The sequence below is a fragment of the Luteimonas sp. A611 genome (assembly GCF_054072715.1).
On record NZ_JBSVRP010000001.1, the window covers coordinates 905,348 to 1,130,000 of the forward strand.

Sequence of the window (224,653 nt, forward strand, 5' to 3'; positions counted from 1 at the left end):
GCCCGGTGAACGCGTGGTGGTGCGCCAGACCGCGCGTTCGCGCAGCTTCGACGAGGCGACCACGCTGGAAGTGCTGCAGGCCTCGCCCGACCGGGTGACGCCGCGCTGCCCGCACTTCGGCGTGTGCAGCGGCTGTGTGCTGCAGCACCTGGACGAGTCCAGGCAGATCCTGGCCAAGCAGCGCGTGCTGCTGGAGAACTTCGAGCGAATCGGCCATGTCGCGCCCGCGGCGGTGCTGCCGCCGCTGACCGGCGGTGCCTGGGGATACCGGCGCAAGGGCCGCTTCTCGGTGCGGCGCGTGGAGAAGAAGGACAAGACACTGGTCGGCTTCCGCGAGCGCGACGCGCGCTACGTGGCCGACCTGCGCGAGTGCCATACCGTGGTGCCCGAAGTCGGCGTGCTGATCGTTCCGCTGTCGGTGCTGGTCGACGGCCTGCAGGCGCGGCGCGATGTGCCGCAGATCGAGTTCATCGTCGGCGATGCGCAGCCCGACTTCGACGGCGTCGCGCTGGTGTTCCGCCACCTGCAGCCGCTGGGCGAGGCCGATCTGGCGGCGCTGCGCGATTTCGGCGCGCGCCATCGCGTCGCCATCCACCTGCAGCCGGGCGGGCTGGACTCGGTGCATGCGCTGTGGCCGGTGCAGCCGTCGCTGTCGTTCCGGCTGGAGCCCTGGGATATCGGCCTGTCGTTCCGGCCGCTGGATTTCATCCAGGTCAACGCGCGCCTCAACGAGGACATGATCGCGCGCGCGTTCGAGCTGCTCGACCTGCAGCCGACCGACCGTGTGCTCGACCTGTTCTGCGGCCTGGGCAACTTCACCCTGCCGATGGCGCGCATCGTTTCTGAAGTGGTAGGCGTCGAGGGCGAGGCCGGACTGGTGGCGCGCGCGCGGGAGAACGCGGAACGCAACGGCCTGTCCAACGCGGGCTTCCATGCTGCAGACCTCACCCAGGACCAGCGCGGCAGCAGCTGGATGCGGCAGGGATTCGACAAGCTTCTGATCGATCCTCCGCGCTCGGGCGCGATCGACGTGCTGAAGCAATTGCCGCTGGAGCGGTTCGGCCGCATCGTCTACGTCAGCTGCCACCCGGGATCGCTGGCGCGCGACGCGGGCTACCTGGTCAATGAGCGTGGCTGGAAGCTGGCGAGTGCGGGGGTGATGGACATGTTTCCCCAGACTGCGCACGTCGAGTCGATCGCACTGTTCGAGAAGCGATGATCGACGTGACGTCGGTCCTCAGGCGTGTCATCCCGAGCGCAGCGAAGGATCCTGTTTCCGTCGACCTGATACCGGATTCCTCGCTGCGCTCGGAATGACAATAGGTATGTCCCCAGCCTCCAACCCCGGTTGAAACGCCATGCCCATCGAAATCGAACGCAAATTCCTGGTCACCGGCGACGGTTGGCGCGCCGCCGCGCATGACGTCCTGCCCATGGCCCAGGGCTACATCAACGACCTTGGCGCGATGGATGACGGCGGGCAGAAGGCCTCGGTGCGCGTGCGTATCCAGGGCAAAGAGGCCTTCCTCAACCTCAAGTCGCGCGAGCTGGGCAGCACGCGGCAGGAATTCGACTACCCGATCCCGCTCGATGATGCCCGCGCCCTGCTCGCGCTGTGCGTGGGCGGGGTGATCGACAAACTTCGGCATCTGGTGTCCCACGAGGGGCACCTGTGGGAAGTCGACGAGTTCCTCGGCGACAACGCCGGCCTGGTGGTCGCCGAGATCGAGTTGTCCAGCGCCGACGAACATTTCGCCCTGCCGCCGTGGGCCGGGCGTGAGGTCACCGACACGTCGCGCTACTACAACCTCGCGCTCGCGTCGCACCCATACGCGCGCTGGAACGCAGAGGACCGCGCCGGGGTCGGCTGAGGGCTTGGCCGCGGTGGATCCGCCCCCATGACCGTTGCATGAGAATCGATGTCTGGTCCGACGTGGTCTGCCCCTGGTGCTGGATCGGCAAGCGCCGCTTCCAGCGTGGCCTGGAACTGCTGGGCGCCGATGCGCCGCAGGTCGAGGTGCACTGGCATCCGTTCCTGCTCGATCCTGACGCAGGCACCGTACCGGTCCCGCTGCGCGAGGCCTACGCGAAGAAGTTCGGCGGCCCTGAGCGCACCGCGCAGATGCTGGCCAGCACCCAGGCCACGGCGCGCGCGGAAGGCCTGCCGTTCGATTTCGACCGGGGCCAGGTGCGCGTGACCACGCTGCCGGCGCACCGCCTGCTGTGGCTGGCCGCGCGCGAGGGCGATGCCGACCGCGTTGGTGAGGCGCTGTTCCACGCCCATTTCGCCGAAGGCCACAATCTGGCCGACCCGGAGGTGCTGGTCGCGGCCGGCCTCGTCGGCGGGCTGCCCGAGACGCGGATCCGCGCCCTGCTCGCCGGCGACGAGGGCGAGGCCGAGGTACGCGCGCAATTCGCGCAGGCGCAGGCCATGGGCATCCGTTCGGTGCCGACCTTCATCATCGATGGCCGCCTCGCGGTGCAGGGCGCGCAGCCACCCGAGGCGTTCGCGCAGGCGCTGCTGCAGGCCCGTGGCACCGCGCCGGCCAACGAGGCTCCCGACGATGCGAGCTGCGGTCCGGACGGCTGCCGCATCTGAACGCGTCGAGCCGCCGAGGGCTGCGGCCCGGCGGCCATCTGCGACAATGGCGCGGTGCGCAACCGCGCATGTGAAGGAGACCCGCGGATGCTCGTGATCGGCGTTGCCGGCATGGAACTCAGCGCGCAGGAGCGCGACTGGCTGCAGAACGACGCCTGTGCTGGCGTGATCCTGTTCAAGCGCAATTTCGCCTCGCGATCGCAGGTGATGGAACTGTGCACCGCGATCCGCGAAGCCGCGTCGCGCCCGCAGCTGATCTGCGTCGACCAGGAAGGCGGGCGCGTGCAGCGCTTCCGGGACGGTTACAGCGCGCTGCCTTCGCTCGACGGCTTCGGCCGGCTGTATGCCGACGACCGCGAGGCTGCCCTGCGCCTGGCCGAAGAGCATGCCTGGCTGATGGCCAGCGAAATCCGCGCCACCGGCGTGGACCTGAGCTTCGCGCCGGTGGTCGACGTCGGCCACGGCAACCTCGCCATCGGCGACCGCGCGTTCTGCACCGATCCGCAGGTCGTGGCCGACTTCACCCGCGCCTACGTGCGCGGCATGCATTCGGTGGGCATGGCGGCCACGCTCAAGCATTTTCCCGGGCACGGCACGGTGCGCGAGGACACGCACTTCGACAACGCGATCGACAACCGCTCGCTGGACGAGATCCGCGCGCACGACCTGGTGCCCTTCGTCGCCGGCATCGAGGCCGGCGCCGACGCGGTGATGCTGGCGCACGTGGTCTATCCGCAGGTCGCGCCGGAGCCGGCCGGCTACTCGCCGCTGTGGATCAACGACATCCTGCGCAAGGAAATGAGCTTCCGCGGAGTCGTGTTCTCCGACGACATCGGCATGGCCGCGGCGTTTTCCGCCGGCGGCATCAAGGCACGCGTGGACGCGCACCTGGATGCCGGCTGCGACGTGGTCCTGGTCTGCCATCCGCAACTGGTGGAGGAATCACTGGCGGCGGTGAAGCACCGCAGCCTCAACACCATGGCCCTGGTCGGCCTGCTCGGTCGCGGTGGCCTGGGCTGGGACGGCCTGCTGGCCGATGCGCGCTACAGTGGCGCGCAGGCGCAGCTGGCTGCGCGACTGGGACAGACCGCATGAACGTGCCGAAGCTCTCGGAAATCCTCGAGACCGCCGAACTGCTCTTCGATCGTGACGAGCTGGACGATGTGATCGAGGAAATGGCCGACGCGATCCTGGCCGACTATGCCGGCGACGAGCAGCCGCCGCTGTTCCTCACGGTGATGCACGGCGGGCTTCCATTTGCCGGACAGCTCGCCTTCGCGCTGGGCGAACGCGGCCTCGACCTCGAGTTCGACTACCTGCACGCCACCCGCTACCGCGGCAACACCACTGGTTCGGGGCTGGCCTGGCTGCATCGTCCGGCCACGCCGATGCGCGGCCGCCGCGTGCTGCTGGTCGACGACATCCTCGACGAGGGCCACACGCTCAAGGCGGTGAAGTACTGGTGCGAGGACCAGGGCGCGGCCGAGGTGCGCGTCGCGGTGCTGGCGGTCAAGGAGCACGACCGCTGCGTCGACGACATCTGCGCCGACCACATGGGCGTGGGTGTGCCGGACCGCTACGTGTTCGGTTACGGCATGGATTTCCACGAGCAGGGCAGGAACCTGCCGGGCATCTACGCGCTCGGCGAGTAGGCGCTGCGCCACCGGCCATCGCGGTCACTCCGTAGTCCGGTCATTCCAGCGCAAGCTGGGATCCATTGGACGGCAGCCGCGGCAGGCGAGGTCAAGCTGACGCGGGCCTCGTGATCCTGGCGGTATCCTTTGGCTCCGCCCGCCTGAAGCAGTCCAGCATGACCACCCCGATCCCGCTCGCCGTCATCGGCGGCACCGGCCTGTATGCGCTGGCCGAGCTGCAGGACATCGAAACCCACCAGCCGGTCACGAAGTACGGCGCGCCCTCCGGCCCGATCCGCATCGGCACGCTGGACGGCACGCGCGTGGCCTTCCTCGCGCGCCATGGCGAAGGACATTCCGTGCCACCGCACCGGATCAATTACCGCGCCAACCTCGCCGCGCTGCAGGCACTGGGCGCAAGCCGCGTGCTGGCGCTCAATACGGTCGGCGGCATTGGCGAGCGCTTCGGCCCGCGCGTGCTGGCCTGCCCGGACCAGTTGATTGACTACACCTGGGGGCGCATCTCCACCTTGTGCGAAGAGCCCGGCACCGAGGTGCTGCATGTGGATTTCGGCGACCCCTACACGCCACCGCTGCGGCGGCAGGTGCTTGACGCGGCGAAGGCGGCGGGCGTCGAACTCGTCGATGGCGGCTGCTACGGCGCCACCCAGGGTCCGCGCCTGGAAACGAAAGCCGAGATCGCGCGCCTGCGACGCGACGGCTGCGACCTGGTCGGCATGACCGGAATGCCCGAGGCGGGACTCGCGCGCGAACTCGGGCTGGAGTACGCATGCCTGGCGATCGTCGCCAACTGGGCGGCGGGCGCCGGACCGGATCCGGATGAAACGATCACCCTCGACGACGTGCTGGCCAACGTCGCCGCCGCGTCCTCCGGCATCCCCGCGCTGATCTCGACACTGTTGCGCGGGTGATTGCAACCCCCCGGTTTGCTTTGCATACTCGGCGTGCACGACCGGCCGCCCAGCGCGGCCGTGCGGGCGCCACCCGCCATCACGAGGTTTGACGAGTCATGCAATACGGCACAGTGAAGTGGTTCAACGACGCCAAGGGATTCGGATTCATCGCGCCCGAGGACGGCAGCGCCGATGTCTTCGTGCACTATTCGGCGATCGATTCGACGGGCTTTCGCAGTTTGCAGGAAGGCCTGCGTGTGCAGTACGAAGTCACCCAGGGTCCGAAGGGTGCGCAGGCGACAGGCGTACAGCCAGTCGTCTGAGATGTCGGCAAAGACATTTTTGAAGCCCCGCCCAGGCGGGGCTTTTTTCTGGTTCTTCGCCTGGCCGGGACGGGTTGGTTTCCCTCACAAAGATGGAAAGATGAACTTCCGTTCCAACGATTCGCGTTGCCTCGTCCCGTCGCGACCTGACGGGCCACGCCGTGACCGGCAGGCCCTCTCCGCGAATGTCCCCCGGCATCCGCCTGCCGGCGGATGCCTCCTCCTTGATTTCGCTGCGAAGGCCAGCCGGCCACGGCCTGGCCCGGCTTACGGCCGCGTGCGCGGGAGCGAAGCAGAGGCCATGGCCTTGCACTTCCTGAAACGCCAACCATCCCGACACGTCGGGTGCGGGTACCCCTGGGTGCGAAATCAAGGAGGAGGCGACGGCGGCAAGCCGGCGCCGGGGGACATTCGCACCCAGGGGTACCCGCACCCGGCGCCGCGAGAGGCGTACGGACACCGCGCTTCTCCTTCGCCTGGGAAAAACCCTTCTAATAGGCCGGAGCCTTGCCGATGAAGCGCCGTATCGCCATCGTCGGTTACGGCAGCGCGGGGCAGTGCGCGGCGGTGCTGCTCGAGCGCGACGGGCATTGCGTGGAAGTGTTCGAACGGGTGCCGGAGCCGGGCCCGGTGGGCGCTGGATTCCTGCTGCAGCCCAGCGGTCTGCAGGTGCTGTGGCGGATGGGGCTGCTGCCGCAGGTGCTTGCACACGGCGCGGTGGTCGAACGGCTGTTCGGCGATACACCCTGCGGCCGCGCGGTGATGGACATGCGCTATGACGGGCTTGATCCGCGGCTGGCGGGTGTGGGCCTGCAGCGTGGCGCGCTGTTCTCGATCCTGGCGGCAGCGTTCGCAGGCCATCGGCGCGTGCGGGCGGGCATGCGGATCGTCGGGCTGGACGACGATGGCCGCGTGTTGCTCGATGCGGCCGGCGGGCGTCATGGGCCCTATGACCTGGTGGTGGTTGCGGACGGCGCGGCCTCGCTGCTGCGCGGCCATGCCGGCCGTGTACGTCTCGACCAGCCTTACCCGTGGGGCGCGCTGTGGTGCCTGCTGCCGTCCGCCGACTGGCCGCACCTGCGCGAGTTGCGCCAACGCTATGTCGCGGCGCGACGGATGATCGGCCTGCTGCCGGTCGGGACCAGGCCAGGTGACGACACGCAGCGGCTGAGCTTCTTCTGGAGCCTGCCCACCGCCGCCTTCGATGCCTGGCGCGAGGGCGGCATCGAGGCCTGGAGAGCGGAGGTGTGCGCGCTGTGGCCGAAGATCGAATCGCTGCTCGCGCATATCCGCGTGCCCGACCAGCTCGCCTGCGCCAGCTACCGAGACACCGTGGTCACGCAGTGGCACCGCGGCCACGCGGTCCTGATCGGCGATGCAGCGCATGCGATGAGCCCGCAGCTGGGGCAGGGCGTGAACATGGCGCTGATGGACGCGATGGCGCTGGCATCGGCGCTGCGCGTGCCGGGTTCGATGCACGATGCGCTGGCCGCGCTGCAGCGCGAGCGTCGCCGCCACGTCGCGATCTACCAGCTGTGGAGCCGCTGGCTGACGCCGATGTTCCAGTCCGATCTCGATACGGTGGCCCGCTTGCGCGACCTTGCGCTTCTGCGGGCGGGCCGGCTGCCGTTGGGCGGGACGCATATGCTGCGGGTGCTGAGCGGCACGCAACAGGGGCTGTTCGGCCGGATCGCGCTCGACGAGGCCTTCGTCGAGGCGCTGGCGCAAGGCTGCAGCCAGCGCGGATGAAGACAGGAGGGCAGGATGAGCGGATCGGCCACCCACATCGTCGACAACCAGCCGCCGGAGTTCGCGCCGCGCGAACTCTGGCGCGATGACCACGCGCTGCGCGAGGCGTTGCAGCGCGAAGGTGGCGGCGCCTTCGCCGACACCGTCGCCGGTTACGGTGCGCTGGCCGGCAGCGAGCTGCTGGCGCTGTCGTTCGACGCGCATCGCGACCGTCCGCGCCTGCGCACGCATGATCGCGGCGGCCATCGCATCGACACGGTCGAGTTCCATCCGCACTACCACCGCATCATGCAGGCCGCGATCGGCCACGGCGTGGCCGGGCTGTCCTGGGCACGACCGGGGCGGGGCGTCCACGTCGCACGCGCCGCGCTGTCCTACCTTCACTACCAGGCCGAGCCGGGCAGCAGTTGCCCACTGACGATGACCCATGCGGCGGTTTCCGTCCTCGCGCGGGAACCGGGCCTGCAGGATTGGGCCGCCGGGGTCGCCGCCTGCCGCTACGACCCGCGTGACCTGCCCATGACCGACAAGCACGGCGTCACCCTGGGCATGGGCATGACCGAGAAGCAGGGCGGCAGCGACGTGCGCGCGAACACCACCACCGCGACACCGTTGCCCGGTGGCGACGACTACGTGCTGCGCGGCCACAAGTGGTTCCTCTCCGCGCCCATGAGCGACGGCTTCCTCGTGCTGGCGCAGGCACCCGGCGGCCTGACCTGTTTCCTGATGCCGCGGCGCCTGCCCGGTGGCGCGCTCAACGGGTTCCGGCTGATGCGGCTCAAGGACAAGCTCGGCGACTGGAGCAACGCGTCGTCCGAGATCGAATTGGACGCGGCGCGTGCGCATCGCGTCGGCGATGAAGGGCGCGGGGTGGCGACGATCATCCAGATGGTCATGCTGACCCGGCTGGACTGCATGCTGGGTTCCGCGGGATTGATGCGCATGGCGCTGGCGCAGGCGCTGCATCACTGCCGGCATCGCCATGCGTTCGGCCGCGCGCTGGTCGACCAGCCGCTGATGCGCAACGTGCTGGCCGACCTGGCCATCGAATCCGAAGCCGCGCTGGCCTTGTCGATGCGGGTGGCGCGCGCGGTCGACGCCGCGCCGGGTGATCCGGTCGAGGCTGCATTCGCGCGCATCGCCACCGCGATCGGCAAGTACTGGGTCTGCAAGCGTGCACCAGCCTTCGTCAACGAAGCGCAGGAGTGCCTGGGCGGCGCCGGCTACGTCGAGGAATCGCTGTTGCCGCGGCTGTACCGGCAGGCGCCGCTGAACTCGATCTGGGAGGGCAGCGGCAACATCCAGTGCCTGGACGTGCTGCGCGCACTTGCGAGGGAGCCGGAAACTGGCGCGGCGGTGCTGGCCGAACTGGATGCGGCTGCGGGTGCGAACGGGGATTTCGATGCAGCGCTCGCGGTGCTGCGCGATGCGCTTGCGGCCGGCCCGGCCGAAGCTGGCGCACGCCGGCTGGTCGAGCGCGTGGCGCTGCTGCTGCAGGGCGCTGTGCTGCTGCGCGCGGGAAGCCCGATGGCTGCGGGATTCTGCCGCAGTCGCCTGGGTGGTGGGCAAGGCCTGGCGTTTGGCAGCCTGGATGCGGATGCGGGTTTCGATGCGCTCGTTGGGCGTGCATCTGGCGTGTCATCAGGCCTGGACGCGTCCGGCCGTAACGCTCGCGGCTGAAGCTGCTCCTACAGCCGCGACCACGACGCCTGGCCTGCATCGACAACCGCTCGCGCCCGACGCACTTGCACGCAAAAGCGGACGCATGCCGAAGCATGCGTCCGCAGTGATGCGTCCATGCGACCTACCGCCGCAGGAACTCCAGCAGATCCTGGTTGAGCCGGTCCTTGTGCGTATCGGTGATCCCGTGCGGCGCGCCGGGGTAGAGGATCACTTCGGCGTGCTTGACGTGGCGCGGCACGAGCTGCGCCGACATCGCCGGGGGCACGATCTGGTCGTCGCCGCCGTGGATCACCAGGGTCGGGACGTCGAACTTCGCAAGGTCGGGGCGGAAGTCGGTGGCCGAGAACGCCGCGATCGAATCGAAGGTGTTCCTGTGGCCGGCCTGCATGCCCTGCGCCCAGAACGTCTGCACCAGCCCCTGGCTGACGCTGGCGCCGGGCTTGTTGAAGCCGAAGAACGGGCCCGAGGCGATGTCCAGGTACTGCTGCGAGCGGTTGGCCTGCGCGGCCGTGCGGAAGCTGTCGAACAGTTCGATCGGCGCGCCATCCGGGTTGTCGGCGGTGCGCAGCATGAAGGGCGTGACCGCGCCGACCAGCACCGCTTTCTTCACTCGCGAGGTGCCATGGCGGCCGATGTAGCGTGCCACTTCGCCGCCGCCGGTGGAGAAACCGACCACGGTGACATCGCGCAGGTCGAGCGCGCTGATCACCGCCGCCAGGTCGTCGGCGTAGTGGTCCATGTCGTTGCCGTCCCAGGGCTGGCTGGAGCGGCCGTGGCCGCGGCGGTCGTGGGCGACCACGCGATAGCCGTTGTCGGCGAGGAACAGCATCTGTGATTCCCAGCTGTCCGAATTCAGCGGCCAGCCGTGGCTGAGGGTGACCACCGGCCCGTCCTTCGGGCCCCAGTCCTTGAAGTACAGGCGCACGCCGTCGGCGGTGACGATGTGGCTGCCGTCGATGGTGGCGGCGCGGGCGGCAGCCTGCAGCCCGGCAGGCGCGGGCGTTGCCGCCTGGGCGGTGCCGGCGTGGACGGCGATGGCCAGCAGGCTGGTGGCGAGGGTGCGGGCGATGGCGTTCATGGGTGGTGCTCCTGTGGGGATGCGTGCCCTGGTCGGCGGCTCAGTCGGCGATCGAGAGCGAGACGTCGATGTTTCCGCGGGTGGCATTGGAGTAAGGGCAGACGATGTGGGCCTGCTCGACCAGTGACTGCAGAATGTCGCGATCGACGCCCGGCGCCGAGACGGTGAGCGCGGCCTCGATGCCGAAGCCGGTCGGGATCTGGCCGATGCCGACCTTGCCGGTGACGCTGGCGGACGCCGGCAGCGTGACCTCCTGTCGGGCTGCGACGAACTTCAGTGCGCCGAGGAAGCAGGCCGAATAGCCGACGGCGAACAACTGCTCGGGATTGGTCCCGGGACCGCCTGCGCCGCCCAGCTCGCGCGGGGTGGACAGCTGCACGTCGAGCACCCCGTCGCTGGACCGGGCGCGGCCGTCTCGGCCTCCGGTGGCGGTGGCGGTGGCGGCGTAGAGGATCTTCTCGATGGACATGGCGCAACTCCTGTCGTTGGTGGTGGCCGGGGGCATCCCCCGGTGAGGCGTACTTTGCGCCGTGCAGCGGGACCACTGGTGATGTAAAGTCCTGAAAATTTGATCAGGAGTACTGGCATGGTGGACAGGCTTGCGGCGCTCATGGCGCACTTCCCGATTGCCGCACGGGTGTTCAACACCGGCCCGCTGTGCGGGATCAACAGCGTCGAGGACGACGGCCACCACGGCCAGCTGCACCTTGTGCGCGAGGGCGCGGTCCAAGTCGTGCACGGCCGCGAGTCGCTGCACATCGACCGGCCCAGCCTGCTGCTGTATCCGCGGCCGCTCGCGCACCGCTTCATCACCGATCCGCTGCGCGGCGCGGACATGGTCTGCGCCCACCTGGCGTTCGAGGGCGGTGTCGGCAACCCGGTCGCGTCCGCGCTGCCGCCGGTGGTGTGCCTGCCGCTGGACGAACTGGGCGGCGCTGCACCGATCGTGGCGCTGCTGTTCGAGGAGGCGTTCGAACAGCGCTGCGGCCGCGTGGCGCTGGTCGAGCGGCTGCTGGAGGTGCTGATGATCCAGATCCTGCGCCACCTGATGGAAAGCGGCGCGGTGCGCGGCGGGATGCTGTCGGGCCTGTCCCACCCGCGCCTGCGCAATGCGCTGGTGGCGATGCACGAGGCGCCGGCGAAGGAGTGGACGCTCGACGGGCTGGCGCAGGTCGCCGGCATGTCGCGCAGCGTGTTTGCAGGCAGCTTCCGCGACGCGATGGGCACCACGCCCGGCCAGTACCTGCAGGGCTGGCGGATTGGCCTGGCGCAGCAGGCGCTGCGGCGCGGGCGGCCGCTGAAGGTCGTCGCCAGCGACGTCGGCTACGGCAGCGAGGCCGCGCTGTCGCGCGCGTTCAAGGCCCACACCGGGCAGTCACCGCGCGAGTGGAAGAAGGGTATGGCCCAGGCAGCGTAGCTGCCTGGCTGCTTTTGCTCCTTCCCCCGCAGAGCGGGGCATTGCGCCCTTTACGGGTGGAAGGTTGGGATGGGGGCGCGCGCCAACGGCGCGCGTAAACGACGTGGCGACCTGCCTGCCCCCACCCCGGCCCTCCCCCGCACGCGGAGGAGGGAGCAAAACGGCGTCAGTCGATGAACTGCAGCCGCGCCAGCTCCGCGTAGAGCCCGCCCTCGGCCAGCAGCTCGGCGTGGGTGCCCTGGGCCACGATGCGGCCCTGGTCCATCACGACGATGCGGTCGGCCTTGAGGATGGTGGCCAAGCGGTGCGCGATCACCAGCGTGGTGCGGCCGTCCATCAGGTGTTCGAGCGCGGTCTGCACCGCGCGTTCGCTCTGCGCGTCGAGCGCCGAGGTGGCCTCGTCGAGCAGCAGCACCGGCGCGTCCTTGAGCAGGGCGCGGGCGATGGCGATGCGCTGCTGCTGGCCGCCGGACAGGCGCGCGCCGCGCTCGCCGAGCTGCTCGTCGTAACCCTGCGGCAGGACGCTCAGGAACTCGTGCGCCTCCGCCGAAGCCGCGGCGGCCGCGACGTCCGCATCGCTGGCGTCCAGCCGCCCGTAGCGGATGTTGTCGCGCGCGCTGGTGGCGAAGATCGTCGGCTGCTGCGGCACCAGCGCGATCGATTCGCGCAGCGCGACCGGATCGAGCGTGGCCACGTCGACCCCGTCGACCGTGATCGTCCCCGACTGCGGATCGTGGAAGCGCAGCAGCATCGCGAACACCGTGCTCTTGCCCGCGCCCGACGGCCCAACCAGCGCCACCGTCTCGCCCGGCGCCACGTCCAGGCTGAAATCGTGCAGCGCCGGCGCATCCGGGCGCGTCGGGTAGTGGAACGAGACCGCATCGAAATGCAGTGCGCCGCGCAGCGGCCGCGGCAGCGATGCGGGCTGCTGTGGCGCCGCGATACCCCCGCGCTCGTCCAGCAGTTCGCCGATCCGGCCCATGCCGCCGGCCGCGCGCTGCAGCTCGTTCCAGACTTCGGCCAGCGCGCCGACCGAACCCGCGCCCAGCAGCGCGTACAGCACGAACTGGCCGAGCGTGCCCGCGCTCATATCGCCGCGGATCACGTCGTGCGCGCCCGACCACAGCACCAGGATGATCGCGCCGAAGATCAGCGAGATGGCCACCGCAGTCACCAGCGACTGCACGCCGATGCGCCGGCGCGCCGTGGCGACCGACAGCGCGACCGCCTCGGCGAAGCGGCCACGCTCGTAGGTTTCGCGTGCGTGCGCCTGCACGGTGCGGATCGCGCCCAGCGATTCGGCCGCCAGCGCATTGGCGTCGGCCACGCGGTCCTGGCTCTGGCGCGAGATCTTCTGCAGCCGGCGCCCGCCCAGCACCAGCGGCAGCACCAGCAGCGGGATGCCCACCAGCGCCCACACCGCCAGCTTCGGGCTGGTCACCATCAGCATGACCACGCTGCCGAGCACGGTCACCGTGCTGCGCAGCGCCACCGACATGGTGGTGCCGATCACGCTGCGCAGCAGTTCGGTATCGGCGGTGAGCCGCGACACCAGCTCGCCGCTGCGGCTGCGTTCGAAGAAGGCCTGGTCCAGGCCGATCAGATGCCCGTAGAGCCGGTTGCGCAGATCGGCGACCACGCGCTCGCCCAGCAGCGAGACGAAGAAGAAGCGTGCGGCGGTGGCCAGCGCCAGCGCCAGCGCGACCAGCAGCACCATGGCGAAGGTCGCGTCGATGTTGCTGCCGCTGCTGAAGCCTTGGTCGATGATGTGGCGCACCGCAACCGGCAGCGCCAGGGTGGCGCTGGACGAGGCCATCAGCGCCAGCAGCCAGGCGAAAAACAGGCCCTTCTGGCGCATGACGAACGGCCACAGCGTGCGCAGCGAGCCGATCGGGGCCTTGGAATCGGGCGCATCCGGTGCGGTGGGCGGGTTGCCTGGGGCGCCGCCGCGCCGGTCATGGTTAAACGCCATCAGCCTCAGTCATCGAAACGTGCCCGGTCACGAGTGGCGTCGCGCAGCCGGGTTTTCAAGGCGTCGACCTGGTCGACGGGCAGTTCGACCACCATCCGGGCGCCGCCGGCGTCGAATGTTTCGGCCTGCTTGGCCGCCGCGAACGCGGGCAGCAGGTGGTGCAGCAGCGAGATGTCCTCGAAGGCGACATGCACCGCCAACGTGGCGGTTTCGACCAGCGGCAAGCGTGGTGCCAGGCGCAGGCATTCGGCTGCGGCGCCGCCGTAGGCGCGGACCAGCCCGCCCGCGCCGAGCTTGATCCCGCCAAACCAGCGCGTGACCACGACCACGATGCGGTCATAGCCCTGGCCGTCGATCGCGGCCAGGATCGGTCGCCCCGCGGTGCCGGCGGGCTCGCCGTCGTCGCTGCTGCGGTAGTCGCCGCCCAGCCGCCAGGCCCAGCAGTTGTGGGTGGCGTCGGCAACGGAGACCTCGCGCAGGAAATCGGTGGCGTCGGCGGTCGCGCCGATGGGTGCGGCGCGGGCGACAAAGCGGCTGTGCCTGACTTCGATGGCGTGCTGCGCCGGCGCGGCCAGCGTGTCCAGCGTCATCCTTCGAGCAGCGGACGCAGGTCGTCGGGCACCCCGGCCTGCGGATGGCGGCGCACGAACTCGCGCAGGCTGTCGCGGGCCACCTCGTGCTGGCCGGCGTCGCGCAGTTCGCGGATGCGCTGCAGCCAGCGCTCGCGCACGGCCGGGGAATCGGCCGAGGCCGGCGGGCTGTCGTCCAGCGGCTGGTCGGCCAGCACATCGACCACGTCCGCGACAGGTGCGGCGCGGTGGCCGGTGACCTCTATCCTGTCGAGGGCGGGCGAGGCGGCCTGCGCGCGCGCGCGGCGCTCTTGCGCCGGCAGGGGAGCGGGCGCGGCGACGCCCGGCGGCGGGGCAGCGAGCGTGCGGACGGGCGACGGGGGCTGCGCAGGCGGTGGCGGCGCCGAGACGAATTCCGGCGCCCGCGCTGCCGCCGCAGGCGGGGCAGGCGGGGCAGGCGGGGCAGGGGGCGCGGGTAGAGGCGCCTGTGTCAGTTCCGGTTCCAGCGCCATCTCGGCCGATGGAGCCGCCATCGCCGCCCGCGGCGCCTGTCGCGCGGTGTTCTCGCGTGCGCGCGCGTCCTGCGACGCGGCCTGTTTCCGCGCGGCGGCCTGCCGCGCTTCTGCCTGCCGGGCTTCGACCTGCCGCGTGGCGGCTTCGCGGGCCAGCTGCGCGGCCCATTCGCTGCGCTCCCGCTCGACCGAGGAAGTCACCGCGCCGGCTGCGGCGGCCTCCGGCAGGGGCGCAGCCATGGGAGCGGGTGCCGCCGGGTCGGCAGGCATGCCGGCGCTCTCTTTGGCAGCGGTTGAAGCGGCCGCCGCGGACGGCGCATCCATAGTGTCGGCCGTCGGCGCCGGCTCGGCCTGTGTGCGCGACATTGCCACTTCAGACGGTGCGTCCAGCGCCACGCTGTCCGGCTGCGGCCGCAGCTGCCAGGCGACGCCGACCGCCACGACCAGCGAGGCGGCAATGCCCATGCCCACCGGCCAATTTGGCCTGCGCGGGCGGGCCGGCGCCACCGGCGTCGCCGCCGGGGCTTCAATTTCCGCCCGCGCTGCGGCCAGGATCCGCGCGTCCAGCCCGGCCGCAGGCGCGGCGCTGGCCTCCAGGCGCGCCAGCCGTTGCGCGATCTCGCGCTCCTCGGGGGTAAGCGGTTCGCGCTCGTGGCGGGTCATGGCAGGGCCGTCCCCAGCCGCGCGCGCAGCTTGTCCATCGCGTAGCGCAGGCGCGATTTCACAGTCTCCCGGCCCACGCCGGTGATCTCGCCGATCTCCTCCAGGCTCAGCTCCTGCTCCAGCCGCAGCACGATCACCTCGCGCTGCTCCGGCGGCAGTTCGTCCAGTGCCAGCTGCAGCCGCCGCCGCTGCTCGAACTCCGACAGCTGCCGTTCCGGCGTGTCCGGGTCGGGCACCCGCGCGGTGCGCTCGTCGGCGTCGGCCGGTGCGGGCGGCCGGTGGCGCAGCGCCCGCCAGTGGTCGGTCAGGCGGTTGTGGGCGATGCGGTACAGCCAGGTCGCGAACGCGGCCTCGGGCGTCCAGGTCGCGCGCGCGGCGATCAGCTTCTGCCAGACGTCCTGGAACAGCTCGTCGGCCAGCGCCGGGTCACGCAGCTGGCGCAGCAGGAACCGGTACAGGCGCAGCCGGTGGCGCCCGTACAGCGCCTCGAACGCAGCCACGTCGCCGCCGGCATAGGCCAGCATCAGCGTCTCGTCGCTGGGCTCGGGATCGCTGGCGGGCGCGGCTTCGTTCACTGGCAGCAGGGTAAGCCCTGCCCCGGCGCGAGTGAAGCCGGGGCCGTAAGGCTGCCGCGCAGGCGGGTGGCAGGCGAGGGACGGGGACATGGGCATGACAAACGGACAAACGCGGCAAACGGGGTTGCCGGATCGGGCGCCTTATTGCGTTATGCCTCTCCGATGGAGAACCAACCCGTGGACATCCCCGTGGTCGAGGCGCAGATACCGGACCCCGCGGAGCAGGCGGGACTGGCCGGCCTTGCGCCATTGCTGGCGCGGACTCTCCCTCCCGGGGCGGCGGTGGCGGTCGGCTGGGAAGACCCCCTGTCCGGCGCCGGCGCTTCGCATGGCGGCAAGGACGGCCCGGTCGCCCTCGCCGCGGTGGTGGCGATGCTGGCCGGGGAGAGCGCAGGCCTGCGCCGCCAGGACCTCGCCCTCGGCTGGACGCTCGACGCCACCCGCATCGCGCTGGTGGTGCAGCCCGGGCGCTCGCTGCCGGGCGCGCTGCGCGACGGCTGGCTGGCGCTGGCCCGCAGCACGGTCGATGCCCATGTCGCCAGCGCCCGCGCGCAGTCGCGCATCGAGGGCATGCGCAAGTCCGAGCGCCTGCGCCAAGCGCTGTACGAAATCGCCGACCTGTCCGGCGCCAGTCTCGACATGCAGGAGATGCTGGCGCGCATCCACGCCGTCGTCGGCACCCTGATGGCAGCCGAGAACTTCTTCATCGTCCTTTACGACGACGTCCGCGAAACGCTGCGCTTCCTCTATTTCGTCGACCAGCGCGACCCCTGGGTCGCCGATCCCGACGATGAGATCGCGATTGCCGACATGCCCACCAGCCTGACGGTGGCGATGCTGCGCCAGGGCCAGCCGATGCTGGGGCCGTCGGTGCAGGTGCGGCGCGCGCTGGGCGTGGTCAAGGACCCGGCCCACGGCCCCGACAGCGCCGACTGGCTGGGCGTTCCGATGCGCCGCGAAGGCTACGTCAGCGGCGCGATCGTGGTGCAGAGCTACGACCAGCCGCAGCGCTACACCCACGAGGATCGCGCGCTGCTGGAGTTCGTCGCCCAGCACATCCTGACCGCGCTCGACCGCAAGTCCGCGCAGGAGGAGCTGGAGCGGCGCGTCGAGGAGCGCACCCGCGACCTGCAGCACGCCAACGGGGTGCTGGAAGCGGAAATCGTCGAACGCGAGCGCGCCGAGCGCCTGCAGCGCGCGCTGTTCCGGATCAGCGAGCTGTCGATCACTGCCGGCAGCATCGAACGCTTCTACGCCGACGTGCACGGGATCATCGACGAGCTGCTCGATGCCCGCAATTTCTACATCGCGCTGCTGTCGGAGGACGGCAGCGCGCTCGAGTTCCCGTATTCGGTGGACGAGCGCGACGCGGTGCGGCGCCCGCGTCGCCTGGGCATGGGACTGACCGAATACGTGATCCGCACCGGCCTGGCGCTGCTGGTGGACCGCTACGGCATGGCGCAGCTGGAGCAGGCCGGGCAGATGCGCGGCCACGGCACGCTTGCGCACTGCTGGCTGGGCGTGCCGCTGACGCGCGACAGCGTCACCTGCGGCGTGATCGCGGTGCAGAGCTACGGGCCGGACTGCACGTTCACGCCGGCCGACCAGGACCTGCTCACGTTCGTGGCGCATCACGTCGACGGCGCGCTGGCGCGCAAGCGCGCGCAGGAATCCCTCAAGTCCACGCATGCCGAACTCGAGTTCCGGGTCGAGGCGCGCACGCGTGAACTCGAGCAGGCCAACCGCGAACTGCGCGCACAGATCGGCGAGCGCGTGCGCGCGCAGCAGCGCCTGACCCACCAGGCGCGCCACGACCACCTCACCGGCCTGCCCAACCGCGTGTTCCTGCTCGACCGGCTCGACGGCATGATGCTGCGCATGTACGAGGCCGGCCGGCAGCCGTTCGCGGTGCTGTTCCTCGACCTGGACCGGTTCAAGCTGATCAACGATTCGATGGGGCACGCCGCCGGCGACGCGATGCTGCTCGAGGTCGGGCGCCGGATCCGCGCCGCCATCGGCCCCGAGGACGTGGTCGCGCGCCTGGGCGGGGACGAGTTCGCGATCGTGCTCGCCTCGGTGGCCGACGCGCAGGCCGCCGAGGTCCGCGCCACGCGCATCCTTGCCCGGCTGAGCCGTTCGATGTGGGTGGCCGGGCGCGAGCTGTTTCCTTCGGCCAGCATCGGCATCGCGCTTTGGCAGCCGCGCTACCGGCACGCCGACGAGCTGCTGCGCGACGCGGATGCCGCGATGTACCGGGCCAAGGCCTGCGGCCGCGACCGCAGCGCGCTGTTCGACGAGGCGATGCGCGCCGAGGCGATGCGCCTGCTCGACCTGGAGGCCGACCTGCGCCGTGCGATCCAGCGCGAAGCGTTCGAGCCCCACTTCCAGCCCATCGTGCGCCTGTCCGACGGCGCCGTGGTCGGGCACGAGGCGCTGCTGCGCTGGAAGCATGAACTGCACGGCTGGCTGCCGCCCTCGGAGTTCCTGCGCGTTTGCGAGGACAGCGGCCTGATCGAACAGGTCGACTGGCAGCTGTACCGGCGCGTGGTCGGCTGGATGGCGCGCAACCTCGACGGCTACGTGTCGATCAACGTCTCGCCGCGGCACTTCCACGCCGAGGACTTCGCCGAACGCCTGCTGCGCACTGCCGCCGAAGCCGGCGTCGACCACCGCCGCCTGCGCATCGAGATCACCGAAGGTGCGCTGCTCGATGACGCGCCGCGCGCCGCGCGCATCCTCAATACCCTTCGCGAGCAGGGCGTGCTGGCGCTGCTCGACGATTTCGGTACCGGCTTCTCTGCGCTGTCGTACCTGCACCGCTTCCCGATCCAGGCGCTGAAGATCGACCAGAGCTTCATCGCCGGGCTGTCGGGCGACACGCACGCCGAGAGCCTGGCCCTGGTGCGCGCGATCCTGGCGCTGGCCGGGACGCTTGGCATCGACACCATCGGCGAGGGCGTCGAAAACCTGCAGCAGCGGCAGCTACTCTCGGAACTGGGCTGTGCCTACGGCCAGGGCTATCTGTTCGGGCGGCCGCGGGCGGAGGAGATCGAGTCCGCCGCCCTGCAGCCGGCTTGAGTCAGTACGCCACTGGCGGCGCGGTGGACGCACCGTCATCGCCACCGCCGGCGATCGTCGCGGCCGAGGCTTCGACCAGTTCGACGAACTCCGCGCGCAGCTTCCAGGTGTCGCGTCCCTGCGCATCGCGCGCGCTGGCCACGATCGACGGCCAGTCCCAGCCGCCCAGGTGGGTGCCGCCGCGCAGGGCATCGGCAAAGGCCGCCACCGTGGCCGCGAGGCGCATCGATTCGCCCGGCTGCGCGCGCATCGCCGCGCGCGTGACCGGGGTTTCGATCAGCCGGCTCTGCGTCTGGCCGGGGCGCTTGTAGCGCAGGCGCAGGTGCGCGAGTTCTCCGGTCTTCGACGCATCCGATGGGGTGGCCGCCTGTCCATAACGCAGCGCGGGCAGCTGCTCGGCGCCGGATCCGGCCAGGGTGATCTCGTACAGCGCAGTGACCTCGTGGCCGGCGCCGATATCGCCGGCGTCGACGCGGTCGTTGGCGAAATCCTCGCGCGCCAGCATGCGGTTTTCGTAGCCGATCAGACGGTACTCCGACACCAGCGCAGGATTGAACTCGAGCTGGATCTTGACGTCCTGGGCGATGGTGAGCAGGGTCGAGGACATCTCTTCGACCAGCACCTTGCGCGCTTCCTGCAGCGTGTCGATATAGGCATGGTTGCCGTCGCCGGCGTCGGCCAGGCGCTCGGCCAGGTGGTCGTTGTAGTTGCCGTGGCCGAAACCGAGCGTGGTCAGCGCGATGCCCGACTTGCGCTGGTCGGCGACCATGGTTTCCAGCGAGCCGCCGTCGATTGTGCCGACGTTGAAATCGCCGTCGGTGGCCAGGATCACGCGATTGACGCCGCCGTCGATGAAGCCGCGTCGCGCCATCGCATAGGCCAGGCGGATGCCGTCGCCGCCGTTGGTGCTGCCGCCCGCCTCCAGCCGGTCGAGCGCGGCCAGGATCTCGTCCTTGCGGTCGCCCGACGTGGGCGGCAGCACCAGGCCGGCCGAGCCGGCATAGACCACGATCGATACGCGGTCCTGCGCGCGCAGCTGGCCGGTGAGTTCGGCGAAGGCCTGCTTGAGCAGCGGCAGCTTGTCGGGCGAGTTCATCGAGCCGGAGGTGTCGAGCAGGAACACCAGGTTCGCCGGCGGCAGCTGCGCCTTGGGCACGTCGAAGCCCTTGATGCCGATCATCAGCAGGTGGCGGCGCGCGTCCCAGGGCGCGGGCGCGATCTCGGTGGTCGCGAGGAACGGCGTATCCAGCGAATCCGGGCCGGGGTGGCCGTAGTCGAAGTAGTTGATGAACTCCTCGGCGCGCACCGCATCGGCAGGTGGGCGCGTGCCGGACCGGATCATCCGGCGCACGTTGCTGTAGCTGCCGGTATCGACGTCGATGGAAAAGGTGGAGACCGGCTGCTCGGCTACGCGCTGCACCGGGTTGTCCTCGCGTTCGGCGTAATTCTCGGTATTGGCGGGCGGCGGGACGTGCGCGGGGTAGGGCGCGGCAATGGAGGGCGGCGGTGCCATGGCCGCCGGCATGGCCGCGTGCATCTGCCGCTGCGTGGCGCGCGCGGCCTCCGCGCGCTGGCGGCTGCCGGTGACCATGACCGACTCCAGCGCCATGTCGGCCGTTGGCGATGGCGGCGGCGGTGGCGCTTCGGCGAGGTGATCGGAGCGGAAGCTGCAGGCGGTCATGGCAATGGCGGCAACAAGGGCGACGGCAAGGACGTGGCGATGCATGGCGGGACTCCGTGATGGACAGGGAGATTGAACGCGCGGCACCGGGGAACGGGGTTGGGGCTCCGGAAGATCGCGGGAAGCCGGCACAGACATCGTGCTGCGGGCCCCCACCCCAACCCTCCCCCGCAAGCGGGGGAGGGAGCAGAAAGCGGTTCGTTCTTGTTCCCTCCCCCGCGTGCGGGGGAGGGTTGGGGTGGGGGCCGCCGGAGGCCGGGCATGTCCCGACCACGCACACCGATCCACGTCCCATCCACCGCCACCCGCCTCACCCCCGATAATCCCCCCATGCCCGCCGACACCCGCCCACCCGCGATCGCCCTCATGGGCCCCACTGCCTCGGGCAAGACCGCGCTGGCGCTGGAGTGGGCGCAGCGCCATGGCGGCGAGATCGTCAGCGTCGACTCGGCCCTGGTCTACCGCGGCCTCGACATCGGCGCGGCCAAGCCCGATGCCGCCGAACGCGCCCGCGCCCCGCACCACATGCTCGACCTGCGCGACCCCTGGCAGACCTACTCGGCCGCCGAATTCGCACGCGATGCGCGCGCCGCCATCGACGGCATCGTCGCGCGCGGCCACCTGCCGATCCTCGCCGGCGGCACCGGCCTGTATTTCCAGGCGCTGCTGCGCGGCCTATCGCCCATGCCCGCAGCCGATCCGGCGATGCGCGCCGCCATCGCGTCCGAGGCCGGCGAGTGCGGCTGGCCGCGCATGCACGAGGAACTGGCCCGCATCGATCCCGCCGCCGCTGCCCGCATCAAGCCCGGCGACCCGCAGCGCATCCAGCGCGCGCTGGAGGTGTTCCGCCTCAGCGGCCGCCCGATCAGCGACTGGCAGCGCGAAGCCAGCGCCTCGCCGCCGCTGCCGGTGCGCGTGCTGAAGCTGGTGATCGCGCCGGCCGAACGGGCCCTGCTGCACGCGCGCATCGCCACCCGCTTCGACGCGATGCTCGCCGCCGGTTTCCTGGACGAGGTGCAGGCGCTGCGGGCGTTGCCGCAGCTCCAGTCCCACCCCGCGCCGCTGGACCTGCCCGCGATCCGCGCCGTCGGCTACCGCCAGGCCTGGGAACACCTGGATGGCGCCACCGATGCCGCGCAGCTGCGCGAGCGCGCCATCGCCGCCACCCGCCAGCTCGCCAAACGCCAGCTCACCTGGCTGCGCGGCCAACTCGACGCGCTGTGGTTCGACCCGGGCAGGCAGGGCGGGGCCCTCGATGGGACAGTTCGCCGCTTCCTCGGCGGCTGAAGCGCCTGCAGATACCCCGGCTGGCCCGGAAATGCGATCGGGCGGGCCCCCAATTCCCCTTTTGTGACGCCAGCCCCCCACATCCCGTCCGCAGCGGCGCCGGTTGTGTACCATCGACCTGTTGCCGCCGCCGGGGATGTTGCGGGTCGGGCAATGCGGCCGGGGAGGCCCGCCAGGGCACCCGCCGGACACAACAATAATCAAGCTGGGGAAACACCATGTCCAAGGGACAGTCCTTGCAGGATCCTTTCCTGAATGCGCTGCGGCGCGAACGCGTTCCCGTTTCGATCTACCTGGTCAACGGCATCAAGCTGCAGGGCGTGATCGAGTCTTTCGACCAGTTCGTGGTCCTGCTGCGCAATACCGTCAGCCAGATGGTCTACAAGCACGCGATTTCCACCGTGGTGCCGGCGCGCAACGTGCGCGTGGGGCCGGGCGGAGGCGTGGTCCAGTCGGCCGATGGCGTCGACGAGGCGCCAGTCGATCCGGCCTGATCGTGAATCCCCGGGCGCCTGCGTGGCGCCCCGGAGGTTGAAGACCGGTCCTGCGGCCTCCATGTCGCAGGACTGAGCCAACCGCCGAGATCCAATGCCCACCGAATTGTTCGAGCGCTCCCGCAAGGGCGAGCACGCGCTGCTGATCCAGCCCCACTCACAGGGCGCGCCCGATGATGCCGAGCTGGAAGAGTTCGCCGAGCTGGCGCGTTCGGCCGGAGCCACTGTCGCGACCGTCCTGACCGCGCGGGTCGACAAGCCCAATCCCGCCACCCTGATCGGCAGCGGCAAGCTGGACGAGGTGAAGGCCGCCTGCGAGGCCACTGGCGCCGACCTGGTACTGGTCAACCACCATCTCAGCCCCGGCCAGGAGCGCAACCTCGAGAAGCTGCTGGAACGCCGCGTGGTTGACCGTACCGGCCTGATCCTGGACATCTTCGCCCAGCGCGCGCGCAGCCACGACGGCAAGCTGCAGGTCGAACTGGCCCAGCTCAAGCACATGTCCACGCGCCTGGTGCGCGGCTGGACCCATCTCGAGCGCCAGCGCGGTGGTTCGATCGGCCTGCGTGGCCCCGGCGAGACCCAGCTCGAGACCGACCGCCGACTGCTGCAGAAGCGCGTGGACATGCTGCAGAAGCGGCTGGCCAAGGTGCAGGTGCAGCGCGACCAGATGAGCCGCGCCCGGGTGCGCAGCGAGCTGCCGCGCGTGGCGCTGGTGGGCTACACCAACGCCGGCAAGTCGACCCTGTTCAACGCCCTGACCGGCGCCGACGCCTACGCCGCCGACCAGCTGTTCGCCACGCTCGACCCCACGGTGCGTCGCATCGGCCTGCCCAGCGGCCCGGTGGTGCTGGCCGATACCGTCGGCTTCGTGCGCGACCTGCCGCATGAGCTGGTCGCCGCGTTCCGCTCGACCCTGAGCGAGGCGCGCGAGGCCGACCTGCTGCTGCACGTGATCGACGCCGCCGACCCGCTGCGCGAGGAGCGCATCCGCCAGGTCGACAAGGTGCTGGGCGAGATCGGCGCGGGCGACATCCCGCAGCTGCTGGTCTTCAACAAGATCGACCGGATCGAAGGCGCGCTGGCAAGGCGCGACACGCCCGAGCCCGCCAACGGCAATGGCGAGGACGCGCTGCCGGGAGGCACCGTGGCTGTCGGTCGCGAGCGCGTCTGGATCTCGGCCCGCGACGGCCTCGGCCTGGACCTGCTGCAGGAGGCGCTTTCGGCGCGGCTGGCCCAGCGCCGGATCGTCGCCCAACTCGACCTGCCGCCGGAAGCCGGGCGCCTGCGCGCGCGCCTGCACCAGCTGGACGCGGTGCGCGGCGAGTCGCAGGACGAGCACGGTTGGCGGCTCCAGGTCGACCTGTCCGAGGCCGATGCCGCGCGCCTGGCGGCGCACGCCGATGGCGCGGTGCTACGGCCGCTCTTGCCGGAACTCGAGCCCGACCCCACCCTGTAAACTAACGGACCCGCTGGCGCAGGAGCGGGCCATGCGCGCGACCGGAGGCCAGGCCTTCGATCGCGTGACAAGGCCACTCCCACGCCCGCACCCGCACCCTCGGTACACGATGCGCTGCCGCCCGCCCGGGCACGGCGCACACACACTGGAGCAGGCATGGCCTGGAACATTCCCGGCAAGAACAACGGCGAGCGGCCCGAACGCCCGCGCCCCGGCGGCGAAGGCCGCAATCCATGGCCGCCCAAGCGCCGTGGCAGCGGCGGCGGCGGGGGGCTGGGCGACGTGGTCGATCGCCTGCGCGGCATGTTCGGCGGCGGCGGTCCTGGCGGCGGCCATCCGCTGCGCTGGATCGGCGTGGCGCTGGTGGTGTGGCTGGTGTTCAATTCCTTCGTGCTGATCGGCGAGCAGCAGCGGGGCGTGGTGCTGCGCTTCGGCAAGGTGGCCCGGATCATGCAGCCCGGCCCCAACTTCAAGGCGCCCTGGCCGATCGAGATCGTCACCAAGGTCGACGCCACCAGCGTGCGCACCTTCACCAACAGCCTGCCGGTGCTGACCCGCGACGAGAACATCGTCACCGTGTCGTTCAACGTGCAGTACCGCGTCGCCGACCCGGAGATGTTCCTGTTCGGCACCCAGAACGCAGTGCGCGTGCTGGAGCAGATCGCGCAGAGCACGGTGCGCGAGCAGATCGGCCGCGCCGACCTGGACACCGCGCTCAACGCGCGTGGCCCGCTGTCGGTGGCCGCAGCCACCGCGCTGCAGGCTTCGCTGGAGGCCTACCGCACCGGCCTGGTCGTGACCGAACTCAACCTGCAGGACGCGCGTCCGCCGGAAGAGGTCAAGCCCGCGTTCGACGAGGTCAACAGCGCCCAGCAGACCAACGAGCGCCTGGTCAACGAAGCCCGTGCCTACGCCGCCAAGGTGGTGCCCGAGGCCCGCGGTGACGCAGCGCGCCTGCGCACCACCGCCGAGGGTTACAAGACCGCGTCGGTGGCTCGCGCCACCGGTGACGGCGAGCGCTTCACCCTGCTGCTCGACGAATACCTCAACGCGCCCGACGTGACCCGCAAGCGCCTGTGGCTGGAGACCCTGCAGCAGGTGCTGGCCGACAACCGCAAGGTGGTGGGTGGTGACGGCCGCCAGTTGATCTACGTCCCCATGCCCCAGCAGGGCGAGGGTGCATCCGGCAATGTGCAGCCGCCGCTGCTGCCGCCCGAGGTGGTGATCCCGCAGACCGGTACCGGCACGGAGGCCACGCTGCCGCGGCCGACCCGTGGCGCCCGCGGTGAAGGAGGCAACCGATGAGACTCAACCTGATCATTCCCGCCGTGGTCGTGGCGCTGCTGCTCCTGCTCGGCTCGGTGTTCGTCGTGCGCGAGGGCCAGACCGCACTGGTGCTCAACCTGGGCCGCGTCGCCCGCACCGACCTTGCGCCCGGCCTGCACTTCAAGGTGCCGCTGATCGAAACCGCGCGCGTGTTCGACCGCCGCTTCTACGCGGCCGAGTTCTCGCCCGAGCGCTACCTCACCTCCGAGCGCAAGGACGTGAGCGTGGACTTCGTCGCGATCGGCCTGATCAGCGACGTGGCCGATTTCTATCGTGCCACCGGCGGCCAGATGGACCTGGCCAGTGAGCGCCTGGCCCCGATCATCAAGGACTCGCTGCGCAACGAGATCAACCGCCGCACCCTGCAGCAGCTGGTGTCCGGCGACCGCACGGAGATCATCGCCAAGCAGCTGGAAGGCATCAACGAGGCGGCCATGACGCTGGGCATGCGGGTGATCGACATCCGCCTCAAGCAGATCGAACTGCCCACCGACAGCGACGTCATCGCCCAGGTCTACGACCGCATGCGCGCCGAACGCCGCCAGGTGGCCAGCCGCCTGCGCGCCGAGGGCGAGGAGCAGGCCCGCATCATCCGCGCCGAAGCCGACCGCGAACGCACCGTGCTGGTGGCCGAAGCCGAGCGCGATGCGCAGAAGCTGCGCGGTGAAGGCGACGCCGAAGCCACCCGCATCTACGGCGAGGCCGCAAGCCGCGATCCCAGCTTCTACGCCTTCCAGCGCAGCCTCGAGGCCTACCGCGCCGCGTTTGCCGACGGCGAGGGCGTGATCGTGCTCGAGCGCAACGATCCGTTCCTGCAGTACATGCGCAGCGAGCGCTGAAGCGGCACGCGCTCGCCCCCGCAGGCGAGCGCGACCAACCAACGTTTTCCTTCCCCCGCTCGCGGGGGAAGAGCCCTGCCCTGAGCCCGCCGAAGGGTGCCGAAGGCGGATGGGGGCCGCCTCCGAAGGCGCGTCACCCGACGCCCAACCAAACCACAAGGAACCCGACCCATGCAAGACCTCTGGGCCGCCCTGTGCCTGGTCGCCGTTCTCGAAGGCCTGATGCTGTTCGTCGCCCCCGGCGGCTGGAAGCGCGCAGCCGAGCAGCTGCAGTCCCTGCCTGACCACAACCTGCGCCGCATCGGTGCCATCGTCCTGGCCTGCGGCCTGCTGGCGCTGTACTTCGTCCGCAGCTGACGGCCAAGGCCGCCGTAATCCCCAAGGCTGGCCCCGGTCCCCGAAAACCCGGATAATGCATAAAAGCCGGTCGGGGACTGACGTCCCCCCGGCTTTTTCCGTGTCAGGCCCGGCGTGGCGGACGGTTCCCCGATGGAACCGGCCCACATGCACTTCGTGCCAGACCCGACCAATCCCGCGGCCCCGATGGCCGCACGCAACAAAGGAGTCATGGCCATGGGCCAGTCAGTCGTGGTGCTCGGCGCGCAGTGGGGCGATGAGGGCAAGGGCAAGATCGTCGACCTGCTCACCGAGGAGATCGGCGCCGTCGTGCGCTTCCAGGGCGGCCACAACGCCGGCCACACCCTGGTCATCAACGGCAAGAAGACGGTGCTGCACCTGATTCCGTCCGGCATCCTGCGCGACGACGCGCTGTGCCTGATCGGCAACGGCGTGGTGATCTCGCCCGCCGCCCTGATCAAGGAGATCGAGGAACTGGAAAGCGCCGGCGTGGAAGTGCGCTCGCGCCTGAAGATCTCCCCGGCCGCGCCGCTGATCATGCCGTACCACATCGCGCTGGATCAGGCGCGCGAGAAGGCTGCCGGCGGCAAGGCCATCGGCACCACCGGCCGCGGCATCGGCCCGGCCTACGAGGACAAGGTGGCGCGTCGCGGCATCCGCATCGCCGACCTGCATTACCCCGAGCAGCTGGCCGAAAAGCTCAAGTCCGCGCTCGATTACCATAACTTCGTGCTGACCAAGTACCTGGGCGTGGACGCGGTCGACTACCAGAAGACGCTCGACGAGGCGCTGGCCTTCGGCGACTACGTCGAGCCGATGAAGTCCGACGTCGCCGGCATCTGCCACGACCTGCGCAAGCAGGGCAAGCGCGTGCTGTTCGAAGGCGCGCAGGGCGCGCTGCTCGACATCGACCACGGTACCTATCCCTACGTCACCAGTTCCAACACCACCATCGGCGGCGCGCTGGCTGGCACGGGTGTTGGCGCCGATGCGATCGACTACGTGCTCGGCATCGCCAAGGCCTATGCCACGCGCGTGGGCGGCGGCCCGTTCCCGACCGAGCTCGACGACGAGGTTGGCCAGGGCCTGCGCGACCGCGGCGCCGAATACGGCGCATCGACGGGGCGTCCGCGCCGCTGCGGCTGGATCGACATCGTCGCGCTCAAGCGTGCCGTGGCCATCAACGGCATGTCCGGCCTGTGCATCACCAAGCTCGACGTGCTCGACGGCATGGAGAAGCTGAAGATCTGCATCGCCTACGAGTACCGCGGCAAGCGCACCGAATACGCCCCGCTCGACGCGCAGGGTTGGGAAGAGATCACCCCCGTCTATCTCGAGTTCCCCGGCTGGACCGAGAACACCCACGGCATCACCGTGTGGGACGAACTCCCGCCCGCCGCACGCGCCTACCTGCGCGCGCTGGAGGAATTGGCCGGCTGCCCGATCAGCATCGTCTCGACCGGCCCGGACCGCGACCATACGATGGTGCTGCAGGATCCCTTCGCCTGACTACGCACTGTTGCCATCCCCGCGCAGGCGGGAGACCGGTGACCTGAAGAAAGCCCTGCGAAAGCGGGGCTTTCGCTTTGTGGGGTGCGTCAGCCTTCGGGGGCTGGGCATCGCCACCTCTGGTGGGAGACGTGCAGACCGTCCGTGCTTCGCGCCCTGTCCACGCCCGCGCCGCGACCCTGCCATGTGGATCCAACCGGGAGCGGCGCAGTGCGGCACATTTCCAGCGGCACGCTGAGCAAGCTGGTCATCAGCCTGCGGTCGAGTTTCTGGTTCCTGCCCGCATGCATCGTGCTCCTGGCGATCGGGCTGGCGCTGGGGCTGGTCGCGCTCGACCGCCAGCTCGGCGGTGCGCCGGGCGAACGCTGGCCGTGGCTGTTCGGGGTCGACGCCGACGGCGCGCGCGAGCTGATGGCGACCATTGCCGGTTCCATGATCACCGTGGCCGGCGTGGTGTTCTCGATCACCATCGTCGCGCTCGCGCAGGCGTCCAACCAGTACACCTCGCGCGTGCTGCGCAACTTCATGCGCGACCGTGGCAACCAGGTGGTGCTGGGCGTGTTCCTGGGCGTATTCGCCTACTGCCTGTGCGTGATGCGCACCATCACCGGCGGCGACGGGCAGCAGTTCGTGCCGCTCGTGGCGGCGACCGCGGGTCTGTTGCTGGCGCTGGTGGCGGTGGCGTTCCTGGTGTACTTCATCCACCACGTGGCCGCGTCGATCCAGTCCGGCGCGATCGCGCGCAGTATCGCCGTCGATACCCTGGGCACGATCGACACCGTCTTCCCTGATCAACTCGAGGACGACGAAGCAGCGCCCGACCGCGACGCCGGCGGCGGGCTGCAGTGGTATCCGGTCCCCGCCACGCAGATGGGCTACATCGAGCGCGTGCAGTACCAGGCGCTGCTCGAATTCGCGCGCGAGCACGACGTGGTGGTGCGGATGGAAAGCAGCCTCGGCGATTTCGCCAGCCCCGACCGCTGCATTGCCAGCATCGGCGCGCGCCGCGCACCCGATGCGGACGCCATGCGCTACCTGTCCAGCCTGTTCGCCATCGATTCCTACCGCACCATCGAGCAGGACGTGGCCTTCGGCATCCGCCAGCTGGTGGACGTGGCGCTGAAGGCGCTTTCGCCCGGGATCAACGACGCCACCACGGCGGTGACCAGCCTCGACTACCTCTCGGTGATCCTGCAGCGGCTGGCCGGGCGCCACATCGAGCCGCGTCCGATGCGCGATGGCGACACCCTGCGCGTGCTGCCCGCCGGGCCGGGGTTCGAGCGCCTGCTGGCGCTGGCCTTCGACCAGATCCTCGAGAACGCGCACGGCAACACCACGATCCTGCTGCGCCTGCTGCAGGCCATCGAGCAGGTCCGCGCCGGCACCCGTTCGTCGCAGCGGCGGCGGGCGCTGGACGACAAGCGCGACACGATTGCGGAAGTGGCACGACGCACGGCGTCGTGCAGCGATGCGCGGCGGCAGATCGAGGCCAGGCTCGGGGGCGGCGAGGTGGTGGAGGATACGGCGGGAGCGTAGCGCTTCGTCAGCGCGCACCTTGCCGAACGGCCCAGCGTGCTGCGCCGGGCCGGGCGGGCGAGGTTGGGGCGTCCCAGCCGCTGCGACGCGTCCACGCCAGCATGGTCGCCTGCAGACAGGGGAAAGCGCATGAATCAACAAGACCAGCCACTCGCCCGCGTCATCGACGCGATTGCCTTCGCCGCCCACGCCCATCGCGCCCAGCGCCGCAAGGACGCCGACGCGACGCCCTACATCAATCACCCCGTCGCCTTGGTGCGCATCCTCGCTGTCGAAGCGGACATCGATGATCCTGACATCCTCTGCGCTGCCGCCCTGCACGACTACCTCGAGGACTGTTGTGGCAGCGATGGCCAGCCCGACCTCGAAACGGGCCGCAAGCAGCTGCGCAGCCGCTTCGGCGACGCGGTCCTGGCCTACGTCGACGCCCTGACCGACGACAAGACGCTGCCCAAGGCCGAGCGCAAGCGCCTGCAGGTCGAACACGCCGCGAACGCCTCCCACGGCGCGCGTCTGGTCAAGCTCGCCGACAAGATCGCCAACCTGCGTGACCTCATCGAGTTCCCGCCCGCCGACTGGCCCGCCTACCGTCGCCGCGAATACTTCGACTGGACCGCGGAGGTCGTCGCCGGGTTGCGCGGCACGCCCCCGCGGCTGGAAGCGCTGTTTGACGACGTGCAGACGTTGCGGCCCGCCTAGCGTTGCGGGCGCGCGGTCTTCGTCATTCGCGCTGCTTGAGGATCGTCGAGGGCAGCGTCGCCACGCAGCGCTCCAGCATCGCGACAAGCTGGTCCTGTTCGGCAGGCGACAGCACGCCCAGCGCGCCATCGATCACGCCTTGTGCCACCAGTCCGCCGCGCGTGACCAGTTCGCGCCCTTCCTCGGTGATCCGGAATGACATCACACGTCCCAGCCAGGGATGCGGCGCGCGCGTCACCAGTTCCTCGCGGCCGAGCCGCAGCAGGATCTGGTGCATCGTCTGCGGCGACACCGCGCTCATCCGCGCCAGTTCCGCATTGGACGCGCCAGGGCATTCGGACAGGTGCATCAGCGCCAGCGCCTGCGGCCGCGTCAGCACGATGCCGTGCCCGCGCAGGCGCTCTTCCATCATCACCGTCAGGCCGACGTGCAGGCGCTTGAGCAGGGAGCTGGCGCGATAGCCGCGGGAATTCCTGAACGCCTGCAGTGGACTCAGCTTCTTGTTCGGCATCGCAGGCCCTCCACAGCTTTCGCAACGTATCAGTGTGCTGATAGAGTATCAGCCTTCTGATACGAGCCGAAACCCCCATGCCTGCCATTCCCCTGCGTGCGCTGGCTGTTGCTGGACTGCTTGCCCTGGCCGCCTGCGGCGCCGACGCGCCTCCCGAGGCGACGCCGAGCCTCACCGTATCGCTGGCCACGCCAACGACGCGTGAGGTTGTGCGCGAAGTGGTTGCCTCAGGCGCGGTGGCCGCGTGGGAGGAGGTGTCGGTGGGCGTCGAGCTCTCCGGCGTGCGCGTCTCCAGCGTCGACGTTGAAGTGGGCAGCGTGGTGAAGCAGGGCGACGTGCTGCTGCGCCTGGACGACCGCACCCTGGCCTCGCAGCTGGCCCAGTCCGAGGCGTCGGTGACCGAGGCGCAGACCAACCTGGAGACCGCCCGGCGCAAGGCCTCGCGCGTACGCGAACTGGCCGACGACCGCATGGTCTCGCTGCAGGACGCCGAGGAAGCCGAGGCCGCCCGCGCCAATGCCCAGGCGCGGCTCAACACCGCCATCGCCGGCCGCGACGCGGCCCGCGTGCAGCGCGATTTCACCGTGGTGCGGGCGCCGGTCGACGGCGTGGTGTCGGCGCGCAGCGTGCAGGGAGGGCAGGTAGTAGGGGCCGGAGGCGAACTGCTGCGCCTGATTCGCGACGGCCGCTTGGAATGGCGCGCCGAACTGGCCGAGGCCGACCTGCTGCTGGTCGCGCCCGGCGCCACCGTGCAGGTGCAGACGCCCGCCGGTCCCGTCGCCGGCGTGGTGCGCCGCGTCTCGCCGGCGCTGGATGCGCAGAGCCGCACCGGCACCATCTACGCCGACCTGCCCGAACCCGGCGGCCTGCGCGCGGGCATGTTCGCGCAGGGCCGCATCGCGCTGGGCCGCGCGCAGGCGATGCTGATTCCCAACGATGCCGTGGTGCGCCGCGACGGACGCGCCTACGTGTTCACCGTCGAGGATGACCAGCGCGTGCGCGAACGCGGCATCGAGGTCGGGCCGACGCATGGGGACCAGATTGAAGTCGTCAGCGGGTTGCCTTCCGACGCACGCGTGGTCGCGCGCGGTGCCGGCTTCCTGGGCGATGGCGATCTGGTGCGGGTGGTGGAATGAACTTCTCCGCCTGGTCCATCCACCGCCCGCTGCCGGCGATCCTGCTCTTCATCCTGCTCACCGCCGCCGGCCTGGTCGCCTTCAACCGGCTCGCCGTCTCGCAGTTCCCCGACCTCACCGTTCCGGTGGTCACCGTCACCGTCACCCTGCCGGGCGCCAGCCCCAGCACCCTGGAAACCCAGGTCACACGCAAGGTGGAGGATGCCACCGCCAGCATCCCGGACCTGCGCAACATGGTCTCGATCGTCAACGAGGGCGTGTCGACCACCGTGCTTACCTTCCAGATCGAGAAGGACGGCAACATCGCCAAGGACGAGGTGCGCGACGCCATCGACCGCGTGCGCATCGACCTGCCGGCCGATGTGCAACCGCCGATCGTCTCCCTGGTCAACGTTACCGGCGGCGACATGATCAGCTTCGCCGTCACCGCCGACGGTTGGAGCGACGAAGAGCTGAGCTGGTTCATCGACGACGCCATCGCCAAGCGTCTTTTCGCGGTGCCCGGCGTGGGTGCGGTGCGCCGCATCGGCGGCGTGAACCGCGAGATCCGCGTCGACCTGCGCCCCGAGGCGGTGCAGGGGTTCGGCGTGAGCCCGGCGCTGCTGTCGCAGCAGCTGGCGCGCATCCAGCAGGAGCAGCCCGGCGGACGCACCACCGTGGGCGGCAGCGAGCAGGCCGTGCGCACGCTGGGCACCGTGGACAGCGCAGCGGATCTGGAGGACTACCCGATCTTCGTGCCCGACGGGCGCAGCGTGCGCCTGTCCAACATCGCCGAGGTCAGCGACGGCCACGCGCCGATCACCCAGCGCACCACGCTCGACGGCACGCCGGTCATCGGCTTTGCCGTGCAGCGCACCACCGGTTCGAGCGAAGTGGACGTGGGAAATGCCGTGCGCGCGAGCATCGCCGAACTGCAGGCGCAGCAGCCGCGCCTGCGCATCGTCGAGGTGGGGTCGACCACCGAGGTGGCCGAGAACTCCTACACATCGTCCATGCACATGCTCTACGAGGGCGCGCTGCTGGCGGTGGCGGTGGTGTTCTGGTTCCTGCGCGACTGGCGCGCCACCCTGATCTCGGCCGTGGCGCTGCCGCTGTCGATCATCCCGACCTTCGCGGTGATGTACTGGTTCGGCTTCAGCCTCAACATGATCACCCTGCTGGCGCTGGCCGTGGTGGTGGGCATCCTGGTGGACGATGCCATCGTGGAAGTCGAGAACATCGACCGCCACCTGCGCATGGGCAAGACACCCAAACAGGCCGCGCTCGAAGCGGCCGACGAGATCGGCCTGGCGGTGATCGCCACCTCGTGCACGCTGGCCGCGGTGTTCATCCCGGTGGCCTTCATGCCAGGCATTCCCGGCAAGTTCTTCCGCGAGTTCGGCTGGACCGCGGCGTCGGCGGTGCTGTTTTCGCTGCTGGTCGCGCGCCTGATCACGCCGATGATGTCCGCCTACATGCTCAAGCCCACGCCCGAGCACAAGGGCGATTCGAAGCTGATGCAGTGGTACCTGCGCTGGGCCGATCGCGCGCTGCGCCATCGCAACCGCACCCTGGTCGCGGCGCTGGCGATCTTCATCGGCTCGCTGGCCTTGCTGCCGCTGCTGAAAGTAACCTTCATCCCGCCCAACGACGGCATCCTGAGCAGCGTGCTGGTGGAACTGCCCCCCGGCACCGCGCTGGAGACCACGCGCGAGGTGGCCGAGACCGCGCGCCAGCGCATCGCCGACATTCCCGAGATCGAGCACGTCTTCGTCACCGCCGGCAGCAACAGCGGCGCCAACGGCCCGGCGGGCGACATCACCAGCGCCGAGCTGCGCAAGGCCACCCTGCTGATCCGCTGGTCCGACGATCGCGACGCCACCCAGTACGAGCTTGAATCGCAGGTGCGCGCACGCCTGGCCGACCTGCCCGGCGTGCGCCTGAGCTTCCAGGGCGGCGAACCCGGCCGCGCGCTGCAGCTGGTGCTGGCCGGCGACGACCCGGTGAAGCTGGCCGAAGCCGCGCGCGACGTGGAGCGCGGCATCCGCCAGCTGCCGGGCCTGGGCACGGTGAGCTCCTCGGCCTCGCTGGTCCGCCCGGAAATCATCGTGCGACCCGATGCCGCGCGCGCCGCCGACCTGGGCGTCTCCACCGCCGACATCGCTGCGGCCACCCGCGTGGCCACGCGCGGCGACTACGAACAGTTCCTGTCCAAGCTCAACCTGCCCGAGCGGCAGGTGCCGATCCGCGTGCAGTTGAACGAACAGGCGCTTTCGGACCCCGCGCTGCTGGGCCAGCTGCGCGTGCCCACCGCCAGCGGCGACAGCGTGCCGCTCTCGTCGGTGGCGCAGATCATCACCGCCAGCGGCCCCTCGCAGATCGACCGCTACGACCGTCGCCGCAACGTCACCATCACCGTCGACCTCAACGGCCAGGCCATGGGCGAGGTGGAGCAACAGATCGACGCGCTGCCATCGCTGCAGAACCTGCCGACCGGCGTCGAACGCCAGGCCGCCGGCGACAGCGAGATCTTCGCCGAGATGTTCGGCGGCTTCGCCATGGCCATGGTGGCCGGCATCTTCTGCGTGTACGGCGTGCTGCTGCTGCTGTTCAACCACGCCAGCCAGCCGATCACCATCCTGGTGGCCGTGCCGCTGGCCGCCGGCGGCGCCTTCGGCGCGCTGCTGATCACCGGCCTGGACATCTCGCTGTCGGTGCTGATCGGCCTGATCCTGCTGATCGGCATCGCGGTCAAGAATTCCATCCTGCTGGTGGACTACGCGGTCATGGCCGAAGCGCAGGGCATGGCCCGCCACGACGCCCTGATGGATGCCTGCCACAAGCGCGCCCGCCCCGTGATCATGACCACCATGGCCATGGGCGCCGGCATGCTGCCCATCGCCCTGGGCCTGACGGCGGACGCCAGCTTCCGCATGCCCATGGCCGTGGCCGTCATCGGCGGCCTGATCACCTCCACCGTACTCAGCCTGATCGTGGTGCCGGCAGCGTTCACGCTGGTGGACGATGTGGAGGAGTGGGTGGTGGCGAAGTTCCGCAAGCCGAAGGTGGCGACGGCCTGAGCCTGCCGCATCCGTAAACCCGGCGCGCATCCATGCAGTCGTCCGCGACTGCGGGGCTCAAGTTGCCTGACTCAGAGTTGGAAAAGCCCCGCATAAACGGGGCTATTTCGTGTCCCGCCACGAACCCGTGTGGCCGCGGTAGTCCGGCGCCCGCCCGTCTCACGCGCCGCCTACCGCGGGGCTGGTCCACTTCCCGTCATGCCAACGCCCGCAGCTTCGACCACCGACACTGTTCCTCTGCCTCTCGAAACACGCGCCCGTACGCGTCTGCGCGAGGCCCCGCTGCCGCTGCCGGGGCGGGGCGAAACGCTCGCCCGCTGGCGCGCACTTGCGCGACTGGGCGCCGAGGACCTGGCGCTGGCCAAGGTGCTCGAAGCCCACCATGACGCGCTCGCGATCCTGGCCGAGCTGGTCGCCGCCCCACCCGCGCCGACGACGCTGCTGGCGGTCTGGGCCGCGGAGGGCCCGGAGTCGACGGTGGTGACGCGCGACGGGCCCGGCGGGCCGCGCCTGTCCGGGCGCAAGCCCTGGTGCTCGGGCGCGCGCTTCGTCGACGCCGCGCTGCTCACCGCAGGTGAGGGCGACGCGCGGCAGCTGGTGCTGGTGGACATGCGCCAGCCCGGTGTCGCCATTCCCGACGCGGACTGGCAGGCGGTCGGCATGGACACGATCGAAAGCGGGCCGGTGGAGTTCGACGCCGTGCCCTGCGTGCGCATCGGTGGGCCGGGCGCCTATCTCGCGCGTCCCGGCTTCTGGCACGGCGGCGCTGGCGTGGCGGCCTGCTGGCACGGGGCCGCGGTGGAAATCGCCCAGCGCATGGCCGACCCGGCACGCGTCGCGCGCGATCCGCACCTTGCCGCGTCGCTGGGACGCGTCGACATGGCGCTGGGCGCCGCGTCCGCCCTGCTGCGCGAGCTGGCGGCACAAATCGACGCCAACCCCACACAGCCATACCAGCGCGAAGTGGTGCGCCTGCGCTCGGTGATCGAGCGCGCCTGTCACGACGTGCTCGACGCCGCCGCGCGCAGCCTCGGCCCCGCCCCGCTGTGTCGCGACGGCGCGCATGCCCGCCGCTGCGCCGACCTCGCGGTGTTCGTGCGCCAGAGCCACGCCGATCGCGACTGGGCAGCGCTGGGCGCGCAGGTCGCAGCGCTGGACGCGGAGGCACGATGGCCGCTGTAGCCCCACCGCGCATCAATGGCGCAGGCCAATGCGAATCCGCGTGGCGCGCCTCGCCCTGGCTGGCCGCACTGGACGAGCGGCCAGCGGCGCAATTGCTGCAGGGCCGGTGCCGCCTGGTGCTGCTCTCGCCCCACCCGGATGACGAGACCCTCGCCTGTGGCGGCCTGCTGCGCGCTGCCAGCCAGGCCGGGCTCGACATCCTCCTGGTGGCGGTCACCGACGGCGAAGCCTGCTATCCCGGCGACGCCGCCTGGACCCCCGATCGCCTGCGCGAGGTGCGCCCGCGCGAAGTGACGCAGGCACTCGATGTGCTGGACGTACGCGCGCAGGTGCAGCGCCTCGGCATTCCCGACGGCGGGGTCGAGGCCCGCAGCGCTGCACTCAAGGCGACGCTTCGCACCCTGCTGCAGCCCGGCGACCTCGTGCTCGCCCCCTGGGAGCAGGACGGCCACCCCGACCACGACGCCGTCGGCCGCGCCGCACTCGCCGCCGCGGCGCAGCCGGGCATGCGCCTGCTGCGCTATCCCGTGTGGGCCTGGCACTGGCTGTTGCCGCACACCAGGCGGCCGCCGTTCGATGCACTCCGCATGCCGCTGACGCCCGAAACCGTCGTCCTCAAGCAGCGCGCCATCGCCTGCTTCGCCTCGCAGCTGCAAAGCGACGCGCCGCACGCGCCCGCGCCGATCCTGCCCGCGCACGTGGTGCAACGCTTCCACCGCCCGTTCGAGGTCTACCTGCCATGACGCTTGCGCGTTATTTCGACCAGGTCTGGCAGGAGGGCGACGACCCCTTCGGCTACCGCACCCGCTGGTACGAAACCCGCAAGCGCGACCTCCTGCTGGCCGCGCTGCCGCGTCCCGAGTTCGAACGCGGCTGGGAAATCGGCTGCGCCAACGGCGAGCTGACCCGCAAGCTCGCCGCACGCTGCGATGCCCTGCTGGGCACCGACCTCAATCCGCGCGCGATTGCCGTGGCGCGCCGGCGCTGCGCCGGGCTGGGCCATCTCGAGCTGCGCTGCATGGAGCACCCGCGCGAATGGCCCGACGGCCGCTTCGACCTGGTGGTGGTCGGCGAGATGGGCTACTACCTCGACGACACCGCGATGCAGGCCTTCGCCCACAGGATCGAAACCTCGCTCGCACCAGACGCCGTGCTGCTGGCCTGCCACTGGCGGCATGGCTTCGACGGCCGCCACAGCGACACCCTGGACGTGCATGCACGGCTGGCGGCCATCCCCGGGCTGACCCGCATCGCCCACTACCGCGACCCCGACTTCATCCTCGACTGCTGGAGCGGCGACACCACCTCGGTGGCGCAGCGCGAGGGCCTGCGATGATCGGCGTGCTGGTACCTGCGCACAACGAAGAGGCACTGATCGGCGGCTGCCTGCGCTCGATCCTCGCCGCCGCGCAGTCCCCCGCGCTGGCCGGCGAGCGCGTCGAGGTGGTGGTGGCACTGGACAGCTGCCGCGACGCCACCGCCGGCGCCTGTGCCGCGCTGGGCGTGCGCACCGTGGCGCTCGACGCGCGCTGCGTCGGCCGCGCGCGCGCGGCCGCGGCCGAACTGCTGCTGCACGAAGGCGCGCGCTGGCTGGCCTCCACCGACGCCGACAGCCGCGTGCCCGCCGACTGGCTTGCCGCGCAGCTGGCCTGCGATGCGGACGCCTTCTGCGGCACCGTGCGCGTCGCCGACTGGCGCGACTTCGCCCCCCGCGTGCGCGCCGCCTTCCTCGCCGGCGAGCACTATATCGACGGCCATCCGCACGTACACGGCGCCAACCTCGGCGTCTCGTCCGCCGCGTACCGCGCCGCAGGGGGATTCCCAGCGCTCACCGCCCACGAAGACCGCGCCCTGCTGCACGCACTGGAGCGCAGCGGCCACACCGTCGCCCGCCGCGCCAACCCCGCCGTCATCACCAGCGCCCGCCGCGACCCCCGCGCCCGCCATGGCTTCGGCGACTACCTCCTGGCGCTTGAAGCGGCGGCGTAAACCGCGCGCTCACTCCCTCCTTGCCGAGCCTTTGTCCCTCGTCCGCGCGCGGGGTATTGCGCCCTTGACGGGTGGAGAGCTGGGGCGGGGCCCCCAGAAGCCTCAATATCCGACCCACCACCGCCCACCCCGGAGGCGCCACCCATGCGCACCCAAAACCTCGCCCCCATCCAAGCCTCCCTCCTCACAGCCACGCTGATCCTCCTCGCCAGCTGCACCACCACACCCCAATCCGCAGCCACCCCACCACCCACCCCCGACACCACGGCCCACGCCCCCGGACTGAGCCGCTTCAACAATCCCATCCCCGGCATCCACACCGGCGGCCGCATCACCGCCGAAGACCTGCCTGCCCTGCGCGCCGCCGGCATCACCCACGTCATCGACCTCACCCCCGACGCCGAAACCCCCGCCTTCGACGAAGCCACCGCTGTGCGGGCCGCCGGCCTGTCCTACGAGAACCTCCCCATCGCCGGCGCCGCCGATCTCAACCGCGAATCGGTCGCTGCCTTCGACCAACTGCTGCGCGGCGTCGAAGGCCCGGCCCTGGTCCACTGCGCCAGCGGCAACCGCGTCGGCGCGCTCGCCGCGCTGCGCGCTGCCTGGCTGCAGGGCGCAGACGATGAAGTCGCCATTGCCGAAGGCCGCCGCTGGGGTCTGCGCAGCCTGGAAGGCGAAGTCCGCACGCGACTGGCGCGTGAGCGCTGCGTGGCGTCGGCGCAGGGTCAGGAAGCGCTCGCGGCGTGCGCCGCAGGCGGCTGATTCACGCCGACTGAGCCAGCCACCCGTTTGTTCCCTCCTCCGCCTGCGGGGGAGGGCCGGGGTGGGGGCGTCCCAGCCGCTGCGACGCTCCCGGGCCAGCATGGCCGTCTGCAGACAGGGGAAAGCGCATAAACCACCAACACCAACCAATCGCCCGCGTCATCGACGCCATCGCCGTCGCTGCGCACGCCCATCGCGCCCAGCGCCGCAAGGACGCCGACGCCACGCCCTACATCAACCTAGTCAAGCTCGCCGACAAGATCGCCAACCTGCGCGACCTGGTCGAATGCCCGCCCGCCGACTGGCCCACGTACCGCCGCCGCGAATATTTCGACTGGACAGCCGAAGTTGTCGCTGGCCTGCGCGGCACGCATGCGGGGCTGGAGGCGCTGTTTGACGATGTGCAGGCGCTGCGGCCCGCCTAGCATTGCCGGCGCGCGGCTTTCGTCATTCGCGAATTGCGAACTATGGGATGGCCATCTGCGATCGCGTTGACGGCCAGGTCGGCCGCGCGTCCATCCTGCTGGTGGACTACGCCGTGATCGCCGAACAGCAGGGCCTGGCCCACCCCGATGCCCTGATGGACGCCTGCCACAAGCGCGCGGCCGGTGATCATGACCACACTGGCGATGGGCGCGGGCATGATGCCGTTGTAAAGCTCTTCTCACTGCGTTCGAAATGACAAGCCGGACTTTTTCACCATGCCGAACTCGCCTTTGAAGTATCTCGGCGGCTATCCGCAGGACGTGCAGGCGCGTGTGCGCGAGCTCATCGCACAGGACCGGCTGGAGGCGCTGTTGACCGCGAAGTACCGCGATGCCCATACGGTGCGCAACGACGGCCAGCTCTATGCCTACGTCCAGGCACTCAAGGATCGCCACATGCGAAAATCCGCGCCGCTGGGCAAGGTGATCTACGACGGCAAGCTGCAGGTGCTCAAGCATGCCCTGGGCACCCACACCACCATCTCGCGCGCGCATGGCGGCCGGCTCAAGGCCAGCCGCGAAATCCGTATTGCATCCGTGTTCCGCGATGCGCCGGCGGATTTCCTGAAGATGATCGCCGTGCACGAGCTGGCACACATGAAGGAGGCCGACCACAACAAGGCCTTCTACCAGCTGTGCACGCATATGGAGCCCGACTACCACCGGCTTGAGTTCGATCTGCGCTTGTATCTGACGCAGCTGGATCTGGCGCGGATTGGCGGGCAGGACGGGAGACACATCGCGTCGGCGGCGTCAGTGACGAGCCGTGATTGAAGCGCGGGCGTCGCCATGTCACGATGCATCGCAATTGCAACGCACGGAAGCCCCGATGAAGACCGCCACGCTCCCCTCGCTCCGGGTCGACCCCGCACTCAGGGAAGCCGCCGAAGCCGTGCTGCGCGAAGGCGAGACGCTTTCCAGCTTCGTCGAGCAGTCGGTTCGTGCACAGGTGCAGCAACGCCAGCAGCAGGAAGAATTCATCGCCCGCGGCCTGGCATCGCGCGACAGGGCGCGTGACCAGGACCGCCACGTCGAGGCAGCGGCCGTACTGGAAGGGCTCCATAGCCGGCTGCAATCGGCCCGCAAGAGGGCCGGGGCCGGATGAGCTTCCGCGTACGCTTCACGGAGGAAGCGCAGCGGGACCTGGAGCTGCCTTACGACTGGCTGCTGCAGCAGAGCGAGGGCGATTTCGTCCTGGCCGAGCGGACCCTGCAGTCGATCCGTGACGCGGTGACCGTGCTCGAGCTCGCTCCGCTGAGCTGCCGCAAGGCCACCACCGCGGACCCGTTCCTGCGGGAGCTGGTGATCGGCTTTGGGGCCAGCGGCTACGTACTTCTGTTCGAGGTGGATGACGCGGCAACCGTGACCGTGCTGGCGGCCAGGCACCAGCGTGAAGACGACTACCATTGACTGGCTTGGGGGCAGGGGTAGCACATGGTCCAAAACGAAGAACGCTCATGGCCAAGCCGACAAACGACATCGATCCCCGTTTCTGGTTCGAACACAGCAGCGGCCAGCGCCTCTACCCCTATCGCCTGCTCAACCGCGACACCGGCAAGGCCACGTTCCGCGTGGCAAAGCCAGGGACGGGCGCCAATCGCAAGGAGAACCAGCTTGAACTCCATGACGTGGAGGACGTGTACCGCCACGTCTTCGGTCACGGCTGGTCGGTACGCCTGCGCGGCCCCGATCCAAAATTCAATGGCCTCTACAACGCCAGGGGCCACAGCATCGTCAGGACCTCCGAATCCTGAATCGCAGAAGCAAGGACATACATGATCACCGGCACCATCAAATCCCAGGTCGACGCCATCTGGAACGCGTTCTGGAGCGGCGGCATCTCCAATCCCATGGAGGTCATCGAGCAGATGACCTACCTGCTTTTCATCAAGCGGCTGGATGAGCTGCACACCGTGTCGCCAAGCTGCGCCACAACCGGACGCTGACGCCGACGGACCTGGAGGAGCTGGAGCGGTTCGTCTACGGCGCCGAAGTGGTGGGCGGGCGCGCGACGTTCGAGAAGCACTACGGCAATGACCGGCCGCTGACGGTGTTCATCCGCTCGTTGGTCGGGCTGGATCGCAACGCCGCGAAAGAAGCGTTTGCCGGGTTCCTGGACGAAAATCGCTACAGCGCGCAGCAGATCCGATTTGTCGAGATGATCATCGACCGACTGACCCATAGCGGAGTGATCGACCCGGGCCAGCTGTACGAGCCGCCGTTCACTGCGATCCACTACGGCGGGGTGGACGGCGCATTTGGAGACGCGGACGCTGAGGCAATCTTCCAGATTGTGTCCGACATCAACCAGCGGGCTGCTGCCTAGGAACCAGCAGGGCGGCGATGCCGAGGGCGAGGGCATGGGCCGATCCTGGCCACTCAAGCCCGCTTTCACGGTCGCCGTACGCCGCTATGGGGAAGCTCGAAGCTTTCCAGGAGCCCCCCATGGCCAGCGAACAGAATTCGGTATCCCTGCAAGGCAGCACCTTCGTCATCACCGGCGCGTCCAGCGGCCTCGGTCGCGGCGTGGCCCTGAAGCTCGGTGCCCGCGGCGCGAACGTCGTGCTGTTCGCCCGCCGCGTGGAGCTGCTCGAAGAAGTCGCCGCGCAGGTCCGTGCAGCCGGTGGCACCGCGATCGTGGTCGTCGGCGACGTCACCCAGGTCAAGGATATGGAGACGCTGACGGAGGCCGCGCTCGCGCCCACGGGGCGCATCGATGTCTGGATCAACAACGCCGGCATCGGCGCGCTGGGCCGGTTCTGGGACATTCCGCCGGGGCACCACGCGCGCGTGCTGGACGTGAACCTGAAAGGCGTGATCTACGGCAGCCATTTCGCCATCAACCGCTTCCGCGCGCAGGGCGTGGGCACGCTGGTCAACGTCGGCTCCATCGACAGCGAAGTGCCGCTGGCCTACCAGGCGGGCTATTCGGCCTCGAAGGCCGGCGTGCTGAGCCTGGGCCGCGCGCTGAACGCCGAGCTGCGATTGGATGGCCAAGAGCGCATCAAGGTGGCCACCGTCATGCCGTGGGCGGTCGATACCCCGTGGTGGGAGCATGCCGCGAACTTCAGCGGCGGCACGCCGCGCATGGCCGCGATGGACGATCCCGACAAAGTGGTGGACGCGATTATCGACATCGCGCTGGATCCGAAGGAGGAGCTGGCGGTGGGCTGGAAGGCCAAGGCCTCGTACGGATCGCACAAGCTCACGCCGGATATCGCCGAACGCATGTCCGCCGACATCGCGCACAAGTGGCAGATGGAAGATGCGCCGCCGGCGCCGCCCACCGATGGCACGCTGTTCGTTGCGATGGAGTCGGGGCGTGGCGTGGATGGTGGCGTGCGGGATCGGGTCGAACGCGAAGACGAGGTGCGCGAGCTGCGTGGGGATTGAGCGCAATGCGAGCTGGGTGCGAGCTGGGGTCAGAGTCGATCCCAGCGGTCTACGACCAAGATAGACCGGTCAAGGGGGTTCGATAGGCAGCGCCGAAGATGTCGTGTGCTGGAAAGGCTGGCGCGCTGAGGCGCAACGCCCGGTCTCCGTACCGCCCTCCCTTGCCTTGGTTGTGTCACATTTGTGCTACCTTTACGCGAGGCCGGAGCACACTTGGAGTCCCCATGAGCACCACTACCATCCGCCTGCCCGAAGACCTCAAGGCCCGCGTCGCCCATGCGGCGGAAGCGGCGGGCACCACCTCGCACAACTTCATCCTGGAGGCGATCGCCGAGAAGGCCGCATTGGCCGAGCAGCGCGCCGGTTTCCACGACGAGGCGGAGCGACGGTACGCACGCATCGTGGAAACGGGCGAGACCATCGACTGGGTGGAGTACCGCGCCTACATGATGGGCCGTGTCCAGGGGAAGCCGGTAAAGCGCCCGGTGGCGCGCAAACCCGCGAAGTGACATGGCCGCCATCAGGCTTGCTACCGAGTTCGCGGATGATCTGGATCGGATCACCGATTTCCTGCTGAGCCAGGACATCGCGGATGTCGAGGGTCGGTTGCGCGGGATTGCCGATGCCCTCGACGTTCTGCGGGCCAATCCCCTGATCGGCCGTGCCGACGGCGACACCTTGCGGGAACTGGTGATCGGCCGGGGGTCCCGCGGCTACGTTGCGCTTTACCGGTATGTCGCCTTGGTGGACACCGTGTTCGTACTGGCGATCCGTGCACAACGCGAGGCAGGGTACGCACGCCCGTGATCGGGACCGGGGCAATTCGCCAGCGGTAGGGGCGATCGGGTGTGGCCAGACTCACCCAGTGAGACTGCCCCCCACAACACTGGCCCGCCCAAACAGGGCAGGCCCCATGAACGCCATCCTCCACGCCAGGCCGCTGCCTGCGCCCGTTCCGTCCGGGGGGCAGCTGGCGCGTCGCCTGGCCGATCGCTATGCCGACCGTGTCACCGGGCAGTTCACCATTCCGGGCCAGGCGGCCGACCTGCGCCCGCTGCCGCGTGACCTGCCGCCCGCGCTCGATGCGGCGCTGCAGGCGCGCGGTATCCGCTCGCTGTATTCGCACCAGGCGCTGGCCTGGGAGGCGGCGCGCGCGGGGCGGCACGTGGTGGTGGCCACGCCCACGGCCTCGGGCAAGTCGCTGTGCTACACGCTGCCGGTGGTCAGTGCGGCGCTGGAGCAGGGGGCCAAGGCGCTGTACCTGTTCCCCACCAAGGCGCTGGCCCAGGACCAGGTGGCCGAGCTGCTGGAGCTCAATGCCGCAGGTGCGCTGGGGCTGCGCGCGGCGACCTTCGATGGCGACACGCCGGGCGATGCGCGACAGGCCATCCGGCTCAATGGCGACATCGTGGTCAGCAATCCCGACATGCTCCACCAGGCGATCCTGCCGCACCACACCAAGTGGGCGCAGTTCTTCGAGAACCTGCGCTACGTGGTGATCGACGAGGTGCATACGTATCGCGGCGTGTTCGGCTCGCACGTGGCCAACGTGATCCGCCGGCTCAAGCGCGTGTGCGCGTTCTACGGTGTCAAGCCGCAGTTCGTGCTGTGCTCGGCGACGATCGGCAATGCCGCGCAGCACGCCAGTGCGCTGATCGAGCACGAGGTCGACGCGATCACTGACAGCGGCGCGCCCACCGGCGACAAGCACATCCTGCTGTGGAACCCGCCGGTGGTGAACCCGGACCTTGGCATTCGCGCGTCGGCCCGCTCGCAGTCCAACCGCATTGCGCGCATGGCGATCAAGTCGGGCCTGAAGACGATGGTGTTCTGCCAGTCGCGGCTGATGGTCGAGGTGCTCACCAAGTACCTCAAGGAAGTGTTCGACCACGACCCGCGCAAGCCGCGGCGCATCCGCGCCTATCGCGGCGGCTACCTGCCCACCGAGCGGCGCGAGGTGGAGCGCGAGATGCGCTCGGGGAAGATCGACGGCATCGTCAGCACCTCGGCGCTTGAGCTGGGCGTGGACATCGGCAGCCTGGATGTCGTGGTGCTCAACGGCTATCCCGGCTCCATCGCGCAAACCTGGCAGCGCTTCGGTCGCGCGGGCCGGCGCCAGCAGCCGTCGATCGGCGTGCTGGTGGCCAGCAGCCTGCCGCTGGACCAGTACGTGGTGCGCCATCCGGAGTTCTTCGCCAGCGCCACGCCCGAGCAGGCGCGCATCGAGCCCGACCAGCCGCTGATCCTGATGGACCACATCCGCTGCGCGGCCTTCGAGCTGCCGTTCCTGGCCGGCGATGCCTTCGGCCCGGTCGATCCGGGCCCGTGGCTGGAGGTGCTGGTGGAAAGCGGCGTGCTGCACCAGGAGGGCGAACGCTGGGAGTGGATCGCCGACAGCTATCCGGCCCAGGCGGTGAACTTGCGCTCGGTGGCCGACGGCAACTTCGTGGTGGTCGACCGCACCAATGGCCGCCAGACCATCATCGCCGAGGTCGACTATTCGGCCGCGGCGCTCACGCTGTACGAGGGCGCGATCCACATGGTGCAGTCCGAGCCCTACCAGGTCGAACGCCTGGACTGGGCAGGGCGCAAGGCCTACGTGCAGCAGACCAACGTGGACTACTACACCGATGCCATCGACTACACCAAGCTGAAAGTTCTGGACGAGGCCGAGGGCGCGCCGGCCGGGCAGGGCAGTGCCCACCACGGCGAGGTGCACGTGCTGCGGCGGGTGTCGGGCTACAAGAAGATCCGCTTCCACACCCACGAGAACATCGGCTACGGGCCGGTGACTCTGCCCGACCAGGAGCTGCACACCACCGCATGCTGGTGGCAGCTCCCGCAGCGGGTGCTCGATGCAAGTTTCGACAGCCGGCAGGATGCGCTCGATGGCTTTCTGTCTGCGGCGTATGCGTTGCACTTGGTGGCGATGGTCTGCGTGATGGCCGAGGGGCGCGACCTGCAGAAGGCGGTGGGCAGCGGCGATGGCGCGTGGTTTGCGACCGCCGATCAGGCCGGGCGCGGGCAGATCCGCTCGGGAGACAGCGGCGAGGCGATGGTGGAAGCCGCGCGCGGTTTCACGCCCACGCTGTTCCTCTACGACAACTATCCGGGCGGCGTGGGGCTGTCGCTGCCGCTGTTCGAGCGCAGGGAGGATCTGCGCCAGCAGGCGCTGGGGCTGATCCGTTCGTGTCCCTGCAAGCATGGCTGCCCCGCGTGCGTGGGGCCGATCCTGGCCAGCAGCGAAGTGGAAGGAAAATCGGTCAAGGCGGCCGGCATGCAGGTGCTGGAACTGCTTGGAGAGGCGGCTTGAGCGTGCTGGCCAAGCGGCTGGCCGGATTGCGGCAGCAGGCGGGCGTGGCGGCGCGGCCCGTGGCGGCGTCCGTCGCATCGCCCGTTGCGCTGCCCGCTGCGCCGCGTGAGAAGTCGGCCGGCGAGCAGGTGGCGCAGCTGCGCAAACTGCTTGGCCTGCGCCCACGCGCTTTCGCGCCGGTGCGAAGTTTCGATCGCAGCCTGGAGGGCGACGAAATCTCGCCGGGCCTGCGCTACATCGAGAAGTGGGTGCCCTTCGAACGCCTGCCCGAACAGCTGGACCTGACGGCGCTGAACCTGACGGCGTTCGATCACGAAGAGATCGAAACCCACCGTATCCTCGCCTTCGACACCGAGACCACCGGCCTTGCCGGCGGCACCGGCACGCGCGCCTTCATGATCGGCGCCAGCGACTGGCGCGATGGCGGCCTGCGCATCCGCCAGCTGCTGATGACCACCATGGGCGCCGAGCAGACGATGCTGCGCGAGTTCGCCAACTGGCTGGAGCCGCACACCGTGCTCTTGTCCTACAACGGCAAGTGCTACGACCGGCCGCTGCTGAGTACGCGCTACACCTTGGCCCGGCTCGCTGATCCGGTGCTCGGCCGCGACCACATCGACCTGCTGCATCCGGTCCGGCGGCGCTACCGGGGCGTCTGGGAAAACTGTCGCCTCGCCACCATCGAGCGGCAACTGCTGGGCGTGGTGCGCGAAGACGACCTGCCCGGATCGGAAGCCCCCGCGGCCTGGCTCGACTACCTGCGCGGCGGCAGCGCCGACAAGCTGCGGCGCGTGGGCGACCACAACGCCCAGGACCTGCGCAGCCTCGCCGGGCTGCTGGTGCATTTCCACGCGCAGGCGCAAGTTCTGTCGAGGCCGAGCTAGGGAAAACGGCTCCATGCCCCAATCGGAGCCTGCGGCCGCAGCGGATCACCGCTTGACGTTGACACGACGGCAACCACCGCCTGCGCACCCTCGTCGCTTCCCACACGACTGGAGCGCCACCATGCTCAGGCACAAGACATCCTCGGCCATCGTCGCAGTGAGCGACCTCGGACGCGCGCGCGGGTTCTACGAAGGCATCCTGGGCTTGGAACTGGACGGGGATGGGAGCGACGGCGTGCTGACCTTTCGCACCGGTGACACCTGGCTGGTGGTGTACCCGTCGAAGGACGTCAGGCCGGGCACGGGGAACGCGGTGGTGTGGAGCGCGGGCAGCGACGTCGCCGCCATCGCCGGGGACCTGCGCGGGAAGGGCGTGCGGCTGGAGGAGTATCCGGAACTTGGAATGCGGATCGAGCGCGGCGTACACGTTGTCGACGACTTCGCTGCCATCTGGTTCACGGATCCGGACGGCAACATCCTGCACGTCAACAGCATGTAGCGGACGCGCACGTGCACAGACACGCCGCCCTCAGTCCGCCGCCGGCATGTCCACCGCGGTGCCCGAGACGATGATCCCGCCGCTTGTCGGCACGGTGACGTGCAGCAGGCTGGGTCGCCCCATCGTCGCGCCCTGGATGATCTGGAACCCACCCGGCACCGGCATCAGGCCGGCATCGCGCAGGTAGCCGCCAAGCGCCGCGGCGGCCGCGCCGGTGGCCGGATCCTCGACCACGCCGCCCACGGGGAAGGGGTTGCGCGCGTGGAATCGCGCGGGCGATTCGCGCCACACCAGCTGCAGCGTGGTGAGTTCGTGCGCCAGCATCAGGGTCTTCAGGCGCTCGAAGTCGTAGTGCAGCCGTTCGAGCCGCTGTTGCTGCGTCACCGCCAGCACCAGGTGCCAGGCCCCGGCAAACGCGAGCATCGGCGGCAACTGCGGGTCGAGTTCGCCCGGGCGCCAGTCGAGCGTGGCCAGGGCTTCGTCGAGCACGGCCGCGGGCACGGGTCGCTGTTGCGTCGGCACCGACTGCAGGCTTGCGCGCCACGCGTCGCCTTCGCGCTCGACCTGGACACGCACTTCGCCCGCCCGGGTGGCAAGCGTGTAGGTGCCACTGCCAGACCCGCGACCCAGCACGACGCCGCTGGCGATCGTGGCGTGCCCGCAGAACGGCACTTCGGCCAGGGGACTGAAGTAGCGGACCCGCCACGCGCGCCCAGCGGCAGGGGCCAGGAACGCCGTTTCCGAGTACCCCACCTCGGCGGCGACCCGCTGCATGTGATCCGCAGGCGGCAGCGCATCGCCGATCCAGACGCCGGCGGGGTTGCCGCCTCGCGGATCGTCGGTGAACGCCGCCAGGCGGTGCAGTTCGTGCGGGGTGGTGGTCATGCCGTGCGTGCGTGTGCCCGGGTTGCCCAGTCTCCGAAGAGACAGGGGAGGCCGCAAGCGAATCGTCCCGGCGACGTCTGCCTGCGGCAGCGAGGGGCAGAAATCGGACGCAACGGGGCACCCTGCGGATGCCGGTAGGCGCAGCGAGTCAATTTTCCGGCAGCGCTGCGGCGCGCCGGTCGACCCGGATCGGGTGGTGGGGGCGCGGACAACGGTTCGGTGTCAGCCGGACGGCGCCTGGCGTGCACATCCCCTCCACATTCCTGCATCCGAAGTGAACAAATCACTGAATTCACTGGGATTCCTTGGCAGGACACCCATAACGGCACGCGCCTTGCTTTGCCCCATGCGCCGGCGTATGCCAGCGCGCCATGGGAAGCGCGCCAGGTAGGCCCCGGCCCCCACCGAAGTTCCGGAGTTTCCATGTCCCGCAACCACCACCAAGCCACGGTCATCGACGGTCCGTGGCAGTCCGTGGCGCCGCCTCCCGGGCCGCGCACGCCCGAGCGCCGCAGGCCGGCCCCGCCGACCGCTGCCGAAGCGCTGCGCGCCGGGCTCACGCCTGCCCAGCTGGTCACGCTGGAGGCGCTGGAGATCTTCCGCTGGCGGCTGGCCTTCGTGCGCCGGCCGCTGTTCCAGACGCCGATCCCGGTGCTGTTCGACAAGGACGACACGCGCCACGTGGTGATCCTGGAAGACGGCGTGCTCGACGAACATCCGACGCTGAAGCTGCGCGACTGAACGGTCGCGTCCGGACTCCGTCAGGGCTGCCGGCAAGGGGCCCGACGGCGCGGCCGTATCATGGTGGCCTCCCAAGCAAGGTGCCGCCGCCATGGCCAAAGGCAATCCCCTCCAGGAACAGCTGCTCAAGGCCGGGCTGGTCAAGAAGTCCAAGGTTTCGGCGGTGGCGCGCGAGCAGCACCTGGCCCGGCATGCGCGGGCGCCGTCCGGGCCGAACGAGATCGAGCTGGAAGCGCAGCGGGTGCGGGCCGAGAAGGCCGAGCGCGACCGTGCGCTGGAGGCCGAGCGCAGGGCGCAGGCGCGCGTGGCCGAGCTGCGCGCGCAGGCGCGCCAGATCATCCGCGACAAGCGCGTGCCGCACGGTGGCGAGAGCGAGTACCGGTTCACCGCCGATGGTGCGATCCGCACGCTGCTGGTGACCGAGGACCTGCGCCGCAAGCTGGCGGCGGGTGAGCTGGTGGTCGCGGCTGGCGCGGACGGGTATGTGCTGCTGCCGCGCGGGGCGGGGCAGCAGGTGCGCGAGCGCGATGCGGGGATGATCGTGCTCGATCACGGGCAGGCGGGGGCAGCGGCCGCGCCGTCGAGTGATGAAGACGATGCGTATTACGCGCAGTTCAAGGTGCCGGACGACCTGGTCTGGTAGCGGGTTGGGGTGATTGCGCCGCGACGCGGCTGCGCGTTAGTCCGGCGTCCCCACGTGGTAGCGGTTGCGCCCTGCATTCTTGGCCGCGTACAGCGCGGCGTCCGCCTCTGCCATCAGCGTGCCGGCGTCGGTGGGCTGCCGGGTGCAGGCGATGCCGATGCTGGTGGTGACGGTGATGCGGTGGCCGTCGCCGGCATCGATGGGATCGACCATGGCGGCCACCACCTTGCGCGCCACGGCCTCGGCGCCCGTGGCCGGGACGTCCTCGAGCAGGATCACGAACTCGTCGCCGCCCAGGCGCGCCACCAGGTCGGTCTCGCGCACGCAGTGGCACAGGCGACGGGCGAACGCCTGCAGCACGGCATCGCCGGCGGCATGGCCATGGCCGTCGTTGATGCCCTTGAAGCGGTCGATATCGAGGTACAGCAGCGCCACCGGCGTGTGGTGTCGCTGCAGGCGCTTGAGCGCCAATGACAGGCGCTCTTCGAACTGGCGGCGGTTGGCCAGGTCGGTCAGCGCGTCCACGCGCGACTGGCGTTCGAGTTCCAGGCGGCTTTCGGCCAGCGCCTGTTCGGCGGCGACGCGGCGGTTGATGTTGCGCGCGGCGATCACCACGTCGTTGCGGTCGCCGCCGTCGTCGGCGGGGATGCAGCGCGACACCGCCTCGATCCAGACGTAATGGCCGTCCTTGTGGCGCAGCCGGTATCTGTCGGTGTTCGGCTCGCCACTGGCGAGCACCTCTTCCATCGCCGCGCGTTGTCTGTCCCGGTCTTCGGGATGGACGATCTCCCAGCGCGGCCCCAGCAGGTTGTCCGGCGCCCAGCCCAGCATCTCGGTGGCGGAGGGCGAGACGTAGATGCGCTCGCCCTCGGCGTTTACCCGGGTAACGGCATCGTGCGAATGGTCGGCGAGCATGCGGTAGCGGCGCTCGCTGTCGCGCAGGCTGGCGGCGAGGCGGTCGCGCTCGGCCATGGCCAGGCACACGGGAATGGTCATCACGCAGCCGCCGGCGATGTACAGCTGCAGCAGGGCGATGCGCGTGGCCGCGTCGAGTTCCTGGTGCGCCATCGGGCCCAGGCCGAGGGTAGTAGCCGTGGCGCCGATCAACGCCAGCGCGATCACGCCCAGCGCCACGCCGGCGAAGCGGTGTTGCACCGCCACCAGCAGCAGCGGCGGATAGGTGAGGAACAGCACCGAGTGGCTGGTGGTGAACACGCCGACCGCCACCGCTGCCAGCAGCGCCAGCGTGGCGGCCAGGCTCCAGCCGCGCCTGGACGCGATGGGCAGGCCCAGGCCTCTGCGATGCGCGACCAGGGTGGTGGTGGCCACCACCACCATGCCGACCACGTGCGCCGAGTACCACCGCCCCAGCGCGGGCAGGAACGGCTGCGCGTGCAGCGAGTAGGCCACGGTCGCCGCCAGCACGCCGGCCACCGCGCAGGCCGCCAGGGTGGCGGCAGTGGCGATTCCGCCCAGCCGTATCCAGCTGCGCGGATCGCGGATGTCGGGGACCCGCAGGCGCACGATGCCGGCCACGCCCAGCACTTCGATCAGGTTGCACACGGCGATCGCGATGGCGTAGAGCGGCTCGTCGCCGGCGAGGATGCGCGCCGACAGCTCGGACGCGAATGCAACGAGGAGGTAACCCGGCCAGGTGGCGGTGCGCCGCGACAACAGCCAACCGGTGAGGATGCCGTTGCCCACCCAGATGGCCGCGAGCTCACCGGGGCCGCGCGCCAGCGTGAGCGACAGCCACGCTGTCCCCGCGATCAGCACGGCCAGGATGGTCCTGTCGGCCCAGTAGGTGCGCGGAATCCTCAAGCGGCGGGACATGGTGTCTGCATGGACGGGTACGCGGTCACTGTAGGCAAGGCCGGCGCGGCTGTCATTCGGTGGTGCGGCAAAGTGGTTGGTGGTGCGGCCGGAGATTGACCGGCTTCGCCGTTGTAAAGCTCTTCTCGCTGCGCTCGGAATGACAGGCTTGTTGTTCCGGTTGCTCACGAACTGGCCCAGCAGAAAAATTGTCATCTCGAGCGCAGCGAGAGATCCCGGCAGGATCTCCGCCAGAGATCCCTGTTCCCCGCGCTCAATGTTCCCTCGGGGTGCTGATCGATACGTCGATCTGGTCCAGCCGCCAGTCGATCGCCTGCGCGATCGCGCGCACTTCCTCCACCTGCGCGGCGGTGAGCGTGCGGTTGCGCAGCAGCACCACGCCCGACAGGTGGAAACCTTCCTCGTGCAGGCGCACCGCGCAGCCGTCCATCCAGGGCAGTGCGGAGATCTCGGCGCACAAGCGGTCGGGCAGGGGGTCGGGCTCGCCGCGTTGGAGTGTTTCGGGGCGCGCGTCGTGCAGGTTGCGCACCGCGGCGCGCAGGTTGCTGCTGCCGTCGTGCAGGATGCTGCCGGCGATCACCAGCGCCGCGGTGGCATCGGCCCACCACAGGCCGAAGCCGATGCCCGCCACGCCGACGATGCCGGCTGCGGCCGTCATCCAGTCGGCCTTGCCCATGTCGGCATCGGTGTGCAGCGGCTTGAGCGAAAGCGTCTTCGCCAGCGCCAGCTTCTTGTGGCCCAGGATGATCGGCGGCACCGCCGAGACCAGCAGCGCGCCCATCATGATCCAGCCCTGCCACAGCACGTGCCCGGCGATCATCACCGTGCCCACCACCGGGCGGGTGGCGGTGAGCAGGGTATGCAGGCCGTCGTAGACCAGGGCCAGGCCGACGCCGGTGAGCGCGACGGCGGAGATCAGGAAATTGACGTCGAAGGCGCGCTCGCGGCCGGTGATGTACTCGGCGTCCACGCCCTTGCGGCGGAAGCGGCTGGCCACGAGGAAGGCGATCGGGGGAACCAGGCTCAGCACGTCCTCGATCAGCGCGGTCTTCATCGCCTGCGAGCCGCCCATCGTCACGAACATCAGCGCCGCGACCAGCGACATCCACAGCAGCGTCCAGCCGCACAGCCGCTCGGCGCGGCGCAGGGCGTCGCGCTGCGCCTGTGGAAGTTCGCGCGCTGGCGGGCGCAGGCCGTCGACGGCGCTCATTGCGCGCCCTCGCGCTCGGCCAGGTGGCGGTCGAAGGCCAGGTGCCAGGCCGGTTGCCCGGGCGGCAGGGCGATGCGGCGTTCGGGCATGGGCCCGTCCGGCGATGCGCGCAGCGCGAGCGGGCGCGACCAGCCGACCTTGGGCTTCCATGGCGAGTCGGGATGGTGGCCGCCGACCACCGCGTGCAGGCGCGCGCGCTCCAGGTCGCCCATCAATGCGTCATGGCTGCCCGGCAGCCAGGTGAGCCGGTAGCCCTGCGCATCGGCGTAGCGCTGCACCAGTTCGGCTTCCGGGCCGCCGACCGTGCCGTCGGTCGACACCATCACCCACGGCGGATCGTGGCTGGCGCCCACGCGCATGCCTTGTTCTTCGGCCTGCCGGGTCATGTCGTCGGCGTCGCGGGGGTAGTCGTCGCAGGCGGACAGGGCGAACAGGGTCGCGAGTGCGGCTGCGGCGGCGATGGAAGGTCTGGCCATGGCGGCGTTATGGACGCAGTGCGGTGAACGGGCCGTCACTTCGTGCTCCAGACGTCATGCCCACGCCACGCGTGCGATCGTGCGGCCTTCATCGCCTGCGCCGGCCGCCCCCATGCATCTTGTCCAGCTGTTCCTGCCGCTGCATGACAACGCCGGCGTGGCGTTCGAGAGGTCGCTGTTCGACACCGTGCGCACCGAGCTCACCGACCTCTTCGGCGGCGTCACCGCCTTCCTGCGTGCGCCGGCGCTGGGCGCCTGGGAAGACGATGGCGGGCAGGTGCAGCGTGACCAGGTGGTGCTGTTCGAGGTGATGGCCGCGCAGCTCGACCACGGTTGGTGGGCGGCGTACCGGCGGCAGCTGCAGCAGCGCTTCCGCCAGGACGAGGTGCTGGTGCGGGCGATGGCGGTGGAGCGGCTATAGGCGTGTCGGCACGCCTTGCGCGGAACGGGAATGCCGCAGGGGCGGCGGTAGACGCCATGACGCAATGCCGTTTGCACAGGGGCCTGTTCATAGTCTTCTGCACAAACCTGTACAGACCGGCGGTCGACCGGCCGGGGCGCACGACCTGGACATCCCGCTGCTGCGCAAGCCCTGCGCGTTCGAGGAGCTGCGGCTGGCGGTGGAAACGCAGCTGGCAGCAGCGCGGGACGTCTAGCGCGACGCGCCCGGGTGTCGCGGAGCAGATCCCTCGCTGCGCTCGGGATGACAGCTGGCGAGGGCCACAACGCAGCGAAGCATCTGTCCGCTGTATCTCTGTCATCCCGAGCGCAGCGAGGGATCTGCCGGTCGCGCCGCTTCGTATCGCATGCGCGCCACCCACGGGCTGCGGCATCATCGGCTGATGCAGACGCCGCACTCGCCCGCACTCACGCGCCCGGACATCGCGCGCATGGCCTGGCCGATCATCCTGGCCAATGCCTCGGTGCCGCTGCTGGGGCTGGTGGACACCGCCGTCATCGGCCACTACGGCAGCACGGCCGCGCTGGGCGGGCTGGCGCTGGGCGCGCTGCTGTTCAACTTCATCTACTGGAGCTTCGGCTTCCTGCGCATGGCCACCACCGGCTTCGTCGCGCAGGCCGATGGCGCCGGCGACGAGGCCGAGGTGCGCGCCACGCTGGCGCGCGCGCTGTTGCTGGGCGTGGGCCTGGGAATCGTGGTGATGCTGCTGCAGTGGCCGCTGGCGACGGCCTACTTCGCGGTGATGGACGCCAGCGTCGCGGTGGAAAACGCCGGCATGGACTACTTCCAGGCGCGCATCTGGGGCGCGCCGGCGGCGTTGGCGCTGTATGCCTTCAGTGGCGCGCTGATCGGGCTGGGCCACAGCCGCACCCTGCTGCTGGTGCAGTTGCTGCTCAACGGGCTCAACGCCGCGCTCGACGTGTACTTCGCCGGCGTGCTGGACATGGGCGCGCGCGGAATCGGCCTGGGCACCGCGATCGCCGAGTGGACCACCTGCGTGGTGGCGGCGCTGGTGCTGTGGCGCACGCTGCGCGCGCGGCACCGCGACGACGCGCCGTTCCTGCCGCTCGAACGCTTGCGCGACGGCACGCGCCTGCGCCGGATGATGGCGGCCAACGGCGACATCATGCTGCGCACGCTGTGCCTGCTGGCTGGCTTCGGCTGGTTCGCCAGCCAGGGCGCGCGCTTCGGCGACGTGACGCTCGCGGCCAACCATCTGCTGCTGCAGCTGGTGTCGTTCAGCGCGTTCTTCCTCGACGGTTACGCCTTCGTGGCCGAGGCGCTGGTGGGCGGCGCGGTCGGCGCGCGCAACCTGCCCCGGCTGCGGCGCGTGGTGCGCCTGTCGAGCGAACTGGCGCTGGCCACCGCGGCGCTGCTGGCGCTCGCCATCTGGCTGCTGGGCGGGACGGTGGTGGGGCTGCTGGTGTCGCTGCCCGAGGTGGTCGCGGCGGCACGCGCGTACCTGCCCTGGGCGGCGCTGTACGTGCTGCTGTCAGTGGCCGCGTTCCAGCTCGACGGCGTGTTCATCGGCGCCACGCGCACGCGCGAGATGCGCAACGCCGGCCTGCTGTCGCTGGCCGTGTTCCTGCTCTGCGCATGGCCGGCCGCCGCGCTGTGGGGCAACCACGGGCTGTGGGCGGCGTTCGTGCTGTTCGTGGTCGCGCGCGCGCTGGCGCTGCTGCCGTACTACCGGCAGCTGGAACGGTCGCTCAGCCCGGCTTGCGCGCGCTGAGGAAGGTCCACAGGTCGCGGTAGGACGGAACCAGCACGCTTTGTTCGCAGCGATCCTGGAAGTGCGCGTCCACCGCCTCGCGGATCAGCGGCAGCAGTTCGCGGCGGGTGGCGCGGTCCTCGGCGTCGCGCAGGCCGTGGCCGCAGCACTGCATGCTCAGTACGCCACCGGGGCGCAGGGCGCGCGCCATGTGGGCGATGACGCGGGCGATGAACTCCGCGCGTGGATGGCCTTCGCGCACCGGGTCCATGGTCAGGTCGTAGATCACTGCGTCCAGGCCGCGCGCCTGCGCGATCCAGGCGTAGGCGTCGCCGTTCACCACGCGCGCATGCGGGCTGTCGAAGGCATCGCCGCACAGGGCGGGAAGATGGCGGCGTGAGAGCGCGACCACGCGCGGGTCGATCTCCACCATGGTCAGTTCGGAGGGAATGGCGTCGAGCGGTTCGAACGTGCGCAGCAATTCGCAGAGCACGCCACCGTCGCCGCCGCCGAGGATGGCCACGCGTGCGGGCCGGGGCAGTTCCAGCAAGGGGCTGGTCATGGCCACGCCGTAGGCGGTGTCGGATTCGGAAATCTGCAGGTCGTCGTCGAGGAACAGCTGCCCGCCGAAGTGCGGGTGGCGAGTGACCATCACGTGCTGCAGGCCGGTATGTTCGTCGGCCAGGACGCTGGAACGGGCCGGCAGCGCCGGCGCGAAGTGGGGTTGGAGGCCGGCACGTTGGCCGGTAAATGCTGGCATCAGGGCTCCCAGATCGGGTGAATGGAGTCCCATCCTCGCGGCTGGGAGAGGAAGGGTCAAACCGGTGGGCGCGGCGTGTGGCGGTGATCGCGTGGTGGGCGGCGTGGCGCCCCTACCTGCGTTCGCGGCTGAAGCCGCTCCTACAAGTGGAGACGACCGCGTTCTGTAGGAGCGGCTTCAGCTGCGAGCGACATGCACGTGGCGCGATCCTGGATCGTCGCCTCCCGGACACGCCCGTCCACACCTTTGTAGGAGCGGCTTCAGCCGCGAGCGACATGCACGTGGCGCGATACAACGTTGGCATCCCACGCCACGCCACAGTCACGGTGCCACCCGGGCCTTGCTCAAACCTTCAGCGACGCCTGCAGCGCAACCGCCAGGGCCGCATCTCCGCTCACCAGCTCGGTCCAGCGCAGCACCAGTCCCTTGCGCTTGCCCTTGGGCACCAGCTTCAGGCCCTCGGGGTCGATGGTCAGCGTGTAGGGCATCTCGTCGATCAGCAGTTCGCGGCGCAGCGGCTTGTCGAGCGGAGTCATGGCGATCAGGCGCGCGCGGACTTGCGTCGCGGCATCCCGGCCAGCGCATCGGCGAGGTCCTGGCGGCCGAAAGGCTTGCGCACCAGTACCGCGCCGGCATGACGGGCCGGCAGCGCGCCACGGCCATAGCCGGAGGCGAACAGGAACGGGATGCCGCGGCTGTCGAGTTCGTCGGCGATGGGGAACGACGCGGCACCGGCCAGGTTGATGTCCAGGATGGCCATGTCCGGCTCGTGTTCGTCCATCGCCTCGAGCGCGGTCTCCACCGAGTGCGCCGTCGCCACGACCTCGTAACCGAGCTCGGGCAGCAGGTCCTCGAGCACCATCACCAGCAGCGATTCGTCTTCGACGATGAGAACGCGAGGGGTCATGGCCGGATTCCTGCATTGCAAGGGAGGGGAGCTTCGATGTGGCAGCGCACGCCCGCGGGGGGGAATTCCAGTGTCACCGTGCCCTGGAGGTCGTGTTGCAGCCCACGCTGCAGCAGGCGCGTGCCAAAACCGCCGCGCGTGGGCGCCTGCACGGGAGGGCCGCCGGATTCTTCCCAGTCCAGCACCAGTCGCGTTTGCCCGTCCTGGTCGTGCAGCGCCCAGTGCACGCGCACGCGACCGTCGGGCACGGACATCGCGCCGTACTTGGTCGCATTTGTGCACAGCTCGTGCATCGCCATCGACAGGGCGACCGCGCGCCGGGGGTCGAGGCTGACGGCTGGCCCCTGCAGGTCGAAGCGCGCCGGGTTGCCGTCGCGGCAGTGTCCGACCGCCAGGCGCACGATCTCCTCGACCGGGGCGCCGCTCCACTTCTCGCGGGTGAGCACGTCGTGGGTCGCGGCCAGCGCCTGCAGCCGCGATTCGATCAGCGGCGTCGCCTCTGCGCCGTCCGGGCTGGTCCGCAGCGTCTGCGCCACGATCGACTGGACGATGGCGAGCGTGTTCTTGACCCGGTGGTCGAGTTCGTTGACCAGCAGGCGCAGCGATTCCTCGTGGCGGACGCGCTGGTCGATGTCGGTGGCGGCGCCGAACCATTCGCTGACCGCACCATCGTCGTCGCGGATCGGTACGGCGTGCGACGAGACCCAGGCCCAGCGGTCCTCGCCCAGCCGTATCCGGTGCTGCGACTGGTACGGGGTCAGCGTTTCGCGCGCATGGCGGATGGCTTCGGCCACGCGCTCGCGATCCTCCGGGTGGATGAGGTTGAACGACCAGGCCAGCGACTGGCCGCGGGTGAAATTGCCGACCGCACGCCCCCCGACCACCGCCAGCTGCCGCCAGTCCGGACTGACGCGGTAGATCAGGTCGGAGCTTGCATTGACCATCGCGCTCAGGCGCTCCTCGCTGCGGCGCAGCGACTCTTCCTGGCGTTTGCGGGTGGTGACGTCCCGCGATGTGCCGGCGACGGCCTCGACTTGCCCCTGCGGGTTCAGCACCGGCATGAAGATGTAGTCGTATACCCGCTCGCCCAGTGACGCATGCTCGAAAGGCACGTCGTTGCGGATCGTGCCGCGCGTGGCGATGACCCGATCGATCTCTTCGTCGTGCATCGACGCGTGCCAGGGCTCGTAGCCCATCTCCAACAGGGTCTTGCCCCTGGCCTGCTCCCAGGTGCAGCCCCACATCGCGAGCAGCGCCTGGTTGGCGTAGATGAAGCGATGCTCGAGATCGAACACGTACACCAGGTCCGGCACGGCCTGGAGGATGGTTTCGTACAGGCGCAGCTGGTTGGCGTCGACAGCTGGGCCCTGCACCGGCGTGAGCATATCCAAGCGCGCTCCCCGCGGGCCATGACACAGACAAGTCTAGGAGCGGTCGCCCGGCGTCGTGTGAAGGACTTGTGATGGCTGCGCGCGCAATGCACCCTGCGTCGCCCCTGTTCGCCCCTGTTCGCCCCTGCGGCGGGGTCAGCGTGCACTCACGCCGGCTGCCACCCTCGCCGCCACAATGACGGTCTTCTTCCTTGCGTCCCCCTTTGTCCCCGAAACGCCTGCTTCCGCTGATCATCGCCACCGCCCTGTTCATCGAGAACATGGACTCCACGGCGATCTCGACCTCGTTGCCGCAGATCGCGGCCGACCTGGGCGTGGCGCCGGTGGCGCTGAAGCTGGCGCTGACCACTTACATGCTGGCGCTGGCGATCTTCATTCCGGTCAGCGGCTGGGTTGCCGATCGTTTCGGCGCCAAACCGGTGTTCATGGGCGCGATCGGCGTGTTCCTGCTGGGATCACTGGGCTGCGCGGCCAGCGATGGACTGGGGCAACTGGTGGCCGGGCGCTTCGTGCAGGGCGTGGGCGGCGCGATGATGGTGCCGGTCGGACGGCTGGTGCTGTTGCGCAGCGTGGAGAAATCCGAGCTGGTGCGCGCGCTGAGCTGGCTCACCGTGCCGGCCATGCTCGGGCCGATGCTGGGCCCGGTGCTGGGCGGCGCGATCACCACCTATGCGCACTGGCGCTTCATCTTCCTGATCAACATTCCGATGGGCCTGCTCGGCATGTGGCTGGCGTGGCGGCACATCCCGATGCTGCGCCAGCCGGTGGGGCCGCTGGACTGGCGCGGCTTCCTGCTCTCGGCCGGCGGGTTGGCGCTGGCGATGTTCGGGCTGTCGGCGATCGGGCACGGGCTGGTGCCGGGCGTGGCGCTGGCGGCCGCGATCCTGGTCGGTGCCGCACTGCTGGCGGCCTACGTGCGCCATGCATGGCGGCATCCGCATCCGCTGCTGCAGCTGGACCTGCTGCGCGTGCCCACCTATCGCGCAGGCGTGCTGGGCGGCTCGCTGTTTCGCATCGGCATCGGCGCCACCCCGTTCCTGCTGCCGCTGATGCTGCAGCTGGGCTTTGGCCTGGATCCGCTGCAGTCGGGCCTGGTCACCTTCACCTCCACGGCCGGCGCCATGCTGATGAAGGTGCTGGCGCCGCGCGTGCTGCGCATTTCCGGCTTCCGCCCGGTGCTGGTGTGGAACGGGCTGCTGGCCTCGCTGATGCTGTGCGGCTTCGGGCTGTTCCGCGCCGATACGCCGTACGCGCTGATGGTGGGCGTGCTGCTCACCAGCGGCTTCCTGCGCTCGCTGCAGTTCACCAGCATCAACGCCATCGCCTATGCCGACATCGACCAGGCGCGAATGAGCCAGGCCAGCAGCCTGGCGGCGATGGCGCAGCAACTGTCGCTGGCGCTGGGGGTGACCATCGGCGGCTTCGCGCTGAGCATCGCTTCACGCATGACCGGCGCAGGCGCTGACGCGCCGATCAATTTCACCTTCGCGTTCCTGACCGTGGGCCTGGTTTCGCTGGTCTCGGTGCTGCAGATGCGCAAGCTGGCGCCGGATGCGGGGGCGGAGATGGCCGGCCGCGCCGAAGCGGGACAGGAAGTGACCGAACCCAAGGCCGAGACGCGCCCGCAGGCCTGACGGCACGGGCAGCCCCTCACGCATCCTGCATTGCGGCCGGCGCACGGTAGGGCGCCTCGCAGGTGCAGGAGTGCAACGATGAACAACCGACCCCACGACAACGGCATCGAGCAGGAGCCGCCCCCGCGCCGCGAGGATCCGCATCCGGCCAATCCCGATCGCCAGGCGCCGGGCCAGCAGCCGGGCGAGCAGCCGGGCGAGCAGCCCAGGCAGGATCCGGGGTCCGGCCCCGATCGCGAACCCGACCGGCGCCCGCGCCAGGATTGAAACGCGTCGATACCAGTGGCAGCAGGAGAGAGATGACCCGCAAGACCGACACGCCGCCCCAGGCCGACAAGCCGGAGCGCGAGCAGCGTGAGTACCCGCATGGCAGCGGCGACCGCAACAGTTTCCCGCCGTTCGGCAAGGACCGCATGCCGATCCATGAAGGCGGCAGCCAGCGGCAGGCGCCGCCCGATCCGGAGGCCGAAGGCGACAAGGACACGCCATCGCGTTGAGCGGGTCACGCGACATTGATCGCGGATGGGTGAAGGTGGTTCCTCGATCAAAGAGGAGAACCGCATGGCACTGATTCCTTCCGGCACGCTGGTGGTGGTCGCCGACGGCGGCAACGCGCGACTGTTCCGCAACCGTGGCGACGAACGCGAGCTTGCGCTGCACCAGGTCGAACTGCGCGAGCTGATGAACATGGACGACGACGGCCCGGCCGGCAGCATGCCGAACGAGTCCACCGGCCAGCAGATCGACGAGGCCACCTTCGCCAAGCAGCTGGCGCACGCGCTCAACGACGGCGCGCTCAAGCACCAGTACGAATATCTCGTGCTTGCCGCCGACCCCACCACGCTCGGGCGCATGCGTCCGCTGCTGCACAAGGAAGTGCAGGCGCGCATCATCGCCGAGCTTCCCAAGACCCTGACCAACGCGCCGCTGGAGGATATCGAGCGCGCGCTGCGGGCATCCGCGTGAGCTATCGCGGCGACTACGAAGTGGTGGAGCCGGCGCGCATGGATGTCGATGCAGCGCCCGGACTGGTGCTGCTCGAATTCGGCGCACCCTGGTGCGGCCACTGCCAGGCGGCCCAGCCGGCGCTGCGGGACATGCTGGACGGGCCGGCGAACGTGATCCACCTGAAAGTGGAAGACGGACGCGGCAAGCCGCTGGGCCGCGCTTTCGGCGTGAAGCTGTGGCCGACACTGGTGCTGTTGCGCGCGGGAGACGAGATCGCGCGCGTGGTACGGCCGGTGTCCGGCGAGGATCTTGTGCCATTGGCCGAGGCCCTCGGAGCGCGCTAGCGCGATGCATCCCGTCGGCTTCACGGCGTGCGCATGTTTCCGGACAGCCTGAACGATTTTCAGCGCAAAAAACCCGGTGAATTCACGCACCTGTTTCAGTCGCGCCGATAGCTTCGGCGGCCTGTGCAGAGCGACGTAGCCCGGTGACTGCCGCCCAACGCGGAACATCGCGCCCGACCGGTCGCACAGCCCCGGATCCCCCCCGTATCGTGCGCCCAAGGAGCAGCAGATGTTCAGCCACAACAAGCGACTGCAATACACCGTCCGCGTCGCCGCGCCCAACCCCGCCCTGGCCAACCTGCTGCTCGAGCAGTTCGGCGGCCCGCAGGGCGAACTGGCAGCCGCCATGCGCTATTTCACCCAGGCCCTTTCCGAGGATGACCCGGGCAGGAAGGACATGCTGCTCGACATCGCCACCGAGGAGCTCAGCCACCTGGAGGTCATCGGCTCGCTGGTGGCCATGCTGAACAAGGGCGCCAAGGGCCGCTTGGCCGAAGCGGTCGAGGAAGAGGGCGAACTGTTCCGCTCGCTGCAGGGCGAGGGCAACGATTCCCACGTGACCCAGGTGCTGTATGGCGGTGGCCCGGCGCTGATCAACTCGGGCGGCCAGCTGTGGAACGCCGGCTATATCGACAGCATCGGTGAACCGACCGCAGACCTGCGTTCCAACATCGCGGCCGAAGCGCGCGCCAAGATCGTGTACGAGCGACTGATCAACGTCACTGCCGATCCGGGCGTCAAGGACGCACTGACGTTCCTGATGACGCGCGAGATGGCGCACCTCAAGTCATTCGAGAAGGCGCTCTACGCCATCGAGCCGAACTTCCCGCCCGGCAAGCTGCCTGGCATGCCGGAGTTCCAGGAGATGTACGTCAACACCTCGCAGGGCGATGGCGACATGCGCGGGCCGTGGAACAGCGACGAGAACTTCGACTACGTCTCCGACCCCGAGCAGTTCACCGCGGTCGATGGTGGTGATGGCGTTCCCAGCGTCGTGCTGGATCCGATGGAAGAGCGCGTGGTCACGGCCATGGCGGAGCGCACTGCCTCCGACCCTGCGTCCAACCCGGTCACCGGCATTGAACTGGGCAAAGCCGAAGGCACGATGGCCAAGACCACCAAGGTCAGCCTGAGTTCGGATGATGTCGGCGAGGCCGAGTGACTCGGTTCGCAACATCCCCGCATGTCGATGCGGAGAGGGTGGGCCATTGAGAGGGTGCGTCTTCCGGGCAGTTCCGGGGACGCGCTCCCTGCCGTATTCCAAATGCCACGGTGCGTGCGGCCGATTCGCGCGCCCTTGACGCGTCTACGTCGAATCTGGAGCGCCAACGCACCGACACTCCATGGCAAGACTTCGACACACCGACTGGCCCGACCGCCTGTGGATCGTGCGACACGGCCAGAGCGCAGGCAACGTCGCGCGTGATCGCGCGGAACTTGCCGCGCACCACCTGATCGATCTGGAAACCCGCGATGCCGACACGCCGCTGTCCGAGCTCGGCCGCGAGCAGTCGCGCGCACTCGGCGACTGGTTCGCACGCCTGCCGCCGGACATCCAGCCCACCACGCTGATGAGTTCGCCCTTCGTGCGCTCACGCCAGACCATGGAGGCGGTGGCGCGTGCACTGGGTACGCCCGACGAGCAGGTGCTGGTTGACGAACGCCTGCGCGAGAAGGAATTCGGGGTGCTCGACGGCTACACCATCGCCGGCATCAAGGCGAAGTTTCCGGAGCTGGCCGCGCAGCGCTCCAGCGTGGGCAAGTTCTACTTTCGCCCGCCTGGCGGCGAGAGCTGGTGCGACGTGATCCTGCGCCTGCGCAGCCTGACCGAGGAACTGCGCCGCGACTACGTGGGCGAACGCGTGCTGATCGTGGCGCACCAGGTGATCGTCAACTGCTTCCGCTATCTGTTCGAGTGCATGGACGAGGCCGAGATCCTGGACATCGACCGGCAGGCCGACGTGCCCAACTGCTCGGTCACCACCTACGCCATGGACCGCGCCGCGCCGGACGCGCGCTTCCGGCTGGAGGTGGCCAACATGGAGCTGCCGCTGCTCCAGGCAGGCGCGCCGGTGACCGAAGCGGCGGACGTCCCGGCCGGGCCGAAGTGAGCACTGCCGCGCCCGATACAGGCGGACGCGCGCCGCGGCCCAAGCCGCTGACTGCGGCGCTGCTGCGATCCTGGCCGCTGCCGTCGCGGCGCGATGGCGGCGGCAAGGAAGAGCGCGGCCGCGTGCTGGTGGTCGGCGGCCAGCGCGACCTCGCTGGCGCGGTGCGCCTCGCAGGCGAGGCTGCTCTGCGCGCGGGCGCGGGCAAACTGCAGCTCGCGGTCGCGGGCAGTGCTGCGCCTGCGCTGGCCATCGCCGTGCCCGAGGCGCGGGTGCTCGGCCTTCCCGAAGCCAGCGACGGCAGCATCGTGGGTGGTGGCCGGCACCTGCCCGCAGCGGCGGCACACACCGACGCGCTGGTGCTGGGGCCAGGCGTGGAAAGCGGCACGGCGATGCGCGCACTGGCGGCGCGACTGCTGTCGCGCCTGCCAGGCACCGCAGTGCTGGATGCGGGTGCGATCGACCTGCCGCTGTTGCGCGGATGGCAGCGCCTGCGCAAGCGGCCGCCCGCCCGCCATCATCACGCCGCATCACGGCGAAATGGCATCGCTGCTGGGCTGCGATGCAGCGGATATCGCCGCGCACGCTGCGGCATTGGCGGCCGCATTCTCACGCGATTGGGATCTGGTCGTGGTGCTCAAGGCTGCCGACACCTGGATCGCCGATCCGTCGGGCGGCCTGTGGCTGCATCGCAACGGGCCGCGGGGACTGGGCACTTCCGGATCCGGCGACGTGCTGGCCGGCCTGATCGGCGGGCTATGCGCACGCGGCGCGCCCCCCGCGCAGGCGGCGTGCTGGGGCGTGTGGCTGCACGCGCGCGCCGCGGCAAGGTTGGAGGGCGGCGGCGCAATGGGATTGCTTGCGCGGGAGATCGCGGTAGGGGTGCCTGCGCTGCTGCGCGGGTTCTGAGGGCTTGCGGCCGACCGTGTTCAAGTTTGCCCGTGCGTCGCGGAACAGTCCCGGCCTCAGAAACCCCAGGCCAGCCGCAGGGCGACGCGGCCGTCGGCCTTTTCGGCGTCGTCGAAGTTTTCCGACAGCGCTTCGCCGTAGCTGAAGGTGTTGGTGTAGTGCAGTTCGGCGTCGATCGGGCCGAAGGAGCGGGTCACGCCGACCAGCCAGTTGCCATAGCTGTCGCCGGCGGCATCGTCCAGGTCGTACCAGCCGCTGGACAGCTTGAAGCCGAAGCCGCTGTCGCCCAGCGGGTACTCGGCGGCAGCGCTGTAGTAGATGCCCTGCTCGCCGAACTGGACGATGTCGGGTGAATAGGCGACGCCGACGGTGTAGTACTCCGCGAACGACAGCGCGGCGGCGAATTCGGTGTAGTCGAGTTCGTAGCCTTCGTTGACGCCGGGGTACTTGACGCGCGTGACCGACAGGTCCAGCTCGACGTCCTCGGCCAGTTCGCCGGCCCAGCCGAGGTAGAGGTCGATCTCGTGGTCGATGCCGGACTCCGAATCGCCGGTATCCGCGCTGCCGGCCCAGGCGCCTGCATAGAAGCCGCTTTCGTGGGACACGGTGATTTCGCCCATCAGGGCGGGCTTGCCGTCGGTCTGGGTCAGGCCGCGCCAGACGTAGTCGCTGGTGGCGGCGATCTCGCCTTCCACGGACCAGGCGCTGCCGCCGTCCGCGTCCTGGGCGAGGACGATGCCGGGCAGGGCGGCGAGGGCGAGCAGGAGGCTGGTCTTGGCGAGGCGCATGTGCGTGGGCGGGCAGCGTGGGGGCGCATACGATACACGCGCGGAACACGCCTTCGCATGCAGCCCGGGAGTGCAAGGCTTAACATGCCGCGATCACGGGCGGCCACGGCCCGCCGGCTTCTTTCCCTGCACAGGAATCCCCCCGATGCGCACGATCCTTCCCCGCCTTGCGCCGCTTGCCTGCGCGCTGACGCTGGTCGCCTGCGGCGGCGGCTCCGGCGACGCCGGCGGCGGTTCCGCGCAGGAGCTCAACGTCTACAACTGGTCGGACTACGTGGCCGAGGACACTATCGCGGGCTTCGAGGCCGCGACCGGCATCAAGGTCAGCTACGACGTGTACTCGGAGAACGAGACGCTCGAGACCAAGCTCACCACCGGCAGCTCCGGCTATGACGTGGTGTTTCCCTCGGCGCGCCCGTTCGCGCAACGCCAGATCAAGACCGGACTGTATGCCGAGCTCGACAAGGACCAACTGCCGCACTGGTCACACCTGGATGCGGACGTGCTGGCCGGCCTGACCGACATCGACCCGGGCAATGCGCACGTGGTGCCGTACATGTGGGGCACCACCGGGCTGGGCATCAACGTGGACAAGGTGCAGGCGGCGCTGGGGCCCGATGCGCCGCTGGATTCATGGGCGCTGCTGTTCGACCCGGCCAACGCCGCGAAACTCGCCTCCTGCGGCATCCATGTGCTCGATGACGACCAGGAAGCCTTCGGCGCGGCGCTGATCTGGCTGGGCCGGGATCCCAACGGCGGCGGGGTCGAGGAGATCGAGCTGGTGAAGCAGGCCTATGCCGGGGTTCGGCCGCATGTGCGCACCTTCAACAATGCCGCCTACAAGGATGCGCTGGCCAATGGCGACGCCTGCCTGGTGATGGGCTATTCGGGCGACATCGGCCAGGCGCGCGACGTCGCCGCCGAAGCGGCCGAAGCCACCGGCAAGGATGCGCCCGACATCCGCTACGTGATTCCGAAGGAGGGCGCTATCCGCTGGATGGACGTGATCGCGATTCCCAAGGACGCGCCGCACGCCGACAACGCGCATGCCTTCATCGACTATCTGCTGCAGCCTGAAGTGATCGCCAAGGTCACCGACCACGTGGCCTATGCCAACGCCAACCGCGATGCGACCGCGCTGGTGGATCCGGAGATCGCCGCCGACCCCGGCGTGTACCCGCCGGAAGAAGTGCGCGCGAAGCTGGTCGATCCGGTGTCGTTGCCCGAAGACGTGCAGCGCCAGCGCGTGCGCGCATGGACGGCAATCAAGAGCGGGCGGTAAGGGGCGGTGAGGAGTGGCGGCCAGGCTTGACCACAAAGGCTCGCGGCAACGGCTGGCGGTGAGGAGCGGCGCCGTTGACCTCCAAACGGCACACTGTCATTTCGACCGCAGGGAGAAATCTTCTTCTTGCCGGGATAAAACCAGATTTACCGGCTGCGCCGTTGAAGAGCGCTTCTCCCTGCGGTCGAAATGACAGCTGTAGACAGCCGGTGTCTGCAGTTGGGAGGCACTTTAGGAGCGCTGCCCCCGCGGCAGTCGCCGCATGATCCCACTACGCTGAGCCCCGGCTCCAGACCATGACGCGCCCATGACGCGCCCATTGCCCGAATGGATCTGGCCCGAGCGGCTTGGCCGCATGGACGTCGAGGCCGCCATCCGCGCCTCGTTCTGCGTGGTCGTGCCGCTGGCGCTGCTGCTGGCGCTGGGGCGGTCCGACCTGATCGTCTACGTGGCCTTTCCTGCATTCACCTCGCTGTACGGCCGCGGCGAACGCTATCGCGACCGCGTGGTGACGCTGGCCGTGGCCGGGTTCTGCCTGCTGGGCGTCGTGGCGGCGGCGACGCTGGCCTCGGTCGCGATGTGGAACGGCTGGCAGGTCACGCTCATGCTTGCGGCGCTTGCGGCCGCGGGCGTGGTGTTGTCGGAGCGGATGCAGTGGATCCCGTTTGGCGGGACGTTCTTCGTGTTCTCTTTCGCCGTGGTCGCCTCGGTGCCGGTGGAACCCGCGCAGGTGCCGGCGCGGCTGCTGCTGTCCGCGGCCACGGTAGCGCTGTGCTGGGTGGTGGGCATGGCCGGGCTGTTGCTGCGCCGGGCGATGGCGACGCGGTTGCGGCGAGCCGTGCATCTGCCCGCGTTCGCGCCGCTGCGCCCGGCGCGACGCAGACCCGCGGCCTGGACCGACGTCGTGGTGTGGTGGACGGCGGTGGAAGTGGCCATGGGCGTGGTGCTGGCGATCGTGGTGGTCGAGGCGCTGGGCTTCGGCCACGCCTACTGGGCCGCGGTGACGGTGGTGGCCTGCATGCCGCGCCCCTACAGCCGGCACTTCGCGGTCAAGACCGGACACCGGATCATCGGCACCGCGCTGGGCGTGCTGGTCGCCGGCCTGCTGCTGGGCCTTGGCCTGCCGGCCTGGGTGCTGGTGCTGGCGGTGGGCGCGTTCCAGTTCGCCACCGAGCTGTTCGTCGGCCGCGTGTACTGGCTGGCGACGGTCTTCATCACGCCGCTGGCGCTGGTGGTGGGATACCTGGCGCAGGTGTCGGCGCTGGCGCCGCTGCTGGTCGACCGCCTGGTCGATACGCTGATCGGCGGCGCGGTGCTGCTGGTGGTGGAGTTCGCGGGGCGTCCGCTCGCGCAGCGGCTGCTGCGCCGCCGCGGCGTGCCGGCAACGCGCTGACCGTCACCATCGCGGACGTCGCGCACAGGCGCGGCGCGAGGACGTACCATGCCCGCTTCGCCGAATGCGGCGTCCTGCGGACGCGCACTGTTTCCACCGGTCTTGCCCGACGTGCGCGCAGCGCACCGGTGCCAGGGCCAGCCCGGGAGATCGACACACATGGCAGCACCCGCTCGCGCCACGCCACCGATCGAGCCCTGGCGCGATGCCGACGCGCAGCCGTTCGTGCGCATCGAAGGCGTCACCAAGACCTTCGGCAAGTTCTACGCCTGCGACGACATCTCGCTGGACATCTACCGCGGCGAGTTCTTCGCGCTGCTCGGCGGGTCGGGCTCGGGCAAGAGCACGCTGCTGCGGGTGATGGCCGGCTTCGAGGCGCCCGACAAGGGGCGCGTGCTGATCGACGGCGTCGACGTGACCGCGCTGCCGCCCTACCAGCGGCCGGTGAACATGATGTTCCAGAGCTATGCGCTGTTCCCGCACATGACCGTGGCGCAGAACATCGCGTTCGGCCTGAAGCAGGACCGCTTGCCGGCCGGCGAGATCCGCGACCGCGTGCAGGCCATGCTGGAGCTGGTGCAGATGCCGCAGCTGGGCAACCGCAAGCCCGACCAGATCTCCGGCGGACAGCGCCAGCGCGTCGCCCTGGCCCGCGCGCTGGCACGCGAGCCCAAGCTGCTGCTGCTCGACGAACCGCTGGGCGCGCTCGACAAGCGCCTGCGCGAGCGCACCCAGTTCCAGCTGGTGAACATCCAGGAAAAGGTCGGCACCACTTTCATCATGGTCACGCATGATCAGGAAGAGGCGATGACCATGTCCTCGCGCATCGCGGTGATGGATGCGGGGCGCATCGTGCAGGTGTCCACGCCGGCGGCGCTGTACGAATTCCCGGCAACGCGCTTCGTGGCCGAGTTCATCGGCGGCATCAACCTGTTCGAGGGGCGCGTGCTCTCGCACGACCTCGACGCGGGGCTGGTGCGGGTGCAGTGCGACGCACTGGCCGAGCCGGTGCTGGCGCGGCATACCGACTACATCCCGGAAGGCACCACCGTGAGCGTGGCGGTGCGGCCGGAGAAGATCGACGTGCACGAGCAACGCCCGGCCGCCGACAACGTGGCCGTGGGCAAGGTGCGCGACATCGCCTACCTCGGCGACGTGTCGATCTACCACGTGCAGACCGAGTCCGGCGCGGTGATCCAGGTACAGGAAACCCACGTCGAGCGCAGCTCCGAGCCGCACTACGACTGGGACGACACGCTGTGGCTGAGCTGGCCCGCCACCGGCGCCGTGGTGCTGGCCTCGTGAACGCGCGGCGGGACCAAGGGACGTGGAGCTTCTGGGCCGACGTCGTCCGCAACCTGTTCGGTTTCTTCCGCGTGGTGCGCGACGAGTTCCGCACCCGCCGCGGTCGGCTGCTGGTCAAGCTCATCCCGATGCTGTGGCTGGGGCTGTTCTTCGCCGTGCCGTTCCTGATCGTGGCCCGGATCAGCTTTGCCGAGGCGGTGTTCGGGCAGGTGCCGCCGTATACCGCGCTGCTCGAGCAGGCCGGCGACGGGGCGCTGTCGCTGCGCGTGCACATCTCCAGCTATGCGCTGCTGCTGCAGGATCCGCTGTACGTGGCGGCCTACCTGCGATCGCTGCTGTTCGCCGGTGTGTCGACGCTGTTCTGCCTGCTGATCGGCTATCCCATGGCGTACGGCATTGCGCGTGCGAAGCCGGTGACGCGGCTGCTGCTGATGATGCTGGTGATCCTGCCGTTCTGGACCAGCTCGCTGCTGCGCACCTACGCGATGATCGGCATCTTCAAGACCAACGGCTGGCTGTCGAGCGCGCTGGCGGCCATCGGCCTGCTTGAGCCGGGCGAGGCGGTGCTGCACACCAACCTCGCGGTGTACATCGGCATCGTCTACAACTACCTGCCGTTCATGGTGCTGCCGCTGGCGGCGACACTGATGCGGCTGGACTTCACCCTGCTCGATGCTGCGGCCGACCTGGGCGCGAAGCCGGCGCAGTCGTTCCTGCGCATCACCCTGCCGCTGTCGATGCCCGGCATCATCGCCGGCTGCCTGCTGGTGTTCATCCCGGCGGTGGGCGAGTTCGTCATCCCCGACCTGCTGGGCGGTCCCGACGCGCTGACCATCGGTCGCGTGCTGTGGACCGAATTCTTCACCAACCGCGACTGGCCATTGGCCTCGGCGGTGGCGGTGGCGATGCTGCTGCTGATCGTGATCCCGACCCTGGTGTTCGAGTACATCGAAAACCGGCGCGAACAGCGCGAGGTCGACGCATGAAAGGCCGGCCATGGTGGCTGTGGGCGGTGATCGCCGGCGGCTATGCCTTCCTCTACATCCCGATCCTGTCGGTGATCGTGTACTCGTTCAGCGCCTCGCGTCTGGCGACGGTGTGGGGCGGGTTCTCGTTGCGCTGGTATGGCGCGCTGCTGGACAACCAGCAGATCCTCGATGCGCTGGGGCGCAGCCTGGTGATCTCGGCCACCGCAGCCACCGCCGCCGTGTTCCTCGGTACCGCCAGCGGCATGGCGCTGTCGCGCTTCGGGCGCTTTCCCGGGCGCGGCCTGCTGAGCCTGATGAATTCCGCGCCGATGGTGATGCCCGACGTGATGCTGGGGCTGTCGTCGCTGCTGCTGTTCGTGTCGCTGCAGCAGATGACCGGCTGGCCGCAGCGCGGCATGACCACGATCATGCTGGCGCACATCACCCTGACCACCTGCTACGTGACCGTGGTCGTGCGCTCGCGCCTGACTTCGCTCGACCGCAGCCTGGAAGAGGCGGCGATGGACCTGGGCGCGCGGCCGTGGCGGGTGTTCTTCCTGATCACCCTGCCGCTGATCGCGCCCGCGCTGCTGGCCGGCTGGCTGCTGGCCTTCACCCTGTCGCTGGACGACCTGGTGATCGCCAGCTTCACCTCCGGCCCGGGCGCGAGCACCCTGCCGATGCTGATCTATTCGAAGGTCAAGCTGGGGGTGACGCCGGAGATCAACGCGCTGGCGACATTGATCATCAGCGTGGTGGCGGTAGGCGTGGCGGTGGCCGGCGTGTTCATGCACCGGCTCGAAGCAGGACGCGGCTGAGCGGCGGCATCCGCTCCCGCGATCAGGAGGCGCGGTGACCGCCGCCGTCGCCGGACGCCGTTGTTGCCTGGCAACGGCGATGTCGCCGCCCCGGGAGCGCTGCCGATGATATTCCAGGACATTCGATTCACCTGCGCGGCGGCGCTGCTGCTGACTTGCACGGCAGCGATGGCCGTCGAACCGGCTGCGGCGCGCGCGGACAGCCCACTGGCGATCACGGCTGGCGAGGCGCCGGCGCTACCCTACGATGCCGGCGCGCTGCGTGTGCTGGTGCCTTCGGCCAGCACCGGGGGAGCGTACGCGCTGGTGGAGCTCATCGAACAACCGCCCTACCGCACGCCGCCGCACGTGCATCCGCAGCTGGACGAAAGCTTCTACGTGCTGGAGGGCACCCTGACGCTGGACATGGACGGCCATGCGTACCGGCTGCCGGCGGGTTCGTACGTCCATGTCCCGCGCGGAACGGTCCATGCCCAGGGAAGTGCCGACGGCAACCCGGTGCGCCTGCTGACGCGACTCTCGCCGGGCGGGTTCGAGCAGTTCTTCCTGGACCGCGTGGAACTGGCGCGGACCATCGGTCGTGAGCATCCCGACTTCCAGCAGCGCATGCTCGAGATCGTGCGGCGCTATCCGCAGTGGCTGGGGCCGGCGCCGTCTGCGGAAGAGTGAAGCGCGGCGTGGCGGGCAGCAGAAGCAGATCTCTCCCTGCGGTCGAGATGACGGACTCTGCGGTCGAGATGACAGGGTGAAGGGATGTTGCAGGCAGCTCCGCCGCCCCGAGCCTGTCATTTCGACCGAAGGGAGAAGCGCTCTTCAACGGCGCAGCCGGTAAATCCTGGATCGGACAGCAGATCTCTGCAGTCGAGATGACGGGGTGGACCTGAGGGCATGGATGCGGCGGTAATCTCAGGCGCCGCTGCCGGCCGTTTCCTGCACCCGCCCACCTGACTTGATGGTGATGCGCGGACGCAGCCAGGCGGCGAACCCGGCTTCGTCCAGGGAACCTTCGGCGAGACCGAGGTACTGCGGATACAGCTCGTGGTCTTCGGCTTGCAGCGTGCCGCCGTTGAGCATGATGAAGACTTCGCAGCCCACTGCGGCGGTGCGCTTGTTGCCGTCCACGAAGGGATGGTTGCGTGCAAGGCCAAAGGCCAGGCTGGCGGCAAGAGCAGCCAGATCTGGTGGAGGATCGCCGTAGGCGTATAGCTGCTGCGACCGGGCAAGGGCGGAATCGAGCAGGGCGTCGTCCCGCACGCCACTGGCACCCCCATGTTCGGCGAGCTGCCTGTCGTGGATGGCCATGGCCAGCGCCTTGTTGATCCAGACGATCATGGCTATTGCGCCAACTTGTTGAGCAGCGTGCGTCGCTTGCGCATCACCTGCTCGGCCACTCCCATCTGCGCGGCCAGCTCGGGATCGAAGGCGGTCAGGCGGATGCCGTCGGGCGTCTCCAGCGCATACAGCTCGTCGCCCTTGCCCAGGCGCAGGCGGGCGAGCAGTTCCTTGGGCAGGATGACGCCGGCGGAATTGCCGATGGCGGTGATTTTCAGCTTCATGGTGGGTACCGGTCCGTTATAACGAAAGTTATATTGCGTCCTCCGGGCCTCCCGGGCAAGTGAAAGCGCGGCTATGTCCAGTCTCGCGCAATGCGCCGGAGAGGTGTACATATGTACACCCATGAGCCCCATCGACACCCTCTCGCCGCAACGCGCCGCCGTGCTGGCCTTCCTGCGCCAGGAACTGGCAGCGGGCCGGGCACCGAGCCTGGCCGAGATCGCCCACGCTTTCGGCTTCGCCTCGCGCAACGCCGCCCACAAGCACGTGCAGGCGCTGGTGGCCGACGGCCTGCTGGAGCTGGACACCGGCCGCATGCGCGGGCTGCGCCTGCCCGGGCGCCCCGACCAGCTGCCGCTGCCGGTGCTGGGCCAGGTGGCGGCGGGTACCCCGATCGGCGCCGACATCGGCAGCGACGAACTGCTGCTGCTCGACCGCGCGCTGTTTTCCGAAAAGCCCGACTACCTGCTCAGGGTGAAGGGCGAATCGATGCGCGACGATGGCATCTTCGACGGCGACCTGGTGGCGGTGAAGCGCGCCAGCGAGGCGCGCAACGGCCAGGTGGTGGTGGCGCGCATCGATGGCGAGATCACCATCAAGCGACTCGAGCGCGGGCGCGCCCGCATCCGCCTGTTGCCGCGCAATCCCGACCATGGACCGATCGAGGTCCGCGCCGGACAGGATTTCGCCATCGAGGGCGTGTACTGCGGTCTGGTGCGCAGGGGCTAGGCATGTCGGCCGTTGTCGCACTAGAAACCCTGCTGGCCGCGCGCACGCTGTGGCACGCCGGCCGCAGCGCGGCGATCGCCGCCGATGGCGAGCCGACCGGGCACGCCGTGCTCGACGCGCTGCTGCCGCAGGGTGGCTGGCCGCGGCGCGCGCTGACCGAACTGCTGCTGCCGGCCGACGGCGTGGGCGAACTGTCGCTGCTGCTGCCCACGCTGGCGCGCTGCACGCAGCAGGGCGAACGGGTGGCGGTGATTGCGCCGCCATACCTGCCGTATGCACCGGCCTGGCAGGCGGCCAGCGTGGACCTGTCGCAGCTGCGCATCATCGATGCATCCCCGCGTGATGCACTTTGGGCATTCGAACAATGCCTGCGCAGCGGCACCTGCGCGGTAGTACTGGGCTGGCCGCAGCAGGCCGACGCGCGCGCGCTGCGTCGCCTGCAGGTGGCCGCCGACAGCGGCCAATGCCTGGGCTTCGCGCTGCGCGACCGCAAACACGCGGCGAACCCTTCTCCGGCAGCGCTGCGGCTGGAAGCGGTGTGCACGGAGCGCGCGATTGCCTGGCAGGTGCGCAAGTGCCGCGGTGGGCCGGTGCCGGCAGCGCCATTCGTGCTGGAGCCGATGCAGACGGACACGGCTGCAACTTCCGTTCCGGTCGCGCAGCTTCCGTCTGCCCGGACGGATCGGGAGGTCGCAGATCGGGAGGCACCCGCGCACCTGGCTCCCTCCCCCGCAAGCGGGGGAGGGCTGGGGTGGGGGCAAGCCGGTCGCGACGCAACTGCCCGCGCCTGCGGCGCGCCCCCATCCGCCTTCGGCACCCTTCGGCAGGCTCAGGGCAGGCTCTTCCCCCGCGAGCGGGGGAAGGAAAAGCCAACGCTCGAGGTTTCGCGCGCTCCCTCTCCCGGAACGCTCGCCTGCCCGCAGCACGAGCTCCATCTCGTCCAGGCCCCCGCGCCGCTCCTGCGTGGCTGACGACGTCGATGCTCTGGGCCTGCGTACTGCTGCCGCAACTGGCGCTGGATGGCGTCCTCCGCCGTTTGCCTGATCCGCAGGCGCCGCTGGCGCTGGTGACCGGGCCGGCGCAGCTGCGCAGCCTGCATGCGGTGAATGCCACAGCCGCGGATGCGGGCCTGCGGCCGGGCATGCGCCTGACTGCCGCGCATGCGCTGCTGCCGGACTTCGCGATGGTCGAGCACGATCCGCAGGCCGAAGCACGCTGGCAGCGCTTCCTCGCCGCCTGGGCCTATCGCCACAGCTCGCTGGTGAGCGCGCAGTGGCCGGGCTGCATCGTGCTGGAGGTGCGCGGCAGCTTTCGTCTGCTCGGGCCGTGGCCGCAGATCGAACGCCGCCTGCGCGAGGAGCTTGCGGCGCTGGGCTTCGAACACCGCATCGCGCTGGCGCCGACGCCGCGCGCCGCGCGCGTGCTGGCGGGACTGCGCGATGGCCTGGCGTTGATGCACGGCGACGCGATGACGGCCACGCTCGACCGCATGCCGGTGCGGCGCGCGCGCTTTCCCGGCGACAGCGGCGAGCGCCTGCAGCGCATGGGCGTGCGCGACCTGCGTGCCTTGCGCGCGCTGCCGCGCGATGCGCTGCGGCGGCGCTTCGGGCGCGAGCTGCTCGACCATCTCGACCGGCTCTACGGTGAGGTCGACGATCCGCTGGACTGCTACGCGCCGCCGGATCATTTCGATGCGCGTGTTGAAATGGGCTACGAGGTCGAAAGCCACATGGCCCTGTTGTTCCCGCTGCGGCGGCTGGTGGGCGACCTGTGCACCTATCTGTCGATGCGCGACGGTGGGGTGCAGTGCTTCGTGCTGCGGCTCGAGCATGAAACAGGACACACCGACGTGGAGGTCGGACTGCTCTCGGCCGAACGCGATGCGGCGATGCTATTGGAGGTGACGCGCAGCCGGCTGGAGCGGGTGCGGATCGACAGGCCGGTGGTCGCGCTGCGCCTGCTTGCGCGCGAACTTCCCCCCTTCGCGCCGGCCTCGCGCGACCTGTTCGATACGCGCAGCCAACAGCAGCTGCCCTGGCCGCAGCTGCGCGAGCGGCTGCGCGCGCGCCTGGGCGACGAGGCGGTGTATGCCGTGGCGCCATCAGGCGATCCACGTCCCGAGCGCGCGTGGCGAAGGGTGGAAGACGATGCGGGCCGCATCGACGAGGCGCCCGCCCGCCCGCCGCGCCCCTGCTGGCTGCTGCCGCGTCCGATCCCGCTGCGCGATTCGCGGCCGCGCATCGTCTCGGGACCGGAGCGCCTGGAAAGTGGCTGGTGGGACGGCGAGGACGCGCGTCGCGACTACTACGTCATCGAAACCTCGCAGGGACAGCGCGCCTGGGCCTTTGCGCCGCCGGGCGAGCAAGGCGGCTGGATGCTGCAGGGATGGTTCGCATGAGCGATACCGACGGCATCGACCGCGACACCCCCAGCGGCCGCCCGCCGCGCGCCTGGGAAACCGCGCAGCGCCTGCGCCTGTCGACCGCGGCCAACGACGATGCGCCGGTCGAGGCGGGGCTGCCGGCCTATGCCGAGCTGCACTGTTTGTCCGACTTTTCCTTCCTGCGCGGCGCGGCAAGCGCCGAAGAGCTGTTCGCACGCGCGGCCCAGGTTGGCTACGAGGCGCTGGCGATCACCGATGAGTGCTCGCTGGCCGGCATCGTGCGCGGACTTGAGGCGGCGCGCATCACCGGGGTCAAGCTGATCGTCGGCAGCGAGTTCATCCTCGACTGCGGACTCAAATTCGTGTTGTTGGTGGAAACCCCGGCCGGCTACACGCGGCTGTGCGAACTGATCACCCAGGCGCGGCGTGCGGTCGAGGGCAAGGGCTACCGGCTTACGCGCCAGGATGTCGAACGCCGGCTGTCGGACGTGGATGTTTCGCTGAGCGGCCTGTTCGCGCTGTGGATCCCGGCGCGCGAGGTTGATCCCGCACAGGGCCGCTGGCTGCGCACGGTGTTCGATGATCGCGCCTTCCTCGCGGTGGAGCTGCATCGCGAACAGGACGACGTGGCGCGACTCACGCAGCTGCTCGACCTCGCAAAGGCACTGGACATGACGCCCATCGCCGCCGGCGACGTGCACATGGACGTGCGCCGGCGTCGCGCGCTGCAGGACACCATGACCGCGATCCGACACAACACGCCGCTGTCCCAATGCGGCGCGCAGCTGTTCCGCAACGGCGAACGCCACCTGCGCACGCGCCGCGCGCTGGGCAACATCCATGGCGCGGTGGAGGGCGGGGCGGCCCTGCTGGACAACGCGGTGGCGCTGGCGCGCCGCTGCAGCTTCGATCTCGGCAACGACCTGCGCTACGCCTATCCGGTCGAACTGGTGCCCGAAGGCCACACCCCCACCACCTGGCTGCGCGAACTCACGCATCGCGGCATGCGCGAACGCTGGCCCGACGGCGTGCCTGCGGACGTGGTGCTCCAGATCGAGGACGAACTCGCCCTGATCGCGAAGCTCAGATACGAAGCCTTCTTCCTCACCGTCGAGGACATCGTCCGCTTTGCCAAGTCGCAGGACATCCTCTGCCAGGGCCGCGGCTCCTCCGCCAACTCGGCCGTGTGCTTCGCGCTCGGCATCACCGTGGTGAACCCGACTGAAAGCCGCCTGCTGATGGCGCGCTTCCTGTCGGAGGAACGCAACGAGCCGCCCGACATCGACGTCGATTTCGAGCACGAGCGGCGCGAGGAAGTGCTGCAGTACGTCTACGCCAAGTACGGTCGCCATCGTGCGGCGCTGGCTGCGACCGTGATCCGCTATCGCGGCAAGAGCGCGGTGCGCGACGTGGCCAAGGCCTTCGGCCTGCCGCCCGACCAGATCGTGCTGCTGGCCGAGTGCTTCGGCTGGGGCAATGGCGAGACGCCGATGCAGCAGCGCCTGCGCGAAGCCGGTTTCGATCCGGACAACCCGCTGATCGCGCGCGTGCTGATGGTGGCCGGCCAACTGCGCGACCACCCGCGCCATCTCTCGCAGCACGTCGGCGGCTTCGTGATCTGCGATGCACCGCTGGCCACCGTGGTGCCGGTGGAGAACGCATCGATGCCCGAGCGCAGCATCATCCAGTGGGACAAGGACGACCTGGAGACGATGAAGCTGCTCAAGGTCGACTGCCTGGCGCTGGGCATGCTCACCTGCATCCGCAAGGCGGTGGAACTGGTGGAACGCCATCGCGGCCACGTGGTGGACATCGCGCGGCTGCCCACCGACGACAGGCCCACCTTCGAGATGATCCAGGCCGCCGACACCGTGGGCGTGTTCCAGATCGAATCGCGCGCGCAGATGAGCATGCTGCCGCGACTCAAACCGGACAAGTACTACGACCTGGTGGTGGAAGTCGCGATCGTGCGCCCCGGCCCGATTCAGGGCGACATGGTGCATCCCTACCTGCGCCGCCGGCAGGGCAGGGAGGCGGTGACCTATCCGTCCGAAGGCGTGAAGGCGATCCTGGGGCCGACGCTGGGCATCCCGCTGTTCCAGGAGCAGGTGATGGAGCTGGTGATCCACGCCGGCTATTCCCCGAGCGAAGCGGACAACCTGCGCCGCTCCATGGCGGCATGGCGGCGGGGCGGCGACATGGAGCCGCACCGCGTGCGCATCCGCGAGCTGATGCTCGACAAGAACTACGCGCCCGAGTTCATCGACCAGATCTTCGAACAGATCAAGGGCTTCGGCTCCTACGGCTTCCCGCAGAGCCACGCCGCCTCGTTCGCCAAGCTGGTCTACATCAGCTGCTGGCTCAAGCGCCACGAACCGGCGGCCTTCGCCTGCGCCCTGCTCAATTCGCAGCCGATGGGATTCTATTCGCCCAGCGAGATCGTGCAGGACGCGCGTCGCGGCCGCGGCGCGCGCGTGGGCCTGGAGGTGCTTGCCGTCGACGTGGCCTGCAGCCAGTGGGACTGCACGCTCGAAGGCGGGCATGCGCGTAGCGGCGTCGACGACGGCGGACAGGCGGCGATCCGGCTCGGCTTTCGCCAGGTCAAGGGCCTGTCGCAGGCCGCGGCCGACGCCATCGTGGCCGCGCGTGGGCAGCGTCCGTTCGTCGACGTGCGCGACCTGTGCCTGCGCGCCGGTCTCGACGGGAAGGCGCGCAATGCGCTGGCCGAATCGGGAGCGCTGGCGTCGCTGTCCGGGCATCGGAATGCCGCGCGCTGGGCGGTGGCGGGCATCGAGAACAAGCGGCCATTGCTGCCGGGCAGCCCGGACGAAGACGAGATCGCGTTGCCTGCGCCTTCGCCCGGCGAGGAGGCGGTGGCCGACTACCGCAGCACCGGGCTGACGCTCGGCGCGCATCCGCTGTCGCTGATCCGCGAACGCCTGCAGCGCGAGCGCCTGCTCGACACGCGCCAGTTGCTGGAGCTGCCGCACGGGCGCGGCGCCTTCGTCGCCGGCATCGTCACCCAGCGCCAGCGTCCGGCGACGGCCAAGGGCACGATCTTCGTCACCCTCGAGGACGAACACGGCATGGTCAACGTGGTGGTGTGGCCGCATCTCGCGCTGCGCCGGCGCAAGGCCCTGCTGGGCGCGCGCCTGCTGGCGGTGCGCGGTCGCTGGGAGCAGGTCGATGGCGTGCGCCACCTGATCGCGCGCGACCTGCAGGACATGACCGCGCTGCTCGGCCAGGTCCACACCAGCTCGCGGGACTTCCGCTGATGGCATCCATGCGCACCGCCTCGCTCGCCGGCGACCTGTTCGCACCGTCCATGCTGCAGCTGGTGGACGATGCGCAGGGCGGCGCGCGCTACTGGCCCGGCGTGGTCGACCCGGACACGGCGCAGCGCTGGTTCGACCAGCTTGTCGAGCGCGCCGGGTGGCGCCACCTGCGTCGCCCCATGTACGAGCGCATGGTCGACGTGCCGCGGCTGCTTGCCTCGTACGCGGTGAACGACCTGCCCGTGGACCTGCCGTTGGCAACGATGCACGCCTGCGTGCAACAGCACGTGCCGGCGCCATTCACCTCGATCGGCATGAACTTCTATCGCGACGGCAACGACAGCGTGGCCATGCACGGCGACAAGCTGCACCTGCTGGGCGAGGGGCATCCGGTCGTCGTGTTCTCGCTGGGCGCACCGCGGCGCATGCTGATCCGCTCCGTGCGCGACCACGCCGACCAGATCGCCGTCGACCTGATGCCCGGCAGCCTGCTGGCGATGAGCCATGCGATGCAGACCACGCACGAGCACGGAATCCCGAAGACGCGCCAGGCCGAACCGCGCATCAGCGTGGTGTTCCGCGCGAAACCGGATGCAGTCGCATGACGCCCGCGCACGACGCATCCACAAAACAGCATTGCCATCTGTAGGAGCGGCTTCAGCCGCGAAAGAAGGCACACGTGGCGCCGGCGTTCGCGACTGAAGCCGCTCCTGCAGGGGCTGATGCTCCGCCCGCGAGACGCCAGCGCGGAGGCTCACGCGGTTTTGTGGCCTCAGGCGTGGCGCTGTACCCACTCCAGGTACGCATCCATCCAGTCCTGCAGGAACTTGCGGCTGCCATCGGCGATGTCGCCGTTTTCATCCAGCACGTCGTCGGCCTTGAGGAAGGCCTCGGGCTGTCCGAGCGTGGGCATGTCGAGGTAGGCGAGGATGGTGCGCAGGTGTTGCTGCGCGACCGCGGTGCCGATCGCGCCGATGGAAACGCCGATGACGCCCGCCGGCTTGTCCGGGAAGGCGCTGTCGCCGTAGGGGCGCGAGGCGTGGTCGAGCGCGTTCTTGAGCACGCCGGGGATCGAACGGTTGTACTCGGGCGTGACGAACAGCAGCCCGTCGGCTTCGCGGATCGCTTCCTTCAGTCGGATCACCGGCGCCGGCGGCGAAGCGTCGTCGTCCTGGTTGTACAGCGGCAGGTCGTCGATGCGCAGTCGGCGGAACTCGATGTCGTCCGGCGCGAGCCTGGCAAGCGCATCGGCCAGCCGCGCGTTGAATGAATCCTGGCGCAGGCTGCCGACGATCACGGCGATGGTCAGTGACATGGATGGCTCCTGGAGTGCGTGCCGGCTCCTGGAACCTCCCGGGTGGCACGGATGCGGCGTGAGCGCAAGATGGCCCCGACCGCGTGAACGCGGCGTCTGGACGGTTGTCGCACCTGTTCGCAGCGCCTTGACGGACATGGCACCAAGGTGGAAGCAGGCTTCGGGGGTCACGATGCAATCGAAACATCTGCGCTTTGGAAAAGGATTCCGCCCCGCCTTCACCGTCCGCAAGGTCCAGGCGGCGGAGATGGTGATCGCGCCCGGCGACAGCGAAGGTGGCGCGGACAATTTCCATCGCGGCGCCGACCAGTGGATCTATGTGGTCAGCGGCACCGGCCTCGCCATTGTCGATGGCTCGCGCCGGAAGCTGCGCGAGGGCAGCCTGCTGGTGATCGAACGCGGCGAGCGCCACGAGATCCGCAACACCGGTCGCGGCCTGCTGAGGACACTCAACTTCTATACGCCTCCCGCCTACACCGAGGGCGGCGACCCGCTGCCCGCGGCGCGGCGCGCGCCACGGGGACATGCGCGCGACTGAGGGCCCGTCGCTGCCGCGCCTGCCTGGCGGCGGATCGGGTCAAGCCCGTCCGCCACGGCGCGGGCAACGGCAGCCACCACCACGAGGCCTTCAGGCCGAAGCGTCCGTGCCGATGTCGTGGTTGCGTCACCACAGCGAATGCTGCGCGTCCTTGCACGCCGCCGCGGCGGTTGGCATGGTGCAGACAATCTAGGGGAGCAGAACGGTCCAATGCGTCCACGCGTGCGCAAGCGGTTGCCCGGATCGGTCAAGAAGGTACTGACCGTAGGGGTCGCGCTGGGCCTGCTGATGATGCTGGGACTGGCGCTGCTGCTGTACCAGGATCGTGAGCTCCGCGTCGCGTCGGCGCAGCGCCAGGCGTTGGCGCTCTCAACCGGCGTGGACCGGCTGCTGCGGCAGGAGTTCGGCAGCCTGGAGCGTGCGATGGCCGGCATCACTGCCGATGCCACCGCCTACGCCGGCTCGGCCCCGGCCCGGGCGGACGCGCGGCTGCGCGATGCAATCGCAGGCGTGGTTGCGCGGCGCGCCGATCTCGACTCGGTCGCGGTGGTCGATTCGCAGGGGCGCGCCCTGGTGGTGGGCGAGCAGGGCGACCCGGGGCTGCCGGAATGGGTCGCAAACGCGCGCAGCGGCCGCCTGGTGATCGGTACGCTGCAGGCCAACGGCGAAGACGGATGGTGGCTGCGCGTGGCTTGGCCGTTCGGCGACGGGCGCTGGCTGCTGGCGCGACTGCACACGATCGCGATCGAGCGGATGATCCGCGACCTCGACATCGGCCGCGAAGGCAACGCCACCGTGCTCGACCGCAACGGCGTGGTGCTCGCGCGACAGCCGGAAGCTGCCACCGGTAGCTTCGTTGGCCGCCAGACCCCGCTGTCACCGGAACTGCGGGATATCAAGGGCACGGCGTCGGGCCTGCGGGTCAGCCACGTCGATGGCGTCGCGCGGCTGGCCGGCCTCAGTGCGATGAGTGGCTATGACGTCGTCGTCGTTGCCGGCATCGGCCTGCGCGAGGCGCTGGTGCCCTGGTATCGCAACGTGTCGATCGCGTCCGGCTTCGTGCTGCTGTACTGGCTCGGGCTGGGCTATTTCTTGCACCGGCTCACCAGCGGCGAACGCGTGCGCGAGGATCTGCTCGTCGAACTGGAGGAGCAGGCGGACTGGCTGGACCAGGCGCAGCGCGCCTCGCGCACCGGCGTGTGGCGGATCGAATCCGACGGCGAGCACATCAAGGTCTCCGAGCACACTGCTGTGATGTTCGGGTTCGAGCCCAGGGCCGGGGTGCTGCCGATCCGTGCATTCTTCGAGCGGATCCATCCGGACGATCGCCAGCGGGTGGAGCAGCGGTTCGCTCACACGCTCGAGACCGGTACGCCCTTCAGCGCGGAGTACCGCGTGCTGACCGATCACGGCAGCGAGCGCTGGGTCAGAGGCAGCGGAGGCCTCGCCACCGACAGCCAGGGAAAGGGTCGGATCACCGGCACGGTCGCCGACGTGACCGCCAGGCACAAGGCGCAGGAACGCATCGAGCGCGCGGAAGCGCAGTTCCGCACGCTGTTCGAGCGCAACCCGCTGCCGTTCTGGGTATTCGACGCGAAGACCCTGCGGTTCCTCGCGGTCAACGATGCCGCGGTGTCTTCCTACGGCTACAGCCTGGAAGAATTCCGCGCGATGACCATCCTCGACATCCGTCCCGCGTCGGAGTGGAAGGATGTCGAAGCGTCGATGGACAGGCGTGGCGCCAGCCAGGACGTGGACGGTGTCTGGACCCACGTCCGCAGCGATGGGAGTCGCCTGGACGTGCGCGTCTTCAGCAGCGGCATCGAGTTCGGGGGACGGCAGGCGCGGCTGGTGCTGGCCGAGGACGTCAGCGACCGCGTCTCCTATGAGCACGACCTTGCCTGGCGCGCCACCCACGACAGCACCACCGGCCTGACGCGCCTGTCGGCGCTGGTCGAGCAGGTCAATGCGCAGCACGTGCCCGGATCGCGCTATGCGGCGGCCTTCGTGCGCTTGCGCGACCTGGAGCTGGTCGCGCCTACCCTGGGCGCGACCACCAGCGAGCTGCTGTTGCGCGAGACGGCGGCGCGCCTGAGCGTGGTGGGGCGCGAATTCGGCGCGGTGGGGTTCTGGCCCGGCGAATCGTTCATCGTCGTGGCCCTGGACGCCAGCCGCCAGCAGGAGATGCTGGCGGCACTCGAGGAAGCGATCGCGCTGCCGGTCCAGACCGAGGGCGGGGCCCATCCGGTCGAGGCCTGGATTGGCATTGCCGAAGGCCCCGAGGCGGGCGAGGGCGCCGAGCAGGTGATCGGCCACGCCGCCCTGGCTGCGCTGCAGGCGGGACGAGAGCTGGTGCAGGTCCTGCCCTACGACCGCACCATGGCCGACCAGGCGTCGCAACGCATCGTCCTGGCGCGTCGCCTGCACGGCGCGCTGCCCAACGACGAGTTCGAGCTGCACTACCAGCCGATCCGGCGTTTGTCCGACGGCCGGCTGGTGGCGCTTGAAGCGCTGTTGCGCTGGCGCCAGGACGGCAGGCTGGTGCCGCCGGCGGTGTTCATGCCGCTGGCGGAAACCTCCGGCCTGATCGTGCCGATCGGCCGCTGGGTGCTGGAGCAGGCTGCGCTTTGTCACGGGCGCCTGGCCGATCGCGGACTCCGCGATGTCTCCATCGCCGTCAACATCTCGGCGGTACAGCTGCTGGGCGACAACATCGCCGACGCCGTGGCCGAACTGCAGCAGCAGTACCGGCTGCCACGCGGCGCACTGCACGTCGAGTTGACCGAGAGCGTGGTGCTGCGCCAGCCGCAGGCGGCGCGCACGCGCATGCTGGCGCTGCGCAATGCCGGGGTGCCGATTTCGATCGACGACTTCGGCACCGGCTTTTCCAGCATGGCCTACCTGCGCGACCTGCCGCTGGACTATCTGAAGATCGACCGGAGCTTCGTGCAGGACGTGCACACAGACGATCGCAACGCCTCGATCTGCCGCGCATTGATCGCGCTGGCCGGCGGCCTGGGATTGGGCACGATCGCCGAAGGCGTGGAGCACGAAGGTGAGTTCGAATGGCTGCGCAACAACGGCTGCGACCAGGCGCAGGGCTACCTGCTTGGCCGCCCGGCGCCGTTGAGCCAGCTGCTCGACTCGATCTGTGGTGGCACGCCGAAGTAGTCGGGCGTGCCGGGCGGACTGCTTGCGCCGCGGAAAGCATCGAAAGCCGGCCTGCTGCCTGCACCCCCGGCTGCATCCGTCAAGGGCGTCGCGATTGGGGCTTGCATTGCGCAACGATTGCCGAACCTCGTCGTGTGCCCGCGCAGACTTATCCACGACGCTTGTGGACAAGGTTGTGGAGGGCCCATTGAACAACCGCCGCCAGCCCGCGTGGCGTCACGCCCGGCGACTGTTTGGTGAAAACAACGCCATTGCCGCAAACGCGAACCGCCCCTTGCGGGGCGGTTGCGTGTGTGCTTGTTGCAGTGGTGAAACTTTGATCAGGCGTCGGCGTCTTCTTCCTTGAACGCGTCGACCGGGATGCAGGCGCAGAACACGTTCTTGTCGCCGTGCACGTTGTCCACGCGCGCCACCGGCGGCCAGTACTTCTGCTGCCGCAGGCTGGCCAGCGGGAACACCGCCAGCTCGCGCGGATAGGCGTGCGTCCACTCGCTCGCGGCGGCCGCGTCGGCGGTGTGCGGCGCGTTTTTCAGCGGGTTGTCCACGCGATCCAGGCGTCCATCCTCGATCGCGCGGATCTCGTCGCGGATCTGGATCATCGCGTCGATGAAGCGGTCGAGTTCATGCAGCGATTCGCTCTCGGTCGGCTCGACCATCAGCGTGCCGGCGACCGGGAAGCTGAGCGTCGGCGCGTGGAAGCCGAAATCGATCAGCCGCTTGGCCACGTCCTCGGCGCTGACGCCGGTGGCCTTCTCCAGCGGCCGCAGGTCGAGGATGCATTCGTGCGCCACCAGCCCGTTGCGTCCCGTGTACAGCGTGCGGTAGTGCGGGGCGAGCCGCCTGGACACGTAGTTGGCGCTGAGCAGCGCGACCTGGGTGGCACGGCGCAGGCCGCCGGCGCCCATCATCGCGATGTACATCCAGCTGATCGGCAGGATCGAGGCGCTGCCGTGCGCGGCGGCGGACACCATGCCCACGCTGCCTTCGGAATCCTTGTGTCCGCGTGGCAGGAACGGCGCCAGGTGCGCTTTGACCGCGCACGGCCCCACGCCCGGGCCGCCGCCGCCGTGCGGGATGCAGAACGTCTTGTGCAGGTTGAGGTGGCTCACATCGGAGCCCCACTTGCCCGGCTTCGCCAGGCCGACCAGCGCGTTCATGTTGGCGCCGTCGGTATAGACCTGCCCGCCGTGGCGATGGACGATCTCGCAGATCTCGACCACGTCTTCCTCGAACACGCCGTGCGTGGACGGGTAGGTCATCATGATCGCGGCGAGGTTGGCCGAATGCTTCTCCGCGGCGCGGCGGATGTCTTCGACGTCGACGTTGCCGTTGGCGTCGCAGCGCGTCACCACTACCTTCATGCCGCACATCTGCGCCGAGGCCGGGTTGGTGCCGTGCGCGGATTCGGGGATCAGGCAGATATCGCGGTGGCCCTCGTCGCGCGATGCGTGGTATGCGCGGATCGCGAGCAGGCCGGCGTACTCGCCCTGGGCACCGGAGTTGGGCTGGAAGCTGATCGCGTCGTAGCCGGTGATCTCCACCAGCATCGCTTCGAGTGAATCGATCAGTTCCCGGTATCCGCGCGTCTGCGAGGATGGCGCGAGCGGATGGATCCCGGCGAATTCCGGCCAGGTGATCGGGATCATCTCGGCGGTGGCGTTGAGCTTCATGGTGCACGAGCCCAGCGGGATCATCGTGCGGTCCATCGCCAGGTCCTTGTCGGCGAGCGCACGCAGGTAGCGCAGCATCTCGTGCTCGCTGTGGTGCGTGTTGAACACGGGGTGCTGCAGGAACTTCGACTCGCGCTGTAGCGCGGCCGGCAGGGCGTCGTCGATGTCCGCATCAAGCGCGTCGATTGCGCCGCCGTTGAGCTCGGCACCGAAGATCTTCGCCAGCGCGGCGAGGTCGGCGCGGGTGACGGTCTCGTCCAGGCTGATGCCGACGCTGGTCGCGTCGATCTTGCGCAGGTTGATGCGCTGGTGGCTGGCGTAGTTGTGGACGGTCTCGGCCTCGACGCCGCTGACGTGCAACGTGTCGAAAAAATCTCCGCCCACCTGCACGCCCACCTGGCGCAGTGCCGCAGCCAGGATCGCGGTCTGGCGATGCACGCGACGGGCGATACGCACCAGCCCGTCAGGGCCGTGGTAGACGGCGTACATCGCGGCCATCACCGCCAGCAGCACCTGCGCGGTGCAGATGTTGCTGGTCGCCTTCTCGCGCCGGATGTGCTGCTCGCGCGTCTGCAGGGTGAGGCGGTAGGCGGGCTTGCCGGCAGCGTCGACCGAGACGCCGATCAGGCGGCCGGGCATCGAGCGCTTGAACGCGTCGCGGCAGGCCATGAAGCCCGCATGCGGTCCGCCGAAGCCGAACGGCACGCCGAAGCGCTGGGTGTTGCCGACCACGATGTCGGCGCCCCATTCACCCGGTGCTTTGATCAAGGTGAGCGCGAGCAGGTCGGCGGCGACCGTGACCAGGGCGCCGCGCGCATGCACGGCCTCGGCCAGAGCGGCATGGTCGACGATGTGGCCGTAGGTGTCGGGATACTGCAGCAGCACGCCGAAGCAGTCGGCCTCGGCCGCGTCCGCCGCCGGCCCGACCTGCAGATCGATACCCATGCCGTCGGCACGCGTGCGCACCACTTCCAGGGTCTGCGGATGCACGCTGTCGGCGACGTAGAACAGGTTGGACTTCGATTTCGCCGAACGCTTGGCAAGCGTCATAGCCTCGGCCGCGGCGGTGGCTTCGTCCAGCAGCGATGCGTTGGCGATATCCATGCCGGTGAGGTCGGAGCACATCTGCTGGAAGTTGATCAGCGCCTCCATGCGGCCCTGCGAGATCTCCGCCTGGTAGGGTGTGTAGGCGGTGTACCAGGCCGGGTTCTCGAGGACGTTGCGCAGGATGACGTTGGGCGTGTGGGTGCCGTAATAGCCCTGGCCGATGAAGCTGCGGAACACGTCGTTGCGCTCGGCGATCGTGCGGATCTTCGCCAGCGCCTCGACCTCGGTCAGCGAGCCGGGCAGGGCCAGGCCGGGGCTCGACGCCGGATCGAGCGTGCCGGTGGGCTTGATGGTGGCGGGGACGATGGCGTCGGTCATCGACTCCAGCGAGTCGTGGCCGACCTCGCGCAGCATGTGCGCGACCTCGGCGTCGTTGGGGCCGATGTGGCGTTCGACGAAGGCGTCGTGGTGTTCGAGTTCGCGCAGGCTGGGCTTGGACATGGCGGAGGCACCGGAAAAGTGAAGGGCGCCGCCCGGATGCCGCTGCATCGTCATCCCGGCCGAAGCCGGGACCCATGGCCGCTCCTGCGCGGACGCAGGAGCATGGACGGGTTCCAGCGTGGGCTGGAACGACAACGGGCGTTCCGTGGCGGTGGTGCCCCTCTGTCCTTTTGCCTGAGAGTTTGGAAGCGCGCGGACGAGGATCGCGTGCTTCGTGCCCCTTCGGCGCCGGTTCCGGCTCGTGCCGGTCGGTCTCTCCAGAGTGTTTGCCGCGTCCGGTGGTATCGGGCCTGAGCGATTACGGGCGTTTGCGCCTTCGGCAGCACGGGCAACGCGCCCTGTGCTTCTCCCACCATTGCCTCGCGATTATAGCGCCTGGCTGCTGCCCGATCGCGGACCATGGGCGTCTTCGCGGGCACGGAGTTGTTAATCTGAACGCCTTTCCCGGATATTCCCCCGCATGATTCCGACCCAGGCGCAGCACTCCACCAAGGGCCCCGGGCCAGATGCCGACGGCGACGTGTCCCTGGTCCGCAGGATCTGGAGCGTGTTCCGTCGCGAACCCGTCCTGCTGATCAGCTGCAGCTACCTGTTCATCTCGGTCTACGGACTGTGGGACAGCTACTGGTTCTACCGCCGTTTCGACATCCCGATCCTGGAGTTCATGCAGAGCAGCGACTACTTCGTGGCCGGCCTGCGCCGGCCCGAGTACCTGTGGCTCCTGTTGTGGACGCTGCTGGCGTCCTGGTTGGCGTTGCTGCCCGAACGCTGGCGCCAGCGCCATCCCGAGCGCGTGTCGCGGATCGAACGCCGCTGGTGGGGCCGCGTGCTGCTGCCGCGCCGCAGCGACTGGTGGGCTTACATGGGGCTGCATCCGGAAACCATGACGACCCTGGCCGCGCTGCTGGCGATGGCCTTTTGCCTGTACGCACTCGGCGACAGCCGGGGCCAGCGGACGTACGAGGGTGGCGGCCACGCCGTGTCGGTGCGGCTGACCAACCAGGCGCGGGAACTGCCGGGAGACTGGCGCATGCTCGGCACCAGCAGTGCCTTCGTGTTCGTGTGGAATCCTGGCGAGCGGCGCGCGGAAGTGCTGCCGATCGATTCGGTCTCGGCGATCCGCCTGCTGGGCTGGCGCTCGCGTGGGGACCGCGAGGAAGCCGGTGTCGCGCCGGAGCAGCAGGCGCCCCCGACCGTGAGGCGCACGCCGCGATGAGCCATCGTCCGCCCGGCCTCCGCCGCCTGGCGCTGCTGCTGGCGGGCCTGGCAATGTTCGGGCCGTTCTCGATCGACACCATCTTCCCGGCGTTCCCGGTGATAGGCGCGGACCTGGGCGCCGACAAGCTGGCGATGCAGCAGACCATCAGCGTCTACCTGATCGCCTACGCGCTGATGAGCCTGGTGCATGGGCCGTTGTCGGACATGCTGGGCCGGCGCCGCGTGATCCTGGCCGGGCTGGTGGTCTTCATCGCCGCCTCGGTCGGTTGCGCGCTGTCCACCGACCTCGGCACCCTGCTGGCCTTCCGCGCGCTGCAGGGCCTGTCGGCGGGCGTGGGACTGATCGTCGGCCGCGCCGTGATCCGCGACGTGCTGCATGGCGACGACGCGCAGCGGCTGATGAGCCAGGTGTCGATGATCTTCGGCGTGGCGCCGGCGATCGCGCCGGTGGTGGGCGGCTGGCTGCTGGGCTGGGGCCGCTGGCCGCTGATCTTCTGGTTCCTGGTCGGGTTCTCGGTGCTGCTGCTGTTGGCGACCTGGCGCTGGCTGCCCGAGACACTGCCGCCGCAGGCCCGGTTGGCGCCGTCGCCGCGCCGGCTGCTGCGCGACTTCGCCTGGATCGCGACCAACCCGCGTTTCGTGCGCCTGGCGCTGGCCGGCGCGCTCAACTTCGCCGCGTTGTTCCTGTACATCGCTTCCGCCCCGGCCTTCGTGCTCGACCTGCTGCACCTGGACGAGCGCCAGTTCGGCTGGTTCTTCATCCCGATGATCAGCGGCATGATGCTGGGGGCCTTCGTGTCGGGGCGCGCGGCGGGGCGCATCAGCGGGACACGCCTGGCCAACATCGGCTTTGCGCTCAGCAGCGTGGCGGTCCTGGTCAACCTCGCCTACAGCGCGGCCGTGCCGCAGCCGAGCGTGCCCTGGGCGGTGCTGCCGATGGTGCTCAATGCCTTCGGCATCGCGCTGGTGTTCCCGATCGTGACGCTCGCCATCCTCGACATGTATCCGCGCCAGCGCGGCTCGGCCTCGTCGCTGCAGGCCTTCGCCGGGCTGGTGCTCAACGCGCTGATCGCTGGCGTGATCTCGCCGCTGGTGAGCCACGATCCACTGCATCTGGCCGCATTGGCCGCAGCCTTCATGCTGTCGGGCTGGGCGTTCTGGCGCTGGGAGATCCGCCGCGGCAGCACGCCGCCGGACTGCCCGCAGGCGCCGGGCGCGCTGGAACCGACCGAACAGCTGTAGGAGCGGCTTCAGCCGCGATGCTTTCGCGATGAGGCGGCAGTGGCGCTTCCAGCCGGTCAGCGCGGCCGTAGCGGCTGCGAGCCGTTGCGCCGGCGCGGCGCGGTGGGCTGCTCGGGGGCGAGGTACTGGCGGATGGCGGGAAAGTCCACGTCGAAACGCGAATACCAGTCGATGTTGTCGGTGTGCGTTGTGTTCGAGTTTGCGCAGGAGGCGTAGCCGCCTTGCAGCCCGCCGCGCAGGTAGTAGTTGCCGCCGTCAAGAGTGAACAGGCCTGAGCCACTGCTGCCTTGCTCGGTAGTTCCATTCAGCCAGCTCGCAGCATTGCGCGCCCCTGTGCTCCTGGACGTCGCGTGGTGGCCAGATGACACCTTTTTCAGATCGCCGGCGGGATGGTGGATGGCCAGGACACTGATGCCGGAGGGCAGCGCATTCGCATCCCAGCCGGCGAACACTGCACCGGCTGGCGCAGCGTCGCGCAGGCGCAGCAGGGCACCGTCGGTGACAGAGCTCGAGTACTGGTAGTCGGCGCCGCCGCTGAGCTGCACGTACCCGCCCACCGAGTTGGTGTCGCACGCGATGGATTCGTACTTCCAGTAGGTGTTGAGCGTCGCCGCAAGCTGCGCCGAATCGATGCAGTGGTCGGCGGTGTGGAACCAGGGCACCTGCGTCGCGCTGTCGGTATCGTTGAGCAAGGTGCCCGTGCACAGGTAGCTGACGCCGTCACTGACGAAAACCATGCGTGCCACCGCGTCTTTGGTTAGCGCATAGCCCTGGCCCAACTCGCCGACGCGGCACACGGCGTTGACGTTGCAGCTGCCCGACCCGCCGATGTTCTTGAGGATGCGAAACTCGTCGACCGCATTGGCCATCAGGTGGCTCAGGCGGGGTGCATCGATCTGGACGCCGTTGGGCGAGGTTCCCGTCGGCAGCCAGATCTCCAGGATCTGGCGCTCGCCTTCGGTCGTGGGCGTCCAGTACAGCCCGTCGTCACCGGCAAGCCCGGCGGCCTGTTGGCCGCGGACGATGGCGACGATGTGGCCCGGTTGGGCCGATCCCGCGAACCGCAGTTCAGCGCGTGGGTCCAGGCCGTCGATCCGCAGCCCGGCACGCACGCCGTAAGCCAGCGGTGAGACGAACTCGATGCGCGCCACCGAACTGCCGTCGGCCAGCCGGGTCCACTGCAGTGCAGGGAGCGCTCGCGCCGAAGTTTCGACGGCGGCCTCGCGGGCGATGCCGATCTGGATCGGCTTGCCGCTGCGCGAGGCGTTGTCCTGCTGCAGCCGGTGGATCCGCTGCGCGGACATCTCGCTGTAGCGCAACTGCGCCACCGGTGTATCCGCGGCGCGCCAGCCGGTGGCCGACTTCGTCGCGGGTGTACGGCTGGCCTCGCTGTGCACCCGCGGCGCATCCGCGGCCGCGGCCGTTGCGACGACCGCGGTCAAGCACAACGAAAGCACCGTCCTGCGCATGGCTGGCATCCTGTCATCCCCTGTTCGGCGCGCATCATAGGCGAGCGGGGCGGGAACGTGCAGCCCCGCGCTGGGCCGCACGACGGGCCTCAGCCGTCGCCGGGGGGAGCGGCCGCCGCCGGTTCGGCATTGGCCGCCGCCGCTGGCGCCTGCCAGCCGCAGGTCCGGCCCTCGTTCTGCTGCTTGAGCCACTCCTGCAGCGGCGCGAAGTACTCCAGCACGGCGGATGCATCCATCTGCTCGCCGCCGGTGAGTTCCTTCATCGTCTGCTGCCAGGGCTGGCTGTTGCCGTGCGAGAGCATCGCCCAGAACTTGGCGCCGCTGGCCTTGTTGCCGGCAAAGGTGCATTCGTACAGCGGACCCTGGTGGCCGGCCGCGTCGCACAGCGCCTTGTAGAACTGGAACTGCAGCACGTGCGAGAGGAAGTAGCGCGTGTACGGCGTATTGCCCGGCACGTGGTACTTCGCGCCGGCGTCGAAGAACTCCTCGCCGCGCGGCGTCACCGGCGCCACGCCCTGGTACTTCGCCTTGAGATCCCACCAGGCGCTGTTGTAGTTCTCCGGCGTGATCGAGCCGTCGAACACGCCCCAGCGCCAGCGGTCGATCATCAGCCCGAACGGCATGAACGCGACCTTCGCCAGCGCCATGCGCATCTGCGCGTTGATCAAGGCCTCATGGCTGGGCTGCTGCTCGCCGACCAGGCCGATCGACTTGAGGTAAGTCGGCGTCATCGCCAGCTCGATGGTGTCGCCGATCGCCTCGTGGAAACCGTCGTGCGCACCGCCCTGGAACAGCGGCGGCAGCTTGTTGTAGGCCAGGTAGTAATACACGTGGCCCAGCTCGTGGTAGATGGTGAAGAAGTCCTCTTCGCCGGGCTTGATGCACATCTTGGTGCGCACGTCGGGCGACTTGCCGTCATCGCCGCCCATGTTCATGTCCCAGGCGCTGGCATGGCAGACCACGTCGCGGTCGCGCGGCTTGATGAACTGGGTCTTCTGCCAGTAACTCTCCGGCAGCGCAGGCATGCCCAGCGAGACGTAGAACTCCTCGGCCTGGCGGGTCATCTGGCGCGCATGCTCGAGCTGCGCCTTGCGCACCACCTCGACCCGGCTGTCGGTGTCGATCAGCGCGTTCTCGCGCGAGAGGCGCTCGTTGAGCATGGCCTGGTACTGGCGTTGCAGCGCGCCGTTGACGTCGAGGCTGCCGGCCTGCTGGGCGCTGTACGGTGCCAGCACGTCCCACAGGTTGCCCCAGTCCTGCTGCCACATGTTGCCCATCAGGTGTGCCGGCAGCAGGCCGTCGACCGATCCCTGGCCCGGATACTGTGCGTCCAGGCGGCTGCGCGCGTAGCAGTGCAGCTGTTCGTACAGCGGCTTGACCTGGCCCCAGAGGCGATCGGTTTCGGCCGACAGTTCGACCGGCGACATGTCGTAGCCCGCGCGCCACATCTCGCCGGCATCGGCGTAGCCGAGTTCGCGCGAGCCTTCGTTCACCAGCTCGACGAAGCGCGTGTAGTCGCCGCGCATCGGCTGGGCGATGGTGTGCCAACCCTGCCAGGCGTCGAGCTGGGCGTTGTAGTCGCGGCTCTTGGCCAGCACGTCCTCCAGCTCGCCCAGCTGGCGGCACTTCTGGCTGTCGCCCTCGGCCTTGCAGTACGAACCCGAGCCGTACATGCCTTCCATCTTCGTGGCGATACGGGTCAGTTCGGCCAGCCTGACCGGGTCTTTGGGTGCCGGCATCGCGGTGCCGAGCTTGAGCAGGGTGATCGCGCGCGCGGTCTCGGGCGACATCTGCTGGCCTTCGAACTTCTTGGATTGCTCGATCCACGCATTGAGCGCGGTCAGGAACTTCTCGCTGGACTTGGCCGCCAGCAGCTGGCTGTCCTCGATGATGTAGGTGCTCGACAGCCACTGCGCGGCGGTCATCTCCGGATACATCGCCTTGAGCTCGGCGTTGACGCGCGCGACAAAGGCGTCGGCGGTCTCGTCGGCGTGCACCGTGCCGGTCGGCGCGCCCGCGCTGCCGTCGGTTGCGGGCGTGGGTTCGCGTTTGCAGGCAGACAGGGCAAGGCTTGCGCCGATGGCGAGGACGAGCAGGGCGTGGCGATGATTCACGATGGGATCCGGGCAGTGCGCGCAATGCGGTGCCGGCAGGCTAGATCGGCGGCCGCCGCCGGGCAAGTGCGGGAAGTCCGGACTCAGGCCGCCAGCAGCCTGCGCTGCGCATCGACCAGCCCGCGCGCGTGCAGCCAGTCCCAGGCCGCGCCGGCATCGTGCTGGAAGTAGGCGCGCGCGCTGCCGAGGCGGAAGGTGTAACCCCAGGCGTCCATGTCGGCGAACACGCGGTCGCGGCCGACGCCGGGCAGGGCGTCGCCGAGCAGGGCCTGCAGCAGGCAGACCGCGTCCTCCTCGGCCACAGAATCGGTCGCGTCGGTGTGCACGGCCTGGCGGCGCTCTTCGGGCAGCACGATCAGGTGGCAGGCTTCGTGCAGCATCGAGTGCACCGGCGTGTCGCCGCGGACGTACACATTGCTGCCGACAATGCCTGCTTCCGGCTCACCCCAATAGCTGCCGGGGATCGGCGCGCCATCGTCGACATGGTGCAACTGCAGGCCGTAGCGTTGGATCAGCGCTGCGGCGTCGGCGAAGGCGATGTGGCGCAGCAGCAAGATCTTGTCTGGTGCTGGCGTGGCTTGGGCGGTCATGTCGACAGTCGTCCGTTACGTCGGCGCCGATTGGGTGCAGGTCTTCGGTTTGGAGCCGTCCCGTGCTTCAACATCCGTGGGCACCAAAGCGTTGCGGCACCAGCAGCAGTGAGCCGTGTCCTGGCGGCCGGGGATCGCGACAAGCAAAACATGGATGTTTTGCGCGCGAGTCAGGGCACGATGCCCTGACCGAGCGCAAAGTGATGCCCAGCCGACAGGACGCGGCGTCTATCCGAAGTCCAGGTGGACAGTTAGCCCGCCGCGTCGGACTTGCGTCCAATGAGGAGACGCCCTTTCTTGGCGAACGCCTTGCGATCAGGCAGTCGCGGAACGGCCGTCAGGCAGTGCGACCGAGATATCCAGCACGTCGTGCTCGCCATCCTTGACCAGGTCGACCTTGACCGCGTCCACGTCCACGCTGACGTACTTGCGGATCACCTCCAGCAGCTCGCGCTGCAGCAGCGGCAGGTAGTCGGGCGCGCCGCGGCTGGTGCGCTCCTGCGCGACGATGATGCGCAGGCGGTCCTTGGCGATCGCCGCGGTGTTCTGCTTGGGCTTGAGGAAATCAAACAGTCCCATCACTCAGCTCCCGAAGAGCTTGCTGAAGAAGCCCTTCTTCTCCGCCTGGGTGAAGCGCATCGGCCGGTCTTCGCCGAGCAGCCGTGCAACGGCGTCGTCATAGGCCTGGCCGGCCATGGATTCGCTGGCCAGGATCACCGGCTCGCCCTTGTTGGAGGCGTCGAGCACGTCGTTGGATTCGGGGATCACGCCCAGCGTCTTGATGCCCAGCACCTCCTCCACGTCGGCGATCGAGAGCATCTCGCCCTTTTCCACGCGCTGCGGGTTGTAGCGGGTCAGCAACAGGTATTCCTGCACGCGCTCGCCGGTTTCGGCCTTTCGGGTCTTGGACGACAGCAGGCCCAGGATGCGGTCGGAGTCGCGCACCGAGGAAACCTCGGGGTTGACCACCACGATCGCGCGATCGGCGAAATACATCGCCAGGTGCGCGCCCTTCTCGATGCCCGCCGGCGAATCGCACAGGATGTAGTCGAAGCCGTCCTCGGACAGGTCCTTGAGCACCTTCTCCACGCCTTCGATCGTCAGCGCGTCCTTGTCGCGCGTCTGCGAGGCGGCCAGCACGAACAGGTTGTCGAAGCGCTTGTCCTTGATCAGCGCCTGGCGCAGCGAGGCCTCGCCCTGGACGACGTTGACGAAGTCGTACACCACCCGGCGCTCGCAGCCCATGATCAGGTCGAGGTTGCGCAGGCCCACGTCGAAGTCGATGACCGCGACCTTCTTGCCGCGCCGCGCAAGGCCGTTGGCCAGGCTGGCGCTGCTGGTGGTCTTGCCAACGCCTCCCTTGCCCGAGGTGACCACGATGATTTCTGCCAAAACACGTCTCCTGTGTGTGTCGCCGTCAATCGAGTGCGGCGATCTTGAGTTCGTCGTTGTCGAGCCAGACCTGCACCGCCTTGCCGTGCAGATCCTTCGGGATATCTTCCAGCACTTTGTAGTGGCCGGCCACGGCGACCAGCTCGGCGTGGAAGGCGCGGCAGAAGATGCGCGCCTTCGCGTTGCCCTGGGCCCCGGCCAGCGCACGCCCGCGCAGCGGGCCGTAGATGTGGATGGAACCGTCGGCGATGACCTCGGCGCCGGCGCCGACCTGGGAGAGCACGGTCAGGTCGCGGTTCTCGGCGTAGAGCTGCTGGCCGGAGCGGACCGGCGCGGTCTGGACCAGGCCCGGGGCGGCGCGGTCGGCGGGCGGGGGCGCCGCTGCCGGCGCGCGCTGGGCGGACGCTGGCGGGGTCGACGCGGGCGCGGGCGCCGCTGTCTCAGTCTCCCCTGCGACGGACTCGTACTGGGCGCGGAAGCGCGCCAGCACCGGCAGCCCGATCTGGACCGCCAGTGCCTCGTTGTCGCTGCTGCCCCAGGCCAGCGCCACCGGCAGCACGCCGGCCTCGCGCAGGGCCTCGACCAGGGCGCGGGCAGTGGCGGCATCGGGGGACGCGGCGAGGCCGCCAAAGTCGAGGATGACCGCGGCGCGGGCGAACAGCTTCGGCGCGCGGGCCACGCGGCTGCGCATCTCCTCGGCCAGGCGCCCGATGTCGAGCGTGCGCACCCGCAGGTTGGCGATGCCGACCTGGCCGATCTTCAGCTCGCCGGCCTGTTCGTAATCCATGCCCGCGCTCATGCGGCGGACGGCTCGGCCATGGCCGCGCGCGGGCGCAGCAGCCACGGCTCGGCCGGCAAGGCCTCGCGGTAGGTATCGCGCACCCATTCGTAACTGCACATGTCCTTGGCCATCATCGAGGCGCGGATGCCGCTCTCGGGCATCACGTGCTGGCCGATCTCCTGGAAACCGAAGCTGCCGTGGAACAGGCGCACCGGGTCGGCGTCGTGCTCCAGGAACACCTCGCAGGTCAGCAGCGGGTAGCGCAATTCGGCATAGCTCTGCGCGTCGGCGTAGAAGGCGCGGCCCACGCCGCCGCCGCGGCGGCGGCTGGCCACGACGATGCGGTCGATGTAGAAGAACCGGTCGCAGTGGGTGCGGAACCAGTGGAAGTTGCTGCTGTCGTGCTCGGCGTCCGAACCCAGGCCGACGAGGAACCCGGCCAGGGCGCCATCACGCTCGGCGACGCGGAAGTATTCGGCGGTGTCGAAAAACCTGCGGATGCGGGCCGCGTCCAGCGCCAGGATCGTCGGGCCAGCGGCATTGTTGAGGGCGAGGATGGAATCCAGCTCGTGCTCGCGCACGTCGCGGATGACGATCGACATTCCTGACTCCAGAAGACTGCGGGTGCTGCCCGGCCGCAGCTCGGCAAACGGCGCGCGCGCCGTGCGACGGCCACCGCGGATTATCGCATGGGCGCCGCCCGCGGGGGGGGGCGCATGCCGCTTCGCAGCATGACTTCCGAGGGATCGCGGCGGCCCGGATTGCGCCTACCATGGCGCCATGCTGTCGCACCTCGACCATGCCCGCCTCCTGCGCTATGCCGGCCTGTTCACATGGGCGGTGATGGTTCTGCCGCTGTGGGTGATTTCGGGGCCGGTGGACGATGCCGATCCGCTGTCGAGTGTCGGCGCCGGCTGGAACGCATGGTTCGCCTGGGGTCTGTTCGGGTTCAGCTTCGCGTGGCTGACCCGCGCGCTCGATTCGCGCCGCGTGAGCGTGCCGGACTACCTGCTGCTGGTGCTGATGATCGGCAGCGCGGTGGCGCTGAGCTACTACAGCAACACCGGCCTGGGCGTGCTGCTGCTGATGGTCGCCGCCTGCGTGCTGCCCTGGCTGCTGCCGCTGCCGGTGAGCATCGCCGCGCTGGTGATCAGCGTGCTGCTGGTGGTGCCGGTCTACGTGCGGGCGATCGGTTTCTCGCTGCTCGAAGCGGTGATGCAGTCGATGCTGTACGTCGGCTTCAACTGCTTCGTGTTCGCGACCGGTTATGTCGCCCGCCAGCAGGTCCTGGCCCGCGACGAGCAACGCCGGCTGAACGCCGAGCTGCGCGCCACCCGCGCGCTGCTTGCCGAAAGTGTCCGCGTCAACGAGCGCACCCGCATCTCCCGCGAGCTGCACGACCTGCTCGGCCACCACCTGACCGCGCTGAGCCTCAACCTCGAGGTCGCCAACCATCTCGTGGAAGGCCAGGCCCAGGTGCACGTCAGCCAGGCCCACACCCTGGCCAAGCTGCTGCTGAGCGACGTGCGCGAGGCGGTGAGCCGGCTGCGCGACGACGACGCCATCGACATGCGCGCGACCCTGCTGCCCCTGGCCGACAACGTGCCGGGCCTGCGCATCGACATGGACATGCCACGGACCTTCCTGGTCGACGATCCCGAACGGGCCCACGTGCTGCTGCGCTGTACCCAGGAGATCGTCACCAACGCCGTGCGCCATGCCGAGGCCAGCCTGCTGCGCCTGCGCTACCGGCTTGACGGGGATGCGGTGGTCCTGGATGCCCGCGACGACGGGCGCGGGGCTGAGGGTGCGACCGCCGGCAACGGCATGCTCGGCATGCGTGAGCGGCTGGCCGCGCACGGCGGCACGCTGCAGGTGGAAACCTCGCCCGGCAGCGGCTTCAGCGTACGCTTGCGCCTGCCGATGGACGGCGGCGTGGTGGTCATTGATCCGATCCCTCCGGCCGCGATCGCGCCGGCTCCCGCCCCGTCCCATCCGCCCCGACCCCTGGAGGTTCCATGATCCGTGTCTGCCTGGTCGACGACCAGACCCTGGTGAGGCAGGGCATCCGCTCGCTGTTGGCGCTCGACGGCGGCATCGAGGTCATCGCCGAGGCCTTCGACGGCAAGCACGCGGTCGAGCTGATCCCCGGGATCAAGCCCGACGTGGTGCTGATGGACATGCGCATGCCGGTGATGTCGGGCCTGGAGGCGCTGCAGGCGCTCTCGCGCGCCGGCCAGCTGCCGCCGACGATCATCCTGACCACCTTCGACGACGACCAACTGGTGCTGGCCGGCATCAAGGCCGGGGCCAAGGGCTACCTGCTCAAGGACGTGTCGCTGGAGCAACTGGTGGGCGCCATCCGGGCCGTCGCCGGCGGCGGTTCGCTGGTGCAGCCGGCGGTGACCCAGCGCCTGCTCTCGGGCCTGGAGCACATGCGCAACGATTTCGTGAGCCTCGACCGGCCCGACCCGTTGACGGAGCGCGAAACCGAGATCCTGCGGCTGATGGCAGGTGGCTTCTCCAACAAGGAGATCGCCAATTCGCTGGGCGTGGCCGAGGGCACGATCAAGAACCACGTGTCCAACATCCTGTCCAAGCTCGGCGTGCGCGACCGCACCCGGGCTGTGCTGAAGGCCTTCGAGCTGCAGTTGGTCTGATCGACAGGATGGCCGGCCCACCGCAGCGCGGCGGGCGTTCGCGGGCAGCACGGGTGCTGCCGCGACTGCGCAAAGGTCTGGTGCCCGGTCGCGGCTGAAGCCGCTCCTGCGTGGGGCGGATACCTGTAGGAGCGGCTTCAGCCGCGATCGTCAGCGACGAGACCGCTCGCTCCGGTGGCCGCCCCGCGAGCCGATGAAGCGCCTTGAAACTGCGTGATCCCGTGCGGGCGGGTGGTCGCACGGCCCGCGTTTGTATACGGGCCAGCAGTTGCGCCGGCAACCGTGGCGCCCCTCCGGGAAGACCGGTTCAGGACTGCATTGCTCGCCCGGCGCGGGCGGTTCTTGATAGGATTGGCGACTTGCCCCTGCTACGGCAGGAAATGGTCCCGGAGAACCCTGAATGACCCGTTTGATCGAGATCCTGATTTCCACGGCGATCGTTGCCGCGCTGTTCGTGATCGTCGCTCTGTTCCTGCCGTCGAGCCGCACGATCACCGAAAAGATCGAGACCAACCGGCGCCCGGCCATTGTGTTCGACACCCTCAACAGCTTCAGCCGCTTCAAGGACTGGAACGCGCTGTCCATGCGCGATCCAGCCGCGAAGCTGGAACTGTCCGGCCCGCAGTCGGGCGTCGGTGCACGCATCGACTACACCTCCGAAGCGCGCGCGCTGGGCGAGGGCAGCTGGGAGATCGTCGAGAGCGATCCTGACAGCCGCGTGCTCTACCGGCTTGAGAATCCCGACCGCGGCGACAACAAGCGCATGGAATTCACGCTCAAGCCGACCGGTCGCGGCGGCCGCAACATCGAGGTCACCCAGCGCTACGACGTCGATTACGGCTGGAACCTGCTGGGCCGCTATGCCGGCATGTACGTGCGTGGCCACGTCGGCGAGGACATGAAGATGGGCCTGGGCAAGCTCACCAGCATGCTGGCGGGCGTACCCAACGTCGATTATCGCGCCGAGGGCGTGAGCCTGACCAACCTGGGCGTCGTCGATCGCCCGGCCGAGAACCTGCTGTCGGTGTTCGCGGGCGCCGTCGAGCGCAACAACGAGAAGATCAAGCAGTCGATGAAGGCCAACAGCGAGTGGATCAAGCGCACGATGGATGCGAATGACCTCGAGCCGGTCGGTCCGCTGCGCATCGTGTCCACCGAGCTGGGCCGCGAGAACTACACCTTCGACGTGGTGCAGGCGGTGCGCCGCAAGGGTGCGGGCGCATCATCCGGCGCGGAAGACGCGGCAGGTGAAGGCGAAGCAGGCGAAGCTGGCGAAGCCGTGACGCAGCCGGTTGCGCAGGCGCCGGCGGTGGACGAGGGCAAGCTCGAGATCAAGATCCCCGAGGGTGCGCCGGTCGAATACATCCGCGTCGAGGCGGGCAAGGTTGCCCGTGGCGAGTACACCGGCTACATGGCCGAGCTGGAGAACGTGCGCAATGCGGTGCGCGCCTGGGCGATGACCCACGGCCACGAAGTCACCGATCGTCCGTTCGAGTACTACAAGAACGGTATCGATGAGGCGTTCACCGAGAACGGCCAGTTCGAGGTGTTCTGGAGGCTCAAGCAGTAAGGCAAGGCGCTTCCATGCCCCTGTCCGTCGCGCGCCGCATCCCCGGATGCGGCGCGCTGCGTTTGTGTCCCCCGAATCCATGAGCCCGACTGTCGCCTTTCCGTCGACCCGCTGGCTGCGCGCGAGCGGCGCCGTGCTGGCGGGACTGGGCGTGGCGCTGGCGGCCTACGCGTCGCATGGCGCCAGCGAGGGCGCGCGCGGCAACCTGCAGACGGCCGCGCTGTTCGCATTCGGCCATGGCATCGCGCTTGCTGCGCTGGCGCGCGGAGTGGCGTCGCGGCTGTCGCTGGCGGCGCTGGCGATGCTGCTGCTGGGTACGCTGGTGTTCGCCGGTGCGCTGGTGGCGAAGTCGCTGTGGGACGCATCGTCGGCGCCGGCGCCATTTGGCGGCATGGTCCTGATCCTGGGCTGGCTGCTGTACGCGGCCAGCGCGCTGCGGGACTGAGCGCCGTGCCGCGATACGCCCGCGGTTTCGATACGGCGGCCGCCTGGGACCACCTGCAGCGGCGCGACCGTCGGCTGGGCGCGTGGATGAAGCGCATCGGCGTGATCGAACCGGAGCCCCGCTGGCGTGCCCGCTTCGATCCGGTCGATGCGCTGGCGCGCGCGATCCTGTTCCAGCAGCTCAGCGGCAAGGCCGCCTCGACCATCGTCGGGCGCGTGGAGGCGGCGATCGGCAGCAGGCGGCTGCATGCCGACACGCTGGGGCGGGTCGACGATGCCGCGCTGCGTGCCTGCGGCGTGTCCGGGAACAAGGCGCTGGCGCTGCGCGACCTGGCGGCGCGCGAGGCGTGTAGCGAGATCCCGACGCTGCGGCAGATGTCCACCATGCATCACGACGACATCGTCGCGGCGCTGGTGCCGGTGCGCGGCATCGGCCGCTGGACGGTGGAGATGATGCTGATGTTCCGGCTTGGCCGGCCGGACGTGCTGCCGGTCGACGACCTCGGCATCCGCAAGGGCGCGCAGCGCGTGGACCGCCTCGACGCGATGCCGACGCCGAAGGAGCTGGCGGTGCGTGGCGAGAAGTGGGGGCCGTACCGCACGTACGCGGGTCTGTACCTGTGGCGGATCGCCGACCTCGCCAGCGCGGCGAAGGCGGCGACGGATCGTTCGCAGGGATAGTGCGCGCTTGCGTCGTGCGCCGCAGGAAGTGCGCGGCGCGGCGAGTGCGGTTTATCGCGCCGTCGGGACGCCCGCGTACCGCCAGTGCCAGGGCTCGTACACGATCCCGTGTGCGTTGTCGCGCGGATAACTCATGGAGAAGCCGAAATCGTCGGCGTGCTGCTGCAGCCAGGCGAATGCGGCGGTCTGCTCGAACGATTCCTCCGCGGGGGGTTCTCCCGGCGCGCCGATATCCAGCGCTTCGCCCGAATGGTGTTCGCTGAAGCCCGGCGCTGCGTTGACCGTGAGGATCTGCGCCAGCGCGAGTCCGCGTGCGCGCTTGCGCTCGAAAATGCCCAGCTGGTAATCGTGGCTGCGGTAGCCGGAGATGGCATCGAGCGCCACGCCGTCCCGTGCGGCCGCCTCGCGCATGCGCTGCCAGGCGCGCGCCGCCTCGGGCAGCAGCCATAGCGGGCGGCGGTAGCGGTCGAAGCCGGCCAGCGCCAGCAGGCCGGGCTCGGGTACGAGCGCCAGGGCGCTGCGGGCGGCGTAGTCGTCGGCCTCCAGGCCCAGCGCATCGAGGCGTTCGGCCAGGCGGTGCAGCGGCAATGTTCCGGTTTCACTCACGCTGTCGCGTGCGGGTTCGCCGTCGAGCAGGTCGAGCGCATCGTCCACGCCCGGCTCGCGCACGAGGCGCGGCACCAGCGGCATCAGGCCTTCGGGCAGCACCGCTGCCAGGTAGCAGCCGTCGCGCTTGCGCCGCAGCACCCGCGTGGCGCGCGAGACGATCCGCGCATCGCCATTGCTGCGCGCGCGCAGCAGCCAGGCTGGCCACAGCTCGATCTCCGGCGTGTTGAGCAGGGTGCGGGGAAGGACGCGCATGGGCGCAGCTTATCGACGCGCCCGGTGTGGCGCCAGTTCACGCCACGGCCTCTCGCGGCCTGCGTCGCACCTGGTCATTGCTCCTTCTTCAGGTAGCACCGCACGACCATCCCGGCCTGGACGACCGAAACCAGCTCCCATCCCTGCTGGCCGAGCCGGGACAGCTCCTCCTCGATGTCGACGGCCTTGAGGCCGAGGAACTTCGGCTTGATCTCATGGATCCTGTACTGCCAACGCTTGCTCATGGCACGTCCTTTTCGTTGGGTGCGTCCGCCTGCGGCAGCCGCCCGGCCTTGCGCAGCGCGTCGCGCAGCACGTATTCGATCTGGGCATTGAGGCTGCGCAGTTCGTCGTCGGCCCACTGCTGCGCCGCCGACAGCACGTCGGCACCGATCCGCAGCGGATAGGCCTTGCGCTCGGCCATCAGCGCCGCGCCCGTCCGCGCATGTGCAGGATCATCGAGAGCAGCAGCACGTTGACCGCGACCACCATGAGGATCGCGATCGTGGTCGCCAGCCCGCGGTCGGCACCGGCGAAGTACATGCCCACCGCGCCGCCGAACATGGCCAGGGCGATCCCGGCCCAGCGCAGTGCCAGGCCACGCGCCTTGGGATCGGACGCGGCGGCGCGGGCCTGCCACGCGGCGATGCCCAGCGCGGGCAGCGCGGTCAGGGCGATCAGCAGTGATCCCAGGGCGTGCATGGCGCTCAGTACAGCGAGCCGGCGTTGACGATCGGCTGGGTGCTGCGGTCGCCGCACAGCACGACCAGCAGGTTGCTGACCATCGCCGCGCGCCGCTCCTCGTCCAGCTTCACCGTGCCGTTCTTCTCCAGTTCCGCCAGCGCCATCTCCACCATGCCGACCGCGCCGGCGACGATGCGGGTGCGTGCGGCGATCACCGCGTTGGCCTGCTGCCGCTGCAGCATCGCCTGGGCGATCTCGGGGGCGTAGGCGAGGTGGCTGATGCGGGCGTCCACCACGTCGACGCCGGCGGCAGTCAGGCGCTCGTCCAGCTGTTCCTTGAGCCGGTCGGAAATCTCGACCGGATGGCTGCGCAGGGAGATGTCGCCCTCCTCGTGCTGGTCGTAGGGATAGCTGGTCGCCATTGCGCGCAGCGCCGCCTCGGACTGGATGTGCACGAAGCTCTCGTAGTCGTCGACGTTGAACACCGCTTCGGCCGAATCGACCACGCGCCAGACGATCACCGCAGCGATCTCGATCGGCGAGCCGTCCAGCTCGTTGACCTTGAGCTTGCCGCTCTCGAAGTTGCGCACCCGCAGCGAGACTTTCCTCTTGCTGAAGAATGGGTTGTTCCAGCGCAGCCCGTTTTCCTTGGCTGTGCCCACGTACTTGCCGAACAGGCTGAGCACGGCCGCCTGGTTGGGTTCGACCATGTAGGCGCCAAGCATCAGGAACGCACTGCCCAGCGCCACGACGATCGCCAGGATCGGCAGCACGCTGCCCTGCAGGAACATCCAGACGGCGGTGGCGATGAGCGCCAGCAGGACCAGCAGCACCGGAATGCCGGGCAGCGAACGGATCGGGTTCTCTTTCATGGTGTGCCTCGGGACTGGGGTGCGCGCGGGGAAAGCAGTGCGTGCCTGATTGATATCAATCTGATGTCAAATTGTCAAGATTTTAGGCAGCACTGCGCCGAAGCGCTTGCGTGGCCCCGGTCCGGCGCTGGCTAGAATGGCGGCCCCGTACCCGGACCTGCCCATGCCCACCTCCCTCGGCACCCCCCTGTCACCCTCGGCCACCCGCGTGCTGCTGCTGGGGTCGGGCGAACTGGGCAAGGAAGTCGCTATCGAGCTGCAGCGTCTGGGCGTGGAGGTGATCGCCGCAGACCGCTATGCCGATGGGCCGGCGATGCAGGTCGCGCATCGCAGCCATGTGCTCGACATGCTCGACCCGGCCGCGCTCGCCGCCCTGGTCGAATGCGAACAGCCGCACCTGGTCGTGCCCGAGATCGAGGCCATCCACACCCCGACCCTGGTGACGCTGGAGCGCGACCGCGGCCAGCGCGTGGTTCCGACCGCGCGTGCGGCGTGGCTGACCATGGACCGCGAGGGCATCCGCCGGCTTGCCGCGGAAACCCTGGGCTTGCCGACTTCTGCCTACCGTTTCGTCGACACCGGGGCCGAATACCGCGAGGCGGTGGCGGCCATTGGCCTGCCCTGCGTGGTCAAGCCGGCGATGTCGTCCTCGGGCAAGGGCCAGAGCACGCTGCGCGGCGAGGCCGACATCGACCCGGCCTGGGACTACGCGCAGACAGGCGGGCGCACCGGCGCGGGCCGCTGCATCGTCGAGGGCTTCGTCGATTTCGACTACGAGATCACCCTGCTCACTGTGCGCCACGCCGGCGGCACCTCGTTCTGCGCGCCGATCGGCCACCTGCAGCGCGACGGCGACTATCGCGAAAGCTGGCAGCCGCAGCCGATGTCGCCAGGCGCGCTGGCGCGTTCGATGGAGATCGCGCGCGCCATCACCGACGATCTCGGCGGCTGGGGCGTGTTTGGCGTGGAGCTGTTCGTGAAGGGCGACGAGGTCTGGTTCAGCGAGGTGTCGCCGCGGCCGCACGACACCGGCCTGGTGACCCTGGTCTCGCAGGATCTCAGCCAGTTCGCGCTGCACGCGCGCGCCATCCTGGGCCTGCCGGTGGGTGCCGAGGATGGTGGCTTCATCCCGCAGCGCGGGCCGTCGGCCTCGAGCGCGATGCTGGCGCAGGGCCACGGCGTACCGGCGTTCGGCAACATCCAGGCCGCACTGCACGCGCCCGACACCGCGCTGCGCCTGTTCGGCAAGCCGCGTGTCGACGGCCAGCGCCGGGTGGGCGTGACGCTTGCGCGAGCCGATTCGATCGACGCGGCACGCGCGGTCGCGCGCGATGCGACCGCGGCGATTACCATCGATCTCCAATAGCGCGCACCCCCGCGTGCGGCGCGTCCCCAATGGAGCAGGCATGAAAGGCAGCAACGGCTACGCCGTATTCTTCTATCCACAGGCGCTGGAAGCGCTGGGCGATGCGATCAGGCCGTACCTGCAGGACAGCGGAAGCGGCGGCGCGCACCTGCTCTGCCATGAGATCGATACGGCCGGCGCCTTCGTCGAGATGACGATGTCGGGCAGGACGCCGCAGGACCAGGACGCGACCCTCGACCTGCTGGTGCCGACCAGCATGGTCCGGATGATCGTCTCGAGCCAGCAGGCCGGGAGTTTCGGCTTCCGCCCGCATGCGCCAGCAGCGGACGGAACCCCGCCGTAGGAGCGGCTTCAGCCGCGAACGCAGCTGCAGGTTCGCGGATCACCGGAGAACGGTCGAAGCCGCTCCCGCAGGTGCCGTAAGCCAGATGCGTGTGCCTGCACGCCCACTCAACGCAACAGGTCCACCCACACCAGGTGATGATCGCTGGCCGCGGCGATGTCTTCGTCCGGATGACCCCGCGGTGGCCAGAACACGCCCGTACCCGCAAGCCGGAAGCCGGTGGACGGCAGCGCATAGTCCAGGCGCAGGTTGCCCACGCGCGGCCCGAAGCGACCGGTGTCGTGCGCGTGCGCGCCGCGGTGCGCGGCATTGCCCGGGTCGATGCGCGAGGCCAGGTCTGCGCCCTCGCTGCCCGGAGCCGCGTGGCGCAGCACGCGCGGATGTTCGAGCAGCGAGACGATGGCGGCGTGTTCCCCGGCGCCGTCGACGGGATCGTTGTTGAGATCGCCGAGGATCACGAAGCGCACGTCCGCGTCCAGCCCGCCACAGCGGCCGGCGTCATCGCACAACCAGGATGCCTGGCCTGCTTCGGGTGCGAGGTATTCGCGCCACAGCCTGATCTCGTCATGGTTGCGCAGCACGTTGCGACGTTCCGGCCCGTCGAAGGCCGGTGGCGTGGGATGCGAGGCCAGCACGTGCACCACGCCCAGCGGCGTGCGCACCGGCACGTCCCAGTGCGATTTCGACGACAGCCGCAGCTGGCGCCACACCGCATCGCTGTGGAAGGGCTGCCCGGTCACGGGATCGACCGGACGCCGCGCGCCGGGCATCGCACTCCACTTCAGCAGCTGGAAGGTGCGCGCCTGTGCCGCGTCGATCGGATGTTTCGACAGCAGCAGCATGCCGTACTGGCCGGGATGCAGTCCGTAGCCCCAGGCGTCATTGCCTCGCTCGCGGCCTTGGCCGCCGACGCTGCCGCTGCCGTCGAGGTCCAGGCCGCTCGGCACGCCGGTGTTGACCGGCGCCATGTAGCGGTGGGGATAGTGCAGCGGCTCTCCGCCGCCGGGCTGGGGCTGCTCGAGGTAGTCGCGCTGGAACAGGTCGGCCGCGCGGCCTTGAGGGTCGTGGTCGAACTCGTTGAGCAGGACGATGTCCGGTCGCACCTTCTGCAGCACCGCGGCGATGCGCCGCGCCTGGGCGTTGCCGAGCTCCAGCCGCTGGACCAGCCCGCCCGTGTCTTCGTCGAAGAGCGAGACGTTGTAGCTGGCGACGCGAAGCGGGGCGGGGTCGGGCATCGGGGATCCGGACTGCGGCGGGGTGCCGTGGACGTTGACCCGCACGCAGGCGGCCAGCGCCAGCGCAGACAGGGCGGCGAGCGCAAGCAGCGCGGTCAGGCGGCGGCTCATTCCGCCGCGATCGCTTCAAAGGGGCGCCAGCGACGGCCATCGAAGCCTTCCAGCGGGCGGAACCTGCGTTTGTAGTCCATCTTGTCGTGCCCTGCGATCCAGTAGCCCAGGTAGAGGTGGCGACGGCCTTCGCGCCGCGCCCATTCGATCTGGCGCAGGATCGCCAGCGTGCCAAGGCCGCGCGCGGCCTCGTCCGGATCATAGAAGGTGTAGACGGCCGACATCGCCTTCTCATCGATGTCGGTCACGGCGATGGCGAGCAGGCGGCCATGCTCGCGCAGCTCGAGGAAACGCGTGTTGGCCCAGCTGCCGACCAGGAACTGATCGAACTCGTGCGGGCCGTGCCCGTCCATGCCGCCGCCCGGATGGCGCGCGACGAGGTAGCGCCGGTACAGCGCAAGCCGTTCGTCGCTGCGCTCGGCGGGCAGGATGCGCGCTTCGATCGCTGCGTTTTGCGCCAGGCAGCGACGCTGGCTGCGGTCGGCAGCGAACGCGTCGACCGCGATCCGCACCGCGACGCAGGCGCGGCAGCCCTGGCAGTGCGGGCGGTAGACGATATCGCCGGAGCGGCGGAAGCCCCACTCCAGCGCCTGCGGATAGAACGCGGCCAGGCGCTCGTCGTGCGGATCGAACACGAGGTCGCGCGCCACGCGCTCGGGCCAGTAGCCGCAGGCGTGCTCGCCGGTGTGGAACAGCCGCAGGTTGTCGTTTTCGCCCATGCCGAGGCCAGCATACTGCGTGGCTGTCGCAGGCGCCGCGACCGACCGCCAGCTGAATCGCGCGGCCGCCGGGTCAACGGTTGCCGCGGACGATGCGTTGATGGGTGCACGGCGGCGCTGGAGCCGCACCTTCGAGGAACACCGCAGATGAAGCACAGGATCCTGTTCACCGCGCTCACCCTGGCCGTGTTGACTGCTGCGGGCGCAACCGCCGCCGAGCCGGCAACCTCCACCCAGCGCAGCGCCAAGGCCACGCTGGATACCAACGGCGACGGCGTGATCGATCGCGCCGAAGCGGCGAAATCCCCGCGCCTGGCCGAGCGTTTCGATCGACTCGACCGCAATGGCGACGGACGCCTCGAGGCCAGCGAGCGCCCGCAGCGCAGGCACGGCCACCATGGCGGCAAGCGCCCGCAGCACGGCGCCCACCGCGACCATGCGCGACTGGACACCGACGGCGATGGTCGCCTCAGTCGCGCCGAAGTCGAAGCGAGCGCCAATGCGCGCGGCAAGCGTGCCAATCCGCTGGTCGAGCACTTCGCCGCGATCGATGCCAACCGCGACGGCCATCTCGTCCGCAGCGAGATCGGCGCCTGGCACGAGCGCCAGCGTCCGCAGCGCGAAGCAGAGATGCGCAAGCGCTTCGACGAGCGCTTCGCTGCCGCCGACCTCAATAGCGACGGCAAGCTCAGCCGCGTCGAGGTGGACGAGAAGATGCCGCGCCTGTCCGACCGCTTCGCCTGGATGGACGACAACCGCGACGGCTTCCTGAGCCGCGATGAATTGCGTCCTATGAAGCGCTGATTCCCGTCACTGCATGACTCGGAGGCCCGCGTCCCTGGACGCGGGCTTTTTTTGGTTCTGCCCCCAATCAAACTAGAAGGCCGGCGCAGGCTTCGAATTGACGCCGCGCCCTGTCGACCGGGGATCGCTTTTCGCTCGGTCAGGGCATCCTGCCCTGACTCACGCGCAAAACATCCATGTTTTGCTTTCCGCGACCCCCGGTCGCCAGGGCACGGCTCGCTCTACTGCTGCTGCGATGCTTCGATGGGCAGCTTTTTCGAAGCCACGCCAGTGACTGGGCGATGGTCGTTGCGGGGCGGGGGTTGCGGAGAGCAGCGCATGGATGCGCTGCGGCGGCGAGTCAGCCATGGATGGCTGACCGAGCCGAGGAGCAATCCCCGGCCCGGGACGACCCCCGGACGCAGGGCTGATCCAGTCGCTTCAGATCGGGCGAACTCCCCTCGGTTGGGGAAGAACCTCTTATGGTTCTTTCCGGTCCCGGAGCGGGCAGTGGCGTCGCCGCCGCGTCACGCGAAATGCAGGTGCGCGATGACCAGCGAGCCGATCACGATGAGGTTGCTCATCAGCACGCCGCTACGGCCCCAGGTCAGGCGATAGGCCAGCAGGCGCTGCCTGGCGCCCACCGGATCGCGACGGGCATCGCGCGCGAGCAGCGGGTTTATGTGCCTGGGCAGGATCACCAGCAGCTGCCAGTTCATGGCGAGCATGGCGACGGCGATGGCGATGAAGGTGTGGGACGCATCGCGGAACACCAGGTGGGTGCCGACGATCGCGGCGATCATCACCAGGGAGAACGCGATGTAGCGGCGCGAGAAGCGCAGCAGCATGTTGCGTTCGGCCGGATCGTCGGCGTAGTCGAGGATGATGCTGCGCGCGAACCATGCGGCGACCAGGCCGCCAAGCAGGCCGCCGGCCGCGGCGCCCGCGAAACCCAGCGCAAAGCGCGCGAGCAGGCTACCCGCCAGCGACCTGGTGGCCAGGCCCAGGCCGGCCGCGGCCGCCGGCTTGGCGATGCCGAGGGTGGCAGTGACGCCGACAGCGAACGCCGCCGAAGGTGCGCTGCTGCGCGCGAACTCGCCAAAGCGCTGCAGCAGGTCCTCGCGCACGCTCTGGCGCGCGCGCGACAGGCGCTTGCGCACGGCAGCATCGGACAGGCCAAGCAACATCGCCACCTGCCTGGAACTCTGCCCCTCGCGGTAGTACAGCAGCAGCGCCTCGCGGCTCTCCTCCGGCAGCTCGGAAATCAGGTCGGCGGCGACCGCGTCGCGCTCGGCATCGAGCGCCTGCTCCATCGGGCAACCGTCCGGGTCGGCGGCATGCTGGATCGCAAGATCAGCGACCTCGCCGTCGAGCATGCGGTTGCGGCGGCCGCGCAGGTGGTCGTGTGCGAGGTTGCGGGTGATCTGCCGCAGCCACGGCAGGAAGCTCGACGGGTTCTTGAGCCGCGGCAGATGGTGCCAGGCCGAGAGGAAGGCCTCCTGCGCGATGTCCTCGCTGGTGTGCACGTCGCGGGTGATGGCCAGGGCCACTGCGGTGACCGCGTTCTGGCTGGCGACGATGATGCGCCCGTAGGCGTCGCGGTCGCCACGGACGGCGGCCGGCAGTTCACGCTTGATCAGCAGGTCGATCGCTTCGTTGGACATGCGGCTTCGTCAGTTGGCTTCGTGACGGGACGCGCGGCGGCGACCGATGTGACCGCTCAGAGTGTATCGCCGACCTGCCATGCATCGCCCTCGCGGCGGACGTCGAGCTGCCGGACGGCCGGTGCGGCGTCGCCGCGGGCCACGTCCAGCGCGATCGTGCCCGCGCCCGAGCCGTCGGTGCGGTAATCGGACACGTCCACGCGCAGCACGTCGCCGGCCCCGGGGCAGGCGGACGCGGGTGCAGGGTCGAGGCCTGCTTCGCGCGCCGCGGCCTGCGTGGCCTCGCCTGGGTCCTGCCCGTCCACCGACAGGCACAGCTGTGCGCCTGGCACGCGCGCCTGCTCGGCCACGGCCAGCGTCACCGCCAGCGCGGGCGGAGTCGGGACGAGGTGCACGGCATCGACGGTGTTGATCGCCTGCAGTGATGGATCGAGCGGAGCATTGGCCGGCGCGGTGCGGGTCACCGGCGTCGGCAGGTCCCAGCCCGGGGTGCGGAACTGGTTGAGCCACAGCGCCAGCGCCACCGCCGCGACAAGGAACATGCCCAGCCCCACCTGCGCGCGCCGCTTGGGCGCGGCCGCTCGCGCGGCGTGCCCGGACCCGGGCAGGAAGCTGGCGGGATTGGCCGGCGTGGCTTCCAGCAGTCCTGCCGCGTGCAGCAACTGGCGCGCGCGTGACTGGTCGTCCGAACGCACCACCCACACGCTGGCGCGCGACGCGTTGCCACCGCTTTCGCGATAGCTGAAGCCGCTGCGGATCGAACGCCGGTAGCGCTGCCCGTCCTCGACCCGCACCTCGATCCCTTCGTCGGCGAGCAGTTTCGCCACGGCCTGCACGTTCTCGATGCGGGCACTGCTGAAGACCTGGCGCATGTCAGCCCCTGCATCCGCTCGTGGTCGGCCGCGTCGCCATCAGGCGCCCTGGCCCTTCGCCGGAGCCGTGTCGGCGTCCCCAAGCACGCGGATCATTCCTTCCTGCGCGGCGCTGGCCACCAGCCGCCCGTCGCGCGAGAAGATCTGGCCGCGCGCCAGCCCGCGAGAACCCTGCGCGCTCGGGCTGTCGATCGCATACAGCAGCCACTCGTCGGCGCGGAACGGACGATGGAACCACAGCGCATGGTCGAGCGAAGCCATCTGCACGTTCGGCTGGTAATAGCTGATGCCGTGCGGGAAGGTGGTCGTGCCCAGCAGATGGAAATCCGATGCGTAGGCGAGCAGGGCGCGATGCAGCTCAGGGGCGTCGCCAACCCGCTCCGACAGCCGGAACCAGACGTGGTTGAACGGGGGCTGCCGCGCCGGCTCCAGGTCGTTTCGGGGGTGGACGTGGCGGAATTCGAACGGACCGGCGCGGTCCAGCCAGCGCCGCACCTTGCTCGGTAGTGCCGCCAGCACATCGGGCGCCAGCGGATCCGCTGGCCGGATGTCCTCCGGGGCGGGCACCTGCGGCATCGGCGGCTGGTGCTCGGCGCCGTTCTCCTCTTCCTGGAACGAGGCCGCGCAGAAGAAGATCACCTTGCCGTGCTGGATCGCGGTCACCCGCCGCACCGAGAAGCTGCCGCCGTCGCGGGTGCGGTCGACGTGGTACACGATCGGATGCTCGACGTCGCCGGCGCGCAAGAAATACGCGTGCAGCGAATGCGCCGGACGGGGCTCGGGCATCGTCGCCTGCGCCGCCGACAGCGCCTGCCCCAGCACCTGCCCGCCAAACACGTAGCGGGTACCGATATCGCGGCTCTGCCCGCGGAAGAGGTTGTCCTCCAGCCGCTCAAGCGAAAGCAGTTCGATCAATTCGGATACGGCGGAATTCATGGCGCGGATTATACGGGGATGGCAGCAAGGCCCAGTGCAAGACACGGGAAGCGCTTGCCGTAGTAGCAGGATCCTGCCGAAGGCATGTGCCGCGAGTCGCAAAGCCGCGGCGACCCGGCGGGGGATGGTGCAAGCGGCACATGGATGTGCCGCGGCCGCGAGTGCGGACAAGGATGTCTGCCCGGGCGGTGCGCCATCCCCCGCCGGGGCGTCGTGGCCCTACCGCAGCCCGCGTTCCCCTGGATTTTTCTGGTTCCTCTCCAATCAAGGGGAAGTTGGATGCAATAGGGAAGAAGTGCCCCGCCGTCTTGGCTTCGGTCGGACGCCGCGCCCTGTCGGCCGGGGATCGCTTTTCGCTCGGTCAGGGCATCCTGCCCTGACTCGCGCGCAAAACATCCATGTTTTGCTTGCCGCAATCCCCGGCCGCCAGGACGCGCCTCGTCGCTGCTCCTGCCGGCGATGCCTTGATCCCCCGCGGTTCCGAACCCCGATTCAATCCCTGGCGCTTGGGCAGCCTCCCGCACATTGGTGGAGAACCATTTCTGCCGTATACGGGTTGTGCCCTGGACAAGGAGTCCCGGCAGGGAGTTCTCAGGGCAGTCGCCGCAGCCCGCAGCTGGCCAGCACCTGTGGCCAGGGAAACAGCGGGCCGGGATCGCGCTTGCGGGATACCAGGACGGTCGGGTCGTCGCTTGCCGGGACGCGCTCGGTGTCGAGGTCCTCGTGGCCCGCGATGCCTTCGAGCGCTGGCAAGGCGGCGTGCAGATGCGCGAGCAACGCAAGCAGCGCCTCGATCTGCGCATCCGGATAGGGCTCATCCATCGCCTGGTGGCCCGCGTCCAGCCAGTGCGGGAAGCGTCCACGGTTGACCAGCTCGATGCCGACCGAATTTGCGTTGCGCCCGCGCACGTGGTGGGCGATGCGCGTGGCCGGTACGTACTCGACGACGCTGCCGTCGCGGTCGATGTACCAGTGGCCGCTGTTGCCCGTGCCCGCGTCGTAGAGCACGCGTTCACCGTATTCGCGCGCAGTGGCCAGGTCGGGCAGCTCGGTGCAGTGGATCACGACCAGCTCCACCGCCTCTGCTGCACGTGCCTGCAGGCGCTCGACATAGGGCAGGTGATGGACGTCGATCCCGATCTCGCTGGAGGGCGCAGGCATCGGGCGATGCTAGCATTGTGCAATGAAAATCCCGCCTCCCGGAACACAGATGCACGCCCTGATGTCGCGGTTTCCGCGCGCCGGAATCGTGCAGTGGATCGGGCTGCGTCCGGGCCGGAACGTGGCGATGCGCGAGGTCGACGCGGTCGAGGCGGCGGCCGGCGGCGGCCTGGCCGGCGACCGCTATGCCGGCGGCAGCGGCAAGCGCGGCGTGACCCTGATTCAGGCCGAACACCTGCCCGTGATCGCGGCGCTTGCCGGGCATGGAGCGGTCGTGCCGGCCACGTTGCGCCGCAACCTGGTGGTGTCCGGGATCACGCTGGCCGCGCTCAAGGGCCAGCGCTTCCGTGTCGGCGGGGTGCTGCTGGAGGGCACCGACGCCTGCGATCCCTGCTCGCGCATGGAAGACGCACTCGGCGCGGGCGGCTACAACGCCATGCGCGGCATGGGCGGGCTGTGCGCACGCATCCTCGAGGGCGGCACGCTGCGGCTGGGCGACACCGTGGCATGGGTGGAGGCATGAGCATCCGCGGACACTGCATCCTCTCGCACGGGTTCGAGAGTGGTCCCGACGCAACCAAGGTCACGGCGCTGGCCGAAGTCGCCGCGCGCTTGGGCTGGAGCCACGAGCGGCCGGACTACACCGACCTCGATGCGAAGCACGGGATCAGCCGCGTCGGCGACGTGCTCGCGCGCGTTGAGCGCCTGCGCGCGCTGGCCGAAGCTGCCGCGATGCGCGGCCCGCTGGTGTTGGCCGGTTCAAGCCTGGGCGCCTGGATTTCCGGCCAGGTCTCTCTGCGCGTCGCGGTGCGCGGACTGTTCCTGATGGCGCCGCCCACGAGCATGGGCGAGGCGCCGCCGCTGCAGGCGGCGGACGTTCCGACCAGCATCGTGCATGGCTGGCACGACGAACTGATCGCCGCAGGCGACGTGGTCGAATGGGCGCGCGCACGCAGCGCGGAGCTGCTGCTGGTCGATGACAGGCACCGCCTGTCGGCCAGCGTGCAGGCCTCGGCCAATGCCTTCGCCGCCCTGCTTGCGCGGATCGGGCAATGAGGTTCTTCGCCTCCTGCGCCAAGGGCCTGGAATACCTGCTGGCCGACGAACTGGTCGCGCTCGGCTGCACGCGCGCCACCGCGGCCATGGCTGGCGTCAATGCCGAAGGCAGCCTGGTGGACGCGCAGCGTGCGGTGCTGTGGTCGCGCCTGGCCAGCCGCGTGCTGTGGCCGCTGTCCGATTGGGAGTGCGCCGATACCGATGCGCTCTATCGCGGCGCGCGCGAACTGCCCTGGCCCGAGCACCTCGACACGCAGATGACACTTGCAGTCGATGCGCACGTCTCGGGCAGCGCCATCACGCATGCGCGCTATGCCGCGCAGCGGGTCAAGGATGCCGTGGTCGACGTGCTGCGCGAGGCGACGGGCGCGCGCCCGGACGTCGATGTCGCCGCGCCGGACCTGCGCCTGAACCTGGTGGTGCGCAAGGGCAGGGCGCTGCTCTCGGTCGACCTCGGCGGTGGTCCGCTGCACCGGCGCGGCTGGCGCGGCGCACAGGGCGATGCACCGCTCAAGGAAACGCTGGCCGCGGCGGTGCTCATGCGCGGCGGCTGGGCGGCGCTGTACGCGCAGGGCGGCGGTTTGCTCGACCCGATGTGCGGCAGCGGCACCCTGCTGATCGAGGGCGCGCTGATGGCCGCCGACGTGGCGCCGGGCCTGCTGCGGCATGGCGACGTGGCGCCGAGCCGGTGGCGCGGCTTCGACATCGATGCGTGGCGGGTGCTGGTCGACGACGCGCTGGCGCGCGAGCGCGCCGGGCGCCTGTCGCTGCGTCCAGTGTTCGACGGCAGTGACCTGGATCCCCAGGCGATCCGCGCCGCGCGCGAGAACGCGACGGCGGCCGGACTGCGCGAGCTGATCCGCTGGGACGTGCGCGGGATCGAGCAGCTGGATGCAGGCGACATCGGCCCGCCTTCCGAGGGCGGCACGCAGGCGGTAGCGCCCGCGCAGGCACCGGCCGTGGCGCGGCAGGACGGCGAGGCGCAATCTCCGCCGGCCGACACGTCCCCCGGCCTCGTCGTCTGCAATCCGCCCTACGACGCGCGGCTGGCCGCCGATCCCGCGCTGTACCGCGCGCTTGGCAATGCGCTGCGGCGCGTGGTCCCCGGTTGGCGCGCCAGCCTGCTGTGCGGTGATCGCGAACTCGCATTCGCCACCGGCCTGCGCGCCAAGAAGAGCTACCAGCTGTTCAACGGCGCGCTCGAATGCACCCTGATCGTCTGCGACCCGGTGCAGCCGACGATGCGCGCCGATGCCGCGCCGCGCGAGTTGGCCGAGGGTGCGCGCATGGTCGCCAATCGCCTGCGCAAGACGCTCAAGGCGTCGAAGACCTGGCGTGAGCGCGAGCATGTCGACTGCTTCCGTGCCTACGACGCCGACATCCCCGAGCACGCCGCCGCGGTCGACGTATACACCGATGCGAGCTCGCGCGAGCGCTGGCTGCATGTGCAGGAGTACGCGGCGCCGGCGGAAATCCCCGAGCCCGTCACGCGCAGGCGCCTGGGCGAGCTGATGGCCGGTGCCGCCGACGCGCTGGATGTGCCGCGGGAGCGCATCGCGCTCAAGACCCGCACGCGCGGCAAGGGCGGCAGCAAGTACGGCAACCTGGCCCATCGCGGCGAGTTCATCACCGTGCGCGAGGGCGACGCGAAGCTGCGGGTGAACCTGTTCGACTACCTCGACACCGGCCTGTTCCTCGACCACCGGCCGCTGCGCCTGCGCATCGCGCAGGAGGCGCGTGACTCGCGCTTTCTCAACCTGTTCTGCTACACCGGCGCGGCCACGGTGCAGGCGGCTGTGGGCGGCGCCGCGCAGACCACCAGCGTCGACCTGTCCGCCACCTACCTGGAGTGGCTGGCCGACAACCTTCGCGAGAACGGCATCGGCGGCACCCGCCACCGCATCGTCCAGGCCGACGCCATGGCCTGGCTGCGCGCGGATCGCGGCGAGTACGACCTGGTGTTCTGCGATCCGCCCACGTTCTCCAACTCTGCGCGCGCAGATGACTTCGACGTGCAGCGCTCGCATGTGGAGCTGCTGCGGTTGGCGGTGGCACGGCTGTCGTTTGGCGGCGTGCTGTATTTCTCGAACAACTTCCGGCGCTTCCGGCTGGATGCGGAGGCGATCTCGGCGTTCGCCGAGGTCGAGGATGTCAGCGCGGGCACGATCCCGCCCGATTTCGCACGCAATCCGCGCATCCACCGGACCTGGAGGCTGGTGGGGCGGTAGCGCGGGGTGGCAAGTACCGTTCCATCGGTGCAGGTTTTGCGGGCGGCATCGGCGCGCCATATTGGCCGGCACTCCATGAGGACACCGCCATGAACGCGACAAATACCGACCGCCAGGCCCGCATCGTCCGCAAGGTGCGCGGCATGCCCGCGTCCGATGGCGCGGGGGTCAAGCTGACCCGCGTGATCGGCAGCGGCGAGTTGCCCGACCTGGATCCATTCCTGCTGCTCGACGAGTTCGGCACCGATCGCCCGGAGGACTATCTCGCTGGCTTCCCCAGCCATCCGCACCGCGGCTTCGAGACGGTGACCTACATGCTCGATGGCCGCATGCGCCATCGCGACAACCACGGCAACGAGGGCCTGCTGGTCCCCGGCGCCGTGCAGTGGATGACCGCCGGTCGCGGCCTGGTGCATTCGGAGATGCCCGAGCAGGAGGCAGGCCGCATGCGCGGCTTCCAGCTGTGGGTGAACCTGCCGGCGAAGGACAAGATGACCGCGCCGCGCTACCAGGAATTCCCTCCGGCGCAGCTGCCGGTGCTGGAGCCTGCCGAAGGCGTCAGCATCAAGCTGATCGCCGGCGAGGTCGACGGCGTGCGTGGACCGATCTCGCAGCCGGCCACCGACCCGCTCTATCTCGACATCTCGCTCGCGGCAAACACGCAATGGCAGTACGAACTGCCGGCCGGACACAACGCGTTCGCCTACGCGTTCGAGGGCAGCGCGAGCGTCGGTACGGGCGAGGATGCCAGGCCACTGGTGGCGCAGGAGCTGGCCGTGCTCGGCGGGGGCGGATTCGACAGCGAGCCGGGGCCTGCGCTGCTGACGCTGCGCGGCGGGGATGCGGGCGTGCGCCTGATCCTGGTCGCCGGGCGTCCGCTGCGTGAGCCGGTCGCACGCCATGGGCCGTTCGTGATGAACACCCGCCAGGAGCTCATGCAGGCCTTCGTCGACTACCAGGAAGGCCGTTTCTGAGTGGCAGCCGGGTTGGCGACAGCCCGGCCAGCGATCGGACATCCCGCCGGGGCGACGCGCTCGGCGCGACGGGGGAACGGTCGCCGCCGCCCGTCGATGCGGCGCTGCAGCACGGGTGGCCGCCGCGCGCCGCTATAGTGGCCTTGGAAATGGACTTCGCCCCCCTTGCAGTACGTGATACCCGCGGCGCTGTTGCGGTACGGCACCTTCCCCCATGCAGGACTGTGACCTCGTGGTCCCTTCGCTACATGGAGCTATTTCCGATGAGAACGATCTTCCTGCTGGTGGCCGGCCTGCTGTGGTCGAGCCAGGGGTCCGCGCAGGCGGCCGAAGAGAATTGTCCCGAGCTGCCTACGGGCGCTGCCGTGGCCTGGGATGTGGTCCAGGGGCCCGACTTCGTATTCTGCAAGGCGATCCGTCAGAGCGACGGTACCCAGGCGTTGTCGGTGATGCTGGGCGCTGATCCGTCGTTCCGACCGGAGCGCGGGATGCGTGAGGAATCCGCGGTGATCGATGGCCACAAGGTGCGCTGGTATCGCGGCGAGGTGGCGACGGTGCGCGAGGTGCACGTGCGCGAGACGCTGGTTGAACTTGGCCGGCGGAGCAATGCGCACATCGTGGTGCGCGCCGACTCCGAGGACCTGCTGGCACAAAACCAGCAGCTGGCCGAGGCGCTGCGCTTCCGCGCGACCGCCGTCGGCGGCGACTGACCGCTCGCGACAGCCGGCCGGTATCGCCGGCCGCAGCAACGTGGACCAGGCGCCGCCCCCGGTCAAGGCCGTGGCGCTAGTGGCTGCCCAGCCGCGTATCGCGGAAACGCAGGCCCTCGGCCAGGCGCCGGCTTTCGGCAAGCTGTTGCTCGCTGTCCGCGCGCAGCACGACATGCGCGAACACGTCGTCGTCCAGTTCGATCGCCGTCTCGCGCACGATCGCGCTCTGGTCGGCGATAACGCCGCGATACCAGCGCACTTCGTGCCCGTCGATCTCCCCGCGCTCCTCGCGCAGGGACATGCGCTCCCGCATTGGCGATTCGCTGCGCAACATCACCGAGAACGCCTGGCTGCCGTCGGTCTCGCGCATGGCCCGGCAATACAGGAAGCCGGCGCCTTCGGACATCTGCCACTCCAGTCCGCTGGCGGTTGGCAGTTCCGGGCAGTTGCCTGCCTGGGCGAGGGCCTGCAGCGGCACGAGCAGGGCGGCGAGCGGAATCCAGCGCTTGATCATCGGGCGGTCCATGCAAGGGAGAACCGCCCGACCATGCCATGGGCAGGCGGATGACGCAACGCACCAAAGCCGACGGACGTCATGCTTTGCATGCATGGCCCCGCTGTTTGCGGGGCATGCACGGACGGGCCCATCCGCTCCACCTGATTGTCAGTAGCGCCCGGTTTCCAGCCGCGCCCGCCCGCGGGCATCGATGCGGACGGTGCTGGTCCGGTCGAACTCGGTTTCGGTCATGGCTGCGACGTCGCAGCTGCACAGCGCGGCGACGATGTCCGGCACGGTGTTGCTGTGCCCGGCCACCAGCACCGTGCCCTCGCGATGTGCGGCCTTCAGCCGTGCGACCAGGATAGTTGCCGGCTCATCCGCGTCGTAGACGGTGGCGGCCAGTCCCTGCGCCGTGGCGGTGGGGGCGACCGTGTCGCGGGTGCGGCGGAAGCCGGTGGTGTAGATCGCCACGACGTTCGCGCCCGCCAGCCTGCGTGCCAGCGATGCGGCGCGTTCGCGGCCGGCGGCGCTCAGCGCGGGATCGCCGCCCACAGCGTCCGCCTTCTCCGCATGTCGCACGATGACGAAGGCCACCTCGTCCGTGCTGGCGCGCGGCTGCGGCGTGGCGCAGGCGGCAAGTACGAGCGCGGCCAGCAGCCACGACAGGCGGGCCACGCCGCGCCTGCCTGCGGCTGCAGGTGGGCACGCCACAGCGGCTTGGGCATTCCGCCTGTCGCCGCTCACTGCTTCCGTCCAGCCGGTGCGCCGGTGGGCGCGAGCGCCACCAACAGCCCGCGCGCGGCCTTGAGTCGCGTGTCGAAGTCGGGCAACTCCAGGGTGATGCGCAGCTTGTCCGGGCCGTCCATGCGGTAGTGCTTCGGCTGGCCCTGGATCAGGCGGATCACGCCCATCGGGTCGATCGCGGGCTGGTCGGCGAACTGCAGTCGGCCGCCTGCGCCGCCCAGGTCGAGCTTGCGGATGCCCAGCGCCGTGGCCTGCAGCTTGAGCTCGGCGATGGCGAACAGCTGCTTCGCCGGATCGGGCAGCAGGCCGAAGCGGTCGATCATCTCGACCTGCAGCTCGCGCAGTTCGTCGGCGTCGCGCGCGGAGCTGATGCGTTTGTACAGGGTCAGGCGCGCGTGCACGTCGGGCAGATAGGCATCCGGGATCAGTGCCGGCACGTGCAGCTCCACGTCCGCGCCGCGATAGGCGGTTTCGTCCAGGTCGGGCAGCTTGCCCTGGCGGATCGAGCGCACCGCGCGCTCCAGCAGCTCGGTGTAGAGGCTGAAGCCGACCTCGGCCATCTGCCCGCTCTGGTCTTCGCCCAGCAGCTCGCCGGCGCCGCGGATTTCCAGGTCGTGGGTGGCCAGGGTGAAGCCGGCGCCGAGTTCGTCCATCGAGGCGATCGCATCCAGGCGTTTCTGCGCATCGGCGGTGATCGAACGGCCGTCGGGCACCACCAGGTAGGCATAGGCGCGGTGATGCGAGCGGCCCACGCGGCCGCGCAGCTGGTGCAGCTGGGCCAGGCCGAACTTGTCGGCGCGGTTGATGACGATGGTGTTGGCGTTGGGGATGTCGATGCCCGACTCGATGATGGTCGAGCACAGCAGCACGTTGAAGCGCTGCTTGTGGAAGTCGAGCATCACCCGCTCCAGCTCGCGCTCGGGCATCTGCCCGTGGGCGATGCCGATGCGCGCATCCGGCACCAGCTGTTCCAGCTCGCGCTGCATGCGCCCGATGCTTTCGACGTCGTTGTGCAGGAAGTAGACCTGGCCGCCGCGCGAGAGCTCGCGCTGGAAGGCCTCGCGCAGCATCGCGTCATCCCAGGCATGGATGAAAGTCTGTACCGCCAAGCGGTGCGCGGGCGGTGTGGCGATGATCGACAGGTCGCGCAGGCCGGCCATGGCCATGTTGAGCGTGCGCGGGATCGGAGTGGCGGTGAGGGTGAGCAGGTGCACGTTGGCGCGCAGCGCCTTCAGCGCTTCCTTCTGGCGCACGCCGAAACGCTGCTCCTCGTCGACGATGACCAGGCCCAGGTCCTTGAACTTGACGTCCTTCTGCAGCAGACGGTGGGTGCCGACGATGACGTCGATCTTCCCTTCCGCCAGCTTTTCCAGCTCGGCCTTGATCTCCTTGGTGCTCTTGAAGCGCGACAGCACCTCGACCTTGAGCGGCCAGTCGGCGAAGCGGTCGCGGAAGTTGCGGTAGTGCTGCTCGGCCAGCAGTGTGGTCGGCACGAGGATGGCCACCTGCTTGCCGGCGGCCGCGGCGACGAAGGCCGCGCGCACCGCCACCTCGGTCTTGCCGAAGCCGACGTCGCCGCAGACCACGCGGTCCATCGGCTGGCTGGAGCCGAGGTCGCGGATCACCGCCTCGATCGCGGCGTGCTGGTCGGGCGTTTCTTCGAACGGGAAGGCCGCGGCGAACGGCTCGTACATGGCGCGGTCGACGGTCAGCGCCAGGCCCGCGCGTGCCATGCGCTTGGCCTGGATCTCGAGCAGCTCGGCGGCGACGTCGCGCACCTTTTCGGCGGCCTTGCGCCTGGCCTTGGCCCATTGCTCGCCGCCGAGCGAATGCAGCGGCGCCGTTTCGGGAGAGGCGCCGGAGTAGCGGTTGACCAGGTGCAGCTGCGCGACCGGGACGTACAGGCGGTCGCCCTTGGCGTATTCGATGTCGAGGTATTCGCCGGCCTGCCCGCCGGCTTCAAGCGTGACCAGGCCGCGATAGCGGCCGACGCCGTGGTCCTCGTGGACGATCGGCGCGCCTTCGCCGAGCTCGCCCAGGTCGCGGATGATCGCCTCGGGTTCGCGGCCGGCGCGCTTGCGGCGGCGCGGCTGGGAGGCGCGCTCGGGGAACAGCTGGCGCTCGGTGAGGATCGCGACGTGCGGCGCGTCGAGCGCGAAGCCGTCGTCGAGTGGCGCGACGGCGATGGCAAAGCCGGGGTCGTGCGCGCGTGCATCGGTGGCCTTGCCGTCGGATGCCGGCTTGCCGCTTCCGCCGGGACCACGGTCGGAAATGAACGTGGCGAAGTCGGGCAGGACCTCGGGGACCAGGCCGGCCACGTCGAGCATCTCGAGCAGCGCCTCGCGTCGACCGGCCGAGTCGGCGGCCACCAGTACGCGGCCGCCGTAGCTGGACAGGAAGCTCTTGAGCGAAGCGCCCGGCGCGCTGTCGCGCAGTGCCAGCGGCAGCACGGGCGCGGGCTGGTCGCCCAGCGCCTGTGCCTGCGCGTGGCGCGGGTGCGAGGGCGGGCACAGCTCGATGCGCTGGCCTTCGTTGAGCCGTTCGCGCAGCGTCTCGGGCGACATCCACAGCTCGGACGGCGGCAGCAGCGGGCGCTCGATGTCGTGGCGCAACTGTTCGTACCGGTCGCCGGCCTGCTTCCAGAAATGGTCGGCGGCCTCCAGTGCGCCTTCGTCGACCAGCGGCAGGGTGCCGGGCGCGAGGTAGTCGAACAGGGTGGCGGTCGAATCGAAGAACAGCGGCAGGTAGTACTCGATGCCGGCGGGCGCGATGCCAGCCTTGAGGTCCTGCATCAGGGCACTGCGCCGGGTGTCGACGTCGAAGCGGCCGCGCAGCGCGTCGAGCACCGCGCCGAGTGCGTCCGCGTCGGTGGGCACCTCGCGCCCGGGCAGCATGCGCACCGCCTCGACCTTGTCCAGCGAGCGCTGGGTTTCGGGGTCGAAGGCACGGATTGTCTCGATGCTGTCGTCGAACAGCTCGACGCGGTAGGGCTCGGTCGCGCCCATCGGGTACACGTCCAGCAGCCCGCCGCGCACGGCGAAATCGCCCGGGTCGTACACCTGCGGCACGTTGCGGTAGCCGGCGCCACCCAGCCGGCGCTTCTCGGCATCGAGGTCGAGCGTCTGCCCCACGCGCACGTCGAACGCGCTGCCGACCGCGTAGCGCAGCGGCGGCAGCCGCTGCAGCAGGGTCTGCACCGGAACGATCACGATCGCCTGCCTGCGCAGGGTCGGCAGGCGCAGCAGCGTGGACAGGCGCTGGGAAATGATGTCCGGATGCGGGCTGAAGCGGTCCCAGGGCAGGGTTTCCCAGTCCGGGAAGGGGACCACCGGCAGGCTCGCGTCAGCGCCCAGCAGGGTGTGCAGGTCGGATTCGAGCTGGTGCGCGGCGTGGTTGTCGCGGGCGATCAGCAGCAGCGGCGCCGACTGCGCGTGCGCCGCGCGTGCGGCGTGCCAGGCCAGGGCGCTGCGGCTGGCCGGCACGCGCCACCAGGCGCGGGGCTGGCCGGCGCGCGGCAGGTGGGGGGAAGGGCTGTCCTGTGGGGGCATCTACGCGGGTTCCGGAAAAGCACGACCGCGCCGGCAACGGCGTTGCCAGCGTTCGAAAGGCCGGATTTTAACGCGTGCAGCCCAAGGGGCGGGCGCTCAGCTCTCGTCCTGGCGCAGCCACTGCAGCCTGTGGGCGCCGCCTGCAGGCGCCAGCGCGGCCTGCAGCGCTGGCAGCAGCCGCTGCAGGGTCTGCTCGAACTGCCAGGGCGGGTTGCACAGCAGCAGGCCGCTGCCGTTCATGCGCAGCGCTGATTCCTCGGGGCGCACCATCAGCTCCGCGATCACTACCGACTTCGCCGGCAGGTGCGCGGCCTTGCGCAGGAACGGCTGCAGGGTCGCGCGCTGCTTGATCGGGTACCACAGCATGAACATGCCCTGCGGCCAGCGCAGCAGGCCCGCGCGCAGCGACGACAGGATGGCGTCGAATTCCGCGCGCTGCGCCTCGTACGGAGGATCGATCAGCACCAGGCCGCGGCCGATGCGGGGGGTTCCGGATTTGGGCGGCAGCAGCGCCTCGATGGCGGCATAACCGTCGCGCTGGTGCACACCCACGCGCGGGTCGCCGGCGAAACACTCCTTCAATGCTGCGGCTTCGCCCGGCTGCAGTTCACAGCACGCGATCCGGTCATACTCGCGCAGCGCGCGGGCCAGCAGCCATGGTGAACCCGGATACGCGCTCGGGCCGTGCTGCGTGCGGCAGGCATCGATGGCGGCGCGATACGGTGCGAGCACGGGATCGTCACCCCGCTCCAGCAGGGCGCCGACGCCATCGGTTGCTTCCCAGGTACGCCGCGCATGCTCGCCATCGAGCTGGTACAGGCCGCGCCCGGCGTGCGTATCCAGCGCGAAGCAGGCGCTGGGCTTGGTCACCAGCGCTTCGCACAGGGCCAGCAGCACGGTGTGCTTGAGGACATCGGCGTGGTTGCCGGCGTGGAAGGCGTGGCGGTAGTTCATGGGGCTGGGCTGGGGGTCGGGGGTCGAAGGAGCCTAACGGTTTGTCATCCCGAGCGCAGCGAGGGATCTGCTTTACCCGGATCAGAAACACATCCCTCGCTGCGCTCGGGATGACAACTCGCTACGCTTCCTTTCGATTCCGCTTCCCGATTCCGCCCATGCCTTCCATCCTCCTGGTCGAAGACGAAGCCGCCATCGCCGGCACGGTGCTGTACGCGCTGCGCGAGGACGGCTACCAGGCCAGGCACTGCCTCACCGCGGGCGATGCGCTGGCAGTCGCGGCGGAGCAGGCGTTCGACTTGGCCATCCTCGACGTCGGTCTGCCCGACCTGGGCGGTTTTGCGCTCTGTCGCAGGCTGCGCGAGCAAAGGGACCTGCCGGTGATCTTCCTGACCGCGCGACAGGAGGAGGCGGATCGCATCCTGGGCTTCGAGCTGGGTGCCGACGATTACGTCTCCAAGCCGTTTTCGCCGCGCGAGCTGGTGGCGCGCGTGCGCGCGGTGCTGCGACGCGCGCAGCCCACGGCGGCCGAGGCCGTCGCGCAGCCGGCGATGACGGCCTTCGAACACGATGCCGAGGGCATGCGCGTCCGCTACCGCGGCCGCCTGCTGGAGCTGACCCGCTACGAGTACGGCCTGCTGGCTGCGCTGCTGGCGCGCCCCGGCGCGGTGCTGGGCCGGGCGCAGCTGATGGACCGGGTATGGGGCGATGCGCTGGACACCGGGGACCGCACCATCGATACCCACGTCAAGACGCTGCGCGCCAAGCTGCACGCGGTCGCGCCCGATGCCGAGCCGATCCGCACGCATCGCGGCCTCGGCTATTCGATCGACGCCGGCTGAGCCGCCGTGAAGATCGGCCTGCGCATCCTGCTCGGCTATTTCGTGATCGTCGCGGTTGCCGGATTCCTGCTGATGCGCGTGTTCGTGCAGGAGGTCAAGCCGGGCGTGCGGCAGGCGATGGAGGACACGCTGGCCGACACCGCCAACGTGCTGGCCGAGTTGGCCACCGACGACATGCTCGCCGGGCGCATCGCCGACGGCCACTTCGCCGCGCGCATCGCCCGGCTGCGTGAGCGCGAACTGGGCGCGAAGATCTGGGACTTCGACAAGGCCGGCGTGAGCTACCGCATCACCGTCACCGATGCGGCCGGCATCGTCGTGTTCGATTCGGCCGGGCGCGACCTGGGCCGCGACAACTCGCACTGGAACGATGTCCACCGCACGCTGCGCGGCCAGTACGGCGCGCGCTCCACGCGCAGCGATCCGGACGATGAGTCCTCCTCGGTGATGTATGTGGCCGCGCCGATCCGCGACGGTGGGCGCGTGCTCGGCGTGCTCACGGTGTCCAAGCCGAATCAGACGATCGAGCCCTTCATCCAGCGCAGCGAGCGCATCGTGCGGCGCTGGGGCCTGGTGCTGCTGGGCGTGGCGCTGACCATCGGCCTGTTCATGGCCTGGTGGCTGTCGCGCCAGCTTGGCGGCCTGCAGCGCTACGCGCGCGCGGTGACCGAGGGCGAGCGCGCCACGCTGCCGCGCTCGGCCGGTGAATTCCGCGACCTCGGCCTGGCGCTGGAAACCATGCGCGACCGGCTCGAGGGCAAGCAATACGTGGAAAACTACGTGCACAGCCTCACCCACGAGCTGAAATCGCCGCTGACCGCGATCCGCGGTGCGGCCGAACTGCTCGAACGCCCCCTGCCCGAGGCCGACCGCGTCCATTTCGCCGGCACGATCCGGGAACAGGGCGAGCGCATGACCCGGACCATCGACATGCTGCTGGCCCTGGCGGCCGTCGAGCACCGGCAGCGGATCGATGCGCCCGAAGCAGTGGGCCTGCCTGCGCTGCTGGCCGAAGTCGCCGCCGACGCCGCCATGCGCGCCGGCGAGGCTGGCGTCCGCATCGAGACAGGTGACGACGAGGCGCTGCCGCCGCTGCACGGTGATCGCTTTCTGCTGCGCCAGATGCTGGGCAACCTGCTCGACAACGCCATCGACTTTTCGCCGCGTGGCGGGGTGGTGACGCTCTCCGCCCGCGTGGACGGCGCACGCCTGCATATCGAGGTGGCCGACCAGGGTGGTGGCATACCCGACTACGCGGCCGGCCGCGTGTTCGAGCGGTTCTATTCGCTGCCGCGTCCCGGCACCGGTGCGCGCAGCAGCGGCCTCGGGTTGGGCTTCGTGCGCGAAGTCGCCGCGCTCCACGGCGGCGAGGCGGACCTGCGCAACCACCCCGAAGGCGGCGCGATCGCCAGCGTGAGCCTGCCCCTCGCCGGAGGTTGATTCCGCGTCGGCAGTCGCCGTCTTTCGTCCGCCCGCAGCAAGATCACCACTTCACTCCCGCTTCACCGTCCCGCCATCCTCTCCCCGCACGTCGCGCGCATCGTGGCGCCCTGTTCCTTCGAGGAGGTGGTGCAATGCGACTGTGGCTGAAGATCTTGATGGTGGCGGGCATGACCCTGGCAATCCTGGTACCGCTGATGCTGATCCGCGGCACGATCCAGGAGCGACAGGCCTACCGGCACGAAGTGGTGCGCGACATCGCCGCCAACTTCGGTGGACGCCAGGTGTTTGGCGGGCCGGTACTGTTGGTGCCCTATGTCGACACGGTCGAGGAGGATGTCGTCCACGGCGAAGGCGACGTGCGCAGGGTTGTCCAGCGCAAGCCCGGTAGCTGGACGTTCTTTCCCGAATCGCTCTCCATCGGCGGCACGCTGCAGCCGGACACGCGGCGGCGCGGGCTGCACGAGGTGCGGGTCTACCAGTGGGACGGCGTGGCGCTGGCCAGGTTCGACGTGCGGCTGCCGCCGCCCGAGAGCGCCGCCACGAGCCGCGAGGTTGGCCGCCCCTGGCTGAGCTACGGCATCGCCGACGTGCGCGGCCTGCGCGGCACGCCGCAGCTGCAGGTCGGTGGCCGCGCGATGACGCCGCTGCAGGGCATCGGCCACGGCGACGGTCCCGGCCTGCACGTACGCCTGGAGGCGCCCGGCGACGACGGCCGCATCGTGCTGGACACGCGCATCGAACTGCAGCTGCGCGGCACCGAGACCTTCGCGATGATGCCCTACGGCCGCAGCAACGACCTGCGCCTGGCCTCGTCGTGGCGGCATCCCAAGTTCGAAGGCGTCTCGCCGCAGCACGATATCGACGACAGCGGCTTCCGCGCGCGCTGGCAGGTGGCATCGGTGGCGAGCAACGCGCAGCGCCGCTACCTGCAGGATCCCGCGCTCACGGTTCCGGAGCGATTCCGCGAAGCCGCGGCCGACCTGCCGTGGTCGCCCCAGCCCGATGGCGTCAGCGTATCGCTGGTCGACCCGGTCAACCCCTACCTGCAGGCCGAGCGCGCGACCAAGTACGGGCTGCTGTTCGTGTTGCTGACCTTCGTCGGCTTCTTCATGTTCGAGCTGCTCAAGCGGCTGCCGATCCATCCGATCCAGTACGCGCTGGTCGGCCTGGCGATCGCGCTCTTCTTCCTGCTGCTGGTGAGCCTGAGCGAGCACGTGGCCTTCGGCCTGGCCTACCTGTGCGCAACCGTCGCCTGCATCGGGCTGATCGCGTTCTACCTGGCCGCCGTGCTGCGCAGCACCGCGCGCGGGCTGGGTTTTGCGGCGATGCTTGCGGCGCTGTACGCCGCGCTCTATGGCCTGCTGGTGTCGGAGGACAACGCGCTGGTGCTGGGCGCTGGGCTGCTGTTCCTGATCCTGGCCGCGATCATGGTGGCCACGCGCAAGGTGGACTGGTACCAGCTGTCCTCGCGCACGACGACACCGGGTTGAGGTGCAGCGCTAGAATCCGCGGATGCACGAGGCGTCTTCCATCACCATCCGCAGCCTGACCGGCAGCGACGCGCGGCGGCATCTGGACGATGTCGCCGCGCTGCGCATCGCAGTCTTCGACCATCGCGAGGCGCATGCGCGCCGACTCGGCGGCTTCGGATGGACGGCCTTCGCCGCGGTCGAGCGCGAGCCACAGGATCCGCGCCGCCCGGAGGGCCACCGCGGCCATGAGGTGCTGTGGACGGCCCGCGGCTACACGCGCAGGCCGGAGCTCGGGATGCAGCTCGACTGGGCGGAAGCCGGTGTCGGCGAGTGCTCGCACGCGCTGCGCTTCTGGCTGCGTCCGCTGGAGCAGGCGGCATGAAGGTCGCAGCCGCGAAGTATGCGATCCAGGCGCCGCCAAGCTTCGACGCGTTTGCCGAGCGCCAGCGGCGCCTGCTCGAGGGCGTCGCCGTGCAGGGCGCGGATATCGCGGTGCTGCCGGAGTACCTGTCGCTGGAGCTGGCCTCGACCCTGGCCGCCGACGTGGCGGGCGAGTTGCGCGCATCGCTGGCGGCGATCCAGCGCTATCGCGAAGCATGGTTGGCGCTGTTCGCGGCCATCGCGCGCGACACCGGCATGATCATCGCCGCGGGCACCTTCCTGCTCGACCTTGGCAACGGCCGCTACCGCAACCGCGCCGATCTGTTCCTGCCCGGCGGCGGCCACGCGTGGCAGGACAAGCTGCAGCTGACCGGCTTCGAAAAGTCCACCGGCCTGATTGACGGCGGTGATGCGCTCAAGGTCTTCGACGCGGGTGGTGCGAGGCTGGGCCTGGCTGTCTGCTACGACATCGAATTCCCACTTCCGGTGCGCGCGCAGTACGAAGCCGGCGCGCGACTGCTGCTGGTGCCCAGCTGCACCGATACCGCAGCAGGCGCGACGCGGGTGCGCGTGGGCGGCCTGGCGCGCGCGCTGGAGAACCGCTGCTTCGTCGCGCACGCGGTCACCGCCGGCGACGCGCCGTGGCATCCGGCGCTGGACGTGAACACGGGCGAGGCCGCGATCTACGCACCGATGGACGCAGGGTTTCCCGCCGACGGCGTGCTGGCGAGCACCCGTGACGGTGGGCAATGGGCGATCTCCGATATCGACCTCGCCGCGCTGGAGGCATCGCGCGACCACGCGCAGGTGGCCAACGACCGCGACTGGCGCGGGCAGTCCCTGCCTGCACTCACCACGGCGCGGGTCGAAGACCCGACATAGGGTGCGTCAGGCGTCGCCGCTTGGTGATGCCGCTGCTAGATCATCGACCCGAGCCACAGCGACAGCGCGGCCAGCGCGCCACCGATGGCGGTGGCCGCCATGACGTCGCTGGGATAGTGCAGCCCCAGCACGACGCGCGACGCGCCCACGCCCACGGTGAAGGGCACCAGCAGCCATGCCAGCGCGGGGTAGTAGGCCAGGGCCACGACGGTGAACGCCACCGCGTGCAGGGTGTGGCCGGACGGAAAGCTGAATTCGTCGAGCGGCGCGACCCAGGCGTGGATGCGGCCGTCGGCGGCAAACGGACGCGGGCGCCTGGTCCAGCGCTTGAGCGTCTTGTACAGGCTCAGCGCGACGGCGCCGGTCGCCGCCAGATGGGCGCTGGCGGCCAGTCCGTCCAGACCATCGGCCACGATCATCCCGGCCATCAGCAGGTACCAGAACACGCCGTCGCCGAGCCGGCTGATCACGGCGAAACAGAAGCGGATGTCGCGCCTGGCGCCGGCGCGGTTGGCGCGCAGGCACCAGCCCGAATCGCTTTGCGACCACCAGTTAGGCTGCGGCGCTGCCGACATGTGCGTTCTCCCGGTTGCAAAGCCCAGCCAGCACGGCATCGAAGTCGGCCGCCACCTGCCGTGGCGACAGCCCCAGCATGGCGGCGCGCGCGGCGCGGCCCATGGAATGCAGGGTGTCCGTGTCAGTGCCCAGGCGCAGCACCGCTGCGAGGAATGCCTGTTCATCGCCGGAGGTGATTGCTGCGCCGTGTACGCCGTCGCACAGGTGCTCGCGCGCCGCGCCATAGTCGTAGGCGACCACCGGTACGCCGCTGGCCATCGATTCAAGGGTGACATTGCCGAAGGTCTCGCTGCGGCTCGGGAACACGAACAGGTCGGCGCTGGCGAACAGCCGCGCCAGCTCCTCGCCACGCAGCACGCCGGTGAAGATGCAGTCCGGGTTCTCGCGCTGCAGCCGCTCGCGCAGGGGACCATCCCCAACCCAGACCATGCGTGCGTCGGGTCGCCGCGCCTGCAGCATGCGCAACGCACGCAGCGCCAGCGGCAGGTTCTTCTCCGCGGCAAGCCTGCCAACGTGGATCAGCAGCGGCGCGTCGGGAGCCACGCCGAACCCGGCGCGCACGGCCTCGCTGCGCTTTGCGGGATCGAACAGCTGCGTGTCCACCGCGCGCGACAGCAGGCGCACGTGCCGGAAGCCGCTGCCGCGCAGCGCCACCTCGAGTTCGTGCGTCGGTACCAGGGTGGCATCGGCGCGATTGTGGAAGCGGCGCATCCAGCCCAGCGCCACCGGCTGCAGCCACGGCATCCGATAGTCGCGCATGTATTCGTCAAAGCGGGTGTGGAAGCCGGTCGCGACCGGGATGCCAAGACGTCCTGCCGCGCGCAGGGCCGACCAGCCGAGCGGACCTTCGGTGGCGATGTAGATCGCGTCCGGCGTGGCGCGGCGCCAGATCCGGCCCAGCAGGCTCGCCGCCGGCAGGCCGGCACGCAGGCCCGGGTAGCGCGGCAGCCCGAAGCCGGGCACGAGGGTATGGTCGGGCGGCGCGGGGCTGGCGCCTTGCTGGCGCGGACGTACCAGCGAAACCCGGTGCCCGCGTGCGCGCAGCCCGTTTTCCAGCGACTGCACGGTCAGCGCCACGCCGTTGACCTCGGGCGGGTACGTTTCGGTGACGATGGCGTAATGCATGCGGCCTCCGCGTTTGGCCCATGCTGCCGTGCCCGCATGAAGCCCGGATGGCGTGCGGATGACCGTGCGGTGACGGTGCCGGCGGGGCAAGGGGACGCGTGACGGATACCGCCTCGCGGGATCGGGAGCAGCGGGCTATTCCGCCGCGATCTCGAGCTCGATCCCCAGCGGCGCGATGTCCGCCGGCTCACCCTCCAGGTCGGCGCGCAGGAGCGGGCGCATCTCCAGCCAGCGGCGGTCCATGCGCAGCGTGAGATGCGCTCCCGCCACGTCCAGGTCCAGCCGCGGGATCTCGTCTGCGTCGCGGCCGCGGTGCAGCAGCGCGGCGATGCGCAGCAGGGCCGCAGTGCGGCGCGCGGCGTCGAGCAGGCGGTCGGGCAGCGGGTCAAAGGCGGATTTCGGAACGCGGCGCCGGTGCGTGCGCACGAGCGCGGCGAGGAACTGCTGCTCCTGGCGCGAGAAGCCGGCGATGTCGGAGTGTTCGATCATGTAGGCGCCGTGCACCTGGTACTGGCTGTGCGCGATGACCAGGCCCACCTCGTGCAGTCGCGCCGCCCAGGCCAGCATCAGCAGGTCGTCGGGATCGAGATTCCAGGCGGGCGCAGCCTGTTCGAACAGGCGGATCGCTGTGGTTTCCACGCGCGCGGCCTGGGCCACGTCGATGCCGTAGCGGTGGGTCAGGGCGAGGATCGATGCCTCGCGCGGATCGTGTTCGCTGCCGCGGCCGAGCATGTCGTACAGCACGCCCTCGCGCATCGCCGCCTTGCTCACCGCCATGCGCGTCAGGCCAAGGGCCGCGAAAGCGGCCTCCAGCACCAGGATCCCGCCGGTGATGATCGGGCGCCGGTCCGCGGACAGGCCGGGCAGCTTGATCCGGTCGATATGGTCGGCCTGCAGCAGACGGTCGCGCACCTGCGGCAGCGCTTCGGCGGTGACCGCGCCCTTGGTGAGCTTCATCGCCGCGCAGATGTCGCCGATCGCCTTGTTGGTGCCCGATGCGCCGATCGCCTCGTTCCAGCCCAGCGCGCGGTAGGCATTGGCGAACTGCTGGAACTCCGAGCCGACCTCGATCACCGCCTCGCGCCACCTGTTCTTCGACAGCTTGCCGTTGCCGAAGAAGCGGCGTGTGGTGGCGATGCAGCCGACCTGGAGGCTCTCGCGTTCGACGGCCTGGAATCCGCGGCCGATGATGCACTCGGTCGAGCCGCCGCCGATGTCGATCACCAGGCGCAGGCTGCCGGGCCGGGGCCGCTGTGCGTGCGCGACGCCCAGGTAGATCAGGCGGGCCTCCTCGCGACCGGAGATGACTTCGATACTGTGGCCCAGCGCCGTTTCCGCTGGCACCAGGAACGATTGCGGCGACGCGAGCAGGCGCACGGTGTTGGTCGCCAGCGCGCGCACCCGCTGCGGCGGGATGTCGCGGATGCGCTGCCCGAACCGCGCCAGGCAGGCAAGCGCGCGTTGGCGCACCTCGGCCGACAGCCCGCCCTTGCCGTCCAGGCCTTCGGCCAGGCGCACGGTTTCGCGAAGACGGTCGACGATGCGCAGCTGGCCCAGCGTGAACGTCGCGACGACCATGTGGAAGCTGTTGGAGCCCAGGTCGATCGCGGCCAGCACGTCGCCATCGCGCAATGGCGATGTCAATGAACCGGCACGGGCAAGCGCATCCATCATCCGCAGAGTCTGTCCAGCAGGAAAGTCTGCGCCGAGTGGGGCAGGGCGTCGTCGTCGGGCGCAAGCTTGCGGTAAACGCCGTCCTCGTGCAATTCCCATGCGTTGAGGTTGTCGGCCAGGTAGTTGTCGAGAACCTCCTCCTTGACCCGCGCGGCGAGCGCCGGATCGAGGATCGGGAAGCAGGTCTCCACGCGTCGCAGCAGGTTGCGCTCCAGCCAATCGGCGCTGGAGCACAGCAGGTCCGGCTCGCCGTCGTTTCCGAACCAGTACACGCGATGGTGCTCGAGGAAGCGCCCCACGATCGAGCGCACGCGGATGTTCTCGGACACCCCCGGCACGCCGGGGCGCAGGGAACAGGCACTGCGCACGATCAGGTCGATCGACACGCCCGCCTGCGATGCGGCGTACAGCGCGCGCATCACCTGCGGTTCGTTGAGCGCATTCATCTTGGCGATGATCCGGCCCGGACGTCCCGCCTGCGCATGCGCGATCTCGCGCTCGATGCGGTCGAGTATCCCCGGGTGCAGGGTGAACGGCGATTGCAGCATGCGTTTGAGGCTGATCGCAGGCGCCAGTCCCGACAGCTGCTGGAAGATCTGGTGCACGTCATTGCCGATGTCGGCATCGGCGGTGATCAGCCCGATGTCGGTGTACACGCGCGCCGTGCCCGAGTGGTAGTTGCCGGTCCCCAGGTGCATGTAGCGGCGCAGTTTGCGGCCTTCGCGACGCACGACCAGCAGCATCTTGGCGTGGGTCTTGAAGCCGACCACGCCGTACACCACCTGCACGCCTGCCTCCTGCAGTCGATCCGCCAGGCCGAGGTTGGCCTCTTCGTCGAAGCGCGCGCGCAACTCGACCACCACGGTGACGTCCTTGCCGTTGCGTGCGGCCTGGACCAAGTGCTCGACGATGGGCGAGTCGGCGCCTGTGCGGTACAGCGTCTGCTTGATCGCCAGCACGTTCGGGTCTTCGGCCGCCTGCTTGATCAGCTCCAGCACAGGAGAGAAGGCGTCGAAGGGATGGTGCAGCAGTACGTCGCCGCCGGCGACCAGGTCGAATATCGCGTCGCTGTGCCGAAGTGCGCGCGGCTGGAACGGCGTGAACTTCAGGTCGGGGCGCTGCACCAGGTCGTACACCTGGATCACGCGGTTGAGGTTGACCGGCCCGTCGATCCGGTACACCGCGTTCTCGGGAAGATCGAAGTTCCGCAGCAGGGTGCGCACGATCGGCTGCGGGCAGTTGGCCGCGATCTCCAGTCGCATCGCGCGCAGGTAGCCGCGACCCACCAGTTCGTCGCGCAGCGCCAGGGCCAGGTCATCGACCTCGTCCTCGTCGACAATCAGCTCCGAGTTGCGGGTGACGCGGAACTGGTAGGCGCCCTTGACCTCCATGCCCGGGAACAGCTCGTGCACGAACTCCGACAGCACCGCCGACAGGAACACGAAGTCGTTCTCGCCGGAGACCTTCTCGGGCAGCTGGATGATCCGCGGCAGCGAGCGCGGCGCGCGCACGATGGCGAGGTTGCCGACACGGCCGTACGCGTCCTTGCCCTTGAGCACGACCACCAGGTTGAGCGACTTGTTGAGGATCTTCGGGAACGGATGCGCCGGATCCAGCCCCAGCGGCGACAGCACCGGCATGATCTCGTCGCGGAAGTAGGCGCGCAGCCAGCGGGTCTGGCGTGCACTCCAGTGTCCGCGCCCGAGCACGCGCACGCCGCTGTCGGCGAGCGCCGGACGCAGCACCTCGTTCCAGCACCTGTACTGCGCATCGACCAACTCGGCCGCGCGATCGTGGATGCGCTTGAGCACCGTCGCAGGTGCCAGGCCGTCGGGGGGCGTGGGCACCGTGCCGAAGTCCTGCGCATGGCGCACGGTGGCAGCGCGGATCTCGAAGAACTCGTCGAGGTTGGTGCAGGAAATGCACAGGTAGCGCAACCGCTCCAGCAAAGGAACCGATTCGTCCAGGGCCTGCGCCAGCACCCGGAAATTGAAATCCAGCTGCGACAGCTCGCGGTTGAAGTACAGCGAAGGATCGCGCAGTGGATCGGCTCCGGCCAGCTCGCCTGGAGGAGACGCGACCGGCTTGGAAGGACTTTTGCGTGGCTTGCGCGGCTGGGCCGCCTGGCCTGATCGGGTCACGGGGCTACTCCGGAATGGGCGCCGTCGCGCGCCAGCACGCGCTCGGGGCCGAAGTGACAGGAAAACACGCTGCCGCGCCCGACCTCGCTGGTGATCTCCAGCCGTGCCTGGTGCAGGTTCAGTATGTGCTTGACGATGGCCAGGCCCAGGCCGGTGCCGCCGGATTCGCGCGATCGGCTGGTCGACACCCGGTAGAAGCGCTCGGTCAGGCGCGGCAGATGCGCGGCCGGGATTCCGTAGCCGCTGTCGCGCACCGACAGCACCGCGCCGCCGCGGTCGCGCTCGAAACCGATGGCGATGGTCCCGCCCGCCGGGGTATAGCGCACGGCATTGCTCACCAGGTTGGAGAACGCGCTGTGCAGCTCGCGGGTGGAACCGTCCAGGTCGACCCCCGCGCTGTCGTCGATGCTCACCTGGTGCTGTCCGTGGCTGAGGGCCATGGCCTCGCGGCGCAGCGTGGAGAGCATCGAGCCCATCGCTACCGGTTCGCTCTCGATGCCGTCCTGGGCTTCGAGCCGGGACAGGGTGAGCAGGTCTTCCACCAGCTGGGTCATGCGCTGCGACTGCTGCCGCATTTCGTCAAGCATCGGCGCCCAGTCCGGATGCTCCTCCGGGTCGAGCATGTCCAGGTAGCCGTGCACCACGGTCAGCGGCGTGCGCAACTCGTGCGAGACGTTGGCCACGAAGTCGCGGCGCATCTGCTCCAGCCGCATCATCTTGGTCACGTCGCGCGCAATCACCAGCCACAGCTCGTCCGAATAGGGGATCAGTCGCAGGGTCAGGCGGGTATCGGACGCAGCGGGCGAGGGCACGTCGAGCAGCGGCTCGGCATTGCGCCCGGACGCGAGCCAGTGCGAGATCCGCAGCGCCCGCAGGCGTTCGCCCAGCGGCTGGCCGATGTCGACCGGATGGCGCAGCCCGAGCAGGCGCGTGGCCGCTTCGTTGAACCATTGCACGCGCTGGCTGTTGCGCTCGACCACGATCACCGCATCGGGCAGCGCCGCGGCGATCGCGCGGTAGGCGCGCAACATCGCGACCAGGCGACGCTTGCGCGCGCGCATGCCCTCCTGGTTCGCGCGCAACTGGCGCTCGAGTTCGTTCCAGACCCCTTCGCCGCGGGCTTCGGGCTGGCGCTGCCGCGACCCGAGCCGGACCAGCAGCCGCCGCAGCCGCCAGTAATGCCAGGCCACCACGCCCAGCGCCGCGATCGCCAGCGCCAGGCCGACCTGTCCAAGCGCCAACCCCGCCAGCAGCGCAGCCACCAGCACCAGGCCAAGCTGGCCAAGTGTGCGGATCCACGCGGAACGGGCGTTGGGGGGCATGGGGGAAGGCGGCCGTCGGGAATGGTGGGGCTGGAAGTCTGTCATCCCCAGCGTAGCCGGGGGATCAGCCCGCCGGCACGCCGGGTGGGCCCGGCTGGATCACCCGCTGCGCGCGGGCTGGGCGCGAGTGCTTATACCGACGCCGAGAACCGGTACCCCGCGCCGCGCACGGTCTGCACCATGCCGTCGAGTCCGGAGGGTTCCAGCGTCTTGCGCAGTCGCCGGATATGCACATCAACGGTCCGTTCCTCGACGTAGACGCTGCCGCCCCAGACGTGGTCCAGCAACTGCGAGCGGCCGTAGACGCGCTCGGGATGGGTCATGAAGAAGTGCAGCAGGCGGTATTCGGTCGGGCCGATGCTCACCGGCGCATCATTGGCGTACACGCGGTGCGCGGCGCCGTCGATGCGCAGGCCGCCGATGCTGACGCTGCCGTCCTCGTCGTCGTCGCGGGAGCGGCGCATCACCGCACGGATCCGCGCCAGCAGTTCGCGCGCCGAGAACGGCTTGACCACGTAGTCGTCGACGCCGGCCTCAAGCCCGCCGACACGGTCGTTCTCCTCGCCGCGCGCGGTGAGCATGATGATCGGCACCTCGCGGGTCAGCGTGTCCTTGCGCCAGCGCCGCGCCAGCTCCAGGCCGCTGGTGCCGGGCAGCATCCAGTCGAGCAGGATCAGGTCGGGCACCTTGTCGGCAATGGCCGCCTGCGCCTCGCGCGCGTCGCCGGCATGGGCCGGTTCGAAATCGCCCTTGCGCAGGGCAAAGGCGACCATCTCGCGGATCGCGGGTTCATCGTCGACGATCAGGATGCGTTTCTGCACGTCCAGTCCTGCAAGCGAGCCACAACGGCCGATGCAGGCATTAGACGACAGTTTTGTGACATAACCATGACACCGGCTCGCCCGCGGTTCAGCGGCGGCGGTTGTTGAGGTCCGGATCGCGGATGCCCTGGCGGCGCAGTTCGAGCACCACCGGCGTGATGTGGGCAATGCGCGCGTCGATCCGCGCCCGCGCGTAGTAGTCCAGGTCCTCGCGCTTCTTGAGCGTGTCCAGCTGGACCAGGGCCTGCTCCTCGCGACCGCTGAGGAAGGCAGCTTCGGCCCATGCTTCACCCGCGCGGACCGGGTCGCCGGCGATCTCGCTGGCGCGGGCGAAGGTGCGCTGGAAGGCCGGGTCGTCGCCGCTGGAGTTGGTCAGCGGCCGCAGCACCGCTTGCGCGCGACGCCCCGCCTCGGCCGTGTTGCGCGCCACCAGCACGTCGGCGTAGGACAGCGCCACCGCCGGGTTGCGCGGCATGCGTTCGAGCAGCGTCTCGAAGCGGCGGTCGGCGGCCGCGGCGCGACCGGCATGGGCGTCGGCCTCGGCCAGGCCGAGCGTGATCCACAGGTCGCCTGGATAGCGCTCCAGCAGTTCGGCGAAGCCGGTCGCGGCCTGGTCGCCGCGCCCGGCGCGCAGGTGTGCGACAGACAACCCATAGCGCTGCGCGTCGTCGAGCGGAGCGGCGCGCGCGATGCCGTCGTATTCGCGCACCGCGGCCTCGGCGGTGTTGGCGCTGAGCACGCGCAGGCGCTCGCGCGCCCAGCCGAATTCACGGCTCTCGCCGGCGTCCAGGCCAACGGCCATGCTAAGGGTCGAGGGCAGCAGCGGGTTGTCGCTGACGCGCAGGCTGTCGGGCACGCTCACGCCGTCGATCCGCACGCGCTGCGTGCGCGTGGCATCTGGCGTCGAGACCGACCCGGTCACGATGTTGCCGGCCAGCCGCTCGGCGCGATCCTTGGCCTCGCTGATGCGGGTGGTGGTGACCGGGTGGGTCTTGAGGTAGTCGGGCAGCCGCTCGCGCTCGCCGCCCTGGTTGGTGCGCGACACCGCCTGCATGCGCTCGAACATGCTGGCCATCGCTTCGGGCTCGTAACCACCGCGGGCGAGGGTGCGGATGCCGATGCGGTCGGCCTCGGACTCGTTGGAGCGGGTGTAGTTGATCTGGCGCTGCGCGGCGAAGCCCTGCGCGCTGGCGATCGCCGCCATCGCCGCGTCGTCCGAGGAGTTGCCGCCGGCCGACTGCGCGATCGCGATCGCGCCCAGCATCGCCAGCAGGATCGGAATGCTGTCGCGCTGGGCGCGCTCCACGCTGCGCAATACGTGCGCCTGGGTGACGTGGGCGATCTCGTGGCCGAGCACTGCGGCCACTTCGTCCTCCTGTTCGGCGGCCAACACCAGCCCCGCGTTCATGCCGATATAACCACCCAGCGTGGCGAAGGCATTGATGCTGCGGTCCTTCATCATGAAGAAGGTGAAGCGCTGCTCGGGGTCGTCGCTGACCGCGGCCAGCCGGTTGCCGGTGGACTGCAGCCAGGCTTCGGTCAGGGGATCCTCGAGGATGTAGCCGTAGTGGCGCAGCTGGGCCAGCATCATCCGGCCATATTCGGCCTGCTGCACCGGGCCGAGCAGGCTGCCGGCGGACGAGCCGATGTCCGGCAGGCGGTTTTCCTGCGCATGCGCGCCGGCCGCGCCCACCAGTACCAGCAGGGCGGTGGTCAGCAGCGTGCAGAAGCGGGCGAGGCAAGGGCGCATGTGGCTCCGGGGGTGGCTGGGTCGAGGCGGCTGCGCACGCGTCAAGCATGCCGGGGCGCCCCTGCGGGGGAGTGAATCCGATGTTAATCGTTTGCAGCGTTCCGCCTGCGACGGTGGAAAAGCACGGCCTGCGGACCCACCATTCGACCCATTCCCGCGATACAAGGTTCCCTCATGGCCGATGAACCCACTCCAGCGCACGCGCAGCCGCCGATCATCATCTACACCAGCGCGATCTGTGGGTACTGCGTGGCCGCCAAAAACTTCCTGCGCAGCCGTGGCCTGCAGTGGGACGAGGTGCGCATCGACCTGGATCCGGTCGAGCGCGAACGCATGGTCGCGCGCACGCGCCGCACCTCGGTGCCGCAGATCTTCGTCGGCGACGTGCACGTGGGCGGCTACGACGACATGATGGCGCTGCATCGCCAAGGCAAGCTCGAGCCGCTGCTCGGCGGCTGAGGCCAGGCGACTTTCCCAGTGGGACGCGGCCGTTCGAACCGCGAGGGCGGTGAGCCCCGGCCGTCTGGCTCCCGGCGATTTTCCGAAACAATCAAGGCAGGGCACATGAGCGAAGCAGACCGCGGCGAGGAGTTCACCGCATTCCGCAAACGCATGAACGAGCGCATCCTCGCCGAGCCCAATCAGGTCGTGCGGCGCTTTTTCGCGCTCGACACCCAGACCTACCAGGCCGGGGCGCTCGACGTGAAGACCAAGGAACTGCTGGGGCTGGTCGCCTCCCTGGTCCTGCGCTGCGACGACTGCATCAGCTACCACGTGGCCCAGTGCCACGAGGCGGGTGCCAGCCGCGAAGAGCTGTTCGAGACGTTTTCGGTCGGCCTGGTGGTGGGCGGCAGCATCGTCATCCCGCACCTGCGCCGGGCGGTGGATTTCCTCGACAGGCTCGAGCAGGGCGGGGCTGACGCACCGGCCGCGCACGATCATTCGCAGGCCTGAAAGCGCCCGCTGCCTGCGGGCGCGACTATGGTCGGCTTGGGGCTAAGCCCGGCTTTCGGGCATAATTTCATATTGAACCAATTTCCACGCCGCGCCTTCCGCGCGGCGTCTTTCGCATGGATATCCCCCACATGACCCAGACAATCACGGTCATCCGCGGCGACGGCATCGGCCCGGAGATCATGGACGCCACCCTGCACGTGCTTGACGCGATGGACGTCGGCCTGCGCTACGAGGAGGCCGACGCCGGCCTGGTCGCGCTGGAGAAGCACGGCGAGTTGCTGCCGCAGGCGACCATGGATTCGATCCGCCGCAACAAGATCGCGCTCAAGAGCCCGCTGACCACGCCGGTGGGCGAGGGCTTCAGCTCGATCAACGTCGAGCTGCGCAAGCGCTTCGACCTGTACGCCAACGTGCGTCCGGCCAAGTCGTTCCCGAACACCAAGTCGCGCTTCCCCAGCGGCGTGGACGTGATCACGGTGCGCGAGAACACCGAAGGCGCCTACATCGGCGAAGGCCAGTCGATCACCGAGGACGGCGAGACGGCGACCCTGATGCAGAAGATCACCCGCAAGGGCTCCGAGCGCATCGTCCGCTATGCCTTCGAGCTGGCGCAGAACACGGGCCGCAAGAAGATCACCGTGGTGCACAAGGCCAACATCCTCAAGAGCACGTCGGGCCTGTTCCTGAAGGTGGCGCGCGAGGTGGCGGCGCAGTACCCGCAGATTGAATGCAACGAGATGATCGTCGACAACACCTGCATGCAGCTGGTGATGCGGCCGGAGCAGTTCGACATCATCGTCACCACCAACCTGTTCGGCGACATCATCTCCGACCTGTGCGCCGGCCTGGTCGGCGGCCTGGGCCTGTGCCCGGGCGCGAACATCGGCAAGGACGCGGCGATCTTCGAGGCCGTGCACGGCACCGCGCCGGACATCGCCGGCCAGGGCAAGGCCAATCCCTGCGCGCTGCTGTTGGGCGCGGGGCAGATGCTCGACCATCTGGGCAAGCCGGATGACGCCACCCGCCTGCGCAACGCCGTGGTGGCCACGCTCGAGGCCAAGGACAGCCTGACCCCGGACCTGGGCGGCAGCGGCAACACCATGTCGTTCGCCAAGGCGATCGCTACGCGGATCTGATCGCGGCGGCCTGCGGTACGGAAAACGGGACGCCTCGGCGTCCCGTTTTCGTTTGTCCTGGAACCTCGAAGCGTCGGCTTCGGATGGGCCGCAGCGCCCCGGGCAGAGGTGACGCACCGCTCGGGCAGACGTCCCTGTCCGCACTCGCGACCGCGGCACATCCCTGTGCCGCTTGCGCCACCTCTGCCCGGGTCGCTGCGGCATCGAGGCTTGAATTTCGTGGCTGCGGCGCCCGTACCCGACGTGATCCGTCAGATCGTGCCGAGAGAAGCACAACACGAATCCCCGAATACAAGGCGCTGCCTGACATGGTGTGCGGTGCCGACGCTTAACGGACTTAGGGGAAAAGCCGCACAATCGACGTTTTCCGCCGGCGCTCCACGATGACCACCCGCCCCAGTGCGCTTGCGCTGACTCCGCTGCTGCTGTTCGTCGCCATCTTCTTCGGCGCGGGCGTGTACTACTCGATGCAGGGCGAGCCGATGGGCTTCTACCAGCTGCGCGCGCCGGTGGCGATCCTGCCGGCGCTGGCGCTGGCCGCCTGGATTGCATGGCGGCGCGGGATCCGCCCTGGAGAGACCCTGCTGCAGGGCATGGGCGACCCGAACATCGTGCTGATGTGCCTGATCTTCCTGCTGGCCGGCGCCTTCGCCTACGTGTCCAAGGCGATCGGCGCGGTCGATGCGGTGGTGTCGCTGGGCATCGGCGCGCTGCATCCGGCGCTGCTGCTGCCGGGGCTGTTCCTGATCGCCTGCGCGGTGTCGCTGGCCATCGGCACCTCGATGGGGACCATTGCTGCGGTCGTTCCGATCGCGATCGGCGTGGCCGATGCGTCGGGGCTGGACCGCGTGCTGGTGGCCGGCGCGGTGGTCGGCGGCGCGATGTTCGGCGACAACCTGTCGGTGATTTCCGACACCACCATCGCCGCCACCCGCACCCAGGGCGCGCAGATGCGCGACAAGTTCCGCGAGAACTTCAAGATCGCGCTCCCGGCCGCGCTGCTGACGATGCTGCTGCTGGGCTTTGCCGGTGACTCCGCGCCGGTGCAGGCCGAGGTCTCGGCGCCCGCCTGGCTGGCGCTGCCCTACCTGGTGGTGCTGGTGCTGGCGTTGGCGGGGCTGGACGTGTTGCTCGTGCTGGGCCTGGGGCTTGCGCTGGCAGGTGGCTTTGGCCTGCTGCTGGTCGAGGGCTACGACCTGCAGCAATACGCCGGCGACATCTGGACCGGGTTCGAGGGCATGGTCGAGATCCTGCTGCTGTCGCTGCTGATCGGCGGACTGGCCGGGCTGATGAAGGCGAGCGGCGGCCTGGCCTGGCTGGCCCAGGTCATCTCGCGGTTTGCGCGAGGCCATCGCGGCCGGCGCACCGGCGAGTTCAGCATCGCCGCGCTGGCGACGACGGCGGACGTGTTCACCGCCAACAACACGGTCGCGATCCTGGTCGGCGGCAGCGTCGCGCGCGACATCGCGCAGCAGCACGGCATCAGCCCGCGCCGCGCCGCCAGCGTGCTCGACATCTTCGCCTGCGTGCCGCAGGGGCTGCTGCCCTATGGCGCGCAGCTGCTGCTGGCCGCATCGCTGGCGGCGGTGTCGCCATTCGCCCTGGCCGGCAGCGTCTGGTACTGCTGGCTGCTGGCGCTGGTGGCGATCGGGTTCATGGCCTGGCCGCAGCGTGCCGATTCCGCACCCGCGCAGGCTGCGGACAGCGCGCCACCGACCCCGTAGGCAGGCGCCAGGCACGAAAAAGGCGCCCGCAGGCGCCTGTTTCGATCGCTGCTGCCGTGTCAGTCGCGCGACTGCAGCTTGGCCAGCAGTCGCAGGAACTCGATGTACAGCCACACCAGGGTGACTATCAGGCCAAACGCGCCGTACCACTCCATGTACTTGGGCGCGCCCTGCTCGACGCCGCTCTCGATGAAGTCGAAGTCCAGCACCAGGTTCATGGCCGCGATCACGATCACGAACAGGCTGAAGCCGATCCCGACGATGCCGTTCTCATGGATCATCGGGATGTCCTTGCCGAACATCCGCAGCGCGATCGTCGCCAGGTAGACCAGGGCGATGCCGCCGGTGGCCGCGACCACGCCCAGCTTGAAGTTCTCGGTGGCCCGGATCAGGCCGCTGCGGTAGGCGAACAGCAGGGCGAACAGCGTGCCGAAGGTCAGCATCACCGCCTGCATGACGATGCCTTCGTACAAGTGGTTGTACAGCGCCGAGATCGCGCCGAGGAAGAAACCCTCCAGCAGCGCATACAGCGGCGCGGTGACCGGCGACCACTCCTTCTTGAACGCGGTGACGATGGCGATCACAAACCCGCCGATCGCGCCGCCCCAGACATAGACGCCGAAGCCGGGCGCCGGCGTGCCGTCGGGCCCGAGCGCCTGGTTCCAGGCGAACGCGGCGGTCAGCACGGTCAACAGCAGCAGGAAACCGGTCTTGTTGACGGTGCCGTTGATGCTCATCGCATCGCCATCGCGCGAGACCACCGCGCCGCTGCCGAGGTCGAGGAAGGTCGATTCTTTCAGTACCGGGTTGCCGCTGCGCATGGAGGTCCTGTCCGCTGTATGGAGCCGGCGTTCAGGATACACGGCCCGCATGGGCGGCCGCTGTACGAAGCCGTGCCGCAGCCGGCGCGTTGACACTACGCGGCGCGCTGCGGAGAATGTCCGGCTCCGCCGGGCGTGCCCGGTGGGGATCGGTTCGACCGCCCGTCACCGGCCGGGGTATAGCGCAGTCTGGTAGCGCGCCTGCTTTGGGAGCAGGATGTCGGGGGTTCGAATCCCTCTACCCCGACCATCCGTCCCGTCCGGGACAGCTATCATGCGCACACGCGCCCGTAGCTCAACCGGATAGAGCACCGGCCTTCTAAGCCGGTGGTTGCAGGTTCGAGTCCTGCCGGGCGCGCCACACCGGGCAGGGGTCGGGTGCTGGTGGGGAAGCCGATCGAAGACATGCGTTGTGCGACCAGGACAGCGTTCGCGGTGTCCTGATCCGCATCGCGACGGGGAATCCGGGCCGTGCTCGGGTATCCTGTGCAGGTTCCAGTGGTGGCTGTAGCTCAGTTGGTTAGAGTCCTGGATTGTGATTCCAGATGTCGGGGGTTCGAGTCCCCTCAGCCACCCCATTTGTTTGACTGCGGCAGTTCTTTGCCGCACACGGCGCGCTTTTGCTACACTGCGCGCCCGCTTTCGGGCCGTTAGCTCAGTTGGTAGAGCAGTTGACTCTTAATCAATAGGTCCAAGGTTCGAATCCTTGACGGCCCACCATTCGACGGATCGCCCGGCTTCGGCCGGGCGTTTTCGTTTCTGGGCGGAGATGAAGCATTGCCCGGGCATTTGGCTGTCGGGCGCGGACGGATTGGCGCCGCGTGGCCTTAAGATGCGCCCAGCGCGAAAGTGGCGGAATTGGTAGACGCCCTGGATTTAGGTTCCAGTGCCGCAAGGCGTGGGGGTTCGAGTCCCCCCTTTCGCACCAGCCCTCCTCAGAACGGTCCGTCGCCACGTCGACTCGCGAGCGCTGGCGAGGGCAGGACCCGCAGTCGCAAAAAAGGCCTCCTCGCAATAGCCCGCTTCCCGTCCTGTGCCCGCAACATGTTCGTCCCCGCACGCGTCGGAACGCAGGGCGGAAATCTCCAAACCCACCGCTGTGCGCCAAGCTGAATAGAGTCGGCCCAGAACCGCCGCCGACCGCCCGGATTTCTCCCCACCGCCGCACCCCGCCGCCACGATTCACCAACACTCTGGCGGCCAACCCCCAATTCCGCCAAAATATCCCGTTCCGCCGGCCGTCGCCGGCCTGCTGCGGCAGGCCACGGCGCCTCCCGGCCCCCTATCCGATCCAAACAGCGGCGGCACTGGCCGCGCGGCAGGAGTGAGTCAATGCAAGTCTCGGTCGAAACCCTGGGCAGCCTCGAGCGCCGCCTCACGTTCCGCCTGCCGTCGGAACGGCTCGAGACCCAGGTGGGTGGGCGCCTGCGCGAGATCGCGCGCACCGCCAGGCTCAAGGGCTTCCGTCCGGGCAAGGTGCCCGCGAAGGTGATCCAGCAGCGCTACGGCGAGCAGGTCCGCGCCGAGATCCTCGACGGGCTGCTGCGCGAGGGCTTCGACGAGGCCGTGCGTGAGAACGAACTGCGCCTGGCCGGCCAGCCGAAGATCGAGCCCAGCCAGGACACCGCCGAGGGCGAGCTGGCATACGTGGCCACCTTCGAGGTGGTGCCGGACTTCGGCGACATCGACGTGTCGAAGCTGAGCGTCGTGCGCCACGCCGCGGACGTGACCGAGGAGGACATCGACCGCATGATCGATAACCTCCAGCAGCAGCGCCGCAGCTGGAGCGTGGTGACGCGCCCGGCACAGGCCGGCGACGCAGTCGAGCTCGAGACGTGGTCGCAGGTGGGTGATGAGCGCTTCCCGGCCGAGGGCGTCGAGCGCGGCACGACCGTGATCGGCTCCGGCGGCATGTTCAAGGACATCGAGGACGCACTGGCGGGCATGGCCGCCGGCGAAGAGAAGACGGTCGAGGTGAGCTTCCCGGCCGATTGGCGCGTGCCCGCGCTGGCTGGAAAGACCGCACAGGTGCACCTGAAGGCCGTGCAGGTTTCGGAGCAGCAGCTGCCCGAGGTCGATGCGACCTTCATCAAGAGCTTCGGCGTCAAGACCGGCGGGCTCGAGCAGTTCCGCGGCGATATCCGCACCAACCTGGAGCGCGAGCTCAAGGGCGCGCTGATGAACCGCCTGCGCCGCGAGGTCGGGGAGCAGCTGGTGGCAGCGTATTCGCAGGTCGAACTGCCGCCGCGGCTGGTCGAGACCGAGGCGCGTTCGATGCTGGCCCAGCAGGTCGAGCAGGTGCGCCGCAGCGGCCGTGACCCGGGTGCGGTTCCGAACGACGCCCATCAGGGCTTCACGGACGCGGCGCGCAAGCGCGTGCTGGTCGGTCTGCTGGTGGGTGAGGTCGCCCGCCGCAACCAGCTGCGCCTGGATCCCAAGCGGCTGAACGAGCACCTGCGCCTGATCGCCTCGACCTACGAGGAGCCGCAGCAGGTCATTGACTTGTACCGCAACGACCCCCAGTTGATGTCGGGACTGCAGAACCGCGTGATGGAAGAGCAGGTGATCGACTGGATTGCCGAGCGCGCCCAGCACACCGAGCAGCAACTCACGTTCCAGGAAGCCATCACGCCGTAAGCCGGGTCCACCCGGCCGGCGCAGCGTCAACCCCGGGCCGGCCCGTCCGCCAGCCCACGACCCGCAAGCGAGAATCGATCCATGAGCTACGAGACCAGGGCCCTCAACCTCGTTCCGATGGTGGTCGAACAGACCAGCCGCGGCGAGCGCGCCTACGACATCTACTCGCGGCTGCTGAAGGAGCGGGTGATCTTCCTGGTCGGCGGCATCGATGACCACGTGGCGAACGTGATCGTGGCGCAGATGCTGTTCCTCGAGGCCGAAAACCCCGAGAAGGACATCAGCCTCTACATCAATTCGCCCGGCGGCATCGTCACCGCCGGCATGGCGATCTACGACACCATGCAGTTCATCAAGCCCGACGTGAGCACCATCTGCGTGGGCCAGGCGGCCAGCATGGGCGCGCTTCTGCTCGCCTCGGGCGCGGCCGGCAAGCGCTACTCGCTGCCCAATTCGCGGGTGATGATCCACCAGCCGCTGGGCGGGTTCCAGGGCCAGGCGACGGACATCGACATCCATGCCCGCGAGATCCTGTCCCTGAAGCAGCGCCTGAACGAGATCCTGGCTCGACACACCGGCCAGTCGATCGAAACCATCGCCAGCGACACCGAACGTGACAACTTCAAGAGCGCCGAGGCGGCCCGGGAATACGGCATTGTCGACGAGGTCCTGGAGCGGCGTCCGGAAGAGTCGATCCAGCCCGCTTAAGTAATTGATTGAAAACGAAAACGGTGTTCCGGTGGCGCGATCTTTGCGCCCCCGGGCGCTGTGCTATTCTCAAACCGTGACCGCATCAGCAAGCCAGATCCATTCATGACTGAAGACCGCCAGGGCCGTTCCGGCGACAGCAACAAGATCCTCTATTGCTCGTTCTGCGGGAAGAGCCAGCATGAGGTCCGGAAGCTGATCGCCGGTCCCAGCGTGTACATCTGCGACGAATGCGTCGAGCTGTGCAACGACATCATCCGCGAGGAGCTCGAGGAGAAGGCCCAGTCGGCGCGCAGTTCGCTGCCCAAGCCGAAGGAGATCCTCGAGGTCCTGGACCAGTACGTGATCGGCCAGACCCGGGCCAAGCGCACGCTCGCGGTTGCGGTGTACAACCACTACAAGCGCATCGAGAGTCGCAGCAAGAACGACGAGGTCGAGTTGGCCAAGTCGAACATCCTGCTGGTCGGCCCGACCGGTTCGGGCAAGACCCTGCTGGCCGAGACCCTGGCGCGCCTGCTCAACGTGCCGTTCACGATTGCCGACGCCACCACGCTGACCGAAGCCGGCTACGTGGGCGAGGACGTCGAGAACATCATCCAGAAGCTGCTGCAGAAGTGCGACTACGACGTCGAGAAGGCGCAGCAGGGCATCGTCTACATCGACGAGATCGACAAGATCTCGCGCAAGTCCGAGAACCCGTCGATCACCCGCGACGTGTCCGGCGAAGGCGTGCAGCAGGCGCTGCTCAAGCTGATCGAGGGCACCACCGCAAGCGTGCCGCCGCAGGGCGGGCGCAAGCATCCGCAGCAGGAATTCCTGCAGGTGGAGACCAAGAACATCCTGTTCATCGTCGGCGGCGCGTTCGCGGGCCTGGACAAGATCATCCAGCAGCGCAGCACCGAGGCCGGCGGCATCGGTTTCGGCGCCAAGCTCAAGAGCTCCGAGCGCAAGACCGACACCGGCAAGGTGCTGGCGCACGTCGAGCCCGAGGACCTGATCAAGTTCGGCCTGATCCCCGAGTTCGTCGGCCGCCTGCCGGTGGTCGCCACGCTCGAGGAGCTCGACGAGCCGGCGCTGGTGAGGATCCTCACCGAGCCCAAGAACGCGATCAGCAAGCAGTTCAAGAAGCTGTTCGAGATGGAAGGCGTGGAGCTGGAGTTCCGTCCCGACGCGCTGAGCGCGATCGCCAAGAAGGCGATCAAGCGCAAGACCGGCGCGCGCGGTCTGCGCACCATCGTCGAATCGGTGCTGCTCGACACGATGTACGAGCTGCCTTCGCTGGAGAACGTCAGCAAGGTGGTGGTCGACGAGTCGGTGATCGAGCACAAGACCGAGCCCTACCTGATCTACCAGACCCCGCCGGCCGCACCGAAGGTCGCCTCGGCCGAGTAGCCGCGGTCGCGGCGCGAGCTGTCGCGGTCATCCCCGCGAGCGCGGGGATGACGGTCACGGAACGGCCTCGCGTTCGTGGCATGACGTCGCAGGAACAGTCCGCCGTTCACGGGATGACGGTCGCGTAACCGCCCCGCGTTGCGCCACGACCCAGCAACGACCCGCGTTCGCGGCAATGACGGTGTGCCGGCAAGGCAGGCAGCCGCTGCTCCGATGGGCGGACCACCGTCCGCCGTCCGGGATACTGCGTTCGCCCGCGGCGCTTGCATCGTTCCCCGCCGGGCCCCATAACCCAGCAGTGGGCGGCGTCGTGCCGCCCGGCTCCCGCCGCTCCGCTGTCCATGGAACCCGCAATGACCGATCGACCCCGCAGCGAATCGCTGGAACTGCCCGTCCTCCCCCTGCGCGACGTGGTGGTGTTCCCGCACATGGTGATCCCGCTGTTCGTCGGCCGGGACAAGTCCATCCGTGCGCTCGATATCGCGATGGAAGGCGACAAGCGCATCCTGCTGGTCGCGCAGAAATCGGCCGAGACGGACGATCCGGAAGGCGACGACCTGCACGGCATTGGCACGCTTGCCCAGGTGCTGCAGTTGCTCAAGCTGCCCGACGGCACGATCAAGGTGCTGGTCGAAGGCGTGTCGCGGGTCAGCGTGTCGCAGGTGCGTGAGGTCGACGGCACGCTCGCGGGCGTGGGCCATGTGATCGAGCTGGTGGAAAGCCGCGATGCGCGTGAGGTGGAAGCCATCGCGCGCTCGCTGGTCTCGCTGTTCGAGCAGTACGTCAAGACCAACCGCAAGCTGCCGCCGGAGCTGATGCAGACCCTGGCCGGCATCGACGAGCCGGGCCGCCTGGCCGACATCGTGGCCGCGCACCTGGGGGTGCGCCTGGGCGAGAAGCAGCGTCTGCTCGAAAGCGTGGACACCGCCGAACGGCTGGAGCTGCTGGTCGGCCTGGTCGACGGCGAGATCGACGTGCAGCAGATGGAGAAGCGCATCCGCGGCAGGGTCAAGTCGCAGATGGAGAAGTCGCAGCGCGAGTACTACCTCAACGAGCAGATGAAGGCGATCCAGAAGGAGTTGGGCGAGATCGACGAGGCGCCCAACGACATGGAGGAGATCGCCCGCAAGATCGCCCAGGCCGGCATGCCCAAGCCGGTCGAGACCAAGGCGAAGAACGAATTCAACAAGCTCAAGCAGATGTCGCCGATGTCGGCCGAAGCCGCCGTGGTCCGCAACTACCTGGACTGGCTGCTGGGCGTGCCGTGGAACAAGCGCAGCAAGGTGCGCAAGGACCTCAAGGCCGCGCAGGATACGCTCGACGCCGACCACTACGGCCTGGAGAAGGTCAAGGAGCGCATCCTTGAATACCTCGCGGTGCAGACGCGTGTGAAGCAGATGAAGGGCCCGATCCTGTGCCTGGTCGGGCCGCCCGGCGTGGGCAAGACCTCGCTTGGCCAGTCGATCGCCAAGGCGACCAACCGCAAGTTCGTGCGCATGGCGCTGGGCGGCGTGCGCGACGAGGCCGAAATCCGCGGCCATCGGCGCACCTACGTCGGCTCGATGCCGGGCCGCATCGTGCAGAACCTCAACAAGGCGGGCGCGAAGAACCCGCTGTTCGTGCTCGACGAGATCGACAAGATGTCGATGGACTTCCGTGGCGATCCGTCCTCGGCGCTGCTCGAGGTACTCGATCCCGAGCAGAACCACACCTTCAACGACCATTACCTCGAGGTCGACCTCGACCTGTCCGAAGTGATGTTCATCGCGACATCGAACTCGCTCAATATCCCTGGCCCGCTGCTCGACCGCATGGAGGTGATCCGCATCCCCGGCTACACCGAGGAGGAGAAGATCAGCATCGCCACGCGATACCTCGTGCCCAAGCAGATGAAGGGCAACGGCCTGAAGGACGAGGAGATCGCGATCGCGACCGATGCCATCCAGGACATCGTGCGCTACTACACGCGCGAGTCGGGCGTGCGCAACCTCGAGCGCGAGATCGCCAAGATCTGCCGCAAGGTGGTCAAGCAGATCGCGCTGGCCGGGCCGAAGAAGGGCAAGGTGAAGGCGGTCAAGATCGGTGCAGACAACCTCGACGCCTACCTGGGCGTGCGCCGTTTCGACTTCGGGCGCGCCGAACAGGACAACGAGATCGGCACGGTCACCGGCCTGGCATGGACGGAGGCAGGCGGCGATCTGCTGCAGATCGAAACGACCCTGGTGCCCGGCAAGGGCAACCTGATCCTGACCGGCCAGCTTGGCGACGTGATGAAGGAATCGGCCTCGGCCGCGCTGAGCGTGGTGCGCGCGCGCACCGAGCGCCTGGGGATCGACGTGGATTTCCTGCAGAAGCAGGACGTGCACGTGCACGTGCCCGACGGCGCCACGCCGAAGGATGGCCCCAGTGCCGGCATTGCCATGACGACCGCGCTGGTGTCGACACTGACCAAGGTGCCGGTGCGCGCCGACGTGGCGATGACCGGCGAGATCACGCTGCGCGGCAAGGTCACGGCCATCGGCGGGCTCAAGGAAAAGCTGCTCGCTGCGCTGCGCGGTGGCATTACCACGGTCATCATTCCCGAAGAGAATCGCAAGGACCTGGCGGACATTCCGGCCAACGTCACCGACCACATCGAGATCGTGCCGGTGAAGTGGATCGACGAGGTCCTCGACCTGGCGCTGGAGCGGCCGCTGGCGGTTGCACAGCCGGAGGCTGCGAAGGCGACTGCGCCTGCGCGCAGCGCGATCGTGCGTCGACGCAAGGAGAAGACGCCGGGAGCGGACGTCAAGCACTGAGGTCGATGGTGCAAACCGGGACCGCTTCGCATGCTTCACGCTGGCCTAACGATTGAATGCATGACCGGTTGATCCGCAAACCCACGTCGCGGCTGTCGTATTCGGCCGCGCCTCCGCGTAAAATGCCGCGGATTCCAGATTCCATCCTCATGGCCAGGCCGCGTCGCGGGAACCCCCGTCGACAAGGGGCCTGGTCCCCAGCAAGGCGGGCTGCGGTCCGCACACGGAGTGTCCAACATGCCAGTGAACAAGAGTGAATTGATCGACCAGGTCGCCGACAAGGCAGGGCTGTCCAAGGCCGATGCCGGGCGCGCGCTCGACGCGGTGCTTGAATCGGTGACCGCGGCGCTCAAGCGCGGCGACACGGTCAACCTGGTCGGCTTCGGTTCCTTCTCGGTCAAGGCCCGGGCCGCGCGTACCGGTCTGAACCCGCGCACCAAGGAGCCGATCGCAATCCCGGCGTCCAACAATCCTGCGTTCAAGGCTGGCAAAGCGCTGAAGGATGCCGTAAACTGAGCGGCTCCTGAGTTCCCCTGCACGGGTGCTTAGCTCAGCGGTAGAGCGTCTCCTTTACACGGAGAGGGTCGGGGGTTCGAAACCCTCAGCACCCACCAGGCAACGGGGCGCAAAACTGCGGGGAAAGTTTCAAGATCAAAGCGCGGAGCGGTAGTTCAGTTGGTTAGAATGCTGGCCTGTCACGCCGGAGGTCGCGGGTTCGAGTCCCGTCCGCTCCGCCATTTCGATACGAAGGACCCCGCAGCGATGCGGGGTCTTTTTTTTGGGTCTTCTCCTCTGCGAGGGAGTTGGCCGGGTTGCAAGCGAGTGGATCAGGCCTGCGGCCGGGGGTCGTCCCGGCCCGGGGGTTGCTCCCCGGCTCGGTCAGCCATCCATGGCTGACTCGCCGCCGCAGCGCATCCATGCGCTGCTTTCCGCAACCCCCGGCCCGGAACGACCATCGTCCAGTCACTGGCGTGGCTTCGAAAGCTGCAATAGAAGCATCGCCGCACCAGTAGCAGTGAGCCGTGCACTGGCGGCCGGGGATTGCGGCAAGCAAAACATGGATGTTTTGCGCGCGAGTCAGGGCAGGATGCCCTGACCGAGCGAAAAGCGATCCCCGGCCGACAGGGCGTGGCGTTCGTCGGAAGCCCGGAAAGGGGCTCTTCCTTACCGCATCCAACTTCCCTCGATCGCTTCCATGGGCCGCAAAAACCGTCCGAAGGCGCTTCGCCGCCCCTCGCGGCGGCAAGCGGGTAAACTGCGCGGCTACGTCCCGACTCCGCTTGCCCAATGCTGCAGACCCTCAGAGACAAGATGTCCGGCTGGTTCGCGATCGTCATCGTCGCGCTCCTGGCCATTCCGTTCGCCTTCTTCGGCATGGAGCAGTACCTGTTCCAGAGCGGCGCCAACTACGCCGCCAAGGTCGAGGTGCAGCCGTCGTGGTGGCGCAGTGCGCCCGACTGGTGGCTCGTGCGCCGGCTGGCGTGGGAGTCCGAGGAGATCAGCCCGGAAGAGTTCCGCGAAGCCTTCGAGTCCGAGCGCCAGCGCCGGCGCGAGGCCGGGGGTGAGGCCTTCGACGCGCGCGCGTTCGAATCCCCCGAGACCAAGCGCGAGCTGCTTGAGGCGCTGATCGACCGCAAGGTGCTCAAGCTGGCAGCGGTGCGTGACGGCATGGTGGTCGGCGATTCGCGCGTGCGCGAAGCCATCGACGCCATTCCCGCGTTTCAGGTGGATGGCCGCTTCGACGAGCAGCGCTACCTGTTGACCCTGCAGTCACAGGGCTATTCGCCGCGTGGCTTCCAGGAAATGGTGCGCGAGGACCTGCAGGCCGCGCTGCTGGCGGGGCAGGTTGCGCAGTCGGCGTTTACCACGTCGTCGGAGACCGGGCGGATCATGGCCCTGCTCGGTGAGCGTCGCGACGTGTCCTTCGTCGTGCTCCCGCCACCCGCGGCGGATACGGGAGCCGTGTCGGCTGTGGAGATCCAGGCCTGGTACGACGAGCACCGCAACGAGTACCGCGCACCCGAGCGGGTCACGCTCGAGTACGTCGAACTTGATTCGAACACGCTGCCGGCCGCGCCCGAGCCCGACGAGGCCACGCTGCGCCAACGCTACGAACAGGAGAAGGCACGCTTCGTCGAACCCGAACAGCGGCTGGTGTCGCACATCCTGGTTCCTGTGGAGCAGGGCGCGGACGACGCCGCGCAGCAGGCCGCCCAGACGCAGGCGCGGGAGCTCGCGCAGGCGGCGCGTGCGCCGGGCGCCGATTTCGCGGAACTGGCACGGGCCAATCCGGGTGATCCGGGTTCGGCCGCCAACGGTGGCGACCTGGGCTGGGTCCGCCAGGATGGCGGCATGGCCAAGCCGTTCGAGGATGCGGTGTTCGCCGCCGAGGCCGGCAGCGTCAGCGATCCGGTGCGCAGCCAGTTTGGCTGGCATGTGATCCAGCTGCGCGAGGTGCGGACCGGGCACCAGGTGCCGTTCGAGCAGGTGCGCGACACGCTGGCGCAGGAACAGGTGCTGGCTGACCGCGAACGTGCGTTCAACGACCTGGTCGGTGGCTTCGTCGACGAGGTCTACCGCAATCCCACCGAGCTGACCGCAGCGGCGAAGACGGCCGGCCTGCAGGTGCATACCGCAGGCCCGATCGCGCGCGGCGAGGGCGAAGGCGTGATCGCGGTGCCCGCCGTGCAGCGCGCGGCGTTCTCGGAAAGCCTGGTGCAGGACAACACCGCCAGCGATCCGATCGAAGTCGGCCCGGACCGCAGCGTGATCATCCGGGTGACCAAGCACGAGCCCGAACGCGCGCTGGGCGTGAACGAAGCGCGTGACCGTATCGTCGCCGCCATCCGCGCAGATCGCGCGGACAAGCGCGCCGAGGCTGACGCCGAGGCCATGGTGGCCAAGCTGCAGGCGGGCGAGACGCTGCAGGCGCTGGCGGACGCAGCATCGCTGCAGCTGCAGGAATTCACGGGCATGCCGCGCGGTACGCCGGTGCCTGACGAGGCGGCTGCTGAAGCCTATTTCCGCGTGACGGCTCCTGGGGAAGGCGAGGTTTCGGCCGGCCATGTCGCTCTGTCCGACGGCAGCAGGCTGGTGTTCACCGTGGGGAATGTGAAGCCGGGCGACGCTTCGGAGGCCAGCGACGTGGAGCGCGACATGTTCCGCCAGCAGATGGCCTCGTTGATCGGCGCGGAAGATGCCCAAACCCTGCAGCGCGCGCTGCGCCGGCAGATGAAGGTGACGGTGGTGGAGTCGCAGCTGTAGCAGGCAGCGGATTGCGCACCCATGAAAAAAGCCCGGCTTGTGCCGGGCTTTTTCGTTGTCGTGGAAGCTGCCGAGATACGCGCTATTCGGCTTCCAGGCCGGTCATGCCGACGATGTTGTAGCCGCCGTCGACGTAGGTGATTTCGCCGGTGATGCCCGGCGCGAGGTCCGAGCACCAGAAGGGTTCCAGCCCGAGATCACGGACGCTTACGCGAAGGCCGATCGAGGCCATGAGGAGTGTTCGTGTCAAGCGCCGCAGTAATCCACCACAGGTGATCGAACGTTGCCGCGATGAGTTTCCGGTTCGACTGATCTGGCGCTGCTTGCGGGTGTCGCCAGCGGCTACTACGACTGCTCGTACCTTCTGTGGCGAGCACGTGCAGCGTGGGAACTCGGGGGCAACTGGCCCTAGGCGGAGTCGCGCATGACCAGATGGCTTGGAATGAACTGGGCTGCCGGCCGGAGCTCCGGTCCTGGCTGATCTACCAGGATTTCGAATGCTGCGGTTGACAGTGCACTGAAGTCCTGCGCGATGGTCGTCAAAGAGGGGCAGGCGTAACGACTAAGTGGATGGTCGTCATGGCCGGCGATACGCAGATCACAATCTTCGCCGCGTCCAACCTTGAGCCTGCGTTTGTTTGCGGCGGACAACGCGCCAAATGCCAGACGATCGTTCGCGCAAAGCAGGGTCGTCGACGGCAGGCCCCGGCCACCCAGCGCTGTGTCGACTGCTTCGAATCCGGCCAGTTCGAAGTCCCAATCCTTCCGCTTGGTGTGAATGACATGGGCTTCGAATCCGGAAGCCTTGGCCGCGGCGAGATATGCCCTGCGCCGACCTGCGGCGTTCTCATTCACTGCGGGCATCTCCAGAAAGCAGGGAGGCTCGCCGGTCCGCACGAGGTACTCGACCATCAAGTGGATGCCGGTCTCGTTGTCGGTGCCGACGAAGGGAACATCGAGCTCGACACGATTGTCGAGCAGGACCACGGGAAGTTCACGCGCGAGGGTGGCGTAGACCCTGCGGTTGGATTGAGTTCCCAATGGGGCCACAACGGCGCCAGCCAGCTTCAACGAGAGCAACGTCCTGAGCGCGGCCTCTTCGCGTTCACGGTCGCCGTGCGAGCTGAGCACGATGGCCCAGTATCCCCTGGTTGCGCACAAGGTCTCCAGGTGGCGCACCACCTCGGCATAGAAGGGGTCGGTCAGGTGGGGCATCAGGATGCCTAGGGTTCGGGGATGCCGGCGGTTCTGGTTACTGGCGAAGATGTTGTGGTGGTACTCGTACTGCTTGATCGCCTCCTCGATCCTGGCCCGCGTCCGTGCGCGGACGCTGCTCGGATCGTTGAAGAACTTCGAAAGCGTGGGCCTGGAGATGCCGCTGGCCGCGGCCAGTTCCTCCATCGTTCTGATCTTCGACATTGGACCTGAAGTGCTCTTGGTTGAGGCCCGCGGACCGGCCCGGCCGGCTTCGGGCGAGGCCGCGCCGGCCGGCCTGGTGAGTGGGCGAGTGAGGGACGGCGGCGTCCGGAAGTCTATCGTCGACGGCCGTCATTATTGGCGACCGGTGTCCGAGCGCTGACAAGGGTATGGTTTTACTTTTACGCGTGTAAAGGTTTATGCTTCCGGGTGTTGCGTTCGGGGGCCTTTGGCGTATGTGGTCCGGCCACCCCCAGGGCAGGAGGAAAACACGTGCCGACAAGCCACACCACAACGCCCACCGCCGCGCCGCGACCGCGCTTGACACCGCCCAAGGTGCTGGTGATCGGCGAGATCCTGGTCGAGATAATGGCCGACCAGATCGGCGAGGGTTTCCTGGAGCTGCAGCGCTTCAGCGGCCCGTATCCCTCCGGCGCGCCGGCGATCTTCATCGACCAGGTGGCGCGCAACGGCGTGGCCTGCGCGATCGTGGGTGCAGTCGGCGACGACGATTTCGGGCGGGTGAACATCCAGCGCCTGCGCAGCAGCGGCGTCGATGTCTCGGCGGTCAAGGTGGTGCCCGTGCTCGCGACCGGCAGCGCCTTCGTGCGCTACCGCCCCAGCGGCGAGCGCGACTTCGTCTACAACATCGTCGGCTCCGCCTGCGCGGCGATCGCGAGTGGCGCTGCCCCCCGGCGCGCGATCGACAGCGCCACCCATCTCCACGTCATGGGTTCGTCGCTGTTCTCGGCCGGCGTGACGCAGCTGACGCTCGATGCCATCGCGCAGGTCAAGAGCAGGGGCGGCAGCGTCTCGTTCGATCCCAACGCCCGCAAGGAGATGCTGGCCATCCCCGGCATGCGCCAGGCTCTGGAGCAGGTGCTCGCCGCGACCGACCTGTTCATGCCCAGCGGCCAAGAGCTGACGCTGCTGACCACGCGGACCGACGAAGCCGGCGCGATCGCCGAGCTGCTCGAGCGCGGCGTGCAGGCGATCGTGGTCAAGCGCGGGGCCGAGGGCGCCTCCTACCACGACCGCTCTGGCGCCCTGGCCGTCGACCCGATCCCCGTCACGGAAGTCGACCCAACCGGTGCCGGCGACAGCTTCGGCGGCACGTTCGTGGCCAGCTGGCTTAGTGGCGCGAGCCCGGACGCCTGCCTGCGCCTGGCCAACGCCAGCGGCGCACGGGCGGTGATGACGCGCGGGCCGATGGAAGGCAACACGTCCAGAGCCGAGCTCGAGCGCTTCGTCGCGCAAATGGCCGCTGCACCCGCCCGCGCTCCGGTTTCCGCACCATGAGCATCGCCACGATGACGACGAATGCCGCCTCCGGATCCACCTGCGCGCGCGTGCGCGGCATCACCTCAGTGTGCTCGGCCCATCCGCTGGTCATCGAGGCGGCGCTGCGCCACGGGCTGGAAGAGTCGCGGCCGGTACTGATCGAGGCCACCTGCAACCAGGTCAACCACAGGGGCGGCTATACCGGCATGACTCCCGCCGACTTCAGACGCTTCGTGCTGGGGATCGCCGACCGGGTTGGCCTGGCCAACGACCGGATCCTCCTGGGCGGTGACCACCTGGGTCCCAATCCCTGGAAGTCGCTGCCGGCCGATGCGGCGATGGACGAGGCGTCCTCGATGGTCGAGGCCTACGTGCTGGCGGGGTTCACCAAGATCCACCTCGACACCAGCATGGGCTGCAGCGGCGAGCCTGTGGCCCTGGACAACGAGGTCACGGCTGCGCGCGCTGCCCAGCTAGCGCAGGTGGCCGAGCGTGCCGCGGCGCGCTCTGGCCATCCGCCGCCGATGTACGTGATCGGCACCGAGGTGCCGGTGCCCGGCGGCGCGCTGGAAGAGATCAGCGAGCTGGATGTGACCACGCCCGAGGCCGCACTCGAAACGCTGCGGGTACACCGTCAGGCGTTCGACGCGCTGGGTCTTGGAGAGGCGTTCGGGCGCGTGATCGCGGCAGTGGTGCAGCCCGGCGTCGAATTCGGAAACGCCAACGTCGTGTTCTACGACCGCGCGAAGGCGCACGCCCTGAGCGCCGCGCTGGAGCAGGCCGACGGCCTGGTGTTCGAAGCGCATTCCACCGACTACCAGCCCGTGACCGCTCTGACGGACCTGGTCGAGGACGGCTTTGCCATCCTGAAAGTGGGCCCGGGCCTGACCTTCGCTTTGCGCGAGGCGCTGTACGGGCTCGACTGCATCGCCGAGCTGCTGGCGCCGGAGGTGGACGAGGACGCGAACGGCCTGCGTCCGGCCATGGAAGCGCTGATGACGTCCGAGCCGGGCTACTGGAAGGACTACTATCACGGCAGCGCGAACCAGCTGCTGGTCCAGCGCCATTTCAGCTACAGCGATCGCATCCGCTACTACTGGAGCCACCCGCGCGCGGTGGCCGCCGTCGACCGGCTGTTCGCACGGCTCGAGGGCGTGGATATCCCCGAGACGCTGGTCAGCCAGTTCCTGGCGCCGCTGTATCCGCTGGTGTCGGCGGGCAGGGTGGCCGCGCGCGCGCGCGAGCTGTGCATCGCCGCCGTGCGGCATGCGCTGGCACCCTATTCGGAAGCGACGCGGGGCGGCAGCGCGCCGACCGTTCCGGTTCCGCCGGCATTCGACCCATGAAGCACCCGTACGGCCGGTGTGGCCATTCCATCCTCGAGGACTGATATGAAACTTGACGGGAAAGTCGCGATAGTGACCGGCGGCGGACAGGGCATCGGCGCCGAGATGGCGCGCGCGCTCGCCGCGGAGGGTGCGCGTGTGGCGGTCGCAGACATCGCCCTGGACCATGCCGAATCGGTTGCCGTGGCGTTGGGCGACAAGGGGCTGGGGGTGCGGGTCGACGTGCGCGACCGTGCTTCGGTCGATGCAATGGTGCAGCAGGTGGTCGCGGCCTTCGGCCGGCTGGACATCCTGATCAACAACGCCGCCGTATTCGAGCTGGCGCCGATCCTGGAGATCACCGAGCACGGCTTCGATCGCCAGTTCTCAATCAACGTCAAGGGCACGCTGCTGTGCATCCAGGCCGCCGCGCGGCAGATGATCGAGCAAGGGCAGGGCGGCAAGATCATCAACATGGCGTCGCAGGCCGGCCGCCGGGGCGAGGCTCTGGTCGGCGTCTACTGCGCGTCCAAGGCGGCGGTGATCAGCCTGACCCAGTCGGCCGCGCTGGGCCTGATCGAGCACGGCATCAACGTCAACGGCATCGCCCCCGGCGTGGTGGACACCCCGATGTGGGATGAAGTCGATGCCGGCTTCGCCAGGTACGAAGGCCTGCAGCCTGGCGAGAAGAAGCGCCAGGTCGGCCTGGCCGTTCCGGCCGGACGCATGGGCGTGCCGGCGGACTACCGCGGCATCGCGGTGTTCCTGGCATCCAGCGACTCGGACTACATCGTCGCGCAGACCTTCAACGTCGACGGCGGCAACTGGATGAGCTGAAGCCGGACCGCTCCGTCGCGCCGCCGGCGCGGCTGGACGATCCGCCAGGACCAGGAGGTGCATCGATGAAGTTCAAGCGTCCACGGGCCACCCGCCCCGACACGGGATCGGGTGATGTCACCGAAATTGCATAACGCAAGGCCAATCTCGGCAGGCCCCGGCGTCCCGCCTTCCGCAGGTGCGGGAGCGGACGCGCCTGAAGCGCCACCTCCTCCCGTCATGCCCATGGACATCAATCGCAACCACATCGCAGCCTGGGTCGCCGAGAAGATCCTTCCGCACGAGGCCGAGGTGCGCCACTGGCTGCTGCGCCACTGGCGTACGACCGTGGACGTCGATGATGTGGTGCAGGAGGCCTACTGCAGGATCTCGGAGCTGGACTCGGTCGACCACATCCGCAACGGCAGGTCCTACTTCTTCACCACCGCCAGGACCATTGCGATCGACACCATCCGGTCGGCCCGGCATCGCAATTCCGTTTCGCTGACGGAAGACGAGTGGTCGTGCGTCCTAGATGAGGCCCCCTCACCGGAGCGGGTGGCCGAGGCCGGCCAGACGCTGGAGCAGGCCACGGCGGTGCTGTCGAGCCTGTCGGTGACCTGTCGCCAGGTGATCGAGTTGCGCCGGATCCGCGGCCTGTCGCAGGCGGAGACGGCACGCAGGCTGGGCGTGAGCGAAAATGTGGTCGAGAATCACATCGTGCGCGGCATCCGGCGGCTGCTGCACGCGATGACGGCCGAGGACGCATGCGGGTCAAGTCGAGGTAAACGGAATTGGAGCACCCGCGATCGAGCGACCGCTCAGAAAAGGCAGCGAGGTGGGCGGCCCGCCTGAGCCTCGGTGAGCTCACGCCTGCGCGCCAGGCCGAGCTGGACGCGTGGCTGCAGGCCGATCGCCGCCATCGCGGTGCGCTGCTGCGCGCGCAGGCGGCCCTGCATGCGCTCGAAGCCGCGGCCCGCGAGGGCGTCCACGCGCAGTCGTCCTACGATGACACCGGATCTCGCTAGGCCCGGAATCCCGACTGATCCGGGTCGGCAAGAACAAGGCCAGCACCGTTCCCCTGCCGCGGGCCCATCGCCGGAGAATGAAGAGCCACATGGCCTGAAGGAAATCGCCGGCTGCGTCGTCCTCATCAGGGAACGCCATCCCTACAGGAATTACGCAGTGCGTCCCACGACTTCCCGTTTGGCCATCTCCATCGCCGCCGCCATGGTCGCGATCTCCTCTTCCGCCAGCCTGCATGCGCAGGACCAAGCCCTGAGTTCCAGCACGGAGCCGGCAGCGGCCGACTCCGCTGCGACCGGCGAAGACGTCTCGACGCTCGCCAACGTGGTTGTGACCGGATCGCGCATCGCACGTCCGGAACTCGACAGCCCGATGCCGGTCAGCGTGATCACCATGGAGGACATGGAGCGCATCGGCATCGTGTCCGCAGAAGACGCGTTGCGCCTGGAGCCGGCGATCGGTTCCGGGATCGGCCGCTACAACGCGCAGGGCGAGGGTTTCGACGGCGGCATGGCGGCGATCTCCCTGCGCAACATGGGCACCAACCGCAGCCTGACGCTCGTGGACGGGCGCAGGCGCGTGAGCGGGTCGGCCCGCAGCTCGGCGGTGGACGTGAACATGATCCCGTCGGGCATGATCGAGCGGATCGAGGTCGTGACCGGCGGCGCCGCTGCGATCTACGGCGCGGACGCCGTGACCGGCGCCGTCAACGTCATCACCAAGAGCGACCTCGAAGGCTTCCAGGCCAACGTGCGCTACGGCATCTCCGACCGGGGCGATGCGCAGACCAGGACGGTGTCGGCCTCGTACGGCACCCCCTTCGCGGACGGCCGCGGCCACTTCAGCGTCGGCGGGACGTTCCTCGACAGCGAGGGCTTGCGCACCAACGACCGTCCGCGCACCCACCGCGGCCGGCTGCTGTACGGCGTCAACCCGGAGAACACCGCGATCGGCGACGGCATCCCCGACCGCATCGTCCACTACGACTTCGGCGAGTTCTACTACAACGACTACCCGACTTTCCTGCTGAACAACCTCAACTACGGCTACACCGGCGGTGGCGTGCGGGAGCTGTACATCCACACGCCGCTCAATGCCCGTGGCGAGTTCTACGGCGGCGACGGCGCGTTCCAGAGCGATATCCAGCCGCTGACCCAGGGCAACCAGCTGCGCGCGCCGATCCGCCAGTCGGCGGTGATCGCGCGCCTCGATTACGACATCAGCGACTCGGTCCGCTACACCGCGCGCCTGGACGTGGGCAAGACCCGGTATGAGGGCACCAAGAGCTTCTACCGCGAAGACAGCCGTAACAGCTGGCTCAACGGCGCCGGCAGTGCCTGGGCGTACCTGGACAATCCTTACCTGCCCGGGCCCGTGCGCGATTTCATGAGCGACAACAGCCTGGAGCGGCTGCGGATCTCCCGCGCCTACCGCGGCTTCGGCCTGTTCGAGGACATCCACGACCGCGAGCTGTGGTCCATCGACAACACCTTCGCCGGCAGCTTCGACAACGGCTTCCAGTGGGAGGCGTTCGCGCAGTACGGACGCAACACCGGCGAGGTCTCCAACCCCAACACGGTGCGCGTGTCGCACTGGCTGGCCGCGCGCGACGCGGTGATCGATCCGGCGACCGGCATGGCCGCGTGCCGCGACGTCGAAATGCGTGCGCGTGGCTGCGTGCCGTTCAACATCTTCGACAGTCACGTTCCCACGCCAGAGGAGGCGGCCTGGATCTTCGGCAACCGCCAGGAGAAGCGCACCAACAGCCAGCACGTGTTCGGCGCCAGCCTCACCGGCACCGCGTTCTCGCTGCCGGCGGGCGACGCCAGCTTCGCCGTGGGCGTGGAGCACAGGGGCGAATCGCTCAACACGCAGGAAGACCCGCTGGCGAAATCCGGCGAGCTGGCGCACAGCGCCAGCGTGGCCGCGCACGCCGAGATTTCCGAATCGATGCGGGTCAGCGAGGCCTACGGTGAGCTGGTGGTGCCGCTGCTGGCCGACCTGCCGTTCGCCGAGCGCCTGGAGATCGAGGGCGCCTACCGCTATTCGCATTACGACAGTTTCGGCGGCACCAAGGCCTGGAAGTTCGGCAGCACCTGGTCGCCGATCCGCGGCATCACGCTGCGCGGAGTGCGGTCCCACAGCGTGCGCGCGCCCAACTTCGGCGAGCTGTACGAGCCGATCAATGTCAGCATGAGCAACCTTGCCGACCCCTGCGAGGACATCTACACCTACGAGACCCCCAACCGGCTGGCGAACTGCCAGGCCATGGGGATCGCTATGCCGCCAGCCAACAGCGTAGCCGTGTCCGAAGTCACCTCGGGCGGCAACCCGGACCTGCAGCCGGAAACCTCCGACAGCATCACCTACGGTGTGATCCTGCAGCCGAGCTTCGTCCCCGGCCTCGACGTCACCGTGGACTACTGGGACATCGACATCAAGGACGTGGTGACCCAGATGAGCGCGAACAACCTGCTCAACTTCTGCGTCGACATGCCCACGCTCGACAACCCGTTCTGCCGCCAGATCGTGCGTGACACGGATCCGGCGCGCACGGTCCTGCAGGTCTCGACGCAGCAGATGAACGCGGCGCGCTTCCTGGCCCGCGGCGTGGACTACGGCATCAACTACCGCGTGCCGGTGGGCCCGGGCTATCTGCGGATGAGCCTCAAGGCGACGCGCCTGATCCAAAAGCAGCAACAGGGCGTTCCGGGCATCGAGGCCAGCACGTCCTACCAGGAAGGCGGCCGCGCCGATCCGATCTGGCGGGGCACGCTGATGACCAGCTACTCGGTGGGCGATTTCGACGTGACGCTGCACAACCGCTACAACGGGAGCGCGATCTACGATCGCAACCGGGCCTCGGAGGAGAGCTTCGACATTGACGAGATCCCGGCGGTGCGCTACATGGATCTTTCCGCGGGCTGGCACTTCAACGACAACCTCCGCGTCACCGCGGGCATCACCAACCTCACCGACAAGGATCCGCCCTTCCTGCCGTCGATCTACATGGGCGAGTCGGGCAGGTACGACATCGTCGGCCGCGCCTACTTCGTCAGTCTGAACGCGCGCTTCTGAGTTTGCTCGTCTGGCGCCCGCCGGCTCGTTGTGGTCGGCGGGCGCCCTCTTATTGGTTCTCTGTCATTAGGTCGACCGCTGCCGCATCGGGTTGCCCCCCGGCGTGGCGGATCGAGGCCGTCCCGGGCCGGGGGTTGCTCCCCGGCTCGGTCAGTCCGCGTCCCTGCCCGGCCTGGCGCAGCGCGCCGGGCGTTCACGCGCCTACGCGTCAGTGCCGCGCATGCCATGCGCTCACCCATGGCTGACTCGCCGCTGCGCATCGATGCGCTGCTATCGGCAACCCCGGCCGACAGGGCACGGCGTCCGCTTTCGAAGTACGGGTCGACCGTCGCCACGTGGCAACCCATGCGCTCTAGCGAACACAGGGGAGTTCTTGGCACGGATCCCTCGGTCCGGCGGCCGGAGAATCTGCACTGCTCCTTGCCGTGCCGCGCAAATTCCGGCAGCCATTTCAATTTTGATACATTTGCCCAGGCGGTATGCGTTCGCTCAGTCGGCTGCTATAGTGAATTTCCGACAGACGACAGGCAGCCGCGGGTGGCACCGAATCCAGCTCCTTCCCTGGTGATCTTCGACTGCGACGGAGTGCTGGTCGACAGCGAGCCGCTTTCGCTCTCCGTCCTGTCCCAGACGCTGACCCAGCGCGGCCTGCCCGCCGACGTTCCCTATGTCACGCGCCACTTCCTCGGCCGCCAGTTAGCCACGGTGCGCGAGCACGCCGTGGCACACCAGCTGGATCTGCCGCCGAACTTCGAGCACGACCTCAACGACCAGCTGGTCCAGCGGTTCCGCGGCGAACTTCTTCCGATCCCGCACGTGGCCGATCTGCTGGCCGGGCTTGCGCTCCCGCGCTGCGTGGCTTCTTCCAGCGATCTGGCGCGGGTACGGCTGAGCCTGGAGATCACCGGGCTGGCGCAGTTCTTCGACGAGCATCTCTTCACTGCTGAAATGGTCTCGCGCGGCAAGCCCGAGCCCGACCTGTTCCTGTTTGCCGCCGAGCGCATGCGAGCGGTCCCGGCCGACTGCCTGGTGATCGAGGACAGCCCTCACGGCGTGCTCGCGGCGCGAGCGGCCGGCATGGAGGTGTGGGCCTTTACCGGCGGAAGCCATCATCGCGGTCGAGCCGAGGCGGCAGCTCCGTTGCTCGAAGCCGGCGCGCACCAACTGTTTGACGACATGCGTACACTAGGAGCGGCCATTTCCAGCGCTGTCGGCAATGCCGAGTACGCGGCCACCATCAGGTAACAGGCACCAGGTAACAGGTGATATGGCAAGTCCCGGAAACGACACTTCCCGTCTGGACGCGGCCGCCCGGGCGGGCTGGCTGTACTACATCGCCGGCAACACCCAGGACGAAATCGCCCGCAAGCTGAAGGTGTCCCGGGCCACCGCGCAGCGTCTCGTGTCGCTGTGCCTGACGCAGCGATTGATCACCTTCCGCCTGGGCCATCCCATCGCAGAGTGCATGGACCTGGCTGCCCGGCTGCAGGAGCGGTTCGACCTGCGTTCCTGCGACGTCGCGCCCAGCGAGCCAGACGATCCCAGCGGCATCGCCGGCATCGCCGAGCGCGCGGCGGCGCTGCTCGAGACCACGCTGCGCAGCGAGGTGCCGAGCATCATCGGCATCGGCACCGGTCGGGCGATGCGCGCGGCCGTCGAACGCCTGCCCGCGGTGCAGGCACGCGACCACCAATTGGTGTCGCTGGTGGGCAACATCTCCCCGGATGGGTCGGCCAGCCCCTTCGACGCCATCGCCCGGCTGGGCGAGCTCACCGGCGCGCAGTACTACCCGATGCCGCTGCCGATGCTGCTGTCCTCGCCCGAGGAATGCCGGAGCCTTCTCGACATGCAGGTGTTCAAGCGCATCCACGCGATCGCAGCGAAGGCCACTCTGCGCCTGGTCGGTGTCGGTCAGATCGACCAGACGGCACCCGTGTACGTGGACCGGTTTCTGACCCGGCTCGAGTTGCTCGAACTGATCCAGCTCGGAGCCGTGGGCGAGGTGGTCGGCTGGGCGTTCGACCGCGAGGGCAAGGTGATCGTGGGTGGCAGCAACCTGCGGTTGACCAGCGTCCCGCATACGCCCGACCAGGACTGCGTGACGGTCGGCGTAGCAGCCGGCACGGTGAAGGTCGGCGCCATCCGCGCCGCGCTCAAGGGCCGCATCATCAATGGCCTGATTACCGACGAAGCAACCGCCAAGGCCATTCTGGCCGACTGAGCGCGGCGCGCTTTCACCCATCCAGCGGGCCGACGCCCGATTTCGCCCTGGCGCTCCGGCGTTGGCGTTCTGCCACGTCGCTGACATTTTTCCCCTATAGCCTCGTTCATGCCCCGCGGTGTGCGGCGCGCGCCAACGCGTTTTTACGCTGCGACGAATGCTGCAGTGCAGGATCGAAAGTGCTTTACAACGTTTATGTAACATGGGCATATGCGCACAACGAGGGCATTTGTTCATTTCTTGGGAGAGAGAAATCAAATGAAAGTATTCCGCATCCAGCCAAAGAAGCATCTGCTCACGGCGGCCCTGCTTGTCGCGCTCGCCCCCACGGCGGCGGCGCAAGAGCAGCCGGCCACCCAGGCCACGGGCACTGATAGCAAAGTCGCCCAGACCCTGGACAACGTCGTGGTCACCGGCAGCCGCATCGCCCGTCCCGAGCTCGAATCGGTGATGCCCATTTCGGTCGTGGACTTCGAGGAGATGAAGGATACCGGCCGCTTTACCGTGTACGACGCGCTCCAGCTCAATCCCGCGATCGGCCCAGGCGTGGGCGAAATGAACTCGATGGGCCAGGAGTTCGACAAGGGCGTGGCCAACATCGACCTGCGCAGCATGGGGACCAACCGCTCGCTGGTGCTGGTCGACGGCCTGCGCTGGGTGTCGGGCGGCGCGCGTACCGCGGCGGTGGACCTCAACACCATTCCTTCGGCGCTGATCGAGCGTATCGAGACCGTCACCGGCGGCGCGTCCGCGATCTACGGCGCTGACGCCGTCACCGGCGCGGTCAACATCGTGATGAAGAAGCGCATGGACGGCACCTCGCTCTCGCTGACCACGGGTCTGTCCGAGCAGGGCGATGCGCGCCAGACGCACATCTCGGCGGCCTCGGGCCTCAACTTCCTGGATGACCGGGCGCACCTCGTGTTTGGTGCGAACTACGTGTACACCGACGACATCCCGCTGCTGGACCGCTCCAGCGACCGAATGGTCTATGCAGCCAATCCCGACAATACCGGTCCGGATGACGGCATCCCGGACAACATCATCATCGACTTCCATCAGTTCTACCGGTCCCCCTACCCGACCTGGTGCGAATACCAGGGCGAATCGCCCTGCGGGACGAACGCCATCAATGGCGACTGGTACCAGATGATCGACGGACAGGTGCGTCACATTCCTCGCGACAGCTACCGCTCCATTACCAACAACGACACCGGCCAACAGGACGGGGGGCCTGATACGGCGTTCGGCATCTACGACTACATGTTGCTCCGCGACAAGTCGGAGAAGAGTTCGCTCTATGCCAACCTCGAGTTCGCGGTGACGCCGGAGTTGATCTGGAACACGAACTTCGGCTACGCGCGCACCTACGTCAGCGGCCACGCCCAGTGGCCGGGGCACCGCGACGACATCCGCCAGGTGAACTGGTGGGGACGTGATCCCGACACCGGGGTGGCCTATCCGGGCCTCGTGGCGCGACTGTCCGACCCGTTCCTGCCTGATTCGCTGCGCCAGCGTATGCTGGACCAGGACATGACCGAGCTGCCCATGAGCCGGCACTATTCGCATCTGCCGATGTCGCGCGAGATCCATCGCCGCCAGGCGGTGAGCTTCGGCACCGACCTGTCGGGTCCGCTGAGCGAACGGATCGACTGGAAGGGCTTCCTGCGCTGGGGCACGGTCGAGGACGACATCACCACGACCAACATGGTGGGGCACAACGAGTGGCTGTTGGCGCGTGACGTGACGGTGGACGCCGCCGGCGCCCCGATCTGCGCCGACCCGATCGCCCGGCGCGCCGGCTGCGTGCCCACCGACCTGTTCAGCACGGAGATGCCCAGCCAGGAGTGGCTGAACTACGTCATGCCGCACGAGCGCTACGAGCGGACGCAGAACAGCATGCTCAACGTCGGCATCGGCTTCAATGGCGAGCTGTTTGACCTGCCTACAGGCACGGTGCGTTTTGCGGCTGGCGCGGAGTGGCGCCATGAGAAGCTCGATACGCGCGACGACCCGAACACAGTCAAGCTCAACAACATCATCTGGTCGCCGGGCAACGACCACGGCCTGCACCCCGACATGAGCGCGGAGCGCAAGGTGTCGGAGGTGTACGGTGAGCTGGTGGTGCCGGTGCTGAGCGACCTGCCGTTCGCCCAGAAGCTCGACCTCGAGGCCGCGTACCGCTATTCGCACTACAGCGACAATCCGTCGACCAACACCTGGAAGCTCGGCATGATCTGGTCGCCCTTCCAGGGCGTGAACGTGCGCGCTGTCAAGGGCTACAGCATTCGCGTGCCGAACTTCGGCGAACTGCACTCGCCGGTCAGCATGGTCACGATGGGCCACATCTCCGACCCCTGCCAGGAAGTGCTGATTCTCCAGGACAACGATCGTGCCGCGAACTGCGCCGCGACCGTGCCAGGGTGGACGGGGCCCCTGCCGCGGCCGAATCAGAACACGCCGAGCGTGCTCACCGGCGGCAACGCGGATCTCGAGCCGGAAACCTCGAACTCGTTCTCCTACGGCGTGGTGTGGCAGCCCTCGTTCGTCCGCGGTCTTGACCTGACCGCCGACTATTGGGAGATCGACATCGACAACGTGATCACGTCGATCGCGTACGGCACGATCATGAACAACTGCGTCAACGCCAGCGGCGGCCCCGACATGGGCTATTGCCAGTTCGTGCATCGTCACACCACGTCGGGCGAGGGACACCAGGTCGGTGAGGTGGACTATGTGCAGGCGCAGTACGCCAACCTGGCCGGCCGCAAGACTCGCGGCATCGACTTCGGCGCCCAGTACCGCTTCGACCTGGGCCCGGGCAGCTACCGCGTCGCGTTCAGCGGCACGCGCAACCTGGAGCGCAGCATCATCTCCCAGCGTGGCAGCCAGGGCACGGATCGCGCCGGCCAGTTCCAGTACCCGGACTTCAAGGCCAACCTGATGAACCGGTACGACGTCGGCCAGTTCAGCTTCGCGCTCAACACCCGCTACACCAGCAAGGGCCTGTATTCGCGGACCGACCAGTCAATGGAGACGCGCGAGTTGCCGTGGGTGCCGGAATACTGGCAGCACGATCTGAATGTCAGCTGGTACCCGACCGCCGGCTATTCGATCTCGCTGGGGGTGAAGAACCTGACCGACACCAAGATCAAGCACCCGACGCTGCGTGCCTACACGACATCTCCACACCTTAACGCCGACTCGGCCAACGCCAACTACGGCGCGAACTACATGGATGCCATCGGACGCTACTACTTCGTCACCCTGAAGGCGGATTTCTGATGAGACTCAGCACTGCATCCCTGCTGACCGGGCCGACGCTCGCCGGCCTGGTGTCCCTGGCCTGCGCGGGGTTCGCGCAGGCTGCGCCGGCGGACGGGCCGGCGCAGAAGCTGCGCGATCCCGAGCGCGTGCTGGTCGTGGCCCATCGCGGTTGCGTCGGCCCGGCGCCGGAGGTCTCGGTGGCGTCGATCCATGCCTGCGCAGGCAAGGGCATCGACGGCATCGAACTGGACATCCGCAAGTCGAAGGATGGCGTGCTGGTGTCGATCCATGACACCACCCTCGAGCGCACCACCAACGGCAAGGGCAGGGTGGCCGACCATACTGCGGAAGAGCTGCGCAAGCTGCGCCTGCGCCGCGGCAACGGCGGCCCGAGCGTGGTGGTCACGGACGAGCCGCTGCCGACCCTGGAAGAGATGCTGCTGGCAGCCAGGCAGCACGGCTTCATCGTGCACCTGGACATCAAGGACGCCACCCACGCCGAAGTCGCCGCGATGATCCGCAAGCTCGGCATGGAAGGGCAGGCCACGGCCTGGGTGACCGGTTCGCCGGATGATGCGGACCAGCCCGATCCTTCCGTGGGCCAGGTGCTGGTGATCGTACCGCGCATCCAGGACTGCTCGGAAGGCGCGCCTGCCTCGTGCCGGCCGAACGACCTGGCCGACCTGATGGGTTTTGCACGATACAACCCGGCGGGCTATTTCCTCTGGTACCGCGCCACGCCGGAGTTCTTCGCCGCCTTCCACGCCGCGCCGCGGCCGCCGGGTACGCGCTTGACCACAGAAACCCTTTGGGAGATCGACAGCCTGCCCAAGCAGGAGCGGCACGCGCAGTACCGCCGGCTGCTCGACGCGGGCGCTACGCTGTTCCTGACTGACCGCCCGGAGGACATGGTGGCCTTCATGAAACAGGAAGGAGGCAAACCATGAGGCCGGTCGGGTCGATTGTGCTGGCGGGGATGCTGCTTGCCGCCTCGGCAGCGGCCTCGGCCGAAACGCCCGAGGTCGTGGCCCATCGCGGCGGTGCGCTGCTGTGGCCGGAGAACACGCTGTACGCGTTCGAGCAGGCGACCAGAGCCGGGGTCGAGTACCTGGAGTTCGACCTGCAGATGACCGCCGACAACGCGCTGCTGGTCACCCACGACCAGGACATCAATCCGGCCTTCTGTTCCGCGCCGGCCGGCCAAGGGCTGATCCCCAAGCCCGTGCGCAATCTGACCCTGGAACAGAGCCGCGCCTTCGATTGCGGCAGCCGCTCGCGCAGCATCTATCCGGATGCGGAAAAGCGTGCCGCGGGCATGCCGACGCTGGCGGAGGTGTTCGAAGCCTTCCGCGACAACGCCCGGATCAAGTATTTCATCGAGACCAAGCTGCCCAAGCCGGGTTCGCCCGGAGAGCCGGTCGACACCACGCTCTACGCGGCCAAGCTCGAGCAGGTGATCCGCAAGTACGGTCTGGAGGATCGCGTGGTCCTGCAGTCCTTCGACTGGCGCACCATTACCGCGATGCACGAGCTCAATCCCAAGGTGCGTACCTGCCCGCTGGGCGTGCCGCGCAACAGCCATGATTACGAGGCCACGCTGCGTGAGCTGCACGCCACCTGCATTGTGCTGGATGCCCGGACGACGACGCCGGCGCAGGTCAGGCAGTTCCAGCGCGATGGCGTCCTGGTGTTCTCCGGCGTGATCGACAACGAGGAAGACTGGCGCGAGGCGCTGACGTTCGGCTACGACGCGATCTTCACCAACGACCCGCTCGGGGTGATCGGATTCCTGCGCAAGGATTCTGCACGCGGCCGCTGATGCAGCCGTGTCGCGGGCACCGGCCCACTTGAACGAACGAAGCCAATCAACAGGAAGCCAATGAATATCTGCTCCATGCTCAGGTTCGCCCTTGCCGCGCTGCTCGCGGTCGCCCCCGCAGTCAGTGCGCAGGAAGGCAAGCCTGCGGTTCTGCTGATCTCGATCGACGGTCTCCATCCAAGCTACGTGATCGAGTCGCAGCGGTTCGGCGTCGAGGTTCCGACCCTGCGCGAGTTCGTGAAGAGGGGCGCGTACTCCACCGGCGTGGTCAACGTCACGCCCACGCTCACGTATCCCAACCACACCTCGATCATCACCGGCGTCGCGCCAAACGAACACGGCATCCGCGGCAACACCGTGTTCGATCCGGAGGGCCTGGAACAGGGCGCCTGGAACTGGTACGCATCGCAGATCCGCGTGCCCACCCTGTGGGACGCCGCCAAGGCTGGCGGACTGACCACCGCCAGCGTGCTGTGGCCGGTGAGCGTGGGCCATCGAGCCATCGACTACAACGTGCCCGAGTACTGGCGCACCAAAAACCGGGCGTCGGACGACCACGTGCTGCACGCGGTCAGTACGCCGCGTGGCTTCCTGGAGACGGTGGACGGCGCCAACCGGATGTTCGACCCGACCGATACTCCGGACGAGTGGTCATTCGACGAGAAGCTGACGAAGATCGCGCTGGCGATGATCGAGCAGGGCAGGCCGCAGCTGCTGAGCATCCACATCACCAACCTCGACAGCGCGCAGCACAAGCGGGGTCCGCTGGAGACCAACGACCTGGCGCGGCGAACGCTGGAGAAGATCGACGCGATGATCGCGCGCCTGATCAAGGCCCAGCGCGCCGTATACCCGGACTCGACCGTCGTTGTCGTCTCCGACCACGGCTTCCATCCGGTCAACGCGACCATCAACCTCAATGCCGCGTTCGCGGATGCCGGGCTGATCGAACTGGACGCGCAAGGGGAGCTGGGTTCGTGGAAGGCCTATGCCTGGAGCGCGGGGGGCAGCGCCTCGGTGGTGCTCAAGGACAAGGACGACGCGGCGACGTACCGCGCGGTCGATGCCATCCTCACCGCGCTGGAGCGCGACCCCGACAGCGGCGTGGCCAGCGTGCTGCGCGGCGAAGCGGCGGTGCGCGACGGCGCGCTCGAGGAAGCGTCGTTCATGGTGGACGCCAAGGGCGGCTTCGCCATGGGCAAGGCGCTGACGGGCGAAGTCTTGCGGCCGCAGGCACGCACGACGGGTGCGCATGGATATCGCAACACGCATCCGGAAATGAACTCCTCGTTCTTCGTGACGGGACCGGGCGTGGAGCAGGGCAGGAACCTGGGCAGGATCGATGCACGCCAGGTCGCGCCGACGCTCGCGCGGGTGCTGGGCGTATCACTGCCAACGGCCACGCAGGAGCCGCTGCCGCTCGGGAACTGATCCCGGCGGTCTGGGTTGCGAAGGCGGGCAAATACTTTACAAATTCGGCCTGTTGTGAGTATGTGTGCATACGACGGGCAATTGTTCGAAATGATATTGGAGATATACGCAATGGGCACTTTGACCAAAGGCGCGCTCGTGGTGGTCATCACCGCGGGACTGGCGGCATGCGGCCAGTCCCGCGAAAGCGGCACGGCGGGCAAGCCTGAGACGTTGGTCATCGCCACGCTCAACAACGCCGACATGATCCGGATGCAGAAGCTGACGCCGGAGTTCACGGCGAAGCATCCGGGGATCAAGGTCGAGTGGGTCACGCTGGAGGAGAACGTCCTGCGCCAGCGCGTCACCACCGACATCGCCACCAAGGGCGGCCAGTTCGACATCCTGACCATCGGCACCTACGAGGTTCCGATCTGGGCCGCGCGCGGCTGGCTCAAGCCGCTGGAGTTCGGGCCGGAGTACGACGTCGATGACCTGCTGCCCAAGATCCGCGAGGCCGCGAGCTTCGACGGGCAGCTCTATGCCGCGCCGTTCTACGGCGAGAGTTCGATGCTGATGTACCGCACCGACCTGTTCGAGCAGGCCGGCCTGGCCATGCCTGAAGATCCGTCGTGGTCATTCGTGACCGACGCGGCCGCCAGGCTCACCGACAAGGACGCAGGCGTGTACGGCATCTGTCTGCGCGGCAAGGCCGGCTGGGGCGAAAACATGGCCCTGCTGACCGGGATGGGCAACGCCTTCGGGGCGCGCTGGTTCGACGAGAACTGGACTCCGCAGTTCGACCAGCCCGAGTGGAAAGCCGCCATCCAGACTTACGTCGACGTGATGCGCGAAGCCGGCCCGCCGGGCGCTGCGTCGAACGGCTTCAACGAGAACCTGGCGCTGTTCAACGCGGGCAAGTGCGCGATGTGGGTGGACGCTACGGTAGCGGCCTCGTTCGTCAGCGACCCGAAGGATTCCAGGGTCGCCGACAAGGTGGGCTTCGCCCCGGCCCCGCATGCAGGCAAGGGCAAGACGACCGGCTGGCTGTGGGCGTGGAACTTCGCCGTCCCCGCCAGCTCCAGGAAGGTCGAACAGGCGCAGACTTTCATCGCCTGGGCGACCAGCCGCGAGTACATCGAGCTGGTGGGCGAGCGGGAAGGGTGGGCCCACGCGCCGCCCGGCTCCCGGGCTTCGCTCTACAAGAATCCCAAATACCTCGAGGCGGCGCCGTTCGCGGCGCAGACCCTGGCCGCGATCGAGGGCGCCGACACGCGCAACCCCGCGGTGAAGCCCGTGCCCTACATCGGCGTGCAGTACGCGGCGATTCCCGAGTTCCAGTCCATCGGCACCACGGTCGGGCAGCTGTTCTCGGCCGCCTTGGCCGGCTCGGTGAGCGTGGACCAGGCGCTGGCGAGTGCGCAGGAGACCACCGAGCGCGAGATGAAGCGCGCGGGGTATCCGAAGTAGGCGCGACGACAGCAAGCGCGTCGAGCAGGCGCGCTGAACAAGCCGCGCGACGACGCAAGCGCAACCCCCGCCGGTCCACGGGCCGGTCCCGGTTTTTTAAAGCCCTGCGGCGGACACCCCGGGACGCTACCTCCCCTCCCCGGCCCCCGGGGTGTCCGCTGACAGGCTGCCGGTCCCGGCTGCCGCCGGGTCCATACGCATCAACGGAAAGCGCCTGATGGCAACGCAACAGACGCAGAAACTCGCACGATTCCTGATCGCGCCGTCGGTCATCCTGCTGCTGGCGTGGATGATCGTCCCGCTGGCGATGACGATCTGGTTCTCAACACTCAACTACAGCCTGCTGAACCCTGAAAAAGCGTTTGTCGGCCTGGCCAACTACAGGTATTTCCTCAGCGATCCAGCATTCCTGTCTTCCCTGACCAACACGCTGGTGATGGTCGGTTCGGTGCTGGCCATCACCGCGGTGTTCGGCGTGCTGATCGCGCTGCTGCTCGACCAGGTATTCATCGGTCGCCAGATCGTGCGGCTGATGCTGATCGCGCCGTTCTTCATCATGCCCACGGTCAGCGCGCTGGTGTGGAAGAACCTCCTGATGCATCCGGTGTCGGGCCTGCTTGCGTGGTTGTGGGGGGCATTCGGGCTGACGCCAGTCGACTGGTTCACCCAATATCCGATGTTTTCGATCATCCTGATCGTGGCCTGGCAGTGGCTCCCCTTCGCCGTCCTGATCCTGCTGACCGCCCTGCAATCGATGGACCAGGAGCAGCAGGAGGCTGCGCGGATGGACGGGGCCGGCATGTTCGACCGCTTCTTCCACCTGACCCTGCCGCACCTGGCGCGCCCGCTGACCATCGTCATCCTGATCGAAATGATCTTCCTGCTGACAGTGTTCGTGGAGATCTACGTCACCACCGCCGGCGGGCCCGGCATGGAGACCACGACCCTGACCTACCTGATCTATTCGCAGGCGCTGCTCAAGTACGACGTCGGCGCGGCTTCGGCCGGCGGCCTGGTGGCGGTGGTGCTGGCCAACATTGCCGCGATCTTCCTGGTCTACATCATCGGCAAGAACCTGGAGACCTGAGCAATGGCACGCCGCACGCCCCCCCTCCAGCTCGCCCTGACTACCGCATTCGCCTGGGCGGTCGGCCTGGTCGTGTTCTTCCCGATCCTGTGGATGCTGCTGACCAGCTTCAAGACCGAGATCGACGCGTTCACCACGCCGCCGTCGTTCGTCTTCTTCGACTGGACGCTGGAAAACTACATCGCCGTCCAGGAGCGCAGCAACTACCTGACCCACGCCTGGAACTCGGTGGTGGTGGCGCTGGGTTCGACCCTGCTCGCCATGGCGGTCGCCATTCCGGCTGCATGGGCGATGGCGTTCTCCCCGACCCGGCGCACCCGCGGCATCCTGCTGTGGATGCTGTCGACCAAGATGCTGCCACCGGTTGGCGTGCTGGTGCCCATCTACCTGATCTACCGCGACTCGGGCCTGCTCGACACGCAGCTGGGCCTGGTGATCGTGCTGTGCCTGAGCAACCTGCCGATCCTGGTGTGGATGCTGTTCAACTACTTCAAGGACATCCCCAAGGACATCCTGGAAGCGGCCCGCATGGACGGCGCCACCATCGGCAAGGAGATCCTCTACGTCCTCACCCCGATGGCGCTGCCGGGCATGTTCTCCGCACTGCTGCTGTGCGTGATCCTGGCCTGGAACGAGGCGTTCTGGTCCTTGAACCTGACCTCGTCGAGCGCCGCGCCGCTCACCGCCTTCATCGCTTCGTATTCCAGCCCCGAGGGCCTGTTCTGGGCCAAGCTGTCGGCCGCATCGACGATGGCGATCGCGCCAATCCTGGTGCTGGGGTGGTTCTGCCAGAAGCAGCTCGTGCACGGGCTGACGTTCGGCGCCGTCAAATAGATCGCAACGAGGAACTCATGGGACGTATCACACTGCAGGGCGTGCGCAAGAGCTTCGATGACACCACCGTCATCCATGGCGCCGACCTCGAGATCGAAGACGGAAAGTTCATGGTCTTCGTCGGCCCCTCCGGGTGCGGCAAGACCACCCTGCTCAGGATGATCGCGGGCCTGGAGGACGTCAGCGGCGGCAGGATCCTGATCGACGGCCAGGACGTGACCCGCTTGCCGCCGGCCAAGCGCGGGCTGTCCATGGTGTTCCAGTCCTACGCGCTGTATCCGCACATGAGCGTGCGCAACAACATCGCTTTTGGCCTGAAGATGGCGGGCCTGCCCAAGGGCGAGATCGACGAGCGCGTGGCCAGGGCCGCCGAGATCCTCAACCTCACCGATTACCTCGAACGCCGCCCGGGCCAGCTCTCGGGCGGGCAGCGCCAGCGCGTGGCGATCGGCCGCGCCATCGTGCGCAAGCCGAAGGGCTTCCTGTTCGACGAGCCCCTGTCCAACCTCGACGCCGCGCTGCGGGTGCAGATGCGGATGGAGGTCACGCGGCTGCAGAAGCAGCTCAAGACCACCGCCGTCTACGTCACCCACGACCAGGTCGAGGCCATGACGATGGCCGACGAGATCGTGGTACTGCAGGCCGGCCGCATCGAGCAGGTCGGTTCGCCGCTGGAGCTGTACGAGCGTCCGGCCAACGTGTTCGTCGCCGGCTTCATCGGCTCGCCGCGCATGAACCTGCTCACCGGCGCGCCGGCCGAGCGACACGGCGCGAGCACGCTGGGCATCCGCCCCGAGCACATCGGCGTGCACCACGGCCGCGTCGACGCCCAGGGTCCCGGTGAAGCGTGGCCAGGCACCGTGATCCAGGCCGAGCACCTGGGCAGCGACACCTTCGTCTACGTCGACGTCCCGGAGATCGGCCCCGTAAACGCGCGCTGCACCGGCGAGCTGAGGGTGGCCCCCGGCGACGCAGTCACGCTGCTGCCGGACCCGGCGCACCTGCACCGGTTCGACGCGAACCGGCAGGCGATCCGCTGAGGCCCGTGCCCGCGCCCGCTTTCTTCCCAATCCACTTTGCAGACAGGAAAGGCACCATGTATCTGGACATGTTCAGACTCGACGGCCAGGTGGCGGTCGTCACCGGCGGCGGCCGCAGCATCGGCCTTGCGATCGTCGAAGCGCTCGCCGAGGCCGGCGCCAGGGTGATCATCGCCGACCACGACCCGGCTGTGGCGGAGCAGGGCCTGGCTGAATTGCGCGGCAAGGGGGTCGAGGCCGAGTTCGTGCAGATGGACGTCACCGATTCGGAGCGCGTGACCGCGGTGGCCGACGAGCTGGTCGCGCGCTACGGCAAGGTCGACATCCTGGTCAACAACGCCGGCATCGCCCGCAGCCAGACGCCGGCCGAAGCCGTCACCGACGAGCACTGGCTGAACGTCGTCGACGTCAACCTCAACGGCACCTTCTGGTGCTGTCGCGCCTTCGGCAGGCACATGCTGGAGAAAGGCGAGGGCACCATCGTCAACATCGGTTCGATGTCCGGCTTCATCGTCAACAAGCCGCAGGAGCAGTCGTACTACAACGCTTCCAAGGCCGCCGTCCACCACCTGACCAAGTCGCTGGCGGCCGAATGGGGCTCGCGCGGCGTGCGCGTCAACGCGCTGGCGCCGACCTATATCGCCACTCCGCTCAACGCCTTCGTCAAGGACGACCCACAGATGTACGACGCCTGGATCGGCGGCACGCCGATGGGACGGCTGGGCGAGGTCGAGGAAATCGCGTCGGTGGCGCTGTTCCTGTCCTCGCGCGCGTCCAGCCTGATGACCGGCAGTGTCGTGCTGGTTGATGGCGGCTATACCTGCTGGTAAGCCCGGGCCCGCTCCGGCTATCCGGGCGCCGCACGGTGGGGCCGCGTCCGCTGACACACCGCCCGTCCACCGGCGTTTCCACTGAAGGCTGGTACGACATCCGTCGAACGCCTCTGCAACCCGAAGGATTCCAGATGCCCCGTAAGCTGCCTGCCGCTACCGCACTTGTCGCCGCCCTGTTGGCCGGCTGCGTCGCGACCCCGGGACACCAGGCGAGCCCACCGCAGGCGAGCGCGGCACCGCAGGCGGTCGCGGTGGACGTTCCGTCCATCGCGCGTCCAGCGGGCGAAACGCCGCAGTGGTGGTACCGCAGCGGTGCGGCCCATGCGGCGCGCAACGGAGCGATGTCCGGCGGCGCGAAGAACGTGATCTTCTTCCTTGGCGACGGCATGAGCCTGACCACCGTGGCGGCTGCGCGCATTCTCGAAGGCCAGCGCGCCGGCGGTCCTGGCGAGGAGCACCTGCTGAGCTGGGAGCAGTTCGAGCACACGGCGCTGAGCAAGACCTACAACACCGATTCGCAGACGCCGGATTCGGCCGGCACCATGACCGCGCTGGCCACCGGCGCGAAGTCGCACATGGGTGCCATCGGCGTGTCCGCAGGCAACCGCAGCGACTGCGCCGAAAGCCTGGACCGGCAGTTGCTGTCCTGGCTGCGGCTGGCCGACGACGTCGGTATGCAGAGCGGCATTGTCACCACCGCACGGCTGACCCACGCCACGCCCGCCTCCCTCTATGCGCACTCGCCCGACCGAAACTGGGAAAGCGATGCGCAGCTTCCCGCTGACGCGCGCGCCGCGGGCTGCCGCGACATCGCCAGCCAACTGCTGGACTTCGCGCCGGGCCAGGGGCCGAAGGTGGTCATGGGCGGCGGCCGCGCGATGTTCCTGCCCGCGACCGAGCGCGATCCGGAGTACGACGGGAAGACCGGCCTGCGCCGGGACGGCCGCAACCTGGTCGCCGAATGGCAGGAGCGCAATCCGCGCGGAGCCTACGTGTGGAACAACGAGCAGCTGCGCGCGGCCCGCGACGCCGAGGCCGTGCTGGGCCTGTTCGAGCCCGACCACATGCAGTACGAGCACGACCGGCGCAAGGACGCGGCGGGCGAGCCGGATCTGGAGACGATGACGCGCGTGGCGATCGAACGGCTCTCGCGCAGCGGCGACGGCTACGTGCTGCTGGTCGAGGGCGGACGCATCGACCACGCCAACCACGAGGGCAACGCCTTCCGTGCGCTCGACGAGACCACCGCCATGTCGCGCGCGGTGCAGGCCGCGGCCGAGATGACCTCGGCCGAAGACACCCTGATCGTGGTGACCGCCGACCACTCGCACACGCTCGGCTTCGTCGGCTATCCCACGCGCGGCAACCCGATCCTGGGCAAGGTCCGCGGACTGGCCAGCGAGGGCGGCGACCCGACCCAGTACGCGCGCGATGCGCTCGGCCTGCCGTACACCACGCTGGTCTACGCCAACGGTTCGGGCTACGTCGGTGCCAGCGACGAGCAGCCCGCCGGTCCCAAGCACCACCTGCATGTCCCGCGCAAGTTCGAGCCGGCGACCGGCCGTCCCGACCTGAGCGAGGTCGACACCGAGCATCCGGACTTCCTGCAGGAAGTGCTCGTGCCGATGACCGCCGAAACCCATGGCGGCGACGACGTGGGCATCTGGGCGCGTGGTCCCGGCAGCGATGCGTTCCGCGGCACCATGGAGCAGCACGTCGTCTACCATGTCATCGTGCAGGCCACGCCCCGGCTGCGCGAACAGCTGTGCGCGGCGGGTACCTGCAATGCCGCGGGCGTTCCGGTCGAACTGCCCGATCCGGCGGCGTTCAACGTCGTCAGCGACTGACGCCCGCGATGATTGACGCCGGCGGCGCGCGATCGCCGCCGGCGCAGAACGCCTGTCCGCGCCAGTGTCGGCCTCCTATCCCCGGACCCGCTGGCGCGGACCAGGCACCTGCGCGCCGCCGCCTAGCAGGGCGGGGCATCCTCGCCGACGAGCTCGGGCGGAATTTCCACGACCCCCGCCGCCTTGATTTTGCCGTCTATCATGTCGAACAGGGCCTGCAGCATCTTCGGCACGTCCTGGCGGAGCATGAGGATGTTGCGGTCGAGTGCCCGCACCATCGGATCCCAGTCGAAGCAGCCGATGCACGGGCGCGCCTGCGCGTACGCCGGGTCTGTCTCGATCCAGGGCACCACGCCCTCGAGGGTGATGGTCGAGCTGACGAAGATCGCACTGGGCGAGCTGCCGCCGCCGGCGACATAGGCCTCCAGCGCGCCGCGCGATTTTTCCGGCGCGTAGCCCCTGGTGAGGATCCTGTCCTCGTCGACCGGGATGCCGGATTCCGAATGCGCATCGCGGAAGCCCTTGATGCGTTCGATCGTGTTGTGGTCGCTCGGCCGGCCGCCGACGAACAGCAGCGGCTCGTTTTCCACGCGCCGGTCCCGGGAGGCCTTCAGGATCTCCCGCGTCAGCTCGCGTGCTCCGCCGCGGTTGTCCGAGATCACCGACGGCGCGAGCTTGCCCGGGAGATCGAGGTTGAGCGAGCGCACACCCGCCCGCGCGCAGATTCCAGTGATGCGGTCGGGGTCCGTTGCGCCGGTTGCGATCAGGTAGTCGACCTGGTGGGAAATCATCTCGCGCGCGGCCTGGATTTCCAGCTCCGCGTCGCGCTGGGTGCAGGTGATGATCGGGAACAGGCCGCGCTCGCGCGCCATCGCCTCGAACCGCTCGACAATGGAGCCGAAATAGCGGTTGTCGTACTTGGGCACGATCATGCCGATGAGGTTGGAGCGCTCGCGGCTCAGTCCGCGCGCCTGCAGGTTGATCGCGTAGCCTTGCTCGTCGGCCACCCGCTGGATCTTCTCGGCCAGGGCAGGGCCGATGCGCCGCTCGCGCCAGGTACCGTTGAGCACGGCGCTCACGGCCGATGGCGAGGTGCCCGCCAGTTCGGCCAGATCGTAGATCGTGGTGCGCTTTCCGGTGCGCCTTGCCGTCGCTGTCCGCTTCCCCGTCAAGGCCATTCCCCAGCATGCCCATCGTCCATGAGCTGGGCGCAGCTTGACATCGACCGGCCCTTACAGCAACCTCGCTCAACCGGTTGAGCACGGGTGCTCAACCGGTTGAACAGATGAGCGGGTCCAAGCGCGGCGGCCGGCGGAAAAGTGCCCGGCCATGCGGCGATTGCCGCCCATACCAACAGCCACAAACAGTCCCAGGCACACCGGAGAAAACCGGAATGAATCTTTCCAGGCTGGCGACGGCCGTAGGCTTTGTCGCATTGCTCGTCGGCTGCAGTTCCGGCGGTGAGTCCGCCGGCACGGTCGCCTTCCTGATGCCCGACCAGAGCTCGACGCGTTACGAGGAGCGCGACTTCCCCGGCTTCAAGGCCGAGATGGCCAGGCTCTGCCCGGACTGCACGGTGATCTATCAGAACGCCAACGCGGATGCGACGCTGCAGCAGCAGCAGTTCAACTCCGCGCTGATCCAGGGCGCGAAAGTCATCGTGCTCAACCCGGTGGACTCCTCGGCGGCCGCCGCGCTGGTGACGCTGGCCAGGTCGCAGGGTGCCAAGGTCGTGGCCTACGACCGGCCCGTTCCGGGCACGCCGGCGGACTACTACGTGTCGTTCGACAACGAGGCGCTGGGCTACGCGCTGTCGAGCTCGTTCGTCGAGCACCTCAAGGCGTCCGGCGTACCCGAAGGCTCCGGCGTGCTGCAGGTCAATGGCTCGCCGACCGACGCCGCGGCCGGCCTGATCCGCGACGGCATCCATCGCGGCCTGGCGGGTTCGGGGTACGCCACGCTTGCCGAATTCGATACGCCCGACTGGAAGCCGGCCGAGGCCCAGCAGTGGGTCGCCGGCCAGATCACGCGCTTCGGACCCGAGATCAAGGGCATCGTCGCGGCCAACGACGGCACCGCAGGCGGCGCCATCGCCGCGCTCAAGGCGGCGGGCGTCGACGCGCTGCCGCCGGTCACCGGCAACGACGCGGTGGTCGCCGCGCTGCAGCTGATCATTGCCGGCGACCAGTACAACACCATTTCCAAGCCCTCGGAGATCGTCGCGGCCGCGGCGGCCAACGTGGCCGTGGCGCTGCTCGACGGCGAGGGGCCGGAGGCGAAGACCACCATCTACGACACGCCGGCGGAACTGTTCGTCCCCACCGTGGTGACGCGCGGGAACATCAAGGCCGAGATCTTCGACACCGGCATCCAGACGCCCGCGCAAGTGTGCACCGGCGAGTACGTGGAAGCCTGCCGGGAGCTCGGCATCCCCGAGTAGCCAGCCGCGATCGTTCCGCGCGCGCCGCGCATCCGAATGGGATGCCGGCGTGGCCCGGAACTGCCCAGCCGCCATGCGCGCGAAGCCACGGAGACCACCATCATGAGCCAGACGGCGCGACGCCCGGCAACAGGCGAGGTCATCCTCCGCCTGAAGGGCGTGTCCAAGAAATTCGGCGCGGTATCCGCGCTGACCGACATCGACCTGGAAGTGCGTGCCGGCGAGGTCGTCGCCCTGGTCGGCGACAACGGTGCAGGCAAGTCGACCCTGGTGAAGATCCTCGCCGGCGTCCACCAGCCGACCTCCGGCTCCATCGAGTTCATGGGGCAGCCCGTGACCTTGGACAGCTCCGCGACAGCCCTCAGGCTGGGTATCGCCACCGTGTTCCAGGACCTCGCGCTGTGCGAGAACCTGGACGTCGTGGCCAACGTGTTCCTCGGGCACGAGCTCAACCCGCTGTGGCTGGACGAGGTGCAGATGGAAGTCCGCGCCTGGACGCTGCTCAAGGAACTGGCGGCGCGGATCCCTTCGGTGCGCGAGCCGATCGCGTCGCTGTCGGGCGGCCAGCGGCAGAGCGTGGCCATCGCCCGTTCGTTGCTGCTCGATCCCTACATCATCATGCTCGACGAGCCCACCGCGGCGCTGGGCGTCGCCCAGACGGCCGAGGTGCTGAACCTGATCGAGCGGGTGCGCGCGCGCGGCCTGGGCGTGATCCTCATCAGCCACAACATGGAAGACGTGCGCGCGGTCGCCGACCGCATCGTCGTGCTGCGGCTGGGCCGCAACAACGGGATCTTCGAGCCCGACGCGAGCAACCACGAACTCGTCACCGCGATCACCGGCGCGACAGAGAATTCAGTCTCCCTGCGCACCCGCAGGAAGGCGGCCGAATCGGCAGGGGAACTGCAATGAGCAAGCAGAACGCACAGGCGATCGACCGCGCCGACGAGCGCGTCAGGCACGACGACAGCATGCTCGGGGCGGTCCGCGCCTTCTTCGACCGGGTCCGGTCAGGCGACCTGGGCACACTGCCGGTCGTGGTCGGGCTGGTCGTCATCTCGGTGGTTTTCAGCAGCCTCAACCCGCTGTTCCTGGCGCCGGACAACCTGGTCAACCTGCTGTTCGACTGCGCCACCATCGGAGTCATCTCGCTGGGCGTGGTCTGCGTGCTGATGCTGGGCGAGATCGATCTTTCGGTGGGGTCGATGAGCGGGCTGGCCTCGGCGATCGTCGGCGTGTTCTGGGTCAACATGGGCTGGCCGCTGCTGCCGGCCATCCTGGTGGCGGTGGCGGCCGGCGCATTGGTTGGCGCGGTCTACGCCACGCTGCTGAACTGGATCGGCATGCCGAGCTTCATATCGACCCTGGCGGGCCTGCTCGCGCTGCTGGGCTTGCAGCTGTACGTGCTGGGCAACGCGGGTTCGATCAACCTTCCCTACGCCTCGTCCTTCGTGGCCTTTGGCCAGTTGCAGATCATGCCCGTCTGGCTCTCCCACCTGGCGGCGCTGGTGCCCGGACTGGCCATCCTGCTGGTCGGCCTGGATACGGCCAGGCGCCGGCGCACCGTCGGCCTGACCGCACAGCCGACCAGCCTGCTGCTGATCAAGGCCGGCGCCCTGACCGCCGCGCTGCAGTTCGCCGTGTGGTACCTCAACCTCGGGCGCGGCGTGCCGTGGATGTTCTGCCTGTTCGTGCTGCTGGTGGTGGGGCTGGACTATGCGCTGACGCGGACGAAGTGGGGCCGTTCGATGTTCGCCGTCGGCGGCAACCGCGAGGCGGCGCGCCGCACCGGCATCAACGTCAAGCGGATCTACCTCTCGGCCTTCATGCTCGGATCGTCGCTGGCCGCGCTGGGCGGCATCCTCTCGGCCGCGCGCCTGGCCTCGTCAAGCCAGCAGGCCGGCACCGGAGACGTCAACCTCAACGCGATCGCCGCGGCCGTCATCGGCGGCACCAGCCTGTTCGGCGGCCGCGGCAGCGCGTACTCGGCACTGCTCGGCATCATCGTCATCGTGGCCATCTCGAACGGGCTGACGCTGCTCAACCTCTCGTCCAGCCTGCGCTACATGATCACTGGTGGCGTGCTGGCCATCGCCGTCATCGTCGACTCGCTTGCCCGTCGCTCGCGCGCGACGCACGGCCGCGGGTAACCGGACAACCAGGGCAGAGAACGTCATGTCGCAACAGATGAAGGGCAAGGTCGTCGCCATCACCGGCGCGGCATCGGGAATCGGCCTGGCGTGCGCGCGCGCGCTGGTGGCCGCGGGTGCCAGGGTGGTCATGATCGATCGCGCCGGGGACCGGCTCGAGGCGCTGTGCGGGGAGATCGGCCCGGATGCGCTGCCGCTGGTCGTGGACCTGCTCGACGGGCCGCAGGTGTCGGGGATGCTGCCGCACATCCTCGAGTTGGCCGGCCGGCTCGACGCGTTCCATGCCAATGCCGGCGCCTACATCGGCGGCGCGGTGGCGGAGGGCGATCCGGACGCCTGGGACCGCGTGCTCAACCTCAACATCAATGCAGCGTTCCGCTCGGTGCGCGCCGTGCTGCCGCACCTGATCGCGCAGAAGGCGGGCGACATCCTGTTCACTTCGTCGGTCGCAGGCGTCGTGCCCGTGGTCTGGGAGCCGATCTACACGGCGTCCAAGTTCGCGGTGCAGGCCTTCGTCCATTCCACCCGCCGCCAAGTCGCGCCGCACGGCGTGCGCGTGGGCGCGGTGCTGCCCGGACCGGTCGTCACCGCGCTGCTGGACGATTGGCCCAAGGCCAAGATGGAAGAGGCGCTCGCCAACGGCAGCCTGATGCATCCGGAGGAAGTGGCCGACGCGGTCGTGTTCATGCTCACGCGCAAGCCCGGCGTGACCATCCGCGACATGGTCATCGTGCCGAGCGGCCTGGACCTTTGATTCACCTTCGCAGACCTGGATTCGGGAAAAACTGATATGGGCAGGAACAACGGGCGTTTCATCCTTGGTGTCGACGTCGGCACGGGCAGCGCGCGTGCAGGGCTGTTCGACCTTTCGGGCCACATGCTCGCCTCGGCCAAGACCGAGCTTGAAATCTGGCGCGGCCCGGGCGCCATGGTCGAGCAGTCCTCGGCACAGATCTGGGACGCCGTATGCAGCTCGGTGCGCGCCGCCATCGAGGTGGCGGATGTGCTTCCTTCGCAGGTCGCCGGCATCGGCTTCGATGCCACCTGCTCGCTCGTGGTCCTGGCCGAGGGCGGCGCCTCGCTGCCGGTCGGGCCGTCGGAAGATCCGGCGCGCGACGTGATCGTGTGGATGGACCACCGCGCCGTCGACCAGGCCGCGCGGATCAACGCGGGCGGGCACGACGTGCTCAAGTACGTCGGCGGTCGGATCTCGCCAGAGATGCAGACGCCCAAGCTGCTCTGGCTGAAGGAGAACCGCCCGGAGATCTATGCCAAGGCCTGGGCGTTCTTTGATCTCTCGGATTTCCTGACGTGGAAGGCCACCGGTGATCTGGCCCGTTCGACCTGCACCGTCACGTGCAAGTGGACCTATCTGGCCCATGAGCGCCGGTGGGATGCGTCGTACTTCGACAGCATCGGCCTGGAAGACCTGGTCGAGGACGGATTCGGGAGGATCGGTGCGCGGGTGATCGACCCGGGCCAGCCGCTGGGCCTGGGCCTGAGCGCAGCCGCGGCACGCGATCTCGGGCTGGAACCAGGCACCGCCGTGTCGGCGGGGATGATCGACGCGCATGCCGGTGGCATCGGTACGGTCGGCGTCGAGGGCTCGCCTACCACGCATGTGGCCTATGTGTTCGGCACCTCCTCTTGCACCCTCACCTCGACCATCGAGCCGAAGTTCACACCCGGCGTTTGGGGTCCTTATTACTCGGCGATGGTGCCGGGCATGTGGCTCAATGAAGGCGGGCAAACCGCCGCCGGTGCGGCCATCGATCACCTGATCGAATGCCACCCTGCCTCGGGCGAGGCGCGTGAGCTGGCCCGGGCCCGCGGCATCCCGGTGTCGGAACTGTTGACCGAACGACTGATCACGAGGGCGTCCTGCTTGTCGGAGATCGTCCGCCTCGCGGGCGGGCTTCATGTCGTTCCCGAGTTCCTTGGCAATCGTGCACCGTTCGCCGATCCCCACGCTCGCGCCGTGATCGCTGGCATGGGCATGGAGCGGGATCTCGACAGCTTGGCCGCGCTCTATCTGGCAGGCGTGTGCGGCGTCGGGTACGGCTTGCGGCAGATCATCGAAACCCAGGCCAAGGCTGGCGCACCGATCGAGAAGATCGTCATCTGCGGAGGGGCAGGGCAATCGCGCCTGATCCGGCAATTGCTGGCAGACGCTGTTGGCAAGCCGGTGATGGCCTCGCACAGCGAGGAGCCGGTCCTGCTTGGTGCCGCAACTCTTGGCGCTGTAGCGGCCGGCCTGTTTGTGGATATCCAGGCAGCGATGGCTGCGCTCAGCCATCCGGGTGAAACGTGCCTGCATGCCGGCGGTGAGATCGCCGAACTGCACGATCTCCGCTTCGACGTCTTCTGTCGCTTGCAGGCGCTGGCACGCGAGATACGCTGATCGTCACGGTACGGGCGGTTCGTCCGGCCTTCGGCTCCAACGCCGGTCGGTCGCCGTTCCCGTAGCATTGAGTTGTATCGCTCGGGAAAGGACGGAGCCGACCGGGCTGCCCTGATTTGCTCGTCCGGTTGTCGTCCGCCCTTGCAGCTCAACGCCGGGACGAGAGCGTTCTGGTTAGCGGAAGCGCGCTTATTCGCCGGCTTCCAGGCCGGTCATGCCGACGATGTTGTAGCCGCCGTCGACGTAGGTGATTTCGCCGGTGATGCCCGAGGCGAGGTCCGAGCACAGGAACGCGGCGGCATTGCCGACGTCTTCGATGGTGACCGTGCGCCGGATCGGGGCGTGGGACTCGACGTGGCCGAGGATCTTGCGGAAGCCGCCGATGCCGGCTGCGGCCAGGGTCTTGATCGGGCCGGCGGAAATCGCGTTGACGCGGATGCCCTCCGGGCCAAGGTTGAGCGCCAGGTAGCGCACGCTCGCCTCCAGCGCGGCCTTGGCCACGCCCATGACGTTGTAGCTGGGCAGGGTGCGGACGGCACCGAGGTAGCTCAGGGTGAGGATCGAGCCCTGGCGGCCCTGCATCAGCGGGCGTGCGCCCTTGGCCAGCGCCGACAGCGAGTAGGCCGAAATGTCGTGGGCCATCGCGAAGTTCTCGCGGGTCAGCCCGTCCAGGAAGCCGCCGGTGATCGCCTCGCGCGGGGCATAGGCGATGGCGTGGACGAGGATGTCGAAACCATCGGTCCAGTGCTTGCCCAGATCGTCGAACAACGCGGCGATCTGCGCGTCATCGGTGACGTCCAGGGGGAAGGACGGGCCACCGCCCAGCTTCGCGGCCGCGTCGTCGACGCGCGACTTCAGCTTTTCGTTCTGATAGGTGAAGGCCAGTTCGGCGCCTTCGCGGTGCATCGCCTCGGCGATGCCGTTGGCGATCGAACGCTGGCTGGCGATGCCGGTGATCAGTGCGCGCTTGCCCTGCAGGAAACCCATGGATGACTCGCGATGTGGACCGGCGCCTATTCTGCCATGACCGTCGAGGCAGCCCCGGCCGGATCGATCGCCAGCACCATGCCGGGCCGCAGCACGCTGCGGGCGTCGAGGCCGTTGCGCGCCAGCAGGTCGGTCACGCGCAGGCCGTAGCGGCTGGCAATGCGCCAGGCTGAGTCGCCGCGCACGACCAGGTGCGTGCGCGCCGGCATCGCTTCGACGAAGCCCGACGCATCGGCCATGGCGTCGGAGATATCGTCGTCGCTGGCGAGGACGCGCGCCGGCGGCGGGGCAGCGCGAGCCACCAGTTGGGACGGCGCCTGCACGGAGGCCAACAGCACGCGGGGCGTTCCGCCGGCGCGGGCGATGCGGCCGTTGCCGTGCACCGGGTTGAGGCGTCGCAGCTGGGCGGGATCGGCGCCGTGCTCGCGCGCCAGGGCGTCCAGCGAGGCAATCTGCAGGGGCACCGCGGCCGCGGTGAGCACCGGAACCGGCCGGTCCAGCGCCTGCAGCCAGGCATCGCCTTCCCCGGCCTCGACCAGGAGGCAGGACAGGGCCTGCAGCTTGCGCACGTAGGCCTGGGTCATCTGCGGCATCGGCAACGCGTCCGGATCGGCTTGCGCAGGGCGCTGGCCAGCGCGCTTGAGGGCGCCGAGCAACCGGTACTCGCCGGCGTTGTAGGCCATTACCGCCAGGCGCCAGTCGCCGGCGAACATGCCGTGCAGGGTGCGCAGGTAACGGGTCGCGGCATCGGTGGAATCGACCGGCGACAGGCGCCCGTCGTATCCCGGGCCCACCGCCACCTTGTGGTTGCGCGCGGTCAGCGCGATGAACTGCCAGAGCCCCGCCGGACCGTGCGGCGAGCGCGCGCCCGGCCGGTAGCCGCTCTCCACGAACGGGATCAGCGCGTACTCGGTGGGCAGGTGCAGCTCACGCAGGCGGTCGACGACATAGCCGAACAGCGGCAGCACGTCGCTGCCGGGCGCGACGAACTGGCCGGGCGCATGGGCAAAGTGGCGCCGCCAGCGCGGGCTGGCGTCCGCCGGGCATGCCTGGTCGGCCAGGCCTTCGCGGAAGTTGCGGTAGATGTCCAGGCCGCTGCGCGTGCCCGCCGGCAGGGCGATCGCGGATGCATCGGAAGCGGGCAACTGCGTCGCAGCGTCGCCTGCGACGGCGTCGACAGCGGCAGCTTCGGTTCGATCTGCGACCTCTGCCGTCTGCGCGGCGACCGGGCCTGGTGCAGTCGCCACCGGCTGACCGGCAAGCGCCGGTCCGGCCAGCGCGCACAGCAGCGCGAGGCCCCCGGCAATGGCGCGCGCCCTCATGCGCGGAAGCCGTCTTTCCAGCGCCGCAATGCGGCGAATGCTTCGACCCGGTCATGCGCCGCGGATGGCTCGCGCGCGGCCAGCGTGGCGCGGACGGCAGGCGCGTCGATCCGCAGGAACGGGTTGCAGGCCAGCTCCTGGGCAAGGGTCGAGGGGACGGTGGGCTGTGCGGCGTGGCGCATGGCGATGGCCTCTTCGTGGCGGCGTCGCAGCGCCGCGTTGTCGGGATCGACCACGCGCGCGAAGGCGGCGTTGGCCAGGGTGTATTCGTGCCCGCAGCAGACCAGGGTTGCCGCGGGAAGGGCGGACAGCCGGTCGAGGGCGCCGAGCATGTCGCGCGGCGTACCTTCGAACAGGCGCCCACAGCCCAGGCTGAACAGGGTATCCCCGCTGAACAGCAGGCCATGCCCGTGGAAGGCGATGTGGCTGGTGGTATGGCCGGGCACGGACAGGACATCGAACGCCCATGGCCCGGCCTGGATCCGGTCGCCGTCCGCGGCCACGTGGTCGACGATGGCCTCGACCCGCGCGTCCGCCGGGCCGTGCACCGGCACCTGCGGCCAGCGCTGGCGCAGGCCGGCGACCCCGGCCACGTGGTCGCCGTGGTGATGGGTGAGCAGGATCGCCTCGGGGGGGCGCCCGTCGCCGGCCGCGGCCAGGACCGGTGCGGCATCGCCCGGGTCGACCACCAGCCAACGGCCGTCCGCCCCGGCCAGGTGCCAGATGTAGTTGTCGTCCAGCGCGGGGAGCGCGGTGAGCTGCATCGGCGGGTCCGGGTCCGGCTGCCTTTAGAATGGCGACCATGCCCGTCCAGATCCCGGTCCGTCAAATGGACCCCGCCACCGTCCACGACTGGTTCCTGACCGACGCCGGGCGCGCCGTGCTGGCCAGCGAGGAGGCGGCGGTCGCCGAGGCGCTGGCCGACCGGCCCGGGCTGCCCTGGCTGTGGTGCGGCCCGGTGCCGCGCGCGGCGGACGGACCCGGTCGCGGCCTGTACCTGGCGCCCAGGAGTGGGACCCGCTGGCGCGGCCCGGTCGACTGTGCGCTGCCGCTGCCGCTGCCCAGCGAGGCCTTCGGTGCCGTCGTCCTGCAGCACGTGGCGCGACCCGGGGGCGCCCGCGGCGTCGCCCTGCTGGAGGAGGCAGCGCGCCTGCTGGTGAACGGCGGGCGCCTGTCGCTGTTCGTGCTCAACCCGCTGGCGCCCTACCGGTGGCGCTGGCGCGGCAGCGGGATCAGCGCCTCCGAGCCGCTGGCCTGGCGCCGGCGCCTGCGCGAGGCCGGGCTGGCGCCCGATGCGGTGTCGCAGGGGCTGGGTCCGAACTGGACCGTGCAAGTCTCGCCCGTGCCGCAGCAGGGCCCCGGGCTGCGCGCGGCCTATCTGCTGCGCGCCGAGAAGCGCGCCATCCCGCTGACGCCGGTGCGGTCGCGGCGGGTCCTGCCGCTGCCCCAGGGAGCCTCGGCGATATGAGCGTCGGCATCCATACCGATGGCGCCTGCCTCGGCAATCCTGGTCCCGGCGGCTGGGCGGCGCTGCTGCGCTTTGGTGAGAAGGAGCGCGAGTTGTCCGGCGGGGAGCCGCTCACCACCAACAACCGCATGGAGCTGATGGCCGCGATCGTCGCGCTGGAAACCCTGAGCCGCGCCTGCGAAGTGGTGCTGCACACCGACTCCCAGTACGTGCGCCAGGGCATCACCCTGTGGATGCCCAACTGGGTGCGGCGCGGCTGGAAGACCTCCGGCGGCGACCCGGTCAAGAACCGCGACCTGTGGGAGCGCCTGCATGCGGCCTGCGCCCGCCACGAGATCGACTGGCGCTGGGTGAAGGGCCACTCCGGCGACCTGGACAATGAGCGCGTCGACGTGCTCGCCCGCAACGAGGCCATCCGCATGCGCGCGCGAGCGGGATAGGCCAAGCGATCCCTCGCTGGGTCCGGCGTGACAACCGGACCGGATCAACCACTGCCACCAGGCACCCAACCACAGCCCCGGCTTCTGAAGACCATGCGCCACATCATCCTCGACACCGAAACCACCGGCCTTGAATGGAAGAAGGGCAACCGCGTGGTCGAGATCGGCTGCGTCGAAATGATCGAGCGCCGGCCCACCGGGCGCACCTTCCATAAGTACCTCAATCCCGACCGCGAGTTCGAGATCGGCGCGCAGGAGGTGACCGGGCTGACCCTGGAATTCCTGGCCGACAAGCCGCGCTTTGCCGAGGTCGCCGACGAATTCCTCGCCTTCGTCGACGGCGCCGAGCTGGTGATCCACAACGCGGCGTTCGACATGGGTTTCCTGGAGTCCGAGCTGTCGCGGCTGGGCGACGGCTACCCGCCGCTGCGCGAGCGCGTGACGGTGCTCGATTCGCTCGAGCTGGCGCGGAAGCGCTACCCGGGACAGCGCAATTCGCTCGACGCACTGTGCCGGCGGCTGGGCGTGGACAACTCGCACCGCCAGTTGCACGGCGCGCTGCTCGATGCGCAGCTGCTGGCCGAGGCGTGGCTGGCGCTGACCTCGGGGCAGGGCGAGATCGGCTTCGCCGCCGCCGAGCCTGCGGCCGGGACCGGGGCCAACCGCTTCGTGCTGCCGGCGGGTGCAAGCGCGCCGCGTCCGTCGATCACGGTGTCGGCGGAAGATCTGGCGCTGCACGACGCGCGGGTGGAGGCGATCCGGCGCAAGGCCGGGCGCTGCGTCTGGGAGCTGCCCGAGGCGGCGCCGCACGAGGCGGTCGCCGTCGCCGGCTGATCGATCACCGGAAGGCGGGCGCACCAGGGCGTGATGTCCGGTGCAGGGCGGAATGCCCTGACGGTCCGATCGCGCCACGACTTCAGTGGCTGCGCACCAGCACCACGGTCACGTTGTCCGAGCCGCCGCCATCGAGCGCGGCCGCGACCAGGCCGTCCACGCACTCCTGGGCGCTGCATTCGGTGTGCCCCAGAACGCGCGAGATGGCGCGGTCGTCCACCTCCTCGGTCAGGCCATCACTGCACAGCAGCAGCTGCGAGCCGGGCGCGAGTTCGCCGGACAGGGTTTCCACGTTGAGCAACTGCGGTTCGGTCACGCCCAGGGCCTGGGTGACCACGTTGCGGTGCGGGTGGGTGCGCGCCTGGTCGATGCTGATCGCGCCCTGGGCGATGAGTTCCTGCACGTAGCTGTGGTCGTGCGAGAGCTGGGCCAGCTTGCCGTCGCGCCACAGATAGGCGCGGCTGTCGCCGACCCAGGCCACCTCGAAGCGGCTGCCGGTGACGCGCACGGCCACCACGGTGGTGCCCATCGGCAGCGCGTCGCTGCGCTGGCGCGAGGCGCGGATGATCTCCTCGTCGGCGATGCGGATCGCCTGCGGCAGTGGCGTGCCCTGGCGGGTCTCGCGCACGATCGTCTCGCGCGCCAGCGCGCTGGCAACCTCGCCGTACTCATGCCCGCCCATGCCGTCGGCCACCAGCCAGAGCCCCAGCTCGCTGTCGCCGTAATAGGTGTCCTCATTCAGTTCGCGCCGCAGGCCGACGTGGGTGAGGTGTCCGAATTCAATCATGCGTTGCGCGTCGGCGGGGGGCGGACTGGCGGGGTATTGTGCTTGGGAACGGGGAAAGAAGGGCAGTCAGGTCACCCGGCTTCCATGAGCCCGGCCAGAGCCAGGCAAGGCGACGCTAGCAAGTGCCAAGTGAATGCCGCATGGCGTCGGTTCCGTCAGCGGCCTTCGGGCTGCAGCCGCAGGGTGTGCGTGGCCGGGCCCGGCAGGAATGGCGTCGGCCGCCCCTGCACCCAGTCGTCGTGTCCCGCGCCCCAGAACGGCGACAGCGGATGGCCGCTCTGCCCGCCGGGCATGTGCATCACGCCGGCCTCTTCGTGGCCCGGCGCGACGACCATGCGCTGGGAGGCGCCGAAAGCCGGGCCCTGCACCCGCGGCATCATCGTGTCGCCCGGCAGGCGGTCGGCCGGCATGCACAGCAGCCGCCGGCCCAGCGGAATGGCACCGGCCAGGGGATGGCAGATGGCGGCGGTGTTGTGCTCACCCCAGCTGCGTTCGCGCAGCGGGCCCAGGACGGTGAGGTCGTCGCGGACTTCGCGAGCGGCGTCTTCGAACAGGGCAGGCCAGGAGTCGAACCGTTGCGGCAGCAGGTGTGCGGGCCGCTGCTGGACCAGCGGCCAGGCGACGCCCTCGAACAGGGGAAAGGCGGGTGGTTCGAAATCCTCGCCGGGTGCCGCCTGCGCCGGGGCCAGCAGGCCCTCGAGCAGCCGCGCGTGCACCGCCAGCCGCCACGCGCGGACGATGCGGTAGCTGGCGGAGTCGACGCTGGCGCGGCCCTGCCATGTGTCGGCGGCTGCGGCGAGTTCGTGCAGGGCCGGGGTCGCGCCGCTCCCGAGCGAGCGCAGCAGTTCCCACCAGCGCGTCATCAGCAGGGCGCGGTCGTCGAGCTGGATGGCCAGCAGATCAGCTTCGGTGAAGCGCTGGCCGGCCTGCAGCGCGTCGCGGATCTGCCCGGCGCGGGCGCCGAGCGCATAGCCGCCGTCGCCGATCCGGGCGAGGGCTTCGCCATCGGTGGTGCGGGCGTTTGCGGTCCAGATCCGGTCGAAGGCGGGGGAGGTGGCGAGGGGCGAGGCGTCGGCGGTGGACTGCCAGGGCGGGCAGGCGCCAGCCAGCGCGCCTTCGGAGGTGGCCCCGTCGGGCCCGATCGCTTCGCCGGCAATCGCCACGGCCGCCGGTGCGGCAGGATCGCAGCCGGGTGCGCGCGACGGCAGCGGTCCCAGCAGCCGCCAGGCGATGCGGCCGCCGGCATCGCCGATCACCAGGTTCTGGGTCGGCACGCCGGCGCTGTCCGCAACCGCGAGGGCGGCATCGAGGTTGCCGGCACGCGCGAAGCCGGCCAGGCCGAGGTTGATCGAGCCGGGCAGGTGCGCGGTCCAGCGCAGGCTGAGCAGCCTGCCATCGGGCAACTCATGGAGAACCGGGCCCCAGCGGGTTTCGTGCACGTCCAGAGTGACTGGCTCGGCGCCGGCGATGTGGATGGTTTCGCGATGGAGCTGGACCGCGGCACAGGGCGTCGCCGCCTGGGCAGGCGCCATGCCGGCGTCGGCGCAGGGCGTTTCCAGCGCCCAGTCCAGGTAGTCGCCGTAGCTGTTGGTATAGCCCCAGGCGACATGGCCGTTGCTGCCGACGATGATCGCCGGCAGGCCGGGCAGGGTGACGCCCTGCACGTCGACCCTCCCGCCGGGCGCAGCTGCCTCCGGCCAGCGCAGGCGCGCGCGGAACCAGAGGTTGGGCGCGCGCAGCCCCAGATGCATGTCATCGGCGACGATCGCGCGGCCATCGTCGGTGAGCGCACCCGACACGGCAAAATTGTTGCTGCCCGGCAAAAGATCGGTCGCCGCAGGCGACCAGCCGCTGCCTCTCCCCTGCGTAGCGGGGGAGAGGGGGACCGTCCGCGGAGCGGACGGTGGAGAGGGGGCAACCGCCGCCCATGCACCCGCCGCAGGCGACCAGCCAATGCCTCTCCCCTGCGCAGCGGTGGAGAGGGGGACCGTCCGCGGAGCGGACGGTGGAGAGGGGGCAACCGCCTCCCGCGCCGCGCCCGCACCCGCCGCCGCAAGTTCGCGCAGGTCCACTTCCTCCGCGCCCGGCAACACCGCGTCGCCGAACGCTGCCCCCATCAGCGGCGCATCCCAACTGCTGCCCGGATGCGTGAGCAGCGCGTACAGCGGCGCGGGCAGGCCTTGCCTGAGCTTCCACAGCGCGAGTTCGTTGGCGTTCGACGCATCCTGCAGATCGAAGTACATCGCGTAACCGGCAAGCGCAGTGTCGGCCGGTCGCCAGGGCTCCGGCTGCTGGCGCAGCAGCAGGTAGGGCCAGGGCCGGGTGCGCAGCGCAGCCACGCCGGCGTTGACGCCGTCGGTATAGGCCCGGAGCATCGGTATGCGCTCGCCTGCGATGGCCTCCAGATGCGCGTCCACCCGTGCGCGCATGCGGTGCACGCGATGGCGGCGGTCGGCATCGAGCGCGACCGCGCCAAACAGCGCAGACAGTTCGCCCGCGGACGTGCGCCGCAGCAGGTCCATCTCGAAATAGCGTTCCTGGGCGTGCACGTAGCCAAGCGCGCGCATCGCATCGGCTTCGTCCTGCGCGTCGATGGTGACCACGCCCAGCGCGTCGCGCTGCACACTCACCGGCGCGGACAGCCCCGCCAGCGCCAGCTCGCCGTCGAGCGCGGGCAGGCTGCCGCGCAGCAACCACCAGGCGAGGCCGCCGCCCGCCACCGCCAGCGCGAGTCCAAGCAGCAGCAGCCGTTTCAGCCATCGAACCATCGTTGCCGCTCCGCGCGCGCGTGAGCGGCGACTCTAGCGGATCGCGCACCGCCGACCGCCGCGGTGGCGGGTGCACCGTTGCCGCGCGACGGGTAGGCGCATGGGCGATGGCGCGGTCTAATGGCAGCCCGCTGCGGGGAGGGTGTGGAGCATTGGGTTCGAAACTGCGCGTGTTGCTGCTGGCTGTCGTCGTCGCGATCCTCGCCTGGTCGTTCTGGCGCGATGCCGGCTGGCTGCAGCTGTGCGCGGGCCTGGCGATCTTCCTGTTTGGGATGCAGTGCCTGGAGGAAGGGCTGCGCCAGCTCGCCGGTGGGCGCCTGGAGCAATTGCTGGCGCGCAGTACCGGCACGCCGGCGCGCGGCCTGCTGTTCGGCATCGGCGCGACGGTGGTGCTGCAGTCGAGCACCCTGGTCTCGCTGCTCACCATCGCCTTCATCAGCTCCGGCCTGGTCGGGCTGGCGGGCGGGCTGGCGATCATCTTCGGCGCCAACCTGGGCGCGACCAGCGGCATCTGGCTGCTGGCGCTGGCGGGGCAGGATTTCAGCCTGGCGCCGCTGGCGCTGCCGCTGCTGGTGTTCGGCGTGCTGGCCGGCTTCACCGGGCCGCGCGGCCGTGCAGCGGGACGGGTGGTGCTGGGCGTGGCGTTCGTGTTCCTGGGCATCGACCAGGTCAAGGCGGGGTTTGCGGCGTTCGGCGGCGGCCTGGACTTCAGCGCGGTTCCGGCGGAGGGCGCGGGCGGGGTGATGCTGTTGGTGCTGGTGGGGCTGGCCGCGACGGTGGTGCTGCAGTCCAGCCACGCGACCCTGATGCTGATCCTCGCTGCGCTGGCGGCGGGCCAGCTCGAGCTTGGCCAGGCGCTGGCGCTGGCGATCGGCTCCAACGTCGGCAGCAGCGTGAGCACCGGTGTGGTCGGCGCGCTCGGCGGCAACCGCAGCGGCCAGCGCCTGGCGCTGGCGCACGTTCTTTTCAACGTGGTGACCGCGGGACTGGCGCTGGCACTGCTGGTGCCACTGACCTGGATGGTGGTCGGCATCGCCGGACTTGTCGGGTTCGGTGGCAACACCCTGCTGCAGCTGGCGCTGTTCCATACGCTTTTCAACGCCACCGGCGTCGCGCTGTTCTGGCCTTGGCAGGGCCAGCTGGCGCAATGGCTGCAGCGCTGGCTACCGGAACGCGCCGTGCCTGCACTGGTCGCGACCGGGCCGGTGACGCCGGGAGACGTGGAACCGGTCCGCGCACGCCATCTGAGTGATCATGCGCTGGACTCGGCCGACGCCGCGGCCGCGGCAGTGGCGCTGGAGCTGCGCCACCTGGGCGAACTCAGCGTCGAGGTGATCTGCCGCGCGCTGGGCCTGCCGCTGGTGGGGCTGTCTGGATCCGGGTTTGACGACGCCCGGCTTTCGGAGTCACCGGGACGCGACAGCCCCGATGCGGATGCGCTCTATCGCCAGCGGGTCAAGGGCGTGTACGCCGACCTGCTGGCGTTCATGGGCCGCATCGAAGTGCCGATGGACGAGGAGCACCAGCGCTTCTGGACCCAGGCACAGATGGCGGCGGTGCAGATGGTCGAGGCGGTGAAGGGCGCCAAGCACCTGCAGAAGAACCTGCTGCCGCGCCTGCGCGATGGCGACTCGTCGCTGCGCGAGGCCTACGTTGCGCTGCGCCGGCACCTGTACGCACAGATGCGCGGACTGCACGGCATCGCCGGGGACAAGCCGGATACCGACGCACTGACTGCGCTCGAGGCACGGGCCGTCGACTTCGAGACCGGCTTCCGCCAGCACGTGCTTTCGATGGTCGGACGCGGCGAGCTCGATGGACTGCAGGCAGCTTCGCTGCTCAACGACCTCGGTTACGTCGATCGCATCGACCGCAGCCTGCGCGGGCTGGGAATCGCGGAGGAGCCCAGCTCGCTGCGCGCGCTGCGGCAGGCGACGCGCCTGGCGGAAGCGTTGCCGGAGGCGAAAGCGGGGGCGGGGCGCGCGACAGGGTAAGGAGTGGCGGTCTTCTCCGGTGCAGGAAGCGTCCAGGCCGCTGCAGGCGGTCAGGTCCCGGTGATGGTGTGGGTTGGTAGCGCGGCGCATGGCGATGCGTTCATCACCGCGCTTCGTCCGGTGCACGGGGGCGCGGTCGAGAATGCGAACTGAAATGGCTCTCATCCGGCGCCGTCGCGCCGGCTTGGGCATACTGCCCGGCATTCCTGTTCCCGGAGCCATTCGCCATGAAAGGCCAGCCTGAAGTCGTCGATTACCTCAATTTCCTGCTGCGCGGCGAGCTGGCCGCGCGCGACCAGTATTTCCTGCACTCGCGTCGCTACGAAGACCTCGGGCTGCACGCGCTGTATGCGCGCATCAACCACGAGATGGAGGAGGAAACCCAGCACGCCGACGCGCTGCTGCGCCGGATCCTGTTCCTCGAGGGCGATCCGGACATGCGGCCCGATCCGTTCGAGCCCGGGCGCACGGTCGAGGAGATGCTGCGCAAGGACTTGGACCTTGAATACCAGGTGCGCGGAAACCTCGCCAAGGGCGTGGCGCTGTGCGAAGAACACGGCGATTACGTCACCCGCCAGATCCTGGTGGCACAAATGGTCGACACCGAGGAAGACCACACCCGCTGGCTGGAGCAGCAGCTGCGCCTGATCGAAATGGTCGGCCTGCAGAATTACCAGCAGGCGCGCATGGGCGAGGACGCGCCGCACGGCTGAGGACCAGCCGCTGCCGAAACCTGCCGTCGCGCCGCAGGTCCATAGGAGCGGCTTCAGCCGCGACCGGGGGCGTCGGGATCGATGCCGGCGATGTTCGCGGCTGAAGCCGCTCCTACAGGGTAGGCGGCGTGCGCTGCATGCGGTAGACGGCGGTGGACAGGGCGGAGACGCCTTCGCTCTGGAACGAAGGCTCGTTCGCAAGGATGTCGCGACGCTCGACCAGGGCGAGCTCCCACTCCGGCGCAAACTGCGCATGGACTTCCGCTTCTTCGACGGAGAACGGTGGGCCAGCCTTTTCCGCCTGCGGATATTCGAGCGTGACCAGCAGGCCACGGCAGCCCGACGGCAGGCGCTGCCACGTGGTCCGGGCGTAGGTGGCGCGCATGTCGGGCGGCAGCGCGATCAGCGCGCCGCGGTCGTACACGCCGACGCTTTCGGCAAGCAGTTCGCCGGGAATGGCGAAGGCATCGCCGGCGACCAGTTCCCACGCGCCGCTGCTGTAGTGCGTGCCGGCGGGGCTGGTGTGGATCCGCGGATTGAGCCCACGCTCGTCGAAGAACTGCTCGATGGCCGTTGCCGACAGTTCGATGCCGAGCACGCGATGGCCCTGTTCGGCCAGCCACACCATGTCCAACGACTTGCCACAGAGCGGGACGAAGACGCGGCTGCCTGCCGGAAGCTGCAAGTCCGGCCAGTGCCGGATGAGCAGCGGCAGCGGCGCGTCGCGATGGAAGCCGATGCGGTTGCGTTGCCAGCGGTCGTGCCAGAAATCAGGTTGCATGGTGGTCTCCGGTTACCGGCAGGGTCGGTCTCTTGACGGGAGAGCGATGCGGGGCGTCCTTGGTTTGCGCGCTGCATGGCGGATACAGGCGAGATCCCTCGCTACGCTCGGGATGACAGCTGGAGGGTCGCGTCCTAGCGCTGGCTTACGACTCCACGGACAAGGCTTCCACCTTCTGCCATCCTCTCGGCAACAGCCCGCCGCGGCTGGCGCGCAGACCCAAGTACACGTCGAGGTCCTTGAACGACAGGCTCATCGTGCGTGCGCCCGACTTCACCACCAGGGTGCCGCCCGGCGGCACCACGGCCACGGCGACCACGCGCTCGGTGCCGCGCTTGGCCTTGGGGATCTCGATCAGCTTGTTGCCCTTGCCCCGGTCCAGCTCGGGCAGCTCGGCGACGGGGAAGGCGAGCAGGTGGCCGGCGCTGGTCACCGCGACGATGCGGCCTGCCTCCACGCCGCCCGCCGGCGCCGGCTGCAGCACGCTCGCGCCTTCCGACAGCGACAGCAGCGCCTTGCCAGCCTTGTTGCGGCCGGTCAGGTTCTCGAAGCGGGTGACGAAGCCGTAGCCGTGCGAGGAGGCCAGCACGAAGCGCTCGTCGTTGCCGCCGCTGGCCAGCGCCACGAACGAGGCGCCCGCCGCAGGCGAGAAACGTCCGGTCAGGGGTTCGCCGTTGCCGCGCGCCGAGGGCAGTGCGTGCGCCAGCGTCGAATAGCTGCGCCCGCCGCTGTCGAGGAAGGCGACCTGCTGCGTCGTGCGTCCATTGACTGCGGCGAGCACCGCATCGCCATCGCGATACGACAACGCCGCAGCGTCGACATCGTGCCCCTTGGCCGCGCGCACCCAGCCCTTCTGGCTGAGCACGACGGTCACCGGCTCGCTGGGCACCAGGTCGGTCTCGCCCAGCGCCTGCGCCGCGCCGCGCGCGACCAGCGGCGAGCGCCGCGCATCGCCGTGCTTCTTCGCGTCGGCCAGCAGCTCGTCCTTGATCAGCTTCTTCAGCTTCGCCTTGCTGTCGAGCGTGGCCTGGATGCCCTCGCGCTCCTTCGCCAGTTCGTCCTGTTCGCCGCGGATCTTCATCTCCTCCAGCCGGGCGAGCTGCTTGAGCTTGGTCTCCAGGATGTATTCGGCCTGGTCCTCGGACAGCGCGAAGCGCGCGATCAGCGCGGCCTTCGGCTCGTCCTCGGTGCGGATGATGTGGATCACCTCGTCGAGGTTGAGGAAGGCGACCAGCAGGCCCTCGAGCAGGTGCAGGCGGCGCTCGACCTTCTCCAGCCGGTGGTTGAGGCGCCGGGTGACGGTGCTGGTGCGGAACACCAGCCACTCGGTCAGCAGCATGCGCAGGTTCTTCACCTGCGGACGGCCGTCCAGGCCGATCACGTTGAGGTTGACCCGGAAGCTCTTTTCCAGGTCGGTGGTGGCGAACAGGTGGCCCATCAGCTGTTCGGCATCGACCCGGTTCGAGCGCGGGATCAGCGCGATGCGCACCGGGTTGGCGTGGTCGGACTCATCGCGGATGTCCTCCAGCCACGGCAGCTTCTTGGCGCGCATCTGCGCGGCGATCTGTTCGATCACCTTCGACGGCGAGACCTGGTGGGGCAGGGCGGTGACGATGATGTTCTGGCCCTCGCGCGCGAAGGTGGCGCGGGCGCGCACGCTGCCGTGGCCGGTTTCGTAAATCGCGAGCAGGTCGGCGGCCGGGGTGATGATCTCGGCCGCAGTCGGGTAGTCCGGGCCGCGCACGTGCTCGCACAGTTCGGCCACGGTCGCGTCGGGATCGTCGAGCAGGCGCAGGCAGGCGCTGACGATCTCGCCCAAGTTGTGCGGCGGCACGTCGGTGGCCATGCCCACGGCGATCCCGGTGGTGCCGTTGAGCAGCAGGTGCGGCAGGCGCGCGGGGAGCCAGCTCGGTTCCTCGAGCGTGCCATCGAAGTTCGGCACCCAGTCGGCGGTGCCGTGGCCAAGTTCGCCCAGCAGCACCTCGGCGATCGGGGTGAGCCGCGATTCGGTGTAGCGCATCGCCGCGAACGACTTGGGATCGTCCGAGGAGCCGAAGTTGCCCTGGCCGTCGACCAGCGGATAGCGGTAGGAGAACGGCTGCGCCATCAGCACCATCGCCTCGTAGCAGGCGCTGTCGCCGTGCGGGTGGAACTTGCCGATCACGTCGCCGATGGTGCGCGCGGACTTCTTCGGCTTGGCGGGGGCGGCCAGGCCAAGCTCGCTCATCGCGTAGATGATGCGGCGCTGCACCGGCTTGAGGCCGTCGCCGATGAAGGGCAGGGCGCGGTCGAGCACCACGTACATCGAATAGTCGAGATAGGCGCGCTCGGCGTATTCGCGCAGCGGGATCTGCTCGAAACCGTGGAAAACGGGACGGACGGACTCGGTCATTTCAAAACTGCGTAAGGGAGCCGGAGAATTCTACCCGGGCATGGAAGCCGGCCGCGGTCTCGCGGGCTGAGATGCGGGCGCGTCGGCGGAGGCGCCGGGGTTCGACACGACTGCTACCGGATCCTGTCGGGGCCGGTGCTGGCCGGCCAGTGCCGGATCATGCGGCTCTGAGACTGAGGAGGCTCTTCGGACGGTGGGAAGTGACGCAGGGGGCGCGGCAGTGAGCCGGGCCGGGCCCGAAGCCTTGGCCGCGGATTGCGCGGATTGACGCGGATCAGGCCAACAGGAGAGAAGCGTCCGGGTGCGGAATCCTGTTCAGCTTTCTTGATCCGCGTAATCCGCGTGATCCGCGCAAATCCGTGGCAAAAACCCTCCAATTGGAAATTAAATGTTAACGCTAACGTGATCCGGGTCCCGGGCTGACGCCGATTGCGCAGTGCAGCAAGGCTTTTTTCCAACAGGTGTGTAGAGTTCGTGCACGCCGCTACGCCTGAATACGACATCGACACACATCGGTCGGTGTTGTTCTGGGTGCCCTGCATCCACGTTGTGGTAGCGCTAACTTTTTTGGGGATCTCTCGATGGGGCTGTTTGCTGGACTCGATATAGGCACGCAGAGCGTGAAGCTCGTGGTCTATGACCCCGGGGCGCGCCAGATCGTCGCGACCGCGGGCCAGCCGCTGGACCTGGCGGCCGGCGACGACGGCAGCCGCGAGCAGCGCGCGGACTGGTGGGTGGACGCGGTGCGCGCGTGTTTCGCGCGGATCGATCCGACGCTGCGCGCACGCGTGGCGGCCATCGGCGTATCCGGGCAGCAGCACGGATTCGTGCCGCTCGACCAGGGCGGCAACGTGCTGGCCCCGGCCAAGCTGTGGAACGACACCAGTACCACTGCAGAGTGCGACGAGATCATGGACGCGGCCGGTGGCGCACAGCGCTGCATCGAGCTGGCCGGCAACCCGATCCTGGCCGGCTACACCGCCTCCAAGCTGCCGTGGACGCGCAAGCACCGCTCGCAGGCCTATGCGCGCCTGGCGACGATCCTGCTGCCGCACGACTACATCAACTACTGGCTGACCGGCGAGCTGTGGATGGAGCACGGTGATGCTTCCGGCACCGGCTGGCTCGACGTGCGCACGCGCGACTGGTCGCCCGAAATGCTGGCCGCGACCGACCCCGACCGCGACCTGCGCGACTGCCTGCCGCCGCTGGTCGGGGCCGACACCCTGGTGAAGATCCGCCCGGCGCTTGCCGACGAGCTGGGCCTGCCGCATTCGGTGCAGGTGTCGGCCGGCGGCGGCGACAACATGATGGCCGCGATCGGCACCGGCAACGTGGTGCCCGGCGTGCTCAGCATGAGCCTGGGCACCTCGGGCACGCTGTTCACCTATGCCGGCGAGCCGGTGGTCGATGCCGAAGGCCGCTGGGCTGCGTTCTGCGATTCGACCGGCGGCTGGCTGCCGCTGATCTGCACCATGAACTGCACCGTCGCCACCGAAGCGGTCGCCCGGCTGTGCGGCTTCTCCTCGCGCGACGGCGACGCGCTGCTGGCCGGCACCACGCCCGGCGCCGACGGCCTGCTGATGCTGCCCTTCCTCAACGGCGAGCGCACGCCCGACCTGCCGCACGGGCGCGGCAACCTGTTCGGCATGACCGCGACCAACCTGACCCCGGCCAACCTCTATCGCTCGGCGATGGAGGGCGCGCTCTACAGCCTGATGACCGGCTACGACGCACTGGTCGATGCCGGCCTGCGCTTCGAGGCCATCCGCCTGACCGGCGGCGGCAGCCAGAGCGCGGTGTGGCGGCAGATGGTGGCCGACATGTTCGGCCTGCCGGTGGACGTGCCCGAGCAGTCCGAGGGCGCGGCCTTCGGTGCCGCGCTGCAGGCGCTGTGGGCAGTGCGCCGCGCCGAAGGCGGCAGCGACGGCGAGCTCAGCGCGCTGGCCGCCTCGCACGTGCGCCTGGACCCGCGCCTGGCCGCGCAGCCGCACCCCGGCGCCACCGCGGCCTACGCCGCGCAGTACCGTCACTTCCTTTCCCACCTCGATGCGATCCGGCCGCTCTACGCCGACTGACGCCTCGTTCCCACCACGACACCACGGACATACATATGAGCAAGGCATTCATCGGCGCGAAGGAGTACTTCCCCGGCATCGGCACGATTCCCTACGAGGGACCGGGTTCGGACAATCCGCTCGCGTTCAAGACCTATGACGCGGAAAAGAAGATCGGCGGCAAGACCATGCGCGAGCACCTGCGCTTCGCGGTCTGCTACTGGCACACCTTCTGCAACGCCGGCGCCGATCCGTTCGGCCCGGGCACGCGCCGCTTCCCCTGGGAAACCGGCGATGCGATGAAGACCGCCGAGGCCAAGGTCGACGCCGCGTTCGAGTTCTTCACCAAGATCGGCGTGCCGTACTGGTGCTTCCACGACGTCGACATGGCGCCCGACGCCGAGGACATCGGCACCTACGAGAAGAACCTGCACCACCTGGTGGGCCTTGCCAAGGAGCGCCAGCAGGCCACCGGCATGAAGCTGCTGTGGGGCACGGCCAACCTGTTCTCGCATCCGCGCTACATGAATGGTGCTTCGACCAACCCCGACTTCAACGTCGTTGCCCGCGCCGCGGTGCAGGTCAAGTCGGTGCTGGACGCGCTGGTCGAACTGGACGGCGAGCATTACGTGTTCTGGGGCGGCCGCGAGGGCTACTCCTCGCTGCACAACACCGACATGAAGCGCGAGCTCGACCACTTCGCGCGCTTCCTCACCGTCGCTCGCGACTATGGCCGCAGCATCGGCTTCAAGGGCCAGTTCTTCATCGAGCCCAAGCCGATGGAGCCGATGAAGCACCAGTACGACTTCGACAGCGCCACCGTCGTCGGCTTCCTCAAGCAGCACGGCCTGGAGAAGGATTTCTCGCTCAACATCGAGGCCAACCACGCCACGCTGTCGGGCCACACCTTCGAGCACGACCTGCAGGTCGCGGCCGACAACGGCCTGCTGGGCAGCATCGATGCCAACCGCGGCAATGCGCAGAACGGCTGGGACACCGACCAGTTCCCGACCGACCTGTATGACACGGTCGGCGCGATGCTGGTGGTGCTGCGCCAGGGTGGCCTGGTTGGCGGCCTCAACTTCGACGCCAAGCCGCGCCGCGAGTCGACCGACATGGAGGATCTGTTCATCGCCCACATCGGCGGCATGGACGCGTTTGCCCGAGGCCTCGAGGTGGCGCACGCGCTGCTCAACGATTCGCCGTGGGAGCAGTGGCGCAAGCAGCGCTATGCCAGCTTCGACAGCGGCGCAGGCGCCGATTTCGCGGCCGGCAAGCTGGGCCTGGCCGATCTTGCGGCGCTGGCGGGCAAGAGCGGTGAGCCGATGCAGATCAGCGGCAAGCAGGAGCGCTACGAGAACCTGCTCAACCAGTACCTGCTGCGCTGAGCCGGACGGCGGCCGGTCGACATGGGAGTGCAAACGCCCCTGCCAGCCGAGCCGCCGCGCCGTTGCCGCATCGATGTCCCGGCCCGCAAGAGGGCTGGGGCGTCAGCGTGCCGGTGGCGCGACCGAATCGCGTTCGATCAGTTCGTGCGGCACGACGTGGTCGACCACCGTGCGCGTGCTCTTGTCCTTGCGGCGGATGTTGCGCAGCAGGATGTCGACAGCCGAGTCGGCCATCGCCGAGATTGGCTGGCGAATGGTGGTCAGCTCGGGCCAGACCGTGGTCGCGGCCGAGGTGTCGTCGAAGCCGACGATGGACAGGTCGCGCGGCACGTCCAGCCCGCGACGGTGCGCGACCGACACCGCGGCGGCGGCCATGTCGTCGTTGGCTGCGCAGATCGCGGTGGGCGGGTTGGCGTGCGCCAGCAGCTTCTCGGTCGCATCGAGCCCGGAGCGGTAGGTGAAGAAGCCCGACTCGACCACGCTCTCGTCGAGTTCGATGCCCGATTCGGCCAGCGCCGACTGGAAGCCCTCGTAGCGTCGGGTGCTCGCGGTCTGGTTCGGATTGCCCCGGATGTAGCCGATGTGGCGGTGCCCGGCGGCGATCAGGTGCAGGGTGATTTCCTTGCTGGCGCGGAAGTCGTCGATGCGCACGCAGGAGATGTCGTGGTGGAAGCGGCCCGAGGCGATCGCCACGACCGGCACCTCGGCTTCGACAAACTCCGCCACCAGGGATTTGGATTCGCACAGCGGCGGCGGCAGGATCACGCCGGCCACGCGCTTGGCCAGCGTGCGCGCGGCCTGGCGCTGGGCGTTGACGCCGATGTTCTCCCAGGTGTCGATGACCAGCTGGGCGGCCGTGCGCGTCGCGCCGCGCAGCGCGCCGGCGAGCAGCTCGCGCAGGTAGGCGTTGCTGGGATTGGTGTAGATCATCGCCACCCGCGTGTCCTGCGCGGTGGCCAGTGCGCTGGCGGCGAGGTTGGGCGAGTAGCCCAGTTCGTGCACTGCCCGCAGCACCCGTTCGCGGGTGCTTTCGCGCACCTTGCCGTGGCCGTTGACCACGCGCGAGACCGTCATCGGCGACACCTTGGCAAGTGCCGCGACCTCGTCGAGCGTGACCGCCAGTCCCTTGCGGCGCGCGGCCTTCTTGGGCTGATTCTGCAATTCCTGTCCCCTTGCCGCGCCGCGGCGGCGTGCTGCGCTGGCGCGCACGCGACCCACGGCGCAAACCGGCGGTCGCCGCCGGAGCGCGTACATCATTGACCAACTGAGGGCTGAACGAATGGTACACATCGACAGGCGTCCACGACATCCCGGCGCAATGTCCGCGCAGGACAGGCCCGGACGCGCCCGCGGCGCGATCCTGGCCACGCTGGGCTGCCTGCTGGCCGTGCTGTCGTGCCTGCCGTTTGTGGCGCAGGCCGAGGACGGCTACGACCTGTGGCTGCGCTACCGGCCGATTGAATCCGTTGCTGCCGGCGAATACCGCGCGCGGTTCGCGCAACTGGTGGCGCCTGCGTCCACGCCGGTGCAGCGCGCCACGCGCGACGAACTGCTGCGCGGACTGCAGGGCCTGCTCGGCCAAGCGCCGGCGCAGGGTGAGGCGGCCGGCCGCGCGGGTGCGCTGCTGGTCGGCACGCCGGCCTCGCTGCCGCGGATCGCAAGCCTGCAGCTTGCGCTCGACGACCTTGGCGACGAGGGCTACCTGATCCGCAGCACGCGCATGGACGGCAACGCTGCAACCGTGGTCGCGGCCAATACCGATGCCGGCGCGCTGTATGGCGCCTTCCACCTGCTGCGCCTGCTGCAGACCGGACAGCCGGTCGACGCGCTCGACCTGCGCGAGTCGCCGAAGGTCAAGCTGCGCGTGCTCAACCACTGGGACGACCTCAGCCGGCACGTCGAGCGCGGCTATTCGGGCCAGTCGATCTGGGACTGGCATCGTCTGCCGGGCTGGCTCGACCCGCGCTACACCGACTACGCCCGCGCCAATGCCTCGATCGGCATCAACGGCACGGTGCTCAACAACGTCAATGCCAATGCGCAGATCCTGACACCGCTGTACCTCGAAAAGGTCGCGGCGCTGGCCGGCGTGATGCGTCCCTACGGCATCCGCGTGTACCTGAGCGCGCGCTTCAGCGCACCGATGGAACTTGGCGGCCTCAAGACCGCCGACCCCAAGGACCCAGCGGTGCAGCGCTGGTGGCGCGCGAAGGCCGACGAGATCTACGCGAAGATCCCGGACTTCGGTGGCTTCCTGGTCAAGGCGAACTCGGAAGGACAGCCGGGCCCGCAGGACTTCGGCCGCACGCACGCCGACGGCGCCAACATGCTGGCCGACGCGGTTGCGCCGCATGGCGGCGTGGTGATGTGGCGCGCCTTCGTCTACTCCGACGAAGAGCCGGACGACCGGCACAAGCAGGCCTACACCGAGTTCGTGCCGCATGACGGCGAGTTCCGCGACAACGTGCTGGTGCAGGTCAAGAACGGCGCGATCGACTTCCAGCCGCGCGAGCCCTTCCATCCGCTGTTCGGCGCAATGCCCAAGACGCCGCTGATGATGGAGTTCCAGATCACCAAGGAGTACCTGGGTTTCGCTACACACCTGGTCTACCTTGGGCCGATGTACGAGGAAGTGCTGCGCGCCGACACCCATGCCAAGGGCGAAGGTTCCACCGTGGCCAAGGTGGTCGACGGCTCGCTCGAGGGGCACGCGCTCAGCGGAATCGCCGGCGTGGCCAACATCGGCAGCGACCGCAACTGGAGCGGCTCGCACTTCGACCAGGCCAACTGGTATGTCTACGGGCGCATGGCCTGGGATCCGGAAGCGGGCGCGCGCGAGATCGCGCAGGACTGGGTGCGGATGACGTTCTCCGGCGACAGCGCCATCGTCGAGCCCGTGGTCGAAATGATGATGGCCTCGCACCAGGCGGTGGTGGACTACATGACGCCGCTGGGCCTGCACCATCTGATGGGCCGCGGCCACCACTACGGCCCCGCGCCGTGGGTCGAGGGTGGTCCGCGCGCGGACTGGACCTCGGTGTATTTCCATCGCGCGACGAAGGACGGCATTGGCTTCGACCGCACCACGAGCGGCAGCAACGCGGTCTCGCAGTACGCGCCGCCGGTGGCCGCGCTGTTCAACGATCCGGCGCGCGTGCCCGAGGATTTCCTGCTGTGGTTCCACCACCGTCCCTGGGACAGCCGCGTCGCCTCCGGGCGCACGCTGTGGGACGAGCTGGTGCATCGCTACTCGCGCGGCGTGGCAGAGGTGGAGCGCATGCAGGCAACGTGGGCGGGCCTGCAGCCGCATGTCGACGCCGAGCGCCACCATCAGGTGGATCGTTTCCTCGCCATCCAGCGCGACGAAGCGCAGTGGTGGCGCGATGCCAGCATCGCCTATTTCAAGACCTTCTCCGGCCTGCCGCTGGCCGAGGGCGAGGCGCCGCCGGCGCAGTCGCTGGAGTACTACAGGGCGCTTGAATTCCCGCATGCACCGGGAGACACGCAATGAGCCGGGCATTGCATTGCGCCGGGCGTGGCGCGGCGCTGGGCCTGTTGCTGTCGGCGTGCCTGCTTGCGCCGGTGGCTGCGGCAGAGGGTGGGACACCGCTGCTGCACGCGATGTTCCAGGACCACGCGGTGGTGCAACGCGACCGGCCGCTGCAGGTCTGGGGGCAGGCCGATCCGGGCGCGCAGGTGCGCGTATCGCTGGGCGGCAAGCGCACATCCGCGCGCGCCGATGCCGACGGCCGCTGGGAGGCGCAGCTTCCCGCATTGAAGGCCGGCGGGCCGCACGTGCTGGAGGTCGCCGCGGGCGACCGTAGCCAGCGCGTGTCGGACGTGCTGGTCGGCGATGTCTGGCTGTGTTCGGGCCAGTCGAACATGGAGCTGCAGGTCTGGCGCGCGCTCGACGCGCGCGCGGAGATCGCCGGTGCCGGCAACGACCGCATCCGCCTGCTGACGGTGCCGCAGGTCTCGGACGTGACGCCGCAACCGACCTTTTCCGAGGACGTGCGCTGGGAGCCGGTGAATCCGGAATCGGTGCGCGAGTTCTCCGCGGCCTGCTACTTCTTCGCGCGCGAACTGCAGAAGACGGTCGACGTGCCGATGGGACTGATCGACGCCTCGTGGGGCGGCTCGCGCATCCAGGCCTGGACCAGCGGTGAAGCCTTGCGCACGCTCAAGACCTATGACGGCGAGCTCGACGTGCTCGAGCGCTACGCCGACGATCCGGTCGCGGCGGTGGGCGAGTGGGGCGCGCTGTGGCAGCGCTGGTGGGCGCAGCAGCCGGCAAATGGCGAGGGCGATCGTCCCTGGGAGGGCGGTGCCGCCGGCGACTGGCGTGCCGCGCCGGCGCAGCTTGGCGCCTGGGAGCGTTGGGGCGTGGCGGAGCTGGCCGAGTTCAACGGCATGGTCTGGTACCGCACGGACGTGCAGCTGACTGCGGAGCAGGCGGCGCAGGATGCCGTGCTGTTGCTGGGTCCGGCCGACGAGATCGACATGACCTGGGTCAACGGTCGCGGCGTCGGCAGCACCTACGGCGCCGGCGCGGGCCGCGAGTACGCGCTGCCGCCGGGCCTGCTGCGCGCGGGCGACAACACCATCGTGGTGAACGTGCTCGACACCTATCGCGATGGCGGGCTGGCCGGCCCGGCCAGCGCCCATTCGCTGCGCCTGGCCGACGGCAGCAGCGTGGCGCTGGAGGGCGGCTGGCAGTACCGGATCGTCCCGGAGGAAGCGGGCACGCCCCCGCGTGCGCCCTGGCAGAGCGCGGCGGGACTGTCGACGCTGTACAACGGCATGATCGCGCCGATCGGTCGCTACGGCCTGCGCGGCGCGCTGTGGTACCAGGGCGAGTCCAACACCTTCGAGCACGCTGACTACGCTGAACTCCTGCGCGCATTGCGCAGCGACTGGCGCGCGCGCTTCGGCGAAGGGCTGCCGCTGCTGGTGGCGCAGCTCGCCAACTACGGCGCGGCGCCGACCAGTCCGACCGAAAGCGACTGGGCCGCAATGCGCGAGGCACAGCGTGCGGTCGCAGCCGAAGACGCCGGCACCGGCCTGGTGGTGGCGATCGACATCGGCGACCGCTACGACATCCATCCGACCAACAAGCAGGAACTCGGGCGCCGCTTCGCGCGCGCCGCGCGCCACGTGGTGTACGGCGAAACGCTGCCCGCGTCCGGTCCGGTCGCCATGGCGGTCCGTCGCAATGGCGAGGCGGTGGTGGTCGAGTTCGGCGATGTGAGCGACAGCCTGGTCGCATACGGCGCGGACGGTCCGATCGGCTTCGAGCTGTGCGGCGCGGATGCCGGCTCCTGCCGCTACGCGCAGGCGCAGGTCCGGAGCAACCGCGTCACCCTCAACGCACCTGCCGCCCATGCGGCCACGCGCGTGCGCTACTGCTGGGCCGACAGTCCGGTCTGCACACTGTTCGATGGCGCCGGCCTGCCGGCAGGCCCGTTCGAGCTGCCCGTATCCCCTTTGATCGACGACGACCACGCACGATGAATACCAACACCACGGAAACCTCCGCCCACGGATCGAAGAACGACCGCGAGATCGTCGATGCCAAGGTCATCGTCACCTGCCCGGGGCGCAACTTCGTCACCCTCAAGATCACCACGCGCTCGGGTGTGTACGGGCTTGGCGATGCCACGCTCAACGGGCGCGAGCTTGCGGTCGCGTCCTACCTGCAGGACCACGTGGTGCCGAACCTGATCGGCCGCGACGCCGGCCGCATCGAGGACCTATGGCAGTTCCTCTACCGCGGCGCCTACTGGCGGCGTGGCCCGGTGACAATGAGCGCCATCGCCGCGGTCGACGTGGCGCTGTGGGACATCCTCGGCAAGATGGCGGGCATGCCCGTTTACCAGCTGCTGGGCGGGCGCTCGCGCGAAGGTGCGCTCGTCTACGGGCACGCCAACGGCCGCGACATCGCCGAGGCTTCCGATGCGGTCGGCGGATTCATCGAGCAGGGCTTCCTGGCGGTGCGCGCGCAGTGCGGCGTGCCCGGCATCAAGAAGTCCTACGGCATCTCCAACGCCAAGGGCTACGAGCCGGCCGAGAGTGAACTGCCGCTGGAGACGGTATGGAATACGCCGCGCTACCTCGACACGGTGCCCAAGCTGTTCGAGCAGCTGCGCGCCGACCATGGTCCGGACGTGGAGCTGCTGCACGACGTGCACCATCGCCTGACCCCGATCGAGGCCGCCCGCCTGGCCAAGTCGCTGGAACCCTACCGCCTGTTCTGGCTGGAGGACGCGACCCCGGCCGAGAACCAGAAGGGCTTCGAGCTGATCCGCCAGCACTCGGTCACCGCACTCGCAGTCGGCGAGGTGTTCAACTCGATCTGGGACTGCAAGCACCTGATCGAGAACCAGCTGATCGACTACATCCGCACCACCATCGTGCACGGCGGCGGCATCACCCATGTGCGCCGCATCGCCGATTTCGCTGCCCTGCACCAGGTGCGCACCGGCTTCCACGGCGCCACAGACCTGTCGCCGGTGACCATGGGCGCCGCGCTGCACTTCGATACCTGGGTGCCGAACTTCGGCATCCAGGAATACATGTTCCATACCGAAGAGACCGACGCGGTGTTCCCGCACGACTACGTGCTGCGCAACGGCCGCCTGCACGTGGGCGACACGCCGGGGATCGGCGTGGACATCGACGAGAAGCTGGCGGCGAAGTATCCGTATGCGCCCAAGCAGTTGCCCATCGCGCGCCTGGAAGATGGCGCGATGTGGGACTGGTGAAGCACGTTCTTGAAAGGGGAATGAAGATGAGCATCCGCAACACACGCCGCGCCCGGCTGGGCAACACCAACCGCATCCTCGCCACCGGCATTGCCGCGCTGCTGCTGGCCGCCTGCGGCAACGAGCCTGCGGCGCACGCCGCCGCCGTCGACGGATCCGATGCGCCAGCGCCCGTCCATTTCGACTGGTTCGAATACACCGGGCGCGACGCCGCTTTCGAGGCGCCGGTGCCCGAGGGCAGCTTCCGCAATCCCGTGCTGGCCGGCTTCCATTCCGACCCCAGCGTGGTCGCCGCCAACGGCAATTTCTACCTGGTGGCCTCGACCTTCACCTTCTTCCCCGGCATCCCCGTGTTCGAAAGCGAGGACCTGGTCCACTGGAAGCAGGTCGGCAACGCCATCCATCGGCCGGCGCAGCTGGATTTCGACGGGCTTGGCGTGTCGCGCGGCGTGTTCGCGCCAGCCATCGAGTTCCATGACGGCACCTTCTACGTGGTCAACACCTCGGTCGACGCCGGCGGCAACTTCGTCGTCACCGCCAGCGATCCGGCCGGGCCGTGGTCGGATCCGGTCTGGCTGCCGGGCATCGGCGGTATCGATCCGTCGCTGTTCTTCGACGACGATGGCAAGGTCTACATCCTCAACAACGATGAGCCTGCGGTGCCGGTGCGCTACGACGGGCATCGCGCGATCTGGCTGCAGGAGATCGACATTGCCAACGGCAAGCCGTTCGGCCCGCGCAAGGTGCTGATCGACGGCGGCGTGAAGCCCGACGAGAACCCGATCTGGATCGAAGGCCCGCACATCTACAAGGTCGACGGCTGGTACTACCTCAACAACGCCGAGGGCGGCACCGGGCCGCAGCATTCGCAGGTGATCCTGCGCAGCCGCGACGTCTGGGGCCCGTACCAGCCTTACGAAAACAACCCGATCCTCACCCAGCGCGACCTTGATCCCAATCGGCCGCTGCCGATCACCAACGCCGGCCACGCCGACCTGGTGCAGGGGCCCGACGGCAGCTGGTGGGCGACCTTCCTGGCCAGCCGCAACTACGGCGTCGACCACTACAACACCGGACGCGAGGCCTTCCTGCTGCCGGTCACCTGGAAGGACGGGTGGCCGGTGATCCTGCCGGACGGCGAAAAAATTCCCTATGTACTGCCCGGGCCGTCTTTCATGAAGAAGCCGGCGGACCAGGCGCCGATGACCGGCAACTTCACCTGGCGCGACGAGTTCGACACGGTCGAACTGGGCACCGGCTGGATGACGCCGCGCGTGCCCAAGACGCAGTGGTACGACGGCAGCTCGCGTCCGGGCTGGCTCGCGATCCAGCCGCTGGCAGAGCGGCTCGACACGCTGGTCAATCCCGCGTTCTACGCGCGCCGCCAGCAGCACCAGGCGTTCGAGGCCAGCACCGCCATGGAGTTGCCCGCAGCGGGCGTGGCTGCGGGGCTGGCGGCGTTCCAGGGCGAGACGCACTGGTACTTCCTCGGCGTGCGCCGCGACGGCGAGCAGGGCGTGGAGGTGTTCCTGGAGAAGAAGGCGGGCGAGGGCGACGTCGAGGTGGTGGCGACGCACTCGGCCGACGCGGCGGAGCTGTTCACCCTGCACATCGAAGGCAACGAAGGGACCTACGGCTTCGGCTTCGACGCCGGCGACGGCAAGGGCGTGCAGTGGCTGGTGCGCGATGCCGACGGCACGATCCTGAGCACCGACGTGGCCGGCGGATTCGTCGGCGCGACCATCGGCCCGCATGCGCGCGACGAACGCGCCGCGCAATGAAACGACCTGGGAGGGTAGGGGACATGCGAGTACACGAAACACACGCGCCGGCAAGGCGCGCCAACCCGGCGCGGCGCACGCTGGTCCGCGGCTGCGCGATCGCGCTGCTGGCCGCGCTGCCGGCGCTCGGCGTGCAGGCCGATGACGGCAATCGGCCCTGGCTGGACACCTCGAAGCCCTTCGAGGAACGCGCCGCGGCGCTGGTGTCGCGGATGACGCTGGAGGAAAAAGCCGCGCAGATGCAGAACGACTCGCCGGCGATCGAACGGCTCGGCCTGTCCGAGTACGAGTGGTGGAACGAGGCCCTGCACGGCGTTGCCCGCGCCGGCGCGGCGACCGTGTTTCCGCAGGCGATCGGCATGGCCGCGAGCTTCGACGTGTCGCTGATGGACCAGGTCTCGAAGACCATCAGCGACGAGGCGCGCGCCAAGCACCACGAGTTCTTCCGCAACGGCCAGCACGGCCGCTACCAGGGCCTGACCTTCTGGTCGCCCAACATCAACATCTTCCGCGATCCGCGCTGGGGCCGTGGCCAGGAAACCTACGGCGAGGATCCCTACCTCACCGCGCGCATGGGCATCTCGTTCGTGCGCGGGCTGCAGGGTGTCGCGCCCGATGGCTCACTGCTGCCCGAATCGCAGGGCGGCAAGTACCGCAAGCTCGACGCCACCGCCAAGCACCTGGCCGTGCACAGCGGCCCCGAGGCCGACCGCCACACCTTCGACGTGCACCCCTCGCGCCGCGACCTGTGGGAGACCTACCTGCCCGCATTCGAGGCGTTGGTGAAGGAGGGTCAGGTCAAGGCGGTGATGGGCGCCTACAACCGCGTGTACGGCGAGTCGGCCAGTGGCAGCAAGTTCCTGTTGCGCGACATCCTGCGCGAGCAGTGGGGTTTCAAGGGCTACGTGATGTCCGACTGCTGGGCGATCGTGGATATCTGGCAGAACCACAAGATCGTCGCCACGCCCGAGGAAGCGGCAGCGCTGGCGGTGCGCAACGGCACCGAACTCAACTGCGGCAGCACCTATGCGCAGCACCTGCCGGTGGCGGTGCGCAAGGGCCTGATCAGCGAGGCCGCGCTGGACGATGCGCTGACCCGGCTGATGACCACGCGCATGGAACTGGGCATGTTCGACCCGGCTGACCAGGTGCCGTGGGCGCAGACGCCTTATTCGGTCAACCAGGCGCCCGCGCACGACGCGCTGGCGCGGCGCGCAGCGCAGCAATCGATCGTGCTGCTGAAGAACGAGGGCGTGCTGCCGCTGTCGAAGGACATCCGTCGCCTCGCCGTCATCGGCCCGACCGCGGATGACACCATGTCGCTGCTGGGAAACTATTACGGGACGCCGTCCGATCCGGTGACCGTGCTGCGTGGCATCCGCGAGGCGTTGCCAAACACTGAAGTGGTGTACGCACGCGGCGCCGACCTGGTCGAAGGACGCGAGGATCCGGCGGCCACGCCCCTGGTCGAGCCGCAGTACCTGCGCCCGGAAGCGGATTCCAACGAACGCGGTCTGCGCGGCGAGTACTTCCGCAACCCCGACCTGTCCGGCGAGCCGGTGCTGGTGCGCGTCGATGCGCAGATCGGTTTCCGCTGGGACCGCGGTTCGCCGACCGACAACCTGATGGCGCGCGGCGAGGCTGGTCCCGACAACGCCGTGCCCAACGAGAACTTCAGCATCCGCTGGAGCGGGCAGCTGCTGCCGCCGGTGGACGGTCGTTATCGCCTGGAAGCCGGTGCCAACGACGGCTTCCGCCTGTACCTGGACGGCAAGCTGGTGCTCGACCACTGGGAAGACGCCGAACGCCTGCGCGCGGAAAGCGTCGAACTCGACCTGGAAGGCGGGCGCGCCTACGACATCCGGCTCGAGTACTACGAGCGCGAGCGCGACGCCAGCGTGCGCCTGGCCTGGGACCTGCCCGGCGCCAAGCCCGCCTTCGACGAAGCGATCGCAGCGGCGCAGGGCGCCGATGCCGTGGTGTTCGTCGGCGGCCTGACCGGCGACGTGGAAGGAGAGGAGATGAAGGTCGACTTCCCCGGCTTCACCGGCGGCGACCGTACCGACATCCGCCTGCCCGCCACCCAGCAGAAGTTGCTCGAGGCCCTGCATGCGACCGGCAAGCCGGTGGTGCTGGTGCTGACCGCAGGCTCGGCGCTGGGCGTGGACTGGGCCAAGGCCAACCTGCCGGCGATCATGGTGGCCTGGTATCCGGGCCAGCGCGGCGGCAACGCGGTGGCCGACGTGCTGTTCGGCGACGTCAGCCCGGCCGGGCGCCTGCCGGTCACGTTCTACAGCGCGGACGAAAAGCTGCCCGCGTTCGACGACTACGACATGGCAAACCGCACTTACCGCTACTTCGGCGGCAAGCCGCTGTACCCGTTCGGCCACGGGCTGTCGTACACCACATTCGACTACCGCGACCTGCGGCTGGACCGCGACCGCGCCGGCGTCGACGACACGCTCACCGCGACAGTGACCGTGCGCAACAGCGGACAGCGCGCCAGCGACGAGGTCGTGCAGCTTTACCTGCGGCCACTGGCACCGATGCGCGAGCGTGCGCTGCGCGAGCTGCGCGGCTTCCAGCGCGTGCACCTGGCACCGGGCGAATCGCGCGAGCTGAGTTTCGACTTCATCCCGTCGCGCGACCTGCGCCACTACGACGAGGCCGCCGGCGGCTACGCGGTCGACCCCGGCCGCTATGCGGTGGAAGTGGGTGCGTCCAGCCAGGACCTGCGCATCGGCAGCCAGTTCGAGGTGGAAGCGCCGTGAACCCCGCAGCTGGTGTGCAGACGCAGGCCGATGCGCGCGCGGGCCTGCCGCGGCTGGCCACGGCCACGCTCGCATCGCTGCCGGCGCAGGTGCTGCGCCCGGACTACGATCGTGAGGCCACGTGCATCGGCGTGGTCCACTTCGGCCCGGGCGCGTTCCACCGCGCGCACCAGGCGGTGTACCTGGACGACCTGCTGGCCGCGGAGCCGGACTGGGCGATCAGCGCGGTCTCGCTGCACAACCCGGGCGTGCGCGATGCGCTGCAGCCGCAAGACGGGCTGTACACGCTGGCGCTGCTCGGCGAGCAGCCGTCGCTGCGCGTAATCGGCTCGATCCGCGAGGTGCTGTGCGCGCCGCAGCAGCGCAAGGCGGTGATGTCGCGGCTGGTCGATCCGCAGGTGCGGCTGGTGACGTTGACCATCACCGAGAAGGGCTACTGCCTGTCGCGCGATGGCATCGATGCCGCGCATCCGGACATCGCCCGCGACCTGGCCTCGCCCGAGCAGCCGATCAGCGCCATCGGCTGGCTGGTGGCGGGCCTGCGCGAACGCCGCGAGCGCAGGCTGGCGCCGTACACCGTGCTCAGCTGTGACAACCTTGCCGACAACGGCGGGCGCCTGCGCCGCGCGGTACTGGACTACGCGCGCCGCATCGACCGCGGGCTGGCGGCCTGGATCGAGTCGGAGGTCGCATTTCCGCGCTCGATGGTCGACAGCATCACCCCCGCCAGCGACGACGCGCTGCGGGCACGCGTGTCCGCGGCGCTGGGCGTGGACGACGCCTGGCCCGTGCAGCGCGAGGCGTACACGCAGTGGGTGGTCGAAGACGATTTTCGCAGTGGCCGACCGCGGTTCGAGAACGCCGGCGTGGTGATGAGCGCCGACATCGTCGACTTCGACCGGGCCAAGCTGCGCCTGCTCAACGCCCCGCACTCTGCGCTGGCCTACCTCGGCTCGCTGATGCGCCTCGAAACCGTGGCCGATGCCATGCGCGAACCGGCGCTGGCCGGCTTCGTCGAGCGGCTGATGCGCGAGGACATCGTGCCGACGCTGTCGCTGCCGGCCGCATTTGATCCGGACAGCTATGTGGCTGCGATCCTGCAGCGCTTCCGCAATCCGGCCATCCGCCATCTGCTTGCGCAGATCGCCTGGGATGGCTCGCAGAAGATCCCGGTGCGCCTGCTTGGCACCATCGTCGATGCGCTGTCGGCCGGGCGCCGCATCGACCGGCTGTGCCTGCCGGTGGCCGGCTGGCTGCGCTTCGTCGTGCGCCAGTCACAGGTGGGCGCGACGCTGGTCGACCCGATGGAAGCAAAGCTCTCGCAGATCGGCCACGCCGCCACGGGCGATGCCGAGGAGGACGTTGCCGCGTTCCTGAAGATCGATGCGGTATTCGGCCCGCTCGCGGGCGATGCACGCTTCGCCGATGCGCTGCGCAAGGCCTATGCCGCGCTCGGGGACGGCGAGCCGGCGACGGTGGCGCATGCGCTCACCGTCGCCGCGGGGACGCCTCAGTCTTGAAAGCCCAGGCCCGTCACCTTCAGCGGTACGCGGGCCAGGAACTTGTGCGAGGTCATGTACAGCGTGCGGCCGTCGTCGCCGAAGGCTGCATTGGCAACGGCACTACCTGTTTCGATACGCCCCAGGCGCGTGCCGTCGGCGGCGAACACCAGCACGCCTCCGGGGCCGGTGGCGAACACCAGTCCCTCCGTGGATACCGCCAGCCCATCGGGCAGGCCCGGCGCATCATCACCGACCAGGTCGGAGGCATCGGCGAACTGGCGCTTGTCGACGACGTTGCCCGTCGCATCGAGCGTATAGGCCATCCAGATCGGGCGCTTGTCGTCGGAGTTGGCCACGTACAGGGTGTTGCCATCGGGCGAGAACGCGATGCCGTTGGGGCGATTCAGCGAATCGTCCAGCAGGTGCACGCTGCCATCGGCGTCGATGCGGTAGATGCCGTTGACCTTCTGCTCCTTGGCCGGCGAGTCGTCGCCGTCCTTGAGCCCGTAGGGCGGATCGGTGAAGAACACCGTGCCGTCGCCGCGCGCGATCACGTCGTTGGGGCTGTTGAAGCGCTTGCCTTCAAAGCTCTCGGCCAGCGTCGTGCGGGACTTGTCGGATGCATTGAAGCGGGCGATCAGGCGGTTGCCGGAATCGGCCAACAGCACACTGCCGTCGGCTTCGGTGAACAGGCCGTTGGCGCCGCCCTCGCGCAGCGTGTCGAGCGGCGGGCCGGCGTAACCCGAGGGATCGAGGAAGACCGACAGGCCGTCGGCCTGCGACCAGCGGTACATGCGGTTCTCGGGCACGTCGTTGAACAGCAGGTAGCCGCCACCATCGCGTACCCAGGTCGGACCTTCGGACCAGGTGAACTCGTCGCCGGTCAGCTTCTCGACACGCGCATCGGCGTCCGCGACGTCGGCGAAGGCCGCGTCGTAGGTGGTGAGCTGGCCGACGGTTTCGAAGCTGGCGGCCGTGGGCGGCTCGGCGGCAGCGGCATCGGCGTCGGTATTCGCGCTTGCGCTGTCGTCGCCTCCGGCCGTGCAGGCGGCAAGGCCGAGGGCGAGGGCGGCGGTCAGCAGCGAAGGAAGAAGTCGCATCGGCATGTCCTGTCTGGAAGTGTCGGAAGCAGCGCCGGCCTGCATGCGCAAGCCGGTCGCCATCGCGTGGCGTGTGCGCCGCATGGTGCGCGCGCGGGCGGCCTCTGTCGCAAGCCGCGTCCGCATCATAAGCGCTGCACACGATCGCGGCGCGGCACCTTTGAAGTTGCACGCGCAACCGTGGCCGCGCAATCGCGCTCGCGTTCGTACACCACGTTCCCCGGCGCGCGTGATCCCGAAACGCTTCCACCCACTGCCCCACGGAGCCAACACCGATGCACCCACTGCTGACCCGACACGCCACCACGGACGGCCCGCGCTGGGCAATTGACGGCCACTACCTGCCGCGCGAATTCTCGCTCTCGCGCTGGCTGGCGCTCGCGCCGGGTGAAGCCGCCGGTGCGCTCGATGCAGGCGATGAAGCGGCGGATGCACCGCTGCTTGCGCCGGTCGACGACGCGCAGGAAATCTGGGCCAGCGGCGTGACCTACCTCAGCAGCCGCATGGCGCGCGAGGCCGAGTCGCAGAGCGCGGACGTCTACCAGAAGGTCTACAGCGCCGAGCGGCCCGAGCTGTTCTTCAAGGCCACCGGCTGGCGTGCCTGCGGCCCTGGCGCGCCGATCCGCGTGCGCGCCGACAGCAGCTGGAACGTGCCCGAACCCGAGCTGGTGCTGGTGCTCGACTCGACGGGGCGCATCGTCGGCTACACCACCGGCAACGACGTATCCTCGCGCAGCATCGAGGGCGAGAACCCGCTGTACCTGCCGCAGGCCAAGGTCTACGACGGCTCCTGCGCGATCGGCCCGGGCATCCGCCTGTGCGATGCGGATGCGCTGCGCGACCTGCCGATCTCGCTGCAGATCCTGCGCGGCGGCACATCCGTGTTCTCCGGAGAGACCCGCAGCTCGCAGATCAAGCGTCGCTTGGAGGAACTCGCCGGCTGGCTGTTCCGCGAGCTGCGCCAGCCCGCAGGCGCCCTGCTGTTCACCGGCACCGGCATCGTCCCCGGCGAAGACTTCACCCTGCGCAGCGGCGACGTGGTGCGCATCGACATCGACGGCCTCGTCCTTGAGAACCCGGCCGAATGATCGTTGGCTGCCCGATCTCCCGCTCCGCTCCCTCCCCCGCCTGCGGGGGAGGGCCGGGGTGGGGGCGCACCGAAGCATCGAACCCGATCCCGCGCGCCCTGCCCAACGCGAATAATTGCCACTGCCTCGACCAAGAGGGGCAACCATGACCACTACCTCTTTCGACCCCATCTTCGGCGACGGCACCTCGCTCCTGCACACCCGCACCAGTGGCGAAGGCCCTGCCGGCAGCCTGCCGATCGACGCCGACACCCTGCGCGATGCACCCAGCGGCCACCTGTTCGGCATGACCCAGAACGCCGGCATGGGCTGGCGCGCATCCGAAGTCGCACGCGACCCGTACCTGATCCTCAGCACCCAGGGCGGCCTGCGCGCCGCGGACGGCAAGCCGGTCGCACTCGGCCTGCACACCGGCCACTGGGAACTCGACCAGATGGTGCGCGCCGCGGCAGAGACCCTGGCAGCGAAGGGCGGCCTGCCGTTCTCGGTCGCCTGCAGCGACCCCTGCGACGGCCGCACCCAGGGCACCACCGGCATGTTCGACAGCCTGCCCTACCGCAACGATGCGGCGATGGTGATGCGGCGCCTGGTGCGCTCGCTGCCCACGCGCCTGGGCGTGCTGGGCGTGGCCACCTGCGACAAGGGCCTGCCGGCGATGATGCTGGCGTTGGCCGGCTGCAGCGAACTGCCCGGCGTGATCGTGCCCGGCGGCGTGACCCTGCCGGCGCGCGACGCCGAAGACACCGCCGTGGTGCAGACCATCGGCGCACGCTTCGCGCATGGATTGATCGACCTTGAGCACGCGGCGGCGATGGGCTGCCGCGCCTGCGGCTCGCCCGGCGGCGGCTGCCAGTTCCTCGGCACGGCCGCGACCTCGCAGGTGATTGCCGAAGCGCTGGGCATGGCGCTGCCGCACAGCGCGCTGGCGCCCTCGGGCGAACCGGTCTGGCTCGACCTCGCGCGCCGCTCGGCGCTGGCGCTGATGCAGCTGGCGGGGCAGGGCAGGGCGATGTCGACGATCCTCACCCGCGAGGCATTCGACAACGCGCTGGTCGTGCACGCCGCGTTCGGCGGCTCGACCAACCTGCTGTTGCACGTGCCGGCGATCGCGCACGCGGCTGGTGTCGAGCGTCCCACGGTCGACGACTGGATCCGCGCCAACCGCGCCACCCCGCGCCTGGTCGATGCGTTGCCCAACGGGCCGCGTCATCATCCGACCGTGCAGGTGTTCATGGCCGGCGGCGTGCCCGAGGTGATGTTGCACCTGCGAAGCATGGGCCTGCTGCATCTCGACGTGGCGACGGTCAGCGGCCGCAGCCTCGGCGACAACCTCGACTGGTGGGAGCGCAGCGACGCGCGCCGCATTGCGCGCGAGCGCCTGCAAGAACTCGACGGTGTCGATCCCGCGCACGTCATCATGGGGCCGGATGCCGCGCGTGCGGCGGGGCTGTCGAGCGCGCTGGTGTTCCCGCGCGGCAACATCGCGCCGGAAGGCGCGGTGATCAAGGCCACTTCGATCGACGCATCCGTTGTCGACGCCGACAACGTCTATCGCCACAGCGGCCGCGCCCGCGTGTTTGCCAGCGAGCGCGACGCGATCCGCGCGATCAAGTCAAAGGGCGAGGGCGCGGTGGTGGCGGGTGATGTCATCGTGCTGGCCGGCTGCGGCCCGGCCGGCACCGGCATGGAGGAGACCTACCAGCTCACCTCCGCGCTCAAGCACCTGCCCTGGGGCAAGCACGTCGCGGTGATCACCGATGCGCGCTTTTCCGGCGTGTCCACCGGCGCCTGCATCGGCCATGTCGGTCCCGAGGCGCTTGCGGGTGGTCCGATCGGGCGACTGCGCGATGGCGACATCGTCCGCATCGAGATCGATCGCGGCCGGCTGGAAGGACGCATCGACTTCGTCGGCTGCGACCCGGACGCGCCGCTTGAACCGGTCGTGGCGGCCGCACTGCTCGACGCACGCGAACTGCATCCCGCCATCGCCCCGCATCCGCGCCTGCCCGCCGACACCCGCCTGTGGGCCGCGCTGCAGGACGCCGGCGGCGGCACCTGGGGCGGCTGCGTGTACGACGTCGACGCGATCATCGAAACGCTGCGCGCTGGGCGCGAGGCGCTGGCGAAGGAACACGGCAGCGCTGCACGCGACGCGGGCACATGAGTGGCGAGATTTCTCGCTTCGCTCGAAATGACAATCAAAAATTGTCATCCCAAACAACCTCCACATTGTCATCCCGAACAAAGTGAGGGATCTGCTCTTGCCCCCAAACCCGGCAAGACACCCACCGCCTCACACGATTGAAACCACCCAGGATCCACCCAGCCGCCGGGGAGGGCGCACCGCATGACCATGTTTCTGATCATCGCCGCGGCGATCGCGCTGCAGATCTTCCTGACCGCGCGCAAGCTCAGCCCGTTCCTGTCGCTGCTGATCGTCGCCATCCCGATGGGCCTGGCGCTCGGCATGTCGCCGCAGGAGCTGCTCAAGACCATCGACAACGGCGTCGGCAGCACGCTCGCCGGCCTGGCCCTGGTCATCGTGCTCGGCGCGGTCCTGGGCAAGGTGCTGGAAGAAAGCGGCGCGGCCGAGAGGATCGCCAACACCCTGGTCACGCGCTTTGGCGAGAAGAACATCCAGTGGGCGCTGCTGCTCACCGGCTTCCTGGTCGGCATCCCGCTGTACTTCAATGCCGGCTTCATCATCCTGGTGCCGTTGATCTTCTCGCTGGCGCGCAGGACCGGGCTGCCGATCCTCTACCTCGCCATCCCCACCGTCGCATCGCTCAGCACCACCCACTGCTTCCTGCCGCCGCATCCGGGGCCGGTGATCCTGGTCAACGCCTTCGGCGCCGACATGGGCGTCACCCTGCTGTACGGCATTCTCATGGCGATTCCAGCCGTGATCATCGCCGGGCCGTTCCTCGGCCGCCGCATGCAGCACATCAACCCGCCGCTGCTGGACCTGTTCGCGTCCTGCACCGGGCACAAGGAACTGCCGGGCACGTGGAGCTCGTTCCTGATCGCACTCTCGCCGGTGCTGCTGATCGGCCTGTCGGTGGCGGCCGACGGCCTGCTGCCCGACGGCATCACCCGGTCCGCGCTGCTGTTCCTCGGCAATCCCACGGTTGCCCTGCTGCTCTCGACCCTGGTTGCGTTCTGGTGGCTCGGCCACCGCCGCGGCGTCGACCTGCATACGCAGACGAAATGGCTCAACGCCGCCATCTCCGGCATCGCCGTGATCCTGCTCATCATCACCGCCGGCGGCGTGTTCAAGCAGGTGCTGGTCGACAGCGGCGTGGGCGCGACCATCGCATCGTTCAGCAGCACGTGGCAGATGCCGCCGCTGGTGTTCGCCTGGCTGGCCACCGCACTGCTGCGGGTGATGATCGGCTCGGCCACGGTGGCGGTGATCACCGCCGCAGGCATCGTCGGCCCCCTGATCGCAACCACCGGCGCCTCGCCGGAACTGATGGTGCTGGCAGTGGGCGCGGGCAGCGTGTTCGGCTCGCACGTCAACGACTCGGCGTTCTGGATGTTCAAGGAGTTCTTCAACCTGTCGATGAAGCAGACGTTCGCGTCATGGACGGTGATGGAGACGACGATCTCGATCGTGGGGCTGGCAGGTGTGCTGGTCCTTGAAATGCTGGTGGGCTGACGGCCACCTGTTTGCCTGAAGCAAGGCCGCAGCCGCGTAGCGGCGGATCTGAAAACGGAGCACGACAATGCAACACAAGCACCTGCTGACATTCCTGGGGACCCTGTGCTGCCTGTTGGGTCCAGGGCTCGCCGTCGCCTGCGATACGCCGGCATCCGTTTGCGATCGCGACACGGAGGGCAGCCTTGCCCTTATCGCGCAAGGCGTTCCCGCGACCGTGCTGATCGACGTCAACGCGGACTCCGCGGTCAGGCACGTGGCAGGGAACTTCGCCGAAGACCTCGGGCGCGTAGGCAGTCGCCGTGCAGAGGTGCTGACCGACGCCAGCCAGGCCAAGGGCCCGCTGGTGCTGATCGGCGTGGCGGGTGACAGTGCGCTGATCGATGGACTCGTTGCTGCAGGCAAGCTGGAGCTCGATCCGATCACGGCGCAGTGGGAGGCCTACCAGGTCGCGGTTGTCGATCAGCCCTGGCCCGGCACGCAGCGTGCGCTGGTGGTCGTCGGCTCCGACCGCCGTGGCGCAGTGTTCGGCACTTATGATCTGTCGGAGCGGATTGGCGTTACCCCGTGGTACTGGTTCGCCGACGTGCCGGTGCAGCGTCGATCCGTGGTCCATGTCACTGCCGGTGCACGAACCGACAGGCCAGGCGTGCGTTACCGCGGCTTCTTCATCAACGATGAGGACCCCGCCTTCAGCGGCTGGGCGAAGCAGCGCTTTGGCGGGATCAATGCCGAGATGTATGCCCACGTGTTCGAACTGCTCCTGCGGCTGAAGGGCAACTACCTCTGGCCTGCAATGTGGGCACCGAAGGCCTTCCACCTGGACGATGCGGACAATGCGCGTGTCGCCCACGAAATGGGGGTTGTGATGGGCACCTCCCATCACGAGCCGCTGACCCGGGCGCAATCTGAGTGGCACCGCCTCGAAGACGATCCTTCAACCGGCGGCGAATGGAACTACCAGACCAATGCCGAGAACCTGCGCGCCTTCTGGAAAGGAGGGCTCGAGCGCATGAAGGGCGCGGACGGCACGGACCCCCACGAGAATCTGCTGACGGTCGGCATGCGCGGCGACGGCGACGCGCCGATGAGCGAAGGCACGGCGACGGATCTGCTCCAGTCCATCGTGGCCGACCAGCGCGCGCTGATCGAGGAGGTCACCGGCAAGCCCGCCTCGCAGACGCCGCAGATGTGGGCCTTGTACAAGGAAGTGCAGGACTACTACGACGAAGGCATGACCGTGCCGGACGACGTCACCCTGCTGTTCTCCGACGACAACTGGGGACAGATCAGGCGGCTGCCGACCCGCGACCTCGATCGCGAGGGTGGTTTCGGCGTCTATTACCACTTCGACTACGTCGGCGTGCCGCGCAACTACAAGTGGATCAATACCAACCAGATCGAGAAGATCTGGCAGCAGATGGATCTGGCCCACGCGCGTGGCGCGCGAAACATCTGGATCGCGAACGTCGGTGACATCAAGCCCCTGGAGTACCCGCTCGAGTTCTTCATGGACATGGCCTGGGCACCGGAGAAGATGACGCCGCAAGCCTTGGCGGCCTATCCGGAAGTCTGGGCGACGCAACAATTCGGCGCCGACCTCGGAGCCGAGGTGGGAGAGCTGCTGACCCTGTACGCGAAGCTCTCGGCCCGGCGCAAGCCGGAGCTGGTGGACGAGAAGACCTATGCACTCGGCGAGATCCGTCCGGACGTGCTGGTGCGTGGCGAATGGAGCGGCGTGGTCGAGGACTGGCGCGCGCTGGTGGCCAAGCTCGATGCGGTGCGTCCACGCGTCGGTGGGGACGCGCAAGCGGCCTTCTTCCAGCTGGTCGAGTATCCGATCCTGGCGGTGTCCAACCTCTACGAGATGTATTACGCGACCGCGTGGAACCATCGTCTCGCTTCGCAGTTCGATCCGCGCGGCAACGTTTTCCTTGAACTGGCCGAGCGCGCCTACGCGCGCGATGCCGAACTGACGCGGCAATACCACGCGCTCAATGACGGCAAGTGGGACCAGATGATGTCGCAGGTCCACATGAACTACGTCATCTGGAACGATCCCACGCAGCACAATCCACCTGTGCTGATCCGCACCGCCGGCGATGTCCCGGAAAAGATGCGCGACGCCGAGGCGGTCTTCGTTGATCCCGAGACCGTGCCCGGCGTCATCGCCATCGAGGCGGCGGATTTCGCGCGCAACGTGGCAGCCGACGGCCTGGCCTGGACCCCGATCCAGAATCTGGGCCAGTCCCGCGCGGGCCTGGTGACGCTGCCCCAGGGGCGACCGACAACGGCGCCGCCGAGCGCGCCACGCGTCGAGTACGACGTCATCCTTCCGGAGAACCGCGGTGTCGAGGTCCGCCTCCGGCTCGCGCCAACCCTGGATACGACGGGCGGTGGCGGCGTTCGCATCGGCGTGTCGATCGATGACGGCGCCGTGCAGACGCTGGTGTCCGCACTCGAAGCCACGGGCGGCGGCGCGTCAACGCCGCAACAGCGGAACTGGTACCAGGCGGTGACGGAGAACCGTGTGGATCTTTCCGCGAACTTCGACGCGCTCGCGGCTGGCCGCCATACGGTCAAGGTCTGGCGACTGGACGACAACGCCATCGTGGAGGCGCTGGAAATCGTGCCCAGGTAGTCGGTGTCGGGCGATCTGTGGTCCGGATCCGGGCGCGCGGCCCTGCGCGCCCGGGTTCAAGGGCTGCTCTCCGGATGGGCCTGCCAACATCCGTCGACCCGTCGCGACGTTTGCACGCGACGGCGCCGGAGTGCGACAAGCCATCACTCCGCGGCTTTCAGAGGCCATGAATGGTGGCGATGAATCGTGCAATACGACTCATCGTATTCAATAAGCGGACCGTCGCATGGGCGCGGGCAGCGTGTTCGGGTCGCACGTCAACGACCCAGCGTCCTGGATGTTCAAGGAGTTCTTCAGCCTGTCGATGAAGCCGGCGTTGCTTCTTGGGCGGTGATGGAAATGACGAATTCCGTTGTGGGCCTGGGTGGCCTGCTGCTGCTGGGAATGCTGGCGGCTTGATAGCCTGGTCGCGCACGCCTCGTGATGGTCCGTTCAGATCGAAGCGGACA

General features: G+C 69.1%; 195 protein-coding genes, 7 tRNA genes, 4 pseudogenes and 1 riboswitch (2 of these 207 cut by a window edge). Of the genes and pseudogenes, 142 read left to right on the plus strand and 64 right to left on the minus strand.

Annotated elements, in window-relative coordinates:
- The 9 genes from rlmD to ACW5EG_RS04050 all read left to right on the plus strand — a co-directional run.
- Positions 1–1,219: the 3' portion of a 23S rRNA (uracil(1939)-C(5))-methyltransferase RlmD gene (gene rlmD, locus ACW5EG_RS04010; RefSeq protein WP_457017471.1), read on the plus strand. 113 nt of this gene lie to the left of the window's left edge; 1,219 of the gene's 1,332 nt are visible here — the last part of the coding sequence; the start codon falls outside the window, past its left edge; it ends in the stop codon at positions 1,217–1,219.
- 139 nt (positions 1,220–1,358) lie between these two features.
- Positions 1,359–1,871: a CYTH domain-containing protein gene (locus ACW5EG_RS04015; RefSeq protein ID WP_457017472.1), complete on the plus strand. Its 513-nt coding sequence runs from the start codon at positions 1,359–1,361 to the stop codon at positions 1,869–1,871.
- A 38-nt stretch (positions 1,872–1,909) separates the two neighbouring features.
- A complete protein-coding gene (locus tag ACW5EG_RS04020; RefSeq protein ID WP_457017473.1) occupies positions 1,910–2,599 on the plus strand; it encodes a DsbA family oxidoreductase in 690 nt (229 codons plus the stop codon).
- An 87-nt stretch (positions 2,600–2,686) separates the two neighbouring features.
- The gene (gene nagZ / locus ACW5EG_RS04025) at positions 2,687–3,694 is read left to right on the plus strand and encodes a beta-N-acetylhexosaminidase (protein ID WP_457020886.1); all 1,008 of its coding nucleotides are present in this window, start codon (positions 2,687–2,689) and stop codon (positions 3,692–3,694) included.
- Complete coding sequence (locus ACW5EG_RS04030) at positions 3,691–4,251, plus strand: hypoxanthine-guanine phosphoribosyltransferase (protein ID WP_457017475.1); 561 nt, start codon at positions 3,691–3,693, stop codon at positions 4,249–4,251. Before nagZ ends, ACW5EG_RS04030 begins: the two co-directional genes overlap by 4 nt.
- A 158-nt stretch (positions 4,252–4,409) precedes the next feature.
- Positions 4,410–5,165 carry an S-methyl-5'-thioinosine phosphorylase gene (locus ACW5EG_RS04035; RefSeq protein WP_457017476.1) on the plus strand — a complete coding sequence of 252 codons (756 nt, stop codon included), beginning with the start codon at positions 4,410–4,412 and terminating at the stop codon, positions 5,163–5,165.
- Positions 5,166–5,263: 98 nt separating this feature from the next.
- Positions 5,264–5,470 carry a cold-shock protein gene (locus ACW5EG_RS04040; RefSeq protein WP_457017477.1) on the plus strand — a complete coding sequence of 69 codons (207 nt, stop codon included), beginning with the start codon at positions 5,264–5,266 and terminating at the stop codon, positions 5,468–5,470.
- A gap of 507 nt (positions 5,471–5,977) precedes the next feature.
- Entirely contained in the window at positions 5,978–7,219 is a 1,242-nt protein-coding gene (locus ACW5EG_RS04045) for an FAD-dependent oxidoreductase (RefSeq protein ID WP_457020887.1), read from the plus strand.
- Positions 7,220–7,234: 15 nt separating this feature from the next.
- The gene (locus ACW5EG_RS04050) at positions 7,235–8,899 is read left to right on the plus strand and encodes an acyl-CoA dehydrogenase family protein (protein WP_457020888.1); all 1,665 of its coding nucleotides are present in this window, start codon (positions 7,235–7,237) and stop codon (positions 8,897–8,899) included.
- A gap of 124 nt (positions 8,900–9,023) precedes the next feature.
- Here the strand turns inward: ACW5EG_RS04050 and ACW5EG_RS04055 are convergent, their stop codons facing one another.
- Positions 9,024–9,980, minus strand: a complete 957-nt coding sequence (locus tag ACW5EG_RS04055; protein ID WP_457020889.1) for an alpha/beta fold hydrolase — start codon at positions 9,978–9,980, stop codon at positions 9,024–9,026.
- A 40-nt stretch (positions 9,981–10,020) separates the two neighbouring features.
- A complete protein-coding gene (locus tag ACW5EG_RS04060; protein ID WP_457020890.1) occupies positions 10,021–10,449 on the minus strand; it encodes an organic hydroperoxide resistance protein in 429 nt (142 codons plus the stop codon).
- A gap of 117 nt (positions 10,450–10,566) precedes the next feature.
- Here ACW5EG_RS04060 and ACW5EG_RS04065 point away from each other — a divergent pair, with 117 nt between their 5' ends.
- Entirely contained in the window at positions 10,567–11,397 is an 831-nt protein-coding gene (locus ACW5EG_RS04065; protein WP_457020891.1) for an AraC family transcriptional regulator, read from the plus strand.
- A 166-nt stretch (positions 11,398–11,563) separates the two neighbouring features.
- Here the strand turns inward: ACW5EG_RS04065 and ACW5EG_RS04070 are convergent, their stop codons facing one another.
- Genes ACW5EG_RS04070 through ACW5EG_RS04085 form a run of 4 tightly spaced genes read right to left on the minus strand, consistent with a single transcriptional unit; the run spans position 11,564 to position 15,688 of the window.
- On the minus strand, positions 11,564–13,369 hold the full coding sequence (locus tag ACW5EG_RS04070; protein ID WP_457020892.1) for an ABC transporter transmembrane domain-containing protein: 1,806 nt from the start codon (positions 13,367–13,369) through the stop codon (positions 11,564–11,566).
- Between the two features lie 5 nt (positions 13,370–13,374).
- Positions 13,375–13,959 carry an IMPACT family protein gene (locus tag ACW5EG_RS04075; RefSeq protein WP_457020893.1) on the minus strand — a complete coding sequence of 195 codons (585 nt, stop codon included), beginning with the start codon at positions 13,957–13,959 and terminating at the stop codon, positions 13,375–13,377.
- The gene (locus ACW5EG_RS04080) at positions 13,956–15,113 is read right to left on the minus strand and encodes a hypothetical protein (protein WP_457020894.1); all 1,158 of its coding nucleotides are present in this window, start codon (positions 15,111–15,113) and stop codon (positions 13,956–13,958) included. Before ACW5EG_RS04080 ends, ACW5EG_RS04075 begins: the two co-directional genes overlap by 4 nt.
- Positions 15,110–15,688 (minus strand): RNA polymerase sigma factor, encoded by a 579-nt coding sequence (locus ACW5EG_RS04085; RefSeq protein WP_457020895.1) that lies wholly within the window; start codon positions 15,686–15,688, stop codon positions 15,110–15,112. Before ACW5EG_RS04085 ends, ACW5EG_RS04080 begins: the two co-directional genes overlap by 4 nt.
- A gap of 162 nt (positions 15,689–15,850) precedes the next feature.
- On the opposite strand from ACW5EG_RS04085, the gene ACW5EG_RS04090 reads away from it, so the two are divergent.
- Positions 15,851–18,766 (plus strand): EAL domain-containing protein, encoded by a 2,916-nt coding sequence (locus ACW5EG_RS04090; RefSeq protein ID WP_457020896.1) that lies wholly within the window; start codon positions 15,851–15,853, stop codon positions 18,764–18,766.
- 1 nt (position 18,767) lies between these two features.
- On the opposite strand, the gene ACW5EG_RS04095 is transcribed toward ACW5EG_RS04090, so the two are convergent.
- Positions 18,768–20,492: a vWA domain-containing protein gene (locus tag ACW5EG_RS04095; RefSeq protein WP_457020897.1), complete on the minus strand. Its 1,725-nt coding sequence runs from the start codon at positions 20,490–20,492 to the stop codon at positions 18,768–18,770.
- A gap of 285 nt (positions 20,493–20,777) precedes the next feature.
- On the opposite strand from ACW5EG_RS04095, the gene miaA reads away from it, so the two are divergent.
- The 9 genes from miaA to ACW5EG_RS04140 all read left to right on the plus strand — a co-directional run bounded on the left by miaA (position 20,778) and on the right by ACW5EG_RS04140 (position 29,953).
- Positions 20,778–21,734: a tRNA (adenosine(37)-N6)-dimethylallyltransferase MiaA gene (gene miaA / locus ACW5EG_RS04100; RefSeq protein WP_457017489.1), complete on the plus strand. Its 957-nt coding sequence runs from the start codon at positions 20,778–20,780 to the stop codon at positions 21,732–21,734.
- Between the two features lie 218 nt (positions 21,735–21,952).
- A complete protein-coding gene (gene hfq / locus ACW5EG_RS04105; protein WP_457017490.1) occupies positions 21,953–22,228 on the plus strand; it encodes an RNA chaperone Hfq in 276 nt (91 codons plus the stop codon).
- Positions 22,229–22,334: 106 nt separating this feature from the next.
- Positions 22,335–23,687 (plus strand): ribosome rescue GTPase HflX, encoded by a 1,353-nt coding sequence (gene hflX / locus ACW5EG_RS04110; protein WP_457018398.1) that lies wholly within the window; start codon positions 22,335–22,337, stop codon positions 23,685–23,687.
- Between the two features lie 156 nt (positions 23,688–23,843).
- The gene (gene hflK / locus ACW5EG_RS04115; protein WP_457020898.1) at positions 23,844–24,992 is read left to right on the plus strand and encodes an FtsH protease activity modulator HflK; all 1,149 of its coding nucleotides are present in this window, start codon (positions 23,844–23,846) and stop codon (positions 24,990–24,992) included.
- Positions 24,989–25,852 (plus strand): protease modulator HflC, encoded by an 864-nt coding sequence (gene hflC, locus ACW5EG_RS04120; RefSeq protein WP_457017492.1) that lies wholly within the window; start codon positions 24,989–24,991, stop codon positions 25,850–25,852. The genes hflK and hflC overlap by 4 nt, the downstream gene beginning before the upstream one ends.
- Before the next feature lie 171 nt (positions 25,853–26,023).
- Positions 26,024–26,209 (plus strand): DUF2065 domain-containing protein, encoded by a 186-nt coding sequence (locus ACW5EG_RS04125; protein ID WP_457017493.1) that lies wholly within the window; start codon positions 26,024–26,026, stop codon positions 26,207–26,209.
- A gap of 216 nt (positions 26,210–26,425) precedes the next feature.
- Positions 26,426–27,718 (plus strand): adenylosuccinate synthase, encoded by a 1,293-nt coding sequence (locus tag ACW5EG_RS04130; protein ID WP_457017494.1) that lies wholly within the window; start codon positions 26,426–26,428, stop codon positions 27,716–27,718.
- Between the two features lie 210 nt (positions 27,719–27,928).
- Positions 27,929–29,254, plus strand: a complete 1,326-nt coding sequence (locus ACW5EG_RS04135; protein WP_457020899.1) for a DUF2254 domain-containing protein — start codon at positions 27,929–27,931, stop codon at positions 29,252–29,254.
- 129 nt (positions 29,255–29,383) lie between these two features.
- Complete coding sequence (locus ACW5EG_RS04140) at positions 29,384–29,953, plus strand: HD domain-containing protein (protein ID WP_457020900.1); 570 nt, start codon at positions 29,384–29,386, stop codon at positions 29,951–29,953.
- 22 nt (positions 29,954–29,975) lie between these two features.
- Here ACW5EG_RS04140 and ACW5EG_RS04145 read toward each other — a convergent pair whose 3' ends face one another.
- Positions 29,976–30,464: a MarR family winged helix-turn-helix transcriptional regulator gene (locus ACW5EG_RS04145; RefSeq protein WP_457020901.1), complete on the minus strand. Its 489-nt coding sequence runs from the start codon at positions 30,462–30,464 to the stop codon at positions 29,976–29,978.
- A 77-nt stretch (positions 30,465–30,541) separates the two neighbouring features.
- On the opposite strand from ACW5EG_RS04145, the gene ACW5EG_RS04150 reads away from it, so the two are divergent.
- The 20 genes and pseudogenes from ACW5EG_RS04150 (at position 30,542) to ACW5EG_RS04245 (ending at position 47,166) form a co-directional block, all read left to right on the plus strand.
- Entirely contained in the window at positions 30,542–31,600 is a 1,059-nt protein-coding gene (locus tag ACW5EG_RS04150; RefSeq protein ID WP_457020902.1) for an efflux RND transporter periplasmic adaptor subunit, read from the plus strand.
- Positions 31,597–34,659 (plus strand): efflux RND transporter permease subunit, encoded by a 3,063-nt coding sequence (locus tag ACW5EG_RS04155; protein WP_457020903.1) that lies wholly within the window; start codon positions 31,597–31,599, stop codon positions 34,657–34,659. Before ACW5EG_RS04150 ends, ACW5EG_RS04155 begins: the two co-directional genes overlap by 4 nt.
- Before the next feature lie 198 nt (positions 34,660–34,857).
- Positions 34,858–35,841, plus strand: a complete 984-nt coding sequence (locus ACW5EG_RS04160) for an acyl-CoA dehydrogenase (RefSeq protein WP_457020904.1) — start codon at positions 34,858–34,860, stop codon at positions 35,839–35,841.
- Positions 35,829–36,584, plus strand: coding sequence for a PIG-L deacetylase family protein (locus ACW5EG_RS04165; RefSeq protein WP_457020905.1), 756 nt, complete (start codon positions 35,829–35,831; stop codon positions 36,582–36,584). The genes ACW5EG_RS04160 and ACW5EG_RS04165 overlap by 13 nt, the downstream gene beginning before the upstream one ends.
- Positions 36,581–37,177, plus strand: coding sequence for a class I SAM-dependent DNA methyltransferase (locus ACW5EG_RS04170; protein ID WP_457020906.1), 597 nt, complete (start codon positions 36,581–36,583; stop codon positions 37,175–37,177). The genes ACW5EG_RS04165 and ACW5EG_RS04170 overlap by 4 nt, the downstream gene beginning before the upstream one ends.
- Positions 37,174–37,830 (plus strand): glycosyltransferase, encoded by a 657-nt coding sequence (locus ACW5EG_RS04175; protein ID WP_457020907.1) that lies wholly within the window; start codon positions 37,174–37,176, stop codon positions 37,828–37,830. Before ACW5EG_RS04170 ends, ACW5EG_RS04175 begins: the two co-directional genes overlap by 4 nt.
- 144 nt (positions 37,831–37,974) lie before the next feature.
- Complete coding sequence (locus tag ACW5EG_RS04180) at positions 37,975–38,592, plus strand: beta-lactamase hydrolase domain-containing protein (RefSeq protein ID WP_457020908.1); 618 nt, start codon at positions 37,975–37,977, stop codon at positions 38,590–38,592.
- Positions 38,593–39,064: 472 nt separating this feature from the next.
- The gene (locus ACW5EG_RS04185; protein ID WP_457020910.1) at positions 39,065–39,274 is read left to right on the plus strand and encodes a hypothetical protein; all 210 of its coding nucleotides are present in this window, start codon (positions 39,065–39,067) and stop codon (positions 39,272–39,274) included.
- A gap of 19 nt (positions 39,275–39,293) precedes the next feature.
- Entirely contained in the window at positions 39,294–39,851 is a 558-nt protein-coding gene (locus tag ACW5EG_RS04190; RefSeq protein ID WP_457020911.1) for a YgjP-like metallopeptidase domain-containing protein, read from the plus strand.
- 55 nt (positions 39,852–39,906) lie between these two features.
- Entirely contained in the window at positions 39,907–40,182 is a 276-nt protein-coding gene (locus tag ACW5EG_RS04195; RefSeq protein WP_457020912.1) for a YlcI/YnfO family protein, read from the plus strand.
- A complete protein-coding gene (locus ACW5EG_RS04200) occupies positions 40,179–40,487 on the plus strand; it encodes a type II toxin-antitoxin system RelE/ParE family toxin (protein WP_457020913.1) in 309 nt (102 codons plus the stop codon). The genes ACW5EG_RS04195 and ACW5EG_RS04200 overlap by 4 nt, the downstream gene beginning before the upstream one ends.
- A 47-nt stretch (positions 40,488–40,534) precedes the next feature.
- Positions 40,535–40,831 (plus strand): hypothetical protein, encoded by a 297-nt coding sequence (locus ACW5EG_RS04205; protein ID WP_457020914.1) that lies wholly within the window; start codon positions 40,535–40,537, stop codon positions 40,829–40,831.
- Positions 40,832–40,852: 21 nt separating this feature from the next.
- Positions 40,853–41,023, plus strand: coding sequence for a type I restriction-modification system subunit M N-terminal domain-containing protein (locus ACW5EG_RS04210; protein WP_457020915.1), 171 nt, complete (start codon positions 40,853–40,855; stop codon positions 41,021–41,023).
- A 20-nt stretch (positions 41,024–41,043) separates the two neighbouring features.
- Positions 41,044–41,403: a type I restriction-modification enzyme R subunit C-terminal domain-containing protein gene (locus ACW5EG_RS04215; protein ID WP_457021400.1), complete on the plus strand. Its 360-nt coding sequence runs from the start codon at positions 41,044–41,046 to the stop codon at positions 41,401–41,403.
- 119 nt (positions 41,404–41,522) lie between these two features.
- Positions 41,523–42,470 carry an SDR family NAD(P)-dependent oxidoreductase gene (locus ACW5EG_RS04220; RefSeq protein ID WP_457020916.1) on the plus strand — a complete coding sequence of 316 codons (948 nt, stop codon included), beginning with the start codon at positions 41,523–41,525 and terminating at the stop codon, positions 42,468–42,470.
- A 224-nt stretch (positions 42,471–42,694) separates the two neighbouring features.
- Positions 42,695–42,979, plus strand: coding sequence for a ribbon-helix-helix protein, CopG family (locus ACW5EG_RS04225; protein ID WP_457020917.1), 285 nt, complete (start codon positions 42,695–42,697; stop codon positions 42,977–42,979).
- A 1-nt stretch (position 42,980) separates the two neighbouring features.
- Complete coding sequence (locus ACW5EG_RS04230; protein ID WP_457020919.1) at positions 42,981–43,277, plus strand: type II toxin-antitoxin system RelE/ParE family toxin; 297 nt, start codon at positions 42,981–42,983, stop codon at positions 43,275–43,277.
- A 163-nt stretch (positions 43,278–43,440) separates the two neighbouring features.
- A pseudogene (locus ACW5EG_RS04235) lies at positions 43,441–45,783 on the plus strand (DEAD/DEAH box helicase); the annotation flags it as partial.
- Between the two features lie 92 nt (positions 45,784–45,875).
- Positions 45,876–46,667 (plus strand): annotated as a pseudogene (locus ACW5EG_RS04240) (ribonuclease H-like domain-containing protein); the annotation flags it as partial.
- 121 nt (positions 46,668–46,788) lie between these two features.
- On the plus strand, positions 46,789–47,166 hold the full coding sequence (locus tag ACW5EG_RS04245) for a VOC family protein (protein ID WP_457020921.1): 378 nt from the start codon (positions 46,789–46,791) through the stop codon (positions 47,164–47,166).
- 30 nt (positions 47,167–47,196) lie between these two features.
- Here the strand turns inward: ACW5EG_RS04245 and ACW5EG_RS04250 are convergent, their stop codons facing one another.
- Complete coding sequence (locus tag ACW5EG_RS04250; RefSeq protein ID WP_457020922.1) at positions 47,197–48,051, minus strand: PhzF family phenazine biosynthesis protein; 855 nt, start codon at positions 48,049–48,051, stop codon at positions 47,197–47,199.
- Positions 48,052–48,474: 423 nt separating this feature from the next.
- Between ACW5EG_RS04250 and ACW5EG_RS04255 the strand changes: the two genes are divergently transcribed.
- Both ACW5EG_RS04255 and ACW5EG_RS04260 read left to right on the plus strand, forming a co-directional pair.
- The gene (locus ACW5EG_RS04255; RefSeq protein ID WP_457017513.1) at positions 48,475–48,792 is read left to right on the plus strand and encodes a hypothetical protein; all 318 of its coding nucleotides are present in this window, start codon (positions 48,475–48,477) and stop codon (positions 48,790–48,792) included.
- 91 nt (positions 48,793–48,883) lie between these two features.
- Positions 48,884–49,435 carry a DUF2058 domain-containing protein gene (locus ACW5EG_RS04260; protein ID WP_457017514.1) on the plus strand — a complete coding sequence of 184 codons (552 nt, stop codon included), beginning with the start codon at positions 48,884–48,886 and terminating at the stop codon, positions 49,433–49,435.
- A gap of 36 nt (positions 49,436–49,471) precedes the next feature.
- Here ACW5EG_RS04260 and ACW5EG_RS04265 read toward each other — a convergent pair whose 3' ends face one another.
- The 3 genes from ACW5EG_RS04265 to ACW5EG_RS04275 form a co-directional block, all read right to left on the minus strand.
- On the minus strand, positions 49,472–51,268 hold the full coding sequence (locus ACW5EG_RS04265) for a diguanylate cyclase domain-containing protein (protein ID WP_457020923.1): 1,797 nt from the start codon (positions 51,266–51,268) through the stop codon (positions 49,472–49,474).
- 253 nt (positions 51,269–51,521) lie between these two features.
- A complete protein-coding gene (locus ACW5EG_RS04270; protein ID WP_457020924.1) occupies positions 51,522–52,478 on the minus strand; it encodes a cation transporter in 957 nt (318 codons plus the stop codon).
- Positions 52,475–52,954 (minus strand): ABC transporter substrate-binding protein, encoded by a 480-nt coding sequence (locus tag ACW5EG_RS04275; RefSeq protein ID WP_457020925.1) that lies wholly within the window; start codon positions 52,952–52,954, stop codon positions 52,475–52,477. The genes ACW5EG_RS04270 and ACW5EG_RS04275 overlap by 4 nt, the downstream gene beginning before the upstream one ends.
- A 112-nt stretch (positions 52,955–53,066) precedes the next feature.
- Between ACW5EG_RS04275 and ACW5EG_RS04280 the strand changes: the two genes are divergently transcribed.
- Complete coding sequence (locus ACW5EG_RS04280; RefSeq protein WP_457017518.1) at positions 53,067–53,375, plus strand: hypothetical protein; 309 nt, start codon at positions 53,067–53,069, stop codon at positions 53,373–53,375.
- 421 nt (positions 53,376–53,796) lie between these two features.
- The gene (locus tag ACW5EG_RS04285; protein WP_457017519.1) at positions 53,797–55,146 is read left to right on the plus strand and encodes an MATE family efflux transporter; all 1,350 of its coding nucleotides are present in this window, start codon (positions 53,797–53,799) and stop codon (positions 55,144–55,146) included.
- Here ACW5EG_RS04285 and ACW5EG_RS04290 read toward each other — a convergent pair.
- The 4 genes from ACW5EG_RS04290 to ACW5EG_RS04305 all read right to left on the minus strand — a co-directional run bounded on the left by ACW5EG_RS04290 (position 55,124) and on the right by ACW5EG_RS04305 (position 58,177).
- Entirely contained in the window at positions 55,124–55,885 is a 762-nt protein-coding gene (locus ACW5EG_RS04290) for a spermidine synthase (RefSeq protein ID WP_457017520.1), read from the minus strand. The two genes, ACW5EG_RS04285 and ACW5EG_RS04290, sit on opposite strands and share 23 nt — an antisense overlap.
- Positions 55,886–56,229: 344 nt before the next feature.
- A complete protein-coding gene (locus ACW5EG_RS04295) occupies positions 56,230–56,421 on the minus strand; it encodes a hypothetical protein (protein ID WP_457017521.1) in 192 nt (63 codons plus the stop codon).
- A gap of 5 nt (positions 56,422–56,426) precedes the next feature.
- On the minus strand, positions 56,427–56,792 hold the full coding sequence (locus ACW5EG_RS04300) for a response regulator (protein ID WP_457017522.1): 366 nt from the start codon (positions 56,790–56,792) through the stop codon (positions 56,427–56,429).
- A complete protein-coding gene (locus ACW5EG_RS04305) occupies positions 56,789–58,177 on the minus strand; it encodes a sensor histidine kinase (protein ID WP_457021401.1) in 1,389 nt (462 codons plus the stop codon). Before ACW5EG_RS04305 ends, ACW5EG_RS04300 begins: the two co-directional genes overlap by 4 nt.
- A gap of 209 nt (positions 58,178–58,386) precedes the next feature.
- On the opposite strand from ACW5EG_RS04305, the gene ACW5EG_RS04310 reads away from it, so the two are divergent.
- From ACW5EG_RS04310 to ACW5EG_RS04345, 8 genes and pseudogenes are all read left to right on the plus strand, one after another.
- Positions 58,387–59,817 carry an MFS transporter gene (locus ACW5EG_RS04310; protein WP_457017523.1) on the plus strand — a complete coding sequence of 477 codons (1,431 nt, stop codon included), beginning with the start codon at positions 58,387–58,389 and terminating at the stop codon, positions 59,815–59,817.
- Between the two features lie 78 nt (positions 59,818–59,895).
- Positions 59,896–60,084, plus strand: coding sequence for a hypothetical protein (locus ACW5EG_RS04315; RefSeq protein ID WP_457020926.1), 189 nt, complete (start codon positions 59,896–59,898; stop codon positions 60,082–60,084).
- 32 nt (positions 60,085–60,116) lie between these two features.
- Positions 60,117–60,314: a hypothetical protein gene (locus ACW5EG_RS04320; RefSeq protein WP_457020927.1), complete on the plus strand. Its 198-nt coding sequence runs from the start codon at positions 60,117–60,119 to the stop codon at positions 60,312–60,314.
- A gap of 64 nt (positions 60,315–60,378) precedes the next feature.
- Positions 60,379–60,783, plus strand: a complete 405-nt coding sequence (locus ACW5EG_RS04325; protein ID WP_457020928.1) for a host attachment family protein — start codon at positions 60,379–60,381, stop codon at positions 60,781–60,783.
- Positions 60,780–61,109: a thioredoxin family protein gene (locus ACW5EG_RS04330; protein WP_457017526.1), complete on the plus strand. Its 330-nt coding sequence runs from the start codon at positions 60,780–60,782 to the stop codon at positions 61,107–61,109. Before ACW5EG_RS04325 ends, ACW5EG_RS04330 begins: the two co-directional genes overlap by 4 nt.
- Before the next feature lie 229 nt (positions 61,110–61,338).
- Positions 61,339–62,271 (plus strand): manganese catalase family protein, encoded by a 933-nt coding sequence (locus ACW5EG_RS04335; protein ID WP_457017527.1) that lies wholly within the window; start codon positions 61,339–61,341, stop codon positions 62,269–62,271.
- Positions 62,272–62,452: 181 nt separating this feature from the next.
- Positions 62,453–63,220: a histidine phosphatase family protein gene (locus ACW5EG_RS04340; protein ID WP_457020929.1), complete on the plus strand. Its 768-nt coding sequence runs from the start codon at positions 62,453–62,455 to the stop codon at positions 63,218–63,220.
- Positions 63,217–64,126, plus strand: a pseudogene (locus tag ACW5EG_RS04345) (NAD(P)H-hydrate dehydratase). The gene ACW5EG_RS04340 and the pseudogene ACW5EG_RS04345 overlap by 4 nt, the downstream one beginning before the upstream one ends.
- Positions 64,127–64,182: 56 nt before the next feature.
- On the opposite strand, the gene ACW5EG_RS04350 reads toward ACW5EG_RS04345, so the two are convergent.
- Positions 64,183–64,914, minus strand: coding sequence for a TorF family putative porin (locus ACW5EG_RS04350; protein WP_457020930.1), 732 nt, complete (start codon positions 64,912–64,914; stop codon positions 64,183–64,185).
- Between the two features lie 145 nt (positions 64,915–65,059).
- Between ACW5EG_RS04350 and ACW5EG_RS04355 the strand changes: the two genes are divergently transcribed.
- The 6 genes from ACW5EG_RS04355 to ACW5EG_RS04380 all read left to right on the plus strand — a co-directional run bounded on the left by ACW5EG_RS04355 (position 65,060) and on the right by ACW5EG_RS04380 (position 71,349).
- Positions 65,060–66,196, plus strand: coding sequence for a polyamine ABC transporter substrate-binding protein (locus ACW5EG_RS04355; protein ID WP_457020931.1), 1,137 nt, complete (start codon positions 65,060–65,062; stop codon positions 66,194–66,196).
- Between the two features lie 307 nt (positions 66,197–66,503).
- Positions 66,504–67,589 (plus strand): FUSC family protein, encoded by a 1,086-nt coding sequence (locus ACW5EG_RS04360; protein ID WP_457020932.1) that lies wholly within the window; start codon positions 66,504–66,506, stop codon positions 67,587–67,589.
- A 159-nt stretch (positions 67,590–67,748) separates the two neighbouring features.
- A complete protein-coding gene (locus tag ACW5EG_RS04365) occupies positions 67,749–68,894 on the plus strand; it encodes an ABC transporter ATP-binding protein (RefSeq protein WP_457020933.1) in 1,146 nt (381 codons plus the stop codon).
- 128 nt (positions 68,895–69,022) lie between these two features.
- Positions 69,023–69,880 carry an ABC transporter permease subunit gene (locus ACW5EG_RS04370; RefSeq protein ID WP_457018402.1) on the plus strand — a complete coding sequence of 286 codons (858 nt, stop codon included), beginning with the start codon at positions 69,023–69,025 and terminating at the stop codon, positions 69,878–69,880.
- The gene (locus tag ACW5EG_RS04375; RefSeq protein ID WP_457017534.1) at positions 69,877–70,680 is read left to right on the plus strand and encodes an ABC transporter permease subunit; all 804 of its coding nucleotides are present in this window, start codon (positions 69,877–69,879) and stop codon (positions 70,678–70,680) included. The genes ACW5EG_RS04370 and ACW5EG_RS04375 overlap by 4 nt, the downstream gene beginning before the upstream one ends.
- Before the next feature lie 105 nt (positions 70,681–70,785).
- Positions 70,786–71,349, plus strand: coding sequence for a cupin domain-containing protein (locus tag ACW5EG_RS04380; RefSeq protein ID WP_457017535.1), 564 nt, complete (start codon positions 70,786–70,788; stop codon positions 71,347–71,349).
- Between the two features lie 237 nt (positions 71,350–71,586).
- Here ACW5EG_RS04380 and ACW5EG_RS04385 read toward each other — a convergent pair whose 3' ends face one another.
- Both ACW5EG_RS04385 and ACW5EG_RS04390 read right to left on the minus strand, forming a co-directional pair.
- Positions 71,587–72,012, minus strand: coding sequence for a type II toxin-antitoxin system death-on-curing family toxin (locus ACW5EG_RS04385; protein ID WP_457020934.1), 426 nt, complete (start codon positions 72,010–72,012; stop codon positions 71,587–71,589).
- Between the two features lie 2 nt (positions 72,013–72,014).
- Positions 72,015–72,236, minus strand: coding sequence for an AbrB/MazE/SpoVT family DNA-binding domain-containing protein (locus tag ACW5EG_RS04390; protein ID WP_457017537.1), 222 nt, complete (start codon positions 72,234–72,236; stop codon positions 72,015–72,017).
- Positions 72,237–72,366: 130 nt separating this feature from the next.
- On the opposite strand from ACW5EG_RS04390, the gene lexA reads away from it, so the two are divergent.
- The 5 genes and pseudogenes from lexA (at position 72,367) to ACW5EG_RS04415 (ending at position 79,226) form a co-directional block, all read left to right on the plus strand.
- Positions 72,367–72,963 (plus strand): transcriptional repressor LexA, encoded by a 597-nt coding sequence (gene lexA, locus ACW5EG_RS04395; protein WP_457018403.1) that lies wholly within the window; start codon positions 72,367–72,369, stop codon positions 72,961–72,963.
- Positions 72,964–72,965: 2 nt separating this feature from the next.
- A pseudogene (imuA, locus tag ACW5EG_RS04400) lies at positions 72,966–73,577 on the plus strand (translesion DNA synthesis-associated protein ImuA); the annotation flags it as partial.
- A gap of 365 nt (positions 73,578–73,942) precedes the next feature.
- Complete coding sequence (locus ACW5EG_RS04405; protein ID WP_457020935.1) at positions 73,943–75,361, plus strand: Y-family DNA polymerase; 1,419 nt, start codon at positions 73,943–73,945, stop codon at positions 75,359–75,361.
- Positions 75,349–78,621 (plus strand): error-prone DNA polymerase, encoded by a 3,273-nt coding sequence (locus ACW5EG_RS04410; RefSeq protein WP_457020936.1) that lies wholly within the window; start codon positions 75,349–75,351, stop codon positions 78,619–78,621. The genes ACW5EG_RS04405 and ACW5EG_RS04410 overlap by 13 nt, the downstream gene beginning before the upstream one ends.
- Positions 78,622–78,629: 8 nt before the next feature.
- Positions 78,630–79,226, plus strand: a complete 597-nt coding sequence (locus ACW5EG_RS04415; RefSeq protein ID WP_457018404.1) for an alpha-ketoglutarate-dependent dioxygenase AlkB — start codon at positions 78,630–78,632, stop codon at positions 79,224–79,226.
- Between the two features lie 167 nt (positions 79,227–79,393).
- On the opposite strand, the gene ACW5EG_RS04420 is transcribed toward ACW5EG_RS04415, so the two are convergent.
- Positions 79,394–79,936: an NADPH-dependent FMN reductase gene (locus ACW5EG_RS04420; protein ID WP_457017540.1), complete on the minus strand. Its 543-nt coding sequence runs from the start codon at positions 79,934–79,936 to the stop codon at positions 79,394–79,396.
- 172 nt (positions 79,937–80,108) lie between these two features.
- On the opposite strand from ACW5EG_RS04420, the gene ACW5EG_RS04425 reads away from it, so the two are divergent.
- Positions 80,109–80,474, plus strand: a complete 366-nt coding sequence (locus tag ACW5EG_RS04425; protein WP_457017541.1) for a cupin domain-containing protein — start codon at positions 80,109–80,111, stop codon at positions 80,472–80,474.
- Between the two features lie 210 nt (positions 80,475–80,684).
- Positions 80,685–83,645: a bifunctional diguanylate cyclase/phosphodiesterase gene (locus ACW5EG_RS04430; RefSeq protein WP_457020937.1), complete on the plus strand. Its 2,961-nt coding sequence runs from the start codon at positions 80,685–80,687 to the stop codon at positions 83,643–83,645.
- A 320-nt stretch (positions 83,646–83,965) separates the two neighbouring features.
- On the opposite strand, the gene gcvP is transcribed toward ACW5EG_RS04430, so the two are convergent.
- On the minus strand, positions 83,966–86,863 hold the full coding sequence (gcvP, locus tag ACW5EG_RS04435; RefSeq protein ID WP_457017543.1) for an aminomethyl-transferring glycine dehydrogenase: 2,898 nt from the start codon (positions 86,861–86,863) through the stop codon (positions 83,966–83,968).
- 152 nt (positions 86,864–87,015) lie between these two features.
- A riboswitch (glycine riboswitch) is annotated at positions 87,016–87,134 on the minus strand.
- Positions 87,135–87,323: 189 nt separating this feature from the next.
- Here gcvP and ACW5EG_RS04440 point away from each other — a divergent pair.
- Entirely contained in the window at positions 87,324–88,079 is a 756-nt protein-coding gene (locus ACW5EG_RS04440) for a hypothetical protein (protein WP_457017544.1), read from the plus strand.
- Entirely contained in the window at positions 88,076–89,323 is a 1,248-nt protein-coding gene (locus tag ACW5EG_RS04445; protein ID WP_457017545.1) for a multidrug effflux MFS transporter, read from the plus strand. The genes ACW5EG_RS04440 and ACW5EG_RS04445 overlap by 4 nt, the downstream gene beginning before the upstream one ends.
- A 56-nt stretch (positions 89,324–89,379) precedes the next feature.
- Here the strand turns inward: ACW5EG_RS04445 and ACW5EG_RS04450 are convergent, their stop codons facing one another.
- The 7 genes from ACW5EG_RS04450 to ACW5EG_RS04480 all read right to left on the minus strand — a co-directional run bounded on the left by ACW5EG_RS04450 (position 89,380) and on the right by ACW5EG_RS04480 (position 96,271).
- Complete coding sequence (locus ACW5EG_RS04450; RefSeq protein ID WP_457017546.1) at positions 89,380–90,792, minus strand: trypsin-like serine peptidase; 1,413 nt, start codon at positions 90,790–90,792, stop codon at positions 89,380–89,382.
- An 89-nt stretch (positions 90,793–90,881) separates the two neighbouring features.
- Positions 90,882–92,906 carry a M2 family metallopeptidase gene (locus ACW5EG_RS04455; RefSeq protein WP_457017547.1) on the minus strand — a complete coding sequence of 675 codons (2,025 nt, stop codon included), beginning with the start codon at positions 92,904–92,906 and terminating at the stop codon, positions 90,882–90,884.
- Positions 92,907–92,989: 83 nt separating this feature from the next.
- The gene (locus ACW5EG_RS04460) at positions 92,990–93,496 is read right to left on the minus strand and encodes a hypothetical protein (protein WP_457017548.1); all 507 of its coding nucleotides are present in this window, start codon (positions 93,494–93,496) and stop codon (positions 92,990–92,992) included.
- Between the two features lie 315 nt (positions 93,497–93,811).
- Positions 93,812–94,075: a cell division topological specificity factor MinE gene (gene minE / locus ACW5EG_RS04465; RefSeq protein WP_457017549.1), complete on the minus strand. Its 264-nt coding sequence runs from the start codon at positions 94,073–94,075 to the stop codon at positions 93,812–93,814.
- A gap of 3 nt (positions 94,076–94,078) precedes the next feature.
- A complete protein-coding gene (minD, locus tag ACW5EG_RS04470; protein ID WP_457017550.1) occupies positions 94,079–94,888 on the minus strand; it encodes a septum site-determining protein MinD in 810 nt (269 codons plus the stop codon).
- Between the two features lie 25 nt (positions 94,889–94,913).
- The gene (minC, locus tag ACW5EG_RS04475; RefSeq protein ID WP_457017551.1) at positions 94,914–95,687 is read right to left on the minus strand and encodes a septum site-determining protein MinC; all 774 of its coding nucleotides are present in this window, start codon (positions 95,685–95,687) and stop codon (positions 94,914–94,916) included.
- Complete coding sequence (locus ACW5EG_RS04480) at positions 95,684–96,271, minus strand: GNAT family N-acetyltransferase (protein WP_457017552.1); 588 nt, start codon at positions 96,269–96,271, stop codon at positions 95,684–95,686. The genes minC and ACW5EG_RS04480 overlap by 4 nt, the downstream gene beginning before the upstream one ends.
- Before the next feature lie 178 nt (positions 96,272–96,449).
- On the opposite strand from ACW5EG_RS04480, the gene ACW5EG_RS04485 reads away from it, so the two are divergent.
- The 5 genes from ACW5EG_RS04485 (at position 96,450) to ACW5EG_RS04505 (ending at position 101,024) form a co-directional block, all read left to right on the plus strand.
- A complete protein-coding gene (locus tag ACW5EG_RS04485; protein ID WP_457017553.1) occupies positions 96,450–97,691 on the plus strand; it encodes a histidine kinase in 1,242 nt (413 codons plus the stop codon).
- Complete coding sequence (locus tag ACW5EG_RS04490) at positions 97,688–98,329, plus strand: response regulator (RefSeq protein ID WP_457017554.1); 642 nt, start codon at positions 97,688–97,690, stop codon at positions 98,327–98,329. Before ACW5EG_RS04485 ends, ACW5EG_RS04490 begins: the two co-directional genes overlap by 4 nt.
- A gap of 400 nt (positions 98,330–98,729) precedes the next feature.
- Positions 98,730–99,899, plus strand: coding sequence for a polyketide cyclase (locus ACW5EG_RS04495; RefSeq protein ID WP_457017555.1), 1,170 nt, complete (start codon positions 98,730–98,732; stop codon positions 99,897–99,899).
- A gap of 79 nt (positions 99,900–99,978) precedes the next feature.
- Positions 99,979–100,344, plus strand: coding sequence for a DUF423 domain-containing protein (locus tag ACW5EG_RS04500; protein ID WP_457017556.1), 366 nt, complete (start codon positions 99,979–99,981; stop codon positions 100,342–100,344).
- Between the two features lie 5 nt (positions 100,345–100,349).
- Positions 100,350–101,024, plus strand: coding sequence for a DNA-3-methyladenine glycosylase family protein (locus tag ACW5EG_RS04505; RefSeq protein ID WP_457020938.1), 675 nt, complete (start codon positions 100,350–100,352; stop codon positions 101,022–101,024).
- A gap of 51 nt (positions 101,025–101,075) precedes the next feature.
- On the opposite strand, the gene ACW5EG_RS04510 is transcribed toward ACW5EG_RS04505, so the two are convergent.
- From ACW5EG_RS04510 to ACW5EG_RS04530, 5 genes are all read right to left on the minus strand, one after another.
- Complete coding sequence (locus ACW5EG_RS04510; RefSeq protein WP_457020939.1) at positions 101,076–101,885, minus strand: M15 family metallopeptidase; 810 nt, start codon at positions 101,883–101,885, stop codon at positions 101,076–101,078.
- Between the two features lie 74 nt (positions 101,886–101,959).
- A complete protein-coding gene (locus ACW5EG_RS04515; protein WP_457020940.1) occupies positions 101,960–102,130 on the minus strand; it encodes a hypothetical protein in 171 nt (56 codons plus the stop codon).
- Positions 102,127–102,309, minus strand: a complete 183-nt coding sequence (locus tag ACW5EG_RS04520; protein WP_457017560.1) for an Arc family DNA binding domain-containing protein — start codon at positions 102,307–102,309, stop codon at positions 102,127–102,129. The genes ACW5EG_RS04515 and ACW5EG_RS04520 overlap by 4 nt, the downstream gene beginning before the upstream one ends.
- Positions 102,309–102,587 (minus strand): hypothetical protein, encoded by a 279-nt coding sequence (locus tag ACW5EG_RS04525; protein ID WP_457020941.1) that lies wholly within the window; start codon positions 102,585–102,587, stop codon positions 102,309–102,311. Before ACW5EG_RS04525 ends, ACW5EG_RS04520 begins: the two co-directional genes overlap by 1 nt.
- Before the next feature lie 5 nt (positions 102,588–102,592).
- Complete coding sequence (locus ACW5EG_RS04530; protein WP_457017562.1) at positions 102,593–103,441, minus strand: SPFH domain-containing protein; 849 nt, start codon at positions 103,439–103,441, stop codon at positions 102,593–102,595.
- Positions 103,442–103,604: 163 nt separating this feature from the next.
- Between ACW5EG_RS04530 and purT the strand changes: the two genes are divergently transcribed.
- Positions 103,605–104,807, plus strand: a complete 1,203-nt coding sequence (gene purT / locus ACW5EG_RS04535; protein ID WP_457020942.1) for a formate-dependent phosphoribosylglycinamide formyltransferase — start codon at positions 103,605–103,607, stop codon at positions 104,805–104,807.
- A gap of 40 nt (positions 104,808–104,847) precedes the next feature.
- On the plus strand, positions 104,848–105,150 hold the full coding sequence (locus ACW5EG_RS04540) for a hypothetical protein (RefSeq protein WP_457020943.1): 303 nt from the start codon (positions 104,848–104,850) through the stop codon (positions 105,148–105,150).
- Positions 105,151–105,257: 107 nt separating this feature from the next.
- Here ACW5EG_RS04540 and ACW5EG_RS04545 read toward each other — a convergent pair whose 3' ends face one another.
- The gene (locus ACW5EG_RS04545; protein ID WP_457017565.1) at positions 105,258–106,496 is read right to left on the minus strand and encodes an endonuclease/exonuclease/phosphatase family protein; all 1,239 of its coding nucleotides are present in this window, start codon (positions 106,494–106,496) and stop codon (positions 105,258–105,260) included.
- The gene (locus ACW5EG_RS04550) at positions 106,493–107,215 is read right to left on the minus strand and encodes an arginyltransferase (RefSeq protein WP_457020944.1); all 723 of its coding nucleotides are present in this window, start codon (positions 107,213–107,215) and stop codon (positions 106,493–106,495) included. Before ACW5EG_RS04550 ends, ACW5EG_RS04545 begins: the two co-directional genes overlap by 4 nt.
- A gap of 147 nt (positions 107,216–107,362) precedes the next feature.
- On the opposite strand from ACW5EG_RS04550, the gene ACW5EG_RS04555 reads away from it, so the two are divergent.
- The gene (locus tag ACW5EG_RS04555; RefSeq protein ID WP_457017567.1) at positions 107,363–108,019 is read left to right on the plus strand and encodes an EF-hand domain-containing protein; all 657 of its coding nucleotides are present in this window, start codon (positions 107,363–107,365) and stop codon (positions 108,017–108,019) included.
- A 506-nt stretch (positions 108,020–108,525) separates the two neighbouring features.
- Here the strand turns inward: ACW5EG_RS04555 and ACW5EG_RS04560 are convergent.
- From ACW5EG_RS04560 to ACW5EG_RS04575, 4 genes are all read right to left on the minus strand, one after another.
- Entirely contained in the window at positions 108,526–109,662 is a 1,137-nt protein-coding gene (locus tag ACW5EG_RS04560) for an RNA polymerase sigma factor (RefSeq protein WP_457020945.1), read from the minus strand.
- A gap of 56 nt (positions 109,663–109,718) precedes the next feature.
- A complete protein-coding gene (locus tag ACW5EG_RS04565; RefSeq protein WP_457020946.1) occupies positions 109,719–110,534 on the minus strand; it encodes a hypothetical protein in 816 nt (271 codons plus the stop codon).
- Positions 110,535–110,573: 39 nt separating this feature from the next.
- Complete coding sequence (gene tesB / locus ACW5EG_RS04570) at positions 110,574–111,470, minus strand: acyl-CoA thioesterase II (RefSeq protein ID WP_457017570.1); 897 nt, start codon at positions 111,468–111,470, stop codon at positions 110,574–110,576.
- A 591-nt stretch (positions 111,471–112,061) separates the two neighbouring features.
- Positions 112,062–112,631 (minus strand): N-acetylmuramoyl-L-alanine amidase, encoded by a 570-nt coding sequence (locus tag ACW5EG_RS04575; RefSeq protein WP_457020947.1) that lies wholly within the window; start codon positions 112,629–112,631, stop codon positions 112,062–112,064.
- Positions 112,632–112,680: 49 nt separating this feature from the next.
- Here ACW5EG_RS04575 and ACW5EG_RS04580 point away from each other — a divergent pair, with 49 nt between their 5' ends.
- The 5 genes from ACW5EG_RS04580 (at position 112,681) to ACW5EG_RS04600 (ending at position 117,599) form a co-directional block, all read left to right on the plus strand.
- Entirely contained in the window at positions 112,681–113,154 is a 474-nt protein-coding gene (locus tag ACW5EG_RS04580; protein ID WP_457021402.1) for an MOSC domain-containing protein, read from the plus strand.
- Positions 113,151–113,687: a hypothetical protein gene (locus tag ACW5EG_RS04585; RefSeq protein WP_457017572.1), complete on the plus strand. Its 537-nt coding sequence runs from the start codon at positions 113,151–113,153 to the stop codon at positions 113,685–113,687. The genes ACW5EG_RS04580 and ACW5EG_RS04585 overlap by 4 nt, the downstream gene beginning before the upstream one ends.
- Positions 113,684–115,915, plus strand: a complete 2,232-nt coding sequence (rlmKL, locus tag ACW5EG_RS04590) for a bifunctional 23S rRNA (guanine(2069)-N(7))-methyltransferase RlmK/23S rRNA (guanine(2445)-N(2))-methyltransferase RlmL (RefSeq protein ID WP_457020948.1) — start codon at positions 113,684–113,686, stop codon at positions 115,913–115,915. Before ACW5EG_RS04585 ends, rlmKL begins: the two co-directional genes overlap by 4 nt.
- A gap of 89 nt (positions 115,916–116,004) precedes the next feature.
- Entirely contained in the window at positions 116,005–116,889 is an 885-nt protein-coding gene (locus ACW5EG_RS04595) for a pirin family protein (RefSeq protein WP_457017574.1), read from the plus strand.
- A gap of 263 nt (positions 116,890–117,152) precedes the next feature.
- Positions 117,153–117,599 (plus strand): hypothetical protein, encoded by a 447-nt coding sequence (locus ACW5EG_RS04600; RefSeq protein ID WP_457017575.1) that lies wholly within the window; start codon positions 117,153–117,155, stop codon positions 117,597–117,599.
- 76 nt (positions 117,600–117,675) lie between these two features.
- Here ACW5EG_RS04600 and ACW5EG_RS04605 read toward each other — a convergent pair whose 3' ends face one another.
- The 4 genes from ACW5EG_RS04605 to ACW5EG_RS04620 all read right to left on the minus strand — a co-directional run bounded on the left by ACW5EG_RS04605 (position 117,676) and on the right by ACW5EG_RS04620 (position 123,344).
- A complete protein-coding gene (locus ACW5EG_RS04605; protein WP_457017576.1) occupies positions 117,676–118,113 on the minus strand; it encodes a hypothetical protein in 438 nt (145 codons plus the stop codon).
- Between the two features lie 150 nt (positions 118,114–118,263).
- Positions 118,264–118,773, minus strand: a complete 510-nt coding sequence (locus ACW5EG_RS04610; protein WP_457020949.1) for a SixA phosphatase family protein — start codon at positions 118,771–118,773, stop codon at positions 118,264–118,266.
- 65 nt (positions 118,774–118,838) lie between these two features.
- A complete protein-coding gene (mfd, locus tag ACW5EG_RS04615; RefSeq protein ID WP_457020950.1) occupies positions 118,839–122,390 on the minus strand; it encodes a transcription-repair coupling factor in 3,552 nt (1,183 codons plus the stop codon).
- 96 nt (positions 122,391–122,486) lie between these two features.
- Complete coding sequence (locus ACW5EG_RS04620; protein ID WP_457017579.1) at positions 122,487–123,344, minus strand: 23S rRNA (adenine(2030)-N(6))-methyltransferase RlmJ; 858 nt, start codon at positions 123,342–123,344, stop codon at positions 122,487–122,489.
- A gap of 158 nt (positions 123,345–123,502) precedes the next feature.
- On the opposite strand from ACW5EG_RS04620, the gene creB reads away from it, so the two are divergent.
- The 5 genes from creB (at position 123,503) to ACW5EG_RS04645 (ending at position 128,364) form a co-directional block, all read left to right on the plus strand.
- Positions 123,503–124,186, plus strand: a complete 684-nt coding sequence (gene creB, locus ACW5EG_RS04625; protein WP_457020951.1) for a two-component system response regulator CreB — start codon at positions 123,503–123,505, stop codon at positions 124,184–124,186.
- Between the two features lie 6 nt (positions 124,187–124,192).
- Entirely contained in the window at positions 124,193–125,626 is a 1,434-nt protein-coding gene (creC, locus tag ACW5EG_RS04630) for a two-component system sensor histidine kinase CreC (protein ID WP_457020952.1), read from the plus strand.
- Between the two features lie 134 nt (positions 125,627–125,760).
- Positions 125,761–127,119 (plus strand): cell envelope integrity protein CreD, encoded by a 1,359-nt coding sequence (creD, locus tag ACW5EG_RS04635; protein WP_457020953.1) that lies wholly within the window; start codon positions 125,761–125,763, stop codon positions 127,117–127,119.
- 22 nt (positions 127,120–127,141) lie between these two features.
- On the plus strand, positions 127,142–127,483 hold the full coding sequence (locus ACW5EG_RS04640; RefSeq protein ID WP_457020954.1) for a hypothetical protein: 342 nt from the start codon (positions 127,142–127,144) through the stop codon (positions 127,481–127,483).
- On the plus strand, positions 127,480–128,364 hold the full coding sequence (locus ACW5EG_RS04645; RefSeq protein WP_457017584.1) for a carbon-nitrogen hydrolase family protein: 885 nt from the start codon (positions 127,480–127,482) through the stop codon (positions 128,362–128,364). Before ACW5EG_RS04640 ends, ACW5EG_RS04645 begins: the two co-directional genes overlap by 4 nt.
- A 35-nt stretch (positions 128,365–128,399) precedes the next feature.
- Here ACW5EG_RS04645 and ACW5EG_RS04650 read toward each other — a convergent pair whose 3' ends face one another.
- From ACW5EG_RS04650 to ACW5EG_RS04680, 7 genes are all read right to left on the minus strand, one after another.
- On the minus strand, positions 128,400–128,939 hold the full coding sequence (locus tag ACW5EG_RS04650) for a phosphatase PAP2 family protein (protein WP_457017585.1): 540 nt from the start codon (positions 128,937–128,939) through the stop codon (positions 128,400–128,402).
- Positions 128,917–130,065, minus strand: a complete 1,149-nt coding sequence (locus ACW5EG_RS04655; protein ID WP_457017586.1) for a glycosyltransferase family 4 protein — start codon at positions 130,063–130,065, stop codon at positions 128,917–128,919. Before ACW5EG_RS04655 ends, ACW5EG_RS04650 begins: the two co-directional genes overlap by 23 nt.
- Positions 130,066–130,200: 135 nt before the next feature.
- A complete protein-coding gene (gene ppx, locus ACW5EG_RS04660; RefSeq protein ID WP_457017587.1) occupies positions 130,201–131,736 on the minus strand; it encodes an exopolyphosphatase in 1,536 nt (511 codons plus the stop codon).
- Complete coding sequence (gene ppk1, locus ACW5EG_RS04665; protein WP_457018406.1) at positions 131,736–133,799, minus strand: polyphosphate kinase 1; 2,064 nt, start codon at positions 133,797–133,799, stop codon at positions 131,736–131,738. The genes ppx and ppk1 overlap by 1 nt, the downstream gene beginning before the upstream one ends.
- 77 nt (positions 133,800–133,876) lie before the next feature.
- Positions 133,877–135,202: a phosphate regulon sensor histidine kinase PhoR gene (phoR, locus tag ACW5EG_RS04670; RefSeq protein ID WP_457020955.1), complete on the minus strand. Its 1,326-nt coding sequence runs from the start codon at positions 135,200–135,202 to the stop codon at positions 133,877–133,879.
- Between the two features lie 131 nt (positions 135,203–135,333).
- The gene (gene phoB / locus ACW5EG_RS04675) at positions 135,334–136,023 is read right to left on the minus strand and encodes a phosphate regulon transcriptional regulator PhoB (RefSeq protein ID WP_457017589.1); all 690 of its coding nucleotides are present in this window, start codon (positions 136,021–136,023) and stop codon (positions 135,334–135,336) included.
- Positions 136,024–136,111: 88 nt separating this feature from the next.
- Positions 136,112–137,773 carry a M48 family metalloprotease gene (locus ACW5EG_RS04680; protein ID WP_457017590.1) on the minus strand — a complete coding sequence of 554 codons (1,662 nt, stop codon included), beginning with the start codon at positions 137,771–137,773 and terminating at the stop codon, positions 136,112–136,114.
- A 174-nt stretch (positions 137,774–137,947) separates the two neighbouring features.
- Between ACW5EG_RS04680 and grxC the strand changes: the two genes are divergently transcribed.
- The 4 genes from grxC (at position 137,948) to ACW5EG_RS04700 (ending at position 141,590) form a co-directional block, all read left to right on the plus strand.
- Positions 137,948–138,232 (plus strand): glutaredoxin 3, encoded by a 285-nt coding sequence (gene grxC / locus ACW5EG_RS04685; RefSeq protein WP_457020956.1) that lies wholly within the window; start codon positions 137,948–137,950, stop codon positions 138,230–138,232.
- A 105-nt stretch (positions 138,233–138,337) separates the two neighbouring features.
- Positions 138,338–138,727: a carboxymuconolactone decarboxylase family protein gene (locus tag ACW5EG_RS04690; protein ID WP_457017592.1), complete on the plus strand. Its 390-nt coding sequence runs from the start codon at positions 138,338–138,340 to the stop codon at positions 138,725–138,727.
- Between the two features lie 131 nt (positions 138,728–138,858).
- Positions 138,859–139,866, plus strand: coding sequence for an isocitrate dehydrogenase (locus ACW5EG_RS04695; protein ID WP_457017593.1), 1,008 nt, complete (start codon positions 138,859–138,861; stop codon positions 139,864–139,866).
- Positions 139,867–140,249: 383 nt separating this feature from the next.
- Positions 140,250–141,590, plus strand: coding sequence for a Na+/H+ antiporter NhaC family protein (locus ACW5EG_RS04700; protein ID WP_457017594.1), 1,341 nt, complete (start codon positions 140,250–140,252; stop codon positions 141,588–141,590).
- A gap of 59 nt (positions 141,591–141,649) precedes the next feature.
- Here the strand turns inward: ACW5EG_RS04700 and ACW5EG_RS04705 are convergent, their stop codons facing one another.
- Positions 141,650–142,411: a Bax inhibitor-1/YccA family protein gene (locus tag ACW5EG_RS04705; protein WP_457020957.1), complete on the minus strand. Its 762-nt coding sequence runs from the start codon at positions 142,409–142,411 to the stop codon at positions 141,650–141,652.
- A gap of 173 nt (positions 142,412–142,584) precedes the next feature.
- On the opposite strand from ACW5EG_RS04705, the gene ACW5EG_RS04710 reads away from it, so the two are divergent.
- The 13 genes from ACW5EG_RS04710 to ACW5EG_RS04770 all read left to right on the plus strand — a co-directional run bounded on the left by ACW5EG_RS04710 (position 142,585) and on the right by ACW5EG_RS04770 (position 153,210).
- Positions 142,585–142,661 (plus strand) — tRNA-Pro (locus ACW5EG_RS04710).
- A gap of 34 nt (positions 142,662–142,695) precedes the next feature.
- Positions 142,696–142,772, plus strand: a tRNA-Arg gene (locus ACW5EG_RS04715).
- A 140-nt stretch (positions 142,773–142,912) separates the two neighbouring features.
- Positions 142,913–142,989, plus strand: a tRNA-His gene (locus ACW5EG_RS04720).
- 66 nt (positions 142,990–143,055) lie between these two features.
- Positions 143,056–143,131 (plus strand) — tRNA-Lys (locus ACW5EG_RS04725).
- 123 nt (positions 143,132–143,254) lie between these two features.
- A tRNA-Leu gene (locus ACW5EG_RS04730) sits at positions 143,255–143,339 on the plus strand.
- Positions 143,340–143,743: 404 nt separating this feature from the next.
- On the plus strand, positions 143,744–145,048 hold the full coding sequence (tig, locus tag ACW5EG_RS04735; RefSeq protein ID WP_457017596.1) for a trigger factor: 1,305 nt from the start codon (positions 143,744–143,746) through the stop codon (positions 145,046–145,048).
- 81 nt (positions 145,049–145,129) lie between these two features.
- A complete protein-coding gene (gene clpP, locus ACW5EG_RS04740; protein ID WP_457017597.1) occupies positions 145,130–145,756 on the plus strand; it encodes an ATP-dependent Clp endopeptidase proteolytic subunit ClpP in 627 nt (208 codons plus the stop codon).
- Between the two features lie 105 nt (positions 145,757–145,861).
- The gene (gene clpX, locus ACW5EG_RS04745) at positions 145,862–147,148 is read left to right on the plus strand and encodes an ATP-dependent Clp protease ATP-binding subunit ClpX (protein ID WP_457017598.1); all 1,287 of its coding nucleotides are present in this window, start codon (positions 145,862–145,864) and stop codon (positions 147,146–147,148) included.
- A gap of 353 nt (positions 147,149–147,501) precedes the next feature.
- On the plus strand, positions 147,502–149,946 hold the full coding sequence (gene lon / locus ACW5EG_RS04750; RefSeq protein ID WP_457020958.1) for an endopeptidase La: 2,445 nt from the start codon (positions 147,502–147,504) through the stop codon (positions 149,944–149,946).
- 228 nt (positions 149,947–150,174) lie between these two features.
- A complete protein-coding gene (locus ACW5EG_RS04755) occupies positions 150,175–150,462 on the plus strand; it encodes an HU family DNA-binding protein (protein ID WP_457017600.1) in 288 nt (95 codons plus the stop codon).
- A gap of 23 nt (positions 150,463–150,485) precedes the next feature.
- A tRNA-Val gene (locus ACW5EG_RS04760) sits at positions 150,486–150,560 on the plus strand.
- A gap of 46 nt (positions 150,561–150,606) precedes the next feature.
- Positions 150,607–150,683: transfer RNA gene (locus ACW5EG_RS04765), tRNA-Asp, on the plus strand.
- Positions 150,684–151,233: 550 nt separating this feature from the next.
- Positions 151,234–153,210: a SurA N-terminal domain-containing protein gene (locus ACW5EG_RS04770; RefSeq protein WP_457020959.1), complete on the plus strand. Its 1,977-nt coding sequence runs from the start codon at positions 151,234–151,236 to the stop codon at positions 153,208–153,210.
- An 82-nt stretch (positions 153,211–153,292) separates the two neighbouring features.
- On the opposite strand, the gene ACW5EG_RS04775 is transcribed toward ACW5EG_RS04770, so the two are convergent.
- On the minus strand, positions 153,293–153,442 hold the full coding sequence (locus tag ACW5EG_RS04775; protein ID WP_457020960.1) for a hypothetical protein: 150 nt from the start codon (positions 153,440–153,442) through the stop codon (positions 153,293–153,295).
- A 176-nt stretch (positions 153,443–153,618) separates the two neighbouring features.
- A complete protein-coding gene (locus tag ACW5EG_RS04780; protein WP_457020961.1) occupies positions 153,619–154,629 on the minus strand; it encodes a LacI family DNA-binding transcriptional regulator in 1,011 nt (336 codons plus the stop codon).
- Positions 154,630–154,899: 270 nt separating this feature from the next.
- Between ACW5EG_RS04780 and ACW5EG_RS04785 the strand changes: the two genes are divergently transcribed.
- The 18 genes from ACW5EG_RS04785 to ACW5EG_RS04870 all read left to right on the plus strand — a co-directional run bounded on the left by ACW5EG_RS04785 (position 154,900) and on the right by ACW5EG_RS04870 (position 177,980).
- Positions 154,900–155,925, plus strand: a complete 1,026-nt coding sequence (locus ACW5EG_RS04785) for a sugar kinase (RefSeq protein WP_457017604.1) — start codon at positions 154,900–154,902, stop codon at positions 155,923–155,925.
- Between the two features lie 11 nt (positions 155,926–155,936).
- Positions 155,937–157,253 (plus strand): D-tagatose-bisphosphate aldolase, class II, non-catalytic subunit, encoded by a 1,317-nt coding sequence (locus ACW5EG_RS04790; protein ID WP_457017605.1) that lies wholly within the window; start codon positions 155,937–155,939, stop codon positions 157,251–157,253.
- A gap of 45 nt (positions 157,254–157,298) precedes the next feature.
- Entirely contained in the window at positions 157,299–158,069 is a 771-nt protein-coding gene (locus ACW5EG_RS04795) for an L-iditol 2-dehydrogenase (protein WP_457017606.1), read from the plus strand.
- Positions 158,070–158,294: 225 nt separating this feature from the next.
- The gene (locus ACW5EG_RS04800) at positions 158,295–158,903 is read left to right on the plus strand and encodes an RNA polymerase sigma factor (RefSeq protein ID WP_457017607.1); all 609 of its coding nucleotides are present in this window, start codon (positions 158,295–158,297) and stop codon (positions 158,901–158,903) included.
- Entirely contained in the window at positions 158,843–159,076 is a 234-nt protein-coding gene (locus ACW5EG_RS04805; RefSeq protein WP_457017608.1) for a FecR/PupR family sigma factor regulator, read from the plus strand. The genes ACW5EG_RS04800 and ACW5EG_RS04805 overlap by 61 nt, the downstream gene beginning before the upstream one ends.
- Before the next feature lie 178 nt (positions 159,077–159,254).
- The gene (locus tag ACW5EG_RS04810; RefSeq protein ID WP_457020962.1) at positions 159,255–162,152 is read left to right on the plus strand and encodes a TonB-dependent receptor; all 2,898 of its coding nucleotides are present in this window, start codon (positions 159,255–159,257) and stop codon (positions 162,150–162,152) included.
- 564 nt (positions 162,153–162,716) lie between these two features.
- A complete protein-coding gene (locus ACW5EG_RS04815; RefSeq protein ID WP_457017610.1) occupies positions 162,717–163,397 on the plus strand; it encodes an HAD family hydrolase in 681 nt (226 codons plus the stop codon).
- Entirely contained in the window at positions 163,369–164,373 is a 1,005-nt protein-coding gene (locus ACW5EG_RS04820; RefSeq protein WP_457017611.1) for a sugar-binding transcriptional regulator, read from the plus strand. The genes ACW5EG_RS04815 and ACW5EG_RS04820 overlap by 29 nt, the downstream gene beginning before the upstream one ends.
- Before the next feature lie 258 nt (positions 164,374–164,631).
- A complete protein-coding gene (locus tag ACW5EG_RS04825; RefSeq protein ID WP_457020963.1) occupies positions 164,632–167,658 on the plus strand; it encodes a TonB-dependent receptor domain-containing protein in 3,027 nt (1,008 codons plus the stop codon).
- On the plus strand, positions 167,658–168,587 hold the full coding sequence (locus ACW5EG_RS04830; protein WP_457017613.1) for a glycerophosphodiester phosphodiesterase family protein: 930 nt from the start codon (positions 167,658–167,660) through the stop codon (positions 168,585–168,587). Before ACW5EG_RS04825 ends, ACW5EG_RS04830 begins: the two co-directional genes overlap by 1 nt.
- Entirely contained in the window at positions 168,584–169,459 is an 876-nt protein-coding gene (locus ACW5EG_RS04835) for a glycerophosphodiester phosphodiesterase family protein (RefSeq protein WP_457020964.1), read from the plus strand. The genes ACW5EG_RS04830 and ACW5EG_RS04835 overlap by 4 nt, the downstream gene beginning before the upstream one ends.
- 60 nt (positions 169,460–169,519) lie before the next feature.
- Entirely contained in the window at positions 169,520–170,890 is a 1,371-nt protein-coding gene (locus ACW5EG_RS04840) for an alkaline phosphatase family protein (RefSeq protein WP_457020965.1), read from the plus strand.
- Positions 170,891–171,001: 111 nt separating this feature from the next.
- On the plus strand, positions 171,002–172,339 hold the full coding sequence (locus ACW5EG_RS04845) for an ABC transporter substrate-binding protein (protein WP_457020966.1): 1,338 nt from the start codon (positions 171,002–171,004) through the stop codon (positions 172,337–172,339).
- Positions 172,340–172,556: 217 nt separating this feature from the next.
- A complete protein-coding gene (locus tag ACW5EG_RS04850) occupies positions 172,557–173,426 on the plus strand; it encodes a carbohydrate ABC transporter permease (RefSeq protein ID WP_457020967.1) in 870 nt (289 codons plus the stop codon).
- A gap of 3 nt (positions 173,427–173,429) precedes the next feature.
- On the plus strand, positions 173,430–174,260 hold the full coding sequence (locus ACW5EG_RS04855; protein ID WP_457020968.1) for a carbohydrate ABC transporter permease: 831 nt from the start codon (positions 173,430–173,432) through the stop codon (positions 174,258–174,260).
- A gap of 17 nt (positions 174,261–174,277) precedes the next feature.
- Complete coding sequence (locus tag ACW5EG_RS04860; protein ID WP_457020969.1) at positions 174,278–175,300, plus strand: ABC transporter ATP-binding protein; 1,023 nt, start codon at positions 174,278–174,280, stop codon at positions 175,298–175,300.
- A 56-nt stretch (positions 175,301–175,356) separates the two neighbouring features.
- Positions 175,357–176,130: an SDR family NAD(P)-dependent oxidoreductase gene (locus ACW5EG_RS04865; protein WP_457017620.1), complete on the plus strand. Its 774-nt coding sequence runs from the start codon at positions 175,357–175,359 to the stop codon at positions 176,128–176,130.
- 134 nt (positions 176,131–176,264) lie between these two features.
- Complete coding sequence (locus ACW5EG_RS04870) at positions 176,265–177,980, plus strand: alkaline phosphatase (protein ID WP_457017621.1); 1,716 nt, start codon at positions 176,265–176,267, stop codon at positions 177,978–177,980.
- A gap of 122 nt (positions 177,981–178,102) precedes the next feature.
- Here the strand turns inward: ACW5EG_RS04870 and ACW5EG_RS04875 are convergent, their stop codons facing one another.
- A complete protein-coding gene (locus ACW5EG_RS04875; protein ID WP_457020970.1) occupies positions 178,103–179,059 on the minus strand; it encodes a LacI family DNA-binding transcriptional regulator in 957 nt (318 codons plus the stop codon).
- Between the two features lie 314 nt (positions 179,060–179,373).
- Between ACW5EG_RS04875 and ACW5EG_RS04880 the strand changes: the two genes are divergently transcribed.
- The 5 genes from ACW5EG_RS04880 (at position 179,374) to ACW5EG_RS04900 (ending at position 184,971) form a co-directional block, all read left to right on the plus strand.
- Complete coding sequence (locus ACW5EG_RS04880; RefSeq protein ID WP_457017623.1) at positions 179,374–180,420, plus strand: ABC transporter substrate-binding protein; 1,047 nt, start codon at positions 179,374–179,376, stop codon at positions 180,418–180,420.
- Positions 180,421–180,522: 102 nt separating this feature from the next.
- On the plus strand, positions 180,523–181,332 hold the full coding sequence (locus ACW5EG_RS04885) for an ATP-binding cassette domain-containing protein (RefSeq protein ID WP_457017624.1): 810 nt from the start codon (positions 180,523–180,525) through the stop codon (positions 181,330–181,332).
- A complete protein-coding gene (locus ACW5EG_RS04890) occupies positions 181,329–182,570 on the plus strand; it encodes a sugar ABC transporter permease (RefSeq protein ID WP_457017625.1) in 1,242 nt (413 codons plus the stop codon). The genes ACW5EG_RS04885 and ACW5EG_RS04890 overlap by 4 nt, the downstream gene beginning before the upstream one ends.
- 25 nt (positions 182,571–182,595) lie before the next feature.
- A complete protein-coding gene (locus tag ACW5EG_RS04895; protein WP_457020971.1) occupies positions 182,596–183,324 on the plus strand; it encodes an SDR family oxidoreductase in 729 nt (242 codons plus the stop codon).
- A 36-nt stretch (positions 183,325–183,360) separates the two neighbouring features.
- A complete protein-coding gene (locus ACW5EG_RS04900) occupies positions 183,361–184,971 on the plus strand; it encodes an FGGY-family carbohydrate kinase (RefSeq protein WP_457017627.1) in 1,611 nt (536 codons plus the stop codon).
- 189 nt (positions 184,972–185,160) lie between these two features.
- On the opposite strand, the gene ACW5EG_RS04905 is transcribed toward ACW5EG_RS04900, so the two are convergent.
- Genes ACW5EG_RS04905 through gloB form a run of 3 tightly spaced genes read right to left on the minus strand, consistent with a single transcriptional unit; the run spans position 185,161 to position 188,044 of the window.
- Positions 185,161–185,958: an enoyl-ACP reductase FabI gene (locus ACW5EG_RS04905; RefSeq protein WP_457017628.1), complete on the minus strand. Its 798-nt coding sequence runs from the start codon at positions 185,956–185,958 to the stop codon at positions 185,161–185,163.
- Positions 185,959–185,984: 26 nt separating this feature from the next.
- Positions 185,985–187,280: a transglycosylase SLT domain-containing protein gene (locus ACW5EG_RS04910; RefSeq protein ID WP_457020972.1), complete on the minus strand. Its 1,296-nt coding sequence runs from the start codon at positions 187,278–187,280 to the stop codon at positions 185,985–185,987.
- On the minus strand, positions 187,277–188,044 hold the full coding sequence (gene gloB / locus ACW5EG_RS04915; RefSeq protein ID WP_457020973.1) for a hydroxyacylglutathione hydrolase: 768 nt from the start codon (positions 188,042–188,044) through the stop codon (positions 187,277–187,279). The genes ACW5EG_RS04910 and gloB overlap by 4 nt, the downstream gene beginning before the upstream one ends.
- A gap of 38 nt (positions 188,045–188,082) precedes the next feature.
- On the opposite strand from gloB, the gene ACW5EG_RS04920 reads away from it, so the two are divergent.
- The 3 genes from ACW5EG_RS04920 to dnaQ all read left to right on the plus strand — a co-directional run bounded on the left by ACW5EG_RS04920 (position 188,083) and on the right by dnaQ (position 190,022).
- Positions 188,083–188,748 carry a hypothetical protein gene (locus ACW5EG_RS04920; RefSeq protein WP_457017631.1) on the plus strand — a complete coding sequence of 222 codons (666 nt, stop codon included), beginning with the start codon at positions 188,083–188,085 and terminating at the stop codon, positions 188,746–188,748.
- Positions 188,745–189,188, plus strand: a complete 444-nt coding sequence (gene rnhA / locus ACW5EG_RS04925) for a ribonuclease HI (protein ID WP_457017632.1) — start codon at positions 188,745–188,747, stop codon at positions 189,186–189,188. Before ACW5EG_RS04920 ends, rnhA begins: the two co-directional genes overlap by 4 nt.
- Before the next feature lie 93 nt (positions 189,189–189,281).
- Positions 189,282–190,022: a DNA polymerase III subunit epsilon gene (gene dnaQ / locus ACW5EG_RS04930; protein ID WP_457020974.1), complete on the plus strand. Its 741-nt coding sequence runs from the start codon at positions 189,282–189,284 to the stop codon at positions 190,020–190,022.
- A gap of 82 nt (positions 190,023–190,104) precedes the next feature.
- On the opposite strand, the gene ACW5EG_RS04935 is transcribed toward dnaQ, so the two are convergent.
- Together ACW5EG_RS04935 and ACW5EG_RS04940 are read right to left on the minus strand one after the other, a co-directional pair.
- A complete protein-coding gene (locus ACW5EG_RS04935; protein ID WP_457017634.1) occupies positions 190,105–190,809 on the minus strand; it encodes a PP2C family protein-serine/threonine phosphatase in 705 nt (234 codons plus the stop codon).
- A 155-nt stretch (positions 190,810–190,964) separates the two neighbouring features.
- A complete protein-coding gene (locus ACW5EG_RS04940) occupies positions 190,965–193,577 on the minus strand; it encodes a penicillin acylase family protein (RefSeq protein WP_457020975.1) in 2,613 nt (870 codons plus the stop codon).
- A 170-nt stretch (positions 193,578–193,747) separates the two neighbouring features.
- Here ACW5EG_RS04940 and ACW5EG_RS04945 point away from each other — a divergent pair, with 170 nt between their 5' ends.
- Together ACW5EG_RS04945 and bfr are read left to right on the plus strand one after the other, a co-directional pair.
- Positions 193,748–195,571: a Na/Pi cotransporter family protein gene (locus ACW5EG_RS04945; protein WP_457020976.1), complete on the plus strand. Its 1,824-nt coding sequence runs from the start codon at positions 193,748–193,750 to the stop codon at positions 195,569–195,571.
- Between the two features lie 227 nt (positions 195,572–195,798).
- Positions 195,799–196,284, plus strand: a complete 486-nt coding sequence (bfr, locus tag ACW5EG_RS04950; protein ID WP_457017637.1) for a bacterioferritin — start codon at positions 195,799–195,801, stop codon at positions 196,282–196,284.
- A gap of 112 nt (positions 196,285–196,396) precedes the next feature.
- Here bfr and ACW5EG_RS04955 read toward each other — a convergent pair whose 3' ends face one another.
- On the minus strand, positions 196,397–197,065 hold the full coding sequence (locus ACW5EG_RS04955) for a thiopurine S-methyltransferase (protein ID WP_457020977.1): 669 nt from the start codon (positions 197,063–197,065) through the stop codon (positions 196,397–196,399).
- A gap of 145 nt (positions 197,066–197,210) precedes the next feature.
- Positions 197,211–199,457, minus strand: a complete 2,247-nt coding sequence (parC, locus tag ACW5EG_RS04960) for a DNA topoisomerase IV subunit A (RefSeq protein ID WP_457017639.1) — start codon at positions 199,455–199,457, stop codon at positions 197,211–197,213.
- A gap of 581 nt (positions 199,458–200,038) precedes the next feature.
- Here parC and xylB point away from each other — a divergent pair.
- Positions 200,039–201,535 carry a xylulokinase gene (gene xylB / locus ACW5EG_RS04965; RefSeq protein WP_457020978.1) on the plus strand — a complete coding sequence of 499 codons (1,497 nt, stop codon included), beginning with the start codon at positions 200,039–200,041 and terminating at the stop codon, positions 201,533–201,535.
- Positions 201,536–201,570: 35 nt separating this feature from the next.
- On the plus strand, positions 201,571–202,902 hold the full coding sequence (gene xylA / locus ACW5EG_RS04970) for a xylose isomerase (RefSeq protein WP_457020979.1): 1,332 nt from the start codon (positions 201,571–201,573) through the stop codon (positions 202,900–202,902).
- A 102-nt stretch (positions 202,903–203,004) separates the two neighbouring features.
- On the opposite strand, the gene ACW5EG_RS04975 is transcribed toward xylA, so the two are convergent.
- The gene (locus ACW5EG_RS04975) at positions 203,005–204,192 is read right to left on the minus strand and encodes a LacI family DNA-binding transcriptional regulator (RefSeq protein ID WP_457017642.1); all 1,188 of its coding nucleotides are present in this window, start codon (positions 204,190–204,192) and stop codon (positions 203,005–203,007) included.
- A 28-nt stretch (positions 204,193–204,220) separates the two neighbouring features.
- On the opposite strand from ACW5EG_RS04975, the gene ACW5EG_RS04980 reads away from it, so the two are divergent.
- Genes ACW5EG_RS04980 through ACW5EG_RS05005 form a run of 6 tightly spaced genes read left to right on the plus strand, consistent with a single transcriptional unit; the run spans position 204,221 to position 215,735 of the window.
- Complete coding sequence (locus ACW5EG_RS04980; RefSeq protein ID WP_457020980.1) at positions 204,221–206,413, plus strand: alpha-glucuronidase family glycosyl hydrolase; 2,193 nt, start codon at positions 204,221–204,223, stop codon at positions 206,411–206,413.
- A complete protein-coding gene (locus tag ACW5EG_RS04985) occupies positions 206,410–208,413 on the plus strand; it encodes a sialate O-acetylesterase (protein ID WP_457020981.1) in 2,004 nt (667 codons plus the stop codon). Before ACW5EG_RS04980 ends, ACW5EG_RS04985 begins: the two co-directional genes overlap by 4 nt.
- On the plus strand, positions 208,410–209,663 hold the full coding sequence (gene manD / locus ACW5EG_RS04990; RefSeq protein WP_457020982.1) for a D-mannonate dehydratase ManD: 1,254 nt from the start codon (positions 208,410–208,412) through the stop codon (positions 209,661–209,663). Before ACW5EG_RS04985 ends, manD begins: the two co-directional genes overlap by 4 nt.
- Before the next feature lie 26 nt (positions 209,664–209,689).
- The gene (locus ACW5EG_RS04995) at positions 209,690–211,444 is read left to right on the plus strand and encodes a glycoside hydrolase family 43 protein (protein WP_457020983.1); all 1,755 of its coding nucleotides are present in this window, start codon (positions 209,690–209,692) and stop codon (positions 211,442–211,444) included.
- A gap of 23 nt (positions 211,445–211,467) precedes the next feature.
- Positions 211,468–214,215: a glycoside hydrolase family 3 C-terminal domain-containing protein gene (locus tag ACW5EG_RS05000; protein WP_457020984.1), complete on the plus strand. Its 2,748-nt coding sequence runs from the start codon at positions 211,468–211,470 to the stop codon at positions 214,213–214,215.
- Positions 214,212–215,735, plus strand: coding sequence for a mannitol dehydrogenase family protein (locus ACW5EG_RS05005; protein WP_457017648.1), 1,524 nt, complete (start codon positions 214,212–214,214; stop codon positions 215,733–215,735). Before ACW5EG_RS05000 ends, ACW5EG_RS05005 begins: the two co-directional genes overlap by 4 nt.
- Here ACW5EG_RS05005 and ACW5EG_RS05010 read toward each other — a convergent pair.
- Positions 215,726–216,817, minus strand: coding sequence for an SMP-30/gluconolactonase/LRE family protein (locus ACW5EG_RS05010; RefSeq protein ID WP_457017649.1), 1,092 nt, complete (start codon positions 216,815–216,817; stop codon positions 215,726–215,728). The two genes, ACW5EG_RS05005 and ACW5EG_RS05010, sit on opposite strands and share 10 nt — an antisense overlap.
- Positions 216,818–217,092: 275 nt before the next feature.
- Here ACW5EG_RS05010 and ACW5EG_RS05015 point away from each other — a divergent pair, with 275 nt between their 5' ends.
- The 4 genes from ACW5EG_RS05015 to ACW5EG_RS05030 all read left to right on the plus strand — a co-directional run bounded on the left by ACW5EG_RS05015 (position 217,093) and on the right by ACW5EG_RS05030 (position 224,204).
- Positions 217,093–217,905 carry a fumarylacetoacetate hydrolase family protein gene (locus ACW5EG_RS05015; protein WP_457017650.1) on the plus strand — a complete coding sequence of 271 codons (813 nt, stop codon included), beginning with the start codon at positions 217,093–217,095 and terminating at the stop codon, positions 217,903–217,905.
- A 145-nt stretch (positions 217,906–218,050) separates the two neighbouring features.
- Positions 218,051–220,069, plus strand: a complete 2,019-nt coding sequence (locus ACW5EG_RS05020; protein ID WP_457017651.1) for a YjhG/YagF family D-xylonate dehydratase — start codon at positions 218,051–218,053, stop codon at positions 220,067–220,069.
- A gap of 183 nt (positions 220,070–220,252) precedes the next feature.
- Positions 220,253–221,563, plus strand: a complete 1,311-nt coding sequence (locus tag ACW5EG_RS05025) for a GntT/GntP/DsdX family permease (protein WP_457017652.1) — start codon at positions 220,253–220,255, stop codon at positions 221,561–221,563.
- A gap of 67 nt (positions 221,564–221,630) precedes the next feature.
- Positions 221,631–224,204: a glycosyl hydrolase 115 family protein gene (locus ACW5EG_RS05030; RefSeq protein ID WP_457017653.1), complete on the plus strand. Its 2,574-nt coding sequence runs from the start codon at positions 221,631–221,633 to the stop codon at positions 224,202–224,204.
- Positions 224,205–224,361: 157 nt separating this feature from the next.
- On the opposite strand, the gene ACW5EG_RS05035 is transcribed toward ACW5EG_RS05030, so the two are convergent.
- A protein-coding gene (locus ACW5EG_RS05035) for a hypothetical protein (RefSeq protein WP_457017654.1) crosses the window boundary here: on the minus strand, positions 224,362–224,653 show its 3' portion. 53 nt of this gene lie beyond the right edge of the window; only the last 292 of its 345 coding nucleotides appear in the window; the start codon falls outside the window, past its right edge; its stop codon occupies positions 224,362–224,364.

Excerpts from the sequence above, each read along its gene's own strand:
- miaA (WP_457017489.1), top strand. The coding sequence starts at position 20,778 with ATGCCCGCCGACACCCGCCCACCCGCGATCGCCCTCATGGGCCCCACT.
- ACW5EG_RS04890 (WP_457017625.1), top strand. The coding sequence starts at position 181,329 with ATGAGCAAGCAGAACGCACAGGCGATCGACCGCGCCGACGAGCGCGTC.
- ACW5EG_RS04865 (WP_457017620.1), top strand. The coding sequence starts at position 175,357 with ATGTATCTGGACATGTTCAGACTCGACGGCCAGGTGGCGGTCGTCACC.
- ACW5EG_RS04160 (WP_457020904.1), top strand. The coding sequence starts at position 34,858 with ATGCCAACGCCCGCAGCTTCGACCACCGACACTGTTCCTCTGCCTCTC.
- ACW5EG_RS04860 (WP_457020969.1), top strand. The coding sequence starts at position 174,278 with ATGGGACGTATCACACTGCAGGGCGTGCGCAAGAGCTTCGATGACACC.
- ACW5EG_RS04900 (WP_457017627.1), top strand. The coding sequence starts at position 183,361 with ATGGGCAGGAACAACGGGCGTTTCATCCTTGGTGTCGACGTCGGCACG.
- ACW5EG_RS04595 (WP_457017574.1), top strand. The coding sequence starts at position 116,005 with ATGAACGCGACAAATACCGACCGCCAGGCCCGCATCGTCCGCAAGGTG.
- ACW5EG_RS04275 (WP_457020925.1), bottom strand. The coding sequence starts at position 52,954 with ATGGCCAGACCTTCCATCGCCGCCGCAGCCGCACTCGCGACCCTGTTC.
- ACW5EG_RS04390 (WP_457017537.1), bottom strand. The coding sequence starts at position 72,236 with ATGAAGCTGAAAATCACCGCCATCGGCAATTCCGCCGGCGTCATCCTG.
- ACW5EG_RS04485 (WP_457017553.1), top strand. The coding sequence starts at position 96,450 with ATGCTGTCGCACCTCGACCATGCCCGCCTCCTGCGCTATGCCGGCCTG.
- ACW5EG_RS04020 (WP_457017473.1), top strand. The coding sequence starts at position 1,910 with ATGAGAATCGATGTCTGGTCCGACGTGGTCTGCCCCTGGTGCTGGATC.
- ACW5EG_RS04680 (WP_457017590.1), bottom strand. The coding sequence starts at position 137,773 with ATGCGCCCTTGCCTCGCCCGCTTCTGCACGCTGCTGACCACCGCCCTG.
- ACW5EG_RS04185 (WP_457020910.1), top strand. The coding sequence starts at position 39,065 with ATGGCCATCTGCGATCGCGTTGACGGCCAGGTCGGCCGCGCGTCCATC.
- ACW5EG_RS04195 (WP_457020912.1), top strand. The coding sequence starts at position 39,907 with ATGAAGACCGCCACGCTCCCCTCGCTCCGGGTCGACCCCGCACTCAGG.
- ACW5EG_RS04305 (WP_457021401.1), bottom strand. The coding sequence starts at position 58,177 with ATGCTCACGCCGGTGCAGGGCCCAGCTGTCGACGCCAACCAGCTGCGC.
- ACW5EG_RS05010 (WP_457017649.1), bottom strand. The coding sequence starts at position 216,817 with ATGCGACTTCTTCCTTCGCTGCTGACCGCCGCCCTCGCCCTCGGCCTT.
- ACW5EG_RS04170 (WP_457020906.1), top strand. The coding sequence starts at position 36,581 with ATGACGCTTGCGCGTTATTTCGACCAGGTCTGGCAGGAGGGCGACGAC.
- ACW5EG_RS04700 (WP_457017594.1), top strand. The coding sequence starts at position 140,250 with ATGACCACCCGCCCCAGTGCGCTTGCGCTGACTCCGCTGCTGCTGTTC.
- ACW5EG_RS04705 (WP_457020957.1), bottom strand. The coding sequence starts at position 142,411 with ATGCGCAGCGGCAACCCGGTACTGAAAGAATCGACCTTCCTCGACCTC.
- ACW5EG_RS04695 (WP_457017593.1), top strand. The coding sequence starts at position 138,859 with ATGACCCAGACAATCACGGTCATCCGCGGCGACGGCATCGGCCCGGAG.
- bfr (WP_457017637.1), top strand. The coding sequence starts at position 195,799 with ATGAAAGGCCAGCCTGAAGTCGTCGATTACCTCAATTTCCTGCTGCGC.
- dnaQ (WP_457020974.1), top strand. The coding sequence starts at position 189,282 with ATGCGCCACATCATCCTCGACACCGAAACCACCGGCCTTGAATGGAAG.
- ACW5EG_RS04880 (WP_457017623.1), top strand. The coding sequence starts at position 179,374 with ATGAATCTTTCCAGGCTGGCGACGGCCGTAGGCTTTGTCGCATTGCTC.
- ACW5EG_RS04060 (WP_457020890.1), bottom strand. The coding sequence starts at position 10,449 with ATGTCCATCGAGAAGATCCTCTACGCCGCCACCGCCACCGCCACCGGA.
- tesB (WP_457017570.1), bottom strand. The coding sequence starts at position 111,470 with ATGAATTCCGCCGTATCCGAATTGATCGAACTGCTTTCGCTTGAGCGG.
- ACW5EG_RS04525 (WP_457020941.1), bottom strand. The coding sequence starts at position 102,587 with ATGCACGCCCTGGGATCACTGCTGATCGCCCTGACCGCGCTGCCCGCG.
- ACW5EG_RS04070 (WP_457020892.1), bottom strand. The coding sequence starts at position 13,369 with ATGGCGTTTAACCATGACCGGCGCGGCGGCGCCCCAGGCAACCCGCCC.
- ACW5EG_RS04220 (WP_457020916.1), top strand. The coding sequence starts at position 41,523 with ATGGCCAGCGAACAGAATTCGGTATCCCTGCAAGGCAGCACCTTCGTC.
- hflC (WP_457017492.1), top strand. The coding sequence starts at position 24,989 with ATGAGACTCAACCTGATCATTCCCGCCGTGGTCGTGGCGCTGCTGCTC.
- ACW5EG_RS05020 (WP_457017651.1), top strand. The coding sequence starts at position 218,051 with ATGACCACTACCTCTTTCGACCCCATCTTCGGCGACGGCACCTCGCTC.
- ACW5EG_RS04090 (WP_457020896.1), top strand. The coding sequence starts at position 15,851 with ATGGAGAACCAACCCGTGGACATCCCCGTGGTCGAGGCGCAGATACCG.
- ACW5EG_RS04500 (WP_457017556.1), top strand. The coding sequence starts at position 99,979 with ATGAGCCCGACTGTCGCCTTTCCGTCGACCCGCTGGCTGCGCGCGAGC.
- ACW5EG_RS04405 (WP_457020935.1), top strand. The coding sequence starts at position 73,943 with ATGCTCTGGGCCTGCGTACTGCTGCCGCAACTGGCGCTGGATGGCGTC.
- gloB (WP_457020973.1), bottom strand. The coding sequence starts at position 188,044 with ATGCAGCTCACCGCGCTCCCCGCGCTGGACGACAACTACATCTGGCAC.
- clpP (WP_457017597.1), top strand. The coding sequence starts at position 145,130 with ATGAGCTACGAGACCAGGGCCCTCAACCTCGTTCCGATGGTGGTCGAA.
- ACW5EG_RS05030 (WP_457017653.1), top strand. The coding sequence starts at position 221,631 with ATGCAACACAAGCACCTGCTGACATTCCTGGGGACCCTGTGCTGCCTG.
- ACW5EG_RS04210 (WP_457020915.1), top strand. The coding sequence starts at position 40,853 with ATGATCACCGGCACCATCAAATCCCAGGTCGACGCCATCTGGAACGCG.
- lon (WP_457020958.1), top strand. The coding sequence starts at position 147,502 with ATGACCGATCGACCCCGCAGCGAATCGCTGGAACTGCCCGTCCTCCCC.
- ACW5EG_RS04540 (WP_457020943.1), top strand. The coding sequence starts at position 104,848 with ATGAAAGGCAGCAACGGCTACGCCGTATTCTTCTATCCACAGGCGCTG.
- ACW5EG_RS04565 (WP_457020946.1), bottom strand. The coding sequence starts at position 110,534 with ATGCGCCAGGTCTTCAGCAGTGCCCGCATCGAGAACGTGCAGGCCGTG.
- ACW5EG_RS05000 (WP_457020984.1), top strand. The coding sequence starts at position 211,468 with ATGCGAGTACACGAAACACACGCGCCGGCAAGGCGCGCCAACCCGGCG.
- ACW5EG_RS04205 (WP_457020914.1), top strand. The coding sequence starts at position 40,535 with ATGGCCAAGCCGACAAACGACATCGATCCCCGTTTCTGGTTCGAACAC.
- ACW5EG_RS04375 (WP_457017534.1), top strand. The coding sequence starts at position 69,877 with ATGAAAGGCCGGCCATGGTGGCTGTGGGCGGTGATCGCCGGCGGCTAT.
- ACW5EG_RS04360 (WP_457020932.1), top strand. The coding sequence starts at position 66,504 with ATGACGCGCCCATTGCCCGAATGGATCTGGCCCGAGCGGCTTGGCCGC.
- ACW5EG_RS04520 (WP_457017560.1), bottom strand. The coding sequence starts at position 102,309 with ATGGCCGAGCGCAAGGCCTATCCGCTGCGGATCGGTGCCGACGTGCTG.
- ACW5EG_RS04995 (WP_457020983.1), top strand. The coding sequence starts at position 209,690 with ATGAGCATCCGCAACACACGCCGCGCCCGGCTGGGCAACACCAACCGC.
- ACW5EG_RS04490 (WP_457017554.1), top strand. The coding sequence starts at position 97,688 with ATGATCCGTGTCTGCCTGGTCGACGACCAGACCCTGGTGAGGCAGGGC.
- ACW5EG_RS04320 (WP_457020927.1), top strand. The coding sequence starts at position 60,117 with ATGACCCGCAAGACCGACACGCCGCCCCAGGCCGACAAGCCGGAGCGC.
- parC (WP_457017639.1), bottom strand. The coding sequence starts at position 199,457 with ATGACCGAGTCCGTCCGTCCCGTTTTCCACGGTTTCGAGCAGATCCCG.
- ACW5EG_RS04095 (WP_457020897.1), bottom strand. The coding sequence starts at position 20,492 with ATGCATCGCCACGTCCTTGCCGTCGCCCTTGTTGCCGCCATTGCCATG.
- ACW5EG_RS04445 (WP_457017545.1), top strand. The coding sequence starts at position 88,076 with ATGAGCCATCGTCCGCCCGGCCTCCGCCGCCTGGCGCTGCTGCTGGCG.
- ACW5EG_RS04225 (WP_457020917.1), top strand. The coding sequence starts at position 42,695 with ATGAGCACCACTACCATCCGCCTGCCCGAAGACCTCAAGGCCCGCGTC.
- xylB (WP_457020978.1), top strand. The coding sequence starts at position 200,039 with ATGGGGCTGTTTGCTGGACTCGATATAGGCACGCAGAGCGTGAAGCTC.
- ACW5EG_RS04380 (WP_457017535.1), top strand. The coding sequence starts at position 70,786 with ATGATATTCCAGGACATTCGATTCACCTGCGCGGCGGCGCTGCTGCTG.
- ACW5EG_RS04145 (WP_457020901.1), bottom strand. The coding sequence starts at position 30,464 with ATGCCGAACAAGAAGCTGAGTCCACTGCAGGCGTTCAGGAATTCCCGC.
- ACW5EG_RS04040 (WP_457017477.1), top strand. The coding sequence starts at position 5,264 with ATGCAATACGGCACAGTGAAGTGGTTCAACGACGCCAAGGGATTCGGA.
- ACW5EG_RS04955 (WP_457020977.1), bottom strand. The coding sequence starts at position 197,065 with ATGCAACCTGATTTCTGGCACGACCGCTGGCAACGCAACCGCATCGGC.
- ACW5EG_RS04055 (WP_457020889.1), bottom strand. The coding sequence starts at position 9,980 with ATGAACGCCATCGCCCGCACCCTCGCCACCAGCCTGCTGGCCATCGCC.
- ACW5EG_RS04575 (WP_457020947.1), bottom strand. The coding sequence starts at position 112,631 with ATGCCTGCGCCCTCCAGCGAGATCGGGATCGACGTCCATCACCTGCCC.
- ACW5EG_RS04775 (WP_457020960.1), bottom strand. The coding sequence starts at position 153,442 with ATGGCCTCGATCGGCCTTCGCGTAAGCGTCCGTGATCTCGGGCTGGAA.
- ACW5EG_RS04980 (WP_457020980.1), top strand. The coding sequence starts at position 204,221 with ATGTCCGCGCAGGACAGGCCCGGACGCGCCCGCGGCGCGATCCTGGCC.
- ACW5EG_RS04415 (WP_457018404.1), top strand. The coding sequence starts at position 78,630 with ATGCGCACCGCCTCGCTCGCCGGCGACCTGTTCGCACCGTCCATGCTG.
- ACW5EG_RS04585 (WP_457017572.1), top strand. The coding sequence starts at position 113,151 with ATGAGCATCCGCGGACACTGCATCCTCTCGCACGGGTTCGAGAGTGGT.
- ACW5EG_RS04530 (WP_457017562.1), bottom strand. The coding sequence starts at position 103,441 with ATGAAAGAGAACCCGATCCGTTCGCTGCCCGGCATTCCGGTGCTGCTG.
- ACW5EG_RS04550 (WP_457020944.1), bottom strand. The coding sequence starts at position 107,215 with ATGGGCGAAAACGACAACCTGCGGCTGTTCCACACCGGCGAGCACGCC.
- ACW5EG_RS04935 (WP_457017634.1), bottom strand. The coding sequence starts at position 190,809 with ATGATTGAATTCGGACACCTCACCCACGTCGGCCTGCGGCGCGAACTG.
- ACW5EG_RS04150 (WP_457020902.1), top strand. The coding sequence starts at position 30,542 with ATGCCTGCCATTCCCCTGCGTGCGCTGGCTGTTGCTGGACTGCTTGCC.
- hfq (WP_457017490.1), top strand. The coding sequence starts at position 21,953 with ATGTCCAAGGGACAGTCCTTGCAGGATCCTTTCCTGAATGCGCTGCGG.
- ACW5EG_RS04450 (WP_457017546.1), bottom strand. The coding sequence starts at position 90,792 with ATGCGCAGGACGGTGCTTTCGTTGTGCTTGACCGCGGTCGTCGCAACG.
- ACW5EG_RS04885 (WP_457017624.1), top strand. The coding sequence starts at position 180,523 with ATGAGCCAGACGGCGCGACGCCCGGCAACAGGCGAGGTCATCCTCCGC.
- ACW5EG_RS04940 (WP_457020975.1), bottom strand. The coding sequence starts at position 193,577 with ATGGTTCGATGGCTGAAACGGCTGCTGCTGCTTGGACTCGCGCTGGCG.
- ACW5EG_RS04895 (WP_457020971.1), top strand. The coding sequence starts at position 182,596 with ATGTCGCAACAGATGAAGGGCAAGGTCGTCGCCATCACCGGCGCGGCA.
- ACW5EG_RS04340 (WP_457020929.1), top strand. The coding sequence starts at position 62,453 with ATGGCAAGACTTCGACACACCGACTGGCCCGACCGCCTGTGGATCGTG.
- ACW5EG_RS04645 (WP_457017584.1), top strand. The coding sequence starts at position 127,480 with ATGAAGGTCGCAGCCGCGAAGTATGCGATCCAGGCGCCGCCAAGCTTC.
- ACW5EG_RS04410 (WP_457020936.1), top strand. The coding sequence starts at position 75,349 with ATGGTTCGCATGAGCGATACCGACGGCATCGACCGCGACACCCCCAGC.
- ACW5EG_RS04605 (WP_457017576.1), bottom strand. The coding sequence starts at position 118,113 with ATGATCAAGCGCTGGATTCCGCTCGCCGCCCTGCTCGTGCCGCTGCAG.
- ACW5EG_RS04190 (WP_457020911.1), top strand. The coding sequence starts at position 39,294 with ATGCCGAACTCGCCTTTGAAGTATCTCGGCGGCTATCCGCAGGACGTG.
- ACW5EG_RS04515 (WP_457020940.1), bottom strand. The coding sequence starts at position 102,130 with ATGAGCAAGCGTTGGCAGTACAGGATCCATGAGATCAAGCCGAAGTTC.
- ACW5EG_RS04655 (WP_457017586.1), bottom strand. The coding sequence starts at position 130,065 with ATGCATTACGCCATCGTCACCGAAACGTACCCGCCCGAGGTCAACGGC.
- mfd (WP_457020950.1), bottom strand. The coding sequence starts at position 122,390 with ATGCCCCCACAGGACAGCCCTTCCCCCCACCTGCCGCGCGCCGGCCAG.
- minC (WP_457017551.1), bottom strand. The coding sequence starts at position 95,687 with ATGAGCGCGGGCATGGATTACGAACAGGCCGGCGAGCTGAAGATCGGC.
- purT (WP_457020942.1), top strand. The coding sequence starts at position 103,605 with ATGCCCACCTCCCTCGGCACCCCCCTGTCACCCTCGGCCACCCGCGTG.
- ACW5EG_RS04835 (WP_457020964.1), top strand. The coding sequence starts at position 168,584 with ATGAGGCCGGTCGGGTCGATTGTGCTGGCGGGGATGCTGCTTGCCGCC.
- ACW5EG_RS04795 (WP_457017606.1), top strand. The coding sequence starts at position 157,299 with ATGAAACTTGACGGGAAAGTCGCGATAGTGACCGGCGGCGGACAGGGC.
- ACW5EG_RS04840 (WP_457020965.1), top strand. The coding sequence starts at position 169,520 with ATGAATATCTGCTCCATGCTCAGGTTCGCCCTTGCCGCGCTGCTCGCG.
- tig (WP_457017596.1), top strand. The coding sequence starts at position 143,744 with ATGCAAGTCTCGGTCGAAACCCTGGGCAGCCTCGAGCGCCGCCTCACG.
- ACW5EG_RS04920 (WP_457017631.1), top strand. The coding sequence starts at position 188,083 with ATGCCCGTCCAGATCCCGGTCCGTCAAATGGACCCCGCCACCGTCCAC.
- ACW5EG_RS04335 (WP_457017527.1), top strand. The coding sequence starts at position 61,339 with ATGTTCAGCCACAACAAGCGACTGCAATACACCGTCCGCGTCGCCGCG.
- ACW5EG_RS04050 (WP_457020888.1), top strand. The coding sequence starts at position 7,235 with ATGAGCGGATCGGCCACCCACATCGTCGACAACCAGCCGCCGGAGTTC.
- ACW5EG_RS05015 (WP_457017650.1), top strand. The coding sequence starts at position 217,093 with ATGCACCCACTGCTGACCCGACACGCCACCACGGACGGCCCGCGCTGG.
- ACW5EG_RS04825 (WP_457020963.1), top strand. The coding sequence starts at position 164,632 with ATGAAAGTATTCCGCATCCAGCCAAAGAAGCATCTGCTCACGGCGGCC.
- ACW5EG_RS04125 (WP_457017493.1), top strand. The coding sequence starts at position 26,024 with ATGCAAGACCTCTGGGCCGCCCTGTGCCTGGTCGCCGTTCTCGAAGGC.
- ACW5EG_RS04620 (WP_457017579.1), bottom strand. The coding sequence starts at position 123,344 with ATGAACTACCGCCACGCCTTCCACGCCGGCAACCACGCCGATGTCCTC.
- ACW5EG_RS04270 (WP_457020924.1), bottom strand. The coding sequence starts at position 52,478 with ATGAGCGCCGTCGACGGCCTGCGCCCGCCAGCGCGCGAACTTCCACAG.
- ACW5EG_RS04285 (WP_457017519.1), top strand. The coding sequence starts at position 53,797 with ATGCAGACGCCGCACTCGCCCGCACTCACGCGCCCGGACATCGCGCGC.
- ACW5EG_RS04425 (WP_457017541.1), top strand. The coding sequence starts at position 80,109 with ATGCAATCGAAACATCTGCGCTTTGGAAAAGGATTCCGCCCCGCCTTC.
- ACW5EG_RS04155 (WP_457020903.1), top strand. The coding sequence starts at position 31,597 with ATGAACTTCTCCGCCTGGTCCATCCACCGCCCGCTGCCGGCGATCCTG.
- ACW5EG_RS04830 (WP_457017613.1), top strand. The coding sequence starts at position 167,658 with ATGAGACTCAGCACTGCATCCCTGCTGACCGGGCCGACGCTCGCCGGC.
- ACW5EG_RS04560 (WP_457020945.1), bottom strand. The coding sequence starts at position 109,662 with ATGTCCAACGAAGCGATCGACCTGCTGATCAAGCGTGAACTGCCGGCC.
- ACW5EG_RS04975 (WP_457017642.1), bottom strand. The coding sequence starts at position 204,192 with ATGTGTACCATTCGTTCAGCCCTCAGTTGGTCAATGATGTACGCGCTC.
- ACW5EG_RS04350 (WP_457020930.1), bottom strand. The coding sequence starts at position 64,914 with ATGCGCCTCGCCAAGACCAGCCTCCTGCTCGCCCTCGCCGCCCTGCCC.
- ACW5EG_RS04510 (WP_457020939.1), bottom strand. The coding sequence starts at position 101,885 with ATGCGCGTCCTTCCCCGCACCCTGCTCAACACGCCGGAGATCGAGCTG.
- xylA (WP_457020979.1), top strand. The coding sequence starts at position 201,571 with ATGAGCAAGGCATTCATCGGCGCGAAGGAGTACTTCCCCGGCATCGGC.
- ACW5EG_RS04495 (WP_457017555.1), top strand. The coding sequence starts at position 98,730 with ATGACCCGTTTGATCGAGATCCTGATTTCCACGGCGATCGTTGCCGCG.
- ACW5EG_RS04200 (WP_457020913.1), top strand. The coding sequence starts at position 40,179 with ATGAGCTTCCGCGTACGCTTCACGGAGGAAGCGCAGCGGGACCTGGAG.
- ACW5EG_RS04820 (WP_457017611.1), top strand. The coding sequence starts at position 163,369 with ATGCCGAGTACGCGGCCACCATCAGGTAACAGGCACCAGGTAACAGGT.
- ACW5EG_RS04065 (WP_457020891.1), top strand. The coding sequence starts at position 10,567 with ATGGTGGACAGGCTTGCGGCGCTCATGGCGCACTTCCCGATTGCCGCA.
- ACW5EG_RS04555 (WP_457017567.1), top strand. The coding sequence starts at position 107,363 with ATGAAGCACAGGATCCTGTTCACCGCGCTCACCCTGGCCGTGTTGACT.
- ACW5EG_RS04075 (WP_457020893.1), bottom strand. The coding sequence starts at position 13,959 with ATGACGCTGGACACGCTGGCCGCGCCGGCGCAGCACGCCATCGAAGTC.
- ACW5EG_RS04255 (WP_457017513.1), top strand. The coding sequence starts at position 48,475 with ATGTCCCGCAACCACCACCAAGCCACGGTCATCGACGGTCCGTGGCAG.
- ACW5EG_RS04325 (WP_457020928.1), top strand. The coding sequence starts at position 60,379 with ATGGCACTGATTCCTTCCGGCACGCTGGTGGTGGTCGCCGACGGCGGC.
- ACW5EG_RS04315 (WP_457020926.1), top strand. The coding sequence starts at position 59,896 with ATGAACAACCGACCCCACGACAACGGCATCGAGCAGGAGCCGCCCCCG.
- ACW5EG_RS04480 (WP_457017552.1), bottom strand. The coding sequence starts at position 96,271 with ATGTCGATCGTCATCCGCGACGTGCGCGAGCACGAGCTGGATTCCATC.
- creD (WP_457020953.1), top strand. The coding sequence starts at position 125,761 with ATGCGACTGTGGCTGAAGATCTTGATGGTGGCGGGCATGACCCTGGCA.
- ACW5EG_RS04910 (WP_457020972.1), bottom strand. The coding sequence starts at position 187,280 with ATGAGGGCGCGCGCCATTGCCGGGGGCCTCGCGCTGCTGTGCGCGCTG.
- gcvP (WP_457017543.1), bottom strand. The coding sequence starts at position 86,863 with ATGTCCAAGCCCAGCCTGCGCGAACTCGAACACCACGACGCCTTCGTC.
- ACW5EG_RS04260 (WP_457017514.1), top strand. The coding sequence starts at position 48,884 with ATGGCCAAAGGCAATCCCCTCCAGGAACAGCTGCTCAAGGCCGGGCTG.
- ACW5EG_RS04870 (WP_457017621.1), top strand. The coding sequence starts at position 176,265 with ATGCCCCGTAAGCTGCCTGCCGCTACCGCACTTGTCGCCGCCCTGTTG.
- ACW5EG_RS04545 (WP_457017565.1), bottom strand. The coding sequence starts at position 106,496 with ATGAGCCGCCGCCTGACCGCGCTGCTTGCGCTCGCCGCCCTGTCTGCG.
- ACW5EG_RS04770 (WP_457020959.1), top strand. The coding sequence starts at position 151,234 with ATGCTGCAGACCCTCAGAGACAAGATGTCCGGCTGGTTCGCGATCGTC.
- ACW5EG_RS04015 (WP_457017472.1), top strand. The coding sequence starts at position 1,359 with ATGCCCATCGAAATCGAACGCAAATTCCTGGTCACCGGCGACGGTTGG.
- ACW5EG_RS04850 (WP_457020967.1), top strand. The coding sequence starts at position 172,557 with ATGGCAACGCAACAGACGCAGAAACTCGCACGATTCCTGATCGCGCCG.
- ACW5EG_RS04690 (WP_457017592.1), top strand. The coding sequence starts at position 138,338 with ATGAGCGAAGCAGACCGCGGCGAGGAGTTCACCGCATTCCGCAAACGC.
- ACW5EG_RS04905 (WP_457017628.1), bottom strand. The coding sequence starts at position 185,958 with ATGGGTTTCCTGCAGGGCAAGCGCGCACTGATCACCGGCATCGCCAGC.
- manD (WP_457020982.1), top strand. The coding sequence starts at position 208,410 with ATGAATACCAACACCACGGAAACCTCCGCCCACGGATCGAAGAACGAC.
- ACW5EG_RS04580 (WP_457021402.1), top strand. The coding sequence starts at position 112,681 with ATGCACGCCCTGATGTCGCGGTTTCCGCGCGCCGGAATCGTGCAGTGG.
- ACW5EG_RS04355 (WP_457020931.1), top strand. The coding sequence starts at position 65,060 with ATGCGCACGATCCTTCCCCGCCTTGCGCCGCTTGCCTGCGCGCTGACG.
- grxC (WP_457020956.1), top strand. The coding sequence starts at position 137,948 with ATGGCCGATGAACCCACTCCAGCGCACGCGCAGCCGCCGATCATCATC.
- ACW5EG_RS04295 (WP_457017521.1), bottom strand. The coding sequence starts at position 56,421 with ATGACTCCGCTCGACAAGCCGCTGCGCCGCGAACTGCTGATCGACGAG.
- ACW5EG_RS04030 (WP_457017475.1), top strand. The coding sequence starts at position 3,691 with ATGAACGTGCCGAAGCTCTCGGAAATCCTCGAGACCGCCGAACTGCTC.
- ACW5EG_RS04245 (WP_457020921.1), top strand. The coding sequence starts at position 46,789 with ATGCTCAGGCACAAGACATCCTCGGCCATCGTCGCAGTGAGCGACCTC.
- ACW5EG_RS04430 (WP_457020937.1), top strand. The coding sequence starts at position 80,685 with ATGCGTCCACGCGTGCGCAAGCGGTTGCCCGGATCGGTCAAGAAGGTA.
- ACW5EG_RS04420 (WP_457017540.1), bottom strand. The coding sequence starts at position 79,936 with ATGTCACTGACCATCGCCGTGATCGTCGGCAGCCTGCGCCAGGATTCA.
- ACW5EG_RS04140 (WP_457020900.1), top strand. The coding sequence starts at position 29,384 with ATGAATCAACAAGACCAGCCACTCGCCCGCGTCATCGACGCGATTGCC.
- rnhA (WP_457017632.1), top strand. The coding sequence starts at position 188,745 with ATGAGCGTCGGCATCCATACCGATGGCGCCTGCCTCGGCAATCCTGGT.
- ACW5EG_RS04370 (WP_457018402.1), top strand. The coding sequence starts at position 69,023 with ATGCTGTGGCTGGGGCTGTTCTTCGCCGTGCCGTTCCTGATCGTGGCC.
- ACW5EG_RS04780 (WP_457020961.1), bottom strand. The coding sequence starts at position 154,629 with ATGTCGAAGATCAGAACGATGGAGGAACTGGCCGCGGCCAGCGGCATC.
- clpX (WP_457017598.1), top strand. The coding sequence starts at position 145,862 with ATGACTGAAGACCGCCAGGGCCGTTCCGGCGACAGCAACAAGATCCTC.
- ACW5EG_RS04650 (WP_457017585.1), bottom strand. The coding sequence starts at position 128,939 with ATGTCGGCAGCGCCGCAGCCTAACTGGTGGTCGCAAAGCGATTCGGGC.
- ppx (WP_457017587.1), bottom strand. The coding sequence starts at position 131,736 with ATGGATGCGCTTGCCCGTGCCGGTTCATTGACATCGCCATTGCGCGAT.
- phoR (WP_457020955.1), bottom strand. The coding sequence starts at position 135,202 with ATGCCCCCCAACGCCCGTTCCGCGTGGATCCGCACACTTGGCCAGCTT.
- ACW5EG_RS04845 (WP_457020966.1), top strand. The coding sequence starts at position 171,002 with ATGGGCACTTTGACCAAAGGCGCGCTCGTGGTGGTCATCACCGCGGGA.
- ACW5EG_RS04600 (WP_457017575.1), top strand. The coding sequence starts at position 117,153 with ATGAGAACGATCTTCCTGCTGGTGGCCGGCCTGCTGTGGTCGAGCCAG.
- ACW5EG_RS04640 (WP_457020954.1), top strand. The coding sequence starts at position 127,142 with ATGCACGAGGCGTCTTCCATCACCATCCGCAGCCTGACCGGCAGCGAC.
- ACW5EG_RS04080 (WP_457020894.1), bottom strand. The coding sequence starts at position 15,113 with ATGACCCGCCACGAGCGCGAACCGCTTACCCCCGAGGAGCGCGAGATC.
- ACW5EG_RS04790 (WP_457017605.1), top strand. The coding sequence starts at position 155,937 with ATGACGACGAATGCCGCCTCCGGATCCACCTGCGCGCGCGTGCGCGGC.
- rlmKL (WP_457020948.1), top strand. The coding sequence starts at position 113,684 with ATGAGGTTCTTCGCCTCCTGCGCCAAGGGCCTGGAATACCTGCTGGCC.
- ACW5EG_RS04035 (WP_457017476.1), top strand. The coding sequence starts at position 4,410 with ATGACCACCCCGATCCCGCTCGCCGTCATCGGCGGCACCGGCCTGTAT.
- ACW5EG_RS04180 (WP_457020908.1), top strand. The coding sequence starts at position 37,975 with ATGCGCACCCAAAACCTCGCCCCCATCCAAGCCTCCCTCCTCACAGCC.
- ACW5EG_RS04440 (WP_457017544.1), top strand. The coding sequence starts at position 87,324 with ATGATTCCGACCCAGGCGCAGCACTCCACCAAGGGCCCCGGGCCAGAT.
- ACW5EG_RS04280 (WP_457017518.1), top strand. The coding sequence starts at position 53,067 with ATGCATCTTGTCCAGCTGTTCCTGCCGCTGCATGACAACGCCGGCGTG.
- ACW5EG_RS04290 (WP_457017520.1), bottom strand. The coding sequence starts at position 55,885 with ATGCCAGCATTTACCGGCCAACGTGCCGGCCTCCAACCCCACTTCGCG.
- creB (WP_457020951.1), top strand. The coding sequence starts at position 123,503 with ATGCCTTCCATCCTCCTGGTCGAAGACGAAGCCGCCATCGCCGGCACG.
- hflK (WP_457020898.1), top strand. The coding sequence starts at position 23,844 with ATGGCCTGGAACATTCCCGGCAAGAACAACGGCGAGCGGCCCGAACGC.
- ACW5EG_RS04460 (WP_457017548.1), bottom strand. The coding sequence starts at position 93,496 with ATGACCGCCCAAGCCACGCCAGCACCAGACAAGATCTTGCTGCTGCGC.
- ACW5EG_RS04800 (WP_457017607.1), top strand. The coding sequence starts at position 158,295 with ATGGACATCAATCGCAACCACATCGCAGCCTGGGTCGCCGAGAAGATC.
- ACW5EG_RS04265 (WP_457020923.1), bottom strand. The coding sequence starts at position 51,268 with ATGTCCCGCCGCTTGAGGATTCCGCGCACCTACTGGGCCGACAGGACC.
- ACW5EG_RS04985 (WP_457020981.1), top strand. The coding sequence starts at position 206,410 with ATGAGCCGGGCATTGCATTGCGCCGGGCGTGGCGCGGCGCTGGGCCTG.
- ACW5EG_RS04385 (WP_457020934.1), bottom strand. The coding sequence starts at position 72,012 with ATGATCGTCTGGATCAACAAGGCGCTGGCCATGGCCATCCACGACAGG.
- ACW5EG_RS04300 (WP_457017522.1), bottom strand. The coding sequence starts at position 56,792 with ATGACCCCTCGCGTTCTCATCGTCGAAGACGAATCGCTGCTGGTGATG.
- ACW5EG_RS04130 (WP_457017494.1), top strand. The coding sequence starts at position 26,426 with ATGGGCCAGTCAGTCGTGGTGCTCGGCGCGCAGTGGGGCGATGAGGGC.
- ACW5EG_RS05025 (WP_457017652.1), top strand. The coding sequence starts at position 220,253 with ATGACCATGTTTCTGATCATCGCCGCGGCGATCGCGCTGCAGATCTTC.
- ACW5EG_RS04250 (WP_457020922.1), bottom strand. The coding sequence starts at position 48,051 with ATGACCACCACCCCGCACGAACTGCACCGCCTGGCGGCGTTCACCGAC.
- ACW5EG_RS04165 (WP_457020905.1), top strand. The coding sequence starts at position 35,829 with ATGGCCGCTGTAGCCCCACCGCGCATCAATGGCGCAGGCCAATGCGAA.
- minE (WP_457017549.1), bottom strand. The coding sequence starts at position 94,075 with ATGGGACTGTTTGATTTCCTCAAGCCCAAGCAGAACACCGCGGCGATC.
- ACW5EG_RS04175 (WP_457020907.1), top strand. The coding sequence starts at position 37,174 with ATGATCGGCGTGCTGGTACCTGCGCACAACGAAGAGGCACTGATCGGC.
- ACW5EG_RS04365 (WP_457020933.1), top strand. The coding sequence starts at position 67,749 with ATGGCAGCACCCGCTCGCGCCACGCCACCGATCGAGCCCTGGCGCGAT.
- ACW5EG_RS04855 (WP_457020968.1), top strand. The coding sequence starts at position 173,430 with ATGGCACGCCGCACGCCCCCCCTCCAGCTCGCCCTGACTACCGCATTC.
- ACW5EG_RS04230 (WP_457020919.1), top strand. The coding sequence starts at position 42,981 with ATGGCCGCCATCAGGCTTGCTACCGAGTTCGCGGATGATCTGGATCGG.
- nagZ (WP_457020886.1), top strand. The coding sequence starts at position 2,687 with ATGCTCGTGATCGGCGTTGCCGGCATGGAACTCAGCGCGCAGGAGCGC.